The 230,686-nt window shown below is 38.1% G+C and carries 211 protein-coding genes, 2 tRNA genes, 1 other RNA gene, 5 pseudogenes, 1 riboswitch and 1 other annotated feature (2 of these 221 only partly in view); of the genes and pseudogenes, 162 read left to right on the top strand and 57 right to left on the bottom strand.

All coding sequences use genetic code 11. The features are described 5' to 3' along the window. On the top strand, window positions 1-361 hold the 3' portion of the coding sequence (locus PYW34_RS07395; protein ID WP_002295447.1) for an NfeD family protein. 164 nt of this gene lie to the left of the window's left edge; only the last 361 of its 525 coding nucleotides appear in the window; its start codon lies beyond the left edge, outside the window; the stop codon is at window positions 359-361. Between the two features lie 15 nt (window positions 362-376). Beyond that, the gene (locus PYW34_RS07390) at window positions 377-1,876 is read left to right on the top strand and encodes a flotillin family protein (protein WP_002297122.1); all 1,500 of its coding nucleotides are present in this window, start codon (window positions 377-379) and stop codon (window positions 1,874-1,876) included. 87 nt (window positions 1,877-1,963) lie between these two features. On the opposite strand, the gene PYW34_RS07385 is transcribed toward PYW34_RS07390, so the two are convergent. Continuing rightward, the gene (locus tag PYW34_RS07385) at window positions 1,964-2,566 is read right to left on the bottom strand and encodes an FUSC family protein (RefSeq protein WP_002295450.1); all 603 of its coding nucleotides are present in this window, start codon (window positions 2,564-2,566) and stop codon (window positions 1,964-1,966) included. Window positions 2,567-2,669: 103 nt separating this feature from the next. Here PYW34_RS07385 and PYW34_RS07380 point away from each other — a divergent pair, with 103 nt between their 5' ends. Further along, window positions 2,670-3,626, top strand: a complete 957-nt coding sequence (locus PYW34_RS07380) for an aromatic acid exporter family protein (protein WP_002295453.1) — start codon at window positions 2,670-2,672, stop codon at window positions 3,624-3,626. 304 nt (window positions 3,627-3,930) lie between these two features. Here PYW34_RS07380 and PYW34_RS07375 read toward each other — a convergent pair whose 3' ends face one another. Further along, the gene (locus tag PYW34_RS07375) at window positions 3,931-4,887 is read right to left on the bottom strand and encodes a Gfo/Idh/MocA family protein (RefSeq protein WP_002297120.1); all 957 of its coding nucleotides are present in this window, start codon (window positions 4,885-4,887) and stop codon (window positions 3,931-3,933) included. Between the two features lie 173 nt (window positions 4,888-5,060). Here PYW34_RS07375 and PYW34_RS07370 point away from each other — a divergent pair, with 173 nt between their 5' ends. The 14 genes from PYW34_RS07370 (at window position 5,061) to purB (ending at window position 19,072) form a co-directional block, all read left to right on the top strand. Next, a complete protein-coding gene (locus PYW34_RS07370; RefSeq protein ID WP_002295457.1) occupies window positions 5,061-5,621 on the top strand; it encodes a hypothetical protein in 561 nt (186 codons plus the stop codon). Then, on the top strand, window positions 5,614-6,438 hold the full coding sequence (locus PYW34_RS07365) for a M15 family metallopeptidase (RefSeq protein WP_002334541.1): 825 nt from the start codon (window positions 5,614-5,616) through the stop codon (window positions 6,436-6,438). The genes PYW34_RS07370 and PYW34_RS07365 overlap by 8 nt, the downstream gene beginning before the upstream one ends. 9 nt (window positions 6,439-6,447) lie before the next feature. After that, on the top strand, window positions 6,448-7,065 hold the full coding sequence (locus tag PYW34_RS07360) for a glycoside hydrolase family 73 protein (RefSeq protein ID WP_002295461.1): 618 nt from the start codon (window positions 6,448-6,450) through the stop codon (window positions 7,063-7,065). Window positions 7,066-7,082: 17 nt separating this feature from the next. Continuing rightward, window positions 7,083-7,766 (top strand): hypothetical protein, encoded by a 684-nt coding sequence (locus tag PYW34_RS07355; protein ID WP_002334540.1) that lies wholly within the window; start codon window positions 7,083-7,085, stop codon window positions 7,764-7,766. Window positions 7,767-8,448: 682 nt separating this feature from the next. Further along, window positions 8,449-9,732, top strand: a complete 1,284-nt coding sequence (locus PYW34_RS07350; RefSeq protein ID WP_002289643.1) for an ABC transporter substrate-binding protein — start codon at window positions 8,449-8,451, stop codon at window positions 9,730-9,732. 15 nt (window positions 9,733-9,747) lie between these two features. Continuing rightward, window positions 9,748-10,635, top strand: a complete 888-nt coding sequence (locus PYW34_RS07345) for a carbohydrate ABC transporter permease (RefSeq protein WP_002295465.1) — start codon at window positions 9,748-9,750, stop codon at window positions 10,633-10,635. A gap of 16 nt (window positions 10,636-10,651) precedes the next feature. Continuing rightward, complete coding sequence (locus PYW34_RS07340; RefSeq protein WP_002295467.1) at window positions 10,652-11,488, top strand: carbohydrate ABC transporter permease; 837 nt, start codon at window positions 10,652-10,654, stop codon at window positions 11,486-11,488. 2 nt (window positions 11,489-11,490) lie between these two features. After that, window positions 11,491-12,114, top strand: a complete 624-nt coding sequence (locus PYW34_RS07335; protein WP_002333256.1) for a hypothetical protein — start codon at window positions 11,491-11,493, stop codon at window positions 12,112-12,114. Continuing rightward, on the top strand, window positions 12,111-13,403 hold the full coding sequence (locus PYW34_RS07330) for a Gfo/Idh/MocA family protein (protein WP_002289648.1): 1,293 nt from the start codon (window positions 12,111-12,113) through the stop codon (window positions 13,401-13,403). Before PYW34_RS07335 ends, PYW34_RS07330 begins: the two co-directional genes overlap by 4 nt. A 358-nt stretch (window positions 13,404-13,761) precedes the next feature. After that, a riboswitch (purine riboswitch) is annotated at window positions 13,762-13,859 on the top strand. Between the two features lie 115 nt (window positions 13,860-13,974). Further along, window positions 13,975-14,556: a xanthine phosphoribosyltransferase gene (locus tag PYW34_RS07325; RefSeq protein WP_002295469.1), complete on the top strand. Its 582-nt coding sequence runs from the start codon at window positions 13,975-13,977 to the stop codon at window positions 14,554-14,556. Between the two features lie 2 nt (window positions 14,557-14,558). After that, on the top strand, window positions 14,559-15,866 hold the full coding sequence (locus tag PYW34_RS07320; protein ID WP_002295470.1) for a nucleobase:cation symporter-2 family protein: 1,308 nt from the start codon (window positions 14,559-14,561) through the stop codon (window positions 15,864-15,866). Window positions 15,867-16,158: 292 nt separating this feature from the next. Continuing rightward, entirely contained in the window at window positions 16,159-16,647 is a 489-nt protein-coding gene (gene purE / locus PYW34_RS07315; RefSeq protein WP_002330216.1) for a 5-(carboxyamino)imidazole ribonucleotide mutase, read from the top strand. After that, window positions 16,640-17,764: a 5-(carboxyamino)imidazole ribonucleotide synthase gene (gene purK, locus PYW34_RS07310; RefSeq protein WP_002288025.1), complete on the top strand. Its 1,125-nt coding sequence runs from the start codon at window positions 16,640-16,642 to the stop codon at window positions 17,762-17,764. The genes purE and purK overlap by 8 nt, the downstream gene beginning before the upstream one ends. Before the next feature lie 12 nt (window positions 17,765-17,776). Next, window positions 17,777-19,072: an adenylosuccinate lyase gene (purB, locus tag PYW34_RS07305; protein ID WP_002288023.1), complete on the top strand. Its 1,296-nt coding sequence runs from the start codon at window positions 17,777-17,779 to the stop codon at window positions 19,070-19,072. A gap of 179 nt (window positions 19,073-19,251) precedes the next feature. Here purB and PYW34_RS07300 read toward each other — a convergent pair whose 3' ends face one another. Beyond that, window positions 19,252-19,629 carry a hypothetical protein gene (locus PYW34_RS07300; RefSeq protein ID WP_002297115.1) on the bottom strand — a complete coding sequence of 126 codons (378 nt, stop codon included), beginning with the start codon at window positions 19,627-19,629 and terminating at the stop codon, window positions 19,252-19,254. A gap of 255 nt (window positions 19,630-19,884) precedes the next feature. Between PYW34_RS07300 and purC the strand changes: the two genes are divergently transcribed. The 10 genes from purC (at window position 19,885) to PYW34_RS07250 (ending at window position 30,695) form a co-directional block, all read left to right on the top strand. Then, window positions 19,885-20,613 carry a phosphoribosylaminoimidazolesuccinocarboxamide synthase gene (gene purC / locus PYW34_RS07295; protein WP_002288021.1) on the top strand — a complete coding sequence of 243 codons (729 nt, stop codon included), beginning with the start codon at window positions 19,885-19,887 and terminating at the stop codon, window positions 20,611-20,613. After that, a complete protein-coding gene (purS, locus tag PYW34_RS07290; RefSeq protein ID WP_002295474.1) occupies window positions 20,613-20,867 on the top strand; it encodes a phosphoribosylformylglycinamidine synthase subunit PurS in 255 nt (84 codons plus the stop codon). The genes purC and purS overlap by 1 nt, the downstream gene beginning before the upstream one ends. 1 nt (window position 20,868) lies before the next feature. Then, window positions 20,869-21,540 (top strand): phosphoribosylformylglycinamidine synthase subunit PurQ, encoded by a 672-nt coding sequence (gene purQ, locus PYW34_RS07285; RefSeq protein WP_002288017.1) that lies wholly within the window; start codon window positions 20,869-20,871, stop codon window positions 21,538-21,540. Then, window positions 21,541-23,763 carry a phosphoribosylformylglycinamidine synthase subunit PurL gene (gene purL, locus PYW34_RS07280; RefSeq protein ID WP_002288015.1) on the top strand — a complete coding sequence of 741 codons (2,223 nt, stop codon included), beginning with the start codon at window positions 21,541-21,543 and terminating at the stop codon, window positions 23,761-23,763. After that, the gene (gene purF, locus PYW34_RS07275; RefSeq protein WP_002288013.1) at window positions 23,748-25,187 is read left to right on the top strand and encodes an amidophosphoribosyltransferase; all 1,440 of its coding nucleotides are present in this window, start codon (window positions 23,748-23,750) and stop codon (window positions 25,185-25,187) included. Before purL ends, purF begins: the two co-directional genes overlap by 16 nt. Window positions 25,188-25,209: 22 nt before the next feature. Then, on the top strand, window positions 25,210-26,262 hold the full coding sequence (gene purM / locus PYW34_RS07270; protein WP_002288011.1) for a phosphoribosylformylglycinamidine cyclo-ligase: 1,053 nt from the start codon (window positions 25,210-25,212) through the stop codon (window positions 26,260-26,262). After that, window positions 26,259-26,837: a phosphoribosylglycinamide formyltransferase gene (gene purN, locus PYW34_RS07265; RefSeq protein WP_002288010.1), complete on the top strand. Its 579-nt coding sequence runs from the start codon at window positions 26,259-26,261 to the stop codon at window positions 26,835-26,837. Before purM ends, purN begins: the two co-directional genes overlap by 4 nt. Continuing rightward, entirely contained in the window at window positions 26,834-28,369 is a 1,536-nt protein-coding gene (gene purH, locus PYW34_RS07260) for a bifunctional phosphoribosylaminoimidazolecarboxamide formyltransferase/IMP cyclohydrolase (protein WP_002333257.1), read from the top strand. The genes purN and purH overlap by 4 nt, the downstream gene beginning before the upstream one ends. 15 nt (window positions 28,370-28,384) lie before the next feature. Continuing rightward, window positions 28,385-29,659 carry a phosphoribosylamine--glycine ligase gene (gene purD / locus PYW34_RS07255; RefSeq protein ID WP_002288007.1) on the top strand — a complete coding sequence of 425 codons (1,275 nt, stop codon included), beginning with the start codon at window positions 28,385-28,387 and terminating at the stop codon, window positions 29,657-29,659. Between the two features lie 121 nt (window positions 29,660-29,780). Beyond that, a complete protein-coding gene (locus PYW34_RS07250) occupies window positions 29,781-30,695 on the top strand; it encodes an aldo/keto reductase (protein ID WP_002288005.1) in 915 nt (304 codons plus the stop codon). Between the two features lie 132 nt (window positions 30,696-30,827). Here the strand turns inward: PYW34_RS07250 and PYW34_RS07245 are convergent, their stop codons facing one another. From PYW34_RS07245 to PYW34_RS07235, 3 genes are read right to left on the bottom strand one after another with little or no spacing between them, the layout of a single operon-like run. Continuing rightward, window positions 30,828-32,393, bottom strand: coding sequence for a response regulator transcription factor (locus tag PYW34_RS07245; RefSeq protein WP_002334539.1), 1,566 nt, complete (start codon window positions 32,391-32,393; stop codon window positions 30,828-30,830). Next, window positions 32,386-33,837, bottom strand: coding sequence for a sensor histidine kinase (locus PYW34_RS07240; RefSeq protein ID WP_002295478.1), 1,452 nt, complete (start codon window positions 33,835-33,837; stop codon window positions 32,386-32,388). Before PYW34_RS07240 ends, PYW34_RS07245 begins: the two co-directional genes overlap by 8 nt. A 13-nt stretch (window positions 33,838-33,850) precedes the next feature. Then, on the bottom strand, window positions 33,851-34,867 hold the full coding sequence (locus PYW34_RS07235; RefSeq protein WP_002287999.1) for an ABC transporter substrate-binding protein: 1,017 nt from the start codon (window positions 34,865-34,867) through the stop codon (window positions 33,851-33,853). A gap of 219 nt (window positions 34,868-35,086) precedes the next feature. Here PYW34_RS07235 and chvE point away from each other — a divergent pair, with 219 nt between their 5' ends. From chvE to PYW34_RS07210, 5 genes are all read left to right on the top strand, one after another. After that, the gene (chvE, locus tag PYW34_RS07230; protein ID WP_002287997.1) at window positions 35,087-36,175 is read left to right on the top strand and encodes a multiple monosaccharide ABC transporter substrate-binding protein; all 1,089 of its coding nucleotides are present in this window, start codon (window positions 35,087-35,089) and stop codon (window positions 36,173-36,175) included. Window positions 36,176-36,228: 53 nt separating this feature from the next. Then, window positions 36,229-37,755, top strand: coding sequence for a multiple monosaccharide ABC transporter ATP-binding protein (gene mmsA / locus PYW34_RS07225; RefSeq protein ID WP_002287995.1), 1,527 nt, complete (start codon window positions 36,229-36,231; stop codon window positions 37,753-37,755). Window position 37,756: 1 nt separating this feature from the next. Next, window positions 37,757-38,962, top strand: a complete 1,206-nt coding sequence (gene mmsB, locus PYW34_RS07220) for a multiple monosaccharide ABC transporter permease (RefSeq protein ID WP_002287993.1) — start codon at window positions 37,757-37,759, stop codon at window positions 38,960-38,962. Window positions 38,963-39,218: 256 nt separating this feature from the next. Beyond that, window positions 39,219-40,196, top strand: a complete 978-nt coding sequence (gene guaC / locus PYW34_RS07215) for a GMP reductase (protein WP_002287992.1) — start codon at window positions 39,219-39,221, stop codon at window positions 40,194-40,196. A 263-nt stretch (window positions 40,197-40,459) separates the two neighbouring features. Then, window positions 40,460-41,884, top strand: coding sequence for a PLP-dependent aminotransferase family protein (locus tag PYW34_RS07210; protein WP_002330214.1), 1,425 nt, complete (start codon window positions 40,460-40,462; stop codon window positions 41,882-41,884). A gap of 41 nt (window positions 41,885-41,925) precedes the next feature. Here the strand turns inward: PYW34_RS07210 and PYW34_RS13065 are convergent, their stop codons facing one another. Next, window positions 41,926-42,183 carry a hypothetical protein gene (locus PYW34_RS13065; RefSeq protein ID WP_016631495.1) on the bottom strand — a complete coding sequence of 86 codons (258 nt, stop codon included), beginning with the start codon at window positions 42,181-42,183 and terminating at the stop codon, window positions 41,926-41,928. Between the two features lie 161 nt (window positions 42,184-42,344). On the opposite strand from PYW34_RS13065, the gene pdhA reads away from it, so the two are divergent. The 23 genes from pdhA (at window position 42,345) to holA (ending at window position 67,385) form a co-directional block, all read left to right on the top strand. Further along, the gene (gene pdhA, locus PYW34_RS07205) at window positions 42,345-43,454 is read left to right on the top strand and encodes a pyruvate dehydrogenase (acetyl-transferring) E1 component subunit alpha (protein ID WP_002289692.1); all 1,110 of its coding nucleotides are present in this window, start codon (window positions 42,345-42,347) and stop codon (window positions 43,452-43,454) included. 2 nt (window positions 43,455-43,456) lie between these two features. After that, window positions 43,457-44,434: an alpha-ketoacid dehydrogenase subunit beta gene (locus tag PYW34_RS07200; protein ID WP_002289688.1), complete on the top strand. Its 978-nt coding sequence runs from the start codon at window positions 43,457-43,459 to the stop codon at window positions 44,432-44,434. Between the two features lie 24 nt (window positions 44,435-44,458). Next, window positions 44,459-46,102 carry a dihydrolipoyllysine-residue acetyltransferase gene (locus PYW34_RS07195; protein ID WP_002289687.1) on the top strand — a complete coding sequence of 548 codons (1,644 nt, stop codon included), beginning with the start codon at window positions 44,459-44,461 and terminating at the stop codon, window positions 46,100-46,102. A 7-nt stretch (window positions 46,103-46,109) separates the two neighbouring features. Beyond that, complete coding sequence (gene lpdA / locus PYW34_RS07190) at window positions 46,110-47,516, top strand: dihydrolipoyl dehydrogenase (RefSeq protein WP_002289686.1); 1,407 nt, start codon at window positions 46,110-46,112, stop codon at window positions 47,514-47,516. A 161-nt stretch (window positions 47,517-47,677) separates the two neighbouring features. Beyond that, the gene (locus PYW34_RS07185) at window positions 47,678-47,953 is read left to right on the top strand and encodes a UPF0223 family protein (RefSeq protein WP_002292206.1); all 276 of its coding nucleotides are present in this window, start codon (window positions 47,678-47,680) and stop codon (window positions 47,951-47,953) included. Window positions 47,954-47,958: 5 nt separating this feature from the next. Then, window positions 47,959-48,726 carry an inositol monophosphatase family protein gene (locus tag PYW34_RS07180; RefSeq protein ID WP_002295483.1) on the top strand — a complete coding sequence of 256 codons (768 nt, stop codon included), beginning with the start codon at window positions 47,959-47,961 and terminating at the stop codon, window positions 48,724-48,726. 167 nt (window positions 48,727-48,893) lie between these two features. Next, window positions 48,894-50,723: a translational GTPase TypA gene (gene typA / locus PYW34_RS07175; RefSeq protein ID WP_002288735.1), complete on the top strand. Its 1,830-nt coding sequence runs from the start codon at window positions 48,894-48,896 to the stop codon at window positions 50,721-50,723. 260 nt (window positions 50,724-50,983) lie between these two features. After that, window positions 50,984-52,756, top strand: a complete 1,773-nt coding sequence (gene recQ / locus PYW34_RS07170; RefSeq protein ID WP_002288736.1) for a DNA helicase RecQ — start codon at window positions 50,984-50,986, stop codon at window positions 52,754-52,756. 113 nt (window positions 52,757-52,869) lie between these two features. After that, window positions 52,870-53,172 (top strand): YlaN family protein, encoded by a 303-nt coding sequence (locus PYW34_RS07165; protein WP_002288739.1) that lies wholly within the window; start codon window positions 52,870-52,872, stop codon window positions 53,170-53,172. Window positions 53,173-53,174: 2 nt separating this feature from the next. After that, window positions 53,175-54,338 carry an FtsW/RodA/SpoVE family cell cycle protein gene (locus tag PYW34_RS07160; RefSeq protein WP_002288740.1) on the top strand — a complete coding sequence of 388 codons (1,164 nt, stop codon included), beginning with the start codon at window positions 53,175-53,177 and terminating at the stop codon, window positions 54,336-54,338. A 25-nt stretch (window positions 54,339-54,363) separates the two neighbouring features. Beyond that, the gene (locus PYW34_RS07155) at window positions 54,364-57,792 is read left to right on the top strand and encodes a pyruvate carboxylase (RefSeq protein ID WP_002334538.1); all 3,429 of its coding nucleotides are present in this window, start codon (window positions 54,364-54,366) and stop codon (window positions 57,790-57,792) included. A 20-nt stretch (window positions 57,793-57,812) separates the two neighbouring features. Beyond that, window positions 57,813-58,937 (top strand): CAP-associated domain-containing protein, encoded by a 1,125-nt coding sequence (locus tag PYW34_RS07150; RefSeq protein ID WP_002295486.1) that lies wholly within the window; start codon window positions 57,813-57,815, stop codon window positions 58,935-58,937. Beyond that, entirely contained in the window at window positions 58,918-59,364 is a 447-nt protein-coding gene (locus PYW34_RS07145) for a YlbF family regulator (protein WP_002295488.1), read from the top strand. The genes PYW34_RS07150 and PYW34_RS07145 overlap by 20 nt, the downstream gene beginning before the upstream one ends. Continuing rightward, a complete protein-coding gene (locus tag PYW34_RS07140) occupies window positions 59,348-59,686 on the top strand; it encodes a YlbG family protein (RefSeq protein WP_002295490.1) in 339 nt (112 codons plus the stop codon). Before PYW34_RS07145 ends, PYW34_RS07140 begins: the two co-directional genes overlap by 17 nt. 118 nt (window positions 59,687-59,804) lie before the next feature. Beyond that, on the top strand, window positions 59,805-60,365 hold the full coding sequence (gene rsmD / locus PYW34_RS07135) for a 16S rRNA (guanine(966)-N(2))-methyltransferase RsmD (RefSeq protein WP_002295491.1): 561 nt from the start codon (window positions 59,805-59,807) through the stop codon (window positions 60,363-60,365). Beyond that, window positions 60,362-60,853, top strand: a complete 492-nt coding sequence (gene coaD / locus PYW34_RS07130; RefSeq protein ID WP_002295492.1) for a pantetheine-phosphate adenylyltransferase — start codon at window positions 60,362-60,364, stop codon at window positions 60,851-60,853. The genes rsmD and coaD overlap by 4 nt, the downstream gene beginning before the upstream one ends. After that, window positions 60,843-61,886, top strand: coding sequence for a SepM family pheromone-processing serine protease (locus tag PYW34_RS07125; RefSeq protein WP_002295493.1), 1,044 nt, complete (start codon window positions 60,843-60,845; stop codon window positions 61,884-61,886). The genes coaD and PYW34_RS07125 overlap by 11 nt, the downstream gene beginning before the upstream one ends. Before the next feature lie 158 nt (window positions 61,887-62,044). Next, complete coding sequence (locus PYW34_RS07120; RefSeq protein WP_016925838.1) at window positions 62,045-62,773, top strand: helix-hairpin-helix domain-containing protein; 729 nt, start codon at window positions 62,045-62,047, stop codon at window positions 62,771-62,773. 126 nt (window positions 62,774-62,899) lie between these two features. Then, complete coding sequence (locus PYW34_RS07115) at window positions 62,900-63,145, top strand: SGNH/GDSL hydrolase family protein (RefSeq protein WP_025477609.1); 246 nt, start codon at window positions 62,900-62,902, stop codon at window positions 63,143-63,145. Further along, entirely contained in the window at window positions 63,142-63,360 is a 219-nt protein-coding gene (locus PYW34_RS07110) for an esterase (RefSeq protein WP_002295502.1), read from the top strand. Before PYW34_RS07115 ends, PYW34_RS07110 begins: the two co-directional genes overlap by 4 nt. Window positions 63,361-63,495: 135 nt before the next feature. Continuing rightward, window positions 63,496-64,035, top strand: coding sequence for a ComE operon protein 2 (locus tag PYW34_RS07105; protein ID WP_002295503.1), 540 nt, complete (start codon window positions 63,496-63,498; stop codon window positions 64,033-64,035). Beyond that, window positions 64,028-66,301 carry a DNA internalization-related competence protein ComEC/Rec2 gene (locus PYW34_RS07100; protein ID WP_002300179.1) on the top strand — a complete coding sequence of 758 codons (2,274 nt, stop codon included), beginning with the start codon at window positions 64,028-64,030 and terminating at the stop codon, window positions 66,299-66,301. Before PYW34_RS07105 ends, PYW34_RS07100 begins: the two co-directional genes overlap by 8 nt. A 37-nt stretch (window positions 66,302-66,338) precedes the next feature. Further along, on the top strand, window positions 66,339-67,385 hold the full coding sequence (gene holA, locus PYW34_RS07095; protein ID WP_002324118.1) for a DNA polymerase III subunit delta: 1,047 nt from the start codon (window positions 66,339-66,341) through the stop codon (window positions 67,383-67,385). 88 nt (window positions 67,386-67,473) lie between these two features. On the opposite strand, the gene rpsT is transcribed toward holA, so the two are convergent. The 8 genes from rpsT to PYW34_RS07055 all read right to left on the bottom strand — a co-directional run bounded on the left by rpsT (window position 67,474) and on the right by PYW34_RS07055 (window position 73,963). After that, a complete protein-coding gene (gene rpsT, locus PYW34_RS07090) occupies window positions 67,474-67,728 on the bottom strand; it encodes a 30S ribosomal protein S20 (protein ID WP_002292188.1) in 255 nt (84 codons plus the stop codon). Between the two features lie 399 nt (window positions 67,729-68,127). Then, entirely contained in the window at window positions 68,128-68,397 is a 270-nt protein-coding gene (locus PYW34_RS07085; RefSeq protein ID WP_002289125.1) for a hypothetical protein, read from the bottom strand. A gap of 261 nt (window positions 68,398-68,658) precedes the next feature. Beyond that, the gene (locus PYW34_RS07080; RefSeq protein ID WP_002295511.1) at window positions 68,659-68,787 is read right to left on the bottom strand and encodes a hypothetical protein; all 129 of its coding nucleotides are present in this window, start codon (window positions 68,785-68,787) and stop codon (window positions 68,659-68,661) included. 79 nt (window positions 68,788-68,866) lie between these two features. Beyond that, on the bottom strand, window positions 68,867-69,322 hold the full coding sequence (locus PYW34_RS07075; protein WP_002333258.1) for a DUF441 domain-containing protein: 456 nt from the start codon (window positions 69,320-69,322) through the stop codon (window positions 68,867-68,869). A 137-nt stretch (window positions 69,323-69,459) separates the two neighbouring features. After that, window positions 69,460-71,388, bottom strand: coding sequence for a heavy metal translocating P-type ATPase (locus PYW34_RS07070; RefSeq protein WP_002289122.1), 1,929 nt, complete (start codon window positions 71,386-71,388; stop codon window positions 69,460-69,462). Between the two features lie 196 nt (window positions 71,389-71,584). After that, window positions 71,585-72,418 (bottom strand): undecaprenyl-diphosphate phosphatase, encoded by an 834-nt coding sequence (locus PYW34_RS07065; RefSeq protein WP_002298973.1) that lies wholly within the window; start codon window positions 72,416-72,418, stop codon window positions 71,585-71,587. 191 nt (window positions 72,419-72,609) lie between these two features. Then, on the bottom strand, window positions 72,610-73,314 hold the full coding sequence (locus PYW34_RS07060; RefSeq protein WP_002289120.1) for a histidine phosphatase family protein: 705 nt from the start codon (window positions 73,312-73,314) through the stop codon (window positions 72,610-72,612). Window positions 73,315-73,336: 22 nt separating this feature from the next. Next, on the bottom strand, window positions 73,337-73,963 hold the full coding sequence (locus PYW34_RS07055) for an MBL fold metallo-hydrolase (protein WP_002289118.1): 627 nt from the start codon (window positions 73,961-73,963) through the stop codon (window positions 73,337-73,339). 325 nt (window positions 73,964-74,288) lie between these two features. Here PYW34_RS07055 and PYW34_RS07050 point away from each other — a divergent pair, with 325 nt between their 5' ends. Then, window positions 74,289-76,664, top strand: coding sequence for an ATP-dependent DNA helicase (locus PYW34_RS07050; RefSeq protein ID WP_002295516.1), 2,376 nt, complete (start codon window positions 74,289-74,291; stop codon window positions 76,662-76,664). Window positions 76,665-76,687: 23 nt separating this feature from the next. On the opposite strand, the gene PYW34_RS07045 is transcribed toward PYW34_RS07050, so the two are convergent. Then, a complete protein-coding gene (locus tag PYW34_RS07045) occupies window positions 76,688-77,179 on the bottom strand; it encodes a YajQ family cyclic di-GMP-binding protein (RefSeq protein WP_002289115.1) in 492 nt (163 codons plus the stop codon). A gap of 186 nt (window positions 77,180-77,365) precedes the next feature. Between PYW34_RS07045 and PYW34_RS07040 the strand changes: the two genes are divergently transcribed. The 7 genes and pseudogenes from PYW34_RS07040 (at window position 77,366) to PYW34_RS07010 (ending at window position 84,911) form a co-directional block, all read left to right on the top strand. Beyond that, on the top strand, window positions 77,366-78,286 hold the full coding sequence (locus tag PYW34_RS07040) for a YitT family protein (protein WP_002289114.1): 921 nt from the start codon (window positions 77,366-77,368) through the stop codon (window positions 78,284-78,286). Window positions 78,287-78,439: 153 nt separating this feature from the next. Further along, window positions 78,440-78,784, top strand: coding sequence for a metal-sulfur cluster assembly factor (locus PYW34_RS07035; RefSeq protein WP_002289113.1), 345 nt, complete (start codon window positions 78,440-78,442; stop codon window positions 78,782-78,784). Between the two features lie 182 nt (window positions 78,785-78,966). Further along, the gene (locus PYW34_RS07030) at window positions 78,967-79,944 is read left to right on the top strand and encodes a tyrosine-type recombinase/integrase (RefSeq protein ID WP_002330207.1); all 978 of its coding nucleotides are present in this window, start codon (window positions 78,967-78,969) and stop codon (window positions 79,942-79,944) included. Between the two features lie 103 nt (window positions 79,945-80,047). Then, window positions 80,048-81,319: a hypothetical protein gene (locus tag PYW34_RS07025; RefSeq protein ID WP_002295524.1), complete on the top strand. Its 1,272-nt coding sequence runs from the start codon at window positions 80,048-80,050 to the stop codon at window positions 81,317-81,319. Between the two features lie 330 nt (window positions 81,320-81,649). Further along, a complete protein-coding gene (locus tag PYW34_RS07020) occupies window positions 81,650-82,963 on the top strand; it encodes a hypothetical protein (protein ID WP_002333259.1) in 1,314 nt (437 codons plus the stop codon). Beyond that, on the top strand, window positions 82,932-84,131 hold the full coding sequence (locus tag PYW34_RS07015; protein WP_002330205.1) for an SIR2 family protein: 1,200 nt from the start codon (window positions 82,932-82,934) through the stop codon (window positions 84,129-84,131). Before PYW34_RS07020 ends, PYW34_RS07015 begins: the two co-directional genes overlap by 32 nt. Window positions 84,132-84,339: 208 nt before the next feature. Next, window positions 84,340-84,911 (top strand): annotated as a pseudogene (locus tag PYW34_RS07010) (tyrosine-type recombinase/integrase). 31 nt (window positions 84,912-84,942) lie between these two features. Here the strand turns inward: PYW34_RS07010 and PYW34_RS07005 are convergent. Next, window positions 84,943-85,836 carry a hypothetical protein gene (locus tag PYW34_RS07005; protein WP_002333262.1) on the bottom strand — a complete coding sequence of 298 codons (894 nt, stop codon included), beginning with the start codon at window positions 85,834-85,836 and terminating at the stop codon, window positions 84,943-84,945. A gap of 117 nt (window positions 85,837-85,953) precedes the next feature. Further along, window positions 85,954-87,115, bottom strand: a pseudogene (locus PYW34_RS07000) (IS3 family transposase). 164 nt (window positions 87,116-87,279) lie between these two features. On the opposite strand from PYW34_RS07000, the gene PYW34_RS06995 reads away from it, so the two are divergent. From PYW34_RS06995 to PYW34_RS06985, 3 genes and pseudogenes are all read left to right on the top strand, one after another. Continuing rightward, window positions 87,280-87,912: a hypothetical protein gene (locus PYW34_RS06995; protein WP_224446567.1), complete on the top strand. Its 633-nt coding sequence runs from the start codon at window positions 87,280-87,282 to the stop codon at window positions 87,910-87,912. 66 nt (window positions 87,913-87,978) lie between these two features. Continuing rightward, the gene (locus tag PYW34_RS06990) at window positions 87,979-88,380 is read left to right on the top strand and encodes a hypothetical protein (RefSeq protein WP_002294820.1); all 402 of its coding nucleotides are present in this window, start codon (window positions 87,979-87,981) and stop codon (window positions 88,378-88,380) included. 282 nt (window positions 88,381-88,662) lie between these two features. Next, window positions 88,663-88,836, top strand: a pseudogene (locus tag PYW34_RS06985) (metal-sulfur cluster assembly factor); the annotation flags it as partial. 189 nt (window positions 88,837-89,025) lie between these two features. On the opposite strand, the gene PYW34_RS06980 reads toward PYW34_RS06985, so the two are convergent. Continuing rightward, the gene (locus tag PYW34_RS06980; protein ID WP_002330201.1) at window positions 89,026-89,526 is read right to left on the bottom strand and encodes a GNAT family N-acetyltransferase; all 501 of its coding nucleotides are present in this window, start codon (window positions 89,524-89,526) and stop codon (window positions 89,026-89,028) included. Window positions 89,527-90,053: 527 nt separating this feature from the next. Between PYW34_RS06980 and PYW34_RS06975 the strand changes: the two genes are divergently transcribed. Continuing rightward, window positions 90,054-90,137 (top strand) — tRNA-Leu (locus PYW34_RS06975). A gap of 371 nt (window positions 90,138-90,508) precedes the next feature. Here PYW34_RS06975 and PYW34_RS06970 read toward each other — a convergent pair. Then, window positions 90,509-91,123, bottom strand: a complete 615-nt coding sequence (locus PYW34_RS06970) for a LysM peptidoglycan-binding domain-containing protein (protein ID WP_002330200.1) — start codon at window positions 91,121-91,123, stop codon at window positions 90,509-90,511. 334 nt (window positions 91,124-91,457) lie between these two features. Here PYW34_RS06970 and PYW34_RS06965 point away from each other — a divergent pair, with 334 nt between their 5' ends. From PYW34_RS06965 to PYW34_RS06950, 4 genes are all read left to right on the top strand, one after another. Next, window positions 91,458-91,892, top strand: a complete 435-nt coding sequence (locus PYW34_RS06965) for a universal stress protein (protein WP_002295767.1) — start codon at window positions 91,458-91,460, stop codon at window positions 91,890-91,892. A gap of 22 nt (window positions 91,893-91,914) precedes the next feature. After that, a complete protein-coding gene (locus tag PYW34_RS06960; protein ID WP_002295768.1) occupies window positions 91,915-92,235 on the top strand; it encodes a hypothetical protein in 321 nt (106 codons plus the stop codon). A 140-nt stretch (window positions 92,236-92,375) separates the two neighbouring features. Beyond that, window positions 92,376-92,534, top strand: coding sequence for a hypothetical protein (locus tag PYW34_RS06955; protein WP_002334537.1), 159 nt, complete (start codon window positions 92,376-92,378; stop codon window positions 92,532-92,534). Window positions 92,535-92,604: 70 nt separating this feature from the next. Further along, entirely contained in the window at window positions 92,605-93,564 is a 960-nt protein-coding gene (locus tag PYW34_RS06950) for an IS30 family transposase (RefSeq protein ID WP_002301399.1), read from the top strand. Window positions 93,565-93,702: 138 nt separating this feature from the next. On the opposite strand, the gene PYW34_RS06945 is transcribed toward PYW34_RS06950, so the two are convergent. Next, the gene (locus PYW34_RS06945; RefSeq protein WP_002295771.1) at window positions 93,703-93,960 is read right to left on the bottom strand and encodes a hypothetical protein; all 258 of its coding nucleotides are present in this window, start codon (window positions 93,958-93,960) and stop codon (window positions 93,703-93,705) included. Between the two features lie 157 nt (window positions 93,961-94,117). Between PYW34_RS06945 and PYW34_RS06940 the strand changes: the two genes are divergently transcribed. Beyond that, window positions 94,118-94,381, top strand: coding sequence for a hypothetical protein (locus PYW34_RS06940; protein WP_002292935.1), 264 nt, complete (start codon window positions 94,118-94,120; stop codon window positions 94,379-94,381). A 23-nt stretch (window positions 94,382-94,404) separates the two neighbouring features. After that, window positions 94,405-94,593: a hypothetical protein gene (locus tag PYW34_RS06935; protein WP_002288067.1), complete on the top strand. Its 189-nt coding sequence runs from the start codon at window positions 94,405-94,407 to the stop codon at window positions 94,591-94,593. A gap of 82 nt (window positions 94,594-94,675) precedes the next feature. Here PYW34_RS06935 and PYW34_RS06930 read toward each other — a convergent pair whose 3' ends face one another. Next, complete coding sequence (locus PYW34_RS06930; protein WP_002288064.1) at window positions 94,676-94,861, bottom strand: hypothetical protein; 186 nt, start codon at window positions 94,859-94,861, stop codon at window positions 94,676-94,678. 214 nt (window positions 94,862-95,075) lie between these two features. Between PYW34_RS06930 and PYW34_RS06925 the strand changes: the two genes are divergently transcribed. Further along, window positions 95,076-95,447, top strand: coding sequence for a YxeA family protein (locus tag PYW34_RS06925; RefSeq protein WP_002288062.1), 372 nt, complete (start codon window positions 95,076-95,078; stop codon window positions 95,445-95,447). Between the two features lie 149 nt (window positions 95,448-95,596). Here the strand turns inward: PYW34_RS06925 and PYW34_RS06920 are convergent. The 3 genes from PYW34_RS06920 to PYW34_RS06910 form a co-directional block, all read right to left on the bottom strand. After that, window positions 95,597-95,669: transfer RNA gene (locus PYW34_RS06920), tRNA-Gln, on the bottom strand. A 45-nt stretch (window positions 95,670-95,714) separates the two neighbouring features. Further along, window positions 95,715-96,143: a hypothetical protein gene (locus tag PYW34_RS06915; protein ID WP_002295776.1), complete on the bottom strand. Its 429-nt coding sequence runs from the start codon at window positions 96,141-96,143 to the stop codon at window positions 95,715-95,717. A gap of 59 nt (window positions 96,144-96,202) precedes the next feature. Then, window positions 96,203-96,961 carry a C39 family peptidase gene (locus PYW34_RS06910; protein ID WP_002297431.1) on the bottom strand — a complete coding sequence of 253 codons (759 nt, stop codon included), beginning with the start codon at window positions 96,959-96,961 and terminating at the stop codon, window positions 96,203-96,205. Between the two features lie 294 nt (window positions 96,962-97,255). Between PYW34_RS06910 and PYW34_RS06905 the strand changes: the two genes are divergently transcribed. Together PYW34_RS06905 and PYW34_RS06900 are read left to right on the top strand one after the other, a co-directional pair. Next, on the top strand, window positions 97,256-97,453 hold the full coding sequence (locus tag PYW34_RS06905) for a hypothetical protein (protein WP_002288059.1): 198 nt from the start codon (window positions 97,256-97,258) through the stop codon (window positions 97,451-97,453). Window positions 97,454-97,558: 105 nt separating this feature from the next. Beyond that, window positions 97,559-98,041: a hypothetical protein gene (locus PYW34_RS06900; protein ID WP_002288056.1), complete on the top strand. Its 483-nt coding sequence runs from the start codon at window positions 97,559-97,561 to the stop codon at window positions 98,039-98,041. A 57-nt stretch (window positions 98,042-98,098) separates the two neighbouring features. On the opposite strand, the gene PYW34_RS06895 is transcribed toward PYW34_RS06900, so the two are convergent. After that, window positions 98,099-98,695 carry a nitroreductase family protein gene (locus PYW34_RS06895; RefSeq protein ID WP_002288054.1) on the bottom strand — a complete coding sequence of 199 codons (597 nt, stop codon included), beginning with the start codon at window positions 98,693-98,695 and terminating at the stop codon, window positions 98,099-98,101. Window positions 98,696-99,081: 386 nt separating this feature from the next. On the opposite strand from PYW34_RS06895, the pseudogene PYW34_RS06890 reads away from it, so the two are divergent. From PYW34_RS06890 to pheT, 6 genes and pseudogenes are all read left to right on the top strand, one after another. Further along, window positions 99,082-100,548 (top strand): annotated as a pseudogene (locus tag PYW34_RS06890) (peptide MFS transporter). Window positions 100,549-100,726: 178 nt separating this feature from the next. After that, window positions 100,727-104,254 carry a PD-(D/E)XK nuclease family protein gene (locus PYW34_RS06885; RefSeq protein ID WP_002288051.1) on the top strand — a complete coding sequence of 1,176 codons (3,528 nt, stop codon included), beginning with the start codon at window positions 100,727-100,729 and terminating at the stop codon, window positions 104,252-104,254. Continuing rightward, window positions 104,251-107,973 carry a helicase-exonuclease AddAB subunit AddA gene (gene addA / locus PYW34_RS06880; RefSeq protein WP_002295779.1) on the top strand — a complete coding sequence of 1,241 codons (3,723 nt, stop codon included), beginning with the start codon at window positions 104,251-104,253 and terminating at the stop codon, window positions 107,971-107,973. Before PYW34_RS06885 ends, addA begins: the two co-directional genes overlap by 4 nt. A 68-nt stretch (window positions 107,974-108,041) precedes the next feature. Next, window positions 108,042-108,383 carry a winged helix-turn-helix transcriptional regulator gene (locus PYW34_RS06875; protein WP_002295781.1) on the top strand — a complete coding sequence of 114 codons (342 nt, stop codon included), beginning with the start codon at window positions 108,042-108,044 and terminating at the stop codon, window positions 108,381-108,383. Window positions 108,384-108,426: 43 nt separating this feature from the next. Then, window positions 108,427-108,638 (top strand) — a binding site (T-box leader). Window positions 108,639-108,691: 53 nt separating this feature from the next. Next, on the top strand, window positions 108,692-109,735 hold the full coding sequence (pheS, locus tag PYW34_RS06870; RefSeq protein WP_002295783.1) for a phenylalanine--tRNA ligase subunit alpha: 1,044 nt from the start codon (window positions 108,692-108,694) through the stop codon (window positions 109,733-109,735). A 4-nt stretch (window positions 109,736-109,739) separates the two neighbouring features. After that, complete coding sequence (gene pheT, locus PYW34_RS06865; RefSeq protein ID WP_002288046.1) at window positions 109,740-112,160, top strand: phenylalanine--tRNA ligase subunit beta; 2,421 nt, start codon at window positions 109,740-109,742, stop codon at window positions 112,158-112,160. 169 nt (window positions 112,161-112,329) lie between these two features. Here pheT and trpS read toward each other — a convergent pair whose 3' ends face one another. After that, window positions 112,330-113,340, bottom strand: coding sequence for a tryptophan--tRNA ligase (gene trpS, locus PYW34_RS06860; protein WP_002334534.1), 1,011 nt, complete (start codon window positions 113,338-113,340; stop codon window positions 112,330-112,332). Between the two features lie 253 nt (window positions 113,341-113,593). Between trpS and PYW34_RS06855 the strand changes: the two genes are divergently transcribed. From PYW34_RS06855 to cbpB, 8 genes are all read left to right on the top strand, one after another. Next, on the top strand, window positions 113,594-114,331 hold the full coding sequence (locus tag PYW34_RS06855; RefSeq protein WP_002288042.1) for an amino acid ABC transporter ATP-binding protein: 738 nt from the start codon (window positions 113,594-113,596) through the stop codon (window positions 114,329-114,331). Between the two features lie 13 nt (window positions 114,332-114,344). Next, window positions 114,345-115,160 carry a transporter substrate-binding domain-containing protein gene (locus PYW34_RS06850; protein ID WP_002288041.1) on the top strand — a complete coding sequence of 272 codons (816 nt, stop codon included), beginning with the start codon at window positions 114,345-114,347 and terminating at the stop codon, window positions 115,158-115,160. A 12-nt stretch (window positions 115,161-115,172) separates the two neighbouring features. Further along, entirely contained in the window at window positions 115,173-115,820 is a 648-nt protein-coding gene (locus PYW34_RS06845; protein ID WP_002288038.1) for an amino acid ABC transporter permease, read from the top strand. A 15-nt stretch (window positions 115,821-115,835) separates the two neighbouring features. Then, window positions 115,836-116,492 carry an amino acid ABC transporter permease gene (locus tag PYW34_RS06840; protein ID WP_002295785.1) on the top strand — a complete coding sequence of 219 codons (657 nt, stop codon included), beginning with the start codon at window positions 115,836-115,838 and terminating at the stop codon, window positions 116,490-116,492. A 161-nt stretch (window positions 116,493-116,653) separates the two neighbouring features. Continuing rightward, complete coding sequence (gene racE / locus PYW34_RS06835) at window positions 116,654-117,475, top strand: glutamate racemase (RefSeq protein WP_002317207.1); 822 nt, start codon at window positions 116,654-116,656, stop codon at window positions 117,473-117,475. Window positions 117,476-117,477: 2 nt separating this feature from the next. After that, the gene (rph, locus tag PYW34_RS06830; protein ID WP_002330196.1) at window positions 117,478-118,833 is read left to right on the top strand and encodes a ribonuclease PH; all 1,356 of its coding nucleotides are present in this window, start codon (window positions 117,478-117,480) and stop codon (window positions 118,831-118,833) included. Beyond that, window positions 118,834-119,352, top strand: a complete 519-nt coding sequence (locus PYW34_RS06825) for a metallophosphoesterase (protein WP_002288030.1) — start codon at window positions 118,834-118,836, stop codon at window positions 119,350-119,352. Window positions 119,353-119,458: 106 nt separating this feature from the next. After that, window positions 119,459-119,959 carry a cyclic-di-AMP-binding protein CbpB gene (cbpB, locus tag PYW34_RS06820; RefSeq protein ID WP_002295789.1) on the top strand — a complete coding sequence of 167 codons (501 nt, stop codon included), beginning with the start codon at window positions 119,459-119,461 and terminating at the stop codon, window positions 119,957-119,959. A 279-nt stretch (window positions 119,960-120,238) separates the two neighbouring features. Here cbpB and PYW34_RS06815 read toward each other — a convergent pair whose 3' ends face one another. After that, window positions 120,239-121,159, bottom strand: coding sequence for a mechanosensitive ion channel family protein (locus tag PYW34_RS06815; RefSeq protein WP_002295791.1), 921 nt, complete (start codon window positions 121,157-121,159; stop codon window positions 120,239-120,241). 125 nt (window positions 121,160-121,284) lie between these two features. Between PYW34_RS06815 and PYW34_RS06810 the strand changes: the two genes are divergently transcribed. Then, complete coding sequence (locus PYW34_RS06810) at window positions 121,285-122,337, top strand: branched-chain amino acid aminotransferase (RefSeq protein WP_002321517.1); 1,053 nt, start codon at window positions 121,285-121,287, stop codon at window positions 122,335-122,337. 109 nt (window positions 122,338-122,446) lie between these two features. On the opposite strand, the gene fabI is transcribed toward PYW34_RS06810, so the two are convergent. Beyond that, the gene (gene fabI / locus PYW34_RS06805) at window positions 122,447-123,202 is read right to left on the bottom strand and encodes an enoyl-ACP reductase FabI (RefSeq protein ID WP_002295795.1); all 756 of its coding nucleotides are present in this window, start codon (window positions 123,200-123,202) and stop codon (window positions 122,447-122,449) included. Window positions 123,203-123,421: 219 nt separating this feature from the next. Between fabI and fabZ the strand changes: the two genes are divergently transcribed. Beyond that, entirely contained in the window at window positions 123,422-123,862 is a 441-nt protein-coding gene (gene fabZ / locus PYW34_RS06800; protein ID WP_002295797.1) for a 3-hydroxyacyl-ACP dehydratase FabZ, read from the top strand. Between the two features lie 114 nt (window positions 123,863-123,976). Here the strand turns inward: fabZ and PYW34_RS06795 are convergent, their stop codons facing one another. After that, window positions 123,977-124,738, bottom strand: a complete 762-nt coding sequence (locus tag PYW34_RS06795) for a peptidylprolyl isomerase (RefSeq protein WP_002295798.1) — start codon at window positions 124,736-124,738, stop codon at window positions 123,977-123,979. Window positions 124,739-124,926: 188 nt separating this feature from the next. Between PYW34_RS06795 and PYW34_RS06790 the strand changes: the two genes are divergently transcribed. Together PYW34_RS06790 and PYW34_RS06785 are read left to right on the top strand one after the other, a co-directional pair. Next, entirely contained in the window at window positions 124,927-126,021 is a 1,095-nt protein-coding gene (locus tag PYW34_RS06790; protein ID WP_002295800.1) for a DUF871 domain-containing protein, read from the top strand. A 162-nt stretch (window positions 126,022-126,183) separates the two neighbouring features. Next, complete coding sequence (locus PYW34_RS06785; RefSeq protein ID WP_002289735.1) at window positions 126,184-127,119, top strand: alpha/beta hydrolase; 936 nt, start codon at window positions 126,184-126,186, stop codon at window positions 127,117-127,119. Window positions 127,120-127,203: 84 nt separating this feature from the next. On the opposite strand, the gene gap is transcribed toward PYW34_RS06785, so the two are convergent. Beyond that, the gene (gap, locus tag PYW34_RS06780) at window positions 127,204-128,214 is read right to left on the bottom strand and encodes a type I glyceraldehyde-3-phosphate dehydrogenase (protein WP_002295802.1); all 1,011 of its coding nucleotides are present in this window, start codon (window positions 128,212-128,214) and stop codon (window positions 127,204-127,206) included. Between the two features lie 287 nt (window positions 128,215-128,501). On the opposite strand from gap, the gene obgE reads away from it, so the two are divergent. The 7 genes from obgE (at window position 128,502) to PYW34_RS06745 (ending at window position 135,935) form a co-directional block, all read left to right on the top strand. Continuing rightward, window positions 128,502-129,815 (top strand): GTPase ObgE, encoded by a 1,314-nt coding sequence (gene obgE, locus PYW34_RS06775; protein ID WP_002295805.1) that lies wholly within the window; start codon window positions 128,502-128,504, stop codon window positions 129,813-129,815. A 220-nt stretch (window positions 129,816-130,035) separates the two neighbouring features. After that, complete coding sequence (locus PYW34_RS06770; protein WP_002295807.1) at window positions 130,036-130,623, top strand: hypothetical protein; 588 nt, start codon at window positions 130,036-130,038, stop codon at window positions 130,621-130,623. A gap of 176 nt (window positions 130,624-130,799) precedes the next feature. After that, the gene (gene rnz / locus PYW34_RS06765) at window positions 130,800-131,741 is read left to right on the top strand and encodes a ribonuclease Z (RefSeq protein ID WP_002295809.1); all 942 of its coding nucleotides are present in this window, start codon (window positions 130,800-130,802) and stop codon (window positions 131,739-131,741) included. Further along, on the top strand, window positions 131,738-132,526 hold the full coding sequence (locus tag PYW34_RS06760; protein ID WP_002295810.1) for an SDR family NAD(P)-dependent oxidoreductase: 789 nt from the start codon (window positions 131,738-131,740) through the stop codon (window positions 132,524-132,526). Before rnz ends, PYW34_RS06760 begins: the two co-directional genes overlap by 4 nt. Further along, window positions 132,527-132,970, top strand: coding sequence for a LapA family protein (locus tag PYW34_RS06755; protein WP_002303793.1), 444 nt, complete (start codon window positions 132,527-132,529; stop codon window positions 132,968-132,970). 141 nt (window positions 132,971-133,111) lie between these two features. Further along, window positions 133,112-135,409, top strand: a complete 2,298-nt coding sequence (gene recJ / locus PYW34_RS06750; protein WP_002295812.1) for a single-stranded-DNA-specific exonuclease RecJ — start codon at window positions 133,112-133,114, stop codon at window positions 135,407-135,409. 13 nt (window positions 135,410-135,422) lie between these two features. Next, window positions 135,423-135,935 carry an adenine phosphoribosyltransferase gene (locus PYW34_RS06745; RefSeq protein WP_002295813.1) on the top strand — a complete coding sequence of 171 codons (513 nt, stop codon included), beginning with the start codon at window positions 135,423-135,425 and terminating at the stop codon, window positions 135,933-135,935. A 288-nt stretch (window positions 135,936-136,223) separates the two neighbouring features. On the opposite strand, the gene PYW34_RS06740 is transcribed toward PYW34_RS06745, so the two are convergent. Beyond that, window positions 136,224-136,442 carry a hypothetical protein gene (locus PYW34_RS06740; RefSeq protein WP_002297436.1) on the bottom strand — a complete coding sequence of 73 codons (219 nt, stop codon included), beginning with the start codon at window positions 136,440-136,442 and terminating at the stop codon, window positions 136,224-136,226. A gap of 178 nt (window positions 136,443-136,620) precedes the next feature. After that, window positions 136,621-137,244 (bottom strand): transcriptional repressor LexA, encoded by a 624-nt coding sequence (gene lexA / locus PYW34_RS06735; RefSeq protein ID WP_002296572.1) that lies wholly within the window; start codon window positions 137,242-137,244, stop codon window positions 136,621-136,623. Between the two features lie 146 nt (window positions 137,245-137,390). On the opposite strand from lexA, the gene PYW34_RS06730 reads away from it, so the two are divergent. The 8 genes from PYW34_RS06730 to PYW34_RS06695 all read left to right on the top strand — a co-directional run bounded on the left by PYW34_RS06730 (window position 137,391) and on the right by PYW34_RS06695 (window position 145,374). Beyond that, window positions 137,391-137,642: a DUF896 family protein gene (locus tag PYW34_RS06730; RefSeq protein WP_002295816.1), complete on the top strand. Its 252-nt coding sequence runs from the start codon at window positions 137,391-137,393 to the stop codon at window positions 137,640-137,642. A 101-nt stretch (window positions 137,643-137,743) separates the two neighbouring features. Next, the gene (gene tkt, locus PYW34_RS06725) at window positions 137,744-139,741 is read left to right on the top strand and encodes a transketolase (RefSeq protein WP_002295818.1); all 1,998 of its coding nucleotides are present in this window, start codon (window positions 137,744-137,746) and stop codon (window positions 139,739-139,741) included. Window positions 139,742-139,986: 245 nt separating this feature from the next. Continuing rightward, window positions 139,987-140,874, top strand: coding sequence for a glucosaminidase domain-containing protein (locus PYW34_RS06720; RefSeq protein ID WP_002295819.1), 888 nt, complete (start codon window positions 139,987-139,989; stop codon window positions 140,872-140,874). 140 nt (window positions 140,875-141,014) lie between these two features. After that, the gene (gene cysK, locus PYW34_RS06715; RefSeq protein WP_002333265.1) at window positions 141,015-141,941 is read left to right on the top strand and encodes a cysteine synthase A; all 927 of its coding nucleotides are present in this window, start codon (window positions 141,015-141,017) and stop codon (window positions 141,939-141,941) included. Window positions 141,942-142,176: 235 nt separating this feature from the next. After that, window positions 142,177-142,623, top strand: a complete 447-nt coding sequence (locus PYW34_RS06710) for a Fur family transcriptional regulator (protein ID WP_002289542.1) — start codon at window positions 142,177-142,179, stop codon at window positions 142,621-142,623. A gap of 272 nt (window positions 142,624-142,895) precedes the next feature. Continuing rightward, window positions 142,896-144,248, top strand: coding sequence for an NADH oxidase (locus PYW34_RS06705; protein ID WP_002334533.1), 1,353 nt, complete (start codon window positions 142,896-142,898; stop codon window positions 144,246-144,248). A gap of 169 nt (window positions 144,249-144,417) precedes the next feature. After that, window positions 144,418-144,705: a DUF5960 family protein gene (locus PYW34_RS06700; protein WP_002289544.1), complete on the top strand. Its 288-nt coding sequence runs from the start codon at window positions 144,418-144,420 to the stop codon at window positions 144,703-144,705. Window positions 144,706-144,930: 225 nt separating this feature from the next. Beyond that, entirely contained in the window at window positions 144,931-145,374 is a 444-nt protein-coding gene (locus PYW34_RS06695; protein WP_002289545.1) for a MarR family winged helix-turn-helix transcriptional regulator, read from the top strand. 5 nt (window positions 145,375-145,379) lie between these two features. Here PYW34_RS06695 and PYW34_RS06690 read toward each other — a convergent pair whose 3' ends face one another. Continuing rightward, entirely contained in the window at window positions 145,380-146,564 is a 1,185-nt protein-coding gene (locus tag PYW34_RS06690) for a tetracycline resistance MFS efflux pump (RefSeq protein ID WP_002330193.1), read from the bottom strand. A gap of 267 nt (window positions 146,565-146,831) precedes the next feature. Here PYW34_RS06690 and PYW34_RS06685 point away from each other — a divergent pair, with 267 nt between their 5' ends. Together PYW34_RS06685 and nth are read left to right on the top strand one after the other, a co-directional pair. Beyond that, the gene (locus PYW34_RS06685) at window positions 146,832-147,530 is read left to right on the top strand and encodes a DnaD domain-containing protein (protein WP_002289610.1); all 699 of its coding nucleotides are present in this window, start codon (window positions 146,832-146,834) and stop codon (window positions 147,528-147,530) included. Window positions 147,531-147,536: 6 nt separating this feature from the next. Beyond that, a complete protein-coding gene (gene nth, locus PYW34_RS06680) occupies window positions 147,537-148,214 on the top strand; it encodes an endonuclease III (protein WP_002295825.1) in 678 nt (225 codons plus the stop codon). A gap of 125 nt (window positions 148,215-148,339) precedes the next feature. Here nth and PYW34_RS06675 read toward each other — a convergent pair whose 3' ends face one another. The 3 genes from PYW34_RS06675 to recU all read right to left on the bottom strand — a co-directional run bounded on the left by PYW34_RS06675 (window position 148,340) and on the right by recU (window position 152,188). Beyond that, window positions 148,340-148,873 (bottom strand): hypothetical protein, encoded by a 534-nt coding sequence (locus tag PYW34_RS06675; protein ID WP_016629411.1) that lies wholly within the window; start codon window positions 148,871-148,873, stop codon window positions 148,340-148,342. 296 nt (window positions 148,874-149,169) lie between these two features. Next, window positions 149,170-151,551: a PBP1A family penicillin-binding protein gene (locus PYW34_RS06670; RefSeq protein ID WP_002328422.1), complete on the bottom strand. Its 2,382-nt coding sequence runs from the start codon at window positions 151,549-151,551 to the stop codon at window positions 149,170-149,172. Continuing rightward, window positions 151,541-152,188, bottom strand: coding sequence for a Holliday junction resolvase RecU (recU, locus tag PYW34_RS06665; protein ID WP_002295830.1), 648 nt, complete (start codon window positions 152,186-152,188; stop codon window positions 151,541-151,543). The genes PYW34_RS06670 and recU overlap by 11 nt, the downstream gene beginning before the upstream one ends. 63 nt (window positions 152,189-152,251) lie before the next feature. On the opposite strand from recU, the gene PYW34_RS06660 reads away from it, so the two are divergent. The 9 genes from PYW34_RS06660 to PYW34_RS06620 all read left to right on the top strand — a co-directional run bounded on the left by PYW34_RS06660 (window position 152,252) and on the right by PYW34_RS06620 (window position 161,678). Next, complete coding sequence (locus tag PYW34_RS06660) at window positions 152,252-152,791, top strand: DUF1273 domain-containing protein (protein WP_002295832.1); 540 nt, start codon at window positions 152,252-152,254, stop codon at window positions 152,789-152,791. Window positions 152,792-152,880: 89 nt separating this feature from the next. Then, window positions 152,881-153,300 (top strand): cell division regulator GpsB, encoded by a 420-nt coding sequence (gene gpsB / locus PYW34_RS06655; protein ID WP_002295835.1) that lies wholly within the window; start codon window positions 152,881-152,883, stop codon window positions 153,298-153,300. A 21-nt stretch (window positions 153,301-153,321) separates the two neighbouring features. Beyond that, window positions 153,322-153,689, top strand: an RNA gene (rnpB, locus tag PYW34_RS06650) — RNase P RNA component class B. 208 nt (window positions 153,690-153,897) lie between these two features. Then, complete coding sequence (locus PYW34_RS06645) at window positions 153,898-155,064, top strand: THUMP domain-containing class I SAM-dependent RNA methyltransferase (protein ID WP_002295837.1); 1,167 nt, start codon at window positions 153,898-153,900, stop codon at window positions 155,062-155,064. 45 nt (window positions 155,065-155,109) lie between these two features. Next, the gene (locus PYW34_RS06640) at window positions 155,110-156,606 is read left to right on the top strand and encodes a carboxypeptidase M32 (RefSeq protein ID WP_002289184.1); all 1,497 of its coding nucleotides are present in this window, start codon (window positions 155,110-155,112) and stop codon (window positions 156,604-156,606) included. A gap of 80 nt (window positions 156,607-156,686) precedes the next feature. Beyond that, window positions 156,687-157,370 carry an HD domain-containing protein gene (locus PYW34_RS06635; protein ID WP_002289185.1) on the top strand — a complete coding sequence of 228 codons (684 nt, stop codon included), beginning with the start codon at window positions 156,687-156,689 and terminating at the stop codon, window positions 157,368-157,370. A 644-nt stretch (window positions 157,371-158,014) separates the two neighbouring features. Beyond that, a complete protein-coding gene (locus PYW34_RS06630) occupies window positions 158,015-159,205 on the top strand; it encodes a glycine C-acetyltransferase (protein WP_002289186.1) in 1,191 nt (396 codons plus the stop codon). Between the two features lie 101 nt (window positions 159,206-159,306). Further along, entirely contained in the window at window positions 159,307-160,260 is a 954-nt protein-coding gene (locus PYW34_RS06625; RefSeq protein WP_002289187.1) for an L-threonine 3-dehydrogenase, read from the top strand. Between the two features lie 68 nt (window positions 160,261-160,328). After that, window positions 160,329-161,678 carry an APC family permease gene (locus PYW34_RS06620; protein ID WP_002296108.1) on the top strand — a complete coding sequence of 450 codons (1,350 nt, stop codon included), beginning with the start codon at window positions 160,329-160,331 and terminating at the stop codon, window positions 161,676-161,678. Window positions 161,679-161,860: 182 nt separating this feature from the next. Here PYW34_RS06620 and PYW34_RS06615 read toward each other — a convergent pair whose 3' ends face one another. After that, complete coding sequence (locus PYW34_RS06615) at window positions 161,861-162,184, bottom strand: hypothetical protein (protein WP_002289192.1); 324 nt, start codon at window positions 162,182-162,184, stop codon at window positions 161,861-161,863. 128 nt (window positions 162,185-162,312) lie between these two features. Here PYW34_RS06615 and PYW34_RS06610 point away from each other — a divergent pair, with 128 nt between their 5' ends. Together PYW34_RS06610 and PYW34_RS06605 are read left to right on the top strand one after the other, a co-directional pair. Beyond that, complete coding sequence (locus PYW34_RS06610) at window positions 162,313-163,476, top strand: VanZ family protein (RefSeq protein WP_002289189.1); 1,164 nt, start codon at window positions 162,313-162,315, stop codon at window positions 163,474-163,476. Window positions 163,477-163,545: 69 nt separating this feature from the next. After that, window positions 163,546-164,895 (top strand): DEAD/DEAH box helicase, encoded by a 1,350-nt coding sequence (locus tag PYW34_RS06605; protein ID WP_002289190.1) that lies wholly within the window; start codon window positions 163,546-163,548, stop codon window positions 164,893-164,895. 44 nt (window positions 164,896-164,939) lie between these two features. Here the strand turns inward: PYW34_RS06605 and PYW34_RS06600 are convergent, their stop codons facing one another. Continuing rightward, a complete protein-coding gene (locus tag PYW34_RS06600; RefSeq protein ID WP_002295842.1) occupies window positions 164,940-165,371 on the bottom strand; it encodes a GNAT family N-acetyltransferase in 432 nt (143 codons plus the stop codon). A 387-nt stretch (window positions 165,372-165,758) separates the two neighbouring features. On the opposite strand from PYW34_RS06600, the gene alaS reads away from it, so the two are divergent. The 3 genes from alaS to PYW34_RS06585 all read left to right on the top strand — a co-directional run bounded on the left by alaS (window position 165,759) and on the right by PYW34_RS06585 (window position 170,467). Continuing rightward, window positions 165,759-168,401: an alanine--tRNA ligase gene (gene alaS, locus PYW34_RS06595; protein WP_002299704.1), complete on the top strand. Its 2,643-nt coding sequence runs from the start codon at window positions 165,759-165,761 to the stop codon at window positions 168,399-168,401. 199 nt (window positions 168,402-168,600) lie between these two features. Next, a complete protein-coding gene (locus PYW34_RS06590; RefSeq protein WP_002295844.1) occupies window positions 168,601-169,197 on the top strand; it encodes an ECF transporter S component in 597 nt (198 codons plus the stop codon). 121 nt (window positions 169,198-169,318) lie between these two features. After that, entirely contained in the window at window positions 169,319-170,467 is a 1,149-nt protein-coding gene (locus tag PYW34_RS06585; RefSeq protein ID WP_002295845.1) for a cation diffusion facilitator family transporter, read from the top strand. 37 nt (window positions 170,468-170,504) lie between these two features. Here PYW34_RS06585 and PYW34_RS06580 read toward each other — a convergent pair whose 3' ends face one another. Then, entirely contained in the window at window positions 170,505-170,918 is a 414-nt protein-coding gene (locus PYW34_RS06580) for a ribonuclease HI family protein (RefSeq protein WP_002295847.1), read from the bottom strand. A gap of 78 nt (window positions 170,919-170,996) precedes the next feature. Between PYW34_RS06580 and PYW34_RS06575 the strand changes: the two genes are divergently transcribed. After that, the gene (locus PYW34_RS06575) at window positions 170,997-171,428 is read left to right on the top strand and encodes an EbsA family protein (protein ID WP_002295850.1); all 432 of its coding nucleotides are present in this window, start codon (window positions 170,997-170,999) and stop codon (window positions 171,426-171,428) included. A gap of 98 nt (window positions 171,429-171,526) precedes the next feature. Here PYW34_RS06575 and PYW34_RS06570 read toward each other — a convergent pair whose 3' ends face one another. Continuing rightward, window positions 171,527-171,760, bottom strand: a complete 234-nt coding sequence (locus PYW34_RS06570) for a cold-shock protein (protein ID WP_002303804.1) — start codon at window positions 171,758-171,760, stop codon at window positions 171,527-171,529. 182 nt (window positions 171,761-171,942) lie between these two features. Here PYW34_RS06570 and PYW34_RS06565 point away from each other — a divergent pair, with 182 nt between their 5' ends. The 19 genes from PYW34_RS06565 to PYW34_RS06475 all read left to right on the top strand — a co-directional run bounded on the left by PYW34_RS06565 (window position 171,943) and on the right by PYW34_RS06475 (window position 190,511). Continuing rightward, on the top strand, window positions 171,943-173,613 hold the full coding sequence (locus tag PYW34_RS06565) for a formate--tetrahydrofolate ligase (protein WP_002295854.1): 1,671 nt from the start codon (window positions 171,943-171,945) through the stop codon (window positions 173,611-173,613). 146 nt (window positions 173,614-173,759) lie between these two features. Then, entirely contained in the window at window positions 173,760-174,146 is a 387-nt protein-coding gene (locus PYW34_RS06560; RefSeq protein WP_002295856.1) for a hypothetical protein, read from the top strand. Then, entirely contained in the window at window positions 174,133-174,831 is a 699-nt protein-coding gene (locus PYW34_RS06555) for a CBS domain-containing protein (protein WP_002295857.1), read from the top strand. Before PYW34_RS06560 ends, PYW34_RS06555 begins: the two co-directional genes overlap by 14 nt. A 4-nt stretch (window positions 174,832-174,835) precedes the next feature. Continuing rightward, entirely contained in the window at window positions 174,836-175,300 is a 465-nt protein-coding gene (gene lspA, locus PYW34_RS06550; RefSeq protein ID WP_002295859.1) for a signal peptidase II, read from the top strand. Continuing rightward, complete coding sequence (locus PYW34_RS06545; RefSeq protein WP_002295861.1) at window positions 175,297-176,208, top strand: RluA family pseudouridine synthase; 912 nt, start codon at window positions 175,297-175,299, stop codon at window positions 176,206-176,208. The genes lspA and PYW34_RS06545 overlap by 4 nt, the downstream gene beginning before the upstream one ends. 234 nt (window positions 176,209-176,442) lie before the next feature. Next, window positions 176,443-176,982: a bifunctional pyr operon transcriptional regulator/uracil phosphoribosyltransferase PyrR gene (gene pyrR, locus PYW34_RS06540; RefSeq protein WP_002295862.1), complete on the top strand. Its 540-nt coding sequence runs from the start codon at window positions 176,443-176,445 to the stop codon at window positions 176,980-176,982. A gap of 13 nt (window positions 176,983-176,995) precedes the next feature. Continuing rightward, window positions 176,996-178,279: a solute carrier family 23 protein gene (locus PYW34_RS06535; protein ID WP_002288870.1), complete on the top strand. Its 1,284-nt coding sequence runs from the start codon at window positions 176,996-176,998 to the stop codon at window positions 178,277-178,279. Between the two features lie 12 nt (window positions 178,280-178,291). After that, window positions 178,292-179,218, top strand: coding sequence for an aspartate carbamoyltransferase catalytic subunit (locus tag PYW34_RS06530; protein WP_002288872.1), 927 nt, complete (start codon window positions 178,292-178,294; stop codon window positions 179,216-179,218). Window positions 179,219-179,236: 18 nt separating this feature from the next. Next, the gene (locus PYW34_RS06525; RefSeq protein ID WP_002288875.1) at window positions 179,237-180,517 is read left to right on the top strand and encodes a dihydroorotase; all 1,281 of its coding nucleotides are present in this window, start codon (window positions 179,237-179,239) and stop codon (window positions 180,515-180,517) included. Between the two features lie 4 nt (window positions 180,518-180,521). Beyond that, a complete protein-coding gene (locus tag PYW34_RS06520; RefSeq protein ID WP_002288877.1) occupies window positions 180,522-181,598 on the top strand; it encodes a carbamoyl phosphate synthase small subunit in 1,077 nt (358 codons plus the stop codon). Between the two features lie 4 nt (window positions 181,599-181,602). Beyond that, on the top strand, window positions 181,603-184,788 hold the full coding sequence (gene carB / locus PYW34_RS06515) for a carbamoyl-phosphate synthase large subunit (RefSeq protein WP_002288878.1): 3,186 nt from the start codon (window positions 181,603-181,605) through the stop codon (window positions 184,786-184,788). Window positions 184,789-184,841: 53 nt separating this feature from the next. After that, on the top strand, window positions 184,842-185,618 hold the full coding sequence (locus PYW34_RS06510) for a dihydroorotate dehydrogenase electron transfer subunit (protein ID WP_002288879.1): 777 nt from the start codon (window positions 184,842-184,844) through the stop codon (window positions 185,616-185,618). Further along, a complete protein-coding gene (locus PYW34_RS06505; protein WP_002288880.1) occupies window positions 185,615-186,547 on the top strand; it encodes a dihydroorotate dehydrogenase in 933 nt (310 codons plus the stop codon). Before PYW34_RS06510 ends, PYW34_RS06505 begins: the two co-directional genes overlap by 4 nt. Further along, window positions 186,544-187,260, top strand: a complete 717-nt coding sequence (gene pyrF, locus PYW34_RS06500) for an orotidine-5'-phosphate decarboxylase (RefSeq protein ID WP_002288882.1) — start codon at window positions 186,544-186,546, stop codon at window positions 187,258-187,260. Before PYW34_RS06505 ends, pyrF begins: the two co-directional genes overlap by 4 nt. A 6-nt stretch (window positions 187,261-187,266) precedes the next feature. After that, a complete protein-coding gene (gene pyrE, locus PYW34_RS06495) occupies window positions 187,267-187,896 on the top strand; it encodes an orotate phosphoribosyltransferase (RefSeq protein ID WP_002288884.1) in 630 nt (209 codons plus the stop codon). Next, entirely contained in the window at window positions 187,884-188,198 is a 315-nt protein-coding gene (locus PYW34_RS06490; RefSeq protein ID WP_002288892.1) for a hypothetical protein, read from the top strand. The genes pyrE and PYW34_RS06490 overlap by 13 nt, the downstream gene beginning before the upstream one ends. Before the next feature lie 37 nt (window positions 188,199-188,235). Then, window positions 188,236-188,877, top strand: coding sequence for a YfbR-like 5'-deoxynucleotidase (locus PYW34_RS06485; RefSeq protein WP_002288886.1), 642 nt, complete (start codon window positions 188,236-188,238; stop codon window positions 188,875-188,877). 42 nt (window positions 188,878-188,919) lie between these two features. After that, window positions 188,920-189,612, top strand: a complete 693-nt coding sequence (locus PYW34_RS06480) for a carbonic anhydrase family protein (RefSeq protein ID WP_002321477.1) — start codon at window positions 188,920-188,922, stop codon at window positions 189,610-189,612. Beyond that, window positions 189,609-190,511 carry a LysR family transcriptional regulator gene (locus PYW34_RS06475; RefSeq protein ID WP_002288888.1) on the top strand — a complete coding sequence of 301 codons (903 nt, stop codon included), beginning with the start codon at window positions 189,609-189,611 and terminating at the stop codon, window positions 190,509-190,511. Before PYW34_RS06480 ends, PYW34_RS06475 begins: the two co-directional genes overlap by 4 nt. A gap of 157 nt (window positions 190,512-190,668) precedes the next feature. On the opposite strand, the gene efbA is transcribed toward PYW34_RS06475, so the two are convergent. Continuing rightward, window positions 190,669-192,375, bottom strand: coding sequence for a fibronectin-binding protein EfbA (gene efbA / locus PYW34_RS06470; RefSeq protein WP_002295863.1), 1,707 nt, complete (start codon window positions 192,373-192,375; stop codon window positions 190,669-190,671). A gap of 189 nt (window positions 192,376-192,564) precedes the next feature. Between efbA and PYW34_RS06465 the strand changes: the two genes are divergently transcribed. The 11 genes from PYW34_RS06465 (at window position 192,565) to PYW34_RS06415 (ending at window position 202,987) form a co-directional block, all read left to right on the top strand. Continuing rightward, entirely contained in the window at window positions 192,565-193,188 is a 624-nt protein-coding gene (locus PYW34_RS06465; RefSeq protein ID WP_002295864.1) for a hypothetical protein, read from the top strand. A 449-nt stretch (window positions 193,189-193,637) separates the two neighbouring features. Further along, window positions 193,638-194,687 carry a tryptophan ABC transporter substrate-binding protein gene (trpX, locus tag PYW34_RS06460; protein ID WP_002289632.1) on the top strand — a complete coding sequence of 350 codons (1,050 nt, stop codon included), beginning with the start codon at window positions 193,638-193,640 and terminating at the stop codon, window positions 194,685-194,687. After that, complete coding sequence (locus tag PYW34_RS06455) at window positions 194,684-195,565, top strand: ABC transporter permease (protein WP_002289631.1); 882 nt, start codon at window positions 194,684-194,686, stop codon at window positions 195,563-195,565. The genes trpX and PYW34_RS06455 overlap by 4 nt, the downstream gene beginning before the upstream one ends. Before the next feature lie 2 nt (window positions 195,566-195,567). Next, a complete protein-coding gene (locus tag PYW34_RS06450; protein ID WP_002289629.1) occupies window positions 195,568-196,338 on the top strand; it encodes an ABC transporter ATP-binding protein in 771 nt (256 codons plus the stop codon). A gap of 278 nt (window positions 196,339-196,616) precedes the next feature. Further along, entirely contained in the window at window positions 196,617-197,471 is an 855-nt protein-coding gene (aroE, locus tag PYW34_RS06445; RefSeq protein WP_002289627.1) for a shikimate dehydrogenase, read from the top strand. A 177-nt stretch (window positions 197,472-197,648) separates the two neighbouring features. Beyond that, complete coding sequence (locus tag PYW34_RS06440; protein ID WP_002295866.1) at window positions 197,649-198,812, top strand: LCP family protein; 1,164 nt, start codon at window positions 197,649-197,651, stop codon at window positions 198,810-198,812. Window positions 198,813-198,928: 116 nt separating this feature from the next. Further along, complete coding sequence (locus tag PYW34_RS06435; protein WP_002295867.1) at window positions 198,929-199,339, top strand: VOC family protein; 411 nt, start codon at window positions 198,929-198,931, stop codon at window positions 199,337-199,339. Window positions 199,340-199,512: 173 nt separating this feature from the next. Next, the gene (gene topB / locus PYW34_RS06430; RefSeq protein WP_002333268.1) at window positions 199,513-201,741 is read left to right on the top strand and encodes a type IA DNA topoisomerase; all 2,229 of its coding nucleotides are present in this window, start codon (window positions 199,513-199,515) and stop codon (window positions 201,739-201,741) included. A 170-nt stretch (window positions 201,742-201,911) separates the two neighbouring features. Then, a complete protein-coding gene (locus tag PYW34_RS06425; protein WP_002289718.1) occupies window positions 201,912-202,196 on the top strand; it encodes a hypothetical protein in 285 nt (94 codons plus the stop codon). 159 nt (window positions 202,197-202,355) lie between these two features. Then, window positions 202,356-202,592, top strand: coding sequence for an AbrB/MazE/SpoVT family DNA-binding domain-containing protein (locus tag PYW34_RS06420; protein ID WP_002289715.1), 237 nt, complete (start codon window positions 202,356-202,358; stop codon window positions 202,590-202,592). Then, on the top strand, window positions 202,589-202,987 hold the full coding sequence (locus PYW34_RS06415) for a type II toxin-antitoxin system death-on-curing family toxin (protein ID WP_002289716.1): 399 nt from the start codon (window positions 202,589-202,591) through the stop codon (window positions 202,985-202,987). The genes PYW34_RS06420 and PYW34_RS06415 overlap by 4 nt, the downstream gene beginning before the upstream one ends. Window positions 202,988-203,653: 666 nt before the next feature. Here the strand turns inward: PYW34_RS06415 and PYW34_RS06410 are convergent. Both PYW34_RS06410 and PYW34_RS06405 read right to left on the bottom strand, forming a co-directional pair. Next, a complete protein-coding gene (locus tag PYW34_RS06410; RefSeq protein ID WP_002289717.1) occupies window positions 203,654-204,598 on the bottom strand; it encodes an L-lactate dehydrogenase in 945 nt (314 codons plus the stop codon). A 295-nt stretch (window positions 204,599-204,893) separates the two neighbouring features. Next, a pseudogene (locus tag PYW34_RS06405) lies at window positions 204,894-205,838 on the bottom strand (AraC family transcriptional regulator). 221 nt (window positions 205,839-206,059) lie between these two features. On the opposite strand from PYW34_RS06405, the gene PYW34_RS06400 reads away from it, so the two are divergent. Further along, on the top strand, window positions 206,060-207,274 hold the full coding sequence (locus PYW34_RS06400) for an MFS transporter (protein ID WP_002320890.1): 1,215 nt from the start codon (window positions 206,060-206,062) through the stop codon (window positions 207,272-207,274). 21 nt (window positions 207,275-207,295) lie between these two features. After that, on the top strand, window positions 207,296-209,311 hold the full coding sequence (locus PYW34_RS06395; protein ID WP_002334360.1) for a family 78 glycoside hydrolase catalytic domain: 2,016 nt from the start codon (window positions 207,296-207,298) through the stop codon (window positions 209,309-209,311). A gap of 82 nt (window positions 209,312-209,393) precedes the next feature. On the opposite strand, the gene PYW34_RS06390 is transcribed toward PYW34_RS06395, so the two are convergent. The 5 genes from PYW34_RS06390 to PYW34_RS06370 form a co-directional block, all read right to left on the bottom strand. Beyond that, window positions 209,394-210,767, bottom strand: a complete 1,374-nt coding sequence (locus PYW34_RS06390) for a PTS ascorbate transporter subunit IIC (protein ID WP_002286041.1) — start codon at window positions 210,765-210,767, stop codon at window positions 209,394-209,396. Between the two features lie 25 nt (window positions 210,768-210,792). Beyond that, the gene (locus PYW34_RS06385) at window positions 210,793-211,077 is read right to left on the bottom strand and encodes a PTS sugar transporter subunit IIB (protein WP_002286047.1); all 285 of its coding nucleotides are present in this window, start codon (window positions 211,075-211,077) and stop codon (window positions 210,793-210,795) included. 1 nt (window position 211,078) lies between these two features. Then, window positions 211,079-213,094: a BglG family transcription antiterminator gene (locus tag PYW34_RS06380; RefSeq protein WP_002286048.1), complete on the bottom strand. Its 2,016-nt coding sequence runs from the start codon at window positions 213,092-213,094 to the stop codon at window positions 211,079-211,081. A 178-nt stretch (window positions 213,095-213,272) separates the two neighbouring features. Then, window positions 213,273-213,578 carry a hypothetical protein gene (locus tag PYW34_RS06375; protein WP_002286049.1) on the bottom strand — a complete coding sequence of 102 codons (306 nt, stop codon included), beginning with the start codon at window positions 213,576-213,578 and terminating at the stop codon, window positions 213,273-213,275. An 88-nt stretch (window positions 213,579-213,666) separates the two neighbouring features. Then, window positions 213,667-214,698 (bottom strand): Gfo/Idh/MocA family oxidoreductase, encoded by a 1,032-nt coding sequence (locus tag PYW34_RS06370; protein ID WP_002286050.1) that lies wholly within the window; start codon window positions 214,696-214,698, stop codon window positions 213,667-213,669. A gap of 206 nt (window positions 214,699-214,904) precedes the next feature. On the opposite strand from PYW34_RS06370, the gene PYW34_RS06365 reads away from it, so the two are divergent. Continuing rightward, entirely contained in the window at window positions 214,905-215,780 is an 876-nt protein-coding gene (locus tag PYW34_RS06365; protein WP_002295882.1) for a MurR/RpiR family transcriptional regulator, read from the top strand. Between the two features lie 151 nt (window positions 215,781-215,931). On the opposite strand, the gene PYW34_RS06360 is transcribed toward PYW34_RS06365, so the two are convergent. From PYW34_RS06360 to PYW34_RS06345, 4 genes are all read right to left on the bottom strand, one after another. Next, window positions 215,932-216,774 carry a class C sortase gene (locus PYW34_RS06360; protein WP_002286052.1) on the bottom strand — a complete coding sequence of 281 codons (843 nt, stop codon included), beginning with the start codon at window positions 216,772-216,774 and terminating at the stop codon, window positions 215,932-215,934. A gap of 91 nt (window positions 216,775-216,865) precedes the next feature. Continuing rightward, the gene (locus PYW34_RS06355) at window positions 216,866-218,743 is read right to left on the bottom strand and encodes a SpaH/EbpB family LPXTG-anchored major pilin (RefSeq protein ID WP_115009428.1); all 1,878 of its coding nucleotides are present in this window, start codon (window positions 218,741-218,743) and stop codon (window positions 216,866-216,868) included. Further along, window positions 218,740-220,161: a SpaH/EbpB family LPXTG-anchored major pilin gene (locus tag PYW34_RS06350; RefSeq protein WP_002303814.1), complete on the bottom strand. Its 1,422-nt coding sequence runs from the start codon at window positions 220,159-220,161 to the stop codon at window positions 218,740-218,742. The genes PYW34_RS06355 and PYW34_RS06350 overlap by 4 nt, the downstream gene beginning before the upstream one ends. A gap of 2 nt (window positions 220,162-220,163) precedes the next feature. Continuing rightward, a complete protein-coding gene (locus tag PYW34_RS06345; RefSeq protein WP_002333013.1) occupies window positions 220,164-223,553 on the bottom strand; it encodes a SpaA isopeptide-forming pilin-related protein in 3,390 nt (1,129 codons plus the stop codon). A gap of 256 nt (window positions 223,554-223,809) precedes the next feature. Here PYW34_RS06345 and PYW34_RS06340 point away from each other — a divergent pair, with 256 nt between their 5' ends. Continuing rightward, the gene (locus tag PYW34_RS06340; RefSeq protein WP_002334532.1) at window positions 223,810-225,201 is read left to right on the top strand and encodes a helix-turn-helix domain-containing protein; all 1,392 of its coding nucleotides are present in this window, start codon (window positions 223,810-223,812) and stop codon (window positions 225,199-225,201) included. A gap of 72 nt (window positions 225,202-225,273) precedes the next feature. On the opposite strand, the gene PYW34_RS06335 is transcribed toward PYW34_RS06340, so the two are convergent. From PYW34_RS06335 to PYW34_RS06325, 3 genes are read right to left on the bottom strand one after another with little or no spacing between them, the layout of a single operon-like run. Further along, window positions 225,274-225,921 (bottom strand): TetR/AcrR family transcriptional regulator, encoded by a 648-nt coding sequence (locus PYW34_RS06335; protein ID WP_002286057.1) that lies wholly within the window; start codon window positions 225,919-225,921, stop codon window positions 225,274-225,276. A gap of 7 nt (window positions 225,922-225,928) precedes the next feature. Continuing rightward, the gene (locus PYW34_RS06330) at window positions 225,929-226,615 is read right to left on the bottom strand and encodes an ABC transporter ATP-binding protein (RefSeq protein WP_002286060.1); all 687 of its coding nucleotides are present in this window, start codon (window positions 226,613-226,615) and stop codon (window positions 225,929-225,931) included. Window positions 226,616-226,620: 5 nt separating this feature from the next. Continuing rightward, complete coding sequence (locus tag PYW34_RS06325; RefSeq protein ID WP_002286061.1) at window positions 226,621-227,694, bottom strand: ABC transporter permease; 1,074 nt, start codon at window positions 227,692-227,694, stop codon at window positions 226,621-226,623. Window positions 227,695-227,915: 221 nt separating this feature from the next. Here PYW34_RS06325 and PYW34_RS06320 point away from each other — a divergent pair, with 221 nt between their 5' ends. Together PYW34_RS06320 and PYW34_RS06315 are read left to right on the top strand one after the other, a co-directional pair. Beyond that, window positions 227,916-228,590 carry a response regulator transcription factor gene (locus tag PYW34_RS06320; RefSeq protein ID WP_002286063.1) on the top strand — a complete coding sequence of 225 codons (675 nt, stop codon included), beginning with the start codon at window positions 227,916-227,918 and terminating at the stop codon, window positions 228,588-228,590. A 4-nt stretch (window positions 228,591-228,594) separates the two neighbouring features. Then, window positions 228,595-229,935 (top strand): sensor histidine kinase, encoded by a 1,341-nt coding sequence (locus PYW34_RS06315; RefSeq protein ID WP_002297809.1) that lies wholly within the window; start codon window positions 228,595-228,597, stop codon window positions 229,933-229,935. Between the two features lie 148 nt (window positions 229,936-230,083). On the opposite strand, the gene PYW34_RS06310 is transcribed toward PYW34_RS06315, so the two are convergent. Then, window positions 230,084-230,686, bottom strand: partial view of a DUF2382 domain-containing protein gene (locus PYW34_RS06310; protein WP_002295887.1) — the 3' portion only. 384 nt of this gene lie beyond the right edge of the window; only the last 603 of its 987 coding nucleotides appear in the window; its start codon lies off the right edge, out of view — the gene reads right to left on this strand; its stop codon occupies window positions 230,084-230,086.

Here is a 230,686-nt window from a genome sequence, read left to right as displayed (position 1 = left end):
TCTAGGTGAGCGTTTAACAGATCAATCATCTTTATTTTTATTTATTGCTAGTGGAGGCATATCGATAGTGTTGGTATTTTTGCTTAATTTCTATATATTGATGCCGATGAAACATGCCGAATCAACGATGTCGTCTTCTGAAAAAACTCTGGAAGGACAAGTAGCTGTTGTGATCACACCGATCCCTGTACGAGGTATGGGAGAAATTCAGTTGAAAAGTGTTACCGGTTCCATTAGTCGTCCAGCTTGTTTTTACAGCCCCCAAGAACAGACAGCTGAGCGGGGAACGAAAGTATTGATCATTGAGATCAAGGAAAGAATCTGTTATGTCATGCCTTATGAAAGCATGATAAAAGCTTAAAGGAGCGTGTGTTAAATGGAAATACCAGTTGTTTTTATCGCGATCGCAATCGCAGCTTTGATTTTACTGATGTTGCTGATCGTCTTTGTAGCGAAGTACCAGACAGCAAAACCGGATGAAGCGTTGATCATCAGTGGAAGTTATTTAGGAAGCAAAAATGTGCACATTGATGAAAGCAATAACAAAATCAAAATTGTGCGTGGAGGTGGCGCATTCGTCTTGCCAGTTTTTCAACGTTCGAATCGGATCAGTCTATTATCGAGTAAATTGGACGTCTCCACCCCTGAAGTGTATACGGAACAAGGCGTACCGGTGATGTGTGATGGTACTTCGATCATCAAAATCGGTTCATCTGTAGAAGAGATTGCTACAGCAGCAGAACAGTTTTTAGGCAAGACAAGAGAAGAACTGGAAAATGAAGCAAGAGAAGTATTAGAAGGACACTTGCGCTCGATTCTTGGTTCTATGACTGTAGAAGAAATCTATCAAAATCGCGATAAGTTCAGTCAAAGCGTACAAGAAGTCGCTTCTGTAGACCTTGCAAAAATGGGGTTGATCATCGTTTCTTTCACTATCAAAGAGGTCAGAGACAAAAACGGTTATCTTGACTCTTTAGGGAAACCAAGAATCGCCCAAGTCAAAAGAGATGCAGATATAGCAGAAGCGGAAGCTCTAAAAGAAACGCGTATCAAAAAAGCTCAAGCAGAAAAAGAATCACAAGCAGCTGAATTACAGCGACAAACAGAGATCGCAGAATCATTAAAAGAAAAAGAACTGAAATTAGCAACCTACAAACAAGAACAAGATGTTGCTAAAGCAAAAGCAGACCAAGCCTACAATTTAGAAAGTGCCCGAGCACAACAACAAGTAATCGAACAGGAAATGCAGATTAAAATCGTAGAACGTCAAAAACAAATCGAACTGGAAGAAAAAGAAATCACACGTCGTGAAAAGCAATATGATTCGGAAGTGAAGAAAAAAGCAGATGCCGATCGGTACGCTAAAGAACAAGAAGCACAAGCTCAAAAAGTCAAAGAAGTGACTGAAGCCGAAGCAGAACGATTCCGTGTGGAAGCACTGGCAGAAGCGGAAGCCAATAAGACACGTTTAGCTGGACAAGCAGAAGCCGAAGCAGCACTAGCAAAAGGAAAAGCAGAAGCCGAAGCAAAACAAAAGATCGCCAATGCCTTCAAGGAATATGGCGAAGCAGCTGTCTTGAGTATGGTTATCGATATGCTACCGCAATTGATGCGCGAAGCAGCACAGCCGCTAGGAAATATCGAAAAAATCTCTGTTGTCGATACAGGAAGCAGTTCAGGAGAAACCAGTGGAGCGAACCGAGTGACAAATTATGCCACAAATTTGCTTTCTTCTACTCAAGAAACACTAAAAGCGACAACAGGACTTGACTTGAAGGAAATCGTAGAGAATTTGTCGACACGTGGGACTACTAGCCAAGTAAATATGTATGAAGCGCCAAAAGAGGCAGAACAAAACTCGATGAAGGAAGAATAAAGTAGTACACTTCACCGTTCAATCAAAAATGGAGGAAGACTTTTTAAAGTTCTTCTCTCCATTTTTTTATTTTATTGCAAAAGAAAATTAGTCCTCGCTATTTTTCTTTTGTTTTTGGATCTTAGCTTCTATCTCTTGTAAATTTGTTCTTAGCAATCGTTCTTTCTTTTGGAGTTCGACCAAATCTTCTGATAGTTCTTCCTTCTTTTCTGTTTCAGGAGGACGAAGAAAGAAATTGATACCGATTGCAATGAATGTCCCTATAAAAGTATCTAGTACACGTTGGATAGCATACAAAGCGGATTCGCCTTGAGGGATGCTCAACGCAATCAGCAACAACGTAGCGATTGCGGAAATGATACCGGAATTATTGTTAATACCATCTGACACGACGATCACAATAATAACTAGAATAGGAAGCAAGATCAATTCTACCAAAAAATCATTGTGAAAATAGCTTTTGACAAAAAAATAAATGATAGCTAATGTACCACCTAATGTATTGCCGATGATCCTAGACTTTCCAAAAGAAACGGTTGTAGTCAAGTCCTGACGCAAAGAAAAAACAGCAGATAATGCAGCAATCATCGGGATTCCTCGTTGAGTCAAATGAAAAAACAAGATACATAAAAAAACAGCTAAGGCACTTTTGATCGTACGCATACCTAGTCGAAAACGGCCAAATTGCATAGAGATTCTCCTTTTTGGTCTTTTTACTATCATACCTAAACTTTTGTCTGATAGCTAGTTTTTCATTATTCAAGTATAATTAAAATAAAAAAGGGGGAAGTAAATGCGTATAGGAATGCGAACAGTCAAAACAGTGATCAGTGTCTTCTTTTCGATGGTCACAGCGGGTAGCTTATCGCTGTTGTATTGGCCAGCTGCAGGGATCATTGCATTATTAAGTGTAGGAAATACCAAGCGCTCTACATTGCGTACGGGCATGAATCGAATCGCAGCCTTTATATTAGCTACGGCAACAGCACTGTTCAGTTTTTTTGCTGTTGGGTATACTATTTTTGGCTTCAGTCTTTTTTTATTCCTGTTCATCCCGCTTGCCTCTCGCTTCAAATTAACCGAAGGGATAGTAGTAAATTCGGTTTTGGTCACTCATTATTTAGTGGAGGAAAACATGTCTTGGCAGCTGATCGGCAATGAAGCGGGATTAATGGCGATTGGATTAGTATTTGCTTTGCTTGCAAATGTTTACATGCCAGATCGTACGAAGCAGCTGAAGGAAAACCAAATACAGATCGAAAAAGAATTTCGAAATATTTTGAGACAAATGGCAGAATTTCTTTTATCAGAAAATAAAGAAGATGTGCAGATCAAATGCGAACATTTACTGACATTCATTCGCGAAAGCCAAGAAGATGCCAGAGAACATCAAGAAAACTACTGGCTCAGACAGCCGCTATACTACGAAACTTACTTCTCTATGAGAAGAGCACAGGCCAATGTGATTAAAGACATGCTGGAAAATCTAGAGAGAATCCAGCAACCAGCTTATTATGGAAAACATATCTATGGTTTATTGATTTATACTGCAGAAACATTTTCAGAGTCAAATGATGGCAGACAAATTTTAGCACGTATTGAAGAAGTTTATGTATTGTATCGGCAAATGCCTCTGCCGACTAGTCGCCCTGAATTCGAGGATCGAGCAGAATTGTTCCAGTTTTTGCAGTCTTTTAAAAGTTTTATTGAAATCAAGGCAGAATTCTCCCAACAAAAAATCCAAAAATAGAGGTTGTGAATTCAGCTAATATTCAGGTCAAAAAGCTGATTTCACAACCTCTTCTTTAAACGGTGTTCTCCTGTCAACTCCTCGGTCACAAGTCACAATATTCAACAAACATGAGAAGCTGTTTTTTGAAATTGCTCCTTGTGACTCGGAGCTGAACGGTAGGCTCACAACCTCTTTCTTAAACGGTGTTCAAAAGCTTTCCTCTGCGGTAATAAGTCCAGCCAAACGAAAAATAGGAGGAGCTATTTTTGTTTGGCTGTTCTTATTACTTGATGCAGAACAGCTTTTTCACAACCTTTTAAAATTACATATTTTTCCATAGAACTTGCATTTGATCCAAGATTTCGATGACATCTTTTGTCAAGAAGAGAGAGCGATTGGGCAAGTCACCTTCAATCATGTGTACCATATTCTTTATTTCGTAATTCATTGCTTCAGATGTATTCCCGCTTTCGATGAATTCCTTTGTACCATCTGTAAATAAGATCTCCGCACGATCAGCACGCGGGTAATCAGCAATCGTCACATAACCGTTCTCAAAGGCAACGATACCGACTTTTGGCATTTTTGCCTGAAAAGTCAAGCTGACAGCAGCAAGTTCATTTTCTTTGTTACGCAAGATAGTGACGGATTGTTCGTCCACGCCTGTTTCAAAAGGAACCATTGTAGAGGCAACTACTTCAGGTTGAGAGCTCAAAAAGAAACGAGCGAAAGATACAGCATACGTACCGATATCCAACAGAGCTCCTCCAGCTAATTCTGGATTGAAGAACCGGTTTTTAGGGTCTGGTTCTTTGTAACTGCCGAAAGGTGCTTGGATCATTTTTAAAGCCCCCAGTTTTCCTGTATCCATTATTGAGCGTAACTGCTGATAAAGTGGCATGTTGAAGATTGTCATCGCTTCTGCTAAGATCAAATTCTTTTCTTCTGCTAAGCGCATAGCGTCAGCCAGTTCTTTTTTATTCATCGTGATGGCTTTTTCACATAGAACGTGTTTGCCTGCTTCCAATGCTGCCAAGATATGGTCGATATGCTGTCTATTTGGTACAGCAATGTACACGATGTCGATTTCAGCATCGTCTAACATTTCTTGATAGCTTCCGTAAGCTTTTGGAATATTGTAACGGTGAGCGAAGTTTTCCGCTTTTTCTGAAGTTCTGGAAGCAACTGCTGTTAGTTCGCTCGTCTCTTGATTGAAGCTTTCGGCAAACTCATGTGCGATGGTACCAAGACCAACGATTCCCCATTGATATTTTTTCATCTGAAAACGCTCCTTCATAGTTGGATTGAGTTTCTTGTCTGTCTATTATTATAACAAAAATCACGAAGAATAAAGAGGAGAGGACTTGAAACATTAAAAAAAATGAAAGCAGCGATTTAAGAGGTGCTTTTTGATCAAAACTTAAGTAGAATAGTTAAAAGGAGGGGATAAACGTGCATCAAGTATATATTGATCTTATTATGAGTGTATTATTAGAACAGTTTGAAACTGAAAAAAATTTTTTAGATGAATACTTGCTGATCAGTCCAGAACAATGGCAAAAATGGAAAGATGGCGAGAAAAATCTGCCATCTGAAGCGATGCAGAAAGTAAAAAATCTTTTCACTGATTATGAATGGATGCTAACGCAAAAGATTTTGCGTCAAACGATTATTTTTCCCGAAAAACGAAACGTTGCCGTTGCAGAGTACAAGCAAATCAAAACACGCATCGCGCAAAAATGGCTTAGCAGCAAAGCAGCAAAAGTCGAGCTGATCCCTTTGAAAAATAATCAGCAGGCTGGTAGATACCTTGACTTGAAAGTAAGTATTCAATATGATGAATGGGGCTATGATGATATTTTGAATTTTCGTCTGCCAGCAGATGTTCAAAAACAGATCGAAGGAGAAAAAATCGAACTTCTCGATTGGGTGAATGAAAATCTGGAAGAAACTTACGTTCATGAGGCGAATGGGGAACGTGAAGAACAACGAAAGGATTTTTCAAGTGAATAAATTTTTAGGATTTGGAGCAGTTGTGATTATGATCGCAGCAATGGGCTATGTTATTTTTAGCGATGATGATTCGCATGTTCAAGCCGGCAATCAAGCAGTCGAACGAACAAGCACCAAAACAACTGCTAGTAAAGAAAAGAACAGTCAAACAACCAGCAGCAAGGTAAAGGACAAAGAAACAAAAGATCGTACGTCCAAACAATTGCCAGATGTTAAAACAGACGATTGGAAGCTAGTTTTGGTTGGTCCAGATCACAAATTAGAAAAAGAAATCGATGAGTCTACTCAATTGGCATCATTAAGTAACGGATACTTGATCGACAAACGCATTGCTCCAGAATATGAAGCATTTGCCAAGGCTGCTGAAGCAGCTGGATTTCCATTAGTGATGGTCTCAGCTTACCGGTCTGTATCATCCCAACAACAAGTTTTCGAACAAAATGTCCAAGATGTGATGAGTCGTCAAGGTGTATCAGAAGAGGAGGCGACAAAGATTACTAAAGAAACGATTACGGAGCCAGGATACAGCGAACACCACACAGGTCTGGCAGTCGATGTCGTCGATCAAAACTGGTACAACAGTTATCCTTCTACTGTATTGGATGCAAGTTACGGAGATCATCCTGGAGCTAAATGGATCGCAGATAATGCTGCGCAGTATGGATTTATCGTTCGTTATCCAAAAGGACACGAAGATATAACTAAGATCACATATGAACCTTGGCACTTACGTTATGTCGGTAAAGAAAACGCTGAGTATATCACCAAACACCAATTGACGCTAGAAGAATATCTGAATGAATTAAATGAAAAGTAGGAATTGATCATGGCGAAAAAAAAGTGGAAAAAGCAAAAGCGCAAGAATATCCGTTGGCCAGCAGTGGTTGCCGGTGTAGCAGTGATACTCTTAGCCTTTGTTTTTTCCTTGAAGAATCTGTCTTCTCCTTTTACTGATAATCAGCAAGAAAATGAAGCGCAATCCCATCAGCAATTTATTGAACGGCTTGTTCCGCATGCCCAAGAACTACAAGATGGTTATGGAGTGCTTCCTAGTATCATTTTAGGACAAGCTATATTAGAATCAAATTGGGGAAAAAGTACCTTGGCTAGCAAATACAATAATCTTTTCGGGATCAAGGCTTATGGGGATCAGAAGAAAGTAAGCCTGGAAACAAAGGAATTTGTTAACGAAGAATGGATAACTATCCAAGGAGACTTCAAAGTGTATGATTCATGGGAACAGTCCATGGATGACCATACACAACTGTTCGTCCAAGGAGTAGATTGGAATCCTGCGCTGTATGAAAAAGTGATTACGGCCACCAACTATCAGGAAGCCGCACAAGCATTGCAAGATGCAGGTTATGCGACAGACCCCGGTTATGCGCAAAAAATCATCCAGGTCATCGAGACGTATCAATTGAATCAGTATGACCGGAGATAGCAAAGGAGAAGTGGCTGATGGCAGAACAATTTACGCCAGAAATCATGACGGAATTGAGAAAAGATATCGTAAGAGTACCGGAAATCATTTTAGAAGCAAGCGGGATCAAGATATTTGGAAAATTGATCCGTTCGATCATCTTTACTACGGATATTGCGATCATACGTAATACAAATGCGAATGCAGTAATTGCTGTGTATCCTTTTACACCTCATCCAGCGATTACTAAAAGCATTATTGAGGCAGCTGACATTCCAGTTTTCTCCGGTGTAGGTGGTGGTTTGACACAAGGTGCTCGTTCTTCCTACATGAGCATGTTCGCAGAAGCGCAAGGTTCGTTAGGGGTCGTTTTGAACGGTCCTACGCCTTTAGAGACAGTAAAAGAAGTTTGTCGAGTAGTTGATATTCCAGTTATCAGTACGGTAACGTCGAAATATACAGAAATAGATGAAAAGTTAGCAGCTGGTATTTCGATTATCAATATCAGTGCAGGTAAAGAAACTGCAGAATCAGTACGCCATTTTCGTAAAAAATATCCTGAACTTCCTATCATTGCGACAGGTGGTCCAACGGAAGAAAGTATTGCTGAGACCATTCAAGCAGGAGCAAATGCCATCACATATACGCCACCAAGTAGCGGAGAGCTTTTTAGTCGTAAAATGGAAAAATATCGGGAAACTGAGAAAAAGAATCATGAATAACAGGTGAGAATCAAAAGACGAGGAAGAGCAGATAGTGGCTCTTCCTCGTCTTTTGTACTCCAGTACTATTTGTTCAGAATTCAAAAAAAAGAGAAATTTTTTTGTTTTTTTATCTGTAATGTACATAAGAAGAGTTAAAACCTTTTGTTATTATTAGCATTCTAACAAAAAAATGTCTTGATTTATTGAAGCGCTTTCTATAGAATGAAAAACGAATAAAAACTAAAAAAGGCACCCGACAATTTAGTAGCAGCTAAATTGTCGGGGCTTGAAAAGTCAGCGGGAACTGACCAATCAAGTTGCCATAGTCAATGCTTGTGCATCGACGTGTATATTGTACCTAATTTCATACAGAATTACTAGTTATTTTTCTGTTTTTTAGGGAAGAGCGCACACGAAGAAGCATGCTTATTTAGCTATGTCAAGGATATTGGGCAGTTGTCTGATATCCTTTTTTCTTTGCGTAATTATCCTCCCATCATTGAAGCAAGAAGTGTTTTTAGCGATGAAAGAAGAATCAGCACTATCTAATTTTCCTTGAAAGTATTGAGTTGTTCATCCTAGGCAGAACGATAAGGCAAGTCTTGGTTTTTATTCCCCTTGAAAAAGATCGTTTAATAAATATGTTCTGTATAAAAATACAGTATATTGAAAAATAACAATGGAAGTAGAGGTGCAGAGAATGAAGAAAAGAATGAGAATCATCTTAGCTTTAAGTGTTATGTTATTCTTCTTGACGGCTTGTGGGCAAGAAGATGACAAAAAAATCACGCTGAACATGGCTTGGTGGGGTTCGCAAGTCCGACACGATGCAACAGTAAAAGTAATCGAGCTTTATGAAGAAAAAAATCCCCATGTGACGATCGATTATGAATTTTATGATTATGAAGGATATTACACAAAATTAGGTACACTAGCAGCATCAGATGATATCTGGGACATTTTCCAACTGAACAATCAATTTCCTCAATACATCAATCAGATTGAACCATTAGATGAATATGTGGAGCAAGGGATAATTGATATTTCTAATGCAGATGAATCCTATTTAGCAACGACGACTTACGACGGGCAATTAGTTGGACTGTCTAACGGGGTGAATTCGTTTGCGATTGCTTACAATAAAAATATATTTGAACAATTAAATATCCCTGAACCAGCTTCAAATTGGACATGGGATGAATTTGAACAAATCAGCTATCAAATCACTGAAGAATTAGGAATCTATGCTATTTCAAGATTCGAAGATTTTATAGCTGGCTGTATTATTCAAATACCACAAGTTGAGAAAGGATTGAATTTTTATAATCGGGAAGATCTATCTAACAGCTTGGGATTTGAAAATCCAGACTATCTAACAGATTTTTTCCAGCTGCGTAAAAATCTGGTAGACAAAGGGGCCCATCCAGAACCAGGTGGTGGAGCTGCAAGTACGACGGATCTGTCTTTTCAGGCGGTTAGGGATAGAGAAGCGGCAATGGTGTTTCTATCAAGTAACCAGTTGACAGAAATATTGTCAGGGGCTCCTGAAGATATGGAGATTCAGTTGATTAATCCACCTCGCAGAAAAGCAGATGGAGAATCTGGTATCCCTTTACGTTCTTCGCAAATGCTGAGTATGGCAAAAAGCTCAGCCCATAAAGAAGAAGCTGCTAAGTTTATTGATTTCTTTCAAAACAGTGAAGAAGCCAATGAAATTTTAAAAGGAGAACGTGGTGTACCAATCATGTCGAATATTCGAGAACAGCTCGCTCGTGCAGATGATGCAACTTTGCAAGCGACATTTGATTATTTAGAAATGATTTCCGATATGGACAACGGCGAAGTGAATGTCTTTGATAGTGCTTTGAATCCGGAAATTCAAGACCAATACAATCTTTTAGTTGAAAAAGTCATTTATGAAGAAGTAACAGCAGAAGAAGCAGCAGAGAGTCTTTATGAGTTTGCGTCAAACATTCTAGGATAGCAGCAGGAGGAAGGCATGAAAAAAGAAAAACTAAAACGGTTCTTGGATCAAGACAATGTGGTCGGTTACGTATTTGCTTCTCCATTCATCCTAGGATTTCTATTGATAACAGTGATACCGATGATCTTGTCACTTTATTATTCGTTCACCGATTATCGTTTGGGAAATCCAGTCTCATGGATCGGCTTGGATAATTATATAAAGATGCTGAGTGATGCCCGTTTTTTGAACTCCATCCGAGTCACTTTTCTCTATGTATTTGCATCTGTACCTGTGAAACTGATCTTTGGTCTATTGATTGCTTATCTTTTAACGAGGAATATCAAAGGAACGACTTTCTTTCGTTCTTTGTATTATGTGCCTAGTTTGATCGGTGGCAGTATTTCTATCGCTCTAGTTTGGCGGGAGTTGTTTTCTAAAAACGGGTTAGTGAATATTTTCCTGGAACGATTAGGCGCACCTGCGCTTTCCTGGTTTAGCGATCAAAAACTGGTCATGATCCCTCTTGTTTTGATGTCTGCTTGGCAATTCGGTTCGGCAATGATCATCTTTGCTGCAGGTATCAAAGAGATCCCAGGCTCGTATTATGAAGCGGCAGAGATCGATGGAGCGAACAAATGGCAGACGTTTTACAAGATCACGTTACCTCTTCTTTCGCCGATCATTTTGTATAACTTGGTTATGCAGACAATCGCGGCGTTTATGACTTTTACGCAGGCATTTATCATTACCCAAGGTGGTCCGAATGATGCCACGAACTTTTATGCTCTTTATGTGTATAACCAAGCTTTTTCTTTTAATTCTATGGGGTATGCTAGTGCTATTTCGTGGATCATGCTGTTGATTATGGGAGCTGTCACCTTTCTGATTTTCAAATCATCAAAAAAATGGGTCGTTGTGTGAATGAGAGGAGGAAGAAATGAATAATACAGTAACGAAATGGTTTCAATACGGTTTTATTTTGCTATTAGGTCTAGTCATGATTTATCCGGTCTTATGGATGATCGCAGGTTCTTTTAAAACGGATCAAGAGATTATGAGTGGTTCGCTGAATTTGATTCCAGAGACTTTTCAATGGGAAAATTACGCAAAAGGATGGGCGGGGTTTGCTGGAATTTCATTTTTTACTTTCTTTAGGAATTCGTTTGTCATCTCTGCAGTTTCGACGATAGGGACAGTTCTGAGCTCGACTTGTATTGCTTACGCATTATCGAGAATCGATTTCAAAGGAAAAAGATTCTGGTTCGTCGTCATGTTAGTAACGATGATGATTCCTGCACAAGTGATTTTGATTCCGCAGTTTATTATTTACAATCGGCTGAATTTGGTTGGGACGTATGTGCCGCTGATTTTACCACATTTTTTTGGACAAGCATTTTTCATTTACCAGATCATGCAATTCATGGTCAACATCCCCAAAGAGTTAGATGAATCAGCGATTATTGACGGATGCAGCAAGTATAGTGTCTTTACCAAAATTATTTTTCCTTTGCTGAAACCTTCGATCATCACGACGATCATCATCCAGTTTTATTGGAAATGGGACGACTTCATGGGACCATTGATTTATTTAAACAAGCCGAGATCTTACACGGTATCGATTGCCATCAAATTATTTGCAGACGCTGGATCTAGTACGACTTACGCGAGTATGTTTGCGATGTCTACGTTGTCGCTGCTACCGGTTTTTCTGATTTTCTTATTCTTCAATAAATATCTTGTCCAGGGGATCAGTACAAGCGGTCTGAAGGGCTGAATATGAAAAAGCCAATAGAAGAGATGTTTCTTTACAAGCTCAACTACTATGTCTGTCTGATTTTTTTAACCAGTCTTATCAGTAATGCTCTTTTCGCTTTAGTTCTAGGATGTTTGTTCACTTTAGGATTAGTGCTGTCTGCTCGTGTTGTCTATCTGATTTATTTTTTGATGATGTATCCTTCTTATTATCTATCTGTCCATTACTTGGCAGAAAAAAAGGTATGTTGGAGGAAAGGAAAAATCAAACGGATGTGTTTCATCATTACGTTGTTTCAGCTGTTTGTCATTATTTTTGCAGTTGATTGGTATTTATTAGTGGGAAAGATTGGAGCTTGGTATCTGATTCCTTTTCTATTGTGTCTGTTGCTTTTTGTATCCCATAGTTTTTTTAGTACGCTAATTGATATCTGCAAAGAAGATAAAGCAGATAGTCTTGTTTATTTGATCAAAAGGAATATCTGGCTGTTGTCAAAAAACGTCAAGGGGTTTCTGTGGTATTTATGCCTTTTGTATGGACTGTTCTGGTGTATACAGCATGATTTTTTACTCACTGCATTACTGTATCCAGGGCTGCCATTTGTCACAGTATTTTGCTTAAAAGAAAAGGAGAATGACTTTAAATGAAGAAAAAATATGTACAAGTCGGACTTGGTGGGAGAGCGCGTTTTTTTTATGAGGCAATTGCCTCTACGTATCATCAAACTTGTGAACTAGTCGGTTTTTGTGATGTATCTCAAACAAGGATGGATTATGCAAATCGGATACTTGTGAACAAGTATGGACAGAAAAAAGTAAAGACATGTATGCCATCACAATTTGAGCAACTACTGGATGACGTACGGCCGGCTGAAGTCATTATTACGTCAGTAGATCGAACGCATCATGATTATATCATTCGTGCAATGAAAAAAGGATATGATGTTATTTGCGAAAAACCTCTGACTATCGATGAGGAAAAAGCTCAAGAAATAATAACGGTCCAAAAACAGACGGGAAGAAGCCTGCGAGTCACTTTTAATTATCGTTATGCACCGTATCACACGAAGATAAAGGAACTGATAGAAAGTGATGTGATTGGTGATGTGTTTTCTATCCACTTCGAATGGCTGTTAAATACGCAACACGGGGCAGATTATTTCAGAAGATGGCATCGAAATAAGCACAATAGCGGCGGGCTTCTTGTTCATAAATCTACCCATCATTTTGATCTAGTGAATTTTTGGTTGAACAGCCGTCCCCAAAAGGTATTTGCATTCGGTGGATTAAACTTTTATGGGATGCATAATGCGGAGAAACGCGGAGTAGAAATATTTTACAGTCGATGCTATGGAAGCGAACTAGCTAAAGCTGATCCATTTGCTATAGACCTGTCAGCCAATGAGGAATTGCGAGAAATGTATTTAGAAGCAGAAAAAGACAGTGGATATATTCGTGACCGCAGTGTATTTTCCGATGATATCTCTATTGAAGATACACTAGGCGTAACGGTCAAATATGAAACTGGTGCGATTTTGACGTATTCGCTAAACGCGTATATGCCGTGGGAAGGATTCAATGTTTCTTTCAATGGCAGCAAAGGACGGATCGAAATGAAAGTGATCGAAAAGTCTTACATCAATGCAGGTGGAGATAAAAAGGATGAAGGAGCAGCCGTTCTTCAGTCCATCCATGTCTATCCGATGTTCGGTGAGCCATATGAGGTAATCGTCGAACAAGAAGCGGGCGGACATGGCGGAGGAGATCCGCGTTTATTAGATGATCTATTTGGTGAAGAAAAAGAAGAAGATCCGTGGAATCGGGCAGCAACTCACGTAGATGGTATTTTGTCGATTTTGACAGGAATCGCAGCAAATCATTCTATTGCTTCAGGAAAAGCAGTAGTGATTGACGAGCTTGTCAGCTTAAAAGAATAAGAATAGATTTACGGAAATTACTTCCCGTAGTTTATAAAATCTTGCCTTATTGCCGATAGGCTGTCTTTTGAACACTATTTATTCGGAAAAAGGGGCTATGACATGCTTTTTGTCATGCCTTCTTTTTATGTGGGCTGCTTTTTTAGATAGGAGAAAATAAAAATAACTATTTAAACCCGAACAAAAAGGAATAATGCATTAAAAATCATTAGATTTTACAAAAAAATAAGTAAACCACGTTGTCAGTTTCAGAAAGTAGTGTTAGACTGTTTTCAATATTTGAAACAACATTTTTTATTCAAATATGGCAAACTGCCTTCACGTGCAAAACAGTTGCAAGAAAATGAATTTACACTATTATTAGTTTTACATACCTACTTATATATCGTCATAATATGGATGACAGTTTCTAGCCAGTACCGTAAATGCTGGACTATAAGTAAAAGATTGGCTATTTCACCCTTCTTTTCTTATGATAAAGTGGAGGGTGTTTTTCTTTAACAGAAACATAGTAGGTTTTTGCACAAAAGCGGTTATTTCGGTATTAATAAATGATAAAGGAGCAAATAAAGTGAAAGAATTAGTTGAACGTATTCAAAAAGACGGACGTATATTAGGCGAGGGCGTATTAAAAGTCGACAGCTTCGTCACTCACCAAGTAGACCCTGTATTGATGGAACAAATGGGAAAACGGTTTGCAGAAGTATTTAAAGAACAAGGAATCACGAAAGTTGTGACCATTGAAGCTTCTGGGATCGCACCAGCTTTATTTGCTGCAAGAGAATTAGATGTTCCAATGATCTTCGCTAGAAAAGCAAAAAGTTTGACGATGGATGAAGAATTATTGACAGCTTCTGTTTATTCTTTTACGAAACAAGTGACAAGTACGATTTCTATTTCTCGTAAATTTTTATCTTCAGAAGACAAAGTATTGATTATCGACGATTTCTTGGCAAACGGACAAGCGGCAAAAGGATTGATCGAATTATGCCAGCAAGCTGGAGCGCAAGTAGAAGGAATCGGGATCGTCATCGAAAAGTCTTTCCAAGATGGACGTCAGTTACTTGAAGAAATGGGATTGAGAGTCGTTTCTCTTGCGCGTATTGCTTCCTTGACGAATGGACAAGTTGAGTTTCTTGAGGAGGACGCATAATCGTGGAAAAAGAAACACAAAATGGAAAAGCTGCGGTTTTAGGGCTGCAGCATCTGCTAGCGATGTATGCAGGAGCAGTAGCGGTGCCTCTTTTGATCGGTACAGGACTAGGCTTTAATCAAGAACAGATGACTTATTTGATTTCAATTGATATCTTTATGTGTGGATTAGCGACATTATTGCAATTGACAGTTAACCGATTTTTCGGAATTGGCTTGCCTGTCGTTTTAGGATGTGCGATCCAAGCAGTAGCTCCACTGATCTTGATCGGAACCAATGAAGGAGTAGGAGCTATCTACGGATCTATTATCGCTTCTGGGATCTTTGTTGTGTTAGTTTCTGGTGTCTTTTCTAAAATTAAAAAACTATTCCCTCCTATAGTAACAGGAACGGTTATCACCGTTATTGGTTTGACTTTGATTCCTGTAGCAATCGAGAAAATGGGTGGAGGTAATGCAACAGCAGCTGATTTTGGTGACAAAACAAATCTGCTACTTGCATTTGTGACGATTCTCCTAATTGTAGGCGTGCAAATGCTGGCAAAAGGGTTCATTCGTTCAATCGCGGTATTGATTGGTTTAGTCGGAGGAAGCATCTTAGCTGCTTTCATGGGAATGATTGATCTGAGCGCGATTGGAGATGCGCCGTTGTTCCATGTTCCACAACCCTTTTATTTTGGTAAACCAACTTTCGACGTATGGTCGATTTTACTAATGATCATCATTTCCATGGTCAGCATGGTAGAATCAACAGGTGTATATTTTGCACTTGGTGACATTACTGGGAAAAATGTTGGAGAAGAAGAATTGAAAAAGGGATATCGTGCAGAAGGACTTGCCGTTATCTTAGGCGGTATTTTCAATACATTCCCTTATACTGGCTTTTCTCAAAATGTCGGATTGGTTCAACTTTCGGGAATCAAAACAAGAAAACCCATCTATTTCTCTGCATTCTTCTTGATTGTTTTAGGATTATTCCCTAAAATCGGTGCGTTAGCACAAATCATCCCTGAGCCGGTACTTGGTGGAGGAATGTTAGTCATGTTCGGGATGGTGGCAGTCCAAGGAATCCGTATGCTGTTGGAAGTTGATTTCAGCAATGATAAAAATCTATTGATTGTTGCTGTTTCTGTTGGATTTGGGCTGGGTTTCAATGTTACGCCGACATTATTCAGTCAAATGCCGCAAACATTGCAAATGTTCACTGGAAATGGCATCGTAATGAGTAGCATTACGGCTATCATATTGAATTTGATCTTTAATGGATTGAAAAAAGATGAAGAAATATTGGAAGAAGCCTTCAAGAAGTAATAGAGCAAAAGAAAGGTTGTGAAATCAGCGTTTTGACCTGATTGTTAGAGAAACAAACGGAAAAATAGTTCCTCGTATTTTGCCGTTTGTTTGAGCTAATACCGAGGGTCAGCTGATTGAACACCGTTTATCCATAAAAAGGAATGTGACCTAACTTTTGTCACATTCCTTTTTTTCATCTTTAATAAACACGAACAATAAAATGTTTTTCTTTGTTAACATTCGAAATTTCTTTGACATCAAAAAAAGTGATTGTTAAAATATGAATGTAGAAAAACTGGGAGGAAAAACAATGACAGCAAAAATCTCTGTGATTATGGGGAGTACTTCAGATTGGGAAACAATGAAAGAAGCATGTCAAATATTGGAAGAATTCGGTGTGTCTTATGAAAAAAAGGTCGTTTCTGCTCATCGAACCCCAGATTTGATGTTTGAATATGCACAAAACGCTCGAAAAAAAGGAATCAAAATCATTATTGCAGGAGCAGGGGGAGCCGCGCATCTGCCGGGTATGGTCGCATCAAAAACAACTTTGCCGGTTATCGGTGTACCGGTCCAATCACGAACATTAAATGGTTTGGATTCGCTTCTTTCGATTGTCCAAATGCCTGGAGGAGTACCTGTAGCTACTACAGCAATCGGAAAAGCGGGAGCAATTAATGCTGGACTACTTGCGATACAGATGCTTTCCATGTATGATTTAGAATTGGAGGCTAAATTGGCTGAAAGACGTTCAATGTTGGCTAAAACTGTTATAGAAAGTAGTGATCAACTTGGTTAAACCTTTGTTGCCTGGTTCAACGATCGGGATCGTCGGTGGCGGTCAATTAGGTCGTATGATGGCGATTAGTGCAAAAGAAATGGGCTTTAAAGTAGGTGTGCTGGATCCTGTGAGCGATTGTCCAGCCGCACAAGTTGCAGATTGGCACATTGAAAGTGTCTATGATGACACCTTTGCGCTGAAAGAGCTTGCCAGAAGAACAGATGTCATTACCTATGAATTCGAAAACGTCAGTGTAGAGGCGTTAAATGCGATTTTACCCATGTCATTTATTCCTCAAGGGACAGACTTGCTTGCGATTACGCAAGACCGCCTGTTAGAAAAATCTTTTTTGGAAACGAACAACATCGTGATTGCTCCTTATGCAACGATTGTCAGTCCGACGGATATCCAAGATGCGATTGACGGGATCGGCTATCCTTGTGTTTTGAAAACCACTCGAGGCGGCTATGATGGCAAGGGGCAGTATGTTTTGAAAAGTCGGGCGGATCTAGCTCCTGCCATGGACCTTTTAAGAGAAGGAACCTGTGTTTTAGAAGCATGGATCCCGTTTGAAAAAGAGATTTCGATCATGGTGGCAGGAAATGGTCAAGGAGATTTCACGACTTTTCCGGTCGTGGAAAACATCCACCACAACAATATTCTTCATGAAACGATTGCTCCAGCCGCGATTGATCAGGATGTGATCGAGGAGGCTGAGCGTATTGCCCGTGTGATTGCAGAAGCAGTGAGCCTTTCAGGTGTTTTAGGGGTAGAAATGTTTTTAACAAAAACAGGCGGGCTATATGTGAATGAATTAGCTCCTCGTCCTCACAATTCTGGACATTATTCTATTGAAGCTTGTTCTATGAGTCAGTTCGATGCCCATATTCGAGGTATTTGTGGTTGGCCATTAGGAGAAAAAGTACGTTTGATAAGCAATGCAGTAATGGTCAATGTTTTGGGAGAACAACTGCTGGAAAGCTATCGCTTGATTGAGAATAAGCCAGACTGGCAATTCCATTTCTATGGAAAAAAACAAGCAAAAAAAGGTCGCAAGATGGGACATATCACTATCTTGACAGAAGACATCCAGCAAACGCTGGAAGAAATCAAACAAACGAATATTTGGGATTAGAGGAGAAAAAACATGTTAGAACGTTATACACGCCCTGAAATGGGGAATATCTGGACGGAAGAGAACAAATACCGTGCGTGGCTCGAAGTCGAGATTTTAGCAGATGAAGCTTGGGCAGAACTTGGTGAAATCCCGCAAGAAGATGTGAAAAAAATTCGTGAGCATGCATCATTTGATATCGATCGGATCTTGGAAATCGAAAAATTAACACGCCATGATGTCGTTGCGTTTACACGAGCGGTTTCTGAAACATTGGGAGAAGAAAGAAAATGGGTCCATTATGGTCTAACAAGTACGGATGTCGTAGATACTGCTTATGGCTATCTCATCAAGCAAGCAAATGATATTTTACGGGAAGACTTGAAACGTTTTACGGAAATCATTGGCGAAAAAGCAAAAGAACACAAATATACAGTGATGATGGGTCGGACACACGGTGTCCATGCTGAACCAACTACTTTTGGATTGAAACTTGCCACATGGTATTCAGAAATGAAACGGAACATCGAACGATTTGAACATGCGGCAAAAGGAGTAGAAGCAGGAAAAATCTCAGGAGCAGTGGGGACGTTCGCAAATATCCCGCCATTTATTGAAGAGTATGTATGTAAACAATTGGGGATCCGTCCACAAGAAATCTCTACTCAAGTTCTCCCTCGGGATCTACATGCTGAATATTTCTCAGCGATGGCGCTTATTGCTACAAGTATTGAACGTTTTGCAACAGAGATACGCGGATTGCAAAAATCCGAAACACGTGAAGTAGAAGAATTTTTTGCGAAAGGTCAAAAAGGTTCTTCTGCTATGCCGCACAAAAGGAATCCGATCGGTTCAGAAAATATGGCTGGTCTAGCCAGAGTGGTGCGCGGACACATGGTCACTGCCTATGAAAATGTCACATTATGGCATGAAAGAGATATTTCTCATTCTTCAGCAGAACGAATCATCTTGCCTGATACCACGATTTTATTGAATTACATGTTAAATCGTTTTGGCAATATCGTTAAAAATCTAACGGTCTTTCCTGAAAACATGAAGCGGAATATGTCTGCAACATTTGGTTTGATTTATAGCCAGCGCGTTATGCTGAAATTGATCGATAAGGGAATGACAAGAGAAGAAGCTTATGATCTTGTTCAGCCAAAAACTGCGTACGCTTGGGACAACCAAGTGCAGTTCCGCCCGCTGTTAGAAGAAGATCCAACCATCACATCGGTATTATCTAAAGAAGAAATAGACGATGCCTTTGATTATCATCATCATTTGAAAAACGTTGACGTGATATTCAAACGAGTAGGTTTGGAATAAAGAAGAGTGAGTTGCAAAATTCAATTAAAATAGAATAGCAAAAATAACCAAAAAAGAAGCAGATCCGTTAGCGGTTCTGCTTCTTTTAGTTTATTATATTTTCTTATCAATAATAGGAACCTGATTTTAAAAGCGGCTACCTCTTTACCGTGCCTCTTTACATACAAAAAATAGAGGAATTAAGCGTAAATGGCTTGGCTATTATAACTAAAATGCTGGTTATGGAGATGTTGCAGCAAGTTTTCGAGAAAAGCGTATTCCATCTCTTGTCCATTGAATAAGATCTGGATACGATAATGATTTTTGAAACGCTTCTGTTCATGAATCTGACTGATTGAAAGTTCGCCTTTGTGTTCTGTCTGATAAAGAAAAGTCCTTTTACGGCATTCAGCACAGCGCTTGGTTGCTCGGCGGATTTTTCGGAATGTATAAAAACTAGTATCTTTATTGCATAAATAAACGTCTTTGATCGACAGCAAATCATTATATAGACAGGAACGTTCTTCAGCTGTTAATTCTGATAAAAAAAGCTGACCTTGTTTTATTGCATCTTCCATCGGCAAGTGCCTCCTCGAACCCATTATCCAAATTTTTAGTTAATTCTAATATACCATCATTAAGTATAAATGTAAACGCTTGTTGATGGTATAAGATTTTCGTTTCTGATAAAACACGAACATTAAAAGAATCTAATGCCTTAAATGTACATATTTTTGTTGATTTATAAAAAGATGATTGCTAAAATTTAAAGTGAAAACACGAACAAAAAACGATGTATTTGCTTTTAATGTAAATAAAAAGGAGAGACGTACATGGAGAAGAAAGAACTTTTGTATGAAGGAAAAGCCAAAAAAATATATCTTACTTCTGATGAGAACTTGATTTGGATAGAATATTTAGATCAAGCAACTGCGTTGAATGGCGCGAGGAAAGACCAGATAAGTGGAAAAGGAGAATTGAATAATCAAATCACAAGTGCAATTTTCCGTTATCTGACTCAAAGAGGAATAAAAAATCATTTTATTGAACAATTGTCTAAAACCGAACAATTAGCAAAAAAAGTACAAATTATCCCTCTGGAAGTGGTTATCCGAAATATTGCAGCAGGAAGTTTCTCAAAACGTCTAGGTGTTCCCGAAGGTAAAGAATTCATCAAACCAATCATTGAATTCTACTATAAGGATGACCAGTTGGATGATCCATTTATCAATGAAGAGCATATCTATTTCTTACAACTTGCAAAACCGGAAGAAATCAGTGAGCTGAAAGCCCAAGCGTTGGCTATTAATGAAATTTTGACCGAATTATTTGCTAAGGTCGGTTTGGTTTTAGTAGATTTCAAGCTAGAATTTGGCCGGTCGAATGGACAAATTTTGCTTGCGGATGAAGTAACACCGGATACTTGCCGATTATGGGATGAACGTACGAATGAACATATGGACAAAGACGTTTACCGCAGAGATCTAGGTGATTTGATCCCAGTCTATCAAGAAGTATATAACCGTCTATCGGAACTAACTGAAGAAAAGGAGCGAGTATGATGTATTTCGTAAAAGTATATGTAACCTATAAAGATTCAGTGTTAGATCCTCAAGGGGAGGCAGTAAAAAAAGCAGTCCATCGTATGGGATATGAAACAATCGAAGATATCCGAATAGGAAAATACTTTGAGATACAACTTGCTGATGCAGAAGAACCAATCGATACAGTGATTGAAACGATTTGTGACAAGCTGCTTGCAAATGTAAATATGGAAACATACCGATATGAAATCAAAAAAATGGAGGAAGTATAACATGAAATTTGCGGTCATCGTTTTTCCAGGTTCAAATTGTGACGCAGATATGTTATGGGCAGTTCGCGAGATCATGGGCGCTGATGCCGAATTTGTACGGCATGATGAGTCCTCTTTAGAAGGATTTGATGGGGTTTTACTGCCGGGAGGATTCTCCTATGGTGACTATTTGAGATGCGGTGCGATTGCTCGGTTTTCTACAATCATGGAAGAAGTGATTCGTTTTGCTGAAGAAGGGAAACCAGTATTCGGTACATGCAATGGATTCCAGATATTGACAGAAGCAGGACTTTTGCCAGGTGTACTGAGACGAAATGAGTCTTTGCATTTTATTTGCAAAACTGTACCATTGAAAGTCAACCCCAAGACGGCCTTTACTTCAGAGTATGAAGCCGACGAAATAATCTATCTTCCAGTTGCTCATGGGGAAGGAAATTATTTCTGTGACGAAGAAACACTTCAAGAACTAAAAAAAAATAATCAGATTGCCTTTACTTATAATGACAACATCAACGGCAGCGTGGAAAACATTGCAGGGATTACGAACAAAGCAGGGAATGTGTTAGGAATGATGCCTCATCCAGAACGTGCAGTAGAAGACTTGCTAGGATCAGAAGATGGGAAACGGTTCTTTGCTTCCATTTTAAAAAACTTCGGAAAGGTGACCGTATAGATGAAAACATTGAAAGAACCGACAGCTGAAGAGATCAAGAAAAAAAGAATCTATGCCGAATGGGGATTGACTGATGAAGAATATCGAATGATCGAAGAAGATATCTTAGGAAGAATGCCTAATTATACGGAAACTGGACTGTTTTCTGTTATGTGGAGCGAACATTGTTCCTATAAAAATTCTAAACCGGTTCTACGCAAATTTCCTACTAGTGGACCTCATGTGTTGCAAGGCCCTGGAGAAGGCGCAGGCATCGTCGACATCGGTGATGGACTAGCAGTTGTCTTCAAAGCAGAAAGTCACAATCATCCTTCAGCCGTGGAGCCTTATGAAGGAGCTGCGACAGGAGTTGGCGGAATCATCAGAGATATTTTCAGCATGGGGGCTCGTCCAATTGCGTTGCTAGATTCATTGAGGTTCGGCGAATTAGATAATCCAAGAACGAAATATTTACTAGAAGAAGTAGTTGCAGGTATCGGCGGATACGGCAATTGTATCGGCATACCGACTGTAGGCGGCGAAATTGCATTTGATCCTTGTTATGAAGGAAACCCATTAGTCAATGCAATGTGCGTAGGTTTGATTGAACACAAACATATCCAGAAAGGGCAAGCCGCTGGCGTCGGTAATTCGATCATGTATGTAGGTGCAAAAACAGGTCGCGACGGTATCCACGGAGCAACTTTTGCCTCAGAAGAATTTAATCAAGAAGAAGAACAGCAACGTTCTGCTGTACAAGTAGGCGATCCTTTTATGGAAAAGCTGCTGCTTGAAGCGTGTTTGGAATTAATCTTGCATCATTCGGATTCTCTAATAGGTATACAGGATATGGGAGCAGCAGGACTTGTTTCATCTAGTGCGGAAATGGCTTCAAAAGCTGGCTCAGGACTTATATTGACATTAGATGAAGTCCCACAAAGAGAAACTGGGATGACACCTTATGAAATGATGTTATCGGAATCACAAGAACGGATGTTGATTTGTGTTAAATCAGGAGAGGAAGAAAAAATCCAAGAACTATTTCAGAAGTATGATCTAGATGCAGTCACTATCGGTAAAGTAACAGACGACGGGCAATATCGGCTATATCATCAAGGAGAAGAAGTAGCAAATCTGCCAGTCGATGCATTAGCTGAAGATGCACCAGTTTATCATAAAGAAATGAAAGAACCAGCTCGAATCGTAGAATTTCAGCAGTTAGCTCCTTATCAGCCAGTTATCGAAGAACCTGGACAAGTATTGCTTGATCTGCTGCAGCAACCGACGATTGCTTCAAAACGTTCAATCTACGAAACTTATGATTCACAAGTACAAACCAATACAGTTGTCCGTCCAGGAAGCGATGCTGCTGTGATGAGGGTTAGAGGGACGAATAAAGCGTTAGCTATGACCACAGACTGCAACGCGCGCTATCTGTATTTGGATCCAAAAATCGGAGGACAAATAGCAGTGGCAGAAGCTGCTAGAAATATTATTGCTAGCGGTGGTAAGCCCTTGGCGATCACCGACTGCCTGAACTATGGTTCTCCTGATAAACCAGAAGTTTTTTGGGAATTATCGACTTCAGCTGACGGAATTGCTGCTGCGTGTGAAACGTTAGGAACTCCTGTTATTTCAGGAAATGTCTCTTTATATAATGAAACGGATGGTCAAGCAATCTATCCAACACCAATGATTGGTATGGTCGGATTGATTGAGGATCATAAACATATCACTACTCAGGAATTCAAAAAATCAGGGGATCTAATCTATATATTAGGTAAGACGTTTGCAGATTTTGATGGCAGTGAATTACAAAAGATGCAGCTTGGAAGAATCGAAGGTGTGATCCGAAACTTTGATCTATCCATTGAAAAGAGAAACCAAGAGTTAGTATTGACAGCCATCCAAAACGGATTGATTGAAAGTGCTCATGACTGTTCAGAAGGTGGCTTGGCAATTGCACTGGCAGAATCAGCTTTCAAACATCAGCTAGGGATATCTGTACAGTTTGAATTGTCCTCTGCTCAATTATTTGCAGAAACTCAATCAAGATTTGTGTTGACAGTCGCACCGGAAAATAAGACACGATTCGAAGAAATGATGGGAGATGCTGCTGTTTTAGCAGGTAAGGTGACGGATGAAGCGATAATCGAAATTTCAGCAACTGACGGTCAGATCAAAATAGAAACTGCAGTAGCAAGAAAGTGCTGGGAGGATGCAATCGTATGTCTTATGAAGTGAAGAGTTTAAATGAAGAATGCGGGATCTTCGGTGTTTGGGGTCATCCAGACGCCGCTAGTGTGGCATACTTCGGGCTCCATAGTCTTCAGCATCGAGGACAAGAAGGTGCGGGTATCGTGTCCAATGATCGAGGAAAGCTTAAGGGGCATCGAGATTTGGGGCTGCTTTCTGAGGTATTCAAAGATCAAAGAAAATTGCAGCAGTTAACAGGAGAAGCTGCAATCGGACATGTACGTTATGCAACAGCAGGCAATGGAAGTGTGGACAATATTCAGCCTTTTCTATTCAAATTTCATGATCAGTCGATCGGCTTAGCGCATAATGGTAACTTGATCAATGCTCGTTCCCTTAGAAAAGAGTTAGAGGAAAATGGGGCGATCTTCCATTCTAACTCCGATACGGAGATATTGATGCATTTGATCCGACGAAGTGAAGAAACAGATTTTTTAAATAAATTAAAAAGTGCTTTGAATGAAGTCAAAGGTGGCTTTGCCTATTTATTAATGACAGAAACGGCAATGATTGCCGCTTTGGACCCAAATGGTTTTCGTCCATTAGCAATCGGACAAATGAAAAACGGAGCATACGTGATTGCCTCGGAAACTTGTGCATTAGAAGTTATTGGGGCACGTTTTATAAGAGATGTCCAGCCTGGTGAGATAGTGATCATCAATGACGAAGGAATCCAGATTGATTGCTTTACGAAGGACACGCAGCTTTCTATTTGTTCGATGGAATATATCTATTTTGCCAGACCAGATTCAAACATCGCAGGGATCAATGTGCATACTGCACGGAAAAATATGGGACGGAATTTAGCGAAAGAATCGCCAGTAAAAGCAGATATGGTCGTTGGCGTACCTAATTCTTCTTTGTCAGCCGCAAGCGGTTATGCGGAAGCTAGTGGAATCCCTTATGAAATCGGATTAGTAAAAAATCAATACATTGCCCGAACATTTATCCAGCCAACGCCTGAGCTAAGAGAGCAAGGTGTTCGAATGAAATTATCTGCTGTACGAGGAGTAGTGGAAGGTAAAAAGGTGATTATGGTCGATGATTCAATTGTTCGGGGTACGACAAGCAGACGGATCGTCCATCTTTTGAAAGAAGCAGGGGCAAAAGAAGTCCATGTGAGGATTGCTTCTCCTCCTTTGAAATATCCATGTTTTTACGGGATTGATATTCAAACGCGTAAAGAACTCATTGCGGCAAATCACACGATTGATGAAATCAAAGAATGTATCGGTGCAGATTCTTTAGGTTTTTTAAGTGAAGAGGGTCTGATCGAATCGATCGGTCTGGAAAAAGATGCTCCGTATTCAGGATTGTGTATGGCTTATTTCAACGGAGATTATCCTACGCCGTTATATGACTATGAAGAAAAATATCAGGAATCACTAAAAGAAAAAGTATCGTTCTTTTAAAAGCAGACCAAGAAGGGAGTATATGAATTCAATGGCAAATGCATACGCAAAAGCTGGCGTAGATGTCGAAGCTGGATATGAAGTAGTAGAACGGATCAAGAAGCATGTCAAAAAAACGGAACGTTTAGGTATGATGGGCGCTATAGGAGGATTCGGCGGTTGTTTTGATTTATCGGTCTTTCAATTAAAAGAGCCAGTCCTTGTCTCGGGGACCGATGGCGTGGGGACGAAATTAGCAGTGGCAATCGAAGCAGACAAACACGATACAATCGGGATCGACTGCGTAGCGATGTGTGTCAATGATATCTTAGCACAAGGCGCAGAGCCGTTATATTTCTTAGACTACTTAGCAACGGGGAAAAATGATCCGTTACGTTTGGAAAATGTAGTAAAAGGTGTAGCAGATGGATGTGTTCAAGGAAATATGGCGCTGATTGGCGGAGAAACAGCTGAAATGCCTGGTATGTACTCAGGTAATGATTATGATCTAGCCGGATTTGCTGTAGGGATAGCTGAAAAATCTCAATTATTGACAGGAGAAACGATCAACCCAGGAGATGTGTTGCTTGGAATAGCATCTAGCGGGATTCATTCAAATGGGTACTCTCTTGTTCGCAAAATTTTCTTTGAGCAGCAGCAGTTTTCTTTATCATCAAAACTGCCAGAATTGAAAAAAACACTTGGCGAAGAATTGCTTGAGCCAACGAAAATCTATGTTTCTTCCTTGCTTCCGCTGATCAAAGAAAAGAAAATAAAAGGAGCTGCACATATCACTGGTGGAGGGTTTGTAGAAAATATCCCGCGAATGTTACCAGAATCTATGGCTGCACAAATCAAACTTGGCTCATGGCCGATTCTTCCAATATTCGGCTGTTTACAAAAATATGGTGAAATTCCTGAGATGGAGATGTATGAAATCTTCAATATGGGCATCGGTATGGTCCTGGCAGTCGAAGAATCGAAAGTAAAAGAAATAGTACACGAAATTGAGCAAGCTGGCGAAAAAGTTTATGAAATCGGGAAAGTGATCGCCAAAGAAAAACATCGTGTGGTGTTTATAGGAGAAGAACGATGAGAATCGCTGTTTTTGCTTCTGGAAACGGAAGCAACTTTCAAGCGCTAGCCGATTATCTATCGAAAAAAGGATTGGAATCTTCGATTGACTGGTTGTTTTGTGATCAGCCTGAAGCATATGTTTTGAAACGTGCAACTGCGTTGAGTGTACCGGCAGATTGTTTTTCACCTAAAGAATTTGATTCAAAAAAAGAGTATGAAGAAGCAATTTTGCATAAATTGAAAGAAAAAAAGATCGATTTGATCGTATTAGCTGGATATATGCGAATCATTGGACCGGTATTGCTGAAAAATTATGATAAAAGAATCATCAATATCCATCCGTCTCTTTTACCTGCCTTCCCTGGTTTGCATGGCATACGTGATGCCTTTGAAGCTGGAGTAAAAGAAACGGGTGTCACAATTCATTATATCGACCAAGGTGTAGATACTGGACCAATCATCCGGCAGGAAAAAGTGAGAATTGAACAGGAGGACACGTTCGATTCTTTAGAAGAAAAAATCCATAGAGTAGAGCATCGAATCTATCCAGAAGTGATTAGTGAAATTATTGAAAATGGAGGCTATCTGAAATGACAAGAGCATTGATCAGTGTATCAGATAAAAATGGGATTGTAGCATTCGCCCAAGGTTTGATTGAACAAGGAGTAGAAATCATTTCAACAGGAGGAACAAAGCATGCGTTGGATAAAGCTGGGATCAAAACGCTTTCGATCGAAGAAGTGACAGGGTTTCCTGAAATGATGGATGGCCGTGTCAAAACACTTCATCCTAAAATCCATGGTGGTCTTTTAGGAAGACGCGATCTCCCTAGCCATATGGAGGCAATGGAAACGGAAAATATCCAACCAATCGACTTTGTTTGTGTCAATTTATATCCTTTCAAAGAAACGATTATGAAACCAGATGTCGAAATAGCAGAAGCTATTGAAAACATTGATATCGGTGGTCCTAGTATGCTCCGTAGTGCAGCAAAAAACCATGAATTTGTCACCTCTGTTGTTGATCCATCTGACTATGAAGAAGTACTTTCAGAATTACGTCAGTATGGGCATACTTCACTTTCTTTCAGACAAAAACTAGCGGCAAAAGTCTTTCGTCATACTGCGGCATATGATGCACTGATCGCTCAATACTTAACGGATTGGGTGGAAGAAAAAGAACCGGAAAAATTGACACTTACGTATGAACGAAAACAAACGCTTCGTTACGGTGAAAATAGCCATCAAGCCGCTGCCTTTTATCAGTCCGCTCTTCTGGAAAAATATTCGATCGCAGCAGCAAAACAACTCCATGGGAAAGAACTTTCTTATAATAATATCCGAGATGCAGATGCTGCGCTACGGATCATGAAGGAATATGACGAGCCAACGGTAGTCGCCTTGAAACACATGAATCCTTGTGGTATTGGGACAGCATCTACGATTTTAGAAGCGTGGGAAGCAGCGTATGAAGCAGATCCTGTTTCAATCTTTGGTGGGATCATCGTTTTGAATCGAGAAGTAGATCTGCCAACAGCAGAACAGATGCATAAGCTGTTTCTAGAAATCATCATTGCCCCTTCTTATACACAAGAAGCTTTGGAATTACTGCAAAAAAAGAAAAACATCCGATTACTGACAGTAGACTTTGTGCAGGAAGAAAATCAAAATCGAGAAGAAACGGTCTCAGTCTTAGGTGGACTTCTTGTACAAGATCAAGATCTGGCAATAGAAAATGAAGAAGAGTGGAAAGTCGTGACAAAACGTAAGCCGACTCCAGCAGAAGCAAAAGCATTAGCGTTTGCTTGGAGAGCTGTCAAACATGTGAAATCTAATGCGATCGTACTGGCAAACGAACGTCAGACAGTAGGAATCGGAGCCGGGCAGATGAATCGAGTCGGTTCAGTAAAAATTGCGATTGAACAAGCGCAAGAGAAAATGGAAGGTGCAGTTTTAGCTAGCGATGCTTATTTTCCAATGGATGATTCGGTTGAATATGCAGCCAAACATGGTATAAAAGCAATCATTCAGCCAGGAGGAAGCATCAAAGACCAAGATTCTATTGATATGGCGAATAAATACGATCTAGCAATGGTCTTTACTGATGTTCGGCATTTTAGACATTAGAGAGGAGTCGGATAAATGAACATTTTGGTGATCGGTGCAGGTGGTCGTGAACATGCAATAAGTAAAAAACTTTTAGCCAGTCCGAAGGTGGATACGGTGTATTGTGCGCCAGGAAATCCGGGGATGACAAAAGATGGTATCAATTGTGTCGCTATCAGTGAGCGAGATCATTCAGCGTTAATCCATTTTGTTAAGAAAGAGGCTATTGATTGGAGTATCGTTGGTCCTGAAGTTCCTTTGTTAAATGGGATCGTCGATGATTTTATGGCGGAAGGATTGAAAATCTTCGGTCCGACAAAAGCAGCAGCTCTGATCGAAGGTTCGAAAAGTTTTGCTAAACAATTAATGGATACTTATCAAATCCCGACAGCTAAATCCAGAAGTTTTGAATGTTACGAAAAAGCAGCAGCGTATATCAAAGAAAATGGTGCGCCAATCGTAGTGAAAGCGGACGGCTTAGCAGCTGGGAAAGGTGTAGTCGTGGCTACCACAGTGAAGGAAGCGCTGGATGCGGCAGAACAAATGTTGAACCAGCATCGATTTGGGGATAGCAGCAAAAAAATCGTCGTAGAAGAGTTTTTGGCAGGAGAAGAATTCTCCCTTTTGGCGTTTGTCCGTAATACCAAGGTGTATCCGATGGTCATTTCGCAAGATCATAAGCGGGCATTTGATAACGATAAAGGGCCAAATACAGGCGGAATGGGTGCTTATTCACCAGTACCGCAAATTTCAAAAAAGATGATTGAAAAAGCTGTGGAAGAAGTTTTAAAACCAGCGGCTTTGGGAATGAAAGAACTAGGACGCTCTTTCACGGGTGTTTTATATGCGGGTTTGATTGCTACGAAGGAAGGACCAAAAGTGATCGAATTCAATGCGCGTTTCGGTGATCCTGAAACGCAAGTCGTTCTTTCTCGGTTGAAGAGTGACTTTGCGCAAGTAATCGATGATTTATTAGAGAATCGTACAGTAGAGTTAAAGTGGCAGCAAGAAGGATACAATGTAGGCGTTGTGGTTGCAGCTGCCGGTTACCCCGAAGAATATGAGACAGGAATGGTTCTACCAGATTTTCTGGAAGAAGAGCTTTCTGTTTACTATGCTGGAGTTTCCTCAAATAACGGCAAACTAGTTGGAGCAGGAGGACGTCTTTATTTAGTAGAAGCATACGGTGAGACGATCAAAGAAGCACAGAAAAAAATCTACACCGCGTTAATGGATAAAACGACAGATGGAACATTTTATCGTACAGATATTGGAGAAAAAGCTGCCAATAGCGAACTGATCGTGAAGTAAATCAGCTGCTTCCATTTATAAAAAATACAACAAACATAATCGGAAGCGCCGATTTTAGTGAAGCCTTTTCATAAAGAGTGTGGTACACTTTTGTTGTGTATATAAATAAGGAGGAGTTCAGATGAAAAAAATTCAATTAGGTACTTCTGATCAGAAAGCAGCTGCAGTGATCTTAGGCTGTATGCGTATCAACAATGCGGAAGATCCAGTAAAAGTGATTGAGACAGCTTATGAAAACGGCATTGATTTTTTTGACCATGCAGATATTTATGGAAACGGTGAATGTGAAGAAATCTTTGCAGATGCTCTAGCAAAAACATCAATCAAACGAGAAGATCTTTTTATTCAAACAAAATGTGGAATCGTTCCAGGTGTGATGTTTGATTTTTCTAAAAAACATATCATTGAATCTGTAGAAAAAAGTTTGACCCGTCTGAAAATGGATTATGTGGATGCTTTACTTCTTCATCGTCCAGATACATTGGTAGAACCAGAGGAAGTAGCTGAAGCGTTTGATGAATTGGAACGGTCAGGAAAAGTTCGTTATTTTGGCGTCAGCAATCAAAAACCAATGCAAATCGAATTGCTGAAAAAATATGTTCGTCAACCATTAGTAGCTAATCAGCTGCAATTTGGCTTGAAACATACTGGAATGATCGATCAAGGGATTCATGTCAATATGACAGATGAAGCAAGTATCGATCATGACGGTAGTGTACTTGATTATTCCCGATTGCATGATATGACGATCCAAGCATGGTCACCATACCAGTATGGATTTTTTGAAGGTGTATTTATCGGGAACGAAAAATTCCCTGAATTAAACCAAACATTAGAAGAACTAGCAGCTAAATATCAAACGACACCAACTGGCTTGGCTTCTGCTTGGATTTTACGCCATCCAGCCAATATGCAAGTGATCGCCGGTACGATGAACGTAGGGCGAATCAAGGAAATCGCTCAAGCTTCAGAAATTAATATGTCTCGGGAAGATTGGTACGAATTGTACCGTGCTGCTGGAAACATTTTACCTTAAAGATTGTCATAAGCAGGTCAAAAGGGCTATAAATTAAAAAGACAGAATAACTTGAAAGCTGTTTTCAGCTTCGAGATATTCTGTCTTTTTTAATTGCAAATGGAAAGAGTATCATTGTACGGATTTCGTTTATTAGTTATTTTTGTTTTTAAGGAAAAGCTGTGTCCGATATTCTTTTGGAGAAATCCCTTGTTTTTTCTTAAATAAATAACTGAAATAGTTAGGGTCATTATAACCAATTTCAAAAGCAATATCTGAAATACGATAGTCTGATTGCTGCAATAATTTTTTTGCTAATTCGATTCTTTGTTCTGTCAGATAATCGATGAATGTTTGGTTAAACGATTGAGAAAAAATCGTACTGAAATGAGAGGGACTTAATGCAACTTGTTGAGCAACCCAAGTTAAGGACATATCTGGATCGGTAAAATTTTCTTTGATAAAATCCAATGCATGGTTCAAAATTGGCTGATATTTGTTCCTTGAAGGCTGTGAGGGCAGAGCAGTTAAGAAAGAAATGAACATATAAACTGTCGAACGGTAAAGCGAGTCGTCGGCGCTGATTGCTAAGCGTTGACTGGTGGATGTGCAATGAACCATTTCTTGCGGGATTTTCTTTTCTTTCAGGCAGACATGCTGGAGTAGCTTAGTCAAGACAAATAAACGATATAATCGTGTTCGAGTTGGTGTGCCTTGTGGTTTCGTCAAGTGTTCGATGTACTTAGATACTTCGTTTTTCGATAATGAAGACAAATCAAGTGAGAGGTCAAAGTAAAAGACAGAATCAACTGGAAGTTTCGCTTCTTGAATCAAATCCTCATAGCTGATAATTTGTTCTTTAAGGGAACTGGCGGTTTCAAGTATCATCTGCGTGATCTCAAAAGATGCAGGTAATTCGCTGATTCTTTCTGCGACAGGACCAATGGCGACAGAAAAATTATTTTTTTGTCCCTTTTCTAATTCATGGACCAACGTTTGGGCTACCTGATAACTGGTCTCGATCACATTTTCTTCAAGAGAATCAACTATTAAAAATTTGATGAATCGAGAGGAAACAGCAGAGAAGATCACTTGTTGATTCTCCCTAAATAAAAACTTCAAATAATCACTGAGATGAGCGTAATCTTCAAAGTCTGTACTGACTTGGTTTGCTGCTAATAATACGGTCATTTTTTTCCCTGCTAAAGAGCGATTGAAAGATTCAGCAAGTTTCAATGTTTCACTGATCGTAAGTGAGCCTTTGAACAAACCGTTCAAGAAATGATTTTTTTTCAATTCGAAAACAAGATCAGAAGAAGTGTGCGTTTCTTTTTGCTGCAAATCTAAAGCAGTTACTGCTTTTTCTATTGCTTGTTTCAATTCGCTACTTTTAATCGGTTTAAGCAGATAATCATCTGCCTGTACCTGGATTGCTCCTTTCATATAATCGAAATCGTCGAATCCACTAATAAATATGAGACGAGTCCAAGGAAGTAGTTTCCTTGCTTCTTTTGAAAAAGTCAACCCGTCCATGAAAGGCATTTGGATATCAGTCAGAATGATGTCGGGCTGTAAGTTGATAATTGAAGACAGTGCCATCTCACCATCTCCAGCTTCGCCGACATAAGTGATTGGATAATAAGAACCAAGGACAGTTATTTGTTCCCGCAAGTTATTGCGAATGAGGTATTCGTCTTCGATGATAAAAACTTTATACATGTTTGTTTCCTCCAATTGTTTTGGGAGATAGAGGGATCATCAGTGTGACAGTTGTTCCTTCTCGGTATTTGCTGTCAATCGTGATAGGTTTTTGATCATTTCCGTAATAAAGAAGGAGACGCTTGTTTACGTTGTAAAGTCCGTAGCCGATACTGAAATCTGAATCGATCCCTTTGGCTAACTCTTTACGTATTTCTGCCAGTTTTTCTGCAGGGATGCCAATCCCGTTGTCTATAACTTTGAATTGGATCATCTCATCAATTTTGCATGCGGTAATACGAATAAATCCTTTGTGACGGACGTACTTCGTTCCATGGTATACAGCATTTTCAATCAATGGCTGCAAGATCATTTTTAAAATAGAAACAGGAAAAAGTGTTTCTGGTATATCGATCTTATAGTCAAGCATATGGCCGTATCTTATTTTTAAGATGACTAGATAATCATTGATATGGCTAATTTCTTTTTCAAGAGGAATCCAGTCTTGTCCTTTGCTTAAAGACGTACGAAAAAAGCCGGAAAGTGCATGGGTCATAGTCAGAGCTTCTTCAAAGCAGTCTTGTTCGATCAAAGAAATAATGGCATCCAAACTGTTATAAATAAAATGGGGAGTAATCTGAGCTTGCAATACACGAACTTCACTTTGTGCTAAATGGTATTGTTTCAAAGCGTTCTCCCGTAAAGACTGGTTTAGATCTTCCGCCATTTTATTCATGCTAGCGGTAAGTGTTTGTAATTCCAGTGTTTCCGGCAGGGTTAAACGAAAGCCAAGGTTCCCTGAAGAAAGTTGTTCTGACATCTCGATCAGCTGATTGATCGGTTCTTGGACCTTTCTCTCTAAAAAGCGACGATTCTTTTTCGCATAGAAAAAAATGGTACTAAGAACTCCAAGTTCCACTATTGTTAATAGAATGAGCGAGCGGACAAGTGTCGTATTTTTTTTGCTTGCTAAGTCGATCTCCACACGAACAAAATCTTGTAAGATATCTGACAGCAGTTGAGTGACAGAATCTACCTGATTGATGATCTCTTCATTGGTATCCATAAAATCTTTTGCCAAGATATTATTGATCAGCTCGTTTTGATAATCTTCCAGTGTATCGATCGTACGTAGCGATACATCTAACGTACTAATTTCTTTAAGTGTATTTGTATTATTTTTGATCTCTCGAATATCATTCCTAAGTTCTTCTAGGATATTTTCCTCATTGAACTCATCTACGGTTACTTGGCCAGAAATCAAGTCCCACATACTTTCCAAAACTTTTTGATCAACCTTCAAAGCAATTGCATCTGCTTTTTGGATATTTGCGATCGTCTGTTGATAAATCAAAAGCTGTTGCGAATATAACAGTATGCTCAGTAGCAAAGGGATAACAGCAAATAGAAGCATGGCTTTGTTTGCTTGGGCAAAAATCTGTTTTATGCTTAAATTTTTTGTCATGATACTTCTCCAGTCAATAATTTCTGGTTGGGATGTTAGCTATATTCTGCTGGGAAAAGACAGTCTCGGAAATAAAAATATCTTTAGGTAATGTTTTTCCTGTTTGAATATTTCCAAAATAACGAGTAACGGTATTGGCTACATACCAGCCGACATCAGGTTTACACTCGACTACACAATTGACGATTCCTGAGCGTAGCTTCTCGATCATATCTTCTTGTCCATCAATAGTTACAATGATCAAATCTTCTCCAGGTTTGATTGATGTTTCTTTTATCGCAGCTAAAGCACCGTGAGTCATTTCATCACTATGGCTGTATAATACATCGATTTCGGATAAATCATTTGTTTCTAAATATCGTTTCATCTGGTCTTTTCCTTTCATCCGAATAAAATCACCGACAATTCGGTGAACAATAGTCATCGGAGGTTTATGGTCGATGGTTCCATCTTTTTTTAGGGTTGGTTTACGATTGATTGATTCCAAAAATCCTTCGGAGCGTAGCTTGGTCGGTGTGGAGTTCTCTGAACCAGCAAGTTCTAGGATTCTGATTTCCTGTTTCTTTGAATTTGTGAAGTGATTGCTGACAAATAAACCCGCCCGATTTCCTTCTGCTTTGAAACTGGGGCCAATGTGGGTGACGAAAAGCTCGGGATCATTCGTTTGAATATGTCTGTCGACAAGTATGACAGGGATCCCTGCTCGCTTTGCTTCTTTTAATACAGAGTCCCACCCGGATTCTTGCAAAGGAGTAAAAATGATCATATCCACTTTATAGGCAATGAACGTCCGTATATCTTGGATTTGCCGTTCCTGATTCATGTAGCCATTTCGGTAGAGAACTTGGTAATCTTCTTTTTCAAGCGCAGTGATAATTGATTCAGTATGCTTTTTCCGCCAGCTACTCTCCGTTCCTGATTGCGAAAAACCAACGACTAGTGGGTCAGGTGCTTCCTTTGTATTAGGTGTACACCCCATCATTTGGTAAGCGATTACAACAAGGGCTAAAAAAAATAAAACACGTTTCACTTTAAATCACTCCATCTGGATTTGTTAGTACTATCTTATCAGATAAAAGGGAAAATCAAAGTCAAAAGGAATCAATCGAAAAAAATCCAAGAAACTTAAAAAAATCCAAGACAAAAAAAGTACACCTAAAAAATTTAAAGTAAATCCCATAAAAAAATCAATGTTAACGCTTTCTTTATTAGCTATACTCGGTGTATCAATTGAAATGGGGGATAAAAAATGAAAAACAAATTTAGAAAGATTGTTGGGACTATCGCTATTTTGACCGCAAGCATTCTATTAAGTGCGTGTGGCAATTCAGGATCTGCAGATGATAGTACGGGGTATGTAGGAATCGCTATGCCGACCAAATCAGCAGAAAGATGGATCGCTGATGGGAACAACATGGTCTCGGAATTAGAAAAACTGGGTTATAAAACAGATCTTCAATATGGAGAAGATAAAGTAGAAAATCAAGTAGCACAAATAGAAAATATGATTACAAAAGGGGTAGATACACTTGTGATTGCTTCTATCGATGGTTCGGCTTTAACTGATGTGTTAGCTAAAGCAAAAGAAGCAGATATCAAGGTGATCGCCTATGATCGTTTACTGATGAATTCAGAAAATGTCGATTATTACGCGACTTTTGATAATTTTGGAGTAGGTGTATCGCAAGCAGCTTATATTGAAGAGCACTTAGGATTGAAAGAAGGAAAAGGACCATTCACGATTGAATTATTTGGTGGCTCGCCTGACGACAACAACGCACTAATCAATTACAACGGAGTGATGTCTGTTTTACAACCATATATGGACAACGGTCAGTTGGTCGTGCCATCTGGACAGACGAGTTTCAGTCAAATCGCTACGCTTCGCTGGGATGGTTCTACGGCGCAAGCAAGGATGGATAATCTGTTAAGCGCAAATTATACTGACCAAACATTGGATGCTGTTTTGTCGCCATATGATCCAATAAGTTTAGGAATCATTTCGTCATTAAAAGGCGTGGGGTATGGGAGTGAAAGTAAACCTTTACCTGTGATTACTGGACAAGATGCGACAGTTGCTGGCGTTAAATCGATCATTGCCGGGGAACAAACACAAACGATCTTTAAAGACACACGTATCTTAGCAAAAAATACGATTGAAATGATCAAAGCAATCAGTGATGGAGAAGAGGTTCCGGTCAATGATACTGAAACTTATGATAATGGGGTGAAAACTGTCCCTACGTATTTAGCAAATACAGTATCTGTCGATAAAGATAATTATCAAGCAGAGCTGATCGACACCGATTATTATAAAGAATCCGATCTGAAAAATTAAGAGGAACCAAACAAGGAACTAAAGAGATCTAAGTCAGAGAGAGGATAAGAATTATGGCGGATTGTATTTTAAAAATGGCAGATATCACCAAAAAATTTTCTGGAATCCGAGCGTTAGATTGCGTGAATCTGATGATTGAACGTGGGGAAATCCATGCATTGTGCGGAGAAAACGGAGCGGGAAAATCAACATTGATGAATGTCTTGAGCGGCTTGTATCCATATGGCTCCTATGACGGGGAAATCTTTTATGATGGAAAGCTGTGTCAATTTAAAGATTTGAAAGATAGTGAAGAAAAAGGCATCGTCATCATTCATCAAGAATTAGCACTAAGTCCTTATCTTTCAATAAAAGAGAATATTTTTCTCGGAAATGAACAAGCAGAAAGAGGCGTGATTGATTGGGAACTGACAGAAAAGAAAACATATGAACTGCTGAATAAAGTCGGTTTGTCTATCGACCCGAATCTTCTAGTATCCCAGATTGGCGTAGGGCAACAGCAACTAGTTGAAATAGCTAAAGCATTATCAAAATCCGTCCGTCTGTTGATTTTGGATGAGCCTACCGCTGCATTGAATGAAGAAGAAAGCGCGAATTTGCTGAGATTGATCCGAGAGTTGAAAGAGCAAGGTGTAACCTCCATCATTATTTCACATAAGCTGAATGAAATCGTGGATATCGCAGATCGAATCACCATTTTACGGGATGGACAGACGATTGAGACACTAGAAAATGAAATGATCAGCGAAGAGCATATTATTCGCGGGATGGTGGGCAGAGATTTAGTTGATCGTTATCCTGAAAGAAAACCGGATATTGGAGAAGTTTATTTTAAAGTAGAAGACTGGACGGTCTATCACCCTCTTGATCACGAGCGAATCATAAACGACCACATCAACTTGCATTTGAAAAAAGGAGAGATTGTAGGAATAGCTGGACTGATGGGAGCGGGCAGAACTGAATTCGCTATGAGTCTATTTGGACATTCTTATGGAAGCAAGATATCCGGACGTATATTAAAGGAAGGGGCAGAGATATCAGTTAAGACCGTTCCTTCAGCCATTGCAAACGGACTCGCTTATGTCTCGGAGGACCGAAAATCTTTAGGACTGAATCTGCTGATGGATATTCGGGAAAACGTGACGCTGAGCAGTTTGGATAAAATAAGTCAAAAAGGAGTATTAGATAAAGAAAAAGAAGTAACTGAGGCAGAAAATTTCCGGAAAAAGATGCGTATAAAAACAAACTCCATCCATCAAATTGTCAGTAGTCTTAGTGGTGGGAATCAACAAAAAGTCGTTTTATCCAAGTGGCTGATGACACAACCCGATATTCTTTTTTTGGATGAGCCAACCCGTGGGATAGATGTTGGGGCAAAATATGAGATCTACACGATTATCGAAGAAATGGCAGCAAATGGCAAAGCTGTCTGTCTTATCTCTTCTGAACTTCCTGAAATATTAGGGATGTGTGATCGAATCTATACGATGAACGAAGGACGTATTACAGGAGAAGTCTCGCGAGAAGATGCAGATCAGGAAGTCTTGATGAAATTAATGACGAAAGAAGAGGTGGGTTAAGTTGGAACAGGCAAAAAATCTTACGGATAAAAAAGAGAAAAAACTAAATTTGAAAAGTAGAGCAGCTGATCTTTTTGGTCGCTACAGCATGGTGATCATTTTAGCGGGACTACTTATTGCGTTTCAATTGATGACGGATGGTATTTTCTGGCGTCCATTGAATATAACTAACCTTGTTCTGCAAAATAGCCATATATTAGTACTAGCTGCAGGGATGTTATTAGTTGTGCTCTTAGGTCATGTGGATTTGTCGGTAGGGTCAGTGATGGCGTTTGTTGGTGCAATTGCGGGCATGATGATGGTCAATCGCCAAATGAACCCGTGGATGACAGTTATCGCATGTCTTGCAGTAGGCGGGCTGATCGGCGCATGGCAAGGTTTTTGGGTAGCTTATGCAGGGATACCGGCGTTTATCGTGACTTTAGCAGGATTGCTGATGTTTCGTGGACTGACACAAGTTGTTCTAGGAGGCCAATCTCTAGCACCTTTTCCAGCTGTTTTCCAAAAAATGTCTACGGGTTATTTACCAGACTTAAGCGAAGGAAGCAGCCTTCACTTCTTGACATTGATTTTAGGAATGATCATCACGATCGTGTTAGTTGTTGGTCAATGGCGAACAAGAAATCGTCGGAAAAATCATTTATTTGAAGTGGAATCTCCAACAGCTTTCTTGGTAAAGGCGGTATTTACAGCAGTCGTTGTACTAGGAATAACTTATATCTTTGCCTCTTATCAAGGGTATCCGATTATTTTGATCATTCTTGGTTTGATCGTTGCAGCATATGGGTTTTTGACAAATAAAACAGTAGCAGGTCGACAGATTTATGCGACGGGCGGAAATCGAAAAGCGGCTGAACTATCAGGGATCAAAACAAAGCGAATCACGTTCTGGGTATTCGTCAACATGGGAGTCATGGCAGCTTTAGCTGGATTAGTTTTAGCTGCTCGATTGAATGCGGCAACACCTCAAGCAGGTACATCGATGGAACTGGATGCAATGGCGGCAGTATATTTTGGTGGTGCTTCGACTTCCGGCGGCATTGGAACAATCATGGGTGCGATTGTCGGTGGCTTGGTCATGGGTGTATTGAACAATGGCATGTCGATTTTAGGCGTCGGGGTAGACTGGCAGCAGGCAATCAAAGGATTGATCTTGCTTTTAGCCGTTGTGCTAGACTTGTATAATAAGAAAAAACGAACAACGTAGGAGAACGCCGGTTATTCAGAAAAAAGACTGTGACAAGACATTTGTCACAGTCTTTTTTTCGCTAAAAGCGAACATTCATTGTTTCGTTTGTATAGACTAAAAATAATATATGTTTTTTTACCATTCGTATAAATTCTCTTTTTGCTCTTGATTTTTTTGCTTAATTGAGTTAAATTACATAGGGCGCTAAAAAAAGCCTTGATTAAATTAATAATGTTCGTGTTTTGCTGGATGTGAACATCAGGAGGATAATGTAATGAAAGTATTTGATTACGAAGATATTCAATTAATTCCTAATAAATGTATCGTAAATAGCCGTTCTGAATGTGATACAACGGTCACATTAGGTAAACATACATTCAAAATGCCAGTAGTGCCTGCCAACATGCAGACGATTATTGATGAAACAATCGCAGAATTCTTAGCGGAAAATGGTTATTTCTATATCATGCATCGGTTTGATGAAGCAGCTCGAATTCCGTTTATCAAAAAAATGAAAAAGCGTGGATTGATTACCTCGATCAGTGTTGGCGTCAAGAAAGAGGAATATTCCTTTATAGAGAAGTTGGCAGAAGAATCGCTAAATCCTGATTATATCACTATCGACATCGCGCATGGACATGCTAACTCAGTTATTGATATGATTCAGCATATTAAAAAATATTTGCCTGAAACTTTTGTGATTGCCGGTAATGTTGGTACACCGGAAGCCGTCCGTGAATTGGAAAATGCGGGCGCAGATGCAACAAAAGTCGGGATTGGTCCAGGAAAAGTATGTATTACAAAAATCAAGACAGGCTTTGGGACTGGAGGCTGGCAACTGGCAGCTCTTAGATGGTGTGCGAAAGCAGCTCGCAAGCCGATCATCGCTGACGGTGGGATCAGAACACATGGCGATATTGCAAAATCTGTCCGTTTTGGTGCGACAATGGTCATGATTGGTTCATTGTTTGCCGGTCACGAGGAATCTCCTGGCGAAACAAAAGTCGAAAATGGAATCGTGTATAAAGAATACTTTGGTTCTGCTTCAGAATTCCAAAAAGGCGAAAAACGAAATGTTGAAGGAAAGAAAATCTGGATCCAACACAAAGGATCTTTGAAAGATACACTAGTGGAAATGCAACAAGACCTTCAATCATCTATTTCTTATGCTGGAGGAAGAGATCTGGAAGCCATTCGAAAAGTTGACTATGTCATCGTGAAAAATTCGATTTTTAATGGAGACACAATCTAAAAAATAAATAAAATATTAGGATGTTGTGAAAAAGTTGTCCTGCATTAAGTAATAAGAACAGCCAAACAAAAATAGTTCTTTATATGTTTTGTTTGGCTGGAATTATTATCGCAGATACAAGCTTTTGAACATCATTATTCAGAATAAGGGACTGTGATAAGATTTTTGTCACAGTCCCTTATGTTTTGCAAAAAAAGTTTTTCTTTTTTCTCGTAAATTCGGTAAAATCAAAAGAAAAAATAGACAATAGAAAAGAGAAGCTTATGTGGGAAAAAGTAGAGAAAAAAAAAGGACCGATTTATCGTCAAATTATGGAACAGATTATGAGAGAAATCGAAAACGGAAGGATCAATCCTGGAAGTCAACTTGAATCAGAACGAAAACTAGGGCAACTTTTTGGTGTGAATCGTTCCACCGTTGTCCATGCATTGGAAGAGCTTAGGGAGCTTGGGGTACTAACGAGCAAACGTGGCAGCGGATGGTTTGTTAATCAGACTGAATGGGGGAAATTCGCTGTTCCAAGAATCGATTGGCGGCAAATGATCTCTCCTCGTTATGAGCAGACGGACTGGTATGAGCAAAAAATAAGAGAAGCAAAGCAGATCCAAAAAACATCGTTTCTTGATTTATACGCTAGCGAGATGCCAGATGAGCTTTTGCCGAATTTTGAGTTTCCTTCTTATTCTCTTGAAGAAATCTTAGCGGAAGAAAAAGAAATGGATCTTTTAGGCTATACTCCGTTACGTAACAAAATCAAACGGTATTTGGAAAGTAAATTTGAATTGGCATTTTCCCCCAACCAGCTTCTTGTGACTGGTGGCGGTCAGCAAGCAATCTTTTTGATTTTACAAACGATTCTTTCAGCTGGAGAGGGGATAGCTGTAGAGTCACCTTCTTTTTTTTACCGATTACCTCTTTTCAAAGCTTCAGGAACGCGTTTATTTGGGATACCGATGGATGAAGAAGGGATCGACTTAGAAAAACTGAAAGAATCGATCCATAAAAATAAATTGAAAGCAGTGCTTATCAACCCGAATTTTCAAAACCCTACAGGAAAAGTGATGAGTCAAAAACGACGAGAAAAGCTAGTAGAATTGTGTCGACAGTATCGGCTTCCAATTATTGAAGACGATGTATTTACGGATCTTTCATTTCTAAACCAAGAAGAAGTCCTTCCTATACGAACGATTGATCCGGATAATGTGTTATACGTCGGTTCGTTATCTAGGGTTTTAGGAAAAACAACGAAAATCGGTTGGGTGATAGGACCTGAGACTTTTATCTCGCAACTAGCTCAAGCGCAAGAAATGATGGAGTTTTCGATGAATATCCTTACACAAATCACAGTGGCTAATGTATTTAATGAAGCAATTGATTTGAAAATGCAAGATGTAAGAAAAAAGTTGAAAGAAAAAAGCCGACTGATAAGCGCTTGGGGAGATTCACAATCGTTTTTCAAGCTTCATTCAATTTTAGGTGGTTACTATGCCTGGATTACTTGGGATGGGAAAAAACTAGACCCCGAACTAGCAGAAAAAGTAGTAGATATGGGTCTTGGAATTGCACCAAGTCTACTTTTTGGGCAAGATATAAATGGAATCAGAATCAATTACAGTAGGCTGGATGAAAACCAAATACCGTTGTTTTATTCAAAGATGAAAATTCTAGAAAAGTGGTTAACAGAATAATTTCACAAAGTAAATAGATTAAAGAATATAACAGCTTGGATTTAAATTTCAAGCTGTTTCTTTTTTTTCGGAAAAAGAATACGATATAAAGAAACTAAGAAAAAACCATTATTTGTACGTCCGTTCACGATGTGTAAATAAAATAAATATTTGCAACAAAACTGTATAACACCAACGTTTTTAAATAGAAACAGATGGTTGTAAGTTTGATTAGAAAATAGAAAAAATGCAGATGAAATATAAAACGCTTTCCTTATTGTGATTTTATTCACTAATGCTGTTAATATGCGGATTGGCATAATTTCCTTTCATCGTGAAAATTTGTGCTTTTAGCTTGTATTTCTCATAAATCCATGATAATTTATTAATGAAGACGGTTAAATAGTGATACAGTTTTATTCACTGTTTCAATCGCAGAATGAAGAGATTTTCTTATAGATGAGAGAGGAATGTGTGACAAATGGCAAACAAAAAAGCACCGATCGACTTCCAAGCACTGCTAGATGAAGTCAATGCAGATTTCCCAGTATATCAAGCACTTGATCAAGATGGAAACGTAGTTAACAAAGATTTAGTACCTGATTTATCCGATGATGAACTCGTTGAATTAATGACTCATATGGTATGGTCTCGTGTATTAGACCAACGTTCAACAGCGCTGAACCGCCAAGGACGCCTAGGCTTTTTTGCACCAACTGCTGGACAAGAGGCAAGTCAGCTGGCTAGTGCTTACGCATTTGATAAAGAAGATGTTCTTCTTCCAGGTTATCGGGATGTACCTCAACTAGTAAAACATGGTTTACCTTTATCTCAAGCTTTTTTATGGTCTCGAGGACATGCTGCAGGTAATTCTTATCCGGAAGAATTGAAAGCTCTACCACCACAAATTATCATCGGTGCACAATATGTACAAGCAGCCGGTGTTGCATTAGGTTTGAAGAAACGAAACAAGAAAAATGTCGTCTTCACTTATACTGGTGATGGCGGTTCATCACAAGGTGATTTTTACGAAGCAATCAATTTCGCTGGCGCTTACCATGCAAATGCCGTATTTTATATCCAAAACAACGGGTATGCGATCTCTACACCTCGTGAAAAACAAACTGCAGCAAAAACACTTGCACAAAAAGCTGTCGCAGCTGGGATTCCTGGTATTCAAGTCGATGGAATGGATCCGCTTGCAGTATATACTGTATCTAAAATGGCACGGGAATGGGCGATCAGTGGAAATGGACCAGTCCTAATCGAAACACTGACTTATCGTTATGGACCACATACACTATCTGGTGACGATCCAACCCGCTACCGTACAAAAGACACAGATGACGATTGGCAGAAAAAAGATCCATTGATCCGCTTCCGTAAATATTTGACGGAAAAAGGACTTTGGTCTGAAGAAAAAGAAGAACAAGTCATCGAAGCAACTAAAGAAGAAATCAAAGCAGCTATTGCTGAAGCCGACAAAGTACCAAAACAAAAGGTTTCAGATTTCTTGAAAAACATGTTCGAAGTATCTCCACAATCAATCAAAGAACAAATTGCAATTTATGAAGCGAAGGAGTCGAAATAATCATGGCACAAAAAACAATGATCCAAGCAATCACAGATGCCTTAGCACTTGAACTAGAAAATGACGAGAATGTCGTTGTTTTTGGTGAAGATGTTGGGAAAAACGGAGGAGTTTTCCGGGCAACTGAAGGATTGCAGGAAAAGTTCGGAGAAGACCGAGTATTCGATACTCCTTTAGCTGAATCTGGAATCGCAGGATTGAGTTTCGGTCTTGCGTTAGAAGGATTTCGTCCAGTTCCTGAAATCCAATTCTTTGGTTTTATTTTCGAAGCAATGGACGAAGTAGTAGCTCAAATGGCTCGTACAAGATATCGAATGAGCGGCACTAGAAATCTACCCATCACAATTCGTTCGCCATTTGGTGGCGGTGTTCATACACCAGAATTGCATTCGGATAATTTAGAAGGTTTGATCGCTCAGTCTCCTGGTATTCGAGTAGTGATTCCTTCCAACCCTTATGATGCAAAAGGACTATTGATTTCTTCTATTAGAAGTAACGATCCGGTTGTTTTCCTAGAACACATGAAACTATATCGCTCATTCCGAGAAGAAGTGCCGGATGAAGCTTACGAAGTTCCTTTGGATAAAGCAGCAGTTACTCGTGAGGGAACAGATGTATCTATTATCACATACGGAGCAATGGTGCGTGAAGCAATCAAAGCAGCAGACAATCTTGCAAAAGAAAATATATCTGTTGAAATCATTGATCTTCGTACAGTTGCGCCATTAGATGTAGAAACGATCATTCAATCCGTGGAAAAAACTGGTCGCGTAGTTGTTGTCCAAGAAGCACAACGACAAGCGGGCGTTGCCGCGCAAGTAGTTTCTGAGATCTCAGAACGCGCTATCCTTTCATTAGAAGCCCCAATCGGACGAGTTTCTGCACCTGATACAGTCTTCCCATTTGGACAAGCAGAAAATGTCTGGTTGCCAAATGCAAAAGATATCGAAGACAAAGTAAAAGAAATCGCGGAATTTTAAGAAAAGAAGGGACGAAACAAAGTCATGGCTTATCAATTTAAATTGCCGGATATCGGTGAAGGAATCGCAGAAGGTGAAATCGTCAAATGGTTCGTCAAACCAGGAGATACGATCAATGAAGATGATACATTACTAGAAGTTCAAAATGACAAATCAGTAGAAGAAATCCCGTCACCTGTTACAGGAACGGTTAAAAATGTGATTGTTCCAGAAGGTACCGTAGCAAATGTTGGGGATGTATTAGTAGAAATCGATGCACCAGGACACGAAGACAATGAAGGGGACAGTGGTGTAGCCGCAGAATCCCAAACTCCAGCTAAACCGGCTGCTGAACCCACTGTTGATACAGAATCAGCTGGATCGTCAAGCGAAGGAGTCTTCCAATTTAAGTTACCGGATATCGGTGAAGGAATCGCAGAAGGTGAAATCGTCAAATGGTTCGTCAAACCAGGAGATACGATCAATGAAGATGATACATTACTAGAAGTTCAAAATGACAAATCAGTAGAAGAAATTCCGTCACCTGTCACAGGGACAGTTAAAAACGTGATTGTTCCAGAAGGCACTGTAGCAAATGTTGGGGATGTATTAGTAGAAATCGATGCTCCTGGACACAATAGTGCACCGTCAACTAGTGCGCCATCAGCTGAAGCACCAAAAGAAAAAGTGGAAACATCAGGTTCAGCAAGTGTCGTTGAAGCTGCCGATCCAAATAAACGTGTATTGGCTATGCCATCTGTTCGTCAATTTGCCCGTGAAAAAGATGTAGATATCTCACAAGTAACTGCAACTGGAAAAGGTGGCAGAGTAACAAAAGAGGACATCGAAAACTTCTTGGCAGGTGGTCCAAGCAGTGCACCAGCGAAATCAGAAGCGCCAGAAGCGGCAGCACCGAAAGAAGCAGCTCCTGCAGCAGAAAGCAAACCAGCTGCACCAGCAAAACCATTCAAGTCCAACTTAGGAGACTTGGAAGAACGTGTAGCAATGACGCCAACACGTAAAGCTATCGCTAAAGCAATGGTCAACAGTAAGCATACAGCTCCACACGTGACATTGCATGATGAAGTAGAAGTGTCTAAACTATGGGATAATCGGAAACGATTTAAAGAAGTTGCTGCTGCAAATGGTACGAAACTTACTTTCTTGCCATATGTCGTGAAAGCTTTAACAGCGACTGTTAAGAAATACCCAGTATTGAATGCATCTATCGACGATGCAAACCAAGAAATCGTTTATAAACATTACTACAATATCGGTATTGCAACTGATACGGATCACGGACTATATGTACCAAATGTGAAAGATGCAGACCGCAAAGGAATGTTTGCTATTGCAGACGAAATCAATGAGAAAGCAAAATTAGCTCATGACGGCAAACTATCTGCAGAAGATATGCGCAATGGAACAATTACGATCAGCAATATCGGATCTGTAGGTGGCGGTTGGTTTACACCAGTCATCAACTATCCAGAAGTAGCTATTTTAGGTGTAGGAACGATTGCACAACAACCAATCGTAAATGCTGAAGGCGAAATCGTTGTCGGTCGTGTGATGAAACTGTCATTAAGTTTCGATCACCGTATCGTAGATGGAGCAACTGCGCAACAAGCAATGAATAATATCAAACGTCTTTTAGCTGATCCAGAGCTATTAATGATGGAAGGATGATAAACAAATGGTAGTTGGAGATTTTGCTGTAGAATTAGATACAGTTGTAATTGGTGCGGGACCTGGTGGCTATGTAGCTGCCATCCGCGCTGCTGAAATGGGACAAAAAGTAGCAATCATTGAAAGAGAGTATATTGGCGGTGTTTGTTTGAATGTCGGCTGTATTCCTTCAAAAGCACTGATAGCTGCAGGACACCATTATCAAGAGTCACTAGATTCTGAAATGTTTGGAGTAACTAGTGAAAACGTCAAACTAGATTTTGCAAAAACACAAGAATGGAAAGAAAACAAAGTTGTCCATACGTTGACTTCTGGTGTTGGTTTCCTATTAAAAAAACATAAGGTTGAAACAATCGAAGGAGAAGCGTTCTTCGTAGATGATCACACACTACGCGTCATTCATCCAGATTCAGCTCAAACTTATTCGTTCAATAACGCAATCATCGCAACAGGTTCCCGTCCAATCGAGATTCCAGGATTTAAATTCGGAGGACGTGTGTTAGATTCTACTGGCGGATTAGCATTGAAAGAAGTACCTAAGAAATTTGTGATCATCGGTGGCGGTGTGATTGGTGCCGAATTGGGCGGAGCGTACGCAAACTTAGGAGCAGAAGTAACGATTCTTGAAGGCTCACCACAAATTTTACCAACTTACGAAAAAGATCTAGTAAAATTAGTAGAAGATGATTTCAAGAAAAAAGGCGTAACAGTCGTAACGAATGCAATGGCGAAAGAAGCAGTCGATAACGGTGACAGCGTGACAGTGAAATATGCAGTGGACGGGAAAGAAGAATCCGTTACTGCTGATTATGTGATGGTCACTGTAGGTCGTCGTCCGAATACAGATGATATGGGCTTAGAACAAGCGGGTGTCGAAGTAGGAGAACGAGGATTGATCACGGTGGATAAACAAGGACGTACGAACGTACCTAACATCTATGCCATCGGTGATATCGTTCCAGGGGCGGCATTAGCACACAAAGCCAGTTATGAAGCAAAAATCGCTGCTGAAGCAATCTCTGGCAAAAAAGTAGCTGTAGATTATAAAGCAATGCCGGCAGTAGCCTTCACTGATCCTGAATTGGCTTCTGTAGGTATGACGATCAAAGAAGCAAAAGATGCTGGTATCGAAGCAAAAGCATATAAATTCCCATTTTCAGGGAACGGTCGGGCATTATCGCTTGGTAAAACAGAAGGATTCATCCGTCTAGTTACGACGATCGAAGATAACGTGCTTATTGGCGCGCAAATCGGTGGAGTCGGCGCAAGTGATATGGTCTCTGAATTAGCTTTAGCAATCGAATCAGGAATGAATGCTGAAGATATCGCCTTGACGATTCATCCTCATCCATCTCTTGGCGAAATCGTCATGGATGCTTCGGAATTAGCATTAGGTTTACCAATCCATATTTGATTTGAATAATACAGGCGAAACGCAACTGAAAAATCAGTTGCGTTTTGTTTTTTAGAATTATCAATAATATTATTATGTAAACTTAAAAATATGACAACTTCTTGGTTTATTACCACTTCCTATGCTACACTGAAGAGGAATATGAAATAGGAGAGTTGAAGATGCAAGAATATCAGTATCCACTTGATTTAGATTGGACAACAGACGAAATGGTCATTGTAATGAAGATGTGGGAAGATCTGGAACGTGCGAATGAAAAAGGGATAAACAATGAAGCTTTTTTGAAGACTTATCAGCAGTTTAAAACTGTTGTCAAATCCATTGGTGAGGAAAAACGATTGGGACGGGAATTTGAAAAAGCTTCCGGTTATTCTTTATATCGTACAGTGCAGCAAGCAAAAAAAAATCCAAACAAAACTTTGAGAATGAACGGGTGAGATAAATGGAACAGATGATTGATCATATCAAGTCCTGGCTTGAAGAAGCTGGTGAGAAAATCAAATCTTCTCAACAAACATTAACAATCTCGCAAAAATCAAATCGAACGGATCTAGTAACAAATGTCGATCGAAACATCCAGAATTTTCTAATCGAAAAAATCCATTCCTTTGATCCAGAGGCGAAAATATTGGCAGAAGAAGAAGGGTGTAATCAATTATCGGATCTCGATGGAAGAGTCTTTATCATCGATCCTATTGATGGCACCTTGAATTTTGTGATTGAAGGGGAAAATTTTTGTATTATGCTCGCTGTTTATGAATCCGGCGTTGGAAAGCTTGGTTTCATTTATGACGTGATGAGAAATGAACTTTTTTGGGGTGGAAAAGGAATAGGCGTGTATAAAAATGATGAGCCATTGCCTAGACCAGCAAATAAATCCTTATCGGAAGGCTTACTTGGTGTGAATAGTTATCTTTTCGGTCATAATAAATATGGAATCCGAGAAATTGCGGAAAGCAGCATGGGGACACGTATGTACGGATGCGCTGGTCTTGAACTAGTGGCAATCTTGAAAGGAAACCACATTGCTTATATTTCAAACCTTAGCCCTTGGGATTATGCAGCGGGAAATGTCTTATTGGAAGAGTTTGGTATGGTAACAAGCGGTCTTTTTGGTACTCCTTTGACATTTGAAAAAAGGGAATACTATTTAGCAGGGACTTCTTGTGCATATGCAGAAATCGCAGACCTTTTGAAAAAAGAAGGCTGAAAAAAAGGTAGAAATCATTCACAAAAATGATAAAAACGAGCAAAAGATTAATTTTCTCGAAAAAATGAAAACATTTTACTATATTTCATGAAAAAAGTCTGCTATAATTAGCAGTCGAGTAAAATTTGCCCTGTCATAAAGAACCAATAAAAAAGGAGTTAGTTACATTGAATTATAGAAACGATATCCGTAACGTCGCAATTATTGCCCACGTTGACCACGGAAAAACAACATTAGTTGATGAACTATTAAAACAATCAGATACATTAGACGCACATACGCAATTGCAAGAACGTGCGATGGACTCAAATGCGCTAGAAAAAGAACGTGGTATCACGATTTTAGCCAAAAACACAGCTGTAGACTATAAAGGTATTCGCGTAAACATCATGGATACTCCAGGACACGCGGATTTCGGTGGCGAAGTAGAACGGATCATGAAAATGGTTGACGGCGTTGTGTTGGTCGTAGATGCGTATGAAGGAACAATGCCTCAAACACGTTTTGTATTGAAAAAAGCACTGGAACAACATATCACACCAATCGTTGTCGTAAACAAGATTGACAAACCTTCTGCTCGTCCTGAGCATGTCGTAGATGAAGTTCTTGAACTATTCATCGAATTAGGAGCAGATGATGATCAGTTAGACTTTCCTGTGATTTATGCATCTGCACTAAATGGTACGTCAAGCTTGTCAGATGATCCAGCAGATCAAGAACCAACCATGGCACCTATTTTTGATACAATTATTGAAAAAATCCCTGCTCCTGTCGATAACAGCGACGAACCATTACAATTCCAAGTTTCATTACTTGACTACAACGATTATGTAGGTCGTATCGGAATCGGACGTGTATTTAGAGGAACAATCAAAGTAGGAGACCAAGTAGCATTAATTAAATTAGACGGAACAGTTAAGAAATTCCGTGTAACGAAATTATTTGGTTTCTTTGGACTAAAACGTCTAGAGATTCAAGAAGCAAAAGCTGGAGACTTGATTGCTGTCTCAGGTATGGAAGATATCTTTGTCGGTGAAACAGTTACTCCTGTGGATCATCAAGATGCGTTACCTATCCTTCACATTGACGAACCAACATTGCAAATGACTTTCTTAGTTAATAATTCACCATTTGCCGGTCGAGAAGGTAAATTCGTAACCGCTCGTAAGATTGAAGAACGTTTGATGGCAGAACTTCAAACAGATGTATCCTTACGAGTTGAACCAACAAACTCTCCAGATGCATGGACAGTTTCTGGTCGTGGAGAATTGCATTTGTCTATCTTGATTGAAAACATGCGCCGTGAGGGATACGAATTGCAAGTATCTCGTCCAGAAGTTATTGAAAAAGAAATCGACGGTGTAAAATGCGAACCGTTTGAACGCGTGCAAATCGATACACCAGAAGAATATATGGGTAGTGTTATCGAGTCCTTGAGCTTACGTAAAGGTGAAATGCAAGATATGGTCCATACAGGAAACGGACAAATCCGTTTGACATTCTTAACACCTGCCCGCGGTTTGATTGGTTATTCAACTGAATTCCTTTCAATGACACGTGGTTACGGAATCATGAACCATACTTTTGACCAATATCTGCCAATGCTTCCTGGTCAAATTGGCGGACGTCACCAAGGGGCGCTTGTTTCGATCGATACAGGAAAAGCAACGACTTATTCTATCATGAGTATCGAAGAACGCGGTACAGTCTTCGTAGAACCAGGTACAGAAGTATATGAAGGAATGATTATCGGGGAAAACAGCCGTGATAATGATTTGACTGTCAACATCACGAAAGCAAAACAAATGACAAACGTACGGTCTGCTACTAAAGACCAAACATCTGTCATCAAAAAACCAAAACAATTGACGTTGGAAGAATCTTTGGAATTCTTGAATGATGATGAATATTGCGAAGTAACACCAGAAAGCATTCGCTTGAGAAAACAAATTTTAGAGAAAAATGCTCGTGAAAAAGCATCTAAAAAGAAAAAATAATCTGTAAAAGGATGAAGAGAGAAACCAGCTTGTTATAAAAAATAGCTGGTTTCTTTTTTTGTCCAACTCTTTTCTGTGGAGAAGTCATCTTTGTCAATGGACATAAATTCAGAAAATACGCCAAAAGACGTTTAAAAGACTTTTAAAAAACTTATTTCTAGAGAGTTTTTGTTTCATAATAAGATAATGTTTCACGAAAGGAGATCAACTTGTCCTTCGAAGAAAATCGAAGTAAAATGGCAAGAGAAAGGAGCGGGAAGATGAACGACTTATTAAAACAATACTTTGGCTATGATGAGTTTAGACCTGGTCAAAAAGAAATTATCCAGAAAGTCATTGATCAGGAAAATGTATTAGGAATCATGCCTACCGGAAGTGGGAAATCAATCTGTTACCAGCTTCCAGCTTTACTATTAGATGGGCTTACTGTGGTTGTGTCCCCTTTAATCTCTTTGATGAAGGATCAGGTGGACGCGGCGAATCAATTAGGTATACCCGCCACTTTTATCAATAGCTCGTTAGATGGTTACGAAACAGCTAGACGCTTCCAAGAAATCGATAGACAGCAGTACCGTTTACTTTATATCGCTCCTGAACGTTTTATCATGCCGGATTTTATCCAAGCAATGAAGCGATGGAACGTCCGTATGATCGCTATTGACGAGGCACATTGTATCTCTCAGTGGGGGCATGATTTCCGCCCAAGTTATTTACAGATGGCGAACCAGCTAGATCAACTGCCAAATCGTCCTGTAATTGTTGCTTTGACAGCTACAGCGACTGTGCAAGTAGCTGCTGACATAAAAAGACTTTTAAAAATTCCAGAAAACAACCATATTCAGACTGGTTTTGAACGAGAAAATCTACGATTTCAAGTAATTAAAGATCAAAAAAAAGAACAATATCTAATCGAATATTTAAAGATCAACAAAAATCAATCTGGTATCATTTATGCAGCAACGAGAAAAGAAGTAGACCGTCTCTATCATTTGCTTAAAAAATTCGATTTTTCCGTGGGTAGATATCATGGTGGTCTAAATGAGAATGAGCGAACAGAAATGCAAGAAGCCTTTTTATACGATCGCTTGCAGCTGATTGTAGCGACAAATGCATTTGGTATGGGTATAAATAAAAGCAATGTCCGTTTTGTTATCCATTATCAAATTCCTGGCTCTCTAGAAGCATACTATCAGGAAGCTGGTCGGGCGGGAAGAGATGGTCTTTCCAGTGAAGCCATCCTGCTTTTCTCTCCTCAAGATATCCAAGTCCAAAAGTTTTTTATCCAGCAGTCCCAAAGAGAAGAAGGGCAAAAGCAAAAAGAATATGAAAAATTAAAAGCGATGACAGAATACGTGTATATTGAGTCCTGTCTTCAGCAATACATCCTAAACTATTTTGGCGAGACAAGCAGTCCGTGCAACCGTTGTGGTAACTGTTTAGATGACAGAGAAATAGTAGAAGTAACGACAGAAGCACAGATGGTTCTTTCTTGCTTAAAACGTATGGGTGAGAACTATGGTAAACAAATGCTGATGAAAGTCTTAGCAGGATCGAAAGAACAAAAGCTGCAAGCTTTAGGTTTTGGACATTTATCTACCTATGGACTGATGAAAAACCAATCGCAAAAAGAAACGATGCAGTTAATTGAATATTTGATATCGAATGGCTATCTTCTGACCATCAATGGTGAGTATCCTGTTTTGAAAGTAACAGAAAGAGGGATACAAGTATTGAAAGGACAAGAATCTGTTTATCGAAAGGAACCCAAGAAAGTCCAGCAGCTATCGGATGAAGAAACCGATACACTATTTGAAGTGCTGCGGGAACTGCGAACGGATCTAGCATCAGAAGCAGGCGTTCCCCCGTATGTCGTATTTTCAGATTCCACATTGAAAGAAATGAGCCGAATACGTCCATCAAGCAGATTGGAGATGCTTCAGATAAAAGGAGTTGGCCAAAGCAAGCTTGATAAATATGGCGAAGCCTTTTTATCTCGGATAAAAAATGCGGACTCTAACGTTCTGGATAAGTAGAAAGAACGAATACGTAAAAATGAATAAAAACAACTGGTTAAATCTGTTTTTTTTGCTCCTTATGAAAATCAAATATGTTATAATTAAGGAATTAGAATGGGAGGTAAGCACAGATGGATTCTTTGTCGAAAAAACTTGCGATCCAAGTATTAAATGATGAAGCAGAACGGATCAAACGATTAATCCGAAATCAAAACAACAGTCTCTGTATCTCACAATGCAAAGCCTTCGAAGAAGTGGTAGATACACAGATGTACGGCTTTTCCCGGCAAGTCGGTTTTGCTGTCCGTATAGGAGTAATCGGAAAGAACGAGGGCCAGCTGATGTTAAGTGAGCTAGAACGAGAATTGAATCAGTTATATAGTGAGGTTTACCAAGAAATTTATGATAAAAAAGAAGTTGGCAAGGAGGAATAGACTTGCCTAAGAAAGTGAAAAAAAGGCATCTATTAGACTATAGCATCTTGATTCCCTATTTAATTTTATGTGTATTGGGATTGATCATGGTATATAGTTCTACGTCGTATCTATTATTAGAAAACGGACAAAATCCGTCCGCATCAGTCATTAACCAGAGTATTTTTTGGGTGCTTAGCTTGATTGCTATCGCACTACTTTATAAAATGAAAACAGATGTTTTGAAAAACCAGCGTTTGATCATGGCAGCCATCGCAGTTTTGACGATTTTGCTGCTGATTGTTGTGTTTTTTGGTAAGGAGATCAATGGGGCGAAAGGTTGGCTGCAAATTGCAGGATTCTCGATCCAACCTGCCGAATACCTAAAAATCATTTCTATCTGGTACCTGTCTCTGACTTTATCTAAAAGACAAAACAGTGTACAAAAAGATTTTCTTGGGACTGTGAAACGTCCACTTGCAATGGTTATCGGACTTACTGCATTAGTCGCTATTCTTCCCGATTTTGGTAATGCGGCAGTTATCTTTTTGATTATTTTGGTTCTGCTTTTAGCCAGCGGAGTCAATTATGTGTATACTTTGATTGTAGGAGTAGGAGGCTTTTGTCTAAGTACTTTTACGATCTGGCTGATCAATATCACAAACGGAAAGATCTTACCCGGACGTTTACAGTATATCTATAATCGATTTGCTATTTACCAAAATCCTTTCTCAGACGAATTAAATAAAGGGCATCAACTAGTCAACGGCTACTATGCCATGTTCAACGGAGGACTATTTGGCAGGGGATTAGGTAACAGTATCCAGAAAAAAGGATTTTTACAAGAAGCACAAACCGATTTTATTTATGCAATCGTAGTGGAAGAACTGGGAGTGATTATGGGGATTTTGATATTAGCGTTGCTATTCTTTATGATTGTGCGCATTGTCCTTGTAGGTATCCGTTCAAAAGATCCGTTCAATTCGCTTTTGTGCATTGGGATCGGCGCAATGTTTTTGATCCAAGTATTTGTCAATCTTGGAGGAATTACTGGTGTTATTCCTTTGACAGGGATCACGTTCCCATTTTTAAGTCAAGGAGGCTCCAGTTTGCTGATGCTTTCGATTTGTGTCGGCTTTGTCCTCAACATCAGTGCGGATGAAAAACGCAAGAGCTTAGGTTTATAATAAAAAAAGATGTAGGAGTGGTTCGATGAAAAAAGTTTTAGTTGCTAACAGGGGTGAAATCGCTGTACGTGTATTTCGTGCTTGTACAGAATTAGGAATTAAAACTGTTGGAATCTATGCAGAAGAAGATGAATATTCCGTACACCGTTTCAAAGCGGATGAAGCATATTTAGTAGGACAAGGAAAAAAACCGATTGATGCGTATCTAGATATTGAAGGGATCATTTCTATCGCGAAAGAATGCGGAGCTGACGCTATTCATCCGGGTTACGGTCTTTTGTCGGAAAACTTGAATTTTGCGCAACGGTGCGAAGAAGAAGGCATCATTTTTGTTGGACCCAAACTGCATCATTTAGATATTTTTGGAGATAAAATCAAAGCAAAAGCTGCAGCTATCGAAGCGGGGATTGCTTCGATTCCAGGCACAGATGGACCAATCGCTTCTATAGACGATGCCTTGGAGTTTGCGAAACAATACGGTTATCCGATTATGATCAAGGCAGCTCTAGGCGGCGGCGGACGCGGCATGCGTGTAGCTCACGATGAAAAGAGTGCAAGAGAGGGCTACGAACGTGCGAAAAGCGAAGCAAAAGCAGCCTTTGGTAGTGATGAAGTGTATGTTGAAAAATACATCGCTAATCCTAAGCATATCGAAGTACAGATTCTCGGGGATACGCATGGAAACGTCATCCATCTTTTTGAAAGAGATTGTTCTGTTCAGCGCCGTCACCAAAAAGTAGTAGAAGTAGCGCCTTGTGTCTCTATGAATGAACAGCAACGTCAAAAAATCTGCCAGGCAGCTGTCCAATTGATGAAATATGTCAGGTATGTCAACGCAGGTACAGTAGAATTTCTTGTTGAAGGAGATGATTTTTACTTTATCGAAGTCAACCCTCGCGTCCAAGTGGAACATACGATCACAGAAATGATTACAGATATTGATATCGTAACAACGCAACTGTTGATTGCTCAAGGTTTGGATCTGCATAAAGAAATCGGATTGCCTCAGCAAGAAGGAATTAAATTAAATGGTTCAGCCATTCAATGCCGAATCACTACAGAAGACCCGTTGAATAACTTTTTACCAGACACAGGGAAAATCGATACGTATCGTTCACCTGGTGGTTTTGGCGTACGTCTGGATGTCGGAAATGCTTACGCGGGCTATGTAGTGACACCGTATTTTGATTCATTGCTAGTAAAAGTATGTACGCATGGTGCTACCTTTGAAACAGCCATTCAGAAAATGGAACGTTGCTTGAAAGAATTTAGAATCCGTGGAGTGAAAACAAACATTCCATTTATGCTCAATGTCATCACACATCCTGAATTCCAATCAGGAAATGCAAAAACAACCTTCATTGATAGTACAGCAACATTATTTGAATTTCCTCGACTACGAGACCGCGGAAACAAAACGATGAAATATATCGGTGAAATTACTGTGAATGGTTTTCCAGGTATCGAAAGTGGCGAAAAACCATTTTATGAAGAACCACGTATGCCTAAAGATCTAATCACAAGAACTGATTACGTAACGGCTAAGAATGTATTAGATGCGAAGGGTGCCGATGCTTTGGTCGAATGGATCAAAGGACAGGAAAATTTGTTGTTGACGGATACGACATTTAGAGACGCCCATCAAAGTCTGCTAGCAACTCGTGTTCGGACAAAGGATTTCAAGCAGATTGCACGTTTGACTGGAGAAGGTCTTCCTGAACTCTTTTCAAGTGAGATGTGGGGGGGAGCAACATTTGATGTGGCTTACCGCTTTTTGAATGAAGATCCTTGGCAACGGTTGAGAAAAATTCGTTCTTTAATGCCTAATACGTTGCTGCAAATGCTTTTCAGAGGTTCAAATGCCGTTGGGTATTCTAATTATCCTGACAATGTATTGGTGGAATTTGTCAAAGAAGCAGCAGCGCAAGGAATCGATGTATTTCGAATCTTTGATAGTTTGAACTGGACTCCACAAATGGAAAAAAGTATCCAAGCTGTACGGGATACTGGTAAAATCGCAGAGGCAGCTATTTGCTATACTGGCGATATCAACGATCCAAGTCGGGCAAAATACAATGTTCAGTATTATAAAGACATGGCAAAGGAACTAGAACAACTGGGTGCGCATATCATTGCAATCAAAGATATGGCTGGGCTGCTTAAACCGCAGGCAGCTTATCGTTTGATTAGTGAATTGAAAGAAACGACAGATCTGCCAATCCATCTGCATACTCATGATACCAGCGGGAATGGAATCATCACTTATTCTGCTGCTTCAAAAGCAGGAGTAGACATCGTTGACGTGGCAATGAGTGCAATGAGTGGGAATACTAGTCAGCCTAGCATGAGCAGCTTGTATTATGCACTGGTCAATGGTCCACGGCTGCCAGAAATCACGATTGAAAATGCACAGAAATTAAACCATTATTGGGAAGATGTGCGCATGTATTACAAACCGTTTGAAAACGGCTTGAATGCTCCTGAAACAGAAGTATATATGCATGAAATGCCAGGAGGACAGTATTCGAATCTACAGCAACAGGCAAAAGCTGTCGGATTAGGTCATCGCTGGGATGAAATCAAACAAATGTATCATACTGTCAACTTGATGTTTGGCGATATCGTTAAAGTAACTCCATCATCTAAAGTAGTTGGAGATATGGCACTATTTATGGTCCAAAATGATCTTACAGAAGAAGATATTTATGAAAAAGGCGAAACACTAAGTTTCCCTGAATCTGTTGTGACTTTCTTCCAAGGAGAACTAGGGCAACCCGTTGGCGGATTTCCTAAAAAATTGCAAAAGATTATTCTTAAAGGCAGACCTGCATTGAATGAACGTCCAGGTCTTTTGGCTGAATCAGTCGACTTCAACGAAGTAAAAAAAGAATTGGCAGAAAAAATTGGCTATGAACCAAAACAAGACGAAGTATTAAGCTATTTGATGTATCCGCAAGTCTTTTTGGACTATCAAAAAGCATATAATCAATTTGGCGATGTTACATTACTGGACACACCAACATTTTTCCAAGGTATACGTTTGGGTGAAACAATCAATGTACAAATCGAACGCGGAAAAACGCTTATCATTCGTTTAGATGAAATCGGAGAACCCGATATCGAAGGGAATCGCGTACTGTTCTTCAATTTGAATGGACAAAGACGTGAAATCACTATCAAAGATAATTCGATCATCAGTACGGTCCAAACCCGATTGAAAGCTGAACCGACAAACCGAGAACAAATTGGAGCAACGATGTCTGGTTCTGTTTTGGATGTATTAGTGAAAAAAGGCGATAACGTTAAAAAAGGTGATACGTTGATGATTACTGAAGCGATGAAAATGGAAACGGCCATCGAAGCACGTTTTGACGGAGAAGTCGCACATGTATATGTGTCTTCAGGAGACACTATTTCGTCTGGTGACCTTTTGATTGAAGTGACTGAGAAATAATAAGCGAAAGGTGGGGAAACATGAAAAGACTGGGTTTGTTTTGGCTGATTCTGCTATTAGTTATTGTGGCATTCTACATGGAACCAGTCTTGTTTCCGCCAAAACTTGAAGTGAAGGAAAACTCTGATCAACAAATATCAAACCAAATGACAACGTGGAAATACCAGGAGCTTAAAGCAACTGGTTTTTCTACTTATATCGGAAAACCGATCGATCAGCTGGAAAAGGATTTTGGCCAAGCCTATGATCGATTAACTAGCGGATTTGGTTTTGAAACAAGATATTATGAAAATAAAGCTAGTCATCTCACATTTGAAGCGAACATCCAAGACAGCAGAGTCACAACTGTTAAAGTACTGCAAACAGGGCCTGCTGATATCGCGCCGTTTTATTTAGGGATGACGATGCAAGATCTTACGAAAATCACTACTATCTATACTAATTTCACTTTTGAGTACCATGATACAGAAGTTGGAATCGAACTAATGGAAGAGGATATGAATTATCGTCCGCTAATTGCTTTTGATAACGACACTTTTGCTATTTTATTTTTTGATCAAACAACAAACGGCCTATTTTCAGTTGTGTATTTAGATAAAGATAGTCTTTTGAAACTATTGCCATATCAAGTGTTTGGTGAAGGCCTTCCACATTATCAAGCAGATAAATCGGCTGATTGGGAATCAATCAATCGCGTTAAAGAACGAAAAAGTACGACTTTATTAAATATGCTTAGAAGAGAAGACGAACTTCCCATATACAATCAAACACTTGCCTTTCAAAACCACAGTCAGCTGCTACTACATGATTTTTTGACAAGGCCTGAGGAAATATTGTCAGAGGAACGTATGGCTGATTGGCAAAAATCGCTAGGCAGTGCTCAAACGACAGTGAAATTCTCACTGACGAATGATGAATTGGAGAAGTTAATCAGTAAACAAAAATTAGAAAATACTAGTGGGCTATTTATTCATCCGGCGATTGACGCTACTTTTTCGTTTTTATATTGGTACAGCGATCCTTACAACCATGACCGTTTCATGGACCCGGGAACGGATTCTGTAGGCATTGCTTTTTCTAAAGAAAATATGTTAGTCTTATTGCAAGAAGAAAACGGAGAAAGTAGTGATAGCAGTGATCGTTAACGAAGAGCTGTTTCAACTGGAGGATCAATGCCTCCAAGTCGCTGAAATGATAAAAAAGAGTAAAACGATGGCTTCTTATCTTGAACATAAACAGTCAATGGAAGAATCTGCAAAAGTTTGCCAGTTGAAAGAAGCGTTCTTGTCTAAGAAAGAAGCATTTGAAAATGTAGCGGCATATGGTGAGTATGCACCTGATTATCGTGAAAAAAAACGAGCTGTTCGAAAAGCAAAAAGACAGCTTGATATGGATGAGCATGTTGCAGCTTTCCGATATAGTGAAACACAGCTGCAAAGTCTGTTGGATCAAATTGTCCAAGTACTTGCCGAAGAAGTTTCTAATGAAATCAAAGTAGATGCAGGTAGCCCGTTTTTTGAAACGAAAAAACACTTTGGATGCGGAGGTAATTGTCATGCAATTAGACAATAGTGAATTTGAAATAACAAAACGACGCGGGCTGATCGTATGGGTCTACAGCTTAAAACAATTAAAGAATCTGAAAAAGTTCGGCTTGTTGCATTATGTCTCAAGAAGAATGAAATATGTCGTGCTTTACTTAAATGAAGAGACATTTGAAGAAACAGAAGAACGAATCCGTAAATTACATTTTGTTCGAAACGTAGAACGTTCTTACCGACCGGATATCGAAATGAATTTTGCCGAAAAAATAGGAAACAAAACAGTATTAAAAGACGAAGGTTTCGAAATTGAAGAGCTAAATACAGAAATCCGATTAGCTGAACATCTTTAAAAATCTCTTATGAGCAGTTTTTAAATAAAAAATAACTTGGATAACGATCGATTTTTGATCATTGTCCAAGTATTTTTTTGGTATACTAGTACCAGTACCATTTCTAAGGAGTGAGTAGATGCGGATAATATCAGGAAATTATGGCGGGCGCCGTTTAAAAAGTTTAGCAGGGGCGAACACCAGACCAACTACAGATAAAGTAAAAGAATCCATATTCAATATGATTGGACCATATTTTGATGGAGAGACAGTATTGGATCTGTTTGCAGGAAGCGGTGGTTTAGCTATCGAAGCAGTATCTAGAGGCTGCAGTCATGCGGTATGCGTAGACAAAAATTACCAAGCGCTAAAAATCATCAAAGAAAACATCGAAATTACGAAAGAACCAGAGAAATTTACCACAATAAAACTTGATGCGGACAAAGCAATCGAACGGCTAGCAGCGGAGAAACAACAATTCGACTACTTGTTTCTTGATCCGCCATATGCAAAACAAAAAATAATCGATCAAATCCATAAAATGGAAGAACTGGGACTTTTTTCTAAAACCGCAGTTATCGTATGCGAAACGGATAAAACAGTCGAATTGCCAGAAACTGTGGCTGGATTCCATCAAATAAGAAAACAGATTTATGGCATAACGGCCGTAACTATCTATAGAAAAGAGGGAAATCAATGAAACGTGCATTATTCCCAGGAAGTTTTGATCCTTTTACAAAAGGTCACTTAGATACGGTGGAACGTGCGGCTAAATTATTCGATGAGGTAGTAATTGGTGTTTTTATCAATACTTCAAAGAAAAGTTTGTTTCCCCCAGAAGAAAGAATGACATTGATCACAAAAGCTGTTTCTCATCTTCCTAATGTAAAAGTCATGCATCAAGAAAATCAATTGACGGTAGAAACAGCAAAAGAGATTGGTGCAGATGCGTTGATCAGAGGCATACGAAGTATCAAAGACTTTGAATATGAACGAGAGATTGCTCAGATGAATCATCATCTATATGATGAATTGGAAACTGTCTTCTTATTAGCAAAACCAGAATATAGTCACGTGAGTTCCAGTATTTTAAAAGAAGTACTGCACTTTGGCGGAGATGTGAGCAGCTACTTACCGCCAGTGATCAACGAAGCTTTAGCTGGAAAGCGTGAATCAAATGAAAGCTAAACAATGGTTGAAAACAGTACTGATTATCATATTTGGAATGTTGATCATTGGATTTGTAGTAGTTCCCTTGCCGTATTATGTAGAATCACCGGGAGCCACGATCGATCTGAAAGAACTAATTACGGTCAATGATAAGGAAGATAAAGGTTCTGGGTCTTTCTCTCTTACCTCTGTTGGTATCAGGCAAGCTACAGGTTTCTTAGCTTTAAAAGCTAAAATGACCCCTTTTGAAGAATTGATCAGTGAAGAAGAATTGACTGGTGGGGCGACAAATGAAGAATATAATCAAATGCAACAGTATTATATGGATTCTTCCCAAAATGCAGCAATCGAACAAGCGTTAAAACTTGCAGACAAGCCTTATAAAATGGAATTCAAAGGCGTATATGTCATGAGTGTAGAGAAAACATCGAATTTCTTTGGCAAGCTTTCAGTTGGAGATACAGTAACAAAAGTAGACGGGAAAAGCTTTCAAAGTACAGAAGCATTTATGGATTATGTAAAAAGCCAAAAAGTTGGACAAACAATCGAAATCAGTTATTTGCATAATGGTGAAGAAAAAACAGCTTCTGGTGATCTGATCGAGTTACCAACAGATAAAAAGGCAGGAATAGGTATCACGCTTACTGACCATACCGAGATCGAATCAGATACAGATGTTCGTATTAATTCTGGCTCTATCGGTGGGCCATCAGCGGGATTGATGTTCACTTTAGAAATCTATGAACAAGTCACTGGTAAAAACTTGCGACATGGTAAGCAAATTGCAGGAACTGGAACGATCAACAGTGAAGGAGAAGTTGGCCGAATCGGAGGAATCGATAAAAAAGTGGCAAGTGCGGATAAAGCTGGCGTAGAGATTTTCTTTGCACCAGATGATACGATTTCAGACGATGTTAAGAAAGAATATCCTGAAATAAAAACCAACTACGAAGAAGCAAAAGCTGCCGCTAAAAAATTGAATTCCTCAATGAAAATCGTACCAGTAAAAACAGTACAAGAAGCGCTTGACTATCTAGAGAAAATGAAATGAAACTAAATAATTAAAGAGGGGTTGTGACACGAGTTCTGTCACACCCCCTCTTTTTCGTCAAAAATCTTCACGATAAAAATAAAAACAAAAGAAAAAATTGACGTAATTAGATGTTGAAGGGACGATTTTGCCAGAGCTCACTGTTTCTTCAATTTCAAATGAAAGGAGTAATGAATGATTTTTACTGGTCATTCTTTGGAAAAAGAACAATGATAGAAAAAATCAGCAAGAAAATACTAGCTTCACCCAAATTGATCATTTGGATGTCTATGATAGTTCTTATCTTTTGTATCGCAAGTGGTTTTTTATTATCAAATTTGCTATTTTATAGAGAACCAGAAGAGACTGCTGCAAAAGAAATACTTTCTTCGTTTAGTTCCAGTGGAGAAGATCCATCAGCTGAAGGAAACGATGTAGAAGAGGATGCTCGCCCAAAGGTCATGTACACCGATATCAAAGGAAGTGTGAAGGAGCCTGGTATCTATTCCTTTTCTTCAGAAGAACGGGTCTATGATGTACTAAAGCGTGCAGGTGGATTATTAGAAGAAGCGGATAGCGATCGAATCAACTTTTCTGCGAAGATAGAAGATCAGCAAGTCCTATATATCCCTGCTGTAGGTGAAGAGCTGCCAGAACATCTTGATCAGTTGGCATCCTCGGAAGGAAAACAGCCTACAGCAGATTCCGAGCCTCCCAAAATAAATATCAATACAGCCACTCCATCAGAACTTCAGCAGATTCCTGGGATCGGATCAGTCAAAGCGCAAGAAATCATTCGATTTAGAGAAGAAAACGGATCCTTCCAGAAAGTGGAAGACCTGCAGGAGATTTCTGGTATCGGTGAAAAGACAGTTGAAAAACTAAAAAACTTCGTTACAATTAAATAGAATGATTCAAAATCGACTGGCACGAGCAATAAATGGACGCTAATGGATACTAAGAATAATCCAATTCTAAGAGCTTGGCAGGACGAGGAGGTAGTATTTTTGAATATCCTTCTAACAGGAAATAGCTTGATTGTTCGCAAAGAAACATTAAAAGAACCAATGCTGAATGTCTATCTCCAAAATAAAATATCTGGGATTCATATTATGAATACGGCTGTCAGCGGCAATAACAGTCAAGCTCTACGAGAACGCTTTGCCAAAGATGTACTTAGCTATACAGCAGATAAAGTATTTATTCTCATTGGGACGAATGATCTAGCAGAGCATAAACAACTTTCTAAAGAAACGTACCAAAAAATCTGCAGTGGATGATAGTTCAGCTGAAAAAAGACTATAGTTCTGATCATGCTTTCTTTATCACGCCACCAGCAGTCGATGAGACAAAACAAAAATATCGGAATAACAAGTTGATCAAAGAATATATCTCTGTTCTCACAGAAGTAGCAAAACGCCATGATTGTGAAGTATCGATTTTTATACGGAATTTCTTGAACAAATGGATTCGAAGAATTTTTATAATGGGCTAATGGATGACGGACTTCATTTCGGCAGTGAAGGGTAGGATCTTTTGTCAGACAGGATGATTCGTTATATTTAAAGAATATTTTGTTTAAGCAATGAGTACTTTTTAATCAACTTGAAAAAACGGAGGAATATAAAACATGTTAGAAAAATCTTCAAAAGCATGCGATACGAATAAAGAAAAAGTTACTGATAAGTCACATAATGAACGCATTCCTTGGGACCAGTACTTTATGGCTCAGGCAGTACTGTTATCTTTACGTAGTACGTGTACACGTTTAGAAGTAGGAGCGACACTCGTTCGAGAAAAAAGGATCATTGCTGGCGGCTATAATGGAGCAGTCAGTGGAGATGTCCACTGCATAGATGAAGGGTGTTACGTCGTGGATGGACACTGCTTGCGAACGATCCATGCAGAGATGAATGCACTCCTACAGTGTGCAAAACTTGGTATCCCGACGGAAGGTTCAGAAATCTATGTCACACATTTTCCATGTTTGGCCTGTACAAAGGCTTTGTTGCAAGCTGGTGTGAAAGGGATCAATTATCTCCATGACTATCGAAATGATCCTTATGCCCAAGCGTTGATCGAACAATTAGGTGTATCTGTACACCAAGTTGCTTTAGACTCACAGCATTTTTCAAAACTTCAAAATGAATTAACAGGAAAACATGTCTAGCGTTTTAGAAAGGCATGTTCGAAATCGGTTGATTTTTCCGGCAATTACGTCGATGATTATCTGTTTGTTGTATTACACTGACAATTGGGGTTATCGTTTGCTTCTTGCCGGAATTTTTTTATGGTTTTCGCTAAAAGAAGGACGTTTTATCGCGTACTTGTGTATTTTGTGTAGCATAACGGTATCCATTTCTTATAGGCTACAAGAGTATTCATTTTTAGAGGAAAAAACAACATCTGCGCAAATTACTGTATTTACAGATACGATTCGTGCAAATGGTAATTTTTTGACAATGGAAGGAAGGTTATCAGAGAATAAACAAAAGCTCCAGCTTTCTTATCAAGTAAACACAGAAGCAGAATTGAAAACATGGCTTAACTTCCGAGGAAAGGGAATAGAATTGACTGCTGAAGGCGAGTTCATCTCTCCAGCAAAAAAGCGGAATCTTTATAATTTTGACCAAGAAGCTTACTTCAGGAACCATAGAATTTCTGGACGGTTCCAAATTCAAAAGATTGAACAGATCACCATGCAAAATCACTGGCGAAACTGGCTTCAGAGAAAAAGAGGATCTTTTATCTCCTTTGTCCAATCTGAATTTCCGCAAAAAACAAGTGTATATATTAATTCTTTATTATGGGGCTATAAAGATGCAGGATTCAGAGAATCAGAAGAAATTTTTAGGGAGAGTGGTTTGCTGCATCTGTTCAGTCTATCGGGTCTACACATCCAATTTTATTTAGGGTGGCTGTATTATTTATTTCGACGTATCGGATGGCCACTACACGTCAGTATTATTCCGTTGAGTCTACTAACTATCTGTTATGTTTCTATTGCAGGAAGTTCTATTTCTGTTTTGCGTGCTAGTTTGCTGTTTTTATTGCGATTGCTAGTCAAATTGCTGAATAAGCATTATTCCACCATGGACTTATTTGCAGTTGTCTTTTGGCTTCTTTTACTATTTGATCCTCGATTTCTTTTTCATGCGGGTGGACAGCTTAGTTTTTTCATGAGTTTTTTGTTTATCCTGATTTCTTTTGATGGAGATTGGTTGAAAAAAACGGCCTCTCACGTCCTGTTTACTATGATCACGATGCCGTTGATTGTATGGCATTTTTATGAGTGGCCTATTTTAGGTAGTCTTTTTACATTACTGATTGCACCGGTATTCAAGTTTCTTTTTCTTCCTGGTGTGTTATTTCTCACACTCTTCAATCGCTGGCTGCCGGAAACTTTACTATTGCTGATAGAAGAGGGATTAATCTTATTTGAGCGAATAATCGATTTTTCTTCAGGGTCGTCTCTCATTATAGGACGCTTGCCCCTTGTGCTATCTGGGATGTATATTTTCGGATTACTGATTTGTACGGATAGGTTGAAAGAACAACCTGTGAAACACTTGTTTTATGTTGGTCTTTTTTCTTTTATTTTTTTGACTTTGCCATTTTTACGCTTTTCTTCAACGATCGCTTTTATCGATGTCGGTCAAGGAGACAGTATCTTTTTGCAAAGTCCTTTTCGAAAAGAAACGATTTTGATCGATACTGGAGGTCAGTTACACTTTGAAAGAGAAAAGTGGGCGCAAGGTATGATACGTCCTCCTGCTGAAAGAAATATCGTTCCATATCTAAAAGGTCAGGGGATAAGTGTAATCGATAAACTCATCTTGACACATGACGATACGGATCATGTGGGAGAATTACCCACGTTATCTCAGCATTTTACTATCAAAAAAATTTATATCGGTTGGGGCGCTGGACGAAATGAGCCATTACAAAGGCATTTATCTGAAGCTCAAAAAAATGGTACTGAGATCATTGAAATCAAACATGGGGACAGGATCAGCGGTTATTATGATCTTTATGTATTGACTCCTTTTGAAAAGGGAGAGGGAAGAAATGAAGATTCGATTGGTCTATGGATGGAATATAACAATAGGCGCTTTTTATTTTTAGGAGATTTGAATCAAGCAATGGAAAAACAATTGCTTTTGATTTATCCTAATCTGAAAGCCGATGTAGTCAAATTAGGTCATCACGGTAGCCGTACGTCAAGTAACACAGATTTTCTTTCCCATATTGAAGCAAAACATGGGATTATATCCTGCGGCGTAAATAATCGTTATGGTCACCCGCACAGCGAAGTATTGGAGACACTAGAAGAAAATCAGATAAAAACATGGCGAACGGATCAACAAGGAATGATCACCTATCGCTGGCATCCAGTTTTTCATCCTCATGGGCTAGTGGAAACAATGATAGACTAGTAATTCTCATCTGCTCATGGTAGGATAATTTTTGAAAGTGGTGAGTAATTTGAGTATACAAGCAGAGTTACAAAAAATACGTAAAGAAAAACTTGCATCTTGTTACTTGATTTTAGGAACAGAAAAGTTTCTCCAAGATCAAGTTCGGACAGAGATTGTCAAAAAAATCCAATTAGAGGGCGAAGATGACTTAAATTTTTTAAGTTTTGACATGGAAAATGCAAGTTTAGATGAGGTAGTAGCTGAAGCAGAGACGTTGCCGTTTTTCGGAGATCAACGGTTAGTATTCGTAGAGAATCCTTATTTTTTAACAGGTGAAAAAGTAAACAATGGAATCGAACAAAATACTGATTTATTGACGGCTTATTTGAAAGAACCATTAGAATCGACTGTATTAGTATTCTTTGCGCCATATGAAAAGTTGGATGAACGGAAAAAAGTAACGAAACAATTGAAAAAAACAGCAATCATCGTCAATGTCCAACAGTTGAATGAAAAAGAAGTACGTCAATATCTGATGAATACCTTAGAGAATACCTCAATCAAAATGGAACGAAGTGCAATTGATTTATTCTTGAGGTTGACCGACTTAGATTTATCCAAAATGATGAGAGAGTTACAGAAATTGGTCCTTTATGGACAAAATCAACAGCAAATCACGGTAAGAGAAGTAGAAGAATTAGTTCCTAAAACGTTAGAACATAATATTTTTGACATGACCCAATATATTTTAAAAGGGAAGACGGAACAAGCTTTGCGTTTATACGAAGATTTAGTTATGCAAGGGGAAGAAACAATCAAAATTAATGCGATTTTGCTTTCTCAATTACGTTTATTTTTACAGACAAAATTTCTTGTAAAGATTGGTTATCAGCAGGCAAATATTGCTGAAACATTGAAAATCCATCCATATCGTGTAAAACTTGCCATGCAGGAAGTAAAAAAATTTGATGAACATTTGCTGGTACAGTTGTTTGATCAATTAGTTGAGATGGATTATCAAATCAAAACGGGACAAATCGAAAAAGAATTAAGTTTTCAACTATTCGTTTTGCGCACAGGGCAGTTGTTAAGAAATCGATAAGAAGAAAGACGAGGGCAAAGCATGCGGGAAGGTCGTTTGTTTTTGTCCTTTTTTTGACAAATAAAAAAATCGGCCGAAGCCGATTCTTTTATTTAGCGATTTTTTTGCTTAAACGAGATTTGTCGCGGTTAGCTTTGTTTTTGTGGATTAGACCTTTTGATTCAGCCATATCAATAGCTTTAACAGCTTCTTTATATAACGCATCTACGTTGTCAGCACCTGAAGCTACAGCATCTTCAAATTTTTTGATTGCAGTACGCATAGCGCTTGTTTGAGATGAATTTTTCACATTAGCGTTTTCGCTTGTACGAACACGTTTGATTGCAGATTCAATGTTTGGCATTAGTTTCACCTCCGATAACTTAAGTTCTTACGCGTGTTACCGCATAATTCAACATTCATTATTATACCTAAAGGCAGCGTGCTTTGCAATATGAACATGACAAGTTTTTTTCCTTAACAGTCTTTTATTAGGATTTTTTTTCAGTAAAAACGGATAGTACAAGCTGAAAAAAATCAAAAAGACGCTATTGTGGGAGGCAATAGCGTCAAACCAAACTAGATTTTTATTTATCTATTTAAACAAAGTTTGAATGGGAATGTTTGGTACTAAGTTATTATATAACAAAGAGAACCGTTTGCAAAGTTTTTTTTGAAAAGGGATACGATTCCCTGTTGTTCTTTGTTTTTCTATTAAGAAACTGCAGTTATTTTATAACCAGTATCCTTTGATCAGTAAAGGCTATTCTGGTGTACCGATTATTTTAATGTATTCATCGATATTTTTTATCAACATTTTTTTTATGACCAACTGGTTCCGACGGTTCCATTTGCCACTTACTTCCAGCACATATTTATTTAGGGGCAAACGTAAGATATATTTTGCCAAATAGCGATCTTTAAGCAGGCCATTGATCACACGGTCCTCAAGCTGCAAGTTGATCCCAGTCAGCATCATTGGCTGTTCTTGTAAAACGTACGTATCAATTAAAAGACCTTCAAAAGTTTCCACAAGCGTCTTCCTTTCTTTTCAAAGTAACCTGAAAACAGGCACTAATTCTTCCATTTTGATATTCGTTGAAGTGGATGCGATCATTCTTTCTTTTGTCCACTGTAATCTAGTATAACAAAAAAGAGCAGAAGAGCCAAAAAGAAAAAAGAGCATCGAATTCTATAGGAAGTCTCATTGGCATGGCCTAAATTATTACAAAACATTGATTAAAAAAAGCCCCTGCATCGCAGGAGCATCCCCTATATCGTTTTAATAGGTCAATCAAAAAGCAGTATCAAACACATTTTGTATCAAATCAGGAAATAATAGATAAGCTAAGCCCAGAATCAAAAGTACCGCTAGAAGAAACCAGCCGATTGTTCCTATGAAATACTTTAATTTTTCGAACATTGTATCACCTCGTTGTCAGTATATCACGGATCAGTAAATTGGGGGTGTTAAGAATCTCCTAAAATAGACAAAATTTGTTCTATTTTCCTAAAGCAAATACTTGTAAGATACAGTAAGTGATACCAGAAGCAATGACCGGTCCGGCGGCGATTCCTCTTAAGAAGACAACACCTAAAATCGTGCCGAAAACAAGTGCAACAGTGATTTGTGGATCAGAAGCAATCAATCCTACACCCTTGGAAGATAAGACAGCCACTAGCCCACCGCAAAAAACAGCTACCCAGCCAATAGGGGATTTAAAGGCTTCTAATAGATCACGTAGACCGATTTCTCCTGTTGCGATAGGGATTAGAATAGCCGCTGTGATGATCGTCACCCCAATATTGATTCCTTTGCCTTGAAGCAAAGGGAAAAAGGAACGGGAGGCTGGTATGAGCTTCATAATCAAAACAAAAGCTGCCGCTATCATCAGACTTTGATTCTTAGCTAAAATTGCTACAAGTAAAATAATTCCTAAAAAAAGCCAACTTTCCATGAAATATATTCCTCACTTTCTTCGAAACAATCATAACATGTTTTTAGAAAGTTGCAAAAGTAGGAATTCATCCTTCAAGACCTATTCATAAGCTGTTTTTTTCATAAAATAAACAAAATCATAAAAAAACACTTTGCTTATTTGACAGAAGACAGCCGCGCTTTGTATAGTGGACAAGACTTACATTTTTTTGAAGAATCAGAAAGATCAGGTAAAGGTCTTAGTAAACGCAAGCCATTCAGAATAACCAATATTGTGCTTCCTTCGTGTCCTACAACTCCAAGAGGTAGATTTAAAAATTGCAGGAAGTTAGAAGCAATCAACAAGAGAATAACAAGAATCGAAAAAATAATATTTTGTTTGATGATCCGCCGCATTTTTAAAGATAGCCGATGACTGTAGACAAATTTATTTAAGTCGCTTTTCATTAAGACGATGTCTGCGATATCCATAGCGGCATCTGTCCCTTGCCCCATAGCGACACCTAAAGAAGCGGCTGCTAAAGCAGGCGCATCATTGACTCCATCACCAACCATCGCATTTACTTGGTAAAGTTCATTCTCTTTTTTGACTAGTTGTGTTTTTTCTTCCGGAGTACAGCTTGCATAGTAATGTTCAATCCCTACTTGTTCAGCAATGGCCTTTGCTGTGCCAGAATGGTCGCCGGTTATCATACTTGTATGGATGTTTTGGGATTTAAAGTAGGAAATTACTTGTTGGGTATTTGCTTTTGGAATATCTAGCAGACCTAAAACAGCAATTAACTGCTGATCTTTAGAAAGATAAATCACGGTTTTGCCTTGATTTTCCAAACGTTCGATCATTTCCGCAATCTCTTTGCTGATTATCATCGTCTCAGGATCATATGCGTGCTTGCCAACTTTCCATTGCGCACCTAAATAGGTAGTTTGTAATCCAAAACCAGTAATTTCTTCTATTGGTAAGTATTGGATTTCTTCAGGTATTGTGCAATCGAAATATTGCAAAATCGCATGAGCAAGTGGATGCGTCGTTTTTTGTTCCATAGCAACAAGAAGTTGTTGTGCCAAATCCTTTTCATCAAAGAAAAAGCTGTCAGTTACAACTGGTTTTCCTTTAGTGAGCGTTCCTGTTTTATCAAAGGCAATCGCTTTTAATTCAGAAAGCTTTTCTAAATGGATACCGCCTTTGATTAAAATCCCATTTTTTGCAGAATTTGAAAGAGCAGCTAGAGAAGCTGGTGTAGCAGATGCGACAAGCGCACAAGGAGAAGCCACAACTAATAATACCATTCCTCGATAAAAGCTTTCATCCCAACTCCAACCTAGGAAAAAGTGGGGGAGAAGGATCATTAGAGGAACAGCAAGCAAAATCAATTTTACATAATTATTTTCGATTCGTTCGATAAATGAAGCTGTTTGAGTTGGCGTATTCTGCGCTTCTTCTACTAATTGGATAATCTTAGCAAAGACAGTTTCGGAACTCGTTTTTGTTACTCGAATCGTGATGGGATTTCCTTGATTCAGCGTTCCTGCATACATCTCATCGCCTAAATATTTTTCTACAGGCACAGATTCACCGCTTAATGCAGACTCATCGATCGTTGCCTGTGTGCTTTCTAAAAAGCCATCTATCGGAACAGCTGCTCCTTTAGCGACAAATACCAAGTTATCCACCTTTAGTTGAGAAACATCTACTTCTTGCATTTGTCCATTTTCTTTTAATAATTGGGCTTTTTGTGGTTGAAGATTCATCAAAGCAGTAATTTCTTTTTGACTTTTATTAGTTGTGTATTCCTCTAATGCACCGCTTAAACAAAAGATGAATGTCAACATTGCTCCTTCAAAGTAATTACCGATCAAACAGGCACCAATAGCAGCTAAAGCCATCAATAAATCCACATTCAGTGTCCGATCATTCCACAATTCTTTCAAGCCTTCCGATGTTTGTTTATATCCACCGATGATAATGGCACTGATATAAAAAAGTGGGGTGATGGTAAGAGAGAATCGGTCGAAGATAAAACCGAAGATCATAAATAAAAGGCAGCCGATTGTTGCTGCAAAAGCTTTTTTCTGATTAGTCATCGTTATTAGACCTCCTTGTCAAAACAAGGATAGCATAATAAAAATGTAATTGATAATAATAACAGCTAAATGAGAACGATAATGGTTATCATTTGGTGATTAAGCTTGATGTTGTTTTTATTATTTATAATAATTATTATTAAAGAAAATAAAAAACCAGAACATTTCTCAAATAAGAGAAGTGTTCTGGTTTTTTCTACATTGCAATAAACCAATAACCAATCAAAATGATACCAAGGATAATACGATACCAGCCAAAAGCGGTAAAGTCGTTTTTCTTCAAATAGCTTAGTAAGAATTTGATAGCTAAGACGGAAACCACAAAAGATACGAATGTTCCTACAAGAAGAACAACAGTTTCTTCCATTTTGAATGAATTCCCTTCAGCTAAATATTTGACGATCTTCAAGCCGCTTGCGCCAAACATGACAGGAATCCCTAAGAAAAATGAAAACTCTGTAGCGACAAAACGCGAAGCACCAATCAAGATAGCTCCTAGGATCGTTGCGCCAGAACGGGATGTTCCGGGAACAAGTGCCAAGACTTGGAATAACCCAACAAGAAGAGCTGCTTGGTACGTAAAGTCATTCAGAGAAGTCCAACGAGGTGTTTTGTTTTTGTTGCGTTTTTCGACAATAATAAAGGCAATACCGTAAACGATCAAAACAATGGCAACTGGTAAGAACTTGTGGAAATTTGCTTCTAACCAATCATCCAAAGGCAAACCAATGATGATGGCTGGTATGCAAGCAACGATCACTTTAAACCAAAGTGTCCACGTATCTTTTTTTTCTACCGTTGATTTACTTGGAGAAAATGGGTTTAACTTGTGAAAATAAAGAACGACGACAGCCAAGATCGCCCCTAATTGGATAACGACATTGAACATCGACATAAATTGTGAACTGGCATCCAGTTTGATGAATTCATCTGCTAGGATCAAATGACCAGTACTACTGATGGGCAGCCATTCCGTTATTCCTTCAATAATACCGAGAATCACTGCTTTGATAATATTTGCAAAAAACATAAATTCCTTCCTTCCCAATTAAGATACATCTTATAGTATACCGTTATTTTTTGAGAAACCCAATCTGTTTTTTAATATTAAGAAAAACTTGAGAAATAAAGCAGATAAGTACACGAAGAGAAAAAAGAAGACAAAGCCCTCGTTCAGACTTTGCCTTTTATGATTCTCTGGTAAAAATTAAAATATCCCCATTATAGAAACGAGTCGCGACTATGTGTTTTCCCGTTATCGATATAAGACGTATCATTGATGCCGTGGATAGAAAATCGACCGTTTGCATAAGTGACCTTTGTTACGCTGCCATTTAAAAGCCCAGCACGAACAGGCTGTTTAGGATCGATCAGATTAAGCAAAAAGGCGATCGTCAAACCATGAGATACGACTAAAACATTTCCACCACCATTTTTTTCGCAGTGATGGGCGATATCTTCAAATCCTGTCCATACACGGTCTCGCAATGTTTCATAAGTTTCCGCCCACCCAGCGGTATCTAAGTTGTATACAGCATTAGCAATTTGTTCAAAAGAAACTTCTGTGGTAAACATTTCATCATATGTTTTAAAATTCAATACACGAGGGATCACACCCCACATTTCCATGTCATATCCACCTTCAAGAGACCCGAAACACCATTCTCTAATCCTTTTTTCAATAAAATAAGGAATTTCTTTTCCCTTAGAATGTTCTCCTAGAATAATACGGGCAGTTTCGATCGCACGACCACTGTCACTAGAATAAGCAAATGAAAAGTCGACATTTTTTAACCCGCGACCTAAATAATGAATGCCTTCTTGTCCTTGCTTTGTGAGGGGTGTATCACACCAGCCTTGTACTCGTTCAATTGTATTGAACATCGTTTTTCCGTGTCGTACGATATAAAGTGTAGTTTCTGTCATTTTATTCTCCTCCTAAGTCGTTTTAACGATTGAAAAAAGGATTTGTCCTTTTTTCCTGTTCAATCGTCGTTGCATCGCCATGTCCTGGATAGACTGCAAATTCATCAGGTAATACAAACAGCTGGGTCCGAATACTATGAAGTAATTGTTCTAAATTCCCTGTATACAGATCGGTTCTACCGATACTTCCTCTAAACAGGGCGTCGCCAGAAACGACAAAATCATCAAAAATAAAGCTGACGCTTCCTATAGAATGCCCTGGGGTAGGGACGACGCGAAAAGACATGTTTCCTAAAGTATAAGTTTTCATTTCAAATTCATATTCTGCAGGCGAGACAATAACATCAGCAATATCATCATGTCTACCGAGTCCAGAAAGATTCAAAATCGGATCACCTAGCCATTTTTGCTCTAGTGGGCTGACATAAACTGGGATTTGATAATACGCGCGTAAAGGTTCCACTGCACCGATATGATCGTAGTGGGTATGGGTAAGCAAAATCGCTACCGGCTGTTGGTTTGTTTTTTTGATTTCTTGTTTGATTCGTTCCGCATCTTCTCCAGGGTCAATGATCAAAAGTGCTTCTTCGTTGTAGACCAAATAACAGTTTTCTTCAATCATTCCTGTTTTTAATCTTTCGATATGCATGTGCATTCCTCCTTGATAGCCAAAACTTCTTTCATCCATTAGTATAACGCATTCATTGCTAGGAAACAAAAACAGGTACTTATTTCTCTTTACTTATCTGAATTATCAGACTATATGAAAAGTATTTGGATATTCTAAAGAGAAGGAAAGTAAGTTTTCATAGCATTTTAATATGTCCTTGTTACATTAGATTCATCCAAAAATCCAAATTCTATATCCTATATCCCTGCCTAATCAGCAGGGTGTTTTTTTATGTTTGGAAAGAGAGCTCTTTTTGCTAAACTAGGTTTTTTCAGGTAATCTTAGAGAGAAAGAGGTGGTGGAAATGATCAAACAGTCAAAAATATCTGTGCGGCACTTAGTAGAATTTATTTTGCGACGTGGAAGTATCGACAATCGTAAAAAAAGTAACCATACTGCATTAGAAGGAGCGAGAATCCACCGCAAGCTCCAAAAAGATGCGGGAGAAAACTATGAAAAAGAAGTCTTTTTAAAAACAACAGTTCAATTAGATGAATATCACCTGATCGTTGAAGGCCGTGCAGACGGTATTTTCAAAAGAGACGGTATTTATTATATAGATGAAATCAAAACCTCCGAACCACGATTTGAAGATTTAGAACCAGAACAAGTGGAACTTTTCTTTCATCAAGCAAGGGTGTATGCCTATATCTATAGTCAAGAACATGATTTACAAGAAATAAATCTGCAATTGACTTACTTCCAGACGGCAGAAGAAGTGATCACGAGAAAGGTTGAACATCAGACAAGAGAGCAGTTAGAAACTTTTTTTAAAAAGCTGACTGAAGATTATAAAGAATGGCTTGTTTTTCAAGAAAACTGGCGCACTGTACGCAATGCCTCTTTGATGGCTTTGAAATTCCCCCATGATGAGTATAGGAAAGGTCAGCGTGAACTAGCGGTAGCTGCTTATAAAACGATCCGTACGAAACAGAAATTGTTTGTAGAAGCACCTACCGGAACAGGAAAAACAATCTCTACGTTATTCCCCGCTTTGAAAGCTGTAGGGGAAGAAGAGGGAGAAAAGATCTTTTATCTAACGGCTAAAACAATAACTAGACAAGTAGCTGAAGATGCTATGACAGCATTAAAAGATACAGGAGCTGAAGTAAAAAGTGTCACTTTGACGGCGAAAGACAAGATCTGCTTTTTAGATGAGACGACCTGTAATCCAGATCAGTGCCCATATGCCAATGGTTATTACAATCGGATTAATGAAGGTTTATGGGATCTTTTGAATCATGAGAATCAGATCACTCGTGAAGTCATCGAAACTTATGCAAGAAAGCATACACTTTGTCCTTTCGAACTATCATTAGATGTCAGTATCTGGTGTGACGTAATCATTGGGGATTACAATTATTTATTTGATCCAACTGTTTATTTAAGACGTTTTTTTGAAGATGAAAAAAACGAGGACTATCTGTTTTTGATTGACGAAGCACATAATTTGGTGAATCGTTCCCGAGAGATGTATTCGGCAGAACTATCTTATGAAAAAACGAAACGAAGTAAGGAAGCTATACCAAAGGAATTCAAAAAACTTCATCGCCGTTTCAACAAACTATTAAAAGAATTTGATTCGATCCGAGAAATAGCAAAAGAAGATCATTGGGATTATCATCATCAAAAAGCACCGGCTGAATCTTTAGTAAAGGCAGGTTATCAATTAAGCGAAAAAATTAAAGAATGGCTGGCAGAATTTCCTGAGCACCCATCACAAGAACAATTGCTTCCTTATTATTTTGATTTGCTTCATTTTTTGAAGGTCAGTGAATTTTATGATGATCACTACGAAACAACAGTCGAAAAAACGTATCGCGATCTGATAGTAAAAGAGTTTTGTATTGATCCAAGCTTGTTTCTTGAGCAGTCGTTGGATAAAGGAAAAAGCAGTATTCTTTTTTCTGCTAGTTTTTCACCACTCTCTTATTATCAGGAAACACTGGGGGGACAAAAAAGTCTGACTTACAAACTGCCGAGTCCTTTCCCAGAAGGAAACCAGCAAGTTTTCATCGCAAATTACCTAGAGACGACTTATCGAAAAAGGGAACACAGTCTGGCAAAATTAGTAGAGACGATTCATGCTTTTGCTGATGGAAAGGTCGGGAATTATTTCGTTTTCTTTCCTTCTTATCAGTATTTAGATCTTGCGGTGGAAGCATTCAGACAGCAATATCCCGACAGCAATGTGCTAATCCAAGAAACGGACATGAATGAGGAAGAACGCGAACGATTTTTAACAAAATTTCAAACAAATCCCGCTGAAACATTGATTGGATTTTGCGTACTTGGCGGGATTTTTTCAGAAGGAATCGATTTGAGAGGGGACCGATTGATCGGCAGTATGATCGTAGGTGTAGGTTTGCCGCAGATGAATCATGAGCAGGAACTGATCAAATCATATTATGATGAGAAGGAACACCTTGGATTTGCTTACGCTTATCAGCTTCCTGGAATGAACAAAGTCTTGCAAGCTGGTGGTCGAGTGATTCGTGGCATGGCGGATCAAGGAATCGTTGTATTGGCAGATCAACGATTTTCTAGTTTTTCTTATCGACGTTTATTCCCACAACATTGGCAAACAGCAAGAGAAGTACGAAGTGTTGGGGAATTGGAAGAAGGAATACAGCGTTTTTGGTTATCAAAAGAAGCAGTAAATCAAAAAAACGAGGAATGACAGACGTCAGCCTCGTTTTTTGATTAACGATAGTTAGTGAATTGCAACTCGATTGGTAAGTCAAGTTTACGTAATAAAGCAATCACAGCTTGTAGATCATCACGGTTCTTACCTGTCACTCTAATCTGATCTTCTTGGATTTGTGCTTTTACTTTCAGTTTTTCATTTTTGATAGCTGTAGTGATTTTCTTCGCGTTTTCACGATCGATTCCGTTGACCAAATCGGCAGTTTGTCGAGCTTTGCCACCTAGAGCGTGTTCCGATTCAGAAAAATGGATATTTTTGATTGGTACATTTCTTTTGATCAGCTTACCAAATAATACATCTTTGATCTGTTCGATTTTGAAATCATCATCGCTCAATACAACTAGATTGCTGTTCTCTAATTTGATTTCTACTGTAGAATCCTTGAAGTCAAAGCGATTGGACAATTCTTTTGTTGTTTGCTGAATCGCATTTTTTACTTCTTCTGTATTGACTTCTGATACAATGTCGAAGCTAGCATCTTTTGCCATAGGAACCCTCCTGATATACATATAAATATTTACCATACATCTATCTTATCATAGGATTAGGGCAGATTCTTACCTGTTTGCTAAAATTCTTCTCATTTGAGTTCGAAGTATTTTATTTTAATAGATAAACTGTTATTCTTACATTTGGAATACCAAAGTAGGGGAGAGGTGCTTGTGAGTAAAATTATGACTGCGTATCATAAAAATGAAAGATTAAAGAAAATAGTGGTTATTTTGATAACCGGATTGACCGCTGCGGTCGCTTTAAATTATTTTTTGATTCCAGCCAATGTCTTTTCTGCAGGGATGAATGGGATCGCTCAAATCATTTCCTCGCTTTTATATGAATGGTTTCATATCAAGATAGACACAGGAACATTTATTTTTCTTTTGAATATCCCTGTGTTTGTATTAGGGTTTCTCAAAGTAGGAAAACGAGCAACGATCCTTAGTTTTGTGAATGTTGTATGTGTATCGGTGATGACGATGCTGCTTCCAGTCGGACAGATCACTGATAATATTTTGATGAATGCCCTAGTAGGCGGTGTTTTATTAGGTCTTGGCGTAGGATTATCTTTAAAAATGGGCTTTACAACTGGTGGGATGGATATCATCTCTCTTGTACTTTCACAAACAACTGGAAAAACAGTCGGAAACTACATGCTGATTCTAAATGGTATCATTGTAGTCATCGCAGGCTTCTTCTTTAACTGGGAAAGTGCCTTGTATACGATTATTTCCATTTATGCAATGACTCAAGTAATTGATGCCATCCACACGAGTCATCAAAAAGTAACTGCAATGATCGTTACCGTCAAGCCAGAAGAGGTAACAGAAGAACTAGCAAAACGGATGGTACGTGGAATGACATTACTGCCGTCTGTCGGTGGCTATTCAAAAAAACAAGGGAACATGATCATGATGGTCATCACCCGCTACGAAATGTATGATCTTGATCAGATCGTTCATGAAATCGACGACGATGCATTTATCAATATTTTACCAACTCATTCAGTATTTGGCCGGTTTGCAAATGAAAACGAACAAAAAATGTATCGAACAACTGGCGTATTGCCAGAAATAAAAAATCGTTCACAAAAAAAATGAGGAATCAGGTTTATTTTAGAATAAATTTAATCTATTACATCTAATAAGAACATTTTTATAAATTTAAACGAGAATCTTCCTTCTAAATTCTCATTTACAAGCAGCTAAAAAAAGAGTATGATAAATAAAAATCGTGTTAAGGAGTGTCGTACGATGAGCGAAGCAAACCAAGAACGGTCTGGACAAGAAATAGAACTAATCAAAGAACGTATTCTTGCTGCCTTGGAAATGGTGATTGATCCTGAATTAGGAATCGACATCGTCAATTTAGGCTTGATTTATGATATAGAATTCAATCCTGAAAATGGAGAAACAGTCATTAAGATGACATTAACAACTATGGGCTGTCCATTAGCAGATATTTTAACAGAATCTATCCATGACGCATTAAAAGAAGTGCCAGAAGTAACGAAAGCAGAAGTCAAACTAGTCTGGTATCCAGCATGGACGACGGATAAGATGAGCCGTTATGCTCGAATTGCTTTGGGGATTAGATAGGGGATAATGTTGATTTAACAGCGTTTTTCACTCATTTAGTATGTAGTCTGAGCCAATTTTTTGGACTTCGGATACCAGATAAAATGAGGGTGTTTTCGATACGGATACCAACCCAAATGAGTAAACAACTTCTGAACTCTTTTATTAACTTTTAGAAAAAGTTGATAAGGGAGTTTTTTATTGTGCAAAATTTTAAGTTAGATGAACTACTAGAAGAAATGTTATTCAATGAAAAAGCCAGAGGAATCTCACCGAAAACGATTAAGAAGCATCAGAAATTTTTACACTTGTTTTTTGAATTCTTAAAAAAAGAGCAGATATACTTTCTTGAGGACGTGACACCAAAAAGCATTCGTCAATTCATGTTGATGAAATTAGAGGAAAGCTGTGCGGAATCCTATGTGAATACCCATTTAAGAAGCATCAGAGCCTTTTTTAAATATTGTGTAGATGAAGATTATATCCGATATGATAGAAACCCCTGTATGCGTGTTAAGTGGGTAAGAGAGCGTAAGGTAATTATTCAGACATTTAATGATATGGAAATCAAAGAAATGCTAAAGGTGGCAAAGAAGTTAACTTTCTTCAAGCCTCAGAAAATGGATAAGCAACATTCTGGCTATCAAACTAGATTCACAAATCAAAGAGATTATCTGCTCTTACTAATTCTTATAGACACAGGACTTAGGATTAATGAGGTAATGAACTTAAAAGATGTTCACATTACTAATAAAGAGTTATTTGTTGAAAATGGGAAAGGAAAGAAAGATAGGATTGTTCATTGCTCACCTTTGATTTATAAAGAGTATATAAAATATAAGCGAGTAGCAAATTCCTTTTTTGAATATAATGAAATAGAGAATATAGACAATTATGTATTTTTAACAAGAGAAGGTAAACAATACAACTATATTTTAGCTGAACGAGCAATCATAAAAATTGGGAATCAGTGTGAAATTAGAAAATCTATTCGGGTAAGTCCACACAGTTTTCGACATTATTTTGCCCAAAAATTAGTTCGGAATGGTACTGATATTTATAGAATTCAGAAACTATTAGGACATGCTTCAATTAAAACGACTGAGGTGTATCTAAGAAGTTTAAATATTGAAGATGAAATTAGTAAAGCGGTAAATTTTTCACCATTGCAGACGATTTAAAAGTGTTGTTAATCGTTTTAATATCAATTAATAGAAATCTAAAGTAAATATAGAATCAGATTATTTAAGAACTTAAAATTCATATTTTTAGAGGACACACGACATGGCTAAAACATGGTCTTGGGGAGAAGTTGCAAAAGGAAACAAACGTGCTAAAGGAACTGGTTCAGGTGGAACTGGTGGAGGATTTTTTGTTCGTGGAGATTTAGATTATGAAATGGGAGATTTACAACGTTTAACAATTCCTTATGTGTTAGATGAATCTGGTCAACCCAAAATGTTGATTTATTCAGCACCAATTCATTACATTGAAAAACGTGGATTTATTAAATTACAAGGACCTAAAGGTGGAACTTATTCTCCATACTCTATCCGTTGTATGAACCCACTATCTCAAGTTGACTTTGAAAAAGGAAAAGAAATTGCTGAACGTGGTCAATATTGTGCATTATGTACTCTAGCAAGTTTGCAAACAACTGCTCGTTTCGCTAAAATTGAAGAAAAATATGGTTCTGTGGAAGAGTTTAAAGCAATTCCTAAAGATAATGCTGAGAAAAAAGCATTCATTGATTCTTTAAATGAAGGTGACCGAGTTCGTGCTTCTTACAATAACCAACGTAAAGAAACAAACTATGAAACATACATGTTAGTGTTGCGTTTTGAATCTGAAACAAAAGAAGTTGCAGGAGATTTCGGTATAGAAAAAGTTTCTACTGTAAAATTAGGAACAAACGGTTTACCAATTTGGAAACCACTATTAATGAAAGTATCTCAAAAACGTATTGAAAAATTCACCAAAGCATTACAAGATGCAGGACGTAATCGTCAATTAGCACCTGAAATGATTCATTCATTTACTGATGCTACTGGTCAAGAAGTTAAAACAGCGTTTATTGACTTTGAATTAGACTTCCCTGTCCGTAATGAAAAAATGAATTCAGCAGCAGACTTAGAAATTCGTGCGATGTCTACTGAAAAATCTTGTATTACACAAGCATTTGTAGATGAAATCTTAGGAAAATCTAAAGATTTAATCGAAAAAGCAGACTTGGCTTGGGAAAAATCACATGCAAACTTACAAGAGTTTACAAATGATGAATACCAATCTTATATGGAAGATAAAGGAGCTTACTTTACTTCATTGAAAGAACAATATCTAACTCAAAACGATGTTGAATTTGCTCGTAAAGTGTTAGAAACTGCGAAAGGTAATAACCAATTCGCTAAGAAAGAAGATGGGAATACTTCAGGAACAGAAGCTACTGAAACAGTAACAGTTCCAGATGAAAAACCTGTTAAAGAAAACACAGCAGTAGCTGATGAATCAGCAATCCCTGCTGAAGATTTACTAGGATTAGGTGATTTAGAGATTTAATATAAGTAATAGAGAGGAAGTGAAGCGACCAAAAAAAGTTAGACAAAGAACTGACTTTTTTTGGTCGTTATTTTTATAGAAAAGTATGGTTTTGAATTCAAATCAAAAATTGTTAAATACTGCTTATTAGAACGAATCAACCTGTTTATCTAATAGATTATGGCATTCCGAGTATCTTACTGCATTTTTATTACAATGTTTAATACTTGAAATTAAATTTATTTAGCATTTTCATTAGTGTGATTTAAATTACATAGTATCAAAGTGTTTTTTAATAGTATATGATATAATCAAATTAAGAATATCACATATAGTAAGGAGCTAATTGATATGGGAGAAGTTTTTAAAGTGATTAACCAGAGTATTGATTATCGTGCTTCGTCTTATAAAAATGTAATCCACGAAGATGAGTTAAAACAAGTTTTATTAAATACTATTGAACAAAATGGAAAAACCATAGATGTTAGTTCATTTGATAATTTGAAAACATTACATGATATATTTTTTTACATACTAGAAAATAGATTGTTATCAGTAATAGATTTAAATAGAATTATCTTAGAAAATATAAGATTTAATTGTAGTAATATTTTTTTCGAGAAAGTTCCTGGACATATAACCGATGAAGATATTAAGTCCGGAATCAATAAAATTTCCTCGTTTTATAGTTTAAAAAATACTCCTACAAATTATCATGAAGATTTTTCTGACTCAGGATACAATCTTTTGGATAGAATCTCTTCAAAAAATTTGAACGAGTTATATTTTCCTGTAATAGATTATGATGAAAATAGTGTTCACATAATGGCAAGTGTAAAATTTTTAGATAAGGATGAAAATTCGTCATTAAGAGTTTGTATTATATATCTGGATAGAAAAACTGGATATACTACTTTCTATGTTAATGGAAAGGTGGGAGGATTTAAAATTAAGAATGATAACAACGTCTCTATATCCTCAGGTACTGCTTTTTTTAAGCACATTAGAACATTAATAAATAGCTTTTTTTCTTTTGATTTTGTTTCTTATAAGAATAGTTGTTGTATAAATAGAGCTAAAATGTTTAACTTTTGTAATAAAATGAATAGCCTAATGATAGGAGATTATTCTGAAGAGTTGAATGCTTCTTTATCTCCTATTTTAAAAAGACAAATTCGAAAAATATTTAGTGAAATGAATAAAATGAATAGTAAAGTAAAGTTAGACACTGAGAAAACTGAAATGTTAATGAAACGAATCTTTTCTAATTATTTAGGAGAATTTATTACAACTGGCTACAATGAACGTGATTTGGTAAAAAAAGCGAAAGAAGCAGGTGCAGTATGCTATCCTACTAAGATTAGTTTCAGAGGACAGCAGTTAGCCCGTGGAAAAGCAACAACAAGAGGTAGAAAATTCCCATTAACATTTGAATCAATTTTTTATAGCTTAAATACTGATATAGAAATTGCAGGAGAACTAGATGAATTTACGTTAGCTTGGTTTGATACTGATTTTTTTGCCGAACGTTCAGAATTAGAGGTAAGTCAAACAACAATTAAAATAACTGAGGAAATATTTTCATTAACTTTAAAAAATTCAAAATATAAGAATAAAGGGATGACCGAGCATATTGAAAGAGAAATTAGAAATGCTATTTATTAATAATCAAAAATGGAACAAGTTGTTGAATATGACGGCTTTGAATGGAGATAAATACTTTCGGGAAAAACATTATTTGGACTTGATAAAAAAATATATGCCAAAAGAAGATTCTGTAGAAATTTTTAAAGAATTATTGGGAAAAAAAATGTTTAAAAGAAAATTTTCATATGAATGTGATGATGATATTTATGATGCTGAACTGTTAGAAAAAAAGTGTGAAATATGTGAAAATAAAATTCTAGAACATGAATATTTTGAGCTATATTCCCCAAACTATTTGAGTGAACTCTCTGCATATAATATTCAATTATTTGAAGAATATTTTGATTCAGATTCTAAAATTGTGATGGAAGATATACGAAAGAATATTGACAGAGTAATTCCGTTTGTTGGTTCAGGTATAAGTAAAAGTGTAGGGTTACCATTGTGGTTAGAGCTTTTTAAAAAAGCTAGAGAGAATTTAGCTGATAAACATAAGGGATACTTTGATTTAGAGTATGAATCTAAAAATGTTGATAGGATTATAGATGTGATAAAGAGAGCACATCCTTTAATTAACAATGATAAAGATTTGAAAAAAGAACTAATAGTCCCTGCAGTGAATAAACATATTAAAAATGAAGTCTTATTAAATTCAATAATAACTGATATATTAAAATTGGATGCAGAATATATTATTACAACAAATTATGATGATTTACTAGAAAAAACAAGTTTATTACTATGTTCAGGATATGAAGAATCAAGAGACATTTCTTCATTCCAAGGATTTGAATCTTTGGATGAAACACAATATATATTCCATATCCATGGTACTATTAAAAATTATGATTCAATGGTGGTTACTAATGAAGATTATAATAATTTATATGATTCTGAAGAGAAAAAAAGAATCCTTTCTGGTCTGATAAACAAACATTCTATGTTATTTTTAGGTTTTTCTATGGATGACACATACTTTAGTGATGAGTTCGGGAAAATCTGTGAGTCTAATAAAGGGTATTGCACAAATTATTATGTAATGGTTAATGGAGATAGACAGAAAAAAGATGAACTATTGAAGACAACAAACATAAGGTTTATTAATATTAAATCAACTAATTTTGATATTAAAAATCAGTATGAGTTTATGATTGAATATATATTAGGAAATATTTATATAGAGTAGCTAATAAAGTTACTCTTTTTTGTTCTATAAATTTGCAACCTCCTATTTATGATGCTATAAAGGTCCTTAATAGGGATACTTTTGTAATTTCTATCCATCATAAATCCTATTCTATCAACACCTAAGATTGGGATTTAGTAAGAATGGATAGTTTTAGTGTTTATGAACTGGAAAGTATCCATAAATGATTCATATTGGAGGGTGAAAAATGACAAAAAAAATAATTAATGTAAAACCAATTAAAGAGAAAGAGGTATTGAAAAATTTCTCGAATGAATTATTGAAAAATAAACATGGGCAAAGAGATTATACAATTTTCGTGTTTGGGATTTTTACAGGATTGCGTATTTCAGATATATTGAATCTGAAAGTTAGTGACGTAAAAGGAAAGTTGAAAGCTGATATTGTAGAAAAAAAGACAGGAAGAAAAGAACACTGAATCTAATGCAATTGACCAATCAAATTATTAAATACCTAAACGAGGAACATGATGGGGAAAGTGAATGGTTGTTTCCATCACCTAGAGATAATACGAAGCATCTGGCAAGCCATCAGTATTACAAAATCATGCAAAAAACTGCTGAATCGCTCGATTTAGATTATATTGGTACGCATACATTAAGAAAAACCTTTGGGTATACCTATTATCAGAAAACAAAGGATTTAGCGAGCCTAATGAAGATTTTAAATCATAGTTCACAAAGCATCACTTTAAAATACATTGGAATAGAGGAAGAAGAACTTCAGTCGAGTTTAGATAATTTTAATCCGTTTCGATAATTCATTTATATTATCAAAACAAAAAGCACAATCAATTAAGACTGTGCTTCTTTTTTTCATTCTTTTTCGCAATAGTATTATATTGTATTCTATTTTCACTGCTTTTTGTATAGAGTGCTTCTAATGCCTTATATTTTTCTTTGTCATTTGAAAAAGTTAGTTGTTTAGAAGATTTAAAATAATTAGATAAGTAAAAAATGAATTCAAATAAACTATCAACTTTATATAAAATCCATTTGAGTTGTTCATTTTTCGTATAGAAAAAGAAACAATCTTCACTTTGAATATAGAGTAAGATATCATCTCGAATAAATTCTGTATTATTTTTCACTCGATACATATTGAAATCTTTCAATTTTTCTCTAATAATAGGCAGTTGTTGTTTAGTAGGAATTGCAATAACATCTAAACTATCTAAAGAATAAGTAGGAATTAGTTGATTCTTTTCGTAAATACTAGAAAATTGAATAGGTATTTCAACATGATGGTGATTTATAAATTTCGAGAACAACTCTTTGTTTTCATTCGATAAGCATTGATTAAATAGCTGAAAAGCTTGGGGTTTTTGACTAAAATTTTTATGGTTGTATATTTTTTTGACTGCACTATGAAAAGAAGCAGTCACTTGTTTTTGTTGATTATTTATTGATATTTTATTGGTTCTAAATCCCAGTGCTAACATTTTTTGTAAGGCATCAGCTTGTAAGTCTAAGTGATTTAAATTGTCTAAATCGAACTTCTTAGAATAATAAAAGTACTTAGATAACTTCTTTTTAGAAATCCATTTATGCTTTTCTAACGTGCTTAAACGTGCTTCTAAGCTGATTCTGTTGCATTGTAATAGTTTTTCCAAGGTAGATTCATAAATCCCATTAGAGTCGATAATTAGTTGTAATAATTCATCACCATCAATCTGGAATGGCAACAGTTTTTTTGACAAATTTTATAAGGTGCAGAACTTCTTTCCGTATGCTATTCCGATTGTCCTTGACAATGAGCCTCCTCGGATGTGACGATCTTCGGCAGGAGCTAACAGTTAAAGTTAGACTGCCTCGCTAGCGTTAGCACATCCGAGCTCATTATCAAGGATTCGCTGCGCCAATCTCTGGTTACGGTAACCAACCGGTGTCTCGTAGCCAAGTGTACCGTGCAACCGAAGGTGGTTCCACCAATTGACATAGTCAAATAACTCCAAATCCAATTGTTGTAAGGTTTCAAATGTGTATTGATAGACAAATTCTACCTTCAACGACTTATAAGTTGATTCAGCTACGGCATTATCAAAAGGACAGCCTTTATGACTCAATGATCGATTGATGTCAAAAGTTGTTAATAATTCATCAATAGCTTGGTTATCAAACTCTTTTCCACGATCAGTATGAAAAATCTCAACCTCTGTCAGAGGTTGTTTGATACGGCTAAATGCTTTTTTACTAGAACGGCATCTTTATGTTCTCCACAAGAATAGCCGAGAATTTCTCGATTGAACAGATCCAAAATGAAACAGACATAATTCCATTTTTTCCCGACTCGTACATAAGTCAAGTCTGTTACGATCGCTTCTAATGGGTTGTCTCTTAAGAATTTACGATTCAATACGTTTGTCGTTTTGGCTTCATTGCAAGTAGAATGATGTACTTTAAAATAAGCAACAGTATAGCTCGATTTTAATCCTCTATTTTTCATGATTCTACTAATTTTTCGTCGGCTGATCTGAATGCCTCGTTTTGATAAGGCTTTTTTTATTTTTCTTGAGCCGTAGGCCTTTCGGCTGCGGATAAATTCTTCAGCGACTACTTCTTCAAGTTCTGATTCGTCTTTCTTTGGTTTTGATTGATAATAATAGGACTGACGTGATAGACCTAATATTCTGCACATCGCTGATATAGGGTAAAGATGCTTATTCGCATCGATTACTTGTCTCTTCGTCCGAATATCAGCGCTGCTTGCTTTAAAATATCATTTTCCATTTCTAATTGCTGGTTTCTTTTACGTAGTTCTAACAATTCTTTTTGTTCAGGCGTAAGATTATCTTTTTCTTTGAATGAACCACTCGTTTTAGATTGCTTTACCCATTTGTCAAATGCTGAAGCCGTTAGTTCATATTCTCGAATGATTTCTACACGTGGCTTTCCAGCTAAGTAAAGATTGACGATTTGTTGCTTGAATTCTTGTGAAAAAGTTCTTCGTGTTCTCTTAGACATAAAAATTCCTCCTGGTATGTTTTCTTCTAGTCTACACACCTTAATTTTTCTGTCTAGTTAATTGTAGCCTATCCAATGTTAGTAAATTTAAGGAAGATGGTGTTATTGTAGAGGTAGTACTCAATCACCCTAATGATTTTCTAGAAAATTATTCTGAGATTGACTTGTCAGAAGATGAAATGCTTTCTCTCATAAAAAATTGGAAACTTGAATCAATTAAAGAGTTGCTAAGTATTATTGTTAATGAAGAATCAGATGAGTTTTTCGAAAATAATAGATTGGTGGAAATTCTATTAGAAAGGGGAGTTTCTTCTGATGATAGATTGTTTGTAAGATTTCTTAAGAATATGGATGTTGAATACTTAAAAGAATATTTTATCTTTAACTTACAAGAGAGGACATTAAGTAAATCAACAATTGAACAAATGCTAAACTTATTCTTAGAGAATGATATTACTGATTTTTCAATAGAAGAATATGATTGTATATTTGACAATTTGTCAAATACGGAACTATTCGTTGATTTAATCAATAATCTTTTCAAAAATAAAAAGTTGAATGAGATTTCTATAAAAAATGTAACATATTGGCTGGGAACACAAAATAAACCAATCTCTGAATTGTATATTGATGAAAATGGAAAAAATAAAGTAGTTGAAATAGAGAATACTCCTCAAAATATTGAGTTATTAAATAATTTACAGGACATTAACATGGTATCTACTTTTAACGTAAAAGGAGATTCTATCATAAAAGTGAATATGAAAAGAAAAGTACCTAAAGAGCTAAAAACATAATTGTTGCGACACAGGTTTGATATTAAATAGTTGAACCTAAAATATTGTATTAGTAGGTGTTAAACTATGGTAAATATTTCTGATAAACATGTAATGGATTTTATTTTTCAAATGAATTCATGTTTAACATTTGAGAAATTGAACGAATGGGAGGATAAATTATCGGACTGCTCAGACGAAATGATTGATTCTGCGTTTTCTGATAAAGCAATTGATATTGTTCAATTAAGTGATGAATATGAACAGAACTATATAAAAGAAGGTTTTATCACGGTAGATGAATACTTATCTAAATATTATTCAAGAACTATCAATTTGTTGTTACGTATGCCAAAACTTCAAAATGAACTTATGGATAATAAACATAATACTAATAATAAAAGATTTCACGTGTATCGAGAAAATGGACATTTAGCAACGTATGCCCAACAAATTTTATTTTCTTTGTCTAATAAGTATAAAATCTGATATCAGTAGTGGGCTGTTTTTGTGAGTTTTTGAGTAGATGCTCAGATGACTATATTTACTTATAAGATTTAACTGGACTACAGATAAGAAGCGTAAAAAAGTTCTCATTGAGTATGTAGTCCAAGCTATTTTAAGGGACAATTTAACCATTTTTTGAGGTATAATAAACCTACAAAAGTTAATAAAAAGAACAGAATTTTGGCTTCTGGGATGCACTAGAATCGAGAAAAATTTATCGCTTTAACACAGGAAAAAGCGATAGAAATGCTGATATAACAGCACTTGACTTTAACAACCATGGGCTGCCCATTAGCAGATATCTTAACAGACTCCATTCACGATGCTTTACGTGAAGTCGAAGAAGTGAAGAAAGTCGAAGTGAAACTTGTGTGGTATCCAGCCTGGACGACAGATAAGATGAGCCGTTATGCACGGATTGCGTTGGGGATACGATAGAAATCTTGGCTGACTAGCTATGAGAAGCAAATAGGAAAAACAAAAAAGCCTTTTATCCTTTCTAGAAGAAAAGAGATAAAAGGTTTCTTTGTTTATAAAATTTTGTCTGCTATATTATAAGTTAATTAAATAAATGTGTTCTATTGATAAAGGACATTCAAATCCCTTTCCTTTTGGAATCCTTCTTTTTTACATCAGTTTGATTTTCGTATAGTATTCTTTCTCATCTTCACGATAAATCGCAGCCCCATTTTTTTGTTGTGCTTTAAGACTGCCAAGATTTTTTTTATTTACAGACAAAAGTGCCTCATCAATGCCGATTTTTTTTGCCTCTTGTAGTACTAATGCTAATCCTTGTGTGGCATATCCTTTTTTACGATAATTAGGGGAGATGCCGTAACCAATATGGCCAGCGCCGTTTCTTAATGTTTCGTTCAGTTTATGGCGCAAATTAAAAATTCCTACATACTCATGTTCATCACTTTCTAAAATAAAGACGGTTGCGGGAACGTAACTCTCAGGAAGATCGATTCCTAAAGACGTTTTTTCGCATTTTTTTACATAATCTAAAAATTCAGCAAATGTATAGCCATAAGCATTGTTGATAAATCCATTCTCATTTGGTCCAAAGCTAGTTTGTAGCTGATAAGCTTTCTTTAAATCTGCTTCCCATAGTTTGATCAGTTTCATCGTATTCACCTCTTTAAGTAACCTTATTCATTTGTTTTCTACTATAGCACTATTGTTGTAAATAGCCATGCCTATTTTTATTTATTGTGTCATATCGTATTAAGAATCATCGAACAATACAAATATGAATTACAATAAAAAAATTATTTGAAGTTCGTTCATTCGTTACTTATGACCTCTAGAAGAAAGAAAACGTGAATTACTTCAGCGTCTAGAATTCCAGAAGGATAGTAACCAACAGAAGAAATAATCAATATCTAAATGAAAGAAGATAGCTGAATCGAGAAAAAGAGGAAAAAAGAAATGAAGAAAAAAATAAAATAGTTACTAATCCCAGAGTCGTTCGTTTAACATTGAAATCGATCATATGGATAAAACAGATTTTTTCACCAACCCTCAATAGATGATGGAGTTGCTCGGATGAATTATTTGTGTAGATGGCATAAGGGAGGGCGTACAGAAATGAAAAAGAACAAAAATATGTTCTTGACAAAAAACACATGTAATCCTAAACTAAAAGATGTGATGCGGCTATGGCGGAATTGGCAGACGCGCTAGCTTCAGGCGCTAGTGAGGGTGACCTCGTGGAAGTTCGAGTCTTCTTAGCCGCATATTTGTTTTTTTGAGAAGGAAAAAAGATATCGACGGAGTTTCTCTGTTGATATCTTTTTTTATAAAGAGAAGGTACACCTGGAGCGATGAGAAAGAAAATAACATATTATCTAAAAGAATATAGGAAAAATTTTAAACAACGGAACCAGATTCAAATAAATCAAAAAAAATTTGTGTGAAGGTGGGACAGTTTAAAACCTAATAGATTGATTCAAATAGTAGATTTATAGATTCTGATACAAGAAATACTGGCAAACGATAGTTAAGGAATAAAGACTAAACTTAAACTCAAAAAGAGGTCATGCGAAAGAATAAATCGCATGACCTCTTACTATATTTTGAATGTGTTTAAACGTTCAAATAATGAATCTTAGTACCAACCGTTTGCTTCCCAGAATGCTTTCGCCGCTTCCCAAGAACCATAACGTGAAGTAACATATTGTTCTGCTACTCTTTCTTGGTTTGCAGCAGAGTAGTCACCATTTAAGTAAGAAGAATCTAATTGGTAACGGCCGATGTAACGTCCGTTCGTTGCTGTGTAAGAACCGCTTGATTCTTTTTGTGCGATCCATTCTTTTGCAGAGCTTGTGCTTGCTGGAGTAGCAGCAGTTTCTGTTACAGCAGGAGCAGCTTGTGTTTCCGTTTGAACCGTTTCTTGTACAACAGGTTGTTCAGCTTGAACAGGTTCAGTTTGGACTGGTGCTTCTTGAACGGCTGCTTGAGGTTCAGCAGCTACTTGTGCAGAGCCTTCTGTTGGGATTGTTAATTGTTGTCCTGAGTAGATCAGGTTAATATCAGAAATTGAATTTGATTCTGCAATGGCATTGATCAAGGAGTTATCACCAACGTATTTTTGAGAAATCGCTGATAGAGTATCACCTGATTGAACGGTATAAGCTTCGTCCGCATGAGCAGTCGTTCCCATGAAGAATGCAGCGCCGGCAGCCAAAGTTGTTCCAAAAAGTAAAGTTTTAAGTGATGTCATGAAAAATCTCCTTTATTCGTTAAAAAGTTTTATTTGTTGTGTTCAACGAGGAATACTTTAACACGTGAAAATATTTCATAGGTAAAAGAAGCATGACAATTTATGACAAATCCACGTTTTTTGTAACAGAATGATGTTCGCTCGATGTGAAAAATGATGAGGAATTTCACATAATGCAGAAATAATGGGATTAGAACAGGTGTTCTGATGAGAAAAGAAATGTATAAATAACTTGAAAGAAATTGCTTTTGTTCATCATTTTATTTACATATTGCGTATATTTTTTGTATTTTTGCTTGAGATGTTACAATAAAAGAAAAAGGAGGCGGTTCCAATGAGTAAAAGATACCAGAACATCATGGTAGCAGTTGACGGATCAAGACAATCGATCAAAGCGTTCGCTGAAGCCCTTGACTTAGCAAAGGACAATGAAGCCCACTTATTTATCGTGTCAATCATCAACAAAGTTGAGCTGACCCATAGTGCCTATGCCTTTTCAAAAATCTATGCAGATGAAAAACAAAGAACAGAAGTAGCCATGCTGAAAAAAATCAATGATGCCAAAGAGTTCGGCATTGCTGAGATCCACGCAATAGTTGAAACTGGAGATCCAAGAAATTTGATTGCCAATATCATCCCTGGACAAGAAAATATTGATTTGATCGTTATGGGAGCGACAGGAAAAGGTGCTATACAACAAGCATTAGTTGGATCGACCGCTTCTTATGTCGTATCACATGCCCCTTGCAGTGTGTTGGTCGTGAAGTAATGAGATAAGGGAGGAATAGAAAATGGTTCGTCCTCAAGAAGTCCGTGCGCCAAAAGAAAAAATAGAAATTTTAGCAATTATTGAAGACGGCACACAAACAAAGAAGGGATACTCGATCGCTTTAGTAAAGTGGAAAGGAAAAAAAGGTGTTGCTCTGAGATGGGATGGAGATAATCAACAAGATAAAGGATTCCCTGTCACAGCTAACGGTTATCATCCAGCGTGGTTTGTTCTGCCTGATAAATTTATGGAATTATACAGCTATGATTATGCAAGAGCCGCAGCATCAATCAAAGCATTAGATAAATTAACAGAAGAGCAGAATGAAATGGAGGAAAAATAAAAAAGACGAACCAATCAGCCTTTAGAAAACTGATTAGTTCGAGGAGTAAAAATGAAAAAAGGTTATTTGGGATGAAACTAGAATAATGCGTATAACTTAAATAAAACTTAAAGCAATAAAATGGCAAGAGGGTGAGGCAAATGGAAGCAGGAAAAGTGTTACAGGAAGTAAAAGCACTATGTGCAGATAAAAAATATGAAGAAGCGAAAAGCCTGATCGAAAAGAACAAAGAAAATTTGGAAGAAAAGTACCCGATCGCACAACAATTTATAGAATCGCCGATTGTAAAATTAAGCTAGACAACTAAAAAAGTCATTTGTGCTACACTCAAAATAGTTCCGACCAAAGAATTATAAGGAGTGAGTACAAATGACCTATACCCATCTTACAACGGATGAACTTGTAATAATAGAGTCTTATTTCAAAATGAATCAATCTGTTGCTAAAACTGCCCATTGCTTGAATCGTTCAAGACAAACGATCCATAAAGTATATCTGTTCTTCAAGCAAGGAAAATCAGCCTTAGAATATTATCAACAGTATAAGAAAAACAAATCAAACTGTGGTAGACGTCCGCTTGTTTTACCCGAGGAACAATCAGAATATATTCAAAGAAAGGTTGTTCAAGGATGGACACCCGATGTGATTGTTGGTCGTGCAGCGTTTCCTATTAGTTGTTCTGCTCGTACCATTTATCGTATGTTCAAAAAGGGGCTATTTGATTCTTCTGACTTACCGATGAAAGGCAAGCGTAAACCGAATGGACATCAAGAAAGACGTGGAAAACAAACTTTCCGCCGCTCTATTCATGAACGTGAAAAGGATTATAGCCAATTCTCAAATGAGTTTGGTCACCTTGAAGGTGACACTATCGTAGGTCTGAAACATAAAAGTGCTGTAATTACCTTAGTTGAACGATTATCAAAAGTTATCATCACATTGAAACCGTGTGGTAGACAAGCGATTGATATTGAAAAAAAATTAAATCAATGGTTTGAATCTGTACCGAAAAACCTATTCAAATCCATCACTTTTGATTGTGGAAAGGAATTTTCAAATTGGAAACAGATCAGTAATGTCAATGATATTGCCATTTATTTCGCTGATCCAGGAACGCCGTCTCAAAGAGGCCTAAACGAGAATTCTAACGGATTGTTACGTAGAGATGGTTTATTGAAATCTATGGATTTCAATTCAGTAGATGAATTTTTTATTCAATCTGTCGCATCTAAACGAAATAATATTCCTAGAAAATCACTGGATTATCGAACACCTTTGGAAGTATTTTTGAGTTACGTAAGTATTGATGATCTGTCTAACTTAATTTGACAATTAAGAAATTAAAACAAGGAACGATCCTTCACCGATTCAAACATTTTTTTGGTATAACAGAATAGAAAAAACGATTAAAGATCGGCAGAAATTTGCTGCATCTTTAATCGTTTTCTTTTTAAACATGCGAGGGATTCAATTCTGATTCTTATATAAAAAATAGATCCAAATAATAAGAAAAATTACTGAAAGCGTCAATTCGATGATGTGTGTTATTAATACAGACGTTGTTTCCCAATGCCTAAAAGAAAAAATTTGATAAGTAAAATATACAGCAGGTAAAGAGGACAGTAAAACTGAAAACTTCTTTTTTGTCCATTTTATGTAATAGAAAAGAATGCTTATCATAATAAAAAAAGGAATATAAAAAACAAATTGACCGATCGCGATCATACTATTGCCTCCAATAAATAAAGTCCATGATACAAAATAACACTTTGTGCGAAATGGCGCAAGCAGTTTTGTGGATTTATCCAGTAAAATCTGTATCGATTTTGAAATTAGAGGAGAAACTTGCTATAATCAAAGTGAAAGAAGGAGTGGGATTTTCATGGATCATGTAGTGTTAGAAATCGATTTGCATTTAATCAATAATATTCGGGTGATTTACTATGTTGTAAGTAACAGTGTCGAACAACGTGTACTGACGAATAAAATAAATGGTATTTTAGCAAAGAAAGACGTTCACCGATTCAATAATGGTGAAGGAAGTTATTATAGTATCCCAGTAGAAAAAATTATTTATACGACAGTCAAAGTCAGAGAAGATCTAGATACCAAAAAAGCATATGAACCTATTTTTACAACTTATTGATTGACAGCAGATGGAGGAAAAAAATGAATCCATATGAACAACTTATTCAAGATTTGATCGATGGAAAAATCGAAAAGATTGATGTAAAAAGAGAAGAATTAATGGCTTTTCGAGAAGCGTGGCTGAAGTTGGAGAATCGTAAATATGTGGTGGGAAAAGCCTCACTGAACGGCAATGTGACTTATCATTACGATCCGACACGTTTATTTTAGTATGAAGTATTCAGAAAAGAACCAAAGGAGGACGATGCAGCAGCATTGTCCTCCTTTGATTTTACAAAAGTGAAAGTTTTACTTATTTGAATAGATTTTTAAATTTGTTTTTGACACTGTCGATATTTACATCTTTTAAAAGATTTTGGGCTTTCTCTTTATAAGGTCCTAATTGTTCTTTATGTTCTTCGATAAATCGTTTTGCGCCATCGAAATTGCCGTTCTTAATCATTTCCTTGACTTTTTGAAATAATTCTTCTTGATTCATTTTGAACACATCCTTTGCTATCAACATGATTTTTTACATGGACAAAACGAGAAAAACTGATTTATCCACACGTCAATAATATCAAATAACGATCATTTTTACTAAAAAAACACTCGATTCTCGCTTCTAAAGTAGGAGAAAAATCTCCAACTTGGGACGGATGGAATTTCTTTAACTGACCCATATACTGAATATATAACAAGGAGGTAGAAAGATGAAAGTGATTAAATATTTGATTGGACTGGCGGCGATTAGTGGTATTTTGCTATTTGGACTGAAATATTATACTGAAGGAAGTTATGGAGAAATCCCTGGTATACTTGATCAGCTAAATCCATTAGTTGAAAAAGGAGAGGTCTATGTAAAGACACAAAAACCAGAGGAAGTAAATGAATATGGTACAGCAAGGTATGTGCAGAAAGCTGCTGATGCCAATGGGAAAGAACGAACGGTTGAATTTAATGGTCTTTCTGTGTTAAAAGAAAATCATTATTTGAAAATTAGCAATAAAGGAGCACACATAGAAACGTATGAGGAAGTTCCTAGAGAAAAAGTTCCGGAGAAAGCATTAGCAATTATTGGGTAAATCAGTTTTTGTATTAAGAATACGCCCGATTTTATTATTCATAATTTAATTATGTAAACTAAATACAAGTAGTAAAAATAATACAATAATCCCCCTGCAAAAAGATTGTTCTTTTACAGGGGGTTCATTTTTTCAGCAAGCACATCAAATTGGGATGGCAGGGTTCGAACCTACAATTGCTTGATTCAGAGTCAAGTGCCTTACCAGTTTGGCTACATCCCATTTATTCAACAAAATAATCATAGCACTTTCCTAAAAAAACGCAAGTTATTTTTCTTGATCGGATAGTTGTTGCTTTACTCGTAAAAGGCGGCGTACTAGTTTCTTTTCTAATCCAGCAGGAAGGGCAATCAGTTCTGCTACTGACAAGACGGTGTCCAATAACTGATATTCTTTGACAGGTTCATTCATAATATGATAGATGTTTGCTAAACGTTCAATATATTCAAAGCGAGTATACTCTGTTCGAGCAATTAGAAATTTCAATAAATCGGTGGCTTTCTCGTACTCTTGATCTGCGTAATAAACAAGAGATTGACGATACAATTTGATTTCCAGTTCATTGAGGGTAGCAGGTCTGCGACGCTCGTTCCACTCATTAATAGAGACTTTACCTTGAACATTTCCCTTGCAGTCACGGACAAAAATAATCGGAATTTCATTTGGATCCATTTTTTTATGTGTGAATTTTTCCATTATCTACGCTCCCTTCAAAGGTTTGGTATCTTGAGTATAAGGGATTTTTGTTTGAATTACTAGCTTTTCTCCAAAGTTAGCATCTGTCCACCCATTGCAGTGAAAATCGCCGAAAAATCGTTGATCGGTACTGCTCGATTTTTTACACCATAGGGATCGTTGACATAAATATTTTCTTTGTCATATCCAGTGACTACACAAGCATGAACAAGAGGAGTGACTCTTACTTCTCCATTATTTGTGGTCCAAGTCATAAAATCAGTTTCATCTGGGACTTCAAAATTGATAGTCACAGAAGTCCAGACAGGATTTCCTTTAGATAGTGCTTTTTTGATATCATCGAGTTGAGCATCGGTTTTTGGAAAAGTGTGATAATCCGTTTGGACGATTTGCTGAGCAAGGGAGGCAACTGGGGGAACATAGACGCCCATAGCCCAGTCTCCGCCACTGATATCACCAACAAATCCTTCATTAGGATCGCCATGAGTCCCATCTGCATTGAAAACAGGGACGTAATCCAATTGCTCAGCTAACTGGTTTTTAGTTGTTTCATAACCATAAAAAGATAAAAGCATAGAAAGCGAAGTGACTTCACAGCCATTTTCTAAAGAAGGAGAATCAAACTGGCTCTCTAATGGAACATCTAGTAAAACTTCTGCTTTCTCTTTTGTCTTTTTCGTTTTTTGTGTTGAACTTTTTTGTGCAGTGTTCATTGTATGTTCTGGAGAATGGATATGTAGGTAATAACTTGTACCGCTTAATAAAAGAGCAGCTGTGCCCCCTAGAAACAATAGTTTTTTGAACGTTTTTTTCTTCATTTGAAATCTCCCTTTTCAGCTGTTTATCTTTCCTATTATAAATGTATTTTTATTGGAAATGGAAGTATTATATTTTAATATGTAGGAAATAATTAGTTTTTAAGGAATATGTTTTAATTTTTTGAAAAAAATTCTTCTAAATACAACAGCTGTTTTAATTGTGAAAACGAAAACAGTACGCTATAATGCCTGTAAGGTTGATTTTTAACTGTAAATAAAAATCAATGAGTTAAATCTCCAAAGAAATAGCAGTGGTAATGTGGAGAAAAGTTCCAGCAGTTTAGGAGGATTTTGATGACGGAAGAAATGATTAATTTAGGAGAACAATATGCATGCAAACCAATTGGTTTTACAAAAACGGTCATTGGTGAAGTTGTATCAAAAATGACAAACTGCGCCGTGGTCAAAGTTGCCCAATGTGCTGCAGAGGACCAAGAATTATTAGATGAAAAAGCAAGCATGGTTGTTGCAAAATATGATACATTTGAATAAAGAAAACAATTGGACGTGCGGCGTGCTGCAAGTCCAATTTCTTTGAGAAGGTAAATCAGTATTCTTTTCCTATTTTCTGGAGAAGAAAAAGCGAGGCGAGTTGTCATGGTAACATTCTTTACGGTTCTATTGTTTTTATTCGTTGTTGTGATGTTTTTATTTCTTTGGCTGGTTCGAAAAGAAATTATTTATCGGACTGTGCGAAATCGATGGGTCTACTTGGTGATACCCTTCTTAGTGTCACTAGTCATTTGGTATACACTCATCAGTCATCCTACAGCAGATGAATTGGCAAAAGGGATCTTGTCAGCAATGATTTTTATTAGTTTTTTGTTGGACAGTAGAGGAATCACAGAAGAAGGACTTGTTTTGAATAGCTTTGACAAAAAAGGTGTTCCTTTTTCTGAGATCAATAAAATTGTATTATATCAGCCAAAAGGTTCTAAAATCGTAAAAATGAATTTTTTCCGAAACGGATGGCGAGGACCGATGCTGAAATTTTCTGCATCATTAGAAGAATTAGTTCCATTTTTGTCCCAACGCTTAAACGATGAGGCAGAGATTGATATTATGATTGATCCAGAATAAAAACAGAGGTTGCGACAAGATGTTTGTCACAACCTCTGTTTTTTATTTCAAATAAAATTATCCAAATACGCGGAAGCGATCGGCATCGTTCATGTATTCTTTTTCCCCAGCCGGTGTTTCTGGTGAACCGAATACTAATTGCGAACGTAGTTTCCAGTTTGAAGGGATATTCCATTCTTTTGCAACTGCTTCGTCAATAACTGGGTTGTAATGTTGCAAGTTTGCGCCCAATCCTTTATCAACTAATGCTACCCAAGTATTAGCTGTTGCGATTCCGTTTGATTGTTCTGACCAATCTGGGAAGTTGTCTGCATATAATTCAAATTGTTCTTGTAGACCTTTTACCACGTCAGTATCTTTGAAGAATAATACTGTACCATAACCATTTTTGAAACCAGCTAATTTGTTTTGTGTATTTGGGAAAGCTTCTGCTGGAGTCAATGGGCGAAGTGCTTCTTCAGTGATTTCCCAAAGTTTTTCATGTGCATCTCCGAAAAGGATAACTGCGCGTGTTGATTGAGCATTGAAAGCAGTTGGGCTTTCTTTAATTGCTTCTTTGATCAAAGTTGTTAATTCTTCATTAGAAAGTGAAACATTACGTCCTAGATGATAGATTGAACGGCGGTTTTTCAAAGTGTCAGTAAAAGTTGTCATAATAAAATTTCTCCTTTGATTTGCGTTTTGCATTTTTTTAATTGATTACGAAATGAAGTATAGCACCTTACAAAAAGTAAGTAAACAGATATGCTCACAAAAAATAAGCGAAGTTCAAAAAACAATTTTAATAAGAAAAATCGTTATGTAAGGATTTTCTTGGTTATCGCTTTCATTGTTGTGTTTTAGGAATTTTTGCTTATTTGAAAAAAACAGCTGATATATAATTATTAAATCTCTATCTTCTTTTTTTTATGATATTGCCATTAAAAATTACTTGTTTTTATAGAAAATTAGTTTATATTTCTTAAATAAGTTTTTTAGTTAAATTTTTCGGTAAAGATGTATAATATTTTCTGAAAATTTAAAGAATTGGGGTATAGATTATGGAAAAACAGCAAGACAAGGGCTTCTTCGGGCAGCCGAAGGGATTGTCAACTTTGTTCTTCACTGAGATGTGGGAACGATTTAGTTATTACGGTATGCGTGCATTACTTATCTATTATATGTACGATACAGTTGCCAACGGGGGACTTGGATTACCACGAGCAACAGCATTAGCTATCATGTCGATCTACGGATCTTTGATCTACATGTCTAGTATCGTCGGCGGATGGGTATCTGACCGAGTGTTAGGAGCAAAACGCACTGTATTCTTCGGTGGAGTTTTCATTATGCTTGGCCACATCGTCTTGGCTTTACCATTTGGTGTAAGTACATTGTTTGTTTCGATGGCATTGATTATTATCGGAACCGCCTTTTTGAAACCAAATGTTTCTGGCATGGTCGGACATCTTTATTCAAAGACTGACTTGCGAAGAGATGCAGGATTTTCGATTTTTTACATGGGTGTCAACTTAGGGGCATTATTAGCACCACTAATCGTTGGTACAATCGGTCAAGAATATAACTATCATTTAGGGTTCTCTTTAGCTGCTATTGGGATGTTCTTTGGATTATTACAATACATCATCCAAGGACGCAAGACATTAGACGGAGTGGGTACAACACCGCCGAATCCTTTGACAACTGAAGAACGTAAAGGATTCATCCGTAACTTGATCATCGCACTTGTTGTTATCGCTGCAGTATTCGGCGGGGCACAACTAACTGGTCATCTGACAATTGACTTTTTTGTCAATACAATCAGTGTATTGGGGATTATCTTACCGTTGTATTACTTTATCAAAATGCTGACTTCAAAAGATGTAACTGCTGAAGAAAAACCAAGAGTATGGGCTTATATCCCATTATTCCTTGCAGCAATCATTTTCTGGTCATTACAAGAACAAGGTTCATCTATCTTAGCTTTATTTGCTAGTGAACGTACACAATCTACGCTATTTGGTGTAACGATCCAAGCAAGCTGGTATCAATCATTGAATCCAATTTTCATCTTTATTCTGACACCAGTATTCGTAACGATGTGGACGAAACTTGGTGAACGTCAACCATCTACAGTAGTGAAATTCTCTCTTGGACTTTTATTTGCAGGATTATCGTACTTGCTATTGATGTTGCCGGGTATGCTTTATGGTACAAGTTGAAAAGTAAGTCCATTGTGGTTGTTGGGAAGTTTCTTCATCGTGGTTATTGCTGAATTGTGTCTTTCACCAGTTGGTTTGTCTGTGACAACAAAATTAGCACCACGAGCATTTGAATCACAAACAATCGCTATTTGGTTCTTAGCTGATGCTTCTTCACAAGCAATCAATGCACAAATTGCACGCTTCTACACACCGGGAACAGAATCTGCCTACTTCGGTATTATCGGTGCAGTAGCAATCGTCGGTGGTATCTTGCTATTTACTGTGAAAGAACCAATCAAAAAACTAATGGGATCTATTCATTAATCAATGAACATAAAGACAGGAATTGCTTATTTGCAGCAGTTCCTGTTTTTTGCGTATACTTAAAAAAGTAGAAATGTCAGAACCTTAAAAGGATATAATTTGAAGAATATAGAACAAATGTTCAGTATTTTTTGATATAATAAAGGAGCACCGTATCATGTGTTGAAGGAGGAAAAGCATGTCTTTACAATTTATTCTTGGAAACGGGAAAAAAGATCACCGTCAAGTCTTGATCGACGAAGCATCCGCTTGGCTCGACCAGGATGCAAGTAACCAAGTATTTTTCCTTGTTCCCAACTACAGCAAATTCGAACAGGAACAAGAAATTTTAGCGGAGATGCGAAGAAGAAGCGGAAAAAAAGCTTTCAGCACAACAAACGTTCAAGTATTTAGTTTTTATCGTCTGGCTTGGTATTTGCTGCAACAGACAACTCTTCTTACAGGAAATGAATTATCAGAATCAGGATCTGCAATGATCTTGCGACAGATTTTAGAAAAAAATGAGGAAGAATTAACAATCTTTCGCGGAGAAATCAATAAAAGAGGGTTTATTCGTCAATTACAAGAACTCTACAGTGAATTGCGTACAGGAAATATTCAACCAGAAGACCTGATGCTTTTATTTGGTGATTCACCTAATGCAGAAGACCAGCAACTTAAAATGAAAGACTTGAAGCTGATTTTTTCAGCTTATGACAGCGAATTGACTCAACGTGCACTAACAAATGAAGATGCACTATCTATACTAGCAAATTATATGCAGACACAAGATTTCAACAACGTCAAATTTATTGTCAGTGGTTTTTCTCGAATCAATGGTCAAGAGTATCAATTACTGCAGGCAATGATGGAAAAGGGGCAATTGGTTGTCGATTTATTGCTGGATCGTCCTTATACAGCGGATCTTCCAGAAGTACTTACGCTCTTTCATGAGACTGGAAAGCTTTATTTCCGTCTTTTTCAAAGTGCAAGAGAACGGAAAGTCCCTATATTAGTGGACCGATTTGCACCAGAGCAGACTCGTCCGACAGAGCTTCAACTGCTGCAAACAATGTGGGAAGAGACATCTAGCCAAAAGAAAGCGGCAGTACACAAATTAGGGGGACAAGAGCATCTCCATTTGTGGGAAGCTGAAAATCCAACTGAAGAAGTCCGACAATTAGCTGTTGAAATCAGGCGACTAGTCAGTGAAGAAAACTACCGTTATCGTGATATCCAAGTGCTGACAAAAAATATGTCTTTATATGGAAATATCCTTCGGCCGATCTTTCAAGAAATGGCAATTCCTTTTTATATCGATGAAGAACAAATGATGGAAAATCATCCGCTGATCGAATGGATCAACAGTCTGTTCGCTCTTGACCGCTATTCTTATCGGCTAAGTGATATTATGCGTTTTTTCAAAACTGAATTATTTCTGTCGACGGAAGCAGAAACCGAACTTGATGAATGGAAACAAGAGCGAGATGAATTCAGGAAAAAACTGGACATCACTGAAAATGTAGCACTTGCTTACAATTATCAGGGAACTTATTGGACTCGTGAAAAAGACTGGCAGTTTGTGGCGTATGATTTTGAAGCAGAACAGATTGAAGACGTACAGTATTTGGAAGAACAGTCAAATACGATTAGACGATTATTTCAGAAAGCTGTACCAGTATTTTTGAAAAAAATAAAGAAAAGCAAAACAGGACAAGAGGCCGCAAATGTTTTTTATCAATTTTTGATCCAAAGTGGCGTACAGCAACAATTATTGTTTTGGCGTAATCAGGAAGTAGACAGAGGAAACTTAGAAGCGGCAAGAAACCATGAGCAGACATGGGGAGCGCTGATTGATCTGTTGGATGAATATGTAGTAATTTATGGTGAATCGGCTTTTGACTGGTCACTGTTCCAAGAAATCATTACGAGTGGTCTAGAAAATCTAAGTTATGGTAAAATCCCTACCGCAATCGACCAAGTGCGAATCAATCGTTTGGAATTAGTTCGACCAAATCAAGCTGCCGTCACTTTTGCATTAGGGTTGAATGATCAAGTGTTTCCAGACCGAAAAGAGACAAAAGGATTGTTGTCCAGTGAAGAACGAGAAGTATTAAATCAGGCCTTGCCAGATGGACAGTTTTTATTCGACCCATCAAAGGAAAGTATCTCTTTTGAGCCTTTCCAAGCCTATCTTGTTTTTCTTTCCGGAACAGATCGATTATATCTTAGTTATGCACAAAGCTATGACACAGATGGCTCGCTGAAGATGTCTCCTTATTTGCGTAGAATCACAGAATATTTATCTGTTCCCGTCGAGAGAAAAGAGCATTTGACGATCGAAAGCGACCCTAATTGTTATGTAGGGACTTACAGAAGCGGAATCAATACAGTCAATAGGATTTATCGATTAGCTTTAGATGAAAAAAAACCTGTACCAAAGCACTGGCAAAAGCTCAAAGAATTAGTACTGAATTCGTCATGGCGAAATTTTGCTTTACAGATTTTTGAAAGTCAGGAACATTTAAATGTTCCTGTTTCGATGCCAGAAAAAATGGCGGAAGAGCTTTATGGAAAAGAAATTTATACTTCAATTTCACGTATGGAGAATTTTTATAATTGTGAATACAAATACTTCATGCAATTTGGTTTGAAATTGAAAGAACGAACTGTTTATGGTCTAACTCCAGCAGCAACTGGTGATTTTTATCATGAATCATTGGATCGTTTCTTCAAGCTACTGTTTTCAAACCAATTATCCTTAGTGAATATGTCCGATACGCAGCGTAGAGACTTTACTGAAAAAGTGCTGCAGGAAGTATTCGGAGAACTTCGGTTTGAGATATTGGATAGTTCTGCAAGAATGAACTATATCCGCTACCAGTTAGGACAGACGATTCAAAAAGTGGCATGGGCTTTGCAAAAACAGAGCAAAAATACAGGCATGCATCCTCTTCAGACAGAGATTCTATTTGGTCAGATTGCTGGAGCAAAAGGTATCACAGGTCTGGAATTACCGTTGAGTAATGGTGGAAAACTCCATGTTCGAGGGAAAATCGATCGAATCGATGTAGCTTCTGAACAAGAAGATACTTGGCTAAGCGTCGTTGATTATAAATCTAGCGGACGTTCATTCGATGTCACAGAAGCTTATTATGGCATGGCTATGCAATTATTGACGTACCTGGACGTAGCATTGATGGATGCGGTACGTTTGACTGGAAAGGCGGCTGTTAAACCAGCAGGATCATATTATTTACATGTTCATAATCCTGTATTGACGGAGACAGATGATGTAGAGAAGAATACATTGAAAAAATTTAGTTATGATGGCGTTTTTGTCGATGATCCCGCTCTTTTAGAAGTACTAGATCATTCACTGGAAGCAAAAGAACAATCACTGATCTATCCAGTGAAAAAAAATGCGAAAGATGAATACCAAAAAGGTAGTTTCAGTAAAGACAAATTTTTCACGGAAGAAGAACTGCAACTATTCATGGCGCATAATCGGGAAAATATGCGGTTAGCTGGAGATGCGATTACTTCCGGAGAAATCAAACTAAATCCAGCTTATAAAGATAAACAGCGGATTGCCTGCGAATTTTGTCCATTCAGAAGCATCTGTACGTTTGATGTGATGCTGAAAGAAAATAATTACCACCGTCTGGAGAAAATAGATAAGGAAGAAGCACTGCGTAGAATATTGAAAAGGAGTGAAGAAGAGTGAATCAAATTCCTTTAAAACCGCAAAATGAACGATTCACAGATGATCAGTGGCAAGCGATTTTTGATCAAGGAGATAATCTATTAGTCTCTGCGTCTGCCGGATCAGGTAAAACTACAGTGCTTGTTCGAAGAGTGATTGAAAAACTAAAAATGGGTTTTGATATCGATGAATTATTGATTGTGACATTTACTGAAGCTGCCGCAAGAGAAATGAAAGAAAGAATTCAAGAGGCATTACAAGAAGCCGTCAATAGCGAAAGTGACCCTGTACGTAGACAGCATTTTACTAAGCAGTTAGTTTTATTGCCCACAGCGAATATCTCAACCTTACATGCTTTTTGCCTGACAGTTATTCGACGTTATTATTACTTAATTGATATTGATCCAGTCTTTCGTATGTTAACAGATGAAACAGAAACGATCTTGATGAAGGAGGATGTGTGGGATGAGCTGAGAGAAGCACTTTATGCAGAAAATGATGAACGATTTTTCCAATTAACAATGAATTTTTCTAATGATCGTTCAGATGACGGCTTGACGAATCTGGTGTTTTCTCTTTATGAGTTTGCCCGTGCCAACCCTGACCCCAAAAAATGGCTAGAACAGTTAAGCGATAATTATCGTTTGCCTGAGGGGCTAGCGAAATCTCGATTATATCAAGAACAAATCCGTCCTTTAGTTTTGGCAGATATATACCAATGTGTACAATTATATGAACAGATGACTCAGTTAGCACAAGGTGAAGGATTAGAAAAAATGCATGAGCAAGTAGCTGGAGAACAACAGCAGATCAAGAATATCTATGAAGCGTTCTCGCAAGATCGGTTAGAAGAAGCTTATGCTGGTTTGGAACAACTAACTTTTTCAACTTTTAAGAGCAGTCGGAAAGCAGAATTGAAAGAAATTTCCAATGAAGTCAAGGGCATGAGGGATAAAGCAAAAAAACTGATTCAGCAGATAAGTAAAAGTTATTTTCCTGTTTCCCCAAGCCAAATGGAAGAATTAACGGACAAAGCACTACCGTTAGTCGAAGAAATGACAAAAGTCACGCAAAGCTTCATGGACGGTTTCAGTATGCGTAAACGGGAAAAAGGTGTGCTGGATTTCAATGATCTGGAACATTTAGCGTTGCAGATTCTCACAGAAAAAACGAAAGATGCATGGCTGCCAAGTGAAGCTTCAAAACATTATCGAAAAAAATTCAAAGAAGTAATGGTAGATGAATATCAAGACGTGAACCAATTACAAGAAGCCATTTTATACTGGCTAAGAGAACCTGATGATACAAAAGGAAATATGTTCATGGTTGGGGATGTCAAACAATCCATCTATTCTTTCCGTTTAGCAGATCCTAGTTTATTTATCGGGAAATACGAGAATTTCTCAAAGAAAGAAGGCGGACGTCGAATCGTTTTGGCTGAGAACTTCCGCTCTAGAAAAGAAGTCCTTTCTTTTACGAATCTTATTTTTGAACAACTAATGGATCCAGCAGTGGGTCAAATCAATTATGACGAAGCAGCCAAACTGATCCAAGGATTTTCAGACTTTCCAGAGAATGAACAGTTTGAGCCGGAAATCATGATCTATGAAAAAGAACAGGAAGAATCAGAGATTGAGATTCCGACGGATGATATACTGGAAGACAAAACAGAAGGCGAACTTTTTATGACAGGACTAAAAATTCGTCAATTAATTGATTCCTCCTTTATGATTTATGATAAAAAATCAAAAAAAAGTCGTCCGATAGAGTACAAAGACATTGTTCTCTTGACACCTACAAAGAAGAACAACTTAACGATTTTAGAGATTTTCAAAACATTGGATATTCCATTAGAGATGAATGATGCTCAAAACTATTTTCAAGCGACAGAAATTCGCACGATGATCTCGCTGCTACAATTAATCGATAATCCCTATCAAGATATTCCGCTTGCGGCTGTATTGCGCTCACCGATCGTGGGTCTGATTGAACCAGAATTAGCCAGCATTCGATTAGCTGACCGTGCACATACTTACTATGATGCTGTGCTTGCTTATCAAGCATCAAACGAAGATGAATTAGCAGCTAAGCTGGAACATTTTGGCAAGCAACTAGAGCATTGGCGAGAACTTGCTCGCCGTTCTTCGATCACTGACTTGTTATGGGATATCTATTATGAGACGGGATATCTAGAGTATGTGGTCGGTCTGCCAGCAGGGGCACAGAGACAAGCCAATCTTTATGCATTGGTTGATCGTGCCAAAGCTTACGAGCAAAGTTCTTTCAGAGGATTATACCAGTTCGTGCGTTTCATTGAAAAAATGCAAGAAAAAGATAAAGACTTAGCAGAACCAGTCATTTCAATAGAAGATAATGCTGTTCGCGTTATGACGATCCATGCAAGTAAAGGCTTGGAATTCCCAGTTGTATTTTTGTTAGATATGACAAAGGAGTTCAACTTACAAGACTTGCGCAATCGGTATGCTTTTGAAGAAAAACTTGGAGCAGGAATTCGATATATGGATCCTGAAACACGAGTGTTATATGATACGTTACCGTTTCAAGCCATCAAATTGGTAAAGCAAAACAAATTGTTGTCGGAAGAAATGCGTAAATTGTATGTAGGATTGACTCGGGCAGAACAAAAGCTTTTCATTGTCGGTTCCTATAAAAATAAAGAGCAAATGATCCAAACGTGGTCTGAAGCAGCTGATCATGAGGAGTTGGTTTTTGATCCTGCGCTACGTTTGAAGGGCAGAAGCAGCTTGATGAATTGGATTGGTTACGGATTGATCCGTCATCCTGAAATGCAGAAATACTTAGAGGAAGAAATTTCGACTTCTCTTCTTCAACATTCAAATGCACAGTTTTCTATTTCATGGATGAATCAGCAATCGATCATTGAACAAAGACAGTTGCTTGCTGAAAAAGAACTGGTTAACTTAGATCAGCAGATGAAAGAAGATGAAACTTTATTAGCAGATTCGTTACAAAAACGTCTGGCATATGAATATCCTTATCAAGCTTCTTCACAAACCACAAGTTATCAATCTGTATCTGAAATCAAACGATTATTCGAAGATCCAGATGATACACAAGAATCACGTTTGACTCTGGAAAGCAGTCAGAACAAAGCAGCATCCCGTCAATTTCGTTATACGCAAGAACAACTAGCAGAACCAAAATTTTTGCAAAAAGATCGGCAAGTGTCAGCAGCTGCTGTTGGAACTGCTACGCATGCTTTGTTACAATTACTGCCATTAGAGATGCCAACTACAGAGAGTATCCATCAAAAATTACAGGAATTGGTAAGGAAACGGTTAGTAGACGAAAAAGTCGCGAAAAAAGTAGATGTTTCTTCTATTATATGGTTCTTTCAAACAGAACTTGGTCAACAGCTGATTGCCAACAAAGAAAACGTAAAACGAGAACAACCTTTTTCCATGCTGCTTCCTGCTGACGAAGTATTTCAAGACTATCCAAATCAAGAAGATGAACTATTAATCCACGGAATCGTCGATGGATACCTAGAAGAAAAAGATCATCTCAATATCTATGATTTTAAAACAGATTTTATTTTACATCCGGATGATCCAGCAGAAATAGATGCAATCGTCCAAAAATATCAAGGACAGCTAAGACTTTACCAACAAGCAATGTCAGAAGCTTTGAATAAGCCAGTAGAAAATGTTTTCCTAATTTTGCTTCGAGTGAAACAAATTATAAACATTAACAAATAATTATAATTGAGCAAACTTGACTTATGTTTTGTAAGGATTATGCTATACTCTGGGAAGAGGTGAGTATGATGGAGCTAACACAGACAGAATTCGTTTTATGCCCTAAATTTGAAAAAACATTCTCTATTTTAGGAAAAAAATGGAACGGATTGATTATCGATGTACTACTCGAAAACGGTCCGCAACGCTTTGTTGAGCTTGCGGCAAAAATCCCGATGGTCAGTGATCGAGTATTAGTCGAACGCTTGAAGGAATTAGAAAAAGAAGGAATAGTCACTCGAAACTTTGCCTGTAGCGAAAAGAGCCGTTCAGAATATCTCTTGACTGAAAAAGGAGCAGACTTGCAAAAAGCGATGCGTCAAATACAAGTTTGGAGCGAAAAATGGGTCACAGAGGAAGAATGCGGTTGATTTTGTAAAAAAAATCTTGTAAACTATAGTCCATACGAATAAGTAAAGAACGATGACGAAAAAGAGTAGTTTGGCTAAACCAGTTCAGGGAGATCTGTCGCAGACTGAAAGCAGATCCTGTGTTTGAAAAATGAAGTTCACTTTCCGAGTTCGTCTGATAAAATCAGACCGGCAATTGTCGTTAACGAAGTAAGAGTGCGGTGTAAGTCATTTATCCGCAAATTAGGATGGTAACGCGAAGACCTCGTTCCTTAACAGGAATGAGGTCTTTTTGTTTTGTATTTGGAATTTAAAGGAGGAACAAGCACATGTCTCTACAAGCACAATTAGAGAGCTTGAAAGAAGCAACGCTCGTCAAAATCACAGCGGCACAAGATTTAAATGAATTAAATCAAATACGTGTTGAAACGTTAGGAAAAAAAGGACCGATCACAGAAGTATTACGTGGGATGAAAGATCTAAGTCCAGAAGAGCGACCAAAAGTCGGAAGTTTCGCAAATGAGATCCGAGATCTTTTGACAGAAGAGATCGAGCGAAAAAAACAAGTATTAGAAGAAGAAGCGTTAAATGCAGCTTTGGCAAAAGAAACAATAGACGTGACACTACCTGGTAGAAAAGTAAAACATGGTACACGTCATATCGTGACACAAATCATGGAAGAAATTGAAGATATTTTTGTGGGTATGGGCTATCAGATCGTAGAAGGATATGAAGTAGAATCTGATCATTACAATTTCGAACGGATGAATCTGCCAAAAGATCATCCAGCAAGGGACATGCAAGATACTTTCTATATTTCAGACGAGATATTGATTCGGACACATACTTCACCAGTCCAAGCACGGACAATGGAAAAACATGATTTCTCTAAGGGTGCTCTACGAATGATCTCGCCAGGGAAAGTCTTCCGCAGAGATACAGATGATGCGACCCACAGTCATCAGTTCCATCAAATTGAAGGGCTAGTTGTTGATAAAAACATCACAATGGGCGACCTTAAAGGAACATTAGAAGTCGTAATGAAAAAAATGTTTGGGGAAGATCGTGAAATTCGTTTGCGTCCAAGTTATTTCCCATTTACGGAACCATCAGTAGAAGTAGATGTCAGCTGTTTCAAATGTGGTGGTGCCGGTTGTAACGTATGTAAATACACTGGATGGATCGAAATTTTAGGAGCTGGCATGGTACACCCGAATGTGTTGAAGATGTCAGGAATCGATCCAGAAGAATATTCAGGCTTTGCTTTCGGCCTTGGACCAGACCGCGTAGCTATGTTGCGGTATGGAGTGAATGATATCCGTAATTTCTATCAAAATGACTTACGTTTCTTAAGTCAGTTCAAGGGGGAGTAAGAAAATGTTAGTTTCATATAAATGGCTCAATCGTTATGTAGATTTATCGAATGTAACACCAAAAGAATTAGCGGATAAGATGTCTGTGACAGGAATCGAAGTAGAGGGAGTAACGGTTCCAGAAGAAGGCTTGAAAAAAATCGTTGTCGGTGAAGTCAAGGAATGCGTACCACATCCAGATTCTGATCACCTTTCTATTTGTCAAGTCGATATTGGCGAAGACGAACTGTCTCAAATCGTTTGTGGAGCGCCTAATGTGAAGGTTGGAATCAAAGTGATTGTTGCACTTCCTAACTCACGTATCGCTGGTAATGTAAAAATCAAAAAAGGAAAAATGCGTGGCCAAGTATCAAATGGCATGATTTGCTCATTACAAGAAATTGGCTATTCAGATAGTGTTATACCGAAAGAATACGCTGAAGGTATCTATTATATGCCACAAGAAGCTGTAAATGGCGATCCAGTTTTTCCTTATTTGGATATGGATGATTCGATTATTGAATTATCTATCACACCGAATCGTGCGGATGCATTGTCAATGCGTGGCGTAGCTTATGAAGTTGGGGCAATTTATCGTCAGACTCCTACATTCGATGACGAAAAGCTGGTAGAATCCTCACGTCCTGCTAGCGATAAAATTCAAGTGGAAGTTGAAGATAAAGAAGCAGTTCCTGCTTATCAAATCAGAATCATTGAAGGAGTAAGAATCCAGCCAAGTCCTCAATGGCTGCAAAATCTTTTGATGAACGAAGGCATTCGTCCAATCAACAATGTAGTAGATGTGACGAACTATATTTTGCTTTTATTCGGACAACCACTACATGCATTTGACTACGACAAGTTGAAATCAAAAGAGATCTTTGTCCGCCGTGCAAAAGAAAATGAAACATTAGTAACACTAGATGGAGAATCTCGGGAATTGACAACTGACAATCTCGTCATTACTAACGGCAAAGAACCAGTTGCTTTAGCTGGTGTCATGGGAGGGTTAGACTCAGAGATCACGAATGAAACAACAACAGTTGCACTAGAATCTGCTTTATTTGATCCAATTTCGATTCGTCGTACAGCAAAACAATTTAATTTGCGTAGTGAATCCTCTGCACGTTTTGAAAAAGGAATCAACCATGCGACTGTTGGAGAAGCCAGTGAGGTTGCTGCAGCAATGATCGTTTCTCTTGCGGGTGGGGAAGTTCTACAAGGCGCGGTCAAAGGCTCAGAGATCAAAGCAGAAGACGTATCAGTGAAGATTTCACTTGAACGCATCAATCAATATTTAGGAACATCTCTTGTCGTTAAAGAAGTAAATGAGATTTTTGAAGCACTTGGATTTAGCTATGAAGAAAAGGAGCATGTTTATTCCGTAGTAGTACCACCAAGACGCTGGGATATCCAAATCGAAGCAGATATTATCGAAGAAGTTGCTCGTATTTATGGATACGACCAGTTGCCATCTACACTTCCAAGTGGAGAAACGGTTGCTGGAAGCTTGTCAAAAGAACAAGAAACTACTCGTAAAATTCGTACAATCTTTGAAGGAAGCGGATTGAGCGAAGCAATCAGTTATGCATTGACAACAGAAGAAAAATCAAGACAGTTTGTTATAAATGAAAGTAATATTACACGTTTGGACTGGCCAATGAGTGAAGAGCGTTCTGTATTGCGAATGAATTTGATCAGCGGACTATTAGATGATATCAGTTATAACACTGCTCGAAAAAATACAGAGATTGCTTTATATGAAATTGGGCGGGTATTCTTCCAAGAAAATGATCCGTGCACACATCTGCCGCAAGAAGTAAAACATGCAGCAATCGCTGTTTCTGGTATTTGGGAAGAAAAAGATTGGCAGACGAAAGCTCAAAATGTAGACTTTTTCACCATCAAGGGTCTTTTAGAAAACTTATTTGAACAACTAGGCATCACTGAAGATGTCCATTATCAAACAGTGACAGAAATGAAGGAAATGCATCCTGGAAGAACTGCTGCGATTTACCTTGGCGAAAAATTTATTGGTTTTGTCGGTCAAGTGCATCCAACGATTGCAAAAAGTTATGATATTCCAGAAACATATGTTGCTGAGTTTGATTTATCTGCTGTAGTGGAAGCTGCTCAAAAAGGGATCGTTTTCGAAGCAGTGACAAAATTCCCAGCAGTCAGCCGGGACATCGCTTTGCTTGTAAAAGAAACTGTGACAAATCAGGAATTAACAGAAGTTATCCGTTCTGCTGCCGGAAGATTTTTAACAGATATCCAATTATTTGATGTCTATCAAGGAGAAAACATTGAAAAAGGACATAAATCCATGGCGTATAGCCTGACATTCGTCAACCCAGAAGCAACATTGACAGATGAAGAAATCAATAAAGGAATGGAAAAAGTCGAAAAAGCGTTGGTAGAAAACCTAGAGGCAAGTATTCGCTAAGAGGGAAAATATAGTAAGTAACGATCAAGTAGCTTTTGAAGACCATATATTTGAAAAAGAGATGTGACACAACTTCGTCACATCTCTTTTTTTGATTTTAAAAAAGGAATAGCACAGAGACGAGATAAAAAAACAGGCCTTTACAGCCTGTTTTTTTAGAGTAAATGAATTAATGGAAGTAATTGATTCCCATTGCTGATTTTACTTCAGAAAGTGTTTGTGCAGCTACTTTAGCAGCTTCTTCACTACCTTTACGTAAGATTTCCATAACAGCTGAAGGATCTTTTTCCAATTCTTCTCGGCGCGCACGGATCGGTGCAAATTCAGCTTCCAATACATCAATGAGGTATCGTTTGATCTTTACATCACCAAGTCCGCCGCGGCAGTAATGAGCTTTCATTTCTTCAATTGCTTCTTTATCTGTTCCGAATACATCCAAGTAGGTGAAGACCATATTCCCTTCTACTTGTCCAGGATCTTGTACATGGATGTGGTTTGGATCAGTATACATACTCATGACTTTTTTCTGTAAGACATCGGCAGGATCGGAGATATAAATACCGTTTCCTAACGATTTACTCATTTTGCCATTTCCATCTATTCCAGGTAATCTACCCATTCCTTTTGGTGGGAATACGCCTTTTGGTTCTACCAAGACTTCACCATATGTATGATTGAAGCTTTGTACGATTTCCTGTGTCTGCTCTAGCATTGGTTTTTGATCCTCGCCAACAGGTACAAGATTCGCTTTGAATGCAGTGATATCTGCTGCTTGAGAAACAGGATAGATAAAGAATCCTGTAGGCACGCTTTCACCGAATTTTTTTTGTTCGATTTCTGTTTTGACAGTCGGATTGCGCCGAACGCGTCCTACGCTGACTAAGTTCAAATAATACATGGTTAATTCAGCTAATTCCGGAATTTGTGATTGGATAAATAAAGTAGATTTTGCAGGATCTAATCCCACGGCTAAATAGTCTAAAGCAACTTGCAAGACATTTGATGAAACCTTCTCAGGATTTTTAGCATTATCTGTCAGTGCTTGCATGTCAGCAATCATGACAAACAGTTGGTTGTCTTCATCTGCCTGCATAGCCACTCGGGTTTTTAGAGAACCGACGTAATGCCCTAAATGCAGCTTCCCAGTTGGTCGATCTCCCGTTAAAATAATATTTTTCAAAAAAGACACCTCTTTACGATTTGTAAGTCTGAGCACTTAATATCTTACCGTTTTTCCTGAAAAGAAACAACAGTTCCTAATGAAAAAACAAGGAAAGAGGATAAAATAACTAATAGATTAGAAATGGAAGAAATATTTATGGGAGAATAAACGTTCTAAGAAACTTTACAAATTACTAAACTATCAGATATAATGTATTTTATTATACATCTTTAAAAGAAATCTTACTAAATAATAATGGGAGTGTAATTCTATGGCAATGATTAAATTTGATCACGTGGATAAATATTATGGCAAGTTCCACGCATTAAAAAATATCAATCTCGAATTCGAGAAAGGAGAAGTTGTCGTTGTCATTGGTCCTTCTGGTTCAGGAAAGAGCACGATGCTTCGCTGTATCAATGGATTAGAGACGATTTCTTCAGGCAAGCTACTAATTAATGATACTGACTTGCATGATAAAAAGACAAAGTTGACAGAAGTCCGAAAGAATATCGGCATGGTTTTCCAGCATTTCAATTTGTATCCTAATAAAACCGTTCTGGAAAATATTACATTAGCACCAATCAAAGTGTTAAAGCAAGACCAGGCAACTGCAGTCAAAAACGCTGAGAAATTTCTGAAAACTGTCAATATGTTAGATAAGAAAGATTCTTATCCTTCCATGTTATCCGGGGGACAACAGCAACGGGTGGCAATCGCCAGAGGTTTAGCGATGAATCCTGAGATGCTGCTGTTTGATGAACCTACTTCTGCTTTGGATCCGGAAATGATTGGTGATGTATTAGACGTTATGAAAAAATTGGCTCATGACGGTATGTCAATGATTGTCGTGACACATGAAATGGGCTTTGCCAAAGAAGTGGCGGATCGTGTTATCTTCATGGCTGATGGAGAAGTATTGGAAGACAGCAGAAATGTGAGAGACTTTTTCGAAAATCCAAATGAAGTCCGAGCACAGCAATTTATCAGTAAAGTTATCAATCATTGATAGGAGGAAAAAGATGCGCAGGTTAAAAAAAATACGCCTGATTTTCCTTTTAGGCATTGCTTTTCTTGCACTAGCCGGATGTAAAGGAAATGGGTTGGCAAATGAAGATATTTTAGAGCGAAGCAAATCTACCAATGAAATCATCTGGGGTGTCAAGTATGATACTCGATTATTTGGAATGATGGATATTGAGAGCAGAACTGTACAAGGATTTGATGTAGATATTGCAAAAGCAATCACTAAAAAGATCCTTGGTGACAATGGAAAAACAGAATTTGTTGAAGTCACTTCTAAAACTCGGATTCCATTATTGAAAAACGGAAATATCGATGCAATTATTGCAACGATGACGATCACAGATGAACGAAAAAAACAGGTCGACTTTTCAGATGTCTATTTCGATGCTGGCCAAGCTTTGTTGGTAAAGAAAGGAAGCCAAATCAAAAGTGTAGATGATTTGAATGCTTCTACAACGGTTCTAGCAGTCAAAGGTTCTACATCGGCTGCGAATATCCGACAGCATGCACCAGATGCAAAAATTTTAGAATTAGAAAACTATGCAGAAGCATTTACTGCTTTACAATCTGGTCAGGGAGACGCGATGACTACGGATAATGCGATTTTGTTAGGGATTGCAGATGAAAATCCAGAGTATGAGTTAGTTGGTGGAACATTTACTAATGAGCCTTACGGGATTGCGATCAACAAAGGGCAAGAAAACTTCTTGAAAGCTGTTAATCAAGCGCTAGAGGAAATGCATGCAGATGGCACATACGATAAAATCTATCAAAAATGGTTTCCAAATGAAACTGAAGGAAAAGTAGAGTAAGGGGGAGAGGCAATGAGCGAATTGATACAGACTTATGGACCAATCTTTGTCGACGGGTTCAAGATCACATTGTTTTCGAGTGTCTTAGCACTTGTGTTTAGTTTGATTATCGGAACGTTAATGGCAATCTTCCAATTATCAAAGAATAAAGTAGTGAGCGCCTTAGCAAAGGCATATGTAGAATTTTTTAGAAACATTCCATTATTAATCATCGTGATGTTTTTTTATGTTGTCGTACCGATTTATTGGTTTAATCTAGATGGATTCCAAGCAGGTACGATTGGATTAACGATCTATACATCTGCTTTTATTGCTGAAACAGTACGTTCAGGGATTCAAACCGTACCAAAAGGTCAAACAGAAGCAGGACTATCTTCTGGTTTTACCTATTCAGAAATCATGCGTTATATTGTTTTACCGCAAGCATTCAAAATCGTTATTCCGCCATTAGGCAACCAATTTATCAACCTCGTAAAAAATTCATCTATTTTAGCAATCGTAGCTGGTTTAGATTTGATGTATCAAGGAGACTTGATCGCCAGTGAAACATTCAATACCTTCGATACGTATATCATCGTTGGGTTATTTTACTTAGTTATCACGCTACCGTTATCTTACTTAATGGTTTATCTTGAGAAAAAATGGGCGGTTCGTTCATAGAAGGAGGGGAAATACATGGATTTTAGCGGCGCTTTTTCATGGATGAATATCCGTTTTTTATTGGAAGGATTAAAGGTTACTGTTGAAGTTTCATTGTTTTCGATCATTTTTAGTTTCTTGATCGGTGGTCTGACAGGTGTGATTCGTTTTGCGAATATCCCTTTCTTTTCCAAAATCCTTGGTGTAGTGATTGATATTATACGGAATCTTCCATTATTATTGATCATTTTCTTCACTTACTTTGCCTTACCTCAAATCGGCATTCAGATGAACATCTTCTGGTCCGCTGTTGCAGCATTAACGATTTTTGAGTCAGCTATGTTGTCGGAAATTTTCCGAGCTGGACTCAATGCTGTTCCAAAAGGACAGATGGAAGCAGGATTATCAACGGGACTGACTTATGTAGAAACGATGCGAACGATCGTGTTACCGCAAGCATTTAAATCAATGATCCCGGCAATTGTGAGCCAATTGATTTCACTGATCAAAGATACTTCATTAGCAGTAATCATTTCTTTACCTGAACTTTCTCATCAGGCACGTATTATTTATGGACAGAACACCAATTATGTGCTTCCGATGTTCATCATCATGACACTTATGTACTTCGTGGTATGTTACGCGCTTTCTCTGCTTTCCGGTTACTTGGAAAAGAGACGGTACAGTTATTAATAGATGATTCTTTTAGCGGTTGTGGCAAACTAAAGTCACAACCGCTTTTCCTCTTTCCATTCGAAAAAAAGAGATTTCGATTGTTTTAAGCAAGTAAGAGCACTTGAAAATTCACGCTAAAAAGTACACAATAGGGAGGATAGAATTTATTGAAAAAAAGGATGATACGATTGACAGATAATCGCCCTATCGGATTTATTGATTCAGGTGTCGGCGGCTTGACTGTAGTAAAAGAAGCCCTGAAACAATTACCGAATGAAAATATTTTATTTGTAGGAGACACAGCACGCTGCCCATATGGCCCTAGACCCGCGGAACAGGTAATACAGTATACTTGGGAAATGACGGATTATCTGGTGGAGCAAGGAATCAAGATGCTGGTGATCGCCTGCAATACCGCAACTGCGGTGGCTTTAGAAGAAATCAAAGCTGCTCTTTCTATTCCAGTCATCGGTGTGATCCTTCCCGGTACTAGAGCGGCAGTAAAAAAAACACAAAATAAACAAGTTGGCATTATCGGTACGATTGGTACGGTAAAAAGTCAAGCTTATGAAAAAGCACTGAAAGAGAAAGTACCAGAATTGACTGTGACAAGTCTTGCTTGTCCAAAATTTGTTTCAGTTGTCGAAAGTAATGAATACCATTCATCGGTGGCGAAAAAAATTGTGGCAGAAACATTAGCTCCTTTAACCACTAAAAAAATCGATACATTGATTTTGGGATGCACCCATTATCCATTATTACGCCCCATCATTCAAAATGTAATGGGAGAAAATGTTCAACTGATCGATTCTGGAGCAGAAACAGTAGGTGAAGTATCTATGCTGTTAGATTATTTCAATCTGAGCAATTCACCGCAAAATGGTCGGACATTATGCCAGTTTTATACAACTGGCTCTGCCAAACTTTTCGAGGAAATAGCTGAAGACTGGCTTGGAATCGGACACTTAAATGTAGAACATATCGAATTGGGAGGAAAATAAGGATGCGTCATGACGGGAGAAAAGCCCAAGAGCTTCGCAAACTGGAGCTTCAAACAAATGTTTTCAAATATCCAGAAGGATCGGTAGTGATCCGTTTTGGTGATACAACAGTTATTTGTTCTGCAACAATAGAAGATTCTGTACCTCCCTTTTTGAGAGAAACAGGAACAGGGTGGGTGACAGCAGAATATAGTATGCTGCCTCGAGCAACGAGTACGAGAAATCGTAGAGAAAGCAGCAAAGGAAAACTTTCTGGTAGAACAATGGAAATCCAGCGTCTTATTGGTCGTTCCTTGCGTGCAGTAGTAGACTTGGAAAAAATAGGAGAACGTAGTATCATCGTAGACTGCGATGTGATCCAAGCGGATGGCGGTACTAGAACAGCAAGTATCACTGGGGCATTCGTGGCATTGAAATTAGCCATTGAAAAACTTTTAAGAGAAAAAGAATTGTCAGAAGATCCAATCAAAGAACATCTTGCTGCAGTTAGCGTAGGAATCTTACCAGATGGGACTTGCGTCACAGATTTGGATTACCAAGAAGATTCCGCAGCACTTGTAGACATGAATCTTGTAATGACAGAATCTGGAAAATTCGTGGAGATTCAAGGAACTGGAGAAGAAGCAACGTTTGATGGTGAACAGTTGAATGAAATGCTCTTTTTTGGAAAAAACGCGATTGAAGATTTGATCAAAGAGCAAAAACATGCTTTGCTAACAGAGTTTGCTCAAAATGATGAGCGGATAGAAGAAACAAAAACAATCATCATTGCGACAAGAAATCCAGGAAAAGCAGAAGAGTTTCGAAATATGTTCAAAGAAGCGGGATATCATGTAAAAACATTACTTGACTATCCTGAATTGCCAGATGTGGAAGAAACTGGCAGCACATTTGAAGAAAATGCCCGATTAAAAGCAGAAACGATTGCACAATTGCTTGATCAGCCAGTCTTAGCAGATGATTCAGGTTTGAAAGTGGATGCTTTAGGCGGTATGCCAGGAATCTATTCTGCACGTTTTGCAGGGGAACAAAAAAGTGATGCGGGGAATAACGCCAAATTATTATATGAATTGACAGATGTGCCGGATGAAAAAAGAACAGCACAATTCCATTGTACGTTAGTATTCGCGGCACCCAAAAAAGACAGCCTTGTAGTAGAAGCGGAATGGCCCGGTCGAGTAGCCCGTATACCATCTGGCGAAAATGGCTTTGGGTATGATCCTTTATTTATCCCAGAAGGTAAGAAACAAACAGCAGCAGAATTATCGAGCGAAGAAAAAAACAAGATCAGTCATCGGGCTCAAGCAATGAAAAAATTGAGTGCCGAGTGGAAACAATGGCTGGAAGGAGAGAGATAGATGCGGTATTTAGTAGTAAGTGATAATCATGGAGACAGAGATATCCTCGTTGACTTAGTAGATCGTTATCGTTCTGAAGTGGATATCTTTTTCCATTGTGGTGATTCGGAATTAGAAGCTTCTGACCCATTATGGGATACATTCCAAGTGGTTCAAGGTAATTGTGATTATGGACCAGGATTCGAACAGAAAAAAGTGATCCAAACTGGTCAGGATACAGTATTCATGACTCACGGTCATTTATCGAATGTCCGATTTGGTTTGACACAGTTAGCAATCGAAGCTCGAGCTGCAACTGCCGATATGGTGTTTTTTGGTCATACCCATCAAATAGGCTGTGAGATGGATCAGAAAATCCTGTTTTTGAATCCTGGTAGCATTTCTCAGCCTAGAGGCCCGATCCAAATCCCATCATATGCTCTTATCGAAAGTTTAGATGACCAAATTTCTGTTCAATACTATAACCGTGCCCATCAGGCAGTTGAAGAGTTGGCCTTTTCTTTTTCGAGAGAGCGCTGAATAAAAAAACTCTAATTTTTAATAAAAATAAGCTTTATTTTATGAATTTTGCATCCGGTTTCGGTAAAATAGTAGTGTTGAATGAAATAGAAATGGAGGCCATCAGATGATTGGACCTATAGTAAGAGAAATGCTGCTGGAAAATCAGGAAACGTTTTTGATTCCTGCAGAAAATGTGGCAAATGTTATGTATCATCATCCATTGTCCCATGGTTTACTTGTGTTATCGAAGGTCGGTTATTCCAAAATTCCTGTATTAGGAAAAGATGATCACTTTGTAGGACTAGTAAGTTTATCAGATGTGGTCAATAAAATGATTGACTTGCAAACAATCAGCATGGACCCGTTAGAAGGACTAACGGTTGCTGATGTGACAGAAACAGATGTTCCGACAATTGATGAAAATTGGGAACTAGAAGAAGTACTCCATTTGTTAGTCGATTCGCCTTTTTTACCGGTTGTCACAGAAGATCGGATTTTCAAAGGAATCATTACAAGAAAAGAGCTGCTTAAAGCCGTAAACTTCATGGTGCATGAATTAGAACGTCGTAATATATTGTCTCCGAAAATCGAAGAATTAAAAGAACAAATCGATATCGTGAGCTAAAGAACGAGAAACTAAAAGATAATCAAAAAATAAGTAGAAAAAACAGCGTACCAGTTTTGACTTTATCTTGAAAAAGAGGCTGGGACAAAAGCGTTTAACTCCAAGAAATAAGAAGGAATTCACGAAAATTGCTTTTCAAATTTTTGTGAATTTCAGCTTATTTCCGAAGGAGTTGCTTCTGCTTCCGCCGTTTATACGTGTTTAGAGCGTGGGACAAAAGTGTTCTTTACTTTTGTCCCACGCTCTTTTTAGTGAGATTCGTTGCATCGTTTGTCCAAATTATTTTCCGACAGCAATTGGACTGTTCGGAATCGTGAAACCAGAAGCTGTCAATTCTTTGACATAGGAGCTCAAGAACTCTTCTTTTAAGGCATATTGTTTTCCGTTCAATGCGTAGCAGACCGTACGAATCGCAAAATTGCTGTTTCCAAGATCCACTAATCCAAAGATAGAAGGTTCAGTTTGGAGCTCTTCTTGGTATTTTTCAGCTAATGTACGATTTACTCGATCAATGATCTCATAGATTTTGTCATATCCTTCTTCAGGAACAATCCGAATATCTAAAAGTACTTGCATATTTGCACGAGAGAGATTGCTGATCGTGGTGATGTTTCGATTCGGGATGAAATGGACAGTACCATCCGTTGCTTTCAGCTGAAGGGTACGGATACCAACAGATACGACGGTTCCTTCAATCGTTAAGTTTGCTAGCTTGATGTAGTCCCCAACATCCATCTGTTGTTCCATGATAATAAAAAATCCGGTAATAACATCACTCATGAACCCTTGGGCACCAAGACCGATTGCCACACCTGCAATTCCGGCACCAGCCAAAAGTGATCCGATCGGCACACCGATAGCAGATAAAATTGCATAGATAAAAAAGAAACCAAGGGTATAATGAAAAATAGTATTTAAAAGACTATGTAAAGTCTTTAAGCGGCTCTCGTTTAGAATGGCTTTTTTAGAATACTGATTAAAAGACTTATCAATCAGATATTTTCCCACACGGTGAAGAATCCAAAAAAGGACGATCAAAAAAATCAGATATAAACTTTTTTGGATAAAGGCAGCCAAAATGGCGTCCCAATCAATCCCGTCCCAAAACCGCTGAAACGCATTTACTTTGCTGACAGCTTGATCTGTCAATGTCTCGCCAGAAGAGTCTGTCGTACCGGCAGTTGCTAATAATGAAAACATAAAATCCTCTTTTCTAAAATTTGATTCTTTCTGTATTGTACCAAGAAGTTTTCAAAAAAGGAAATAGCAAAAATAACTATAATGAAGGAAAAAAGCTGAAAATAAAATGACAAATAATATGGATAATGATAAAATGTGGAGAAAATAACGAAGGTGGTAAGTATATGCAAATCGATTGGAACAATCTAGGTTTTTCTTATATCAAAACTCCTTGGCGTTTTATTGCCAAATGGAAAGACGGACAATGGGAAGAAGGAGAATTGACAGAAGATAATTACCTGACGATTCATGAAGGCTCTCCAGCGCTTCATTATGGTCAGCAATGTTTTGAAGGTCTAAAAGCTTATCGTCGAAAAGACGGCAAGGTCAATCTCTTTCGACCTGAACAAAATAGTCGACGGATGAATCAAAGTGCTAGACGATTGCTGATGCCAATGGTCCCTGAAAAGATGTTCGTTGATGCTGTCAAGCAAGTGGTAAAAGCAAATGAAGATTTTGTGCCGCCCTATGGAACAGGCGCTACATTATACTTGCGCCCTTTACTGATTGGGGTCGGTGAAAACATTGGTGTCCATCCAGCTCCAGAATATTTATTTGTCGTCTTCTGTACGCCAGTAGGAGCGTATTTCAAAGGTGGACTAAAACCAACGAATTTTATTGTATCTGATTACGATCGTGCTGCTCCTAAGGGGACTGGTGCAGCAAAAGTCGGCGGAAATTACGCAGCGAGTTTACTTCCAGGAACAGAAGCAAAAGAACTGGATTACTCAGATTGTGTTTATCTTGATCCAGCCACACATACGAAAATCGAAGAAGTAGGTGCAGCAAATTTCTTTGGAATTACAAAAGACGGAAAATTCATCACTCCGCAATCGCCCTCTATCTTACCAAGTATCACGAAATATTCCTTGTTGCAGTTAGCTGAAGAACGACTAGGACTGCAAGCAATTGAAGGAGATATTTTCATTGATGATCTAGATCAATTTGCAGAAGCTGGTGCATGTGGTACAGCGGCTGTTATTTCTCCAATCGGTGGGATTTATCACAATAACAATCTTCATGTATTTTATAGTGAAACGGAAGTAGGACCAGTAACAAAACGGTTGTATGATGAATTGACAGGTATTCAATTTGGAGACATAGAAGCACCAGAAGGCTGGATTGAAGTCGTGGAATAATTTCAAAGTAATGAGTTGAAAAAAACGTAAAAAGAAAAAATCAGGAAGAGACTTTAAAAAGTTTTTTCCTGATTTTTATATGTTTTACTTTAAAGAATGCAACAAAAGTTTATGAAAGATGGACACCTTTGTCAACGTAGATAATATCACCGATGATTCCGCTGGAAAGTGGGCTGATTAAGAAAGCACAAGCATTACCGACTTCTTCGATCGTCACACCTTGCTGATCAGGCGTACGAGATTCAGATAACTGGATCAGTTTTTGATAGTCTTTAACACCTGTGACAGCTAATGTTTTGATTGCCCCAGCTGAGATTCCATTGACCCGAATTCCTTTAGGCGAGAACTCAGCTGCCAAATAACGGATAGCAGCTTCAAGAGAAGCTTTCGCAATACCCATCATGTTATAATTCGGGATTGCGCGTTCTGAACCTAGATAAGTCATGCTAACGATCCCGCTGTTTGGTGCAAGAAACGGTTGTGCGTATTTTGATACAGCAATTAAAGAGTAGCTGCTGATATCTTGAGCTAATTGATAGCCGTCTCTGGAAATATCAGACACATTTCCGGACAATTCTTCTTTGTTGGCGTAAGCAACTGCATGGACAAGGCCGTGGATCTCCCCAGCATATTCACCGATGGCATTCATTGCTTTTTCGATGCTTTCGTCGCTAGAAACATCACATTCTACAGTGAATGCTTCTTCGCCGACCAATTTGACTAATGATTTTTTCATTCGTTCATTTTGGTAAGTATAGATAATTTCTGCCCCTTGTTTCAACATTGCTTCAGCACAACCCCAAGCAATGCTTTTTTTGTTAGCGACGCCCATAATGACGATTTTTTTTCCTTCTAGAAATGACATAATGACTCTCCTTTGTTTCTGATAAAAATTTGATAGTCGTAAAAAAATAGAGAATAATAGCTAAAATAACTTCTTGATTTCTTAATTATTAGTCAAAATGTTTTGATTGTCAAACTATTTTTTCTTAAATTAAAAAAAGATTGCTAAATATTTAGGAATATGATACTTTGATAGTCAAAGTAATGAAAATGGCAATTGCCTGAAAGAAGGAGTTTAATTATGTCTTACGTATTATCTGCTACTGAAGTAATGGAATTGATTCCTAATCGTTATCCTATTTGTTATATTGATTATGTAGATACTTTAGAACCAGGAAAAAAGATCGTTGCGACAAAAAATGTAACAATCAATGAAGATTTTTTCCAAGGTCACTTTCCTGACAATCCAGTGATGCCGGGTGCGTTGATTCTAGAAACACTGGCACAAGCAGGTTCGATACTTATCCTAAAATCAGAAGAGTTTCTAGGAAAAAGAGCTTATATCGGTGGGATCAATAAGGCCAAATTCCGTCAAAAAGTTGTTCCAGGAGATGTGCTGAAATGTCATTTTGAAATCACCAAAATGAAGGGATCAGTCGGTACAGCGTTATCTGCAGCATATGTAGATGATAAAAAAGTCTGTGAGTGCGAGTTCACGTTCATCGTCAACCAAAATGCTTGACTATAAAACCTGATATAGCAAAACAAAAGGAAGCTTACTTGCTTTTTATGTAAAAAGAAGACGCCTGAATCCTAGCATACGTTGTCATCTATGCAGGATTCAGACGTTATTTTTTTATTTTTGTTTTGCTTCTTGCAGTATATTGATTTTATCGATTTTTACTTCTTCTTTTGGTTTGTCTGAACTATCTGTTTCGATATTTGCAATAGCATCCACGACATCCATTCCTTCAATCACTTGGCCGAAGACAGTATAATGGCCATCTAGTGAAGGATAACCGCCGTTTTTATAAGCGTCGATGATTGCTTGAGGATAGTCGTCTTTTAAAAGACCATCATGCATATCATCTGTATTTTGAACGATAAAGAACTGGCTGCCGTTACTGTTAGGATCTTGTGAGCGAGCCATAGATAACGCACCTCTTATATTATAAAGGTGGTTGTTGATCTCTGTTTCAAATCCTTCTCCCCAAATGCTTTCCCCTCCAGTGCCATCGCCTTTAGGATCGCCACCTTGGATCATGAAATCTTTGATGACGCGATGGAAAGTCAGTCCGTTGTAGTAACCGTCTTTTGCATGTGTCATAAAGTTTTCAACCGCTTTTGGTGCGTATTCGGGAAATAATTTGATTTTGATTGTGCCTTTATTCGTCACCATTTCGACCAGATCTTCATTTTCGGCGACATCTTTCGTCAATTGTGGTAATTCCAATGCGTTCAAATCGACGCTACTGGCAGTCGTGCTTTCCGCAGTAGATGTACTTTTTGAACTTTCTGTAGACGAACTAGAAGAAGTCGTGTTGTTTGCAGAACAACCAGCAGCAAACAGCAATGCTGCTGCTAAACTAATACTTAAAATAACTTTATTTTTCTTCATAACTGTTCCTTTCCAATTTACTATTTTGTTATCTTTAATGATAACAAAATAGAGGGAAAATACCTACTTAAATTATTGGAATTTATCATTTATTTTAAAAGAAAAAGAAAAGGTGTAGACCATTTACTTTGTGTTTGCTATAATGTAAGTGGATACAAAAACGAAAAGATGCAGGAGGAAATGGTAATATGGGAAAATTAGGAATCTCGATTTATCCAGAACGGTCAACATTTGAAAAGGACAAAGCGTACTTGGATTTAGCTCATAAGTATGGGTATAAACGGGTTTTTACCAGTTTGCTGCAGATCAATGATGATAAAGAAAAAGTTCTTTCAGAATTTAAAGAAGTAGTTGATTACGCGAATAGCCTAGGCATGGAAGTAATGGTTGATATCAATCCAGCGTTATTTGAACAGTTGGAGATTTCTTACGATGACTTATCTTTTTTCCATAAGATGGGTGCCTACGGGGTCCGCTTAGATATCGGATTCACAGGAGCAGAAGAAGCAAAAATGACGCGCAATCCTTTTGGTATCAAAATCGAGATCAATATGAGTTCGGGCACGAATTACGTTGACAACATCATGAGTTATTCGCCAAACACGGATAATTTATTAGGTTCTCATAATTTTTATCCTCATCGATACTCTGGTTTAGGATACGAACACTTTGTTTTTTGTTCAGAAAAATTCAGAAAATATAATTTGAATACGATGGCATTCGTCAATTCGCAATCTGCTGAGTTTGGCCCTTGGCCTACGCAAGATGGCTTGTGCACGCTGGAAGACCACCGAGATCTTGAAATTGCGACACAAGTGAAGCATTTAATCCTTACAGGATTGATTGATGATATTTCTATTGGAAATGCGTACGCAAGTGAAGAAGAATTGAAAGAAATGGCAGAAGCATTTAACGCGGATTATCCAACATTGAAAGTAGATACGGAAGAAGGTATTACAGAAAACGAACGAATCTGCTTGTTTGATAACCTTCATAGTTATCGAGGGGATCGCTCAGAATATATCCTTCGTTCAACGATGACTCGTGTATACTACAAAGATAAAGATTTCCCGCCTCATAATACGCGAGATATGCATCATGGGGATGTACTGATTGACAATGAAGGGTACGGTCAATACAAAGGAGAAACACAAATCGCCTTGAAGGATATGAAAAACGACGGACGTGTCAATGTTGTAGGAAGAATCTCCGATGACGAATTATTCCTCCTTGACTTTTTGAAACCATGGTCAAGCTTTAAATTAATTGAAAATAAAAAATAGATAATTAGTTATTGCAGAAATAATCCGCTAGAAATAGCCAGTTATTTCTGCTTTTTTATTTTGTTTTTTTATAGGTTATAAAAATGAACATTGCATAGTAGAGATTCTTTGATTATACTAATTCAAGGTTATATGAAAAAAGAGAAATGAGATGGATGATTTATGAAACTTTGGATGAAAATCCTTTTAGGCGTCGCTTTAGCTCTGATTGTTGCGTTAGTGTTTGCAGGGAATTATTTTTATAATTATGCTGTTGTGCCTTCTGAGAAAGACTTTTTAGACGAAGATACACCTGGTACAACACAGACATCCAAAGAAACGGATGCACATAAATGGTTTAGTTCAAAAGAAAACCGAAGCGATTGGACCATCACTTCAAAAGACGGTCTGAAATTATCAGCGATTTATCTTCCTGCTGAAACGAAAAGTGAAAAAACAGCTCTTGTGGCTCATGGCTATATGGGAAACGCTGAAACGATGACCAATTACGCAAAGATGTTTCATGATATGGGTTACAATGTCCTTGTTCCTGATGCAAGAGGACATGGAAAAAGCGAAGGGGATTACATTGGATTTGGATGGCCAGAGCGTAAAGACTATGTACAGTGGATAAACAAAGTGCTAGAAAACAATGGAAAATCGCAAGAAATCGTTCTATACGGTGTCAGCATGGGAGCAGCAACAGTTATGATGACTAGCGGAGAAAAACTACCAGATAATGTGAAAGCAATCATTGAAGATTGCGGTTATTCTTCCGTTCATGATGAGCTTGCTTATCAGCTAGACGATATGTTTAGTCTTCCAGCATTTCCGCTTATGCAAGTAACGAGTCTAGTGACAAAAGTCCGTGCTGGCTACTTTTTCGGTGAAGCAAATGCAGTGGAACAATTGAAGAAAAACCAGCGCCCAATGCTCTTTATACATGGAGACGAAGATACATTTGTACCATTTGAAATGTTAGATAAGGTCTATCGTGCAACGAAGGGACCAAAAGAAAAGTATGTTGTAAAAGGAGCCGAGCATGCGGAAGCATACAAGACAGACCCTGAAAAATATCAGCAAGTAGTCCAACAATTTTTAAGCCAATATGTTCATTGAACGAGTTTAAAAGTAGGGGATGAAAAGAAAGAAGCCTTTGACTGGATCCAGTCAAAGGCTTCTTTTATCGATTGATCTATCAAATTACAAATTAGCGAATTTTTCTAGTAAGCGAATCATTTGGCAAGTAAATCCATATTCATTGTCATACCATGCAACAGTTTTAACAAGTTGGAAATCACCAGCAGTTGTTACTTCTGTTTGCGTTGGGTCAAAGATCGAACCTTGAGTTGTTCCAATGACATCGCTAGAAACGATTTGACGGTCATCATACCCGAATGAAGGATTGTCAACTGTGTGTTTTTTGATTGCTTCGTTTACTTGATCAGCAGTTACTTTTGTTTTCAACACTGAAACCAATTCAGTTAATGAACCATCAACGACTGGAACACGTTGTGCGTGTCCTTGTAATTTTCCTTGTAGCTCAGGGATAACTAAGCCGATTGCTTTCGCAGCACCAGTAGAATGTGGGATAGTATTGTCAGCAGCTGAACGAGCAGCACGCAAATTACCGCCTTTTACAGGTCCATCTAAGAGCATTTGTGTGGAAGTGTAGGCATGAACTGTTGTCATTGTACCAACTTCGATCCCAAATTCATTATTTAAGAAATAAGCCATAGGTGCTAAACAGTTTGTTGTACATGAACCTGCTGAGATGATTTTGTCGTTTTCATCTAATGTATCATCATTGACGTTATAGACGATGGTTTTCATAGCACCAGCTGGGGCAGAAATAACTACTCGTTTGACACCAGCATCTAAATGCGCTTTTGCTTTTTCTTCAGATGTATAAAAACCAGTACATTCTAGTACGATATCTACACCGTTTTCTTTTACCCAAGGGATTTTGCTTGCGTCGGGTTCTGCATAAACACGAGTTGCTTCGCCATCCACTACGATTGAGTCTTCTGTTGCAGTAACTGTGCCAGGATAAGTACCATGAGTAGAGTCAAATTGCAATAATTGTGCTAACATAGTTGGACTTGTTAAGTCGTTGATTGCTACTACTTCAATATCATCTGAGACTTCTTTGATGCGGCGGAAAGCCAGACGGCCAATACGCCCAAATCCGTTAATACCTACTTTTACTGTCATATCAAAAGTTCCTCCTTTATTAGGGGTGCTGTGAAACGGCATCCTCAATTAATACAATTAATACACTGTTATTCTGCTACGCAAAGAATATTTTGTCAAAAAATTATACTTGGTAGCAGAAAAAAGGTTGGAAACCTTACCAAATGATAAAAAAAGAAGAAGGTAAACAATCTTTTTGCTGAAATGATAGACAAAATCAGATTTCACCGATAAAATAAGTAAGACTTTTGTTTATTGTGGAAATTCAGGCAGTCAAATAAATAAATGAATAATAGGAGGACTTAATTATGTCCATGTTTTTAGATCAAGTAACGATCGATGTGAAAGCTGGCAAGGGCGGAGACGGAATGGTTGCATTTCGTCGCGAAAAATACGTTCCTGACGGCGGACCGGCTGGCGGAGACGGTGGTCGTGGCGGCGATGTCATCTTGATCGTCGATGAAGGGTTACGTACATTGATGGATTTTCGGTTCAATCGCCATTTCAAAGCGCAGCCAGGTGAAAATGGGATGAGTAAAGGGATGCACGGTCGTGGTTCAGAAGATACCTATGTTAAAGTACCACAAGGAACCACTGTCCGAGATGCGGAGACTGGTGCTCTTTTAGGAGATTTAATTGAAAATGGTCAAACACTAGTTGTGGCAAAAGGTGGACGCGGTGGACGAGGGAATATCCGTTTTGCCTCTCCTCGGAATCCTGCACCGGAAATTGCTGAAAACGGTGAACCAGGACAAGAGCGAAAAATCGAACTAGAATTGAAAGTATTGGCAGACGTTGGACTTGTAGGTTTTCCATCTGTCGGGAAATCGACTTTACTATCCGTTATTTCATCTGCTCGTCCAAAAATCGGCGCTTATCATTTCACGACGCTCGTCCCTAATCTAGGAATGGTTACTACAAGTGATGGCAGAAGTTTTGCCGCAGCAGACTTGCCAGGCTTGATTGAAGGAGCTTCGCAAGGTGTTGGGCTGGGTACACAATTCCTTCGTCATATCGAAAGAACACGAGTAATTTTACATGTGATCGATATGAGTGGGATGGAAGGACGAGATCCTTATGAAGACTATCTTGCCATCAACAAAGAATTATCTACTTATAACTTACGCTTGCTAGAGCGTCCGCAAATCATCGTGGCAAACAAAATGGATATGCCGGATGCACAGGAAAATCTAGTGAAATTCAAAGAACAGCTGAACAAGGAAAAAGAAGATGAATTTGCTGATGACATCCCAGTATTTCCAATTTCTGGAGTGACTCGACAAGGATTGGACGCATTATTGAATGCTACAGCAGATTTGTTAGAAGTAACGCCAGAATTCCCATTGTACGAAGAAGAACTGGAAGAAGAAACTGTACACTATGGATTCAATCCAGAAGGTCCTGAGTTCCAAATCGATCGTGATTCAGATGCAACGTGGATCTTATCTGGTGAGAAGATCGAAAAATTATTCCAAATGACAAATTTCGATCATGATGAAACAGTGATGCGTTTTGCTCGTCAATTACGTGGTATGGGTGTGGATGAAGCTCTTCGGGCACGCGGTGCGAAAGATGGCGACCTTGTACGTATCGGTGAGTTTGAATTTGAATTTGTCGAATAGGCAAGCAAATAAAAACAAATACCAAAAAATATAGATTCAGATTTAAGGGAGGTTGTGACAGAAGTGGTCAGCTTCAAGAACGCCGTTTATTCGGAAAAAGGAGCTGTGATACGACTTTTGTCACAGCCCTATTTTATTGGAAAAAAAGAGTGCTTTTCTTTTCTTATTTTACAATTAAAGGTAAAATAAATAACAAGAAGGTATGAAAGGGGCGTTTTTAATGAGCAAACGAGTAATCATTTTAAATTTTCAAGTAGAAAGCCAGGCATATCAGGCATTTTCAGAAATCAAAAAGTTACATGCTGTTCGTTCGATTAAAGGAGAACAGATGGCAGTTGTCAGCCATGATCCTAATGGGACACATCAATTCAAAATAGAAGATTTTATCGACTTTACCGGTAATAACAAATCTTCTACGGGTGGATTAATCGGAATGTTGGTTGGTGTATTAGGTGGTCCGCTAGGGATTTTATTAGGATGGTTTGCCGGAGGAATGATCGGTGCGACACAAGATGCCAAAGAAATAAAAGATGCCCAGACCGTGTTCGACTTTGTAGGAAATAAAATCGGTGAAGGAGCTACAGGACTGATCTTGATTGCTGATGAAGAGGACAATCGCCCACTGAATCAATTGGTAATGATGGAATTAGGCGGAGAAATTACCCGCTTGGATTATGAAGATGTCGAAAAAGATGTGCATGATGCGAAAGAAGCTGAAAATCATGCGAAAGAAGCTGCACAAAAGACTTGGAAGGACAAACATCCGCAAACTTCCAACGACAATGAAAGTTCTGGATCTTCAAATTAATAAAAAACAGCAGAGGATCTCAAACGGGTTCGCTGCTGTTTTTATAGTAATTTTCAAAGAAAACGCTATCGCTTTAGAACGTTATTTTTAATTTGAACCCATTCTCGACTTACGGTTGATTATCCCTTCTTTTTACCCTAAAATTAAAGAGGAACTTAAAGAAAGTCAGGTAGATTATGGAATTACAATTTTTAGGAACAGGTGCAGGTGTTCCTGCAAAACATAGAAATGTGACAAGTATAGCATTGAAACTTTTAGACGAGCGCAATGAAGTTTGGTTGTTCGACTGTGGCGAAGGCACGCAAATGCAGATTTTGCGAACGACTATTCGTCCGAGAAAAATCGGTAAAATTTTCATTACACATTTACACGGCGATCATATTTTTGGACTTCCCGGGCTCATCAGCAGCCGGTCATTTCAAGGTGGGGATACGCCATTAGAGATTTACGGGCCAAAAGGGATAGAGGAATACATAAAAGTCTCTTTAGGTATTTCGCAAACGCGTTTAAGTTATCCGCTGAAATTCATTGAGCTAAATGAAACAGCCCCGATTTTTACTGATCAGCAATTTTCTGTTTATACAAAAAAACTAAATCATGGGATCGACAGTTTTGGTTATCGTGTGGTTGAACATGATCATAAAGGAGAATTGCAGGTGGATCGTCTAAAAGAATTAGGTATTCCAGCTGGACCACTGTACGGCAAACTGAAGCAAGGTGAAACGATCCAACTAGAAGATGGGCGGACGATCAATGGAAAAGATTTCGTAGGTCCAGATAAAAAAGGACGAATCGTGACTATTTTAGGCGATACGAGAAAAACACATAATTCCGTTGTGCTTGCGGAAAATAGCGATATTCTGGTACATGAAAGCACATTTAATAAAGATGAAGCAAGAATGGCGCACAACTATTTCCATTCCACGACTCATCAAGCTGCTGAAGTTGCAAAAGAAGCGCAGGCAAAACGGCTGCTACTTACTCATATTAGTGCGAGATATTTAGGAAAAGCAGCTTTAGAGCTTGAAAAAGAAGCACAAGAAGTGTTTGAAAACACGACGATCATGAAAGATTTTGATAGCATTGAGATTCCATTTCGCGAGGAGGAAGAGGCATGAATTTAGAAGATAAAGTTGTTTTAGTAACAGGTAGTTCAGGCGGTCTGGGCGCACAAATCTGTTATGAAGCAGCAAAGCAAGGAGCAATCGTTATAAGTTGCGCACGAAGAATGGCATTTGTAGAAGGTGTCAGAGACGAGTGCAGACGCTTGAGCGGCAAAGAGGCTTATGCTTTCAAGGTAGACGTCAGCAATCCTGAAAGCGTGGACGAATTATATGAAAAGGTGATGGAAGAAGTCGGGCGCGTCGATATTCTGGTAAACAATGCGGGTTTTGGGATTTTCGAAGACTTCCTTACATTCGACCTTGGAAAAGCATACGATATGTTTGAAGTCAACATCTTAGGAATGATGGTTTTGACACAAAAATTTGCGATCGATATGGCAGAAAGAAGACAAGGTCATATCATTAATATCGCGTCTATGGCTGGAAAAATGGCAACTGCAAAATCAACGGTTTATTCTGCCACGAAATTTGCAGTCCTTGGCTTCTCCAACGCTTTGCGATTAGAATTGAAACCACTTGGCGTAGCTGTTACGACAGTGAATCCAGGTCCAATCGAGACAGATTTCTTCGATAAGGCTGATCCAAGCGGAAGCTATTTGGAAAAAGTCGGACAAATCGTTTTAGAACCTGCCAAGTTGGCAAAAATGATCGTCCGCAATATGAGACATCCAAAACGGGAAATCAATCAACCGTTTATTTTAGAAGTTGCATCAAAATTTTATACGCTGTTTCCAACGATTGGTGATTATTTAGCCAGCGGAATTTTTAACAAAAAGTAGGTGAAGGAATTGAAAAAGCAAAGCAATGTGATTCTTGGATTTGTTTTAGTTTTGATTATTGTTCTTTTTGCTGTATTAAACAATAAAAATGTTCCTGTAAGTTTTGGCTTCACTTCCTTTTCTGCGCCATTGATCTTAGTGATCATCGGTTCTGCGCTGATTGGTGCACTGATTGTATTTTTGACTGCTTCGGCAACACTATGGCAGCAAAAAAAGCAAATCAAACAGCTGACTCAGGAAATGTCAGAATATCAAACAGAACTTCAAAAGAAAATTGAAGAAGCAAAAGAAGAACAGCAACGCGAGTTTAGAAACGAACGTGCGGAGTTGGAAGCTGCTTATCAGGCGGAGTTACAAGCGAAAACCGCACAAATCAGTCAATTGAAAGCGCCGGAAGAACAAAAAACTCAATCGCCCAAACAAAGCTTCAATTATTTTGACTAATAGGGATATTTCATAAATGGTCGTACAAAAGATCAGGTCCTGCTGAACATCTGTCTAGCGGATCTGATCTGTTTTTATTCTTTCTTTCTGCTTTTTTTTGCTGATTTCCTTTGCTATAATAACTAAGTTAGGAGTGAGAAAGTGAGACAAGCAAATTTTGATTGGAAGTTAAGCGAGACAGAGCCTTCTGAATCCTTTCTCCAAATGATCCGTGAACTGAAATTATCTCCATTTGTCGGTAAGTTACTGTGGCAAAGAGGTTACCATGAGGAAAAGGATATCAACCGATTTTTACATCCAAAGGAACAAGAATTACATGATCCGTATCTGATGCACGATATGGATAAAGCAATCAGCCGAATCCAAGAAGCTGTAATCAGTGGAGAAAAAATCCTCGTTTACGGTGATTATGACGCAGATGGGATCACCAGTGCAACGGTAATGAAAGAAACACTGGAATTACTTGGTGCAGAAGTAGAAGTATTCCTGCCAAATCGATTTGAGCATGGGTATGGACCAAACCAATCGGTATACCAAGAAAAGATCGAAGAAGGAATCCAGTTGATCATCACTGTTGATAACGGGGTAGCAGGAAATGATGCGGTAGCATACGCTCAGCAAGCTGGTGTAGACGTGATCATTACAGATCATCACGAACTACCTGAGAATTTACCAGACGCTTATGCGATTGTTCACCCTCGTCATCCAGCGGGGCACTATCCATTTCCAGATTTGGCAGGAGTCGGAGTAGCATTCAAAGTAGCTTCTGCATTATTGGAAGAACCGCCTGTAGAATTTTTGGATTTAGTAGCGATAGGAACGATCGCCGATTTAGTTTCATTGACTGATGAGAATCGAATCCTTGTTTCATTAGGAATCGATGCCATTCATCATTCAGAACGGATAGGACTTCAGGCACTATTTGAAGAAAGCGGCGTAAAAATGAGGGACGCAGACGAAACAACGATCGGTTTTTCGATTGCTCCCAGACTAAATGCAATCGGTCGGATGGGCGATCCACGTCCTGCCGTCTCGTTACTTGCGACGTTTGATGAAGAGGAAGCATCCGTTCAAGCAAAAAAATTGAATGAGATCAATGAAGAAAGAAAAGCAATCGTAGAGCAGATAACACAAGAAGCATTAGCGATGGTCAATAAGGAGAATCATATCCATCTATTGGTAAACCGAGGATGGCATGAAGGCGTTTTGGGCATTGTTGCTGGGAAAATAATGAATGAAACGGGTAAACCAACGCTTGTCCTTACTTTAAAAGAAGATGGATCAGCTAAAGGATCTGGACGTAGTATTGAAGCCTTGAATCTTTTTGAAATGCTTGACCAGATGCGAGATTTATTTACTTACTTCGGAGGACATCATGCAGCAGTCGGTTTAACGATGCCAAGTGAAAATGTCACTATACTACAGGAGAAGATGAACCAATATATAGTCGATCATCAAATTGACTTGATGAGAGGGCCTGAGTTGAGAATTGATGAAGTATTGCTGCCAAATGAAGTAACAGTAGAGCGAATTGATGAGCTGAAACTATTGGCGCCATTTGGTACGGATAATCCTTTGCCTCAGTTTTTATTTCGACAAGTCCAAGCAGAAAATATCAAAAGAATCGGAGCAAACCAACAGCATCTGAAATTTGTCCTTTCCGATGCATCGAGTCAGCTTGATGCGGTCGCTTTTGGTTTTGGTACTCAAGAAGAAGAACTGCTGAATAATCAGGTAGATGTGGTAGGAAAGCTTTCGATCAATGAATGGAACGGGCGTAAGAAACCGCAGCTGATGGTATCTGATTTTTCTGTGGGTGGTCTGCAAGTATTTGATTGGCGGGCAAAACGTTTCCGTGAACAGAGCCGAAGGTCGGAAGGTAGCCTTTATTTAGCATTTGATTCTTCGACGTTGAAATTCGTGCCTGAGATTATCCAGGAAGCTGCGATTGTTTTCGAAGGACTAGATTCTGTAAAGGCAATAATTGAAAAAAGAAAACCGAACTCTCTAGTTGTTATGGATTGTCCAGATGATTTAGCGGATCTGAAAGAAGTTTTTCGGTCTTATTCATTCAATCGTGTTTATCTGATGGGGATTTCACCTGATGAGGCCTATTTGAATGGGGTAGGCACAAGAGAACAGTACGCAAAATTGTTTAAATTGATCCATTCTCAAGAACGAATTGATATACGTCATAAAATAAAAGCAATAGCTCAATATTTGCGTATCCCTGAAAAATTATTAATTTTTATGATACAGGTGTTTTTTGAATTGAAATTTGTTACAATAGAGAACGGTGTTTTACAAAAAGTCGCTAGCCCAGAAAGTCATCCTTTGACTGAGAGCAGATTATACCAGCGGCGGCTCAATAAAATCAAAGTTGAGGAATTTTTGCTTTTGAGCGATATTCCTACCATAAAGAAATGGTTAACAACCTAGGAGGAAACAAAGAGTGGATTTAAAAGATTATATTGCCAGTATTCCCGACTATCCGTCAAAAGGAATTGTGTTTCGAGATATTTCCCCACTGATGGCAGATGGTGACGCTTATCGGGAAGCTACTAAACAAATCGTAAATTATGCAAAAGAAAAACGAATTGATATGGTAGTTGGGCCAGAAGCCCGTGGATTCATCGTAGGATGTCCTGTTGCTTATGAGTTAGGAGTCGGTTTTGCCCCAGTCCGCAAAAAAGGGAAGTTACCTCGAGAAACCATCGAAGTGACTTATGGATTAGAATATGGAACAGATACATTGACATTGCATAAGGATGCCATTAAACCAGGTCAACGTGTGCTGATTTGTGACGATTTGCTAGCTACTGGAGGAACAATCAAAGCGACGATCGAACTGATCGAACAATTAGGCGGTGTAGTCGTAGGCTGCGCATTTTTGATCGAATTGATGGATCTCCATGGACGCGACAAAATCAAAGGATATGACATCATTACATTAATGGAATATTAAGCAGAAAAAAGAAGCTATTCTTGATGTTATTCTTAAAGAAGCGATTTTAAAGCGACCCTCAAAAGTCAGATTCTCTATCTGACTTTTGAGGGTCGCTATTTTTTTATAAATGGAAACAAGCAAAGACCAGTAGAAGTTTAAAAAATCACTTTTTCCGCAATTTGACTTAATACCGAAAAAATGGCTTTAGAACACCGTTTATTCGAAAAAAGGATGTGACCGATTTTTTGTCACACCCCCGTAAAAGTTTAACTTCTTGTCTTTTGAATAATTAGCAGTCAATCCTTATTATGATTGCCTGGATCTGTAGTAGGGCTCATGATAGAAATGATCTTCATGAATTCTGCGCCGCTCAGATTGACGGTACTTCTTTTCATCCCACAACATGAACCACAAAGTAAATAACGGAACAAACACAAGTAAAGCTGGACGTATGCCGAAATTACCAATAATAATACCTAAAAACAAAACAGTTAATACTAAGCCAAGACGTCTCATTGATTTCATGAATTCTCACCTCGTTAATTTATGCGAACAATTGTTCGTATATTTAGTATACGAATATTTGTTCGGTTTGTAAAGAGGGAAGTGATAAAAATTTGAAAGAAGAAGAACCCGGGCGAAAAAAGAGTTTGAGACCATCGTCTCAAACTCTTTTTAAAAAGTTTTCTTTTATTAGTAGCAATTAATAGATATGACTACGATAAAGTCCTACTACTCGTCCTAATATAGATACTTGATCTAAGATGATTGGTTCGAGCAAGTCGTTTTCAGGCTGCAGACGGAAAAAGTTTTTTTCTTTATAGAATCGTTTGCAAGTCGCTTCGTCCTCGGCAGTCATTGCAATGACAATATCGCCATTTTGAGCAGTTTCTTGCTTCCGAACGATCACGTTGTCACCATCCAAGATCCCAGCATTGATCATACTATCTCCACGAATTGTCAGCATAAAGAGACTGCCTTCTTCGGAAGAAAGATTAGGAGGGATTGGAAAGAAGTCTGAAGCATCCTCTACTGCTAAAATGGGTTCTCCAGCTGTTACGACGCCAAGTACTGGAATAGTTGTTGGACGAATCCCAATCTTTTCTAAACCTTGTTTTGTCAACTCGATTGCACGAGGTTTCGTCGGATCTCTTTGGATAAACCCTTTTTTTTCAAGCCGTGCAAGATGACCGTGAACAGTAGAAGTAGAAGAAAGCTGAACAGCTTCCCCGATTTCACGGACAGTTGGCGGGTATCCTTTTTGGGTTACTTGTTCATGGATATATCGTAAGACTTCGATTTGTCTTGATTCAGTTTGTCGGGCCACAAGGTACACCTTCTTTCACTTGATAAATAGATAGTACCATATAAAAAGCGCTAAATCAAACGAATGTTCGTATTTTATTTAGTTTATCTAGTTGTTTTTTTTTCAGTTTTTATATAATATGAAGGAGAGTAAAAGGAGGGCTGAGCATGCTGTCACCTGAAAAAATAGAGCGGATCAATGAACTTGCACGTAAAAAGAAGGAAAATGGTCTCTCAAAAGCCGAAGAACAAGAACAAATCAACTTACGCAAAGAGTATTTGGAAGCTTTTCGTTCCGGTATGCGTCATCATATCGAAGGAATGAAAGTCGTCGATCCTGAGGGCAATGACGTGACCCCGGAAAAATTAAAAGAAATCCAAAAGAAAAAAGGCTTACACAACCGAAATGACAACTTTTAGTAAAAAATACTGAAAAAGATTGCTTTTTCGTGTGACATCTTATAGAATGAAAGTGTAAGAAATAAAGGTAAAAAAAACCTAAATTAATAGGAGGGGTTATTTTGTTTGACAAAATTGACCAACTTGGCGTTAACACAATTCGTACATTAAGTATTGAAGCAGTCCAAAAAGCAAACTCAGGACATCCTGGATTGCCGATGGGCGCAGCACCTATGGCATATGCGTTATGGACAAAACACCTGAAAGTAAATCCAACGACATCAAAAAACTGGGCTGACCGCGACCGTTTCGTTCTTTCGGCAGGACATGGGTCAGCAATGTTGTATAGCTTGCTTCATTTAGCTGGCTATCAAGTGACAATCGATGATTTGAAACAATTCCGTCAATGGGATTCTAAAACACCAGGACATCCTGAAGTACATCATACAGATGGTGTAGAAGCCACTACAGGGCCATTAGGACAAGGGATTGCAATGGCTGTCGGTATGGCAATGGCAGAAGCGCACCTTGCAGCAACGTATAACAAAGAAAACTTTAATGTGATGGATCACTATACGTATGCAATATGCGGTGACGGAGACTTGATGGAAGGGGTATCTCAAGAAGCAAGTTCGATGGCAGGTCATATGAAACTAGGGAAATTGATCGTTTTATACGATTCAAACGATATTTCACTAGACGGTCCAACTTCAAAAGCTTTCACAGAAAACGTTGGTGCTCGCTATGAAGCATATGGCTGGCAACATATCTTAGTGAAAGACGGAAATGACCTAGAAGCAATCTCTAAAGCGATTGAAGAAGCAAAAGCTGAAACAGACAAACCAACATTGATCGAAGTAAAAACAGTCATCGGCTATGGTGCTCCTAAAGAAGGAACATCTGCTGTTCATGGTGCTCCTCTTGGTGAAGATGGCATCAAGATGGCTAAAGAAGTTTATGGTTGGGAGTATCCAGATTTCACTGTTCCAGAAGAAGTAGCTGCCCGCTTCCATCAAACGATGATAGAAGAAGGACAAAAAGCTGAAGATGCATGGAATGAAATGTTTGCCAATTATAAAAAAGCTTATCCTGAATTAGCACAACAATTTGAAGATGCTTTTGATGGCAAACTACCAGAAAACTGGGATGCAGAATTGCCAACTTATGAAGTTGGAAGCAGTCAAGCAAGCCGTGTTTCAAGTAAAGAAGTCATCCAAGAATTATCGAAAGCTATACCAAGCTTCTGGGGTGGTTCAGCGGACTTGTCAGGTTCCAATAATACAATGGTGGCTGCAGATAAAGATTTCACTCCTGAACATTATGAAGGACGCAACATCTGGTTCGGTGTCCGCGAATTTGCAATGGCTTCGGCTATGAATGGTATCCAACTTCATGGCGGAACTCGTATCTACGGTGGAACATTCTTTGTCTTTGTCGATTATCTAAGACCAGCAGTTCGTTTAGCAGCAATCCAACATACTCCTGTTGTTTACGTCTTAACACATGACTCGGTTGCTGTCGGAGAAGACGGACCAACGCACGAACCGATTGAACAACTAGCATCTGTTCGCTGCATGCCTGGTGTTCAAGTGATTCGTCCGGCAGACGGAAATGAAACACGTGCTGCTTGGAAAGTAGCGATGGAGACAACAGATGCGCCTACTATCCTTGTATTGAGTCGTCAAAACCTTCCAGTATTGCCTTCTACAAAAGAAGTAGCAGATGAAATGGTGAAAAAAGGCGCGTATGTTCTTTCTCCATCACAAGGAGAAACACCAGAAGGTATTTTGATTGCAACAGGTTCTGAAGTTGATTTGGCTGTGAAAGCTCAAAAAGAATTGGCTGAAAAAGGCAAAGATGTTTCTGTTGTTTCTATGCCAAGCTTTGACCTCTTTGAAAAACAATCTTCTGAATATAAAGAAAGTGTACTTCCTAAATCAGTGAAGAAACGTGTGGCTATCGAAGCTGCTGCATCATTTGGTTGGGAACGCTACGTAGGAACAGAGGGCGCAACGATTACAATCGATCATTTCGGTGCATCTGCCCCTGGCACTAAAATTTTAGAAGAATTTGGATTTACAGTAGAAAATGTCGTGAATACGTACAATCAACTATCATAGATCCAAGCAATTGTTTGACTGATAAGAACAGCTGTCTGCAAGTTGGAGACAGCTGTTCTTTATGTGTTAGAAGAATAAATCAATATTACTTTTCGTTTTCGGCTATGTTACATTTAAATGACAAAACAAAGAATTCTTCGGATTAGTTTGTGTTTCTTGAGAATTAAAAGTATAATTTAATTAATTAAGTTTGTTTTAAGAAGAGAACTTTTTATTAAGTTTTTTTATTTTGAGGAGGAATTTGAATGCAAGAGCTGAAGACCCGCAGTGCCCGGCACCATAGACCTAAAAGAAAAATGGTGATCAATAAAAAAGCGATTGCTCCTTTAATTGGAACGAGTCTTTTAGTTGGGCCGATGATGGTTACAGCGGTACCGCAACATGTTCATGCAGATGAACAAGGATCTCAAACAGTCGCTGATCCTCAAGCGTTTATCGATCAAATCGGCTGGTCTGCGTCAGAAGTTGCTGCAAGTAATGACTTGTATGCTTCAGTCATGATCGCTCAAGCGTTGTTGGAAAGTGCATATGGCACTTCCGGATTAGCTAGTGCGCCAAATTATAATCTATTCGGTGTGAAAGGAAGCTATAACGGACAGGTCGTTTATATGGCAACCAAAGAATATGTAAACGGACAATGGGTAACGATGAATGAGCCATTCCGAAAATATTCTTCTTATTGGGAATCCTTCCAAGACCATGCGAATGTTCTTCGTTCAACCAGTTTTTCCACGGGCGATTATCATTATGCTGGCGTGTGGAAAAGCAATACAACAAGTTTTTATGATGCAACAGCGTACTTGACAGGTCGTTATGCTACCGATCCAAATTATGGGGCCAAATTGAACTCATTGATTAATACTTATAATTTAACCCGTTTTGATACGCCATCAACAGGTTCGGCTACAACAACCACAAGTACAACAACAACGACTACTACGACGACTTCAACGTCATCATCTTCAACAACAGATGTAAATACAAATAATGGTCAGACATATACAGTCGTGTCAGGTGATACGCTATGGGATATTGCACAAAAATTTGGCATGTCTGTTGATGATCTAATGGCGAAAAATGGCATGTCTATGTCCAGTTATTCTTTATTAGTTGGTCAAGAACTAAACGTTTGATTTAGATAAAAAGGCAAAGAAACTACCATATATGGTATATCTTTGTCTTTTTTTTTGCTAGTCAAAGACGAATCACTCGCCATAAATGAACAGATTGTATTATGATAAGTAAGAAGAGCAAAGACAAGGAGGAATTGAAGATGACAGCTATCTATAACTCAGTCACCGAATTGATTGGCAAAACGCCAATCGTCAAATTAAATAAAATCGTACCAGAAGATTCAGCAGATGTTTTTGTAAAGCTTGAGTTTTTTAATCCAGGAGGAAGTGTAAAAGATCGTATTGCTTTAAGTATGATAGAAAAAGCAGAACACGATGGTCTACTGAAACCAGGTGATACTATCATTGAACCTACTTCTGGAAATACAGGAATCGGATTGTCGATGGTAGGAGTTGCAAAAGGATATAAAGTAATCATCGTGATGCCTGAGACGATGAGTATCGAAAGACGTTTATTGATGAAAGGGTACGGCGCAGAGTTGATTTTGACTCCTGGTGCGGATGGTATTTCTGGATCAATCAGAGAAGCAGAACGTTTGGCAAAAGAAAACGGCTACTTTTTACCATTACAATTTGAAAATGAAGCAAATCCTCTTGTGCATGAGAAGACGACTGGTCCTGAGATACATCAAGCATTTGGAGTAAATGGCTTGGACGCGTTTGTTGCAGGTATCGGTACAGGAGGAACGATCACTGGCGCTGGCCGAGAATTAAAACGTGTGTATCCGAAAATCGAATTAATCGGGGTAGAACCAGCAGAATCTGCTATTTTAGAAGGGAAAGAAGCGGGACCTCACAAAATCCAAGGAATCGGTACAGGTTTTGTTCCTAAAACACTGGATACTTCTGTGTATGATAAAGTCCTTTCTATTAGTGGAGACGAAGCGATGGAAACAGCTAGAGAAGTTGGGCGAAAAGAAGGGATTTTAGTAGGCATCTCATCTGGCGCTGCAATTGCTGCCGCGCTAAAAGTCGCAAAAGAATTAGGAAAATGCAAGAAGGTATTAGCTGTGGTTCCCGACAATGGTGAACGTTATTTATCTACAGCCCTTTACCAAGAGATATAAGGCACTTGGTTTTTCTCCAGATAGGTTTATGTAAAAAACTTTTAAAGATGAAAAGAACACACAAAAATTTATGATGAGAAAAATTATTTGAATAGAGACGTAGAATAGTGAACGCGACTGTTTTACGTCTTTTTTCATTAAAATACAATAAAATTGAATTTTCTTTTCATGTTAAGTGGATTTTAAAATGTAAAAATAGTATGATAAGACGAGAATAACAACGTGGGGTGTTTACATGGAAAATAAGTTAGTCGAAGAGGTTATCGAAAAGTTAAAAAAAGAGAACATTCGAATCACACCTCAACGGTACGCGGTTTTAGAATATTTGATTGAACATCATTCCCATCCAACGGCTGATGAGATTTATAAAGCACTTGAACATCGGTTTCCAAATATGAGTGTTGCGACTGTTTACAATAACCTTCGCTTATTTACTTCGATTGGATTTGTTCAAGAAATGAAGTACGGCGATGCTTCTAGCCGATTTGATTTCAGTTCAAAGCGTCATTATCATGTAATTTGTGAAAACTGCGGTAAGATTGTTGATTTTCATTACCCAGGGCTTGAAGATATAGAAATGGCTGCGAGCAGACTGACTGATTTTGAGATTAATGAACATCGGTTGGAATTGTATGGACTCTGTCCGGATTGTAAAGAGTCAGCAAAAAAGGCGCAAATGTAAAAACAGTTTCTACAAGTGTTATACCTAAAAAAAGCTAGCTGTGTAAAAAAAACGCTAGCTTTTTTATTTTTTTGTCTTTTATTCACAATCTTAGATATCAAAGTGAATATTATCACAATAAGAATCTTGTAGATATTGGGTTCTTATGCTTGAAAAGGAATGAAACTACAAACAAACCTTTGTGAATTCACAAGCATTAAACTGTTGTATCCGTTTTATTTCTGTTATAGTAGTTTTGTCGAAGGACAAAATGTTAATCGGAGGGACCATAAATGAAAGTAGTAGTAATTGGCTGTACACATGCAGGTACTGCAGCTGTAAAAAGTATTTTAAAAAATCATCCAGAAGCAGAAGTGACAGTATATGAAAGAAATGACAATATTTCTTTCTTATCTTGCGGTATCGCACTTTATGTCGGCGGAGTAGTAAAGGACCCAGCAGGCTTGTTCTACTCAAATCCTGAAGAATTATCTTCATTAGGAGCAACAGTTAAAATGGAACACGATGTAACAGACGTCGATACAGAAAATAAAACAGTAACGGCAAAAGATCTGAAAACAGGAGAAACAGAAACGGTTTCTTATGATAAATTAGTGATGACAACTGGTTCATGGCCTATTATCCCACCGATTAGTGGAATCGATGCGAAAAATGTACTCCTATGCAAAAACTACAATCAAGCAAATGAAATTATTGCACAAGCGAAAGAAGCAAAACGTGTAGTAATTGTTGGTGGTGGATATATCGGTATTGAATTAGTAGAAGCTTTTGTCGAATCTGGAAAACAAGTGACATTGATTGATGGATTAGATCGCATCTTGAATAAATATCTAGATAAACCATTCACAGATATCTTAGAAAAAGAATTGACAGACCGCGGTGTTACTCTTGCGCTAGGCGAAAATGTTACTGAATTTATCACAGATGAAGAAGGAAAAGTGAAACAAGTAGCTACACCAACAGATACATTTGATACAGATATGGTCATTTTATGTGTGGGCTTCCGTCCAAATACAAAACTGATCGAAGAAAAAGTAGATACACTGCCAAACGGGGCAATCAAAGTGAATGAATACATGCAGACAAGTGATCCAGACATTTTTGCAGCTGGAGACTCTGCAGTAGTCAACTACAATCCAAGTGGCACACAAAACTATATTCCTTTGGCAACAAATGCCGTTCGTCAAGGTTTACTTGTGGGAAATAACTTGACAGATCATAAAATGGCGTATCGTGGTACTCAAGGAACTTCAGGACTTTACCTATTTGGCTGGACGATCGGTTCGACAGGTGTGACCAAAGAAAGCGCAACTTTGAACGATCTAGAAGTCCAAGCGACTGTATTTGAAGATAATTATCGTCCAGAGTTCATGCCAACTACTGAAAAAGTAATGATGGAGCTAGTCTATGAAAAAGGAACGAATCGTATCGTAGGTGCTCAGTTCATGTCCAAATACGACATTACACAATCAGCAAATACCATGTCTTTAGCTGTTCAAAATAAAATGACTGTAGAAGATCTCGCACTTTCAGATTTCTTCTTCCAACCACATTTTGACCGCCCATGGAATTACTTGAACCTACTTGCACAAGCAGCGCTAGGCGAAATCGAAACTGCACAATAAAGAAAAAGGGTTGTGACACAATTTTGTCACGACCCTCTGTCTTTTTTGTGAAAAGTACAATTAGTTGTCTTTCTTCGAATTTTTTGTCACAATAAGCAGCAAAGATAAAGCTGTTACATAAAAGAACAAGCAGCTTTATTTGATTTTGAAAAGAAAGGTGAGAAAGAAGATGAATAAAGAATATTTTGTCCAACAAGATGCATTTTTAGAAGATTATAAAAGTGCTTCGAAGAAATCAACGATCAATATTGATGAGTTGGCAGATCAAGTACTCTCTCAGTTGAATGAAACGCAAGAGGAATATTACACGATGCCAGCAAAAGACGCCAAAGATAATGTTTCTCATCGTTTTCCTTTCAGTAGACGCATCTACTCAGATGAAAATGACGGCACATTGAATACAGAGTACACATATGAAGGTCAGCCATATGTGCTAGAAACTGATGATGATCTTTAAAGACAGTTTTTGAAAAGGCCGCTCATCCTTGAGTGATGACAAAAAATCATCACAATTACCGATGACTGTCTCTTTACTATCTTTTAATCAGAAAAAGGGGTTATGACAAGCTTTGTCAACCCCTTTTTTTCTTGGTTTCAGATTGGGTTTTCCTGCAAAATATTTTCATCTTTGTTGAATAGGAAACAAAAAAACAATATAATGAAAGAAAAAGAAGGTGTAGAAATGGATAAAAGACAACTGCTAATAGAAGAATATCTGGATTTAGCTAATGAGATTATTCATCGTAATAAACCAGAAATGGAAAAAGAATTTGCAGGATTTACTCTAAATGAACTAGAAGTGATTGAACATATCGGGAAAATCCCTGATCCTAACGTGACAAAATTAGCGAATGCTAGTTACATGACTAGAGGAGCCATCAGTAAGCTAACAAAAAAACTGATAGCTAGAGGGATCATAAACACTTATCAAAGCGAAGAGAATAAAAAAGAAATCTATTTTCAATTGACGCCAATCGGACAAAAAATAAGGAATAGACACGAGCAACTCCATCAAAAATGGGTACAGCGAGATGCTACTGTATTTGAAAATATGTCAAAAGAAGAATTTGACACAGTATTTCGTTTTATCGGTCGATACAGAGAATTTATACGAAGTAGCAAATGAAGCTACTATTTTTTATTGTAGTGATAATAGGCAAAAATCATAAGCAAAAATCCGAATACCGTTGGAAGAAATGGTGCTGCAGCATAAAGCTGTCCTGCGATTAGCGGGCCGATGACGCGCGATAGAGATTGTATACTTTGGGTACCGCCCATTACAAGACCTTGCTGGTTATCTGAGACAGAATTGGATAGTTGGCCATTGAATACAGGAGTAAAAATAGAATCACCGAAACCATAACAGATAATCCCAAATAAAAACAAAATCGGCAGTAGAAGAATTCCAGATAATGTGATGAATAGATAGGCGAGGATTTCACTGAACATCCCTATTCTTGTGATCTGCTGTTCTGAAAATTTTTTGAGCAATCGAGGCATAATGAACAATTGCGAGACAGTATCCAAGATTCCAATCAAAGAGAAGCTTAAACCAACCAACCCAGCCTTCCACTGAAAGGCGTCAATCGAAAATTGAGAAAAGATAGATTGAAGAGAGCCAGCTGCCAACCAAACAGCAAAACCTGCTGTGAATAAAGGAATAACGGATGAAATCTTGAATAATTGTTGTAATTGGTGAAAAGGTCTTACATGGGAGAAACTTAAATCTACTGAACGTTTTTTTATTGGAAGGCTTTCTAGCATAAATGTGTAGCCATAAACGGCATTTAAGAAAGTAAAGAGTGCTCCAATAAATATAGGAACAGAATTCCCCAACTCAGCTAATAGACCCCCTATAATAGGACCCAGCGTTGTTCCTATACCGACTAAAGCACCCATCCATCCAAAAACTTTGGTTCTTTCATTAGGTTCCGTGATGTCGGCAAAGTAAGCATATAAGGTGGAGATTTCTCCTGCCGTCAATCCTTCAATGATACGACCAAGGAACAACATCCATATCGAATTTCCTAAACCAAAAAGCAAATATCCGATACTTGATCCTAATAAACTGATAATAAGGATCGGACGACGCCCAAAATGATCACTTAAGCTACCGAGAATGGGGGCAGATAAGAAGGCAGCTAGAGCATAAACAGACATGAGCAAAGTGATATAGAAAGCTTGCTGATGTATGGAGTGAGAATAAGGCAGCGTTAAAAACGGAAGTACAGGACTGACGATAGTAAATCCTAATCCAGTGAATAAGACAGAGACGTATCCAAAAACTTTAGAATGTTTATTTGTGAAACTGTACATGTAAAAACTCCTTTATGCAATAATGTTAACTTGGAAACAAAAATAGTGTATAGTAATTTTGTTTCCTTGTCAACATTCTAAGGAACAGCGAAATCTACTTAATTTATTTATTCCGAAAAGTGAAGATGCGCATCAAAAACATGAACAAACAAAAATCAAGTAGACGACATTGTAAATCTGACCGATCAGTGAAGTAAATAGAAAAGAAACCTGTTCTTGCTTCCCATGTTTTTTTTACGTATACTGTGATTGAGCGGAGGAGAAATCATGTTGAATTTAGAAAATTACTTAAGCGCTGGACAAACAGTCATATCTAATCTTTTACTTAAAAATTACCATAGGATCGGTCTACAATCTGAAGAATTTTTATTTGTTCTACAGTTGCATATGGCACAGCTTGAAGGAGATACTTTCCCTGATTTGCAGATGATTGCTATGGATATGGGAATCAAGCAAGATCAGATTTTTCAAATACTGGATCGTCTCGTAACAAATGGGTTTATCAAGATAGAAACGACGATTGTCAACGGTAAAAAAGCAGATCGATATAATCTTTATCCCATCTATGATCTATTAGGTGAGTATTTAAAAACACAAGAAAAAAAATACGAAGAAAAAACACAAGAAAAAGAAATCCAGTCAGTGTATCAATTATTTGAACAAGAATTTGGACGCCCGCTTTCTTCGATCGAGTTCCAGCGAATCGGTCAATGGCTAGAAGAAGACCATTATCAGCCGGAAATTTTGAAACTAGCACTGCGGGAAGCCGTATTAAATCAGGCTTATAGTTTTAATTACGTTGACCGCATTTTGCTATCGTGGGAAAGAAAAAATCTACGTACAAAACAACAAGTGGAAGAAGACCAAAAACGAAGAAAACAGCAGCTTCTTCAAAGAGAAGTAGAACAGTCAGCTCAACAAGAAGAATTGCCGAAAGTCTCACTGAAAAATTGGTTGGAGGAGTAGCGGAATATGTTAAGCAAACAAAAAACAATGGAAGCTCTAGAAACGATGTATGGAATGTTTCCCGAAGCACATGGAGAACTCAAGCACAATAATCCATTTGAGTTATTGATTGCAGTGATCTTAAGTGCCCAGGCGACAGATGTATCAGTGAATAAAGCAACGCCAGATTTGTTTGCCTCTTTTCCGACACCCGATGCGTTAGCAGAAGCTTCAATCGATGAAATCATTCTTAAAATAAAAACGATTGGTTTGTATCGAAATAAAGCAAAAAACATCAAAGCGTGTGCACAGCAGCTGATTGAACGTTTCGATGGGCAAGTGCCAACGTCAAGAGAAGAATTGATGTCTCTTCCTGGTGTAGGCAGAAAGACAGCAAATGTCGTATTGGGGGATGCATTCGGGATACCAGCAATCGCAGTAGATACCCACGTGGAACGTGTCTCAAAACGCCTGAGGATCTGCAAACTAGATGCTACGGTCATGGAAGTAGAAGAAACACTGATGCGGAAAGTACCACAAGAATTATGGGTAAAGACACATCATACACTGATTTTTTTTGGTAGATATCATTGCACGGCAAGAAATCCCAAGTGCGAGGTATGTCCTTTGCTATCAATATGTCAAGATGGGAAAAATCGGATGCGTCTAAAAGAAAAGACGCTAAAAAAGAAACCACGCCTGTAGACGTGGTTTCTTTAATTGCAAATAAATGTATGAATTATCTTGTTATCATGGAGAAAAGCTGTTTCGTTTATCTTTTTTGCATGAAAAAGTAAATGTACATACTCAGTAGCTAGGATGGTAACTTATTACAATTTATTGCGATAAAAATAAATGTTGTTATTTTTCTTGGGAAAATACCCGATGTAGAAAATAATGCCTTCCAATATACCTATAAAATAAGTCCAGTATTCCAAAGGATTATATAAATAAGTGACGTATCTATCTAAAGGTGTAATAAAAATGATAAGTGATAATAAAAAAATACCATTTATAACTAAACATAAACTAATGGATTTGGGCGGTTTCAGGCTCATCAGAAAAATATAGATTCTGGTGAACAACAACCATAAAAAAGTGAGAATCATTGCATGAGAGCTTCTTTCCATAAATTTTCCTTTAAGAGTAGTGCTTAAAAGTACAGAAAAAATAATAAATGCAAGGATAGGAGCAATTAAAGTAAATTTATTTAATAATAAACTAAATTTTTCAGCTTTTTTATTCTTGGAATAACGAGGTATTGTTTTCGATAAAAAAAGATGGTGCAGACAAATTATGATAATTAAGCATACTATCAGATAACTCAAAATGAAGCCTTCTTTCAAAAAATTATTCAAAACCATATATTGTATTTTTTATTTGATAATAACAATGGGATTATTAAGAAGTGGCACTAAATAAAAGACTAGTGTGTATTTAGCCGATTTAATTATAAACAAGTAAATGGATAAAGTATATGTAATGATAAAAGAAAAATGGATTTTCTAATTTTTAAGCTAAATGTTAGATCACACATGTATATGCTGGATAGTCTTATAAAAAATCATGTAATACAGCTTGGTACATGATTTTTATTTGTAGCTGTTTTTTACATAGACACAAAAAAGAAACCACGCTTGTAGACGTGGTTTCTTTTTTACTATCTGTTTCCAGAAGCTGAGGTGCTACTGGATGGTGTATGGTCATTTGCAGCATCCGCTCCGCTAGTTGCTGGCTCACTGGAAGAAGCAGGAGGAGCAGATGAAGACGGTGTCGAGCTTTCTTCGGATGAAGAAGAAGGAACCGTTGTTGAAGACGCTGGCTCGCTTGTTTCTGCTGTCGTGCTTTCTTTTGAGGACTCAGCAGTTGATTCACTTTGACTAGTAGAGCTAGAGCTTTGAGTCGTTGTCTCTGTTGTTGAGCTTCCAGGAGTCTGGACATAGCTGGAAGATGGAATAGTTGTTGATGGTGTAACTACATTCGATCTAGCTGTATATTGATCTTTGTAGTACAGTTCACCGCCCACACGAATTAATCCGCTTGGCATCTCCCAGTCTGTATTTGTCACGTTAGCTGAAACATACTGCATAAGCTCGCGATAAACATCAGAGGCTACGTGTGACGATTCTGAAGTGACAGGTGTCATTTTTTTATTGTAACCTGTCCACACGGAAATCGAATAATTTGGCGTATAGCCCGCAAATAGGATATCTGGATACACCCCAGAAGAAATACCAAGTTTTGCATACTCGTCATCTGTGTAATTAGATGTTCCGGTCTTACCGGCTTGATATAACCCAGCGATTTGCGCATTCGTACCAGTACCTTCAGTGATCGTATCTTTTAAAATGTCTGTGATCATATAAGCTGTTTCTGGAGACATGGCTGTTTTTCCATCTGGCTCATAAGTTTCTTCTGTTCCGTCTTGGAAGACGATTTTATTAACATATTGAGGTTTGTAATAAGTCCCTCCATTGGCGAAAGCCGCATAGGCTGCTGCCATTTTTAAGGAAGAAGCTCCGTATTTTGTCCCATCTTGTTCTTCCGTATTACTAGAGATCGCATTCGATTGATGGATCGTACTGTATTCGATCCCAAGATTTTTTAAGAAAGATGCCACTTTATCTGAACCGACTTCATTGAATAATTTGACTGCTGGAACATTACGGGATAAGTAAAGTGCTTGGCGTAAAGTAATGGTGCCCATATATTGATTATCCCAGTTTCCTACAGGAGTCGAAGTCCCTTCATAGTTATACGGTGCGTCAGTAATAGTTTTTCCAGTAGAATATTTCAAATATTCAAAAGCTGGTCCGTAATCTGTGACAGGTTTCATCGTAGAACCAAAATCACGGGAAGTATTCACTGCTAAGTTGTTGCCTAAAGTTACGTCTTCTGCGATGTGACGTCCGCCAATCTGGGCTTTTACTTTCCCGGTATTGGTGTCGATAAGGGTGGAGGCAACTTGCATCTCGTCGTCTGGGTAAGAGACATACTGATCCGTGTTGACGATATCATATAGTTTCTTTTGGGCGTCCAGATCCAAATTCGTATAAATCTCTAAACCGTCTGTGTAGACATTCTTATCTGTTTTTTCTTGTACTTCATTGATGACTTCTTTGACATAATTATCGACGATCTTAGTATTGTCATCGGATTGAGTTAGTTCTTGCAGACCATCCGTTACCGGTACATTAACAGCTTGATCATACTCTGTTTGAGAGATTTTTTCGTTTTGAAGCATCGTATACAAAACAGTATCTCGTCTTTTCTTCGCCTGATCTGGATAAACATAAGGATCATAGGCGGAAGGGGCTTGAGGCATCCCAGCAAGCAATGCTGTTTGCGGTAAAGAAAGTTCTGATAATTTCTTACCAAAGTACATCTCAGAAGCTGTCTCCATCCCGTACAAGCCGTTTGACATATACACTTTATTTACGTAGTAGGTCAAGATCTCTTGTTTCGATTTTTTTTGTTCCAATCTTACAGCCATCCACGCTTCTTGGGCCTTGCGTTTCAGGGTCTGATCCTCTGCACTAGTGGAGAAGAAGGAAAGTTTGATCAATTGCTGTGTCAAAGTACTTCCGCCTTGCAGTCCGCCAGAGGTAAAGTTAGAGAGGGCAGAACCGATGATCCGAATAGGGTCAACCCCGATGTGTTTATAAAAACGGCGATCTTCTACCGACACGATCGCATCTTCTAATGTTTTCGGTAATTCATTAGCAGAAATTTTTTCACGCTTTTCTGCGCCTAAATCTTCGAATAGTTCGCCATCTTGTGTATATAGTTTGGAAGATACGGTAGCGTCTAATTTTTTATCCGTCAATTCGGGCGCATCTTTTGCGTAATACCAGAAAAGTCCTACACCTGCTAAAAAGAGGATACAGAAAAATGAGAGTATTCCTAAAAGGATCTTGATAAATAATCCTTTTTTATGTGTTCCAGAGGACTTTCCAGAACCTTTGCCAGAATTCTTCTTCACACTCTTTTTAGGAGTAGGCTGTTTCTGTCGTCTAGAGCTTCTAGTTTGTTCATTTGCCATTCTTGCTTTCTCCTTCAATAGATAATGTTGATAAATAGAAGTCAACCGCGTCCAAATAAGGAATCCGCGGAGAAATACCAGTTTTGATCTCTATTCCTAGTTCTTCGATCAAAGATAAAGGTAGTGATTTGCGTCCTTTTTCCTTTTGGGCGTCCCAGTAAGCAATCAAATGAACACTATTCAAATAAAAACAGCGCTTCAAAGACGAAAACCATAACAAGACAAAGCAGACCCCATTTTGTTCGAGGCATGCTTTCATATGTTCGATTTGATGGGCATGGAAGTTTTTAAAGGGAAAAGATGTTTTGTTCTTGGTTTCTTTTGCTTCAAAGTCCAAGTAAAAGCCTCGATAGACGCCATTATAGTCTGTAGTTGAGGCTTGGGTAAAGTAGGCTTCCTTGATCACAGCAGCACTTCTCTTAGGATAGTCTACTTTCACGATTTGGATAGGGGTAGGCTTTTTATGGATAACCGCCAACCCGCGGGAAAGATAATATTTATTACTTTCATTGATTGCTTCTTCAAAGTGCATCCCCCGATTGCCGAATTCAGTGATCTGATTTCTTTTTTCTTGAATTTTTTCGACGGGAGAGGCATTCTTATAATAAGGTTGGCCATTTGGATAGCGCAATACCATCTTTAATCACACTCCTAGGCCACATTATAGCAAAAAAGCGGATAGAAAGAAAAGGAATCTGAGATGGATAAGTCAAAAGTAATCTATGTGTCTGGGTATCGAAGTTTCGAACTCGGTGTTTTTAAAGAAAATGATCCTAAAATCCAAGTTGTTAAAAATGTTTTAAAAAAAGAACTCCGTCAGTTAGCAGAAGAAGGGCTGGAATGGGTACTCGTTAGTGGAAATCTAGGCGTCGAACTATGGGCTGTGCAAATAGTAGCGGAATTGAAAGAAGAATATCCGGAACTATCTCTTGGTATTTTGTATCCTTTTTCTGATTTTGGTAATAACTGGAATGAAGGGAACCAAGAAAAAAAACAATTAGCAGAACAATTAGCAGATTATGTCGAAGCTGTTAGCCATCAACCCTACCAATCACCTAGTCAGCTAAAGAATCACACTCGTTTTATACTTGAACATACAGTGGGCTGTCTGCTGATCTATGATGAAGAATTCCCTGGAAAAACGAAGTATTTTTTTGAAGATGCACAGAATTACCAAGCAGATCATCCCTACGAAATTCGGCTGATCAGTATGGACGATCTTCAAAATTTTAGTGAATAATCGATATTGTGTTTGATTTATCAACTTTTTTCCTATACAATGAAAAAGGTAGAAATGTTATTACGTAAATGAAAACTAGAGGTGTAAATATGGCGAATTTGGTTTATAGTCCTAAAGACATTTTACAACAAGAATTCAAAACAAAAATGCGCGGCTATGATCCCGTTGAAGTTGATGAATTCTTAGACAATATCATCAAAGATTATGAAACTTACAGCAAAGAACTCCTTGCTTTACAAGAAGAAAACGATCGATTGAGTGCAAAAGTAGCTCAATTATCTAAAACTCAAGGAGCAGCTCAAACACGCGTGCAACAAACAGAGGCACCAAAGAGCGCAGCAGTGACCAATTTTGATATCTTAAAACGCTTGTCAAATCTTGAACGTGAAGTATTTGGTAAAAAGCTTGATCAACAAGCAAGTGCAGTCAAACCAGCACAACCTAATCCAAATAACTACACAAATGCAGACACAAGCTTAGATGATAATGAAAAAACACGTCAATTTTAATTTTTGATTAATGAATTTGCGGTTTTCGGGTAATCGCGGTCTGACTTGATCAGGCTGAGGAAAGTCCATGCTCGCACAGGCTGTGATGCCTGTAGTGTTCGTGCTTAGCGAAACCATAAGCTAAGGTACTCTTTGGAGTAACGGCAGGAAAACAAGCTAAGGCTTCGGCTATGCTTAAGTATCCTTGAAAGTGCCACAGTGACGAAGCGGCTGGGGAAACCCATCCGGTGGAACGCGGTAAACCCCTCGAGCGAGCAACCCAAACAATGGTAGGGGCGCTTTTTGTCTGGAAGAAGAACAGGACAAAAAGGCAGTATAACTGCAGATAGATGGTTACCGCTTTGTTTTTTCTCCCTGGAAAAGCAAAGTACAGAACATGGCTTATAGAAAACCGCAAACATCAGGGAATTAGGTCGTGACAAAAGTAATGCGTTATAAGAAACAAGAAAAACATTTGAAAGCTATTTTTCAATACTTCAGATGAGTCGTTCTTATTACAAAACAAACTTTTGTATCACCGGTTATTCGGAATTTGAGTAAAAGTGTGGGGTAGGACTGATGTCCCACCTCCTTTTTTTATAAATAAGGAGATTGTGTATGGAAAAAAACAGGAAGTTCAACCTCGTCGCAACTGCGGCAAGCGGGCTAGAAGCACTGGTTGGTAAAGAATTAAGAGATCTTGGAATCGAATGCCAAGTTGAGAACGGACGTGCACGTTTTGAAGGAACAATGGAAACGATCGCTACAGCTAATTTATGGTTACGTACAGCAGATCGAGTAAAAATCGTGGTTGGGGAATTCGATGCGTATACGTTTGATGAATTGTTTGAAAACGTAAAAGCATTGCCTTGGGAAGATTTTCTTCCACTAGATGCAGCTTTTCCTGTAGCTGGAAAATCGATCAAGTCGAAACTATATAGCACACCTGATTGCCAAGCGATCACAAAAAAAGCAATCGTTGAACGTCTCCGTACCTATTATCACCGTCCAGCTTCTGTACCACTGACGGAAACTGGCGCACATTTTCAGTTGGAAGTAGCTTTGCTGAAAGACCATGTGATGGTAACTCTGGATACGACAGGACCAAGTTTATTCAAACGTGGTTATCGCTTAGAAAAAGGTGGAGCACCATTGAAAGAAAACATGGCAGCAGCACTTGTTATGTTGACAAATTGGCGAAAAGACCGTCCATTTTATGATCCTGTATGTGGTTCAGGTACGCTTTGTATTGAAGCAGCCTTAATAGGCCATAATATCGCACCAGGATTCAATCGTGAGTTTGCTTGCGAATCTTGGGATTGGTTCAGTCAAGAAATCATGGAAAATGTTCGATCAGCAGCCGAAGAAAAAGCAGATTATGATATTGAATTAGATATTACTGGTTCAGATATCAATGGACGGATGATTGAAATTGCCAAAGCCAATGCAGAAGAAATCGGATTAGGCTCTTCTATTACCTTTAAGCAACAAGCAGTCAAAGACTTCAAAACGGATAAAGAATACGGGGTCATCGTGGCTAACCCGCCTTACGGGGAACGTCTAGGAGAAGAAGAAACCGTTCGAAAATTATATAAAGAAATGGGCGATGTGTTCCGTCCATTAAAAACATGGAGTAAATATATCTTGACTAGCGACTTAGCGTTTGAGGAATTTTACGGACAAAAAGCAACCAAAAAAAGAAAATTGTACAATGGTGCATTGCGTACGGATCTATTCCAGTATTGGGGAACTCGTCCGCCTAGAAAAAAAGAGAAAGACGAATAATCTTACTAATTGATTCATTCAATTGGATGTTTGGAGGAATAGGGAATGAAAGAAAAAGAGTTTTTACAAGAAGTAAAAGAAATCAATCTTCTACAACAAGCTTTAGGAATCCTCGATTGGGATACACAAACAGGTATGCCTGAAAAAGCTAGTGCATACCGAAGTGAAGTAGACAGCTATCTTTACAGCATTTATTTTTCAAAAAAAATCGGTCCAAAAATCAAAGAAGCCATTCGCTATTTTTCTGAACATCCGGAAGAATTGTCGGAAGTTGGAACTGCCGTTTTTGCCAAAGTAAAAGAAGAGTATGATTTGGAACATCGCGTACCGGAAGATCTTATGAGAAAATATACAGCTGCCGTTTCTTCAGCACACGGACAATGGCAAAAAGCTAGAGAAACACAACAATTTTCTGATTTTCAACACGCATTGAATCAAAATATTGAATTAACAAAACAGTTGATACCTTACTGGAGAAAAGATGAAAAGACGAATTATGATGTTTTGCTGAATCAATACGAACCCGGGATGACTGTCGAAATCCTTGATAAGGTATTTGATCAGCTTAAAGAAGGAATTCTTTCGATCCGCCGTACGCTCCAAGAAAAAGGGACTGAACCTGAAACAGACTTTTTAAATCGGAGAATGACGAAAAAACAACAGAAGAGATTTGTAGTGAAAGTAATCGAACAACTTGGTTATGATTTTAGCCGTGGTCGTTTAGATGACACTGTCCACCCATTTATGACTGGAATTAATCCGAATGATGCACGAATCACGACACGATGGAACGAAACAGATTTCAAAATGGCTGTTTTTGGAGTGATCCACGAGGCTGGTCATGGTATGTATGAACAAGACATCGATGATAAATATGCGTATACACCGGTTTATGAAGGTACATCAATGGGTATCCATGAATCACAATCGTTGTTTAACGAGATCATTATTGGAAGTAGTCGCAGCTTCTGGAAAAAGCAATATCCTTTCTTTCAAGAATGTGCAGAAGGAACATTCGATGATATTCCTTTTGACAAATTTTATCGTTCATTGAACCATACAAAATCAAGTTTGGTTCGTATCGAGGCAGACAGTTTGACTTACCCTCTCCATATCATCATTCGTTATGAAATCGAAAAAATGATTTTCAATGAAGGGGTAGATGTTGCTGAACTACCTGAAATATGGAATCAAAAATATGAAGAGTATCTGGGAATACGACCAACAAATGATGTGGAAGGCATCCTACAAGACGTTCATTGGTCAGGTGCAAGCTTTGGTTATTTTCCCTCTTATGCATTAGGGTACATGTATGCGGCACAATTACTTCATTCTTTGCAGCAAGAAATAGATGTGGAAAATGTTCTAGCGTCAGACGATTATTCTCCAATCAAAAACTGGATGTCAGAGCATATCCATCAATATGGTGCATCTAGAAAACCAAATCAATTAATCATGGATGCAACACATGAACCGCTTAATCCGCAATACCTGATCGACTATATGAAAGATCTGTATTTTAATGTATATCAGGTAAAATAAAATACAATTTACAAAGATAGCTGAAATTCATCTAATCTATAGATGTTTTCAGCTATTTACTTAAGAAAGAAGTGGAACGAATGGATAAATTACAAGTGATCGCTGATTATAGTATGGACCAATTAGCGCATGATCAAACAGGACATGGGAGCGATCATACCAAAAGAGTTGTCAAGTTAGCTGAAAAAATTTTGGAGACGGAACCGCAGGCAGACCGCTTTGTGACGCTTGCAGCAGCTTACCTACATGATACGATTGATGATAAAGTCGTTAAAAATGAGAACGAGGCAAAGCAACAGCTTCGTGTATTCCTTCGCTCTTTGCCAATAGTAGAGGAACAGATCTCGATGATTTTTTCCATTATCGAAAATATGTCCTTTTCTAAAAATCTCTCTGAAGCGGCCGAACTATCTCTGGAAGGTAAGATCGTTCAAGACGCTGATCGTATCGAAGCATTAGGAGCAATCGGCATTTTGCGTACTGCTTATTTCGGCGGTGGACATGGGCACCCGATTTTTGATCCTGAACTGTATCCGCAAACATTCAAGGACAAAGAAAATTACCGAAAAGGCACGACAGTGATCAATCATTTTTATGAAAAACTGTTCTTGCTGTCTGATAAAATGAATACTGATTACGGATATGAAGAAGCCAAACGAAGAGAAACCTTCATGCGTGAATTCTTAGAAGAATTTTTTCTGGAATGGTCTATTGACGATGAAAATTTTACTCCAGACAATTGGATCAAAAATAACAAAAAATGATGGAGGTTGTGACAGAAGTGGTCAGCTCCAAGATATTTCGGATCATTTTCCGTAAAAGTTACTTCTGGAACACTATTTACCAAGAGGTCGTGAGCCTGCCGTTCAGCTCCGAGTCACAAGGAACAATTTCAAAAAATAGCTTCTCATGTTTGATGAATATTGTAACTTGTGATTCGGAATTGGCAGGAGAACACCGTTTATTCGGAAGAATAGGACTGTGACAAGACTTTTGTCACAGTCCTTTTTTCGAATTCAACAAGTAAAACTTTTAAGAAATATTCAGAGAGTAAAATTAAAAATTGCTGATAAACGAAGATGGAAATTTTATGTATTTTTATTGGTCTATGCAATAAATAAATTAAATATTCAGAATACAATTGATTTTAACGAAAGGGCTTCTATCAATGGTTGTGTTGTATTTATCTGCCCAGGTAGAGTAAAATAGATCATTATCTAAAAGGTAATTGTTCATACTATATAAGTCATTTGAAAGTAAAAAGATACTGTAAATAAAAAATGTGGTTAAATAATTCTCATAATCAGTGTAAGCGTTATCAAAAATATGGCATACTTGCTTTGTAGATGAATGACACGATATATGTTTGGTATGTTCTGCAAGACAGATGAATATGGAGGTGGAGACAATGTCTTCCAAAGAACTAACAATGTATTTAGAGAAAGAATTGGATCAACTGAAAGAAAAGGGGTTATACAATACGATCGACATACTAGAAAGTGAAAATGGTGCTTGTATCATCGTAGACGGAAAAAAGATGATCAATCTAGCATCCAACAATTATCTTGGATTTGCCAATCGCGAAGAATTGAAAAAAGCATGTATTGAAGCAACCGAAACTTATGGTGTAGGAGCAGGAGCAGTCCGAACGATCAATGGTTCGCTGAAAATCCATCAGCAATTAGAAGAAAAAATCGCAGAATTCAAAGGGACAGAAGCAGCAATCGCCTTTCAATCTGGATTCAACTGCAATATGGGCGCTATCTCTGCAGTAATGACAAAAGAAGATGCTATCTTATCGGATGAATTAAACCATGCATCTATTATTGACGGTTGCCGCTTATCCGGAGCAAAAATCATCCGAATTAAACATCAAGATATGAAAGACCTTGAGAAAAAAGCAAAGGAAGCGATAGAAAGTAAGAAATATAAAAAAATCATGTATATCACAGATGGTGTTTTCTCCATGGATGGAGACATTGCACGATTGCCGGAAATTATTCCGATTGTTGAAAAATATGGACTGATCACCTACGTTGATGATGCGCACGGCTCAGGCGTAACTGGAAAAGGTGCAGGAACCGTCAAGCATTTTGGATTAAGCGACAAAATCGATATGCAAATGGGCACGTTATCGAAAGCTATAGGTGTTGTTGGGGGTTATGTAGCTGGATCGAAAACACTAATCGACTGGTTGAAAGCTAGAAGTCGGCCATTCCTATTTTCTACTTCGCTAACTCCAGGTGCAGCTGCAGCTGCATTGGCTTCGATTACTTTGATGCAAGAACATCCGGAACTTGTCGAAAAAGTTTGGGAAAATGCTAATTATTTTAAAGAAGAATTGAAAAAAGTAGGCTATAACATCGGTATGTCTGAAACACCTATTACTCCAGTCATTTTGGGAGACGAAAAAGTGACTCAGACTTTCTCTAAGAAGCTGATCGAACATGGGATTTATGCTAAACCAATCGTTTATCCAACTGTGCCTCTTGGGACAGGCAGGATCAGAAATATGCCGACTGCGGAACATACGAGGGAAATGCTTGATGAAGCAGTAGCAGTTTATCAAAAAATAGGAAAAGAAATGGAAATTATTTAACTAAATTTAGTTTTTTCGTCTATTTAAAATTAGAGAACATGTTCACGCATATATTGTTAATCATCTGAAGATAGTAGTAAAAAAGATCAGGGAGGATCATCATGAAAAAAGTATTGGTGACAGGATGTTTAGGACAAATTGGTTCAGAGTTGATCACACGGCTACGTCAAGAACTAGGCAGTGAAAATGTCATTGCGACAGATATACGCATGCCTGAAGTCATTGAGAAAAACGATATCTTTGAGATCCTAGATGTAATGGATTACGAAAAAATGCGCAGCATAGCAGAACAATATCAAGTGGACACATTGATTCATTTGGCTGCTCTTTTGTCAGCTGTTGCAGAAGCAAAACCACAATTAGCCTGGAATTTGAACGTGACTGGGCTGGTCAATGCATTGGAAGTCGCTAGAGAATTCCAGCTGAAATTTTTTACGCCAAGTTCAATCGGCGCGTTTGGTCCAAATACTCCAAAAGATCATACCCCACAAGATACTCTTCAGCGTCCTACAACCATGTATGGGGTAACGAAGGTAGCTGGAGAACTACTATGTGATTATTATTATGTGAAATATGGCGTAGATACTCGTGGTGTCCGTTTCCCTGGATTGATTTCTTATGCAACCTTGCCAGGAGGCGGTACGACAGACTACGCAGTCGATATTTATTATTCAGCAATCAAAGAAGGAAAGTACACTAGTTTCATTGATCAAGGTACATCAATGGATATGATGTATATGCCAGATGCGATCGATGCCATTATAAAACTCATGAATGCAGATCCTGATCGATTGGTTCATCGAAATGCCTTCAATATATCGGCGATGTCTTTTGACCCGGAAGAGATCAAAGCATCTATTCAAAAAATCATACCAGATTTTGAAATGGATTATGATGTGGATCCTGTACGTCAGTCAATAGCAGAATCTTGGCCAAATTCACTAGATGTTTCTTGTGCGCAAGAGGAATGGGGCTTTTCGCCGAAATACGACTTAGATGTGATGACAAAGGATATGTTGGAAAAACTGAAAGAAAAATTGGTAGAGACGGTATAAAACAAGAACCACATCCAAAAAGTTTTTTATACTTTTGGGATTGGCTATGGTATGAAAGGGGACAAGGGATGGAAGAATATCAAGCCACGCCAGTAAAAGAAGTAAAAATAGAAAATGAATTAAAACGTACGATGGGATTTTTTACTGCTTTATCGACTGTTATGGGCACAGTGATCGGTGCAGGGGTATTTTTTAAAGCCGCAAGCGTAGCAGAAGTTACAGGATCCGCCAGTTTGCATATGTTTTCTTGGTTTCTCGGTGGTATGATTTCTGTCTGTGCAGGACTAACAGGAGCTGAACTGGCAGCTGCTATTCCAGAAACAGGAGGGATGATTAAATATATCGAACGGATTTACGGAAATACAGCAGCTTTTTTATTGGGCTGGGCGCAAGTCGTGATTTATTTTCCAGCAAATGTAGCAGCCTTGTCGATCATTTTCGGTACACAGTTCGTCAATCTATTTGGTCTTTCCCAGTCAATGATTGTTCCCGTAGCTGTTACAGCTGCTGTATCGATCCTGTTGATCAATTTTTTAGGTTCTAAAGCTGGAGGGGCTTTTCAGTCGATTACGCTTGTCTGCAAGCTTATTCCTTTGTTTGTGATCGTCATTTTCGGTTTGTTCCGACAAGAAGGAGTAGACTTCCAACTGTTTCCGATCCAAGCAGGAGAAAATCTTTCATTTTTCTCAGCCTTGGGAGCGGGCTTGCTAGCAACGATGTTCGCATACGACGGTTGGATACACGTAGGAAATATTTCGGGAGAATTGAAAAAGCCGGCGAAAGATTTGCCAAAAGCAATTTCTTTAGGAATCATCGGAATCATGATCGTTTATTTATTAGTAAATGCGGTGTTCTTAAGAACCGCATCTATCGACGGAGTCGCAGGAAACAGCAATGCGGCAAGTGACGTTGCAAAAATGATTTTTGGCGGCTTCGGTGGAAGACTGGTCACAGTTGGTATCTTGATTTCTGTTTATGGAACCATCAATGGCTATACCCTTACTGGAATGCGTCTCCCTTATGTTATGGCAAAAGAAAACAACCTGCCTTTTAGCAAGCTCTTTGCTAAACTTCATGATAAAACTAAAGTTCCTGTAGCCGCAGGTATCTTAGAGCTAGTCATCGCTATTGGCATGATGATGATCGGTGGTTTTGATACACTAACGGATATGCTGATCTTTGTCATTTGGATTTTTTATACGATGGTCTTTGTTGGTGTCATTCTTCTTCGTAAAAAAGAACCTGATTTGTTTCGACCATACAAAGTTCCAATGTATCCGTTTATTCCACTAGTAGCAATCATTGGAGGGACTTTTATCGTATCAAGCACGCTTATCACTCAGACCTTTTTAGCTTCGATGGGGATAGTATTGACACTTGCTGGTATCCCGATTTATCTCTATTTAAAACGTAGATAGCTAAAACATTCGAATTTTATTAGAACTGCACTTCTCTGCCAAACAAAATATTTTATTTAAATGAGGAGTACGTGGAAGAAATGTCAAAAGTACTCGTTAATTTTGATCACGTAAATGTCGTTTTGTCTACGATGAAATAGCAAAGTAAAAGACAGAAATCGGGCTCAACCGATTTCTGCCTTTTACTTTGATTTGCGTAACTGAACTATTCGGCGTACGCCGCGATAAATATTTAATAAAACCAAGCAACCAGAAATGAAAATGGGAAGCCAAATCAGATAGACAGGGTAGCCAAGCACTTTAGACAAAGCATGTGGAGTCATTTTATCCATTTCAAGAAGTGCTTGCTGCCAAGTCTGAAGATTGAAGACTAGCATGAAACCCGAAATAATCAGGAGAATAAATCCTAAATAATGAATTGTAGTTCTTTTTCTTACATAAGCGATCGTAGCATAAAGGAACAGTAAAAAAATAGGTACGCCAAAAACAAAGTACATATTCAGCATCTCGACACCCCCTTTGTGTTTATCTTACTTTACTTTGAAAGAAATGAGAAATAATAGCCTCGTTACTTGCTTGAAACAGCAAAGGACTGCTAAGATAAGAGAGATACAAAGAATCAAGGAGGAGTCATATGGCAAGTTATATCGAACCGATTCGTTTTGCGCTGATTGTTTTTCCATTTTTAGCCTTAGCGATCTCATCTGTTTTTTTTATTTATGAATATCGAAAGTATGGAACATTTCTAGTAACAAGGGCAGTTATTTTGTATTCTTTCGTTTTTTATTTATTGTGTGCGTATTTTTTGGTGATCTTACCACTTCCGGCAAAGGAGACGGTTGCCCAAATGACAGGGCCAAAGATGGAGCTGCATTTATTTGCTTCATGGCAACATTTCAGAGACAACACGGTATTGGTCTTGTCTGAACCTAGTACCTACCTGCCGGCAATGAAGCAGAGTGTATTTTTGGAACCAGCTTTTAATGTTTTATTACTCATACCATTTGGCATTTATTTAAGATATTATTTCCGGCTTTCTTTTATGAAAACGATGATTGCTAGTTTCTGCCTTTCTCTATTTTTTGAATTGACGCAGCTAAGTGGACTTTATTTTATCTACCCAAGACCATACCGCTTATTTGATGTTAATGATTTAGTGACAAATACATTGGGTGGAATCATTGGTTTTGTCGTTACGCCGTTATTTACATTTATGCTTCCTACAAGAAGACGAATGGATGAACTTTCTTATGAAAAAGGAAAGACTGTCTCATTGACTCGACGCTTGGTCGCTTATTTGATCGACTGGACATTTTTATCTCTTATTAATTTGGTAGCGGCGATTTTCTTTAAAATTGCGTTCGATTCAGGGGCAGTTACTTCTCATATCTGGTGGCTTTTATTAGAAGTAGGGGTATACTTTATGATTGTACCGTTTATAACCAATGGATGGACACTTGGCAAAAAAATTGTGCGTATCCGTTTGGTGGAAGAAGACCGCGAACGAATTTCTTTAAAAGCATTGATGATCCGCTACGGGTATCTGTACTTTCTTTTTTATGGTTTAAGCTGGTTGGGGCAGTTGCTTCAGCAAATCATGAATTCGACAACGAATACGGTGTTGCAGATGAGTGCAGTATTCATTTCTCTCGGTGTCTTGTTACTACAAGGTATTTTTATTTTAAATATCTTGCTATCATTTTTGAGAAAAAAACGGATTCTGTTTTATGAAAAAGCTAGTCACACATATACTGTTAGCACGATTGGCCAAACAAAGGATGATGATTCTCGAAATTAGCTGAGCAAAAACGCTTTGTCTGTGTTATAATGCCAAAGTCGTGATAATTTAAAGAGAAGAGGTGCACGAATGAATAATTTTGATATATTCCGCTTCAAACCGTTTATCAATGAAGCGTTAACCGCAAAGGGCTTCAAACAGCCCACAGAGGTCCAGGAACGTTTGATTCCTTTAATTGCAAAAGGAAAAAATATCATTGGGCAATCTCAAACTGGTACAGGAAAAACACATACGTTTTTGTTGCCTTTGTTTGAAAAAATCAATGCAGAAAAAGAGGAAGTACAAGTTGTTATTACAGCTCCAAGTAGGGAACTAGCTGCACAGATCTATGAAGCAGCTACACAAATCGCTAAATTTTCTACACCGGAGATCCGTGTCTCGAATTTTGTCGGCGGTACAGACAAACAGCGTCAATTAAATCGTCTGCATCACCAACAGCCACAGGTTGTAGTAGGCACGCCTGGTAGAATATTAGACATGATGAATGAACAAGCGCTGAAGATTCACACCGCATTTGCATTTGTTGTCGATGAAGCGGATATGACATTGGATATGGGTTTTTTAAATGAAGTAGACCAAATTGCAAGTCGATTACCAGAAAAGCTGCAGTTTTTAGTTTTTTCTGCCACTATTCCAGAAAAACTTCGTCCATTCTTACGAAAATACATGGAAAATCCAATCATTGAAGAAATCAAACCAAAAGCAGTTATTTCTGAAGACATTGAAAATTGGCTGATTTCAACAAAAGGTAAAGATGAGAATCAAATGATTTATCAACTGCTGACAATTGGTCATCCTTATTTAGCAATCGTATTTGCCAATACAAAACAGCATGTGGATGAAATTGCCGATTACTTGAAAAACCAAGGCTTGAAAGTAGCAAAGATTCATGGAGACATCACCCCAAGAGAGAGAAAACGAGTGATGCGACAAGTACAGAATCTGGAGTATCAATATGTTGTAGCGACTGATTTAGCTGCTAGAGGGATCGATATCGAAGGTGTCTCTCATGTTATCAATGCAGAAATTCCAGAAGATCTAGACTTCTTTATCCATCGTGTCGGACGTACTGGACGTAATGGCTTAAAAGGAACGGCCATTACGTTATATTCGCCAAATGATGAGCAAGCCATTGATGCGATAGAAAAATTGGGCGTCTCATTTGAACCAAAAGAAATCAAAAACGGGGAAATCGTCAAAACATACGATCGTAATAGACGTGCCAAACGAGAAAAATCAAAAGATGTATTAGATCCCACGCTGATTGGTCTTGTGAAGAAGAAAAAGAAAAAGATCAAGCCTGGTTATAAGAAAAAAATCGATTGGGCAATTGCAGAAAAAAATAAAAAAGAACGCAAAATCGAACGCAGACAGCAAAGCCGTACTGCTCGTAAAAATAAGAAAAATTCACATAAATAAAAAACAAGAGGTTGTGACAAAAGGCGTGTCACAATCTCTTGTTTTTAAGCTAGACTTTTTTCCATTCCGATACAAAGTACTTCATCTTCAATAAAAGGTTCTGTGCAAGTATGATACCCTTGTTTTTCATAAAAATCTACAGCCGTCATTTCAGCTACTACATAACTAGTCTGACAACCTTCTGAAACCGCCCGTTTTTCAGCAGCTTCAAGCAACTGACCGCCTAACCCTTTTCCTCGGTATTCTTTTGCTACGCAAAATCGTTCCGGCTTGAAGCAAGTAGGTGTTTTCTTTTCATAACGCAAAGTAGCTACTGGTCTTTTTTGATCAAGAAATAGATAATAGGTTTGTTGCGGGATATCTTTTCCGTCGAATTCTAGTTCTGCAGGAATCCCTTGTTCTAATACAAAAACTTGATATCTCAAAAAGCAGCTAGCTGCGCGTATCCATTCATCCGCTCCAACTATTTTTTTCATCATATTCCTCCTTGTCATGAATAGCAGAGATGTATTGATTCCTTTATTCTTATCGTACCAAAAATCGTGGAGTATGACCAAAAGGAAATGAAAATAAAAATTGAGATATTGACAGTGATCAATAGAATGCGTATACTAATTAAGTACGAAAAGGATATGATTTGTTTTTTAAGACTCACAGAAAATTCTTTCTTGGCTGAAAAAAGAATAGTCACTAATCAAATTGCTCCCTTTTTCTATTTTGGTAGAAATACCGACGCAGCTCAGCGTTATCGAGTTTAAGAGGTAATGATTACACATCATTGCAATCAAGGTGGTACCGCGAGTTTTCGTCCTTGGCTGTGATGGTGTTTTTTTGTATTTAATTTATAGAAAGCAGGTAATGACATGAAACAATTAAGTAGTGCACAAGTTCGACAAATGTTTCTTGATTTCTTCCAATCTAAAGGACATACGATTGAACCTAGTGCGTCTTTGATCCCCGTGAACGATCCAACCTTATTGTGGATCAACTCTGGTGTTGCAACATTGAAAAAATATTTTGATGGTTCAGTTGTGCCAGAAAATCCAAGAATCACAAATGCCCAAAAATCTATTCGAACAAATGATATCGAAAATGTCGGTAAAACAGCACGGCACCATACGATGTTTGAGATGCTGGGTAATTTTTCGATTGGTGACTATTTCAAAAATGAAGCCATCCACTGGGCATGGGAATTTTTGACTGATCCAAAATGGATGGCATTCGATCCAGAAAAACTTTATGTAACAGTTTATCCAAAAGATACAGAAGCAAAACGCATCTGGCATGAAGAAGTTGGCCTGCCACTAGATCACATTATTGATGTAGAAGACAACTTCTGGGATATCGGTGCAGGCCCATGTGGTCCGGATACGGAAATTTTCTATGACCGTGGAGAAGCTTATAACGATTTAGCAGAAGACGATCCTGAAAACTATCCAGGAGGAGAAAATGAACGTTATTTAGAAATCTGGAACTTAGTATTTTCAGAATTCAACCATAAGCCTGATAACACATTTGAACCACTTCCTCATAAAAACATTGATACGGGGATGGGATTGGAACGCATGGTCTCAATCGTTCAAGATGCGCCAACGAACTTTGAGACAGACTTGTTTATGCCTATTATCCACGCCGTAGAAAAGCTAAGCAAACAAGTAAAATATGGTGAAAACCCAGTAACAGATATTTCTTACAAAGTAATCGCAGATCATATTCGCGCCCTTTCATTTGCTATTGGCGACGGTGCATTGCCATCGAATGAAGGGAGAGGGTATGTCTTACGCCGTTTGCTTCGTCGTGCTGTCATGCATGGGAAAAAATTAGGTATTGAACAAGCATTCTTATATCGTTTAGTCCCTGTTGTTGGGGAAATCATGGTAAGTTATTATCCTGAAGTACTTCAACAAAAAGAATTTATTGAAAAAGTTATCCGTACAGAAGAAGAACGTTTCAATGAAACAATCAATGAAGGTTTGGAAATCTTAAATCAAGTGATCCAAGAAGTAAAAAACGAAAACGGGACGACTCTAGCAGGAAAAGACATCTTCAAACTATACGACACATATGGCTTCCCGGTAGAATTAACGGAAGAGGTGGCAGAAGATGAAGGACTGAAAGTTGATCATGCTGGTTTTGAAAAAGAAATGGATGCACAACGCGAACGTGCTCGCTCTGCCCGCAGTACTGAAAAATCAATGGGGGTACAATCTGCTTTATTGACAGATATCAAAGTAGAAAGTAAATTCATTGGATACACAGAACAAGAATCAGATAGTCAATTATTGGTCATCGTTAAAGGTGAGTCTCTTTTGAATGAAGTCGCAGAAGGTGAAGCTCAAATGATCTTTGATCAAACACCTTTCTATGCAGAAATGGGTGGGCAAGTAGCGGATCAAGGATGGATCATGAATGAAGTAGGCGAAATCGTAGCAGTTGTTACAGATGTTCAAAAAGCGCCTAATGGTCAATTTATGCACACCGTAGAAGTAAAAGCACCAATGAGTGAAGGACAAACCTATCATCTATTGATCGATCAATCGATGCGCAATCGGATCATCAAAAACCATACAGCAACCCATCTACTGCACAAGGCATTGAAAGAAGTACTTGGCGAGCATGCAAATCAAGCTGGTTCTTTAGTCGCTCCTGGACATTTACGATTCGACTTTACCCACTTTGGTCAAATCACTTCAGATGAATTAGCTGAAATGGAAAGAATCGTCAACGAAAAAATCTGGGAAGCTATCCCAGTTGAAACAATTGAAACAGATATCGATACAGCCAAAAACATGGGTGCAATGGCTTTGTTTGGTGAAAAATACGGACATGACGTTCGAGTAGTAAATATTGGCGGCTGGTCAATCGAACTGTGCGGAGGCACACATGTAGCAAATACAGAAAACATCGGAATCTTCAAAATCGTTTCTGAATCAGGAATTGGTGCAGGCGTGCGACGAATCGAGGCTGTAACAAGTAAAGAAGCGTACGAACTACTTGAAGAAGAAGAAAAACAACTAAAACAAGTAGCAACAATTGTTAAATCACCTCAATTGAAAGAAGTTGTTTCAAAAGCGGAACAATTGCAACAGCAAGTAAGAGAGCTACAAAAGGAAAATGAACAATTAGCTAGCAAGTTAGCGAATCAACAAGCTGGTGATGTATTCAAAGATCCAGAAACGATCAATGGAAAAACAATCATTGCAGCACAAGTAAAAGTGAAAGATATGAATCAGCTGCGTCAATTAGCTGACCAATGGAAACAAAAAAATATTTCAGATATTCTTGTTTTAGCAAACGAACAAGAAGGAAAAGTCAGTCTGCTAGCGGCAATGACGAAAGAATCAAATGAAGCTGGACTAAAAGCTGGCGACTTGATTAAAGCAATCGCACCGAAAGTAGGCGGTGGCGGTGGTGGACGTCCAGACATGGCACAAGCTGGCGGGAAAAATCCTGCTGGTATTCCAGATGCACTTAAAGCTGCGAAAGAATGGGTTGCGCAACAATAGGGCGTTTACGTTTGACAGAAAAACAAAAGTTCAAACATTGAACGAAACATGATTATGGGGGCGAAGACAAACAAGTCTTGCCCTCATACTTTTTTCAATTGGATGGCGCATCTAATCAAATGGTCGGATTCGGATGGTCTTTAGTTGACGAAAGTGACAGAAATTTTTACGATTAGTATAAATAAAAAGGGGTGAAAAAATGAATAGTAGAAATAAGACCTTTCGACTAGTCTTACGTGCGATCTTGTTAGCAATCATCATCGTACAAGCGATGGTTCCTTGGCTGGGGTTTATTCCATTAGGATTCATTAGTTTAACAATTATCCATATCACAGTAATTATTGCTGCAGTAGTATTAGGCCCAAAAGATGGCATGGTGATTGGCTTGTTTTGGGGAATCGCTACAATTGTTCGTGCCTATGCCATGCCAACAACGCCATTTGATACATTAGTGTTCACGAATCCGATTATCTCGGTAGTTCCCAGAGTACTTGTTGGCTTAGTAGCAGGCTTGGTTTTCCACTGGATTTATCAAAAAAATAAATCAATAACGATCAGCTCAGCCTTTGCAGGGGTACTGGGTTCATTGGTCAATACAGTCTTAGTGTTAGGATTCATGGGATTATTTTATACAGGTGCAACGGCAGATGCCTATGGTGTAGATTCTGCTCTTTTATTTAAAACCTTAGCAGGGGTTGCAGCAATCAATGGGATACCAGAAGCAATAGGTGCGGGAATCATAACACCATTACTAGCAAAAGCGTTATTTGCAGCAACACCGTTGAAACCAGAATAATGACCATCTTTTAATAGTAATAGGACGCACGATAGATAGAAAAAGGAAGAGAGGAGAGGAAAACAATCGTCCTCTCCATCTTTTTACCTGAGCAACAAGCAAACTAGAAGGGGTAAAAAACTTGGCTAAGAAACAAGAAGAAAAAAAGAAACAAATACCGCAACAGCGGACAAAAAAAGGAGTACTAGCGGGTATCTTAGGATTGGTTACGAATCTGATCTTGTTTGTCTCTAAGCTAATGATCGGGCTTTTTTCAGGAAGTGTCTCCATTATGGCTGATGCAGTGAACAGTCTATCAGATACTGCTTCATCCATATTGACTTTGATCGGATTTAAAATTGCTGCAAAGCCAGCAGATCAGGAACATCCTTATGGACACGAACGCTTCGAATATATCAGTGGGTTATTTGTTTCGATCATCATTACTTATGTAGGATTTCAATTTTTAGAGTCTTCTGCTGAAAAAATCATCCATCCAGAAAATGTCTCTTTAACACCCATCGTCTTTTTTGTCCTAATCATTTCCATCTTTTTGAAATTTGCACAAGGCAAAATGTATCAGGTTATTGCGCAATCCATTGATTCTGAAACATTGAGAGCTACAGCAACAGATAGTTATAATGATGTCTTTACTACACTGGCTGTATTGCTTTCAGCAGCAATCGAATGGGTAACTGGATGGCGTATTGATGGATATATAGGTTTTGCTTTAGCATTATATATCCTTTATAGTGGATTGACGATGCTTCGAAATTTTGTATACGAACTATTAGGAAGTCGCCCAACGCCAGCAGAGATTGAAGAAATGGAAGAGCATTTAAATGCTTGCGATGATATACTTGGCTATCATGATTTATTGGTGCATAACTATGGACCCAATAAACGCTTTGCATCAGTCCACATCGAAGTAGATGAATCAATGAATTTGAATGTGGCTCATAAGATTATTGATCTGATAGAAAAAGACTTTAAAAAGTCTTTGGATGTGGAACTTGTCTGTCACTTGGATCCAATGCCTGTTGATAACGAAAAATACTATAATATCTTGCGGCAGTTAAAGCAAATTCTTCTTGAAACAGGTACAGGGCTTAATATTCATGATTTTAGAGTAATTCATCAAGGAAAAACGCTGCAATTTGATGTAGTGGTCCCTGAGAAATTCCAGTTTGTTGATACAGAACTAGAAAGAATCTTACGTAGTCAAATAGAAGAAAAAATCGGAGATTACCAATTGGAAATTACGTTTGATCACAATTATCTTTTATATTAAATGAGAAACTATAAAAAGACTCCTTAAAGTTTTTAATTTAAAGAGTCTTTTTTTCTTTTAATTGTTTATGGAGAGCCTGACGTGCAAGATTATCTGCTCCTTTATTTTTGTTTTCGGGCAACCATTGCAGGATCAATAAAGAAAATTCGGATAGAAGTTCTTGGATTCTTTGAAGGTAGGGAAGGAAGAGCTCGTTCTTCGTTGCGTTTTTGTCGACCGTAGAAACTAGTGTTTTGCTGTCTGAAAAACAGAAAATCGTTTCATTCTGTAAGTCGTTTTTCTTTAGAAATTCTAAAGTTTTTAAAAAGACTTCGAACTCTGCTTGATGGTTTGTCCCTATAGAAAGCGGGATAGATAGCTGTTCTTGTTTACCTTGATAGACAATCAAGATTCCACCTCCACTAGGACCAGGGTTGCCTTTTGTAGAGGCATCAATGTATACTTTTAACATAAAAAGAGATTCTCCTTTTTGTTCAAACTAATGTTATGGTAAGATTATATCATTACTGAATCGGTGAGAGGTTAGAGAATGAAAAAAAATATTCGATGGCAGCCTGAACTGGCACATACGATCATCTATTGGTCATTGACCTTGATCATTCTGTTTTTTAGTCTGATTCTTTCTTTAGAAAACACAGGTCCTTATTGGAAAAGCAATTTTGTTTTAGGTATTTTTCTTGTTTTTCTATTTCTAGGTTTGCGGCGTTCTTTTATTTTAAAATCAAACTCTGTGATTATACGTTATGCTGCTTTTTGGAAAGACCGAGAAATATCTGTCGGACAGATTCGATCTTTGACGCCAACTAATACTGGGGTGCAAATGATGTTGCAAGATGAGAAAGCCCCATCTGTTTTCATGATGCGAAAAAAAGATCAAGTAGTCCTTTTTGATCATTTTGAAAAAAACGGACCCAAATCAGAATCAATTCCTTATCCTTATACGAAAAAAAGAAAAAGCTAATTTTAAAAATCAGAACCTAAAAAAACGAATTTTTACAGGAAAAGAAAAGAGTGAGACGTACGGTTCATCCCGTTTAGCGTCTCACTCTATTTGTTTATCTATTCATGCATACTAGTATCGGTAGTCTGAACGTTGCCTTTCTTGACATGGGCAGCTTGTGTTCCTCGATTCCCTTCGATGATCTCAAATTCGACCACTTGATTTTCTTCCAAAGTTTTGAATCCCTCTTCTTCAATCGCAGTAAAATGTACAAAAATTTCTTCTGTGTCATCATAACTGATAAAGCCGTATCCTTTTTTGTTGTCAAACCATTTTACAATTCCTGTGGTCAAAGCACTCACGACCTTTCTAAAGTCTGATCATAGCCTTCATTATAAAGAGTATTTATAAGTACGTCAAATAAATTAAAAACCTGTAATTTTATGTTTTTTTTCTGAATAAAAAAAGGTATAATTGGCATATCTTAACAAAGAAGATATTTTGTTGAATAAAGTTCGTGAAAAGGGGTAATCAAATGAAGAATGATCTGCAAATTTCACAAGAAACAGAGCTAGAACCGATTGTTGAAGTGGCTAGTAAATTAGATCTTAAGGAAGACGATTTGGAACTGTATGGGAAATATAAGGCGAAAATCAATTTTTCTGGAATCAATCGATCAAAGGATAACGCTGAGGGGCATTTGATCTTAGTTACTTCCATCAATCCAACACCAGCTGGCGAAGGAAAGTCAACGATCACTGTAGGGTTAGGAGACGCGCTCAATAAAATCAATAAAAAATCTGTTATTGCATTGCGAGAACCCTCACTTGGTCCTGTGATGGGAATCAAAGGTGGTGCTGCAGGCGGAGGATATGCACAGGTATTGCCTATGGAAGATATCAACTTGCATTTTACTGGTGACATGCATGCTATCACAACAGCTAATAATGCATTATCTGCTCTTTTAGATAATCATATTCATCAAGGAAATGAATTGAACATCGATGCCCGCCGAGTGATTTGGAAACGGGTAGTCGATCTCAATGATCGTGAACTGCGTAAAGTAATTGTTGGCTTGGGTGGGCCAATCCAAGGTGTTCCAAGAGAAGATGGGTTTGATATCACAGTTGCCAGCGAAATCATGGCTATCTTGTGTCTTGCGGCAGACCTTGAAGATTTAAAGGCTCGTCTTGCAAGGATCGTTGTCGGCTATACATTTGACCGTCAGCCTGTGACTGCTGGAGACTTGAAAGCAGAAGGCGCTCTGGCATTACTGCTGAAAGATGCAATCAAGCCGAATCTTGTACAAACAATTTACGGAACACCAGCTTTTGTCCACGGGGGACCGTTTGCCAATATCGCTCATGGCTGCAATAGTATTTTAGCTACCAAGACAGCATTGAGATTAGCAGATTACGTTGTCACAGAGGCAGGATTTGGTGCAGATCTTGGCGGAGAGAAATTTTTAGATATCAAAGTACCTAACTTGAAAAAAGCGCCGGATGCTGTGGTGATTGTCGCCACTGTCCGTGCATTGAAAATGCATGGCGGAATGAAAAAAGATGAACTTAAAAATGAGAATCTTGATGCTTTGAAAGTAGGTTTTGCAAATTTAAAGCGCCATATACGTAATATGGAACAATATCAGCTACCTGTGATCGTCGCAATCAATGAATTCGTAACAGATACAGACAATGAACTCACACTGTTGGAGCACTTGTGTGAAAATCAGGGGATTCTTGCCAAGAGAGCGAGTGTATGGGCAGATGGAGCAGAAGGCGGCGTTGATTTAGCAAAAGCTGTAGTACGATTGATTGATAGAAAAGAAGCTAATTACAAGCCATTATACCGCCTAGAAGAAACGATACAAGAAAAGACAGAAACAATCGTCAAGAAAATTTACGGAGGAAATGGTGTTGTTTTCAGCAAAAAAGCGCAAAAACAAATAGAAGAGTTTACGAAGAATGGATGGGACAAACTGCCGATTTGTATGGCAAAAACACAGTATTCATTTTCTGATGATCCTTCACTGCTAGGTGCACCGGAAGATTTCACCATCACGATCCGCGAAATCATCCCAAAATTAGGGGCAGGATTTTTAGTAGCCTTGACTGGAGATGTTATGACGATGCCTGGTTTGCCTAAAAAACCTGCTGCATTGAATATGGACGTGACAAATGACGGAGAAGTGTTGGGATTGTTTTAAGCTTGATTATAATCTACCATCGAAGGAGCTGTATTTTGACTACAGCTTCTTTTTTTAGACGATAGGGAATTAATTTTGTTTACACTAGGATCATTCTTTTTCTTTATTGTATTTTGAGCTATACTAAAGCATAATAGGAGGGTATGATGAAAACGACATTTATAAGAAAAACCGGTTTTTACGGTATGGGTAGCTCGATTCAGCTAAGAATCAACAATGAAAAACGCAGTGTTCTCAGTCATGAACAAAAGATAACGCTTGATCTGGAAGTGCCCTTTACGATGCAGGTCACCTTTTATTGGCTAAAAAGCCCCGTTTATACAGTGAAAGAAGCAAAGCCTGCTTATGTGATCACAATGAATTACTTGATTCTTCAAATCTATCCGTTTTTATTTCTAGCAACTGGGTTGGGGGCCGTTTTCCTACAAAATTTATTTTTCAGTTTTTTTGCAGTTATTGTGTTGATTGCGTTCTTTTTCTATATAAAAAACCGGGCATATTTGATCAAGGAGGAAAATTATGGCAAACTCTGATCTTTTTTTAATCAGTTTCAATCGAATCGAAAAATGGATGAGAGACGAGATGGGAAATGCACGAAATATGGGATTTACCGAACTTGTCAGACGCCTAGCTCAAAGAAAACAATTAATGATCAGAAAATACGAAGATGATCTTTTACAGCTTGCTCAGTTAAGGAATGCGATCGTCCATGATCGGATCGCAGTCGATTTTGTCATTGCAGAGCCAAATGATTGGACAGTCAAGCGAATCCAGCTGATCGAACAAGAACTGATTCAGCCTGAAACCGTGCTGCCTCGATTTGCAAAACGTGTAACAGGTTTTGAACAAGATCTTCCGTTACTTGAACTGTTAAAGATAGTAGCAGAAAAAAGGTATTCACAATTTCCGTTATACAATAAAGGAAAATTTGTAGCATTGATTACTTTACGTAATATCGGGTTTTGGCTAGCAAAAGAAAGCCAAAAAGGTCCGGTTGATTTAACAAATAAACGAGCGTTGGATTTGATCATCCAAAACGGAAAGTACACAAATTATCATTTTGTTCCAGCTAAAACACATATTTACGAGGTTGAAGCGATGTTTCGTGAGCAAGGGACTTTGGAAGCCGTACTTATCACTAAAGATGGGAATCCCGATGGTAATCTGCTCGGGATCGTACGACCTCGTGATATTTATAAACAAATAGAAAAGGATTGATTTTTTGTTAATTATTTATTGGATATTCAGCGCTTTGCTAGTAGGAGTGGATCAGTTGGTCAAATGGTGGATCACTGATAATCTAGCGCTTGGAGAGACGAAAAATCTTATACCAGGTATTTTGTCACTGAATCATATTCGAAACACTGGAGCCGCATGGAGTATGCTAGAAGGGAAGATGTGGTTCTTTACTATAGTGACACTCATTGCAGTCGTTGTGATTCTCACATTGATGATTAAAAATCGTGAAAAAGGTAATCGCTGGTTCATGATTGGATTGAGTTTGATTCTAGCTGGTGCGATTGGCAATTTTATCGACCGTATTCGTCTTGGCTATGTAGTAGATATGTTCCAGACAGATTTTATGAGCTTTCCGATTTTTAACGTAGCAGATGTGACACTTGTATGTGGAGTGATTTGTATGTTAATTTATATTATTTTAGATGAAAAGGATCAAAGAAAAAAATGACAGAACTTAAAACGACGATTCACCATGAATCTGGTAGGATCGATAAAGTATTGACTAATTTATTCACCGATTACAGTCGTTCGCAAATTCAGCTGTGGCTGAAAAATGGAGCGGTTTCTGTCAATGGACAGCCAGTCAAAGCAAATTACAAAGTAAAACAAGGAGACGAGATTACTGTCTTGATCCCCGAACCAGAAACATTAGATGTGGTCCCAGAAAATATCCCGTTGACGATCGTTTACGAAGATGAAGATGTAGCGGTGATAAACAAACCTCAAGGAATGGTCGTTCATCCTTCAGCAGGTCATACGCATGGCACAATGGTCAATGCGCTGATGTACCATATCAAGGATCTTTCTACGATCAACGGCGTTATTCGTCCAGGTATTGTTCACCGAATCGACAAAGATACTTCCGGACTGCTAATGGTTGCCAAAAATGACCAGGCACACGAATCATTAGCTCAGCAATTAAAAGATAAGACCTCTTTGCGCAAATATGTTGCTTTAGTCCATGGAGAGATTCCTCACGAAAAAGGAACCATCAATGCGCCAATCGGCCGTTCGAAGGAAAACCGGAAAATGCAGGCGATAAGAGAAGATGGGAAGTCGGCTGTCACACATTTTACTGTATTGGAACGTTTCGAAGGATTTACTCTGGTTGAATTAAAACTAGAAACCGGAAGAACACACCAGATCCGTGTGCATATGAAGTATATCGGTTATCCGTTAGCTGGAGATCCAGTATACGGACCGAAGAAAACTTTGAAAGGCAATGGTCAGTTTCTCCATGCGCAAATGTTAGGTTTTACGCACCCGACTACAAACGAAAAGATGATCTTTGAAGCACCTCTTCCAGAAGTTTTTGAAAAAACTTTAGAAAAATTAAGAAAAAACATTGCATTTTAATTTAGATAACGGTATAGTAATTAACAACGAAAGCATAAAACTTAATAGAATTCCTTTAAGTTTAGTCCCGTGAGGCTAAGAAGGGTGGGAGCAAGGATACGTATGGTGCGCCATAAGTAGATTGCTCATTGACATAGTATAGCTATCAGTGTATCAGTATACGCTCAGTCTAAACATTCCTCCTGTCCTCTTAGGGCAGGAGTTTTTTTATGCAAAAAAGTAGGGGGAATGAAAATGCAAGCAAAAGAAGTAGTAGATCAGGTAACCATGAAGCGAGCATTGACTCGAATTACTTATGAGATTATCGAGAGAAACCATAGTATCCAAGATATCGTATTGGTAGGTATCAAAACACGAGGAATCTACATTGCATCAAGAATTGCCGAACGCCTGAAGCAGCTAGAAGATATCGATATTCCTGTAGGAGAACTGGATATCACTTTATACCGAGATGACAAAAAAGAAAATCCAGAAGAACCGGAACTTCATTCTTCTGACATCCCAGTTTCCTTAGAAGGAAAAGAAGTTATTTTGATTGATGATGTTTTGTATACAGGACGAACGATTCGAGCAGCAATGGACGCAGTAATGGATTTTGGCAGACCAAGAAAAATTTCATTAGCAGTCCTGGTCGATCGTGGGCATCGAGAATTGCCAATCCGTGCAGATTATGTTGGGAAGAACATTCCAACATCTCGGGCGGAAGAGATTTTAGTAGAGATGCAAGAGCTTGATGGACAAGATCGCATCATGATTTTGAAAGAGGAAGATTAGAGGAGAGAGAAACATGTCGGAGAAAAAAGGATTTCATAATGATGACGTGGTGTTAGATATCCACGATCGCCCAACCCCAGGACATTGGGTAGGATTAAGTTTACAACACTTGTTCACGATGTTCGGAGCAACCGTGTTAGTCCCCATCTTAGTAGGTATCGATCCAGGTATTGCGCTAGTCAGTTCAGGACTAGGTACATTGGTGTACTTATTTACTACTAAAGGAAAGATACCTGCGTACTTAGGAAGCAGCTTCGCTTTCATTGCAGCGATGCAGCTTTTGATGAAAACAGATGGTTATCCAGCGATTGCACAAGGAGCAGTCACAACTGGATTAGTCTATTTGATTGTTGCGCTGATCATCAAAAAGATCGGTTCAGCATGGCTGGATAAAATCTTGCCTCCAATCGTCGTCGGTCCAGTCATCATGGTTATCGGGTTGGGACTTGCGGCAAATGCAGCAACAAATGCTATGTATAATCAGGGCACGTATGATTTCAAGTATATTGCTGTAGCGCTGATCACATTAGGATTAACAATTTTCTTCAACATGTGGCTAAGAGGTTTTCTCGGATTGATTCCGATTTTACTAGGTATCATTAGCGGATACATCGTAGCCTTGCTGTTTGGAATCGTGGATACTAAGCCAATCGTAGACGCTGCCTGGTTTGCTGTTCCTAACTTTGAGATTCCCTTTGTACAATATGAACCAAAGCTATATCTTGGAGCAATCACAACAATGGCACCCATCGCTTTTGTGACGATGACAGAGCATATCGGCCATCTTATGGTATTGAATAAACTAACTAAACGTAATTTCTTTGAAGAACCGGGTCTTCATAAGACGTTGACAGGTGATGGGTTAGCACAAATCGTGGCAGCCTTTGTCGGAGGTCCTCCTGTAACAAGTTACGGTGAAAACATTGGTGTTCTGGCTATCACACGTGTCCATAGCGTGTTTGTGATCGGTGGAGCTGCAGTATTTGCAGTCATTTTAGGATTCGTAGGAAAATTAAGCGCTTTGATTTTAAGTATCCCTGGACCAGTCATCTCAGGAATCAGTTTTATCTTATTTGGAGTAATTGCCGCAAGTGGAATGAAGATTTTAATCGAGAACAAAATCGATTTTGATAAAAAGAAAAATCTGTTGATTGCTTCAGTTATCTTAGTAGTAGGAATTGGCGGACTCGTCTTTGAAGTAGGCACATTTACATTGTCGGCAATGGCATTAGCAACTGTACTTGGCATCATTTTAAATCTTATCTTACCAGAAACTTCACGAAGCGAAGAAAACTAAGGAGGAAACATTATGATCATCAAATCAGAACGTATCAGCTTAAAGCATTTATTGACCGTTGAGGCACTTACTGATCAAGAAGTTATGGGCTTGATCCGCAGAGGGCAGGAATTCAAGCAAGGTGCTAATTGGACTCCGCAAAAGCGCCAGTACTTTGCTACAAACCTCTTTTTCGAAAATAGTACTCGCACACATAAAAGCTTCGATGTAGCGGAGAAAAAACTAGGGCTAGAAGTGATTGAATTTGAAGCAAGCACAAGCTCTGTCCAAAAAGGGGAAACACTATACGATACAGTACTGACGATGTCAGCATTAGGCGTAGACGTAGCGGTTATCCGTCATGGTGATGAGAACTATTATGACGAACTGATACAAAGTAAAACAATCCAGTGTTCGATTATCAATGGAGGAGACGGAAGCGGACAGCATCCAACCCAATGCTTGCTTGATTTGATGACCATTTATGAAGAATTTGGTCATTTTGAAGGTCTGAAAGTTGCCATCGTAGGTGATATCACTCACTCTCGCGTAGCTAAATCCAATATGCAGATGTTAAAACGTCTAGGCGCACAAGTATTCTTCTCAGGTCCTAGAGAATGGTACGACGATGAATTCGAAGTGTACGGACATTATATGCCATTGGATGAACTACTAGATCAAGTTGATGTCATGATGATGCTTCGGGTGCAACACGAACGCCATGATGGAAAAGAAAGTTTCTCAAAAGAAGGCTACCATCAGGAACATGGGTTAACAGTTGAGCGTGCGAAGAAGTTGCAAAAACATGCAATCATTATGCACCCAGCACCAGTTAACCGCGATGTAGAATTAGCTGATTCATTAGTGGAAGGATTACAGTCGCGGATCGTTCAGCAAATGAGCAATGGAGTATTCGTCAGAATGGCAATCTTAGAAGCAGTGCTAAATGGAAAAGCGTAATTATAGGAGGATGAAAAAATGAAAACACTCATTAAAAACGGTCAGATCAATACACGAAAAAATATGACGACACCAGCAGAAATTTGGATAGAAGATGGGCGAATCAAAGCAATCGGTACAGGATTCTCAGAAGCCGAATTTGATGAAGTGTTTGATGCAAAGGGACAATTGATCACACCTGGTTTAGTGGACGTCCATGTTCATTTGAGAGAGCCAGGATTTACATACAAGGAGACGATCGAAGCTGGGACTCGCTCAGCTGCTCGTGGCGGTTTCACTACTGTATGCGCGATGCCGAATTTAAATCCTGTACCTGATACGGCAGAAAAGCTGAGACAAGTATATGACATCATTAGAAAAGATGCAGTTGTGAAGGTATTGCAGTATGCGCCAATCACAGAAAATCTGCGAAGTGAGAAATTAGTTGATCAAGAAGCACTGATTGAAGAAGGTGCTTTTGCTTTCACAAATGACGGTGTAGGTGTCCAAACAGCTGGGACGATGTATCTGGCTATGAAAGAAGCTGCAAAAAACAATAAAGCCCTAGTAGCCCATACAGAAGATGAATCTTTATTATTTGGCGGCGTTATGCACGCTGGCAAGAAGGCAGAAGAACTTGGTCTTCCCGGGATCTTAAGCGTAACCGAGTCTTCTCAAATTGCTAGAGATCTGTTGCTAGCTGAAGCAACTGGTGTTCATTACCATGTTTGCCATGTTTCTACTAAAGAAAGTGTCCGTGTAATCAGAGACGCAAAAAAAGCAGGAATCCACGTAACAGCAGAAGTTTCACCCCATCATCTTATTTTGATCGACGAAGATATTCCCGAAGATTTCGGCTTTTGGAAAATGAACCCGCCGCTAAGAGGACGGGAGGACAGAGAAGCTTTGATCGAAGGCTTGCTTGACGGTACGATCGATTGCATCGCTACAGACCATGCCCCCCATGGATTAGAAGAAAAAAGCCAAAGTTTCATGAAATCACCATTTGGTATCGTAGGAAGCGAAACAGCGTTTCAACTGATCTATACTCATTTTGTAGAAACTGGTCGATTCACGTTGGAACAAGTGATCAATTGGTTGGCAGTTAAACCGGCTGAGATTTTTGGTTTGAATGCAGGAACGCTAACGGTTGGTGCCCCCGCTGATGTAGCAGTTTTTGATATTACACAAACTTGCACGATCGATAAAGAAGACTTTTTATCAAAAGGGGAGAATACACCTTTTATCGGCTGGAAAGTAAAAGGCGAAACACAAATGACTTTTGTCAACGGAAAACTTGTGTGGCAGAAGGGAGAATAAAAGTATGGAACGTTTGCTTATATTAGAAGATGGAACAGTTTTCGAAGGAAAGGCTTTTGGTGCAGATGCTAGTGTCTTCGGAGAAATCGTTTTTACAACAAGTATGACTGGTTATCAAGAAACTATCACTGATCAAAGTTTTAACGGTCAAATCATTACATTTACCTATCCTATGGTGGGTAATTATGGGGTAAATAGAGATGATTATGAATCGATTTCTCCAACATGCAAAGGAGTAGTAGTAAAAGAACATGCACGTGTAGCTTCAAACTGGCGAAACCAAATGACGCTAGATTCATTTTTGAAACAAAAAGGAATTCCTGGAATATCAGGTATCGATACGCGCGCCCTTACTCGCAAAATCCGTGAAGTCGGAACGATGAAAGCTAGTATCGTTGATGCTGGAGATTCCTTCGAACATGCATTTGATCAGCTGAAAGCAACCGTTCTAGCAACCAATCAAGTGCAGCAAGTCTCAACTAACAAACCTTATCCAAGTCCAGGAACAGGTCGGAAAGTCATTGTCATTGACTTCGGCTTGAAACATAGTATTTTACGAGAATTGAGTAAAAGAAACTGTAACCTCACAGTACTTCCCTATAACACAGATGCCGAGACGATTTTAGCGCTATCACCAGACGGAGTCATGCTGACGAATGGACCTGGTGATCCAAAAGATGTGCCAGAAGCAATCGAAATGATCAAAAAAATCCAAGGAAAAGTACCGATTTTTGGTATTTGTCTCGGTCACCAGTTATTTGCTTTAGCCAACGGTGCAGATACCTATAAAATGAAATTCGGACATCGAGGATTAAATCACCCGGTACGAGAAGTAGCGACCGGAAGAATTGATTTTACTTCTCAAAATCATGGCTATGCAGTCGATGAAGCCACGATTGATCCAGAAAAACTCATCGTAACTCATGTAGAAGTAAATGACGGAACAGTAGAAGGAGTCAAACACAGAGATTATCCCGCTTTCAGTGTGCAGTTTCATCCAGATGCTGCCCCTGGTCCGCATGATGCACTACATTTATTTGATGAATTTATGGAAATGATGGACGCAGGAAAGGAGCAGTAAACAGATGCCGAAACGTACAGATATCAAGAAAATTATGGTGATTGGATCTGGTCCGATCATCATTGGTCAAGCCGCAGAATTTGACTACGCAGGAACACAAGCCTGCCTTGCCTTAAAAGAAGAAGGATATGAAGTGGTTTTAGTAAATTCTAATCCTGCGACGATCATGACGGATAAAGAAGTGGCAGATCAAGTATATATCGAACCGATCACACTTGAATTTGTATCAAGGATTCTTCGAAAAGAGCGTCCAGATGCTCTCCTTCCAACTTTAGGCGGACAGACAGGCCTCAATATGGCAATGGAGCTGGCAGCATCAGGTATTTTAGAAGAATTGAACATAGAACTTCTAGGAACAAAGCTTTCTGCGATCGATCAAGCAGAAGATCGTGATCTATTCAAACAGTTGATGAAAGAATTGAATCAGCCAATCCCCGAGTCTGAAATCGTCAATACAGTAGAAGAAGCTGTAGATTTTGCAAATAAAATCGGCTATCCTGTCATCGTTCGTCCAGCCTTTACTTTAGGCGGAACTGGTGGAGGTATGTGTGAAAATGAAGAAGAATTACGTATCGTATCAGAAAATGGATTAAGTCTTTCCCCCGCTACCCAATGTTTGATTGAACGAAGTATTGCAGGTTTTAAAGAAATTGAATATGAAGTGATGAGAGATTCGGCTGATAATGCAATCGTTGTCTGCAATATGGAAAATTTTGACCCGGTGGGTATCCATACAGGTGATTCTATCGTATTTGCCCCTAGTCAAACATTGTCTGACCATGAATATCAAATGCTTCGTGATGCTTCTCTTTCGATTATTCGAGCACTTAAGATCGAGGGAGGCTGTAACGTCCAACTCGCTCTTGATCCACATAGTTTTAATTATTATGTGATTGAAGTCAATCCGCGTGTTTCTCGTTCATCTGCGTTAGCAAGTAAGGCGACTGGCTATCCGATCGCTAAGCTAGCTGCTAAAATAGCGCTTGGATTAACATTAGACGAAATGAAAAATCCTGTTACAGGAACGACTTTTGCAGAATTTGAACCTGCATTAGATTATGTTGTAGCTAAAATTCCTCGCTGGCCGTTTGATAAGTTTGAAAACGGAGAACGGCTTTTAGGCACGCAGATGAAAGCAACTGGTGAAGTGATGGCTATCGGTCGGAATATCGAAGAGTCTTTATTGAAAGCTGTGCGTTCTTTAGAAATCGGTACACACCATATCGAACTTCCTGAGTTGGCAGACATCACGGACGATGACCTAATCCAAAAAGTGGTTCGAGCACAAGATGATCGCCTGTTTTATGTAGCTGAAGCTATTAGAAGAGGGTACACCATAGAAGAATTAGCGGATTTGACAAAAATCGATTTATTCTTTTTAGATAAACTGTTGCATATCGTAGAAATCGAACAGCAGTTGAAACAGCAGCCGTTGGATGACAAGATATTGAAAACAGCGAAACAAAACGGTTTTACAGACAAAAAAGTGGCGGAGCTGTGGGAAATAAACGAAGAAGCCGTTCGCCAGATGAGAAAAGAAAATGATTTGATTCCTGTATATAAGATGGTTGACACTTGTGCAGCGGAATTCGAATCAAAAACACCTTATTTTTATAGTTCCTATGAATATGAAAATGAAAGTTCACGATCAGAAAAGCCCTCAATTCTAGTACTGGGATCTGGTCCTATCCGTATCGGACAAGGGGTTGAATTTGACTATGCGACTGTGCATTCTGTCAAAGCAATCCAGCAGGCAGGATACGAAGCAATCATCATGAACAGCAATCCTGAAACAGTTTCGACTGACTTTTCTATTTCGGATAAATTATATTTTGAGCCATTGACCTTCGAAGATGTGATGAATGTGATCGAGCTAGAACAGCCGATAGGAGTAATCGTTCAATTTGGTGGTCAGACAGCAATCAACTTAGCCGAACCTTTGACTGCTGCTGGTGTAAAAATCTTAGGGACAACGATCGAAGACTTGGATCGTGCGGAAAATCGTGATTTATTCGAGCAAGCGCTGAAAGAGTTGGATATTCCTCAACCTTTAGGGGATACTGCTACAAGTAAAGAAGAAGCCGTGGTTATCGCTTCGAGAATTGGTTATCCAGTTCTTGTTCGTCCAAGCTATGTATTAGGCGGACGTGCGATGGAAATCGTTGAAAACCAGCGAGATTTAGAAGATTACATGGAACATGCTGTGAAAGCATCTCCAGAACATCCAGTACTAGTGGACCGTTACTTGCTTGGTGGTGAATGCGAAGTGGATGCGATTTGTGACGGTGAAACAGTACTCATCCCAGGGATCATGGAGCATATTGAGCGTGCTGGTGTCCATTCAGGGGATTCAATGGCTGTGTATCCACCTCAAACATTATCTGAATCGATCAAGAAAACGATCGAAGATTACACGATCCGCTTAGCATTAGGTTTGAATTGTGTCGGGATGATGAATATCCAGTTTGTCATCCATGAAAATGAGGTTTATGTGATCGAAGTCAATCCTCGAGCAAGTCGGACTGTTCCATTCTTAAGTAAGGTGACAGGAATTCCAATGGCACAAATTGCGACGAAAGCTATTTTGGGAGAGAAACTAAAGACACTTGGTTATGAAAACGGACTTTATCCAGAAACAAAAGAAGTTCATGTTAAAGCACCTGTCTTTTCTTTTACGAAATTGCAGAAAGTTGATACTTACTTAGGGCCTGAAATGAAATCGACTGGAGAAGTAATGGGATCTGACAGACAATTAGACAAAGCTTTGTACAAGGCATTCGAAGCTTCTGGATTACACTTGCCTGAATATGGAGCCGTATTATTTACGATTGCGGACGAAACAAAAGAAGAAGCACTAGAATTAGCTAAACGTTTTACAGAAATTGGCTATAGTCTGATAGGAACGAAACATACAGCTGCTTATTTCGAAAAAAATGGTCTGGTCGTTGAAACAGTAGCGAAAATTTCTGAGGAAGCAGCAGAAAAAAATGTAGTCGACTTAATAAGAGATGGTAAAACACAAGTGGTTGTCAATACGATTGATAAAGATCGGGGAAATGCTTCTAAAGACGGTTTCATCATCCGAAGAGAAGCAGTTGAACATGGTATTCCATTGTTTACTTCTTTAGACACAGCAGATGCGATCGTTCGAGTGATGGAATCCCGTGCTTTTTCAACTAACCCTATTTAACGGCGAGCACATGTTAAGACAAAAAGACGAAAAACCGTTGCAGGAGGGGACAGATGAAACAAGAAATGATGGAAATCGTTCAGCAAAAACAGCTGGCACCAAAGATTTTTGAAATGACATTGAAAGGTGATCTAGTAAAAGAAATGCAGCAACCAGGACAGTTCTTGCATATTCTCGTGCCGCGTGCAGACTTGCTATTACGCCGACCGATTAGCTTGAATCATATCGACCACGAAACAAATACTTGCCGTATCATTTATCGGGTGGAAGGTGAGGGGACTAGAGTCTTCTCTACTCTTTCTGCCGGAGACCATTTAGATGTCATGGGTCCTTTAGGCAATGGTTTTGATTTGTCCAATCTTCATACAGGAGACGAAGTATTTATAATCGGTGGAGGAATCGGTGTCCCTCCTCTATATGAGTTATCAAAACAGTTAGTCGAAAAAGGAATTAAGCCAACGCATTTTTTAGGTTTTGCCACACATGAAGTCGTTTATTATGAAAAAGAATTTAATCGTCTAGGAGAAACAAGAATCGCTACTGACGATGGAACATACGGTATGCACGGAAATGTCGGTAATTTATTGTTAGGAACGAAGACGGAACCTACAGCTGTTTTTGCATGTGGTTCAAACGGGTTATTGAAGACAGTGGAACAGCTGTTTTCTTCGCATCAAAATGTCCAGTTATCATTAGAATCCCGCATGGCATGTGGGATAGGGGCTTGCTATGCTTGCGTTTGTCATACGCCGGAAGATGAAACAGGAACAAAAAGTGTGAAAGTTTGTGACGAAGGACCGATTTTTAAAATAGGAGAGGTAATTATATGAATGAGAATCCTTTAGCGGTCAAACTTCCTGGCCTAGAATTAAAAAATCCTATCATGCCGGCAAGCGGCTGTTTCGGTTTTGGCAAAGAATACGGAAAATACTATGATTTGAATCAGCTTGGATCGATCATGGTCAAGGCAACGACTCCAAATGCCCGCTTTGGCAATCCCACGCCAAGAGTGGCGGAAACACCATCTGGCATGTTGAATGCAATTGGTTTGCAAAATCCTGGTCTAGACGTTGTTATGCATAAACTTCTTCCAGAATTAGAGGAGTACAATGAGTTACCCATCATCGCAAATGTTGCTGGTGCTTGTGAAGAAGACTATGTAGAAGTTTGTAGCAAAATTGGCGAAGCACCAAATGTGAAAGCAATCGAGCTGAACATTTCTTGCCCAAATGTCAAACATGGCGGAATTGCTTTTGGAACAGATTCTGATGTTGCTTTTCAATTAACACAAGCAGTAAAGAAAGTTTCTTCTGTTCCTGTCTATGTCAAATTGTCCCCAAATGTAACAGACATCGTTCCAATCGCTCAGGCAATCGAAGCTGGAGGGGCAGATGGGTTTACGATGATCAATACTCTTCTTGGTATGCGGATTGACCTTAAGACAAGAAAACCGATTTTAGCCAATCAAACAGGTGGACTCTCCGGACCAGCAATCAAGCCTGTCGCTATTCGTTTGATTCACCAAGTAGCAAGTATATCCAGCCTTCCAATCATTGGGATGGGCGGCGTGCAGACAGTGGATGATGTTCTTGAGATGTTTATGGCTGGAGCAAGTGCTGTAGCTATAGGGACCGCGAATTTCACCGATCCGTATATCTGTCCTAAACTAATTAAAGAGCTCCCTGTGCGAATGAGCGAACTAGGCATCGAATCGCTGGAAAGATTAATCAAAGAAGTGAGAGAGGAACGTGAACGATGAATCAACTAGACCAACGACCAATTATTGCATTAGATTTTTCAACTAGGCAAGAGGTAGAAGACTTTCTTCGATTTTTCCCGAAAGAAGAAAAATTGTTTGTGAAAATCGGAATGGAATTGTTCTACCAAGAAGGACCTGAAATCGTACGTTATCTAAAAGAGGCTGGTCATAATGTATTTTTAGATCTGAAACTTCACGATATTCCGAATACGGTCGAAAAAGCAATGCGGGGATTGGCAAAGCTTGGTGTTGATCTCACCTGTGTTCATGCCGCTGGCGGTATTCGTATGATGGAGGCGGCAATGCGAGGATTAGAAGAGGGGACTCCAGAAGGTGGAAAACGTCCGCTACTTCTAGCTATCACTCAGCTTACTTCTACAAGTGAAGAAGAAATGCATGCCGATCAACTAATCGAAGTTTCTTTAGAAAAAAGTGTGATCCATTATGCTAGCTGTGCCAAAAAAGCAGGATTAGATGGTGTGGTTTCTTCTGCTTGGGAAGTAGAAGCGATCAAAGAAATGGCAGGAGACGAATTTGTTTGCTTAACTCCGGGTATAAGACCAGAAGGAACAGTCGCAGGAGATCAGACAAGAGTAGTCACACCTTCTCAGGCAAAAAAGATCGGCTCAACTTTTATCGTTATAGGTCGACCAATCACTCAGTCAACTAATCCTTATAAAGCATATCAAACGATTCAAACAGAATGGAGCTAACCTAAAATGAATGTTGAACAAAGTATCGCAAAAGACTTATTAGAAATTGAAGCAGTATTTTTAAATCCAAGTAATCCTTTTACATGGGCAAGTGGAATCAAAAGCCCAATTTACTGTGATAACCGAATCACGATGAGCTATCCAAAAGTCCGAAAAGAGATCGCAAAAGGATTAGCAAGCAAAATCAAAGAAGCTTACCCTGAAGTACAAGTGATTGCTGGAACTGCAACAGCAGGAATCCCTCATGCCGCATGGGTAGCGGAAATACTGGATTTGCCAATGGTCTATATTCGAAGTAAGGCGAAAGATCATGGGAAAGGTAACCAAATCGAAGGACGTATATTTGAAGGTCAGAAGATGGTTGTGATCGAGGATTTGATTTCTACAGGCGGAAGTGTCTTGGAAGCAGCTGAAGCAGCAAAAAGAGAAGGTGCGGATATCCTTGGTGTTGCGGCTATCTTTACGTATGAGTTGCCAAAAGGAAAAGCAAATTTCGAAAAAGCCGAAATCCCTCTTATGACGTTGACCAATTATTCTGTATTGATTGAAGCAGCTTTAGAAGATCGTTATATCGATGAGCAAGAATTAACTCTGCTAAAAGAATGGAAAAAAGATCCTGAAAATTGGCAGATTTAAGCGCGCTTGATGAAGATAGAGAAATCCGATTTGTGTCTCCAGAATCATCAATTGGAATAGCAAAAATCCAAAAACTGATTGCGAGAAGCATCTTTTCATCAGGTATGAAAAGAAACTTCTATCGTGATCAGTTTTTGATTTTTTTAAAATTCATTTTTCTAAGACTGGTTAGCAGAAAGAAGAGAATAATCTCTTCTCTTTTTTCTATTATATATAGATTTTCTCTATTTTTTGGTAAGGGAGCTGTTTCAAAAATGGTAAAGAGCGGAAATGTTGCGAATATCAGTTATTTAATGATATGATATTCGGAAAAAGAAATCTCAAAGGGAGGTAACTTTTATGGGGTTGAATGAATTTATTTTAGGATTGAACAATTTAGAGACGATCACAAGGGCACCTGGATTTTTTAAATATACAGAGCATACAGTTGCAGCACATTCGTATCGTGTAGCATCTATTGCGCAAGTTCTAGGAGACATTGAAGAAGCGAATGGACAACCGATCGATTGGAAACTGCTCTATGAAAAATCATTGAATCATGACTACACAGAGCGTTTTATTGGTGATATCAAAACGCCGGTGAAATACGCAAGCAAAGAGTTAAGAGGGATGCTGCAAACAGTTGAAGAAAAGATGACGGACGAATTCATCAACCAAGAGATTCCAGCTGAGTTCCAAGAAGTTTATCGCCGTCGGTTGTTCGAAGGAAAAGATGAAACCGTAGAAGGAGAACTATTAGCCATTTCAGATAAGGTTGACCTTCTTTATGAATCTTTTGATGAAATCATCAAAAATAACCCGGAAAAAGTTTATAAGGAGATGTTCATTGAGGCAGTGACTACGATTAAAAGCTTTGAACATCGGCCTTCTGTTCAGTATTTCTTTAAAGAGATATTTCCGGAACTATTGAACCAGGAATTTTATGGAAAAGAGGCGTTTTTAGAAACCGTCTCAACGATTGTAAAGAAAGAAGAAAAATAAAAATGATATGAGATGCAGGGGGAAGTATAGTTGAAAAAGAATATGGATGTCGAATGGGGCTATTCTGGAGACAAAGGTCCGGAAAATTGGGCGAGTTTATGTGATTGGTTTGCGAGAGGTGCGGAATTTCCATTGCAGTCGCCTATTCATTTGACCAAGGGGGAAGAAACCAAAATAGAAGGAGACACGCTTTCCTTTCATTATCAAAAGCAACGGTTTACTGACAAGGAATTCAAAAACACGATTCATTTAGTACCTTTTGACCAACTCAGTTATGTAGAGTTCAAGAAAGAACGCTATTATTTGACAGATATTCATTTCCACTTGCCTTCTGAACATATCATCAACGGAAAACAGGAAGATATTGAATTTCATTTTGTTCATATGAACAGCAAAAAAGAGAATCTAGTTGTGGGTGTCATGTACCAGCTAATGGTACAGGAAGGTTGGCTGTATAATCAAGAAAATGGGGAAAGTTGGAACTTAGAAAAACATGAGCATTGGGTAAATCCGGATGTGTTCTTTCCGGAGCAAAAAAGCCATTTCCATTATATTGGCTCATTGACAACTCCGCCTACCAGCGGGCCAATCCAATGGTTTGTAATGGATCATGTAGGAAAACTGAACCAAGAGTTTCTTCTCCCCTTCGATGGTCAGTATGCTCGACCGAACAACCGACCAATCCAGCCCTTGAATGGAAGAGAAATTTATTATTTCGAGGAGTTTGAGCAATGAATATTCAGCAGATGAAATACGTGGTCGCTGTAGCAAACAATGGTAGTTTCAGAGAAGCGGCAAAGAAAATGTTTGTCTCCCAGCCAAGTCTTTCAGCTGGTATCAAAGAATTAGAAACCGAGTTAGGGATCACGCTGTTTACTCGAACGAATCGAGGGGCATATTTAACAGAAGAAGGGCAAGACTTCTTAAATCGTGCCGAGAAAATATTGGTCCAGCTTGATACATTAGAAACTCACTATCTAACGAGTGAAAAGAGAGACAATTTTTCGATCGCTGCCCAGCATTATGATTTCTTAGGTCCTTTGACCGCACAGCTACTCGAGGAATTCAAAGACGAGATCAAACAATTTCGGATCATGGAGACGACAACAGCGAGAGTGATCGAAGAAGTCAAAGAGCAGCACAGTGAGATCGGCATTATTTATATGAATGAGCATAATCAAGCTGGTATCAGAAGATATTTACAACAAGGAGAGCTAAGTGGCCGCAGCATTGGAAAATTCAAAACGCATATTTTTTTAAGGCAAGGACATCCATTAGCTGAACACGCAGAGATCACCAAAGAAGAATTGTTATCTTATCCTCAGGTTCGTTTTACACAGGATGGAAATAATTTCCCGTATTTTTATGAAGACCTTATCGAGATCCCTGATCAAGAAACAGTGATTTATACGAGTGATCGAGGTACTTTGATGAATATCGTTCTTGAAACTGATGCTTACGCTTCAGGATCTGGTATTGTGATTGGAGGGATTCGCGAGCACTTGCGGTTAATCCCTTTGGCAGAAGGCGAACTAAATGAATTTTATATCATTTATTCGGCGAAACGTCCGCTCAGTGAAATCGCTCAAAGATTTATCAAAGAGCTTACTCGGTTACTGGACCAGCAGAGCTAAGAAAAGCAGATGAGAACGCTGTTTATTGAACACCGTTGATCAAAAAAGAGGGGTTGTGACAGAATTTTGTCACAACTCCTCTTTTTGTAGCAAACAATTTATAACTAATTGCTGTTGTGGGAAAGTACGCAAATATGATTCTAGAAACACTCATTGATTACCTGTTTTGTTTCATAGCTGTAATTTTTTCTTCTTCTGGTGTCACGATAATCGTCTTTTGGTTTTCATAAATAACATAACCAGGCTTGGCGCCATTTGGTTTTCGGATATGCTTTACCTGTACAAGATCAACCGGCACTTGGGCAGAGTATCGGTATTTTGAAAAATAGGCAGCTAACTCGGCAGCTTCTGTAATTGTTTCATCTGAGGGCTTGTCACTTTTAATGATGACGTGCGAACCGGGTATATTTTTTGCATGAAGCCAATAGTCGGTTTTTTTAGCTGTCTTCATTGTCAGCTGGTCATTTTGAAGATTGTTTTTACCAACAAGAATGAGCGTTCCGTCAGAAGAAAAGTATTGATCAGGCTGAGATGGTTTCTTACGTTTTTGTTTTTTTAAGTTCTTCTTTTTCAGGTATCCTTCTGAAGTCAATTCTTCTTTAATTGCTTCGATATCCATTGGGCCGGCAATTTCCAGTTGAGATAAGACAGATTCAAGATATTGGATTTCATCTTTGGCTTCTTGGATTTGTTCGCCAATCAGCTTAACAGCGTTCTTCAGCTTTTGGTATCGATGGAAATATTTCTGTGCATTTTGATTTGGTGTCAATGCCGGATCTAGTGCTATTTTGATTGGCCGATCTTCTTCATAATAATTAGGTAAAACAACTTCTTTTGCGCCGCGTGGTACTTGTGTCAGAAAAGTAGTAAGTAGTTCGCCATTTCTACGGTAATTCTCAGCGTTTTCGGATTCTTTGAGTGTTTGTTCACGTTTTTTCAATTTATTTTTATTTCGTTTTAGTTCATTTTCGATTTTTCGAATCAGTTCTCCGCCTTGTTGTTTTGCCCGATCTTTCTCTGCTTTTTCGTGATAATAGCTATCTAATAATTGACTGAGTGTTGGATAAGCTGTTACAGCAGATGCCTGTTCGGACAATACCTGATAAGCAATCGGTGTGAAAAAATCTTTATTTTCCGTTTCGTAAAAAGTAGGAATAGGCTGATGGCTGATGGCTGAGAAAAATTCGTCCCATACAACCATCTTTTCATTAGGACGTTCCAGTAATCTTTTGGTCAGCTCTTGAGCGGTATCGAAACCGATTCCCTGAAACTGACGTTGGATTGCTTTTGGATCTAGTTCAGTTTGGGAAAGCCGCTGAAAGATTTTTTCTTTCTCGGAGCTAAATGGGTTCAAGACCTCTTGTTTTGGCGGAGCAACATATTCTACACCAGGAAGCAAAGAACGATAAGTGTTTTGAGAGCTTCCAATGTGTTTGATCGCATCCAGTATTTTTCCAGTTTCTCGATTAACTAAGACGATCGTACTATGACGTCCCATTAATTCAACGATCAATATGATATTTTGTAGATCACCCAACTCGTTTCGTTTAGCAAAGTGGAAATGGATCACTCGATCATTTTCGATTTGTTCGATGTCTTCTAAAATAGCGCCATCCAAATATTTTCGAAGCATCATCACGAAGTTAGGCGGATTATCAGGATTCTGATAATCGATTTGGGTAATCTGTACACGAGCATAACTTGGGTGCGCAGATAATAATAATCGATGGTTTTTGCCGCGTGAACGAATCACCAGCACGATTTCATTTTCATAAGGCTGATGGATTTTCGAGATCCGGCCAGATAGTAACGTTTCACGCAATTCGTTGACCATCGCGTGGGTAAATACACCATCAAAGGACATGGTTCATTCCTCATTTCTTTTCATAAGTATATTCATTATAACGAAAAAAAGAAGAAAAACCAATTTGGCCGAATAGTAAAGCAAAAGTCTAGAAAAATCTTGGACTAATTACATAAAAAACAGTGTTTCTATCGTTGAAATCCAAATTTTTAGGTATAATAAAAAATAGGAGAAAAAGTAGAAAAGAAGGTGTTTGTTATTTGGGAAGTAGTTAAATCGAGAGTACAAGAAATGAATGAACATTTCTCAGTGTCATTCGCAGAAAATCCAAGTAAGTATTTTCGACGTCTTGTTTTTCTGCTCATCTTATCATTGCTGTTAACAGTTGCAATGTTTTTATTGCCGGAAAAAATCCGAGAAGAGCAAGTAAATAGTCTCGTTTATTCGTCCATACCAACCAGCAAATTGAAACCTTTTGATTACAGCAAAGCTGATCAGAAAATCAAACAAAGCCGGGCGATATCGGTGATGTTCAGCAAACCGAACGGGAAAACCTATCAGGACATGCTTGATGTTTTTAATGATCCTGAGCTTATGGAAGAATTGAATCGACCGATCTTTTATTATCCGATCGTTTATGATGTACATGAACTGGAACAAAAATATAACATACGAACGGATGAAGTGACATTTATTTTCTTTGATGGAGGAAAAGAAGCAAATCGGATAACTGCGGGTAAGGGAGGAATAACTGATTTTGATAAGGAGTTGATCCCTGAACTGAATCGACTTCCGTTAGCCAATATCAAACAATTAGAAGAAGAATTGGATAGAACGGGAGTAACTTCCCAAAATTCCGAGATTGCTAATTGAGACATTGGCGCGATGAAACGGTGGGTCTATATAGCGCTATTTTTAATTATCAGAACAAGTGATGTTTGATCTTCAAAATAACAAATAAAAAATTAAAAAATATAGTTGACGAAATTCAAAAATTCGATTAGACTTAAATCAATTCTTAAGGAAAGGGTGACCTGTAATGAACTTATCAAAACGTATTTCAGCAGAAAACAAAAAAAATTGGCGCAGCTGGCGTAGATAAGTTGTATTAATGGTGAGACTTTCCCATAGATACAACTTTTTAGAGTGCATTTCTAAAGCTTGTATCTATGCTAGACATGAACATTGACTGCCGCATAGATTAGAATCTATGCGGTTTTTTGTGTAAAGACAATGACCGCTTTGGCCATTGTCTTTTTTTGTAGACTGGATACTTGCCTGATTATAATAAATAAAAAGATTGACTTTGCAGGAGGAAAAAAATGAAAAACAAACGATTAATAACAGTTGTAGTAATTATTTTAGTTTATTTAGCAGGTGCATTTATTTATGGAAAAGCTTCAGGCGAAAAAGAAAGTACTTCGACGAACCAGACAAAAAAAACAACAGTTGTTGGGGTATTGCAATACGTGAGCCATCCGGCATTAGATGAGATTTATCGAGGAATCAAAGATGGTCTGAAAGAAGAAGGATTAAAAGAAGGAGAAAATCTTGAGATCAAATTTCAAAATGGACAAGCCGATCAGAGCAAGCTAGCCACAATGAGTCAACAGCTAGTACAATCTGATCCAGATGCCTTGATTGGAATCGCAACACCTGCCGCTCAATCATTAGCAAACACGACTTCATCGATCCCAGTTGTGTTAGGTGCTGTAACGGATCCTGTGGGGGCTGGATTAGTCGCTTCTTTAGAGAAACCTGGTGGTAATGTAACAGGTGTTTCTGATCAGCCGCCTGTTACTTCACAAATCAAGCTTGCTTCTGATTTGTTGCCAAATGCAAAAAAAGTCGGAATCTTGTATGCTTCTTCAGAGGATAATTCAAAATACCAAGTAGCACAAGCAGAAGAAGCTGCAAAAAAAGAAGGGTTAGAATCAGTAAAATATGCGGTGCCTTCCACTAATGAGATTGCACAAACGGTTCAAGTGATGAGCCGACAAGTCGATTTTATCTATGTTCCATTAGATAATACCATTGCCAATGCGATGCAAACAGTGGTAAAAGAAGCAAACAAAGCAAATATCCCCGTCATTCCATCTGTGGATACAATGGTGGAACAAGGTGGACTAGCAACAATCGGGATCAATCAATATCAATTAGGGCTTCAAAGCGGTAAGATGGCGGCAGAACTTGCGAGTGGAAAAGAAAAACCGGAAACGACGCCTGTTTATACATTTGATCAAGGGGATACAGTGATCAATCAATCTCAAGCTGATCGCTTAGGAATCATTGTTCCCCAATCGATGAAGGAAAAAGCCAAAATCATTACAGATGACTCGCAGCAAGAAACATCTAAGGAGGATGACAAATGATCGTATCGGCTATTTCACAAGGCATGCTTTGGGCAATATTAGGATTAGGGATTTTCATGACTTATCGGATCTTAGACTTTCCTGATATGACGACAGAAGGGTCCTTCCCATTAGGTGCTGCTGTCTGTGTGACAGCTATTACTCATGGGGTAGCGCCGATTGTAGCTACATTATTAGGCGTAGGTGCTGGCATGATAGCAGGACTCGTTACGGGGTTACTTTATACAAAAGGAAAGATACCGGTTATTTTAGCAGGGATTTTAGTGATGTCAGGATTGAACTCAGTTATTTTGTTTGTGATGCGAACACCAAATCTTTCTTTATTGAATCATCCGATTCTACAAGACAGCTTCCATCGCTTTGGGTTACCTGATTACTTTGACACAGTCCTTCTTGGCTTCATCTCTTTGGGCATCTTGATTGCTGTACTGCTATTCTTCTTCAATACAGATTTGGGTCAAGGCTATATTGCGACAGGAGACAACGAAACGATGGCTCGGTCGTTAGGGATAAAAACCGATCGTATGAAAATTTTAGGTTTAACTTTGTCGAACGGTGTCATTGCATTATCCGGTGCGCTGATTGCCCAGAACGACGGATATGCAGATGTAAATAAAGGGATTGGCGTAATCGTCATCGGTCTTGCTTCCATCATCATCGGTGAAGTGATCTTCCAAGAATTGACGCTAGCAGAAAGATTGATTGCTATTGTTGTCGGCAGTATCATTTATCAGCTATTGATTTTAGTAGTAATCAAACTAGGGTTTGACACGACTTATCTGAAGTTGTTCTCCGCTATCATCTTAGCTATTTGTCTGATGATCCCGCAATTGAAGAAAGCACTGAACTTAAAAACGGGTTTTGAGAAGGAGGCATAGTAATGACTGATATATTGACAATCAAAAATGGCAGAAAAGTCGTAAACAATGGAATGAATGAAGAGAAAGTACTATTGGATGAAATTAACCTTACAATCAGAGAAGGGGACTTCATCACTGTCCTTGGCGGGAATGGTGCTGGAAAAAGCACACTGTTCAATACGATCGCTGGTACGCTTCAACTCAGTCAAGGATCGATCTCTTTTAAAGATCAGCTGATCACAAAAGATTCAGAAGAAAAAAGAGCACGATTCCTTTCTCGAGTTTTCCAAGACCCCAAGATGGGAACGGCTCCTCGGATGACAGTAGCAGAAAATTTGCTACTTGCACAAAAAAGAGGTCAAAAACGGAAATTCCGTTTACGTAACTTGAAAAATCAAAAAGAAGATTTTTTCAGACTATGTCAAGAAGTCGGTAATGGCCTAGAGCAACACTTGGATACTCCAGCGGGTGAATTATCTGGTGGTCAACGCCAAGCATTAAGCTTGCTGATGGCGACGATCACAGCTCCTGAGTTACTATTATTAGATGAACATACTGCAGCTTTAGATCCTAAAACAGCTAAAGCATTAATGCGATTAACAAATCAGCGGATCAATGAACAAAAATTGACTTGTCTCATGATCACGCATCGAATGGAAGACGCCTTGAAATACGGAAATCGTCTGATCGTACTCCAAAAAGGGAAAATCGTTCAAGATATTTCTGAAAAAGAAAAGCAACATTTGACAATGGGCGACCTTTTGCAGTTCTTTGAAGAAGTAGTGGATTGATTTCGACAGAAAAATTCCTTTCAGTAGAAGGACTTGAAAACTCATTGACATCTTCCTTTGATTCATCCTATACTTAAAACAATAAACAATTAAACATATTTGGGTGTTTTGTAGGATCACGTAGTCAATGATTTTAACAATTAAATAGAATATTCTTTGCTCTGACAAGTAAACGATGAGAAAAGAATTTGCTACTTTGCCACCTAGACGTTTCGTACTTTTTCGTATCAAACGCTAAGTGGCTTTTTTTATTGAAGTAAGAACAAAGGAGGAATAAGATGATTTCTGGACAAACCAAATTAGCTGGGCTCTTTGCTGATCCGGCTTCTCACAGTTTATCCCCATTGATGCACAATACTGCTTTTGAAGCAAACAACATCGATGCGGTGTATTTAGCTTTCCAAGTAAATCCAATGAATTTGAAGCAAGCAGTCGAAAGTATTCGAACTTTTGATATGTTAGGTGTAAATCTTTCGATGCCGAATAAAACAGCGGTTATTCCTTATCTGGATGAGGTAAGCCAGGAAGCGCAATTGATCGGAGCAGTGAATACGATCGTGCACGAAAAGGGTCGTTTGATTGGCTATAATACCGATGGTGCGGGCTTCATGCAATCCGTGCAAGAAGCTGGGATTTCGATCAAAAAGAAAAAAATGACTCTACTGGGAGCTGGAGGTGCAGCAAAGGCAGTCACTGTTCAAGCAGCGTTAGACGGCGCTGAGGAAATCGTAGTTTATAAACGAAACAACCAAACATTCGCTCAAGTAAAAGAAACATTCGAACAACTCAGCTATCGAACTTCTTGTAAGATAAAAGTTCGTGACTTTGCCGATACGCATCAATTAAGAAAAGACTTGAAAGAAAGCTGTCTTCTAGTCAATGCAACAGATATCGGGATGGGAAAGAAAATCAATCAGTCACCGCTCTTAGATATAAGCATGATGCATGAGAATCTAGCGGTTTTTGATTTGATTTATGCACCTAGAGAAACACGTTTATTAAAAGAAGCAAAAAAAGTAGGAGCAAAAGGATACAATGGACTTGGCATGTTGATCTACCAAGGAGCAATCGCGTTTGAATTATGGACAAAGGAAAAGATGCCGATCCATGTGATTGAAAAGCTGTTTGATTAAAAAAGGATAATAGATAAAGATCTTTTATTCTCGCATAAACGGTCTCAAGAAAAGTAATCCTTTATGTATCGAAGCATTTATTTCGTTATTTTTTATTAAATTATCAAAAAATGATAGGCTTTTGTCGATTGGTTATCGTATCCTTTATTTATCAGTAAGAAACGAGGAGGAACCACAATGAGTCGGATGGATCGCTATAAGGACATCCATAAGAAGGCGAAACCTCTGAAGCGGGATACGGGGAGTATTTTTGCTAGAAGAGAACGAAAACGAACGCGTATGGAAAATGAGGAAGATGCTACCCGTATTTATGAAAGAGAGCAGCATTCATTTGAACATTTGAACCAATACGAGCAACAGATATACAGAGATGCACCAAGAGCAGAAGAACAACAAAAAAATAAAAAATTTTTCAATCGGCAAAAGAAGAACAAACCGTTAAAACCTCGAAGAAAGCGATCGTGGAAAAAAATCATTCTATCGATTTTGCTTGTTTTGATCCTTTATTCAGGTATCTCATTTTTTATTGGTAAATATGTAGCTGAACATGACACAAGCTTAGAGGCAGCGACTTCAGAAACCTTTCATGGGCAAAAAGCGACGAATGGTGCGCATAATATTTTGATCCTTGGAAGTGATACACGCGGAGAAGATGCCGGGCGAGCCGATACGATCATGGTCTTACAGTTGGATGGTCCTTCCCATAAGCCGAAACTGATTTCTTTTATGCGTGACAGCTTCGTTACGATCCCAGGGGTAGGACAAAATAAGATCAATTCAGCTTATGCATACGGAGGAGCCGATCTAGTGCGTCAAACTTTAGTAGAAAATTTTGGAATCGATTGTCAATACTATGCGAAAGTCGATTTCAAATCGTTTGAAAAAGTGATCGATGCCTTATTCATGAACGGAGTGAAGATCGATGCAGAAAAAGATCTGAATCTGGATGGTGTAGATATTAAAAAAGGGGTCCAGAAGATGGATGGACATGTTCTTTTGCAGTACGCACGTTTCCGAATGGATGAACAAGGAGACTTTGGCCGTGTCAGACGCCAACAGCAAGTAATGAACGCTATTTTCAGCCAATTGAAGAATCCATTGAATCTGATCCGTGCACCTTATGCAGCTGGTAAAGCTTTAGGATATACATCCACAGATGTCACTGCTTGGTTCTTGACGAAAAACCTCTTTTCGATTGCACGAGGAGCTGGTGGCATTGATCGAATAAGTGTGCCAGTAGACGGTTCGTGGAATTATGGGCAAAGTGATTATGCTGGCAGTATTCTTGAAATTGATAATCAAATGAATCAATCTGCTATTACAGATTTTTTGAATAAATGATCATAAAAAAGATCAAGAAGAAGCTGCGCAAGGCTTTTGTCATGAATCAATCAAACGATTCACTCGTAAAAAACGCTTTCTTATGGTAGATTTAACCAAGAGAGGAGCTGTTTACATTGGATATCTATCTGAACTTCAAAAATGAGTCGCGTGAAGCCATCGCTTTTTATGAAAAAGTTTTTCAGACTGAAGCATCAGGTATCACCACATACGGTGAAATGCCTGGAATAGAACAAATGAACTTGCCAGAAGAAGCAAAAAATCTAATCACGAATGCACGGCTGAACATTTATGATACATTAGTTATGTTTGCAGATACGCCAGAAGGAATTGGTCCTGAATTAGTTGTGGGAAATAATGTTTCTTTAGTCATCCAGACAAGAAATGAAGAAGAAACGAAGCGCCTATTTGAAAGCTTAGCTGAGGGTGGTAAGATTGAGATGCCGCTGGATGCTGTTCCGTGGGCTCAGTTGTATGGGATGGTAACTGATCGATTTGGCATCAACTGGCAGATTAACCAAGAGTGACAGCTAAAGATGAATATTTTCTGGAAACATCAAGCAGCAAACGGATCATCGTTTGTTTGCTTGATGTTTTTGTGTCTATTTCGACTATACGGTATCTTTTTTTTATTGCCAGATGCGAAAATATGTTCCATAATAGAGAAGTCCGCAAAAAATTAAGTAACGGAGGTCAGAAGATGAAGACGGTGATACTAGCTGAAAAACCTTCACAAGCAAAAGCCTATGCCGAAACCTTCCAACAGCGAAAGCGGCATGAAGGGTATTATGAAATCAGCGATCCATTGTTTGCTGGTGAAGTAACCATCACTTATGGTTTTGGACATTTGGTAGATATGGTTGCTCCAGGAGCTTATGAAGAGCGTTGGGCAAAATGGTCTTTAGAAAATTTGCCTATTTTCCCAGAAACCTTCCGTTACGAAGTTCCAATGGACAAACGTGCACAATTTTCGATCGTAAAACGAGAATTGCAGTCAGCCGATACCATCATTATTGCAACAGATGGTGATCGAGAAGGTGAAGCCATCGCGTGGTCGATTATTCGACAAGCAAACGCATTTTCTAAGGAAAAGAACTATTTACGTTTATGGATCAATTCTCTTGAAAAAGAAGCAATCTATGAAGGTTTTAAGAATCTCCAACCTGGAAAGAACTATTTTCCAAAATATAAAGAAGCGCAAGCAAGGCAGAACGCTGATTGGCTGATTGGAATGAATGGAAGTCCATTATATAGCTTGCTACTTCAACGAAAAGGGATTGATGGCAGTTTTTCTCTTGGTCGTGTACAAACACCGACACTCTATATGATTTATCAGCTGCAAGAAGAAATCAAACACTTCAAAAAAGAAACGTACTTTGAAGGAGAAGGTTTAATTACGACAAACAAAGGGCAGTTTTCTGGAAAAATCGTACCAAAAAAAGCATTTAAAACCCAAGAAGAGTTAACGAAGGAAATAGAAAAACTTGGAGCGCATTTAGGTAAGCAAAACGGACGGATTCTTGAAGTTACGAAAAAGGAAAAGAGGTTGCATAGTCCACGTTTATTTTCGCTATCTAGTTTGCAGACAAAGATGAATCAGCTAATGAAAGCAAGTGCCAAAGCTACACTTGATGCTGCTCAAGGATTGTACGAAAGCAAGTTTCTAAGCTATCCAAGAACGGATTCCTTTTACATTACAGAAAATGAGCATCAGTATCTGGTTAAACATCTGCAAAATTATAAAAAATTTTTAGGAATAGAAGAAGTACAGACAACTGAGATCAAAGCAAAGAAACGATATGTCGATGCGAAAAAAGTTCAAGAACATCATGCAATTATTCCGACAAAGACGATTCCGACTCCTGCACGCTTTGCGAAGCTTTCCAAATTACAGCAAGCAATCTATTTGCAAGTTTTGCGCACTACTGTGGCTATGTTTGCTGCAGATTATATCTACGAAGAGACGACCGTAATGACGGGCGTACAGCAATTAAAGCTAAAAAGCATCGGAAAGATCCCATTACAGCAAGGTTGGCAGGAAATCTTACGCATCAAGTCAAAAAAGAAAGAAGCTCAGACTCTTCCTCCTATCGTAGAAAATGAAGAAGCAGAAGTAGAACTGAAAAGTATGGAGAAAGAAACACAACCTCCAAAACCCTATACCGAAGGAACGTTGATCACAGCAATGAAAACTGCGGGAAAAACGCTGGATAATGATGAAGCGCAAGAAATTCTCAAAGAAGTAGAAGGAATAGGGACAGAAGCTACACGAGCCAATATCATTGAAAATCTTAAGCAGAAGCATTACATCGAAGTCAATAAAAACGAAATAACTGTTACGCCAAAAGGAATCACTCTTTGTAAGGCAGTAGCCAATGAACCATTACTGACGAGCGCAGAAATGACTGCGCGCTGGGAAGGGTACTTGAGAAAAATTGGTAAACAAGAGGGGACACCATCTGTTTTTTTAGAGAATATCAAAAAATTCATCCTACATTTATTGGCAGAAGTTCCTAATCAAATCGACAAGGTAGACTTTTCAGATGAGATTAGCGGGACACGTCAGATAAAAGCGATGGAGAAGAAAAACGATCAATTAGGAAGATGTCCAAAATGTAAAAAGGGAATAGTCATGCTTTATCCTAAAATCGCTACATGCTTGAATCCGGAATGCGACTTCAAATTGTGGCCAACAGTAGCTAAAAAGAAGCTGACTAAAACGAATCTCAGAGATTTGCTTTCAAAAGGAAAGACAAGTAAAGTTGTCAAAGGTTTTACTGGTAAAAAAGGGAAATTCGATGCAGTTTTAGTATTAAAAGAAGATATGACAATCGGTTTTTCTTTTCCATGGATCGAAAACAGTGGAACAAAAGCAGTTGATGGAAACAAAGAAACATCAAGAAAAAATAATGAAAACGAAGTAGAGTAAATGAAAACAATGAAATAGCGGAATATTTATTCCGAAAAGTGAGAATATAAATACCAATAAAACTAAAAAATATCAGTGAATCAAGCAAAAACGTTGGGGTAGGCTGATTTTATATAGATAGTAAGGAGTTTTTTTATTTGAAAAAAGTGCATTCATTTTTAAATTATCTTATGGGAGCAATCACGATTGTGGCTGTGTACCAAGCATTTCTAAAGTATCCTGATTACGGGACGAAGTTGTTGTCATTGACGCACAATCAAACAGCATATTCACCAACGTTGATTTTATCGACTTTGACTGCAGGAGCTAAAAGCGCTACTTATTTTTTTCATAAAACGACAAGCATGCTAAAGCGAAAGAAACAGCGAAAACAATTGTTGGTGGTGGTAGCGGCTATGATCATTATTTATTTTCTACCAGTTATTACACAAGTATTTCATCAATATTTTGGTTAAGAATACGAGAGTTTGTGACAAAAGTCATGTCACAAACTTTTTTCTTTGTCATTTTTTCGTAAGAAAAAGCAAAATAAAAGTATATACATTGATTAAAAGTATATACTTGGATATAATGTACTTACTATAGAATGAGAATGGTATAGAGGGTGGCGAAATATGAAAAAAATGAAAAAGTATAAAATTAGAAAATCTGGCAATAGCGATGTAACAACTATCCCACCAGAAGTAAAAGAATTCATGGGTGTGCAGACAGGTGACGCAATCAGTTATGTTTTTCAATCTGATGGTTCTGTACGAATGATCAAAGCACAAGAAGAACCTGATATTGATTCATTAGTTGATTCGATCATGAATCAATATGAAGACGCGTTAAAAGATTTGGTTGATTTATGAGGTATCTTTCGACTAAAGAAATTATCAAAATCAACGCGAAAGTTATTTTACGTCACTCGCCAGGCGAAATGATCGGTGTAAAAGATGCAAATGCATTAGATATGGCCGTCAAACAGCCTTCACAAGCAGTATTCAATCAAGAACTCTATCCTGAAATCTATGAAAAAGCGGCGATTTTAGCAATTAATTTAGCTAAAAAACATCCTTTTCATAATGGCAATAAACGAACTGCTCTTGTTGCCATGTTGTTGTTTCTTCAATTGAATAATTGTCCAGTTGCTTTTTCTCGTCAAGAAGCTGTTGATTTTATCATAATGATTACCACTAGTTCATTGGATTTCGATTCACTAAAGTCCAAGATAACCAGTTATTTACGACAAACCGCAATAAAATGAACGAATTAAAAACTTTATTTCTCAATTAGATCAGCATGTCATTAAGGAATATGCTGATTTTTTTATGGTTAATCATACAAAATAGTTTTTTCATAAAAATATGGAAAATATGGATTAATTTTGAAATAATTGATTTAAAAGGAATACAAAAGAGTGAATAGTAGGAAATAGTGGTTTAGAACTAGTGGGCTGATTTTTTATATATTTTAGTTTACATAATATATATTATACAAAGTAGATTTAAAAAATGATAAACCTCTCTCGAACGGTTTTTTATCAAAAATCGTCATTTTTCCATCAAAATCTGCTTATGCAAAATTATAAAAAAATTTTGCAGTTTTTCTTACTTTTTTTGTCGTTTAATTGAATGATAAAAACCAGTTTCTTTATTCAGTTAATCAAATATGAACGAATTAGATATGAATCATTGTATTTGCCGTTGCGGAAGGATTTTTTAATTAACCACAGATAAACATTGATAACGATTCGCTTATTGTAATCAACAGATTAAATTTCATATGTTCATATGTACGGATACATTTTCGGACCGATTAATTTTAACCATTCTGTTTATTTGCTTACCTATTAGATATCAATAAAAAACTGCTTAACAGCTATTTCAGCTGTTAAGCAGTTTTAGGATTTTTAGTTCATATTCATTGTTTCTTATAATACAGTGTTCAATACTTCTCTTAAAGCACTTGTTGATTTGCTGAACATTGCTTTTTCTTCTTCGTTGATTGATAATTCAACAACTTCACGAACACCATTTTCGTCAACGATTGATGGCACACCTGTAAAGATATCTTTTTCGTCGTATTCACCAGTTAAATAAGCAGATACAGGCAATACAGCTTGTTCGTTATTCAAGATAGCTTTTACGATACGTGCAGTACTCATACCAATACCATAGTAAGTTGCTTTTTTACGATCAATGATCTCATAAGCAGCATTACGGACTTTATCAGCAATCACATCTAATTCATCTTGGGCAATACGATGGTCTTTTTCTACAATTTCAAACACTGGTTTACCACCGACAGTTGTATGTGACCATGCAGCAACTTCTGAATCACCATGTTCACCTAAGATATAGCCGTGGACGCTGCGTGGGTCAACTTTTAATTTCAATGCGATTTCTTTACGGAAACGAGTTGTATCCAATGTTGTTCCAGTACCGATAACACGTGATGTTGGCAGACCAGATTCGTTCCAAGCGATATATGTCAAAATATCTACTGGGTTTGAAGCAACAACGATAATACCGTCGAATCCTGATCCCATGATTTCTTTTACGATTTGGCGCATGATTGACGCATTTGTTTTAACTAAATCTAAACGAGATTGACCAGGTTTTTGGTTGATACCAGCTGTGATAACAACGATATCAGCATCTTTACATTCTTCATAGCCACCTGACCATACAGCCACATTTTCATCGCCCCAAGCCATACCATCTAAAAGGTCCAATGCTTCCCCTTCTGCTTTTTCTTGATTCACATCGATCAATACTAATTCATTAGAGATTCCTTGGTTGATCATTGCATAAGCGATACTTGTTCCAACAAAACCTGTACCGACGATTACTACTTTACGACTTGTTTTTTTCATGAATAAACAGCTCCTTTTCATAACTATTTGTTACTTTCATGAAAAGTATAGTCTTGTTTATTCATTTTATCAACATGTTAATTATAATAGTTGTTATTATAATTTTTGATGGAAACGAATTCCTGAATACGCATAACAGATAAATGACAAATGTTTACACCTATATCCCCTGATAATACAACCAAAAGTTTAGAACTGAAAATAAATCCAAAAAAATTCGCTGCAACGATATAATAAGACAGCAATCGCACCTAAAACAATTTTCCTTCATATGCTTTAGTGAAAGATTTTCTTCTTAATGTTTATTTCTCCATTCATTGGGAGTACATGTTGAATACTTCTTGAATAATTTGAATAAAGAAGTCGTTTGTTTATATCCGATACGATTAGCGATTTCTTCCAACGAAAAACTCGTTTCTTGAATCAGTTCCAACGCAAAGTCGAATTTTTTCTTTAGAACCAGTTCTTGAAAGGAAGCATCAAAATACATTTTCAATTTATTACTAAGATAGACCGGATTGTAGCCAAAATGAGCTGCTGTTTCTTTTAACGTACAAGAAGTAAAATGCTTATCGATATAATCTAATACTCTAAGCATCTCATTTTCTGCGCATCCATCTGCTGATGAAAAGCTTTGTTGTTCTAATAAATGAGTCAATTCGATCAGTAATAGTGATGTATAGAGATTTAACGAACGGATCTTATGACTGTATGTATCAAAATAAATCAACAGCATATTTTCAATCAAATGCGTCAAACGACTTGTTTTTCCGCCGCGAAAATGAATGAATTGTGTATGTTCCCCTTTTTCTTTTGATGCATTGATCAAAAAAGAAGAAAGTAGATTATTTGTGCTTGCCAAATGATTCAATATCTCTGTAGATAAGGTTTCTTCTTTTAATAAGATGTTGATTAAAATATCCTCTTGCCCTGTGTATTCGATTCTTTGAGTAGCTTCTTTATCAATGATCACCACGTCACTTTCTTCCATCTCTATCCTTTCTCCATTAATAATTTATAAACATGTACCGCTATACATATAATTGATTTCAACAAAATCATGTGTATGCTCGGGAACTTCCGCATATCGACGGTGTTTACTGATATGAATATTTCCCTGTTGAAATAGATCCCCTCGGTGGATTTTTGGCGGTGTCTGAAGATGGTAAGCTAAGTTTAAATCATTGATATTCATTCCTTGTTCACGCTGCAGAGTTTCGATTGATTCTTCGTTACGCAAAAAAAATGTCTAATTCAGCTAGTTCCAATTGACTCCCTCTTTTTTGTAAGTGGTTTCTTTCGCTTATTAGTTCACGCTGTACTGCTATTATATGCAAAGCTATTTTTGGTTTCATAAAGACTTTCTATGGTTGGGACATGAACTTCCTGTGATTCCGCTATTGAGAGAATAACCACTTCATACTATATTTTTTGATAAGCGCTTACAAAAATGAAAGGAACATGCTTATGAATAAAAAGATGATGAAATTTTCTCTGCTGTCAGTCTCTCTTATTTTGACTTCTGCTGGTGCAGTCACGTCTGCAATTCCCAGTATGTCAGCTACTTATGCCACGCGTTCTTTATCTGCTGTTGAATTATTAACGACTGCTCCCTCTTTTATGGTCACTATTTTTGTTTTGATTAGTAGTTTTATTGCTAGGAAAATCGGACAAAAACAAACTGTGATCATCGGATTAGTGATTGCATCGATTTGTGGTATCCTCCCCCTCTTCTCACAAAGTTACAGTATTGTCTTAGCTTCAAGAGCTGGACTAGGTATTGGCTTTGGATTGATCAATTCTTTGGCAGTCAGCATGATTGCTGCCTTTTATCACGGAGATGAACGAGCCTCTATGATTGGTTTTCAAAGTGCATTTCAAGGATTTGGTGCAGCTTTAATGACATTTGTTGCAGGACAGCTAGTACAGTTCGGTTGGCAATATACCTTTTTAGTCTACGCCATCAGCTTACCTATTCTTGTCTTGTTTGTTTTGTTTGTTCCTACACCTGAAACAACTGAACTTCAATCACATGGCACAGCCCCAACAAGACAAGTAATCAAAACGAATCCTAAAATGATTAGTTATGGTATTTTTCTCTTGCTGGTCATCGTGGTATATAATGCTGTATCGATTAAATTAGCCACAGTCCTGACGACTTATTCTCTAGGAAACGAAACTAATGCAGCGAATATCTTAACAATCATGCAATTGGCAAGTATGGCTGCCGGAGTTTGTTTTGGCTGGCTTCAGACAAAAGCACATCGCTATATGCTTACACTTTCTTTACTACTGATGGGAATCGGCTTTGTATTGATTGCCACTGTGATAAACCTGTATGTGATTGGGTTTGGTGCGATCCTAACAGGAATTTCTTTTTCGTTATTCATTCCTTACTTATTCAACCAAGTAAGTATCCAAGCGCCCAAGTACGCGGAGAGTTTCAATACTTCAATCTTATTGGTTGGCGCTAATTTAGGTACTTTCATTGCACCATATGGTTTGCTCTTTCTCTCTTTTGCTTCTCTTGGGAGTAAAACACTTGCTGTTTTCGTCAATGGCAGTATCTTGCTGTTGATTAGCGCGCTTATTAGCCTTCTAGTAGTACACAGGACGAATAGAAAGACAGTGATAAGAGTAGATGAAGAAATAAAAGAACAATTGACAACAAAATAAATTTGATGGAGGTCGTGTAAAATGACAAATGAAAAACATAAAGATAGATGGCTTTGGTATCCTGGAGACTTTGAGATCCGCCATGGACTGCTACAAAATTTCCAACGGGAAGAACGAGGTTTTGACTGGCCAGCGTACTGGTACATGGATGATTGCCATCGGAACGTCAAGTTTAAGAGATATTACTTTCTTGATCAACCTTCCATGTTTAAAGTGACGATCCAAGGAGTTGGGTATGTAGAAATTAATGGACAAAAACATCCATGTGGAAAATGGCTGACTTGTCCAGCTGGTAAAGCAAAAATTCGTATCTTTGTAGGACATACATCAGGGCTACCAGCGATGTTTATCGAGGGAGACGAAGTAAAATCAGATATTGGCTGGACAGCAAGTAATTTTATTGAAGAATATCCAGCTGGCTGGAGTCCGCTTTATGTCGATATCGCAAAAGATCCAAATCAAATCTATTATCAAAAAGAATGCGTCCATCCAGTCACTGAAACGGAGATTGGCGGAGGAATCTTATTCGATTTTGGGCGAGCAGTGAATGGCTGTGTAGAACTAATATCTCTGGATGACCATATCGAATCTATCACTCTATGTTATGGAGAGTCCGATGTAGAAGCTATGGATATCGATTATTGCTACTATAAGCAAATAGGAATGACAAGAAAAATGAAAGCTCGTAAACGCGCTTTTCGCTATTTGTTTATACCAGAGGTTTCTACTGGAATGGTTCAACTTCAAGTTTTTCATGAATTTTTATCTCTTTCGAAACAAGCTGCTTTTTCAAGCGATTCTTCTTTACTGAATCAGATCTGGTCAGTATCAGAAGAAACCTTCAAGTTATGTAGTGATTTGTTTTTTATCGACGGTATCAAACGAGATCGCTGGATTTGGTCTGGAGATGCGTATCAATCATTCATGATCAATCAATATCTTTTTTTTGACGAGGAAATCAATAAACGAACGATATTAGCATTAAGAGGACAAAATGAAATCAAGCAGCATATGAATACTATCGTTGACTATTCGATCTTGTGGTTGATTGGTATCGAAAACCACTATATGATGACGAAAGACTATGAATTTTTACGCATCGTCTACCCTAAGATGCAATCATTAATGAGATACTTGATGGAGCAAACGAATGAATTAGGGTTTATTTATGGGAGAGCAAAAGATTGGATATTTATTGATTGGTCTGAAATGGATAAAGAAGGAACGCTTGCTGCAGAACAAGTCTTATTACTGAAAGCCTATCATTCCATGATCACTTGCAGAGATATCTTAGCTGAAACATATGGAGAGAACGAAAATTATCATACTCATCTCTATCAAGAAAAATATCAACTATTGAAACAAAACCTATTTGACTACTTTTGGGATGAAGAACTTGGCGCTTTTATCGATTGCTATGAATCTGGGAGAAGAAATGTGACGCGTCATGCGAATATTTTCGCTGTTTTATTCGATTTTGCTAACAAAGACCAACAGCAATCGATCTTAAAGAATGTCTTATTGAATGACACTATCACACAGATTACTACTCCATATTTCAAATTCTATGAACAAGATGCTTTATGCAAACTCGGACAGACGAATATCGTCTACCAAACGATTCTTGATTATTGGGGAGGGATGTTATCTCATGATGCGGTAACTTTCTGGGAAGAATACGACCCTACTCAAACAGGAAATGAAAAGTACAGTATGTATGGAGATCCTTATGGAAAAAGCTTATGCCATGCATGGGGAGCAAGCCCAATCTATCTTTTAGGACGCTATTTTATCGGTTTGTATCCAACAAAGCCAGGTTATGAAGAATTTATGATACAACCTAATCTAGATTCATTTGAAACACTGAATTGTACGCTACCTATCAAAGATGGAAAGATTTCGCTTGAAAAAACAAAAGATAAGATCGTGATTACTTCTGATAGAACAGGCGGAACAGTGAAAATGAATGGTAAAAGTTATCCTCTTCTAGCAAAACAGCCACTTGTCTTAACAAGCTATTCAAAAATAAATGCATAAAACAAAAAACTGCTTGCGACATATCAGAAGACTTTAAATCTTCTTCTGATATTGTCCAAGCAATTTTTATTTTGAAGTTTGCTTAATTCTGTTCTTTAGAAACAATGTTTGTTCTTTTTCCGGCAAAAAGAAAGCTAGATAATACGACAAGTAAAAAGAAAGCGATGATTCCAACTGTCAAGGCTATTTGACCGTATTCTCCTAGTTTCCCAAGTACAAGTCCTGGTACTAGATAATCAGTATCGGCAAATGTAGAAGAAGCGATTTTAAGATCTCCTAATACTGGAAGGATAAATAATGGCAGCCAACTAATCAATAAGCTATTGAAAGCAGAACCTAATACCGCCCCTCTTCTACCGCCAGTCGAGTTGCCGAAGACACCAGAAGCAGCTCCGCAGAAGAAATGTCCTACTACCCCAGGAATGATAACTGTAGTTTGCAAGCCTATCATAGCAAACATGGATAGTGTTCCTACAAAGAAGCTAACAAAAAAGCCAATTAATACAGCATTAGGTGCATATGGAAAAACGATAGGAACATCTAATGCTGGTTTAGAATCGGGTACGAGTTTTTTAGCAATCCCTTGGAATGCTGGAACGATTTCTGCCAACACCATTCGAACCCCTTGAAGGACGATAACAAACCCAGCTGTGAATGTTCCAGCTTGGATCAGTGCAAAGATTACAGCGTTGTCTCCATTGCTTAGTTCTCTTTCAACAAATCCAGGACCAGCTAACAAAGCAAGTGCGACATATACGATCGACATCAAGAGCATGATCGATACAGTAGAATCTCGCAAAAAGCTGAAACTTTTAGGAATCTTTATGTCCTCTGTAGAACGGTCTTTGTTTCCAAAAAACTTTCCGATCCATCCACTAGAAGCATAACCGATATTTCCGGTATGCCCTAACGCAACTTGATTGTTTCCAGTGATGTTCTTCATAAACGGTTGACAAAGAGCAGGCGTAATAGTTAATAGTGTTCCTTCGAAGACCCCGCCTAATAAGATCATCCACAAATTTGCAGTAAACCCCGCGCTTACTAAAATGACTGCTGTTAGACAAGAAACATAAAGCATTGCTTGACCTGTAAGAAAAATGAATTTATATCTTGTGAATCTAGCAAGTAAAATATTCACGATCATCCCTACTAGCATGATCAAAGCAGTAGGTGTACCGTATTGTTGCAAAGCAATCGCCACTACTGCTTCATTGCTAGGAACTACTCCTTGAGTATGCAGAGCTGTTTGGAACATCGAAGCAAAAGGGGTTAGTGAATTACTGATTAAACCAGCACCGCCGATCAGTACTAGGAATCCGACAAATGTTTTGATAGTTCCTTGGATCACTTCTGAAAATTTCTTCTTCTGAAGAACGAGACCAAGCAGTGCAATCAAAGAAACGAGGATGGAGGGCTGACTGACGATTGACACAAACAAATTCAACAATTTATCCATTGATAGTTCCTCCCTTGAATCATTTTTATTCTTTTGACAAGATCTTCGTTACTTTTTCTTTTACTTCTTCGCTGTCAATGATCGATTGCAAAGGTACGAGCTTTTCATCAGGTATAGAAGTTAGCGTATCTTTCAAAGAATGCTCAATGAAGAAATAATCAGCCATATCGCTAGATACACTTCCAACATCCGTATGACTTACTTCAAACTCGTCCACATCTGCTCCAAGATCTGCAAGTGCTTGTTTGATGTTCATCTCTACCATAAAACTTGTTCCTAATCCACTTTGACATACTGCAAAAATTTTCATATCATTCGTCTCCTTTTCTTATGATCGCTAATATTTCTTCTTTTGTTGATGCGTGTAATAAATCTTGAAGATTTTGTTTATTAGAAAGTAGCTTTGTTAAATTTGCCAAAGCCCGAAGATGTGCCTCATTATCGATAGCAGCTAAACAGATGAACAAACTAATGGGATGGGCTGGATTATCAAGCAGATCCACAGGTTGTTGAAGTTTCAGCAAAGACATCCCTACTTCGTTTACGCCATCTTCTGGACGAGCATGAGGTAATGCGATGTGATCGCCAATATGGATAAACGCACCATACTGCTCCACGCGCTCGATCATAGCTTTGATATAACTTTCTTCTATTTTATTTTCTGATAATAGCGGCTGTGCGGCAAATGTGATTGCTTCTTGCCAGTTTTTTGGTTGATCCGATAATTGGATCATTTCTTCTGTTAATAATTCAGATAGCATAGGACGTTGATCCTCCTTCTTTTCTAAAAGTTTGTTCATTTTACGATTTAATACTTGATAGAGCTTTTCTTCGTCTACGCCTTCTTTTAATTCGATATAAGGCAGTAGCGCCGACAACAATTCTTGGGCAGAAGGCATTGAAAATCCTGGTATCAGCCAATCTCTTTGTACTTGATTGATCAGCTGATTTTTTTCCAAGTCAGTCATGATTGGATGCAGAACATAGAGAGACTTTTTCTTATCAGTAAGTGTGAGAGGTACAGTAGAAAAAATAATATCGTAAGAAGTTTCGTCAACCTCGTGTAAGCGGTCAGCTGAATTAGTCTCTGTAAAAAAGATCATCGGGAATAATTGCTGAAGTTCACTTTTTAAGATCAATGAAGAGCTAATGCCACTTGGACAGACGATCACGGCTCTTATTTTTCTATTTCTTTCTTCTGCGTCCGCTTTTCTGATCTCTCCGCCAAATAGTATAGTGAAAAAACCAATCTCTTCTTCAGGGATGCTCTTCCCTATTCGTCTTTCTAACGGAAGTAATGCTTTTCTTGTCATTTCGTAGATGGAAGCATATTGATGCTTAATTTGATCGATCATCACATTAGGTAAATAAAAAGAATAGGAAATACGAAAATAGGCAGGGACCAAGTGATAAAAGACATTCATCAATAATTCACGAAACGAAGCAAATTCTACGGCCATCAGGAATTCCATGCGATGGATGACTTCTGAAGAACATTCCAGCAAAAAATCAAGTGCAGGCTCCTGGACATCTCCTTCAACGATCGATGCTAAGCAAAGAGAGAAAAATATAATCTCCGAATTTTGATGTTCGGAATAGCCAAGGCCAGTCAATACTTGTCGACTAATGTCAGTGACTGCAAGAGAAGCCAACAGTTCAGCATCTTTTACCAGTTCCATGGATGTTTTTCCAATTCGAATGGTTGTCAAACTCAAATAATAAGCTAATTCATCCATTCGATTTGGTGCGAATCGAAGATCTGATAGTGAAATCGTTTTATCTAGCAAATCTCTAACTTTGGCGTAATAATCAATGGAAAGGGTTGCGGTTAAATACGTGAGCCCAAATCTTCCAGCAAGTGACTGCATCAAACGAGCAGTGCGATTTTTTGCTTCTCTTCTTAATATTGCTTCTGACCCTAGCAGCCTAAAACCAGTTTTCCTAGTATACGACAGCTGACAATCTTCCACTTCTAATTCATTTCTTATCTTTTTGATATCTGACAGGACTGTCCCTTTAGAAACCTGAAGAAAATCTTGAAAATGAAAAACAGAAACAGACGTTGCAGTCGAATAAACCATCAAATAAAGAAGATCTCTTCGCTCTTGTTCGGTATACACAGCTTCAAATCGAGTAATATCCAAAAATTTTTCTGCCCAGTCGATTGCTCGGAATTTCTTTATACGGATACGGGTATCATCCACATATTCGGCAAAAGGAGTTAATTGTTTGATCGCCTCGCTTGTATTTACTTCGATGATCTCTGCTGCTTTTTCTAGACTGATTTCTCTTGGTGTTTTCAGGAGATAACTAATTTTGTAGTTCACAGCGCTGTTCACCTCCTACTTATATTCTAGTATGGTAGCGCTTTTAAATCGAGGGGTGTTTGGTACAACTTACAGTTGGATTTTTTTTACGACTGTACCGAACGATTTCTATCGAATGGATACAGAAAAAAAGCAGGTGACCAAATGTCTCCTGCTTTTATGAATTGATTTCGTCCGATCAATGATGATCATGTTTATTTTTTGAGGTCAGTTCTTCAAATTTTTCTTTGACATCTTCAACCGCTTTTTCGATATCTTTTTCAAAGTGATTGGGCTCATTAGGCTTTGTTTCCTCTTCTACAGAATTTGAACCAGATAAAGCTGTTTCTTTATTTTCTGTTTCACCAGAGTTTGTGCCAGCTAATGATTCTTCTTTGTCTTCTGTTTCACCAGAATTAGTTCCTGCTAAAGCCACTTCTTCTTCTGTTTTAGGGGCCATTGAACCTCTTAATCGTTTGTGTTTTTCACCGTCATAATTTGTCATGTTGGTTCCTCCTAGTAGTTCTATACTTTTTCATCGTACAATAAGACAGTTTATGCGTCAAAAAACAAACCCGATTCTTACAAATATGTCATATTTTTCCTTCTGATTCTTGAATGCTTTTGATTCCTTCTTCCAAAATTTTCATTTGTAAGATTGTTTCTTCATCTTTGATGACTTTTTCTGCGCCATTAACTAATGTCTCGTAAATCCCTTCGTAGACACGGCTGTAATCACCAACCTCGGAAATTACTTTTTCTTCATGATAACTCCCTTGTTCATCTATATAGGTCAATACACCATAATGTTCGGGCAAATCGATACCAAAGTCTTCATGATCAGGCATGTAAAACATTTTCAGATGTTCTTCTTGTCGATCTTTTGTTTGTTTCACGAACATCCCTTTTTTTCCGTAAACGACGAAACTTGGACGTTCTTTGATGCGGAAATAACTGGATTTTATCGAAATTTTCATATTTCCATAGAAAAAATCCAGATCGAAGTAATCATTCATTCGTCCTTTCCCTAAAAGTTGACGTACATCATAGCTGATATCATCTGGTTCGCCGAAATAAGAAAGAACTTGATCTACTGTATGACAAGCATGTCCATATAAATAGCTGTTCGCAGTAGAAAATTCATGCGTATTTTCTGGTACTTCCGGTCTGAAATAATCATAATGCATTTCTACTTCTAAAATATCCCCTAATTTTCCGCTTTCGATTACTTTTTGGACTGTCAAGAAGTCAGAATCGAACCGTCTGTTTTGGTAACATTGGATAAATAGACCTTTTTCTTTTGCTAATGCAAATAACTCTTCTGCTTCCTTTGACGTTTCTGCAAAAGGTTTCTCTACTAGTACATTCTTACCATGTTCGAGTGCCATTTTTCCATATTCATAATGAAATTGACTAGGTGTAGTGATGACAACTAATTGGATCTCAGGATCATCCCAAAGATCAGACAGCTGATCAGTATATTCGATGTCTTCGAATGTTTTCCACACTGGTTCAGATGGGGAAAAAATTTTTTTGATATTGATTTTGTTCGTAAGTTTTCTTGAAAAAGGCAAATGATAGCGATTTGTACTCTTTCCATTGCCAAGATAAGCGATTGTAAGCATGAGTGGTGCCTCCTTTTATTGATGTTTTCAGTATATCCTAGAAAAGCGCAGAAAGTATTTATAATAGCTATTCTGGTAAAAAAGTTCAGAAAAACACTTGTTATCATTCGGTTTGGTGAAATTAATGTTCAAAGTAAGGATAAAAATCAAAAAGATAGTAGCGGAACCAAGTGTTTATCAGTAAGATAGAATTTGGAGGTCAGATCATGCTTATTGAAGAAAAACTAACAAAACAAGAGTTGTTTACCACGACAGAGAAACGGATTGCCGATTACATCCGTAGGAATATCGAAGCTGCAGTCTACATGACGATTGAAGAATTAGCAAAAGCTACGTATACTTCCCATTCAGCTATCATTCGTTTATGCAAAAAAATGGGATTCAGCGGATTTAAAGAATTCCGTTTCGAGCTGGGGCGGGAAGTTCATCAATTGATTGCTCAGTTCAATCAAACGATTGATCCTAATTTTCCTTTTTCAAGTGAAGATAGCACTCAGCAAATTGCAAAGAAAATGGCGGATTTATCGATCCAGTCAATAAAAAAAGCACAATTGCAGATTGAACATGAAGATTTAGATCAAATCGGTAAAGTATTGAACAAGGCACAGCGAATCTTTCTTTTTGCAAAAGGTGATTCTCAAATCACGGCAAGGAAATTCCAGAATAAAATGGTCAAGTTGAATAAGTTTTTGATCATGGCTGAAGAATACAGTGATTCTTCTTGGAATGCAGCCAATTTGACTAGCGAGGATTGCGCCATTTTTATTAGCTACAGCGGTCGCATCCATCATTATGAACGAATAATGACCTATTTGAAGCATGTAGAGGCCCCTACCTTGCTGATTACCGGAAATCAGCATTCAGAAATGGCCAAACAGGCTGATATGTGTCTTGTTATATCGCAGGAGGAATATGATTTTGCTAAAGTAGCGACTTTCTCCTCTCAAATTGCCTTCGATTACGTATTAAATACGTTATTCTCAGTGATATATTCTCAAAATTTTGAAGAGAATATCCGCAACTTGAAAAACAAACAAGAATTGATGCAAAAAGGCCTTCTTAAAGAATATCGGAAAACTTAAGAAAAGATCCTCATTTAGTAATAAGAAAGATAGTGTTTGATAGGCTCTCTTTGATATCATCATAAAAACAGGCTGAAGTTTTCTTTTTCAAACCTCAGCCTGTTTGTTTACGGAACGATTCGAATAGATATATTATAGAAATGAGGAATAGCTAACTTCTGTTTCTTATTTTGAACGATTGACGAAAAAGATATATAAGAAGGAGGAAAATCAGTATACATGCAGCTAACAATCCATACAGGAAAAATCGTTTGTTCTCGGATACTTTCTGTACTTCTTTTTGAACTTCTTTTGCATGATAAGGAACCCGGTGCCCTCTGACAAGTAAGCGATGACTGTTGACCATATAAGGTGTACAAGTTAGGAGTGTCACGAAATCCTGCCCTTTTTCGATTCTCAGATCTTTTGTATCAGTCGGTTCTACCGTCTTGATCTGATCGACTTGATAAGCGAGTGTCCGTCCATTGATTTCGATATAGAAAGAATCACCTAAAGTCAGTTTCGGTAAGTCTGTGAACAACTTTGCTTGAGGCAGTCCTCGATGACTGGAAATAACGGCATGTGTATTTTCTCCCCCCGTAGGATAAGACGTTCCTTCCAATAATGAGGCACCTTTTTCTAGCAGCACAGTATTCGTTTCATCAAAAATTGGCAAATGGACATTGATCTCAGGGATCGTCAAAATACCGATCGTATGTTTCTCAAAATAGGTTCTATCCTTTTTCGCAGGTTCTTTTTTCTTAGTAAAGGGATCTGCACCTGGATTTCCACCTTCTTTTGCTAATTGCTGGTTTTTCTTTGTCATGTTTTCTTGGATTTTAGCCATGACTTCTTCATTTTCTTTGACCGCTTGTTGCTGATAATGAGAGATGATCTGCTGATCCAGATAATTATTCAGCGCGTCGCTAACAAATGGATAAGCTAGTATCCCTATTCCTGAGAGAAGCAAGAAAAGCATCAGCAGATCTAGAAGTTTTCTTTTCTTTGGTTTCATTCGTGTTCTCCTTGTGATGACTGTTTGATAATAAAAGAAAAAGGAGCATTTGCGTAATCCGCTGCTCCTTTTTCCAATTCTTGCAAAAAGACTAAATCTGACTGTGCTTGCGTCTAGCAAAGTACAGTCCAGCAATCAATAGAAGGACTACTCCTGCACCGATATACACATAGATTCCCTTACCGCCTGTTGAAGGAAGTGTACCTTTGTGTTTATTTGGTATTTTTTCAGGAGAAATCAACTGTCCTGCTGTTACATAAGATTGTTCATCGACAGTAAATGCTACACGGTTTGTTAATGGAACATATTTTTCTGGCGCTTTCGTTTCTTCCAGATAGTACGTGCCATATTTTAGACCTGTCACATCGATTAAACCGTTACTTGTGGTTGTAAAAACCGTTGCTGATTCTTTCGCCGATACCCAGCTGACGGCTTTTGTGGATGGGTCGATCGATAAATATTTTGCTGTGTCACTATCTTGATCACGAACGACGAATTCTGCTCCAGCAAGTGTTTGATCTGATGTAACGTCACCATCTACTTTAACAAATCGTTTGCCCCCAGTAACGACATCGACTGACGGTGGTGTTTGATCATTTGTATGCCCGTTATCGACATTTGCTTGGTTAGAAAATCCTTTGGTTGGATCTGCTTTTTCGTTCAAATGCATATAGTAAACGAATTTCAATGTACCGCCAGGAGTTAATGAAGGAATATAATTCGGATCAACTGAAACCGTGAATCCGTTTGTTTGTTCAGTGACAGAATAATTTGTTGGATCGATTTCTTTATCCCCATCATACAAGACATACGCATACGTTCCTGAAGTTTCATGATCAAATGTCAAAGCGGCGTCATGAGTATCAATGAGTTTGAATGTCGTGTACTTGTTTTGTGTTCCTTCTTTATCAGCGATACCTAAAGGAATATTGACAGAGATCTCATATTGGATTTTTTCTCCGATTGCGACATCTTTTCCATTCAATTGTGGAGTTGTCTTATCAACTTTGGACGTATCATTTTTGATTGTCTTTTCTACAGGAGTTTGACTATTTGCCAAGATCTCAAACGGCGTGTTTGTTTGATTATCAATCATTTCCGCATTATCAGGAGCTTTTACTTCTTCTAAATTATATTTTCCAACCTCTAAATGATTGACGATCAACTGACCTTTTTCAATCGTTGCCTCGGCAAAGTCATTGTTGCCGATGTCATAAGAATGACCAGTAATGAAATGTTTGGCTTTGGTTTGATCAGTTGTCCAAGTGTACAATCCATCTGTGACACTTTGGATGTATTTTTTGACGCTTGGTGTTCCTTCTTCTTTAGAAATAATAAATTCTGCTCCATTTAGTGCTTCGTTTTCGGCAGTACCGATTTTTGTAACTTTCAACGTTCCATCATTACCGACTGTATTTTTAGGGTAGAGATGGATAGTATCTAGTTCTTCTGTCCCGTATTTATAAGAGCCATCTGCTTGTTTGATCATCTCATATACAGGGAAAGCTAAAACCATGTTTGCGGCAGCTGACACTCCGTCTTTTGGTTCTTCTTTGATCGTGTAGACTGCATCTTTCCCATTTTGTTTTTTAGGTAAAGATAAAGTGACATTTCCATCAGCATCTGTCGTTCCTGAAGCAACTGGTGTACCAGGAGTCAAAGACTGGACTGCTTGTTTTGCTGCATCCACGGACGCTCCTTTATCTCGTTGCGCATAAAATTCTTGAGTGACGTTATAAACTGAAAATGAAATATCGGCTAATCCTTGGTATTGATCGAATTCGCTCATTTCTTTCCCGCTGTTTTGGATTAAAGGATCGGGTAAATCAGTCATTTTCTTTTTATGAAGGATGACTTGAGCTGCTGTCTCCTCTGCAAACACTTTTTTTGCGCCGAAGCTGTTTGTGAGTAATGGTAAAATAAGGAAAAGTACTCCTAACATAACGTTTATTTTTTTATGATTTTTCATTTTTTCACTCCTGTTCTTTTTTTGATAAACAACCAGATTGCAAAGCTTGCGAATACCATACCAACAACGCCTAAAAGTGTATTTTTCGTTTCGTTTGTTTTTGGAAGAAATGGACGGCTATTTTCTTTTTTATTGACTACTTTCAATATACTGTCCGCCTCTTTATCCTCAGAAAGAAAAGTTGAAATGGTAAACGGAATTTCTGTTTCACTTAAAATATAACCAGAAGGTGCTTCGATCTCTTTTAATCGATAACTTCCTGTTTTCAACCCGGAAATTGAAAAAGCGCCATTTTTATCGGAAATCAGGTGAAGCGCATCTGATTCGTTCTTTGTCCACTTGTATCCGTTGGCTGTTTGCTGGAGGTAATTTCCTGCTTTGTTTTTAATAAGGAATACTGCGCCAGCTAATCGTTTATCTGGTTTATTTGTCTCGATTTTGACAAATTGCTTACTCCCTGTATATACAGAAACTTTCTTTGTACTGATACCAAAACCAAAATCCAGTGTTCCGTTGTTGTTGATTTCCTTGTTCGCCTGTGCTGTACTGCTTAGCTGCATCTGATAAGAAATGGTCAGTTTTTTTCCAGCATATTTTTCCAACGAAGGGATCGAAAATAAAACATCAAATCCGTGAGGTTTCTTGTGTATGACAAAGCCTTCTGTCAGCTTTTCTCCATTCGATGAAATCGTTAAACTATTAGGTAAAAACGTTAATGCTTCATCCGCACTATCTGACAATTCGAACTTTTGATAGTCAAGGATATTTACAGGAATTGTCGTATGCAAGGAATAAGTGATTTTTTCACCAATCGTAAAATCATTTCTAGGCTCTTCTAATACCTTCTCAAAAGGTGGATCAGGGTAGTCGTTTTCTTCATTTTTAGGATACAAATGGATAGTTGAAAGTTTTTGATTGTTTTGTCCATGTACAGGAAGAACAACTACCATATTCTCTGCCTTTTCTTTGACGACTTCTGGTGCTTTGGATTCAATGAAAAGATACGCTTTATCTCTTTTTTCTTGATCTTTAGCGGCCAGAGAAAAAGAAGCGATACCATCTTCGTTGTTAAGAGTTGTAGTTGTTGCTTCTGCGGTAAACGTACCGGAAGACGCACCGTTTTTTGCGATCTCTGTTTGTGCTTCTTCTACCGTTTTGCCCTTTTCCCGTAGATGGTAAAAAGAATCTGTGACATCATAAACTTGGAATGTGACACCATTTAATCCTCGATACGTTTGTAATAACGCTTTTTCTTGTCCGTCATTTGGATGATTTTTCGGCAGTTGCCCGTTTGGGAAAAGCAATTTGTGTAAAGTAATCTGAACCATTTCTGTTTCTGTTTCTGTTGCTGCCTGAGTAAAAGCTGGTTTAAATAGTAACAAGAAGAGACACATACTAAGCCAACCAAGTTTTTTCATATTTAGCTGCCCCCTCTTTCTTTTTTCAAAAAAAGATACCAAATAGAAAACGCACAACCAATCATCCCTACTAGATAGATTCCTAAACGGCCAATTCCTCCCGTTTCAGGTAATGGTACTTTTGCCTGATTCGTGATGTCTAAAGAAATCTGGTTGTTTTTGGCTCCTGGTGACAGAACAGATTCATGATCTTGTCCATCCACTTGAATTGACCCATCTTCGTGTATAACTATAGTAACTGGCTCTTTTAGACCTTGGTATCCTTCTGGTGTAAAAGTTTCGGTCAGCGTATAAGTTCCAGGTTTTAAATTTTCGAATAGAAAGGTATCTGTTTCTTGTCCATCTTTTGGCAATTCTAAGTCCATTTCTGGTCCCTGCAGTCTGAATTTTGCTCCTTTTAATGTCTGTCCGTTGTCTTCTTTTTTGTGTACCGTTAGATCAAACGCTTTTAGTCGATTTTGATGAGTGAGCGTCCATACATTATTTGTCATCTCGGTATTTTTTCCCGTGTAAATGATTTTTCCATATTTATCGATTTGGAATTCATAATTTCCCGGCGAAGTATCATATCCAGCAGGACCAGCTGTTTCAACGACTCGGTATTTACCAGGTGTGAGTGAATCAAAACTGGCAAGACCTTTTTCATTCGTTGTTTGGCTGTCAATTGGCTGATAAGTACCATTTGCTTCTTTTTTCTGTAGGGAAAATGCTGCTCCTTTAAGATTTATCTCTTTGTCCGTCCCTTGCATCGTATACTTACGTACTGCTATAGGAATTTCAACAAAAGGATTTTCAATGGTCAACTGGATCGTATCATCGGAAGTAGTGACTGTTTTTCCATCAATGGTTACCGTACCATCAGAAGCAATCTTGATTTCCCAAGTAGTCTTTTTGCTTAATTCATGCCCTTCTGGAGCTTTTGTTTCTGTCAGCGTATAAGTCATTTCTTTTTGCAATTTGACATTTTCTGGAAGAGAATAGGTTCCGTCGCCATGATCTGTTAGTAAAGTATCAATAGAATCTCCTGTTAATTTGAAAACAGCGCCAATAAGATCCTTTTCACCTGTAGAGGAATTTTTCGTTATTTTCAAGTTTAACGGTGTGAATTGTTTAGTATTTTTCCATGTCATTGCATCTATTTGTTGAGAATCGTATCCTGGTACAGGTAATTCTTTGATTGTTTGGTAACTGAATGCTTGACCTTGATTATTGTATTGAGGTAGTGATAATATCTCTTGATAACTTTCTCCGCTATTTGCAGATAATTTGTCAATGTCTGCACGTTCCCACGTATTTGTTGTATCTTTAGCTGGTTTAATGATGCGGATATATCCGTTTTTCCAAGCTGCAGCATTTGTCGTATGTTCCCGTTGAATCTCAAAAGTAACTTGATCTGGACGATCAGCTAGATTGTTGTCAAATTCTTCCCATAACTTTTTGATGTGAAGACTGACTCCGGGAGCTTTAGCAGATGGTATACCGAATTCAGCTAATTCATTGGTATCAATGTTTGGCTGGAAAGTTGTCCTGCCGTTCATTTGATACCAGAAATTTGGATGGAAGTCCTCATTTTCTGTTTGGATTCTCACTTGGTAATGGATTTGGATTTCTTGGTCTTTTCCTAAATAGATCTGATTGCTCTTGATGGTATTTCCTTCTATGGAAATAGATGGAGTGACCGTTGTAGGACTTGTCCCCACACTCTTGACTGAAAGTGTACCAGGCTGATAAATGAATGGTTCTGCGATTGGATCATTTATTTGTCCATTGCTTACAGTTGCTGAGATCTGTACAGCTTTTTTGGCTAGGTATTCAGAGATATCTGTTGCATGATCAGCTGATTCATAGTAAAGATCGCCTTTTTCATCTGATGAAACCATTTGTCGCATACGAGACTCTACTTCTGCTTTTGAGAGACCAGCTGCCGGATCGCTTTGAAGTTGGATGCCAAGACCATGTATTTCGATTCCTCGTTCTTTGAGTGCCATCGCTTCTCCGATGGTTGCGATAAACGTACTGTCGATTCTTCTGGATAGATTGTTTTGGTCAGGTGCATCATAGATTCTTGAGATTAGAGAAGTATTTCCCGGCCGATCTTGCGTATTAGAAAACTGAGTTCCGTAATAATTGCTGCTTGATTGTGCGTGTACCCGCTGTACTTTATAGGAAAATGTTGGTACACCATCCGTCAGCAAAACGATCACTTTTTTATGTCCATTTGGAACGGATAGCATGCTTCCTGCATCTCTTAGTGCTTTTTGTGTAAAAGTACCACCATTTGTCCGTGAAGGTGTAATGGATTTTACTTGATTTTTCACTGAATCAAATGAACCCATCTGTACTGCACCGTTACTGTAGCTATATCCTTCGCTTGAGTAGCCGACATATCCCATATTGATTTTGTCTGTGATACCGCTATCTGCTAAAGTATCGACAAAACGATCGACACCAATCTTTACTTCACCGATCCGATTATTGTCGTTCATACTTCCTGACCAGTCTACGACCAATACGAGATCAAGAGGCGTGATATCTTTTTGTACATTTCCACGAGCATTCAAATAAACATCAAACAATCCGGGTGTACTTGTTTCCTTTGCATACTTTCGTATCGCATAGTCTGCTTGATTACCGGTTCCTCCATATTCGATATACGAATGGGTCCGATCATTAGGATCTCCATTCCAAGAATTTATACCATCCCATTGATTTGTTCCGTTTTTATTGCCTTGATGATCAAGAACATTTGTATTTCCTGTAGGTTGCCAACTGGCTTTAGGATAAGTGCCCTGATCATCTGTTGTATATTCTGTAGGAATCGTTTGATTAGATGGCACACTCACAGCTGGCAAGGATAATGTAGGCAATGTAAATGGGCTGACAGAATTTTCGTTTTCTTTTGATGATTCTTCTTCTATTTCGTCTGGCTTTGGTACTGACACATCTGTATCTTTCTTATTTTCTGTCTCATCAATAATGTCATATTCTTTATTATCGACGATCAGCTTGTTTGCCTGGCTGTGGTAAAGTGCTGGATCGATTGGAAAACTCAGATCGATAGTTTGTTTAGTGTTTGATGAGATTTCCAACGTAATTTTCCCGCTATTTACCTGATAAGCATAGCCATCTCCTTCTTTTCTTTCCACATCACTTAAGTAATTTTCGACTAGACCAATTTCTTTTTCTATCTTTTCAGCACTGGTGTTATTCGCATTTAGCTTGATGTTCAGTGCTTTTTTTCCAGACTGATCCGAAATGACTTCAGCTGAAATTGTTTCTAAAACTGTTGGATCATCTGTAGTGTCTGCTATTGCAGATAATGGCACAAAGTTTGATAAACTCAATATTATCAGCATGAAAATAACTTTCAGTTTCTTCCCTGTGGTCGTCATTTTTCCCCTCCTTTTTCTTTTTTTCTGTTTTGACGTGAATAGTGAAAATTATTAAAATAAACAGGCGTTACATAATTTTATTTATTTTAATATGATAATTATTATACGAAGGGCGCTAAAGGGAATCACACCAATTTTCATACCAATTGGTTTCATTTATGAAGTTGATTCCTTCGATTAATGAGCGTTTCATTGAAAGAAAAGGGTTGAGGGAGAAAAACATATGATCAGGTTGTTGGAATGAAACTATAGAAAGATGGAAAAAATCATTCGAATTCTGTCCATTTCTGACAAGTGGATGACTAAAAAAGAACTTGCCAAACGAATTGGTAGTTCAGAATCTACATTTGTAAGGTATATCGAAGAGATCAAAATCCGCTGGGGAACGGATGTAACGATTCAATCTTCACAAAAATTGGGGTATCGTCTTGAACATTTGAATGTACCAGCTTATTTAAATGTTCTGATGGAAATGTCGCAAAGTTCTACAAACAGTCGTTTATTAAATGAGATTATTGTCAATCCGGGTAAAACGATTGAGTATTATTGTGAAAAAATTTCCATCAGCCGGTCTTCTTTTACACGTAAGTTGAAACAATGCAATCAAATTTTAGAAAGCTATTTATTAAAAGTGATCGTTGACCAAAGTTTTCAGTTAACTAGCCTTAAAAGTGAGCTCCAGTTGCGTATCTTTGTCACCTTTTTCTTTTTAAGTTACTACGGAAGACGCACGTTGCCATTTCCAATCGAAAAAAAGAAGATCAAAGAAATTATGGTCAAGAATAATTGTCAGATGAATTTGTTTCAGGAAGAAAGCCCATATGAGCAATCTTTCTTTATTATGTATTTTGTTGTGCATCTCATGAGAGAATCCCAAGGAACTCCATTTGAATGGAAAGCTGGAGACTCTTATGTACAGTTGATAAATATCGATAAAAAAGACTTCTTAATCTTGAAAAATCTCTTAGGAAAATTGAAGTACAGCAGCTATATAAAAGTAGTGAACTATTTTGTCAATACGATTTTTTCAGAATTTTCGGAGAAAGAAAAAAATGAAATCAGTGAGCAGATACGAAAAAATATGTCCTACTGTTCGTTTTCATCCGCTGATTGCAAAGAAAAAAACGAAGAATATGTTGTTCAATTATTAACGCAAATTTATTTTTTCTCCCGTATTTTCCCATACGATACGACTCATTTGACGATCCGTGCAACTTACTTTGCACAGCAGATGCAACACCGCCAGATACGTCTATATGCTGGATTTCGTGCAGAACTTCAATTTTATTCCACTCTACTGAATCAGAATCTGATTTATTATTTATCTAGCTATATCTTTTGGATGCTTATCGGTAATCCTGAAATTCACCATTATACTTCTGATAAAAAAATACTGATTATCAGCGACTTAAGTCTTCGACATAGTCAATATATTGAAGAATATATCAGTGATATTCTTGCTGTGCATAAAATTCACTCTGAGACAACTGCTATTACTGAAGATCAGCTGTCGAAATACAATCTTCTCGAGTATGATCTGATCGTTACGAATCAACCCATTTTGAATGCCCATGTTCCTCATATATTGATTGATGATAGTGTGTCATTCGCAAATGAAGAAGAACTCATCCGCTTATTCGAGTTATGAATAATCAAAAAACAGCTATGTATAAACCACCCTGATAAAAATTTCAGGACAAATACACATAGCTGTTTCTTTTTATTGTATTCCTTCAGCAATCCAACGAGATTTATAGCGAAAGTCTTTTAACAACTCTTCTTTTGTCCAATTATTTGCAATGAGATCCGTCAAAGTGTTCATTACGAGGGTCATGGAAAAGTATAGGAAACTAACTGCTTCTTCCGACGATTGAATGGAGAAATGATTGATTCTTAATAATTCCAGCCATTTTTCGTTCATTGGAGAATCAGCCGATAGTTCTCTACGTTTGGTTGTCTGCTGATCATTTCGCTGGGTTAACAAGTATAACCTTTGCCAATAGATACTTTCGTGATCTAAGTCGCAGCACCACTCTAAATATTTTTCGATCCCCAAAAAGAAATGTTGTTTGTTTTCGCTAATGAATTTTAAGATATCTTGATGGACTATGTGAGAACTGCTTTTGATCGTATACAAATAAGCATCTTCCAAATCTTGAAAATATTTATAAAAAGCACCGCGCGACATCCCCATCTTGTCAACGATTTCTGAGACTTTGACTTGGCTGATGTGCTGTGAGCAAAATATCTCCAGTAATAGGTCATCGATTCTCTGTTTCTTTGCGTTCGATAAATTGAAAAAAGTTTCTTTTGGCATCCACATCTCTCCTTTATCTCTGATTATACGTGGATAGCCCTTCATTGTCATGAAGGATTCATTCCTTCTTTTTCTCTTCTTCTGTCAAGTACCCATCTTCCATTCGATAAACGCGATCACTCCATTGAATCATACGGACATCATGAGTAACCATAATAGTCGCTTTTTGTTTCTCATGAGCTTCTTTAACTAGTAATTTGACGACTTCATATGCATGATCTGTATCCAAACTAGCTGTTGGTTCGTCTGCTAAGATCAAGCTTGGCTCATTATATAAAGCGCGAGCAATTGCCACTCTCTGTCTTTCTCCACCAGAAAGGTCTTTAGGATAACTATTTTTAAGTGACTGGATATCTAAAGATTGCAGCAAGGAATCGATTTTTGTTGAATCTTCTTTTTTTGAAGTAACTTGGTCAACTAGTTCAAATTGTTCCTTTACCGTTAAAAAAGGAATCAAATTAGAGCTTTGGAGAATAAATCCTATTTCTTTAAAGCGTAAATCTGCTCGTTTTTTTTCTGGAAGCTCAGTTAGTGAGTGACCGTTGATCACTATTTCTCCGGAAGTCGGTGTTTGCAATCCTCCTGAAATGGTAAGGAAAGTACTTTTACCTGAACCAGAAGGACCAATGATGCTGACGAATTCTCCTTCCTTTACATAAAAATCAATTGCTTTCAAAGCTGAGACCTTTGTATGACCAGAACCAAATGTTTTGGTAACTTTTTTCATCGTTAATATTTTTTTCATTTTTATTAACCTCCTATTGCTGTAATTGGGTCTACTTTGGTTATCGTACGTATCGAAAACAATCCGCCTAGCATTGCGACAATGATCAAAATCCCACTATATAGCAACCATTGTGACCAAAAAACAGCAAAAGGCATCGCGCTTGGTAAAATCAGACTAGTCAAATAAGCAAACAAAAGAGCAAGCAGAACGCCTACCACCCCAACAATAAAGGACTGTGCTACTAAAGATTTAGCGATGAAGAAATTTTTGATCCCTTGTGCTTTCATTACTCCAAAAATAGCAGTCTTCTGAAGTGTCATCACGTACATGAAAATACCGACCACGGCAGCAACCACTAAGAACAAAAAGTATATCATCGCATTTAAGGTCATATTTTGGGCAGAATAGCCAGGAATACTTTCAATGAATGTCCCAATAGTTAATAACTGTAGACCCTTCGATGCTTTTTCTTTCGAAATTTTAGCTGAATCCTTTATTACGATCCCATTGATCGGCTGTTCTTCTTCAGAAGCAAACGGCTGTTGTCCATACTTCAAAGCAGTCCACGTATCTAGGGACGCATAGATGACGGGAGAAACTGTGTAATAAGTTTCAGGAAAGATACCGACAATCGTCAAAGGATCGTCGTAACTGCCAATTTTGATCGTATCTCCAATTTTATAGCCTGAATCAGCCAGATTTTGAGAGATGATGATTTCATTCTTTGTTTTAAATTCATGCCCTTTCGTGAGTTTTGGTAATAAAAATGCTTCTTTCGTTGTGCCGAAAACTGTAACATTTTCTTTGTTTTTTCCTTTGATTGCTCCGCTGTACAATCCGATTGGTGCTTTCTCTCCTCCTTCAATGTATTTCAGATCTCCTCTTGTTAATTGTGAAGCTGCAAATACTTGATTTGCATCCTCCGACAAAACAATCTCTTGTGCGTCCCAATCATCGATTGCTTTTTTAAACTCTTCTGAAAGTCCATTCGCTAGTCCTGACAACATGAATACGACATACGCAATCAAGAACATAATACCGACGATCAAGCCATATCGTAATTTAGAATAGCGAATTTCTTTGATAGCTAGAAACATTTGTTTTTCCTCCCTATGATAGATTGATAGTGACAAAATGTCACTTGTTGAATAGTGTAACTCTAAAGTGACAATTTGTCACTTGTGTTGTTTTTTTCTTATCAATAAATTGTCTAAGACATCTTTCGATAAAACCTTAACATGAGTCATAAAAAATTTATTTAAGCCTTATTTATGCTTTCCATGATAAACTAAAGTGACCAAATCAATGAGGTGGGAAAATGATTAAACTATTAGTAGTAGAAGACGATAAAGTATTATCCAATAATATAAAAGAAATACTCGCTGCAATCGGCGAGATAACACAAGTTTATGATGGTAGTGAAGGACTGTTCGAGTTGGAAAGTGGAGTTTATGATCTTGCAATCTTGGATTTGATGATGCCGGAAATGAATGGATATGAAGTGTTAGCAAAAATACGGAAAGAAAAAATACAGACTCCAGTATTGATTTTGACTGCAAAAGATAGTTTGGAAGATAAGATTGAAGGATTTGAACGAGGTGCAGATGATTATCTAACAAAACCTTTCTATCGAGAAGAACTGATCATGCGCGTGAAAGCATTATTGAAACGCTCGCTAGGTCTCTTTGATGAAAATGTTCTGAAGTATAAGGATATCAGTTGTGATTTAAAAAGCAATGAAGTCTTGTATAAAGAACAAGTTTTGCCCATACAAGGAAAAGAGTTTGAATTGCTCGTTTATTTTTTACAAAATAAGGGAATCATTTTGACAAAAGAGCAGATATTTGACCGGATCTGGGGATTTGATTCTGATACGACGATTACAGTTATTGAAGTTTATATGAGCAACTTACGAAAACATCTGCGAAGTACTGGATTGGATAAAGAAATCAAAACCTTACGTAATGTCGGTTATATACTGCAAAGGGTGTGATGCAATGAATGGAGATATTACACGAAAGCAACGTAGTCGCTTTTTTGCGACAAATGTAGCAGCATTTGCTTTTATCTTTTTTCTTTTGGGATTCATTACTTTACAGATATTAAACCAATCTGCATACAGAGAAACAGATCTGTCATTAGAGAAAATAAATTTTGATTCTCGAACAGTACAATTAGAGATACAAAGATATCAGCAAGGCGATCCCTTTTTAAACCCGACTCAAACGGAACAAAACAGAACAAACATGGAACAGCCATTAATGGAACCATCAAATGACCGTTTTAACACTCAAGTGATCTTGTGGTCTAAAAATGGTGAGATATTGAATAAAGCAGCTATTGGTGGGCGTTTCAACCAAATCAAAGAATTAAAAATGGATACGAAAAATCTGAATACCATCCAAAATATTGAATTAAATGAAGACAGTGGCTCATCTGCCCTCTCTTTCCGTTCGATTACGAAAAAAGCGGAGACGAATCAAGATGGCGTTGCCTACATCCAAATTTTAGAAAATACAAATCAAATCAAGAATTCATTAGCGACTTTTCGCACGATTATGATTTTGTGTATGATTGTTTTTTGGATTCTCTCTATTGGTATCAGTTATTACTTGTCTAGTCTAAGCATGCGCCCTATTATTCTTTCTTGGAGAAGACAAAAAGAATTTGTTGAGAATGCTTCTCATGAATTGCGCACACCGTTAACGATTATTCAAAATAGTTTGGAACATCTTTTTACCAAGCCTAATCATACTATTATTGAAGAATCCGAAAGCATCGCTCAAGCATTGTCAGAGACGAGGCGCCTCACTGGATTGACTTCGGATTTGCTGACAATCGCTCGGAATGATTCTGATCAGCAGCTGCTTTCAAAGCAAATGATCAATACACAAGAATATATCGAACAACTTGTTAAACCATTTCAAGAGATGGCCACCATAGATGGAAAAGAGTTTATTCTCCATAACGATGCAACATTAGAAGTACCAATTGATGAAAAAAAAATCCATCAAGTTTTGGTTATTTTGCTGGATAATGCATTAAAATATACGAATCCAGAAGATAAGATCATTTTGGATTCATCTGTTAACCATAAAGAATGGCTGATTCACGTAAAGAATACTGGCCCTTCTATCAGTGAAGAAGATCAAGCAAGGATTTTTGATCGATTTTATCGGGAAGATCAATCTCGGGCGAAAGAGACTGGCGGATACGGGCTTGGCTTGGCAATTGCAAAACAGGTAATCGAACAGCATCATGGACAGATTTCTGTATCCAATTATCTTCCACAAGGAGTCGATTTTAAAGTCCAATTGCCGTTGAAGCCTAAAAAATAATGCTTATCCCTAAAAAAGGGCTGTGACAAAAATCTTGTCACAGCACTTTTTTGTTGCGAATAAACGGTGTTCCAGAAGTAGCTTCTTCGGAAATAAGCCGAAATTTCTTTAAGCTGACCACTTCTGTCACAACCTCTTTAGCTTACGCTTACGATTTTTTATTGCGGTCTTCAATGTGTACATCACCGCTTGTGTCAATATCCAATTCTTCTCGGCTAACATCTTCTGTCACTTTTTCAACATCTTCATGTTCTTCTTTATGAATCCCAACTTCTTCACGAATAACTGTATGTTTGCTTACATCTACTTGCTCTTCTTTGATTGGGATAGTAATCGTGTCATCTTCCAAGTTTTCGTCTGTTCCCTGTGAAGATTGATCTGTTACTGGTTTGCGTTCGATGACGATTTCTTCACGTTTGACCGGTACTTCTACCGTTTCAGTATCGTTGACCACATGTTTGTGGATGTCGACTTCTCCAGTTGTCACATCATGTGTATTTACATCTAATTTTTCTTCTTTTAGTTGAATTGTATCATCATCTAGATTTGGTTTGCGATCGATGTCTTCAGTCTTGCTTGTACCCATTGTATCAGTCTCGCCAGGTACGTCCATCGGATCAGTTCCTGGTGTCATATTCAATGGATCCGTTGTATTTTGAAAGCCTGTCGTGCCACCTACGTCCATTGGATCTGTTCCAGTGCCAGTTTCTAATCCAGTCCCCATTGTGCTTGCTGGGCTAACAGTATCTTG

This window comes from Enterococcus faecium (assembly GCF_029023785.1).
Taxonomy (GTDB): domain Bacteria; phylum Bacillota; class Bacilli; order Lactobacillales; family Enterococcaceae; genus Enterococcus_B; species Enterococcus_B faecium.
Note: the sequence above shows the minus strand (reverse complement) of the source record. Positions and strands in the feature narration are given on the sequence as shown.

Excerpts from the sequence above, each read along its gene's own strand:
- PYW34_RS06925 (WP_002288062.1), top strand. The coding sequence starts at position 95,076 with ATGAAAGTGATTAAATATTTGATTGGACTGGCGGCGATTAGTGGTATT.
- PYW34_RS06620 (WP_002296108.1), top strand. The coding sequence starts at position 160,329 with ATGGAAGAATATCAAGCCACGCCAGTAAAAGAAGTAAAAATAGAAAAT.
- PYW34_RS06675 (WP_016629411.1), bottom strand. The coding sequence starts at position 148,873 with ATGGTTTTGAATAATTTTTTGAAAGAAGGCTTCATTTTGAGTTATCTG.
- nth (WP_002295825.1), top strand. The coding sequence starts at position 147,537 with ATGTTAAGCAAACAAAAAACAATGGAAGCTCTAGAAACGATGTATGGA.
- PYW34_RS06590 (WP_002295844.1), top strand. The coding sequence starts at position 168,601 with ATGAATAGTAGAAATAAGACCTTTCGACTAGTCTTACGTGCGATCTTG.
- chvE (WP_002287997.1), top strand. The coding sequence starts at position 35,087 with ATGAAAAACAAATTTAGAAAGATTGTTGGGACTATCGCTATTTTGACC.
- PYW34_RS06455 (WP_002289631.1), top strand. The coding sequence starts at position 194,684 with ATGATCGTATCGGCTATTTCACAAGGCATGCTTTGGGCAATATTAGGA.
- PYW34_RS06740 (WP_002297436.1), bottom strand. The coding sequence starts at position 136,442 with ATGAAATCAATGAGACGTCTTGGCTTAGTATTAACTGTTTTGTTTTTA.
- PYW34_RS06670 (WP_002328422.1), bottom strand. The coding sequence starts at position 151,551 with ATGGCAAATGAACAAACTAGAAGCTCTAGACGACAGAAACAGCCTACT.
- purS (WP_002295474.1), top strand. The coding sequence starts at position 20,613 with ATGTATTTCGTAAAAGTATATGTAACCTATAAAGATTCAGTGTTAGAT.
- PYW34_RS06555 (WP_002295857.1), top strand. The coding sequence starts at position 174,133 with ATGGCAAACTCTGATCTTTTTTTAATCAGTTTCAATCGAATCGAAAAA.
- PYW34_RS06945 (WP_002295771.1), bottom strand. The coding sequence starts at position 93,960 with ATGATCGCGATCGGTCAATTTGTTTTTTATATTCCTTTTTTTATTATG.
- PYW34_RS07300 (WP_002297115.1), bottom strand. The coding sequence starts at position 19,629 with ATGGAAGATGCAATAAAACAAGGTCAGCTTTTTTTATCAGAATTAACA.
- PYW34_RS06935 (WP_002288067.1), top strand. The coding sequence starts at position 94,405 with ATGAATCCATATGAACAACTTATTCAAGATTTGATCGATGGAAAAATC.
- PYW34_RS06640 (WP_002289184.1), top strand. The coding sequence starts at position 155,110 with ATGAAAGAAAAAGAGTTTTTACAAGAAGTAAAAGAAATCAATCTTCTA.
- PYW34_RS06440 (WP_002295866.1), top strand. The coding sequence starts at position 197,649 with ATGAGTCGGATGGATCGCTATAAGGACATCCATAAGAAGGCGAAACCT.
- purC (WP_002288021.1), top strand. The coding sequence starts at position 19,885 with ATGGAGAAGAAAGAACTTTTGTATGAAGGAAAAGCCAAAAAAATATAT.
- PYW34_RS06480 (WP_002321477.1), top strand. The coding sequence starts at position 188,920 with ATGGATGTCGAATGGGGCTATTCTGGAGACAAAGGTCCGGAAAATTGG.
- PYW34_RS06610 (WP_002289189.1), top strand. The coding sequence starts at position 162,313 with ATGGCAAGTTATATCGAACCGATTCGTTTTGCGCTGATTGTTTTTCCA.
- PYW34_RS06915 (WP_002295776.1), bottom strand. The coding sequence starts at position 96,143 with ATGGAAAAATTCACACATAAAAAAATGGATCCAAATGAAATTCCGATT.
- pyrF (WP_002288882.1), top strand. The coding sequence starts at position 186,544 with ATGAATCAACTAGACCAACGACCAATTATTGCATTAGATTTTTCAACT.
- PYW34_RS06625 (WP_002289187.1), top strand. The coding sequence starts at position 159,307 with ATGAAAAAAGTATTGGTGACAGGATGTTTAGGACAAATTGGTTCAGAG.
- purH (WP_002333257.1), top strand. The coding sequence starts at position 26,834 with ATGACAAGAGCATTGATCAGTGTATCAGATAAAAATGGGATTGTAGCA.
- PYW34_RS06425 (WP_002289718.1), top strand. The coding sequence starts at position 201,912 with ATGGGAGCAATCACGATTGTGGCTGTGTACCAAGCATTTCTAAAGTAT.
- PYW34_RS07070 (WP_002289122.1), bottom strand. The coding sequence starts at position 71,388 with ATGACTAATCAGAAAAAAGCTTTTGCAGCAACAATCGGCTGCCTTTTA.
- pheS (WP_002295783.1), top strand. The coding sequence starts at position 108,692 with ATGTCTCTACAAGCACAATTAGAGAGCTTGAAAGAAGCAACGCTCGTC.
- cysK (WP_002333265.1), top strand. The coding sequence starts at position 141,015 with ATGACAGCTATCTATAACTCAGTCACCGAATTGATTGGCAAAACGCCA.
- PYW34_RS06905 (WP_002288059.1), top strand. The coding sequence starts at position 97,256 with ATGACGGAAGAAATGATTAATTTAGGAGAACAATATGCATGCAAACCA.
- PYW34_RS07240 (WP_002295478.1), bottom strand. The coding sequence starts at position 33,837 with ATGACAAAAAATTTAAGCATAAAACAGATTTTTGCCCAAGCAAACAAA.
- pyrR (WP_002295862.1), top strand. The coding sequence starts at position 176,443 with ATGCAAGCAAAAGAAGTAGTAGATCAGGTAACCATGAAGCGAGCATTG.
- PYW34_RS06615 (WP_002289192.1), bottom strand. The coding sequence starts at position 162,184 with ATGCTGAATATGTACTTTGTTTTTGGCGTACCTATTTTTTTACTGTTC.
- PYW34_RS07025 (WP_002295524.1), top strand. The coding sequence starts at position 80,048 with ATGGCTAAAACATGGTCTTGGGGAGAAGTTGCAAAAGGAAACAAACGT.
- PYW34_RS07055 (WP_002289118.1), bottom strand. The coding sequence starts at position 73,963 with ATGCATATCGAAAGATTAAAAACAGGAATGATTGAAGAAAACTGTTAT.
- PYW34_RS06580 (WP_002295847.1), bottom strand. The coding sequence starts at position 170,918 with ATGTTAAAAGTATACATTGATGCCTCTACAAAAGGCAACCCTGGTCCT.
- PYW34_RS06875 (WP_002295781.1), top strand. The coding sequence starts at position 108,042 with ATGGAGCTAACACAGACAGAATTCGTTTTATGCCCTAAATTTGAAAAA.
- PYW34_RS07380 (WP_002295453.1), top strand. The coding sequence starts at position 2,670 with ATGCGTATAGGAATGCGAACAGTCAAAACAGTGATCAGTGTCTTCTTT.
- PYW34_RS07080 (WP_002295511.1), bottom strand. The coding sequence starts at position 68,787 with ATGTTCGAAAAATTAAAGTATTTCATAGGAACAATCGGCTGGTTTCTT.
- PYW34_RS06895 (WP_002288054.1), bottom strand. The coding sequence starts at position 98,695 with ATGACAACTTTTACTGACACTTTGAAAAACCGCCGTTCAATCTATCAT.
- PYW34_RS06965 (WP_002295767.1), top strand. The coding sequence starts at position 91,458 with ATGAGTAAAAGATACCAGAACATCATGGTAGCAGTTGACGGATCAAGA.
- PYW34_RS07200 (WP_002289688.1), top strand. The coding sequence starts at position 43,457 with ATGGCACAAAAAACAATGATCCAAGCAATCACAGATGCCTTAGCACTT.
- PYW34_RS06575 (WP_002295850.1), top strand. The coding sequence starts at position 170,997 with ATGAAAAAAAATATTCGATGGCAGCCTGAACTGGCACATACGATCATC.
- PYW34_RS06825 (WP_002288030.1), top strand. The coding sequence starts at position 118,834 with ATGCGGTATTTAGTAGTAAGTGATAATCATGGAGACAGAGATATCCTC.
- recU (WP_002295830.1), bottom strand. The coding sequence starts at position 152,188 with ATGGTATTGCGCTATCCAAATGGCCAACCTTATTATAAGAATGCCTCT.
- PYW34_RS06345 (WP_002333013.1), bottom strand. The coding sequence starts at position 223,553 with ATGACGACCACAGGGAAGAAACTGAAAGTTATTTTCATGCTGATAATA.
- PYW34_RS06980 (WP_002330201.1), bottom strand. The coding sequence starts at position 89,526 with ATGAAACTGATCAAACTATGGGAAGCAGATTTAAAGAAAGCTTATCAG.
- PYW34_RS07390 (WP_002297122.1), top strand. The coding sequence starts at position 377 with ATGGAAATACCAGTTGTTTTTATCGCGATCGCAATCGCAGCTTTGATT.
- PYW34_RS06855 (WP_002288042.1), top strand. The coding sequence starts at position 113,594 with ATGGCAATGATTAAATTTGATCACGTGGATAAATATTATGGCAAGTTC.
- PYW34_RS07375 (WP_002297120.1), bottom strand. The coding sequence starts at position 4,887 with ATGAAAAAATATCAATGGGGAATCGTTGGTCTTGGTACCATCGCACAT.
- PYW34_RS06385 (WP_002286047.1), bottom strand. The coding sequence starts at position 211,077 with ATGAAAATTTTTGCAGTATGTCAAAGTGGATTAGGAACAAGTTTTATG.
- mmsA (WP_002287995.1), top strand. The coding sequence starts at position 36,229 with ATGGCGGATTGTATTTTAAAAATGGCAGATATCACCAAAAAATTTTCT.
- PYW34_RS06565 (WP_002295854.1), top strand. The coding sequence starts at position 171,943 with ATGAAGAATGATCTGCAAATTTCACAAGAAACAGAGCTAGAACCGATT.
- purB (WP_002288023.1), top strand. The coding sequence starts at position 17,777 with ATGTTAGAACGTTATACACGCCCTGAAATGGGGAATATCTGGACGGAA.
- PYW34_RS06690 (WP_002330193.1), bottom strand. The coding sequence starts at position 146,564 with ATGTACAGTTTCACAAATAAACATTCTAAAGTTTTTGGATACGTCTCT.
- PYW34_RS07155 (WP_002334538.1), top strand. The coding sequence starts at position 54,364 with ATGAAAAAAGTTTTAGTTGCTAACAGGGGTGAAATCGCTGTACGTGTA.
- pdhA (WP_002289692.1), top strand. The coding sequence starts at position 42,345 with ATGGCAAACAAAAAAGCACCGATCGACTTCCAAGCACTGCTAGATGAA.
- purL (WP_002288015.1), top strand. The coding sequence starts at position 21,541 with ATGAAAACATTGAAAGAACCGACAGCTGAAGAGATCAAGAAAAAAAGA.
- PYW34_RS06850 (WP_002288041.1), top strand. The coding sequence starts at position 114,345 with ATGCGCAGGTTAAAAAAAATACGCCTGATTTTCCTTTTAGGCATTGCT.
- guaC (WP_002287992.1), top strand. The coding sequence starts at position 39,219 with ATGAAAGTATTTGATTACGAAGATATTCAATTAATTCCTAATAAATGT.
- purE (WP_002330216.1), top strand. The coding sequence starts at position 16,159 with ATGACAGCAAAAATCTCTGTGATTATGGGGAGTACTTCAGATTGGGAA.
- PYW34_RS07165 (WP_002288739.1), top strand. The coding sequence starts at position 52,870 with ATGGATTCTTTGTCGAAAAAACTTGCGATCCAAGTATTAAATGATGAA.
- PYW34_RS06700 (WP_002289544.1), top strand. The coding sequence starts at position 144,418 with ATGAATAAAGAATATTTTGTCCAACAAGATGCATTTTTAGAAGATTAT.
- PYW34_RS06840 (WP_002295785.1), top strand. The coding sequence starts at position 115,836 with ATGGATTTTAGCGGCGCTTTTTCATGGATGAATATCCGTTTTTTATTG.
- PYW34_RS07245 (WP_002334539.1), bottom strand. The coding sequence starts at position 32,393 with ATGTATAAAGTTTTTATCATCGAAGACGAATACCTCATTCGCAATAAC.
- PYW34_RS06845 (WP_002288038.1), top strand. The coding sequence starts at position 115,173 with ATGAGCGAATTGATACAGACTTATGGACCAATCTTTGTCGACGGGTTC.
- PYW34_RS06730 (WP_002295816.1), top strand. The coding sequence starts at position 137,391 with ATGCTGTCACCTGAAAAAATAGAGCGGATCAATGAACTTGCACGTAAA.
- PYW34_RS07340 (WP_002295467.1), top strand. The coding sequence starts at position 10,652 with ATGAATAATACAGTAACGAAATGGTTTCAATACGGTTTTATTTTGCTA.
- efbA (WP_002295863.1), bottom strand. The coding sequence starts at position 192,375 with ATGTCCTTTGATGGTGTATTTACCCACGCGATGGTCAACGAATTGCGT.
- PYW34_RS06390 (WP_002286041.1), bottom strand. The coding sequence starts at position 210,767 with ATGGATAAATTGTTGAATTTGTTTGTGTCAATCGTCAGTCAGCCCTCC.
- PYW34_RS07355 (WP_002334540.1), top strand. The coding sequence starts at position 7,083 with ATGGCAGAACAATTTACGCCAGAAATCATGACGGAATTGAGAAAAGAT.
- PYW34_RS06635 (WP_002289185.1), top strand. The coding sequence starts at position 156,687 with ATGGATAAATTACAAGTGATCGCTGATTATAGTATGGACCAATTAGCG.
- PYW34_RS06815 (WP_002295791.1), bottom strand. The coding sequence starts at position 121,159 with ATGTTTTCATTATTAGCAACTGCCGGTACGACAGACTCTTCTGGCGAG.
- PYW34_RS06885 (WP_002288051.1), top strand. The coding sequence starts at position 100,727 with ATGTCTTTACAATTTATTCTTGGAAACGGGAAAAAAGATCACCGTCAA.
- PYW34_RS06960 (WP_002295768.1), top strand. The coding sequence starts at position 91,915 with ATGGTTCGTCCTCAAGAAGTCCGTGCGCCAAAAGAAAAAATAGAAATT.
- PYW34_RS06525 (WP_002288875.1), top strand. The coding sequence starts at position 179,237 with ATGAAAACACTCATTAAAAACGGTCAGATCAATACACGAAAAAATATG.
- PYW34_RS07040 (WP_002289114.1), top strand. The coding sequence starts at position 77,366 with ATGACTGCGTATCATAAAAATGAAAGATTAAAGAAAATAGTGGTTATT.
- PYW34_RS06645 (WP_002295837.1), top strand. The coding sequence starts at position 153,898 with ATGGAAAAAAACAGGAAGTTCAACCTCGTCGCAACTGCGGCAAGCGGG.
- pyrE (WP_002288884.1), top strand. The coding sequence starts at position 187,267 with ATGAATGTTGAACAAAGTATCGCAAAAGACTTATTAGAAATTGAAGCA.
- PYW34_RS06360 (WP_002286052.1), bottom strand. The coding sequence starts at position 216,774 with ATGAAACCAAAGAAAAGAAAACTTCTAGATCTGCTGATGCTTTTCTTG.
- PYW34_RS06315 (WP_002297809.1), top strand. The coding sequence starts at position 228,595 with ATGAATGGAGATATTACACGAAAGCAACGTAGTCGCTTTTTTGCGACA.
- PYW34_RS07105 (WP_002295503.1), top strand. The coding sequence starts at position 63,496 with ATGTTAGAAAAATCTTCAAAAGCATGCGATACGAATAAAGAAAAAGTT.
- obgE (WP_002295805.1), top strand. The coding sequence starts at position 128,502 with ATGTCCATGTTTTTAGATCAAGTAACGATCGATGTGAAAGCTGGCAAG.
- PYW34_RS06340 (WP_002334532.1), top strand. The coding sequence starts at position 223,810 with ATGGAAAAAATCATTCGAATTCTGTCCATTTCTGACAAGTGGATGACT.
- PYW34_RS06375 (WP_002286049.1), bottom strand. The coding sequence starts at position 213,578 with ATGACAAATTATGACGGTGAAAAACACAAACGATTAAGAGGTTCAATG.
- purF (WP_002288013.1), top strand. The coding sequence starts at position 23,748 with ATGTCTTATGAAGTGAAGAGTTTAAATGAAGAATGCGGGATCTTCGGT.
- PYW34_RS07050 (WP_002295516.1), top strand. The coding sequence starts at position 74,289 with ATGATCAAACAGTCAAAAATATCTGTGCGGCACTTAGTAGAATTTATT.
- rsmD (WP_002295491.1), top strand. The coding sequence starts at position 59,805 with ATGCGGATAATATCAGGAAATTATGGCGGGCGCCGTTTAAAAAGTTTA.
- purQ (WP_002288017.1), top strand. The coding sequence starts at position 20,869 with ATGAAATTTGCGGTCATCGTTTTTCCAGGTTCAAATTGTGACGCAGAT.
- pheT (WP_002288046.1), top strand. The coding sequence starts at position 109,740 with ATGTTAGTTTCATATAAATGGCTCAATCGTTATGTAGATTTATCGAAT.
- PYW34_RS06330 (WP_002286060.1), bottom strand. The coding sequence starts at position 226,615 with ATGAAAAAAATATTAACGATGAAAAAAGTTACCAAAACATTTGGTTCT.
- PYW34_RS07100 (WP_002300179.1), top strand. The coding sequence starts at position 64,028 with ATGTCTAGCGTTTTAGAAAGGCATGTTCGAAATCGGTTGATTTTTCCG.
- topB (WP_002333268.1), top strand. The coding sequence starts at position 199,513 with ATGAAGACGGTGATACTAGCTGAAAAACCTTCACAAGCAAAAGCCTAT.
- recQ (WP_002288736.1), top strand. The coding sequence starts at position 50,984 with ATGAACGACTTATTAAAACAATACTTTGGCTATGATGAGTTTAGACCT.
- PYW34_RS07120 (WP_016925838.1), top strand. The coding sequence starts at position 62,045 with ATGAAAGGAGTAATGAATGATTTTTACTGGTCATTCTTTGGAAAAAGA.
- PYW34_RS06520 (WP_002288877.1), top strand. The coding sequence starts at position 180,522 with ATGGAACGTTTGCTTATATTAGAAGATGGAACAGTTTTCGAAGGAAAG.
- PYW34_RS06530 (WP_002288872.1), top strand. The coding sequence starts at position 178,292 with ATGATCATCAAATCAGAACGTATCAGCTTAAAGCATTTATTGACCGTT.
- PYW34_RS06415 (WP_002289716.1), top strand. The coding sequence starts at position 202,589 with ATGAGGTATCTTTCGACTAAAGAAATTATCAAAATCAACGCGAAAGTT.
- trpX (WP_002289632.1), top strand. The coding sequence starts at position 193,638 with ATGAAAAACAAACGATTAATAACAGTTGTAGTAATTATTTTAGTTTAT.
- aroE (WP_002289627.1), top strand. The coding sequence starts at position 196,617 with ATGATTTCTGGACAAACCAAATTAGCTGGGCTCTTTGCTGATCCGGCT.
- PYW34_RS06545 (WP_002295861.1), top strand. The coding sequence starts at position 175,297 with ATGACAGAACTTAAAACGACGATTCACCATGAATCTGGTAGGATCGAT.
- PYW34_RS06350 (WP_002303814.1), bottom strand. The coding sequence starts at position 220,161 with ATGAAAAAACTTGGTTGGCTTAGTATGTGTCTCTTCTTGTTACTATTT.
- carB (WP_002288878.1), top strand. The coding sequence starts at position 181,603 with ATGCCGAAACGTACAGATATCAAGAAAATTATGGTGATTGGATCTGGT.
- racE (WP_002317207.1), top strand. The coding sequence starts at position 116,654 with ATGATACGATTGACAGATAATCGCCCTATCGGATTTATTGATTCAGGT.
- gpsB (WP_002295835.1), top strand. The coding sequence starts at position 152,881 with ATGGCGAATTTGGTTTATAGTCCTAAAGACATTTTACAACAAGAATTC.
- PYW34_RS07020 (WP_002333259.1), top strand. The coding sequence starts at position 81,650 with ATGGGAGAAGTTTTTAAAGTGATTAACCAGAGTATTGATTATCGTGCT.
- PYW34_RS07360 (WP_002295461.1), top strand. The coding sequence starts at position 6,448 with ATGGCGAAAAAAAAGTGGAAAAAGCAAAAGCGCAAGAATATCCGTTGG.
- PYW34_RS06320 (WP_002286063.1), top strand. The coding sequence starts at position 227,916 with ATGATTAAACTATTAGTAGTAGAAGACGATAAAGTATTATCCAATAAT.
- PYW34_RS06605 (WP_002289190.1), top strand. The coding sequence starts at position 163,546 with ATGAATAATTTTGATATATTCCGCTTCAAACCGTTTATCAATGAAGCG.
- purN (WP_002288010.1), top strand. The coding sequence starts at position 26,259 with ATGAGAATCGCTGTTTTTGCTTCTGGAAACGGAAGCAACTTTCAAGCG.
- alaS (WP_002299704.1), top strand. The coding sequence starts at position 165,759 with ATGAAACAATTAAGTAGTGCACAAGTTCGACAAATGTTTCTTGATTTC.
- PYW34_RS07210 (WP_002330214.1), top strand. The coding sequence starts at position 40,460 with ATGTGGGAAAAAGTAGAGAAAAAAAAAGGACCGATTTATCGTCAAATT.
- PYW34_RS06785 (WP_002289735.1), top strand. The coding sequence starts at position 126,184 with ATGAAACTTTGGATGAAAATCCTTTTAGGCGTCGCTTTAGCTCTGATT.
- PYW34_RS07185 (WP_002292206.1), top strand. The coding sequence starts at position 47,678 with ATGCAAGAATATCAGTATCCACTTGATTTAGATTGGACAACAGACGAA.
- PYW34_RS06660 (WP_002295832.1), top strand. The coding sequence starts at position 152,252 with ATGGATAAGTCAAAAGTAATCTATGTGTCTGGGTATCGAAGTTTCGAA.
- PYW34_RS06955 (WP_002334537.1), top strand. The coding sequence starts at position 92,376 with ATGGAAGCAGGAAAAGTGTTACAGGAAGTAAAAGCACTATGTGCAGAT.
- cbpB (WP_002295789.1), top strand. The coding sequence starts at position 119,459 with ATGATTGGACCTATAGTAAGAGAAATGCTGCTGGAAAATCAGGAAACG.
- PYW34_RS06485 (WP_002288886.1), top strand. The coding sequence starts at position 188,236 with ATGGGGTTGAATGAATTTATTTTAGGATTGAACAATTTAGAGACGATC.
- lpdA (WP_002289686.1), top strand. The coding sequence starts at position 46,110 with ATGGTAGTTGGAGATTTTGCTGTAGAATTAGATACAGTTGTAATTGGT.
- PYW34_RS06910 (WP_002297431.1), bottom strand. The coding sequence starts at position 96,961 with ATGAAGAAAAAAACGTTCAAAAAACTATTGTTTCTAGGGGGCACAGCT.
- PYW34_RS07385 (WP_002295450.1), bottom strand. The coding sequence starts at position 2,566 with ATGCAATTTGGCCGTTTTCGACTAGGTATGCGTACGATCAAAAGTGCC.
- PYW34_RS07345 (WP_002295465.1), top strand. The coding sequence starts at position 9,748 with ATGAAAAAAGAAAAACTAAAACGGTTCTTGGATCAAGACAATGTGGTC.
- PYW34_RS06760 (WP_002295810.1), top strand. The coding sequence starts at position 131,738 with ATGAATTTAGAAGATAAAGTTGTTTTAGTAACAGGTAGTTCAGGCGGT.
- PYW34_RS06630 (WP_002289186.1), top strand. The coding sequence starts at position 158,015 with ATGTCTTCCAAAGAACTAACAATGTATTTAGAGAAAGAATTGGATCAA.
- PYW34_RS06325 (WP_002286061.1), bottom strand. The coding sequence starts at position 227,694 with ATGTTTCTAGCTATCAAAGAAATTCGCTATTCTAAATTACGATATGGC.
- PYW34_RS07180 (WP_002295483.1), top strand. The coding sequence starts at position 47,959 with ATGGAACAGATGATTGATCATATCAAGTCCTGGCTTGAAGAAGCTGGT.
- rph (WP_002330196.1), top strand. The coding sequence starts at position 117,478 with ATGCGTCATGACGGGAGAAAAGCCCAAGAGCTTCGCAAACTGGAGCTT.
- PYW34_RS06970 (WP_002330200.1), bottom strand. The coding sequence starts at position 91,123 with ATGACATCACTTAAAACTTTACTTTTTGGAACAACTTTGGCTGCCGGC.
- PYW34_RS06795 (WP_002295798.1), bottom strand. The coding sequence starts at position 124,738 with ATGAAGAAAAATAAAGTTATTTTAAGTATTAGTTTAGCAGCAGCATTG.
- PYW34_RS06535 (WP_002288870.1), top strand. The coding sequence starts at position 176,996 with ATGTCGGAGAAAAAAGGATTTCATAATGATGACGTGGTGTTAGATATC.
- rnz (WP_002295809.1), top strand. The coding sequence starts at position 130,800 with ATGGAATTACAATTTTTAGGAACAGGTGCAGGTGTTCCTGCAAAACAT.
- PYW34_RS06695 (WP_002289545.1), top strand. The coding sequence starts at position 144,931 with ATGGATAAAAGACAACTGCTAATAGAAGAATATCTGGATTTAGCTAAT.
- PYW34_RS07140 (WP_002295490.1), top strand. The coding sequence starts at position 59,348 with ATGCAATTAGACAATAGTGAATTTGAAATAACAAAACGACGCGGGCTG.
- PYW34_RS06395 (WP_002334360.1), top strand. The coding sequence starts at position 207,296 with ATGACAAATGAAAAACATAAAGATAGATGGCTTTGGTATCCTGGAGAC.
- PYW34_RS07335 (WP_002333256.1), top strand. The coding sequence starts at position 11,491 with ATGAAAAAGCCAATAGAAGAGATGTTTCTTTACAAGCTCAACTACTAT.
- PYW34_RS07075 (WP_002333258.1), bottom strand. The coding sequence starts at position 69,322 with ATGGAAAGTTGGCTTTTTTTAGGAATTATTTTACTTGTAGCAATTTTA.
- PYW34_RS06450 (WP_002289629.1), top strand. The coding sequence starts at position 195,568 with ATGACTGATATATTGACAATCAAAAATGGCAGAAAAGTCGTAAACAAT.
- PYW34_RS06770 (WP_002295807.1), top strand. The coding sequence starts at position 130,036 with ATGAGCAAACGAGTAATCATTTTAAATTTTCAAGTAGAAAGCCAGGCA.
- PYW34_RS06400 (WP_002320890.1), top strand. The coding sequence starts at position 206,060 with ATGCTTATGAATAAAAAGATGATGAAATTTTCTCTGCTGTCAGTCTCT.
- fabZ (WP_002295797.1), top strand. The coding sequence starts at position 123,422 with ATGTCTTACGTATTATCTGCTACTGAAGTAATGGAATTGATTCCTAAT.
- purD (WP_002288007.1), top strand. The coding sequence starts at position 28,385 with ATGAACATTTTGGTGATCGGTGCAGGTGGTCGTGAACATGCAATAAGT.
- PYW34_RS07250 (WP_002288005.1), top strand. The coding sequence starts at position 29,781 with ATGAAAAAAATTCAATTAGGTACTTCTGATCAGAAAGCAGCTGCAGTG.
- PYW34_RS07195 (WP_002289687.1), top strand. The coding sequence starts at position 44,459 with ATGGCTTATCAATTTAAATTGCCGGATATCGGTGAAGGAATCGCAGAA.
- PYW34_RS06335 (WP_002286057.1), bottom strand. The coding sequence starts at position 225,921 with ATGACAATGAAGGGCTATCCACGTATAATCAGAGATAAAGGAGAGATG.
- PYW34_RS06505 (WP_002288880.1), top strand. The coding sequence starts at position 185,615 with ATGAATGAGAATCCTTTAGCGGTCAAACTTCCTGGCCTAGAATTAAAA.
- PYW34_RS06355 (WP_115009428.1), bottom strand. The coding sequence starts at position 218,743 with ATGAAAAATCATAAAAAAATAAACGTTATGTTAGGAGTACTTTTCCTT.
- PYW34_RS07035 (WP_002289113.1), top strand. The coding sequence starts at position 78,440 with ATGAGCGAAGCAAACCAAGAACGGTCTGGACAAGAAATAGAACTAATC.
- PYW34_RS07045 (WP_002289115.1), bottom strand. The coding sequence starts at position 77,179 with ATGGCAAAAGATGCTAGCTTCGACATTGTATCAGAAGTCAATACAGAA.
- PYW34_RS06790 (WP_002295800.1), top strand. The coding sequence starts at position 124,927 with ATGGGAAAATTAGGAATCTCGATTTATCCAGAACGGTCAACATTTGAA.
- PYW34_RS06900 (WP_002288056.1), top strand. The coding sequence starts at position 97,559 with ATGGTAACATTCTTTACGGTTCTATTGTTTTTATTCGTTGTTGTGATG.
- PYW34_RS06420 (WP_002289715.1), top strand. The coding sequence starts at position 202,356 with ATGAAAAAAATGAAAAAGTATAAAATTAGAAAATCTGGCAATAGCGAT.
- PYW34_RS06365 (WP_002295882.1), top strand. The coding sequence starts at position 214,905 with ATGCTTATTGAAGAAAAACTAACAAAACAAGAGTTGTTTACCACGACA.
- PYW34_RS07110 (WP_002295502.1), top strand. The coding sequence starts at position 63,142 with ATGATAGTTCAGCTGAAAAAAGACTATAGTTCTGATCATGCTTTCTTT.
- gap (WP_002295802.1), bottom strand. The coding sequence starts at position 128,214 with ATGACAGTAAAAGTAGGTATTAACGGATTTGGGCGTATTGGCCGTCTG.
- fabI (WP_002295795.1), bottom strand. The coding sequence starts at position 123,202 with ATGTCATTTCTAGAAGGAAAAAAAATCGTCATTATGGGCGTCGCTAAC.
- PYW34_RS06705 (WP_002334533.1), top strand. The coding sequence starts at position 142,896 with ATGAAAGTAGTAGTAATTGGCTGTACACATGCAGGTACTGCAGCTGTA.
- PYW34_RS07060 (WP_002289120.1), bottom strand. The coding sequence starts at position 73,314 with ATGACAGAAACTACACTTTATATCGTACGACACGGAAAAACGATGTTC.
- PYW34_RS06510 (WP_002288879.1), top strand. The coding sequence starts at position 184,842 with ATGAAACAAGAAATGATGGAAATCGTTCAGCAAAAACAGCTGGCACCA.
- PYW34_RS07125 (WP_002295493.1), top strand. The coding sequence starts at position 60,843 with ATGAAAGCTAAACAATGGTTGAAAACAGTACTGATTATCATATTTGGA.
- PYW34_RS06560 (WP_002295856.1), top strand. The coding sequence starts at position 173,760 with ATGAAAACGACATTTATAAGAAAAACCGGTTTTTACGGTATGGGTAGC.
- rpsT (WP_002292188.1), bottom strand. The coding sequence starts at position 67,728 with ATGCCAAACATTGAATCTGCAATCAAACGTGTTCGTACAAGCGAAAAC.
- coaD (WP_002295492.1), top strand. The coding sequence starts at position 60,362 with ATGAAACGTGCATTATTCCCAGGAAGTTTTGATCCTTTTACAAAAGGT.
- PYW34_RS13065 (WP_016631495.1), bottom strand. The coding sequence starts at position 42,183 with ATGCCAATCCGCATATTAACAGCATTAGTGAATAAAATCACAATAAGG.
- PYW34_RS06710 (WP_002289542.1), top strand. The coding sequence starts at position 142,177 with ATGGAAAATAAGTTAGTCGAAGAGGTTATCGAAAAGTTAAAAAAAGAG.
- PYW34_RS07065 (WP_002298973.1), bottom strand. The coding sequence starts at position 72,418 with ATGTTTTTTGCAAATATTATCAAAGCAGTGATTCTCGGTATTATTGAA.
- PYW34_RS07330 (WP_002289648.1), top strand. The coding sequence starts at position 12,111 with ATGAAGAAAAAATATGTACAAGTCGGACTTGGTGGGAGAGCGCGTTTT.
- PYW34_RS06720 (WP_002295819.1), top strand. The coding sequence starts at position 139,987 with ATGCAAGAGCTGAAGACCCGCAGTGCCCGGCACCATAGACCTAAAAGA.
- PYW34_RS06950 (WP_002301399.1), top strand. The coding sequence starts at position 92,605 with ATGACCTATACCCATCTTACAACGGATGAACTTGTAATAATAGAGTCT.
- PYW34_RS06990 (WP_002294820.1), top strand. The coding sequence starts at position 87,979 with ATGGTAAATATTTCTGATAAACATGTAATGGATTTTATTTTTCAAATG.
- PYW34_RS07150 (WP_002295486.1), top strand. The coding sequence starts at position 57,813 with ATGAAAAGACTGGGTTTGTTTTGGCTGATTCTGCTATTAGTTATTGTG.
- PYW34_RS06370 (WP_002286050.1), bottom strand. The coding sequence starts at position 214,698 with ATGCTTACAATCGCTTATCTTGGCAATGGAAAGAGTACAAATCGCTAT.
- PYW34_RS06600 (WP_002295842.1), bottom strand. The coding sequence starts at position 165,371 with ATGAAAAAAATAGTTGGAGCGGATGAATGGATACGCGCAGCTAGCTGC.
- PYW34_RS07350 (WP_002289643.1), top strand. The coding sequence starts at position 8,449 with ATGAAGAAAAGAATGAGAATCATCTTAGCTTTAAGTGTTATGTTATTC.
- PYW34_RS06475 (WP_002288888.1), top strand. The coding sequence starts at position 189,609 with ATGAATATTCAGCAGATGAAATACGTGGTCGCTGTAGCAAACAATGGT.
- PYW34_RS06930 (WP_002288064.1), bottom strand. The coding sequence starts at position 94,861 with ATGAATCAAGAAGAATTATTTCAAAAAGTCAAGGAAATGATTAAGAAC.
- PYW34_RS06810 (WP_002321517.1), top strand. The coding sequence starts at position 121,285 with ATGATAAAATGTGGAGAAAATAACGAAGGTGGTAAGTATATGCAAATC.
- purM (WP_002288011.1), top strand. The coding sequence starts at position 25,210 with ATGAATTCAATGGCAAATGCATACGCAAAAGCTGGCGTAGATGTCGAA.
- PYW34_RS06410 (WP_002289717.1), bottom strand. The coding sequence starts at position 204,598 with ATGAAAAAAACAAGTCGTAAAGTAGTAATCGTCGGTACAGGTTTTGTT.
- PYW34_RS06685 (WP_002289610.1), top strand. The coding sequence starts at position 146,832 with ATGTTGAATTTAGAAAATTACTTAAGCGCTGGACAAACAGTCATATCT.
- PYW34_RS06940 (WP_002292935.1), top strand. The coding sequence starts at position 94,118 with ATGGATCATGTAGTGTTAGAAATCGATTTGCATTTAATCAATAATATT.